The organism is Streptomyces sp. NPDC102514, assembly GCF_055584525.1.
Genome location: NZ_JBVJLW010000017.1, coordinates 1 through 219,541 on the forward strand (window position 1 = coordinate 1; position 219,541 = coordinate 219,541).

Annotated in this window: 182 protein-coding genes, 4 pseudogenes and 2 riboswitches; of the genes and pseudogenes, 93 read left to right on the forward strand and 93 right to left on the reverse strand. The window is 71.8% G+C overall.

Features of this window, described 5'->3' with window-relative positions; translation table 11 throughout:
- Positions 1-168: 168 nt before the first annotated feature.
- A complete protein-coding gene (locus ACZ60E_RS34990) occupies positions 169-1,020 on the reverse strand; it encodes an EamA family transporter (RefSeq protein ID WP_469445797.1) in 852 nt (283 codons plus the stop codon).
- A gap of 93 nt (positions 1,021-1,113) precedes the next feature.
- Between ACZ60E_RS34990 and ACZ60E_RS34995 the strand changes: the two genes are divergently transcribed.
- Together ACZ60E_RS34995 and ACZ60E_RS35000 are read left to right on the forward strand one after the other, a co-directional pair.
- Positions 1,114-1,686, forward strand: a complete 573-nt coding sequence (locus ACZ60E_RS34995; protein WP_469445799.1) for a helix-turn-helix domain-containing protein — start codon at positions 1,114-1,116, stop codon at positions 1,684-1,686.
- A 137-nt stretch (positions 1,687-1,823) separates the two neighbouring features.
- On the forward strand, positions 1,824-2,381 hold the full coding sequence (locus ACZ60E_RS35000) for a YbaK/EbsC family protein (RefSeq protein ID WP_469445801.1): 558 nt from the start codon (positions 1,824-1,826) through the stop codon (positions 2,379-2,381).
- A 4-nt stretch (positions 2,382-2,385) separates the two neighbouring features.
- Here ACZ60E_RS35000 and ACZ60E_RS35005 read toward each other — a convergent pair whose 3' ends face one another.
- Complete coding sequence (locus ACZ60E_RS35005; protein ID WP_469445803.1) at positions 2,386-3,510, reverse strand: cation diffusion facilitator family transporter; 1,125 nt, start codon at positions 3,508-3,510, stop codon at positions 2,386-2,388.
- A gap of 82 nt (positions 3,511-3,592) precedes the next feature.
- Here ACZ60E_RS35005 and ACZ60E_RS35010 point away from each other — a divergent pair, with 82 nt between their 5' ends.
- The 3 genes from ACZ60E_RS35010 to ACZ60E_RS35020 all read left to right on the forward strand — a co-directional run bounded on the left by ACZ60E_RS35010 (position 3,593) and on the right by ACZ60E_RS35020 (position 6,057).
- Entirely contained in the window at positions 3,593-3,952 is a 360-nt protein-coding gene (locus ACZ60E_RS35010; protein ID WP_248780280.1) for an ArsR/SmtB family transcription factor, read from the forward strand.
- A 189-nt stretch (positions 3,953-4,141) separates the two neighbouring features.
- Positions 4,142-4,939: a VOC family protein gene (locus tag ACZ60E_RS35015; protein WP_384808506.1), complete on the forward strand. Its 798-nt coding sequence runs from the start codon at positions 4,142-4,144 to the stop codon at positions 4,937-4,939.
- Positions 4,940-5,175: 236 nt separating this feature from the next.
- Complete coding sequence (locus tag ACZ60E_RS35020) at positions 5,176-6,057, forward strand: MHYT domain-containing protein (protein WP_469445809.1); 882 nt, start codon at positions 5,176-5,178, stop codon at positions 6,055-6,057.
- A gap of 87 nt (positions 6,058-6,144) precedes the next feature.
- Here ACZ60E_RS35020 and ACZ60E_RS35025 read toward each other — a convergent pair whose 3' ends face one another.
- Positions 6,145-6,552, reverse strand: coding sequence for a CoA-binding protein (locus tag ACZ60E_RS35025; RefSeq protein ID WP_453793196.1), 408 nt, complete (start codon positions 6,550-6,552; stop codon positions 6,145-6,147).
- 273 nt (positions 6,553-6,825) lie between these two features.
- Positions 6,826-8,673: a TIGR03767 family metallophosphoesterase gene (locus ACZ60E_RS35030; RefSeq protein WP_469446037.1), complete on the reverse strand. Its 1,848-nt coding sequence runs from the start codon at positions 8,671-8,673 to the stop codon at positions 6,826-6,828.
- A gap of 274 nt (positions 8,674-8,947) precedes the next feature.
- A riboswitch (cobalamin riboswitch) is annotated at positions 8,948-9,134 on the forward strand.
- A gap of 67 nt (positions 9,135-9,201) precedes the next feature.
- On the opposite strand from ACZ60E_RS35030, the gene ACZ60E_RS35035 reads away from it, so the two are divergent.
- The 8 genes from ACZ60E_RS35035 (at position 9,202) to ACZ60E_RS35070 (ending at position 18,721) form a co-directional block, all read left to right on the forward strand.
- A complete protein-coding gene (locus ACZ60E_RS35035) occupies positions 9,202-10,233 on the forward strand; it encodes an ABC transporter substrate-binding protein (protein ID WP_469445815.1) in 1,032 nt (343 codons plus the stop codon).
- An 8-nt stretch (positions 10,234-10,241) separates the two neighbouring features.
- Positions 10,242-11,258, forward strand: coding sequence for a FecCD family ABC transporter permease (locus tag ACZ60E_RS35040; RefSeq protein WP_469445817.1), 1,017 nt, complete (start codon positions 10,242-10,244; stop codon positions 11,256-11,258).
- A gap of 95 nt (positions 11,259-11,353) precedes the next feature.
- Positions 11,354-12,181: an ABC transporter ATP-binding protein gene (locus ACZ60E_RS35045; protein WP_469446038.1), complete on the forward strand. Its 828-nt coding sequence runs from the start codon at positions 11,354-11,356 to the stop codon at positions 12,179-12,181.
- Between the two features lie 46 nt (positions 12,182-12,227).
- Positions 12,228-12,989 (forward strand): hypothetical protein, encoded by a 762-nt coding sequence (locus tag ACZ60E_RS35050; protein WP_469445820.1) that lies wholly within the window; start codon positions 12,228-12,230, stop codon positions 12,987-12,989.
- The gene (locus ACZ60E_RS35055; RefSeq protein WP_469445823.1) at positions 12,986-13,561 is read left to right on the forward strand and encodes a SixA phosphatase family protein; all 576 of its coding nucleotides are present in this window, start codon (positions 12,986-12,988) and stop codon (positions 13,559-13,561) included. The genes ACZ60E_RS35050 and ACZ60E_RS35055 overlap by 4 nt, the downstream gene beginning before the upstream one ends.
- Before the next feature lie 249 nt (positions 13,562-13,810).
- The gene (locus ACZ60E_RS35060) at positions 13,811-14,437 is read left to right on the forward strand and encodes a YigZ family protein (protein ID WP_384808521.1); all 627 of its coding nucleotides are present in this window, start codon (positions 13,811-13,813) and stop codon (positions 14,435-14,437) included.
- Between the two features lie 68 nt (positions 14,438-14,505).
- Positions 14,506-15,669: an exonuclease SbcCD subunit D gene (locus ACZ60E_RS35065; protein ID WP_469445828.1), complete on the forward strand. Its 1,164-nt coding sequence runs from the start codon at positions 14,506-14,508 to the stop codon at positions 15,667-15,669.
- A 55-nt stretch (positions 15,670-15,724) separates the two neighbouring features.
- A complete protein-coding gene (locus ACZ60E_RS35070) occupies positions 15,725-18,721 on the forward strand; it encodes an AAA family ATPase (RefSeq protein ID WP_469445831.1) in 2,997 nt (998 codons plus the stop codon).
- A gap of 65 nt (positions 18,722-18,786) precedes the next feature.
- Here the strand turns inward: ACZ60E_RS35070 and ACZ60E_RS35075 are convergent, their stop codons facing one another.
- Positions 18,787-19,233: an Lrp/AsnC family transcriptional regulator gene (locus ACZ60E_RS35075; protein ID WP_469445835.1), complete on the reverse strand. Its 447-nt coding sequence runs from the start codon at positions 19,231-19,233 to the stop codon at positions 18,787-18,789.
- Between the two features lie 94 nt (positions 19,234-19,327).
- Between ACZ60E_RS35075 and ACZ60E_RS35080 the strand changes: the two genes are divergently transcribed.
- The 8 genes from ACZ60E_RS35080 (at position 19,328) to ACZ60E_RS35115 (ending at position 28,223) form a co-directional block, all read left to right on the forward strand.
- A complete protein-coding gene (locus tag ACZ60E_RS35080; RefSeq protein ID WP_469445837.1) occupies positions 19,328-19,822 on the forward strand; it encodes a rhodanese-like domain-containing protein in 495 nt (164 codons plus the stop codon).
- Between the two features lie 88 nt (positions 19,823-19,910).
- Positions 19,911-20,444: an immunity 21 family protein gene (locus tag ACZ60E_RS35085; protein ID WP_469445838.1), complete on the forward strand. Its 534-nt coding sequence runs from the start codon at positions 19,911-19,913 to the stop codon at positions 20,442-20,444.
- A gap of 71 nt (positions 20,445-20,515) precedes the next feature.
- Positions 20,516-21,460 carry an SDR family oxidoreductase gene (locus tag ACZ60E_RS35090; RefSeq protein WP_469445840.1) on the forward strand — a complete coding sequence of 315 codons (945 nt, stop codon included), beginning with the start codon at positions 20,516-20,518 and terminating at the stop codon, positions 21,458-21,460.
- Between the two features lie 358 nt (positions 21,461-21,818).
- Positions 21,819-22,703, forward strand: a complete 885-nt coding sequence (locus tag ACZ60E_RS35095; protein ID WP_469445843.1) for a helix-turn-helix domain-containing protein — start codon at positions 21,819-21,821, stop codon at positions 22,701-22,703.
- Between the two features lie 116 nt (positions 22,704-22,819).
- Positions 22,820-23,683, forward strand: coding sequence for an ABC transporter ATP-binding protein (locus ACZ60E_RS35100; protein WP_453793186.1), 864 nt, complete (start codon positions 22,820-22,822; stop codon positions 23,681-23,683).
- Between the two features lie 189 nt (positions 23,684-23,872).
- Complete coding sequence (locus ACZ60E_RS35105; protein WP_469445849.1) at positions 23,873-24,940, forward strand: iron-siderophore ABC transporter substrate-binding protein; 1,068 nt, start codon at positions 23,873-23,875, stop codon at positions 24,938-24,940.
- Entirely contained in the window at positions 24,937-27,042 is a 2,106-nt protein-coding gene (locus ACZ60E_RS35110) for an iron ABC transporter permease (protein WP_469445851.1), read from the forward strand. The genes ACZ60E_RS35105 and ACZ60E_RS35110 overlap by 4 nt, the downstream gene beginning before the upstream one ends.
- A 44-nt stretch (positions 27,043-27,086) precedes the next feature.
- The gene (locus ACZ60E_RS35115; protein WP_469446039.1) at positions 27,087-28,223 is read left to right on the forward strand and encodes a peptidase C39 family protein; all 1,137 of its coding nucleotides are present in this window, start codon (positions 27,087-27,089) and stop codon (positions 28,221-28,223) included.
- 94 nt (positions 28,224-28,317) lie between these two features.
- Here the strand turns inward: ACZ60E_RS35115 and ACZ60E_RS35120 are convergent, their stop codons facing one another.
- Together ACZ60E_RS35120 and ACZ60E_RS35125 are read right to left on the reverse strand one after the other, a co-directional pair.
- Positions 28,318-30,009: a DUF885 domain-containing protein gene (locus ACZ60E_RS35120; RefSeq protein WP_469445855.1), complete on the reverse strand. Its 1,692-nt coding sequence runs from the start codon at positions 30,007-30,009 to the stop codon at positions 28,318-28,320.
- Positions 30,010-30,071: 62 nt separating this feature from the next.
- Complete coding sequence (locus ACZ60E_RS35125) at positions 30,072-30,593, reverse strand: Lrp/AsnC family transcriptional regulator (protein WP_453793181.1); 522 nt, start codon at positions 30,591-30,593, stop codon at positions 30,072-30,074.
- Between the two features lie 150 nt (positions 30,594-30,743).
- Here ACZ60E_RS35125 and ACZ60E_RS35130 point away from each other — a divergent pair, with 150 nt between their 5' ends.
- A complete protein-coding gene (locus ACZ60E_RS35130; protein ID WP_469446041.1) occupies positions 30,744-31,907 on the forward strand; it encodes a trans-sulfuration enzyme family protein in 1,164 nt (387 codons plus the stop codon).
- A gap of 114 nt (positions 31,908-32,021) precedes the next feature.
- On the opposite strand, the gene ACZ60E_RS35135 is transcribed toward ACZ60E_RS35130, so the two are convergent.
- The 5 genes from ACZ60E_RS35135 to pdxR all read right to left on the reverse strand — a co-directional run bounded on the left by ACZ60E_RS35135 (position 32,022) and on the right by pdxR (position 41,322).
- Entirely contained in the window at positions 32,022-33,479 is a 1,458-nt protein-coding gene (locus tag ACZ60E_RS35135; RefSeq protein WP_469445857.1) for a GNAT family N-acetyltransferase, read from the reverse strand.
- A gap of 165 nt (positions 33,480-33,644) precedes the next feature.
- Complete coding sequence (locus ACZ60E_RS35140) at positions 33,645-36,323, reverse strand: DUF7824 domain-containing protein (protein WP_469445858.1); 2,679 nt, start codon at positions 36,321-36,323, stop codon at positions 33,645-33,647.
- A 77-nt stretch (positions 36,324-36,400) separates the two neighbouring features.
- On the reverse strand, positions 36,401-37,804 hold the full coding sequence (locus ACZ60E_RS35145; protein WP_469445859.1) for an SWIM zinc finger family protein: 1,404 nt from the start codon (positions 37,802-37,804) through the stop codon (positions 36,401-36,403).
- 185 nt (positions 37,805-37,989) lie between these two features.
- Positions 37,990-39,579: an alkaline phosphatase D family protein gene (locus tag ACZ60E_RS35150; RefSeq protein ID WP_469445861.1), complete on the reverse strand. Its 1,590-nt coding sequence runs from the start codon at positions 39,577-39,579 to the stop codon at positions 37,990-37,992.
- Positions 39,580-39,870: 291 nt separating this feature from the next.
- Positions 39,871-41,322 carry a MocR-like pyridoxine biosynthesis transcription factor PdxR gene (pdxR, locus tag ACZ60E_RS35155; protein ID WP_469445863.1) on the reverse strand — a complete coding sequence of 484 codons (1,452 nt, stop codon included), beginning with the start codon at positions 41,320-41,322 and terminating at the stop codon, positions 39,871-39,873.
- Positions 41,323-41,369: 47 nt separating this feature from the next.
- Here pdxR and ACZ60E_RS35160 point away from each other — a divergent pair.
- A pseudogene (locus tag ACZ60E_RS35160) lies at positions 41,370-42,206 on the forward strand (DMT family transporter); the annotation flags it as partial.
- Between the two features lie 15 nt (positions 42,207-42,221).
- Here ACZ60E_RS35160 and ACZ60E_RS35165 read toward each other — a convergent pair.
- Complete coding sequence (locus ACZ60E_RS35165; protein ID WP_469445865.1) at positions 42,222-43,082, reverse strand: alpha/beta fold hydrolase; 861 nt, start codon at positions 43,080-43,082, stop codon at positions 42,222-42,224.
- 200 nt (positions 43,083-43,282) lie between these two features.
- On the opposite strand from ACZ60E_RS35165, the gene ACZ60E_RS35170 reads away from it, so the two are divergent.
- Together ACZ60E_RS35170 and ACZ60E_RS35175 are read left to right on the forward strand one after the other, a co-directional pair.
- Complete coding sequence (locus tag ACZ60E_RS35170) at positions 43,283-44,167, forward strand: RNA polymerase sigma-70 factor (protein WP_469445867.1); 885 nt, start codon at positions 43,283-43,285, stop codon at positions 44,165-44,167.
- Between the two features lie 265 nt (positions 44,168-44,432).
- Entirely contained in the window at positions 44,433-45,194 is a 762-nt protein-coding gene (locus ACZ60E_RS35175) for a GntR family transcriptional regulator (protein WP_469446043.1), read from the forward strand.
- A gap of 128 nt (positions 45,195-45,322) precedes the next feature.
- On the opposite strand, the gene ACZ60E_RS35180 is transcribed toward ACZ60E_RS35175, so the two are convergent.
- The 3 genes from ACZ60E_RS35180 to ACZ60E_RS35190 form a co-directional block, all read right to left on the reverse strand.
- On the reverse strand, positions 45,323-46,480 hold the full coding sequence (locus tag ACZ60E_RS35180; RefSeq protein WP_453793174.1) for an ROK family transcriptional regulator: 1,158 nt from the start codon (positions 46,478-46,480) through the stop codon (positions 45,323-45,325).
- A 115-nt stretch (positions 46,481-46,595) separates the two neighbouring features.
- Complete coding sequence (locus tag ACZ60E_RS35185) at positions 46,596-47,258, reverse strand: response regulator transcription factor (protein WP_384808560.1); 663 nt, start codon at positions 47,256-47,258, stop codon at positions 46,596-46,598.
- Positions 47,259-47,272: 14 nt separating this feature from the next.
- Positions 47,273-48,448 carry a sensor histidine kinase gene (locus ACZ60E_RS35190; protein WP_469445870.1) on the reverse strand — a complete coding sequence of 392 codons (1,176 nt, stop codon included), beginning with the start codon at positions 48,446-48,448 and terminating at the stop codon, positions 47,273-47,275.
- A 108-nt stretch (positions 48,449-48,556) separates the two neighbouring features.
- Here ACZ60E_RS35190 and ACZ60E_RS35195 point away from each other — a divergent pair, with 108 nt between their 5' ends.
- From ACZ60E_RS35195 to ACZ60E_RS35205, 3 genes are all read left to right on the forward strand, one after another.
- Complete coding sequence (locus tag ACZ60E_RS35195) at positions 48,557-49,567, forward strand: ABC transporter ATP-binding protein (RefSeq protein WP_469445872.1); 1,011 nt, start codon at positions 48,557-48,559, stop codon at positions 49,565-49,567.
- A 2-nt stretch (positions 49,568-49,569) separates the two neighbouring features.
- Positions 49,570-50,301: an ABC transporter permease subunit gene (locus tag ACZ60E_RS35200; RefSeq protein WP_469445873.1), complete on the forward strand. Its 732-nt coding sequence runs from the start codon at positions 49,570-49,572 to the stop codon at positions 50,299-50,301.
- Between the two features lie 65 nt (positions 50,302-50,366).
- Positions 50,367-50,813 carry a hypothetical protein gene (locus tag ACZ60E_RS35205; RefSeq protein WP_469445875.1) on the forward strand — a complete coding sequence of 149 codons (447 nt, stop codon included), beginning with the start codon at positions 50,367-50,369 and terminating at the stop codon, positions 50,811-50,813.
- A gap of 105 nt (positions 50,814-50,918) precedes the next feature.
- Here the strand turns inward: ACZ60E_RS35205 and mug are convergent, their stop codons facing one another.
- The 8 genes from mug to ACZ60E_RS35245 form a co-directional block, all read right to left on the reverse strand.
- Positions 50,919-51,470 carry a G/U mismatch-specific DNA glycosylase gene (gene mug, locus ACZ60E_RS35210; protein WP_469446045.1) on the reverse strand — a complete coding sequence of 184 codons (552 nt, stop codon included), beginning with the start codon at positions 51,468-51,470 and terminating at the stop codon, positions 50,919-50,921.
- On the reverse strand, positions 51,467-52,906 hold the full coding sequence (purB, locus tag ACZ60E_RS35215; RefSeq protein WP_469445877.1) for an adenylosuccinate lyase: 1,440 nt from the start codon (positions 52,904-52,906) through the stop codon (positions 51,467-51,469). The genes mug and purB overlap by 4 nt, the downstream gene beginning before the upstream one ends.
- A gap of 95 nt (positions 52,907-53,001) precedes the next feature.
- Positions 53,002-53,793 (reverse strand): SGNH/GDSL hydrolase family protein, encoded by a 792-nt coding sequence (locus ACZ60E_RS35220; protein WP_469445878.1) that lies wholly within the window; start codon positions 53,791-53,793, stop codon positions 53,002-53,004.
- Positions 53,794-53,931: 138 nt separating this feature from the next.
- On the reverse strand, positions 53,932-54,945 hold the full coding sequence (locus ACZ60E_RS35225) for a hemolysin family protein (RefSeq protein WP_384808572.1): 1,014 nt from the start codon (positions 54,943-54,945) through the stop codon (positions 53,932-53,934).
- A complete protein-coding gene (locus ACZ60E_RS35230) occupies positions 54,942-56,297 on the reverse strand; it encodes a hemolysin family protein (protein ID WP_469445879.1) in 1,356 nt (451 codons plus the stop codon). Before ACZ60E_RS35230 ends, ACZ60E_RS35225 begins: the two co-directional genes overlap by 4 nt.
- 145 nt (positions 56,298-56,442) lie before the next feature.
- Positions 56,443-56,868 carry a GNAT family N-acetyltransferase gene (locus ACZ60E_RS35235; protein WP_453793167.1) on the reverse strand — a complete coding sequence of 142 codons (426 nt, stop codon included), beginning with the start codon at positions 56,866-56,868 and terminating at the stop codon, positions 56,443-56,445.
- An 88-nt stretch (positions 56,869-56,956) separates the two neighbouring features.
- On the reverse strand, positions 56,957-59,524 hold the full coding sequence (locus tag ACZ60E_RS35240; protein WP_469445881.1) for an ABC transporter permease: 2,568 nt from the start codon (positions 59,522-59,524) through the stop codon (positions 56,957-56,959).
- Between the two features lie 11 nt (positions 59,525-59,535).
- Positions 59,536-60,543, reverse strand: coding sequence for an ABC transporter ATP-binding protein (locus ACZ60E_RS35245; RefSeq protein WP_469445883.1), 1,008 nt, complete (start codon positions 60,541-60,543; stop codon positions 59,536-59,538).
- Between the two features lie 201 nt (positions 60,544-60,744).
- On the opposite strand from ACZ60E_RS35245, the gene ACZ60E_RS35250 reads away from it, so the two are divergent.
- The gene (locus ACZ60E_RS35250) at positions 60,745-61,002 is read left to right on the forward strand and encodes an antitoxin (RefSeq protein ID WP_384808582.1); all 258 of its coding nucleotides are present in this window, start codon (positions 60,745-60,747) and stop codon (positions 61,000-61,002) included.
- 115 nt (positions 61,003-61,117) lie between these two features.
- Positions 61,118-61,456, forward strand: a complete 339-nt coding sequence (locus tag ACZ60E_RS35255) for a fic family toxin-antitoxin system, toxin component (RefSeq protein WP_469446046.1) — start codon at positions 61,118-61,120, stop codon at positions 61,454-61,456.
- 60 nt (positions 61,457-61,516) lie between these two features.
- Here the strand turns inward: ACZ60E_RS35255 and ACZ60E_RS35260 are convergent, their stop codons facing one another.
- Together ACZ60E_RS35260 and ACZ60E_RS35265 are read right to left on the reverse strand one after the other, a co-directional pair.
- A complete protein-coding gene (locus ACZ60E_RS35260) occupies positions 61,517-62,203 on the reverse strand; it encodes a class I SAM-dependent methyltransferase (protein WP_469445885.1) in 687 nt (228 codons plus the stop codon).
- A gap of 171 nt (positions 62,204-62,374) precedes the next feature.
- Positions 62,375-63,061, reverse strand: coding sequence for an esterase/lipase family protein (locus ACZ60E_RS35265; protein ID WP_384808586.1), 687 nt, complete (start codon positions 63,059-63,061; stop codon positions 62,375-62,377).
- A gap of 169 nt (positions 63,062-63,230) precedes the next feature.
- Here ACZ60E_RS35265 and ACZ60E_RS35270 point away from each other — a divergent pair, with 169 nt between their 5' ends.
- Entirely contained in the window at positions 63,231-65,438 is a 2,208-nt protein-coding gene (locus ACZ60E_RS35270; RefSeq protein ID WP_469445887.1) for a helix-turn-helix transcriptional regulator, read from the forward strand.
- Positions 65,439-65,837: 399 nt separating this feature from the next.
- Here the strand turns inward: ACZ60E_RS35270 and bioD are convergent, their stop codons facing one another.
- Genes bioD through bioB form a run of 3 tightly spaced genes read right to left on the reverse strand, consistent with a single transcriptional unit; the run spans position 65,838 to position 69,091 of the window.
- Complete coding sequence (gene bioD / locus ACZ60E_RS35275) at positions 65,838-66,560, reverse strand: dethiobiotin synthase (protein WP_384809039.1); 723 nt, start codon at positions 66,558-66,560, stop codon at positions 65,838-65,840.
- Between the two features lies 1 nt (position 66,561).
- Positions 66,562-67,890 carry an adenosylmethionine--8-amino-7-oxononanoate transaminase gene (locus ACZ60E_RS35280; RefSeq protein ID WP_469445890.1) on the reverse strand — a complete coding sequence of 443 codons (1,329 nt, stop codon included), beginning with the start codon at positions 67,888-67,890 and terminating at the stop codon, positions 66,562-66,564.
- On the reverse strand, positions 67,883-69,091 hold the full coding sequence (bioB, locus tag ACZ60E_RS35285; RefSeq protein ID WP_469445891.1) for a biotin synthase BioB: 1,209 nt from the start codon (positions 69,089-69,091) through the stop codon (positions 67,883-67,885). The genes ACZ60E_RS35280 and bioB overlap by 8 nt, the downstream gene beginning before the upstream one ends.
- A 243-nt stretch (positions 69,092-69,334) precedes the next feature.
- Between bioB and ACZ60E_RS35290 the strand changes: the two genes are divergently transcribed.
- Positions 69,335-70,507: an 8-amino-7-oxononanoate synthase gene (locus ACZ60E_RS35290; RefSeq protein ID WP_469445894.1), complete on the forward strand. Its 1,173-nt coding sequence runs from the start codon at positions 69,335-69,337 to the stop codon at positions 70,505-70,507.
- Here ACZ60E_RS35290 and ACZ60E_RS35295 read toward each other — a convergent pair.
- Together ACZ60E_RS35295 and ACZ60E_RS35300 are read right to left on the reverse strand one after the other, a co-directional pair.
- Positions 70,488-70,724, reverse strand: coding sequence for a DUF397 domain-containing protein (locus ACZ60E_RS35295; RefSeq protein WP_384809031.1), 237 nt, complete (start codon positions 70,722-70,724; stop codon positions 70,488-70,490). The genes ACZ60E_RS35290 and ACZ60E_RS35295 overlap by 20 nt on opposite strands.
- 9 nt (positions 70,725-70,733) lie before the next feature.
- Entirely contained in the window at positions 70,734-71,603 is an 870-nt protein-coding gene (locus tag ACZ60E_RS35300; protein WP_384809029.1) for a helix-turn-helix domain-containing protein, read from the reverse strand.
- Between the two features lie 260 nt (positions 71,604-71,863).
- Here ACZ60E_RS35300 and ACZ60E_RS35305 point away from each other — a divergent pair, with 260 nt between their 5' ends.
- The gene (locus tag ACZ60E_RS35305) at positions 71,864-72,307 is read left to right on the forward strand and encodes an ATP-binding protein (RefSeq protein ID WP_384809028.1); all 444 of its coding nucleotides are present in this window, start codon (positions 71,864-71,866) and stop codon (positions 72,305-72,307) included.
- Between the two features lie 291 nt (positions 72,308-72,598).
- Here the strand turns inward: ACZ60E_RS35305 and ACZ60E_RS35310 are convergent, their stop codons facing one another.
- The 4 genes from ACZ60E_RS35310 to ACZ60E_RS35325 all read right to left on the reverse strand — a co-directional run bounded on the left by ACZ60E_RS35310 (position 72,599) and on the right by ACZ60E_RS35325 (position 75,295).
- Positions 72,599-73,093, reverse strand: a complete 495-nt coding sequence (locus ACZ60E_RS35310; protein WP_453793156.1) for a DUF6328 family protein — start codon at positions 73,091-73,093, stop codon at positions 72,599-72,601.
- A 197-nt stretch (positions 73,094-73,290) separates the two neighbouring features.
- Positions 73,291-73,764 carry a C40 family peptidase gene (locus ACZ60E_RS35315; RefSeq protein WP_107018777.1) on the reverse strand — a complete coding sequence of 158 codons (474 nt, stop codon included), beginning with the start codon at positions 73,762-73,764 and terminating at the stop codon, positions 73,291-73,293.
- Positions 73,765-73,767: 3 nt separating this feature from the next.
- Positions 73,768-73,923: riboswitch (cyclic di-AMP (ydaO/yuaA leader) on the reverse strand.
- 378 nt (positions 73,924-74,301) lie between these two features.
- Positions 74,302-74,610 carry a hypothetical protein gene (locus ACZ60E_RS35320; RefSeq protein WP_384809024.1) on the reverse strand — a complete coding sequence of 103 codons (309 nt, stop codon included), beginning with the start codon at positions 74,608-74,610 and terminating at the stop codon, positions 74,302-74,304.
- 7 nt (positions 74,611-74,617) lie between these two features.
- Positions 74,618-75,295, reverse strand: coding sequence for an ATP-dependent Clp protease proteolytic subunit (locus ACZ60E_RS35325; protein ID WP_469445895.1), 678 nt, complete (start codon positions 75,293-75,295; stop codon positions 74,618-74,620).
- Between the two features lie 69 nt (positions 75,296-75,364).
- Here ACZ60E_RS35325 and ACZ60E_RS35330 point away from each other — a divergent pair, with 69 nt between their 5' ends.
- Positions 75,365-75,649, forward strand: a complete 285-nt coding sequence (locus ACZ60E_RS35330; protein ID WP_385837106.1) for a type II toxin-antitoxin system Phd/YefM family antitoxin — start codon at positions 75,365-75,367, stop codon at positions 75,647-75,649.
- Between the two features lie 585 nt (positions 75,650-76,234).
- On the opposite strand, the gene ACZ60E_RS35335 is transcribed toward ACZ60E_RS35330, so the two are convergent.
- A complete protein-coding gene (locus ACZ60E_RS35335; RefSeq protein ID WP_469445897.1) occupies positions 76,235-77,272 on the reverse strand; it encodes an ABC transporter permease in 1,038 nt (345 codons plus the stop codon).
- A 122-nt stretch (positions 77,273-77,394) separates the two neighbouring features.
- On the opposite strand from ACZ60E_RS35335, the gene ACZ60E_RS35340 reads away from it, so the two are divergent.
- The 8 genes from ACZ60E_RS35340 (at position 77,395) to ACZ60E_RS35375 (ending at position 84,726) form a co-directional block, all read left to right on the forward strand.
- Positions 77,395-78,030: a TetR/AcrR family transcriptional regulator gene (locus ACZ60E_RS35340; protein ID WP_469445899.1), complete on the forward strand. Its 636-nt coding sequence runs from the start codon at positions 77,395-77,397 to the stop codon at positions 78,028-78,030.
- 204 nt (positions 78,031-78,234) lie between these two features.
- Positions 78,235-78,537, forward strand: coding sequence for an urease subunit gamma (locus ACZ60E_RS35345; protein ID WP_469445901.1), 303 nt, complete (start codon positions 78,235-78,237; stop codon positions 78,535-78,537).
- Positions 78,538-78,553: 16 nt separating this feature from the next.
- Positions 78,554-78,865, forward strand: a complete 312-nt coding sequence (locus tag ACZ60E_RS35350; RefSeq protein ID WP_469445902.1) for an urease subunit beta — start codon at positions 78,554-78,556, stop codon at positions 78,863-78,865.
- On the forward strand, positions 78,858-80,579 hold the full coding sequence (locus tag ACZ60E_RS35355; RefSeq protein WP_384809014.1) for an urease subunit alpha: 1,722 nt from the start codon (positions 78,858-78,860) through the stop codon (positions 80,577-80,579). Before ACZ60E_RS35350 ends, ACZ60E_RS35355 begins: the two co-directional genes overlap by 8 nt.
- Before the next feature lie 74 nt (positions 80,580-80,653).
- A complete protein-coding gene (locus ACZ60E_RS35360; RefSeq protein WP_384809012.1) occupies positions 80,654-81,328 on the forward strand; it encodes an urease accessory protein UreF in 675 nt (224 codons plus the stop codon).
- A 156-nt stretch (positions 81,329-81,484) separates the two neighbouring features.
- The gene (gene ureG, locus ACZ60E_RS35365) at positions 81,485-82,168 is read left to right on the forward strand and encodes an urease accessory protein UreG (RefSeq protein ID WP_384809010.1); all 684 of its coding nucleotides are present in this window, start codon (positions 81,485-81,487) and stop codon (positions 82,166-82,168) included.
- On the forward strand, positions 82,156-82,968 hold the full coding sequence (locus ACZ60E_RS35370) for an urease accessory protein UreD (RefSeq protein ID WP_469445907.1): 813 nt from the start codon (positions 82,156-82,158) through the stop codon (positions 82,966-82,968). Before ureG ends, ACZ60E_RS35370 begins: the two co-directional genes overlap by 13 nt.
- A 171-nt stretch (positions 82,969-83,139) precedes the next feature.
- Entirely contained in the window at positions 83,140-84,726 is a 1,587-nt protein-coding gene (locus ACZ60E_RS35375) for an alpha/beta hydrolase (RefSeq protein WP_384809006.1), read from the forward strand.
- A gap of 73 nt (positions 84,727-84,799) precedes the next feature.
- On the opposite strand, the gene ACZ60E_RS35380 is transcribed toward ACZ60E_RS35375, so the two are convergent.
- A complete protein-coding gene (locus tag ACZ60E_RS35380) occupies positions 84,800-85,522 on the reverse strand; it encodes a lysophospholipid acyltransferase family protein (protein ID WP_384809004.1) in 723 nt (240 codons plus the stop codon).
- Positions 85,523-85,725: 203 nt separating this feature from the next.
- Entirely contained in the window at positions 85,726-86,868 is a 1,143-nt protein-coding gene (locus ACZ60E_RS35385) for an FUSC family protein (RefSeq protein ID WP_469445909.1), read from the reverse strand.
- Positions 86,869-87,103: 235 nt separating this feature from the next.
- Here ACZ60E_RS35385 and ACZ60E_RS35390 point away from each other — a divergent pair, with 235 nt between their 5' ends.
- Positions 87,104-88,288: an alcohol dehydrogenase catalytic domain-containing protein gene (locus tag ACZ60E_RS35390; protein WP_384809000.1), complete on the forward strand. Its 1,185-nt coding sequence runs from the start codon at positions 87,104-87,106 to the stop codon at positions 88,286-88,288.
- 236 nt (positions 88,289-88,524) lie between these two features.
- Here ACZ60E_RS35390 and rocD read toward each other — a convergent pair whose 3' ends face one another.
- The 3 genes from rocD to ACZ60E_RS35405 all read right to left on the reverse strand — a co-directional run bounded on the left by rocD (position 88,525) and on the right by ACZ60E_RS35405 (position 91,239).
- Positions 88,525-89,757, reverse strand: coding sequence for an ornithine--oxo-acid transaminase (gene rocD, locus ACZ60E_RS35395; protein WP_469445910.1), 1,233 nt, complete (start codon positions 89,755-89,757; stop codon positions 88,525-88,527).
- Complete coding sequence (ddaH, locus tag ACZ60E_RS35400) at positions 89,754-90,575, reverse strand: dimethylargininase (RefSeq protein WP_384808996.1); 822 nt, start codon at positions 90,573-90,575, stop codon at positions 89,754-89,756. Before ddaH ends, rocD begins: the two co-directional genes overlap by 4 nt.
- 175 nt (positions 90,576-90,750) lie before the next feature.
- Entirely contained in the window at positions 90,751-91,239 is a 489-nt protein-coding gene (locus ACZ60E_RS35405; RefSeq protein WP_384808994.1) for an Lrp/AsnC family transcriptional regulator, read from the reverse strand.
- Positions 91,240-91,327: 88 nt separating this feature from the next.
- Here ACZ60E_RS35405 and ACZ60E_RS35410 point away from each other — a divergent pair, with 88 nt between their 5' ends.
- From ACZ60E_RS35410 to ACZ60E_RS35425, 4 genes are read left to right on the forward strand one after another with little or no spacing between them, the layout of a single operon-like run.
- Positions 91,328-92,083: a LytR/AlgR family response regulator transcription factor gene (locus tag ACZ60E_RS35410; RefSeq protein WP_384808992.1), complete on the forward strand. Its 756-nt coding sequence runs from the start codon at positions 91,328-91,330 to the stop codon at positions 92,081-92,083.
- A gap of 10 nt (positions 92,084-92,093) precedes the next feature.
- On the forward strand, positions 92,094-92,486 hold the full coding sequence (locus ACZ60E_RS35415) for a hypothetical protein (RefSeq protein ID WP_469445911.1): 393 nt from the start codon (positions 92,094-92,096) through the stop codon (positions 92,484-92,486).
- Between the two features lie 21 nt (positions 92,487-92,507).
- A complete protein-coding gene (locus tag ACZ60E_RS35420) occupies positions 92,508-94,262 on the forward strand; it encodes a sodium/solute symporter (RefSeq protein ID WP_469445913.1) in 1,755 nt (584 codons plus the stop codon).
- Positions 94,259-95,473 carry a sensor histidine kinase gene (locus ACZ60E_RS35425; protein WP_384808987.1) on the forward strand — a complete coding sequence of 405 codons (1,215 nt, stop codon included), beginning with the start codon at positions 94,259-94,261 and terminating at the stop codon, positions 95,471-95,473. The genes ACZ60E_RS35420 and ACZ60E_RS35425 overlap by 4 nt, the downstream gene beginning before the upstream one ends.
- Positions 95,474-95,555: 82 nt before the next feature.
- Here the strand turns inward: ACZ60E_RS35425 and ACZ60E_RS35430 are convergent, their stop codons facing one another.
- The 7 genes from ACZ60E_RS35430 to ACZ60E_RS35460 form a co-directional block, all read right to left on the reverse strand.
- On the reverse strand, positions 95,556-95,714 hold the full coding sequence (locus tag ACZ60E_RS35430; RefSeq protein WP_107018800.1) for a hypothetical protein: 159 nt from the start codon (positions 95,712-95,714) through the stop codon (positions 95,556-95,558).
- Positions 95,715-95,727: 13 nt separating this feature from the next.
- A complete protein-coding gene (locus tag ACZ60E_RS35435) occupies positions 95,728-97,683 on the reverse strand; it encodes a serine/threonine-protein kinase (RefSeq protein WP_469445914.1) in 1,956 nt (651 codons plus the stop codon).
- A gap of 33 nt (positions 97,684-97,716) precedes the next feature.
- On the reverse strand, positions 97,717-99,108 hold the full coding sequence (locus ACZ60E_RS35440; protein WP_469445916.1) for a DUF6777 domain-containing protein: 1,392 nt from the start codon (positions 99,106-99,108) through the stop codon (positions 97,717-97,719).
- A 207-nt stretch (positions 99,109-99,315) separates the two neighbouring features.
- Positions 99,316-100,266 (reverse strand): cytochrome c oxidase assembly protein, encoded by a 951-nt coding sequence (locus ACZ60E_RS35445; protein ID WP_453793144.1) that lies wholly within the window; start codon positions 100,264-100,266, stop codon positions 99,316-99,318.
- A gap of 208 nt (positions 100,267-100,474) precedes the next feature.
- Positions 100,475-101,500, reverse strand: a complete 1,026-nt coding sequence (locus ACZ60E_RS35450; RefSeq protein WP_384808981.1) for a 6-phosphofructokinase — start codon at positions 101,498-101,500, stop codon at positions 100,475-100,477.
- 165 nt (positions 101,501-101,665) lie between these two features.
- Positions 101,666-102,394 (reverse strand): type 1 glutamine amidotransferase, encoded by a 729-nt coding sequence (locus ACZ60E_RS35455; protein ID WP_189774306.1) that lies wholly within the window; start codon positions 102,392-102,394, stop codon positions 101,666-101,668.
- Between the two features lie 19 nt (positions 102,395-102,413).
- Positions 102,414-103,652: a MurT ligase domain-containing protein gene (locus ACZ60E_RS35460; protein WP_107018927.1), complete on the reverse strand. Its 1,239-nt coding sequence runs from the start codon at positions 103,650-103,652 to the stop codon at positions 102,414-102,416.
- Positions 103,653-103,795: 143 nt separating this feature from the next.
- Between ACZ60E_RS35460 and def the strand changes: the two genes are divergently transcribed.
- Positions 103,796-104,335, forward strand: coding sequence for a peptide deformylase (gene def, locus ACZ60E_RS35465; protein ID WP_453793143.1), 540 nt, complete (start codon positions 103,796-103,798; stop codon positions 104,333-104,335).
- Positions 104,336-104,531: 196 nt separating this feature from the next.
- Here the strand turns inward: def and ACZ60E_RS35470 are convergent, their stop codons facing one another.
- A complete protein-coding gene (locus ACZ60E_RS35470; RefSeq protein ID WP_107018807.1) occupies positions 104,532-105,176 on the reverse strand; it encodes a TetR/AcrR family transcriptional regulator in 645 nt (214 codons plus the stop codon).
- A gap of 169 nt (positions 105,177-105,345) precedes the next feature.
- On the opposite strand from ACZ60E_RS35470, the gene ACZ60E_RS35475 reads away from it, so the two are divergent.
- The gene (locus tag ACZ60E_RS35475; protein ID WP_107018808.1) at positions 105,346-106,575 is read left to right on the forward strand and encodes an acyl-CoA dehydrogenase family protein; all 1,230 of its coding nucleotides are present in this window, start codon (positions 105,346-105,348) and stop codon (positions 106,573-106,575) included.
- A gap of 117 nt (positions 106,576-106,692) precedes the next feature.
- Here ACZ60E_RS35475 and ACZ60E_RS35480 read toward each other — a convergent pair whose 3' ends face one another.
- The 8 genes from ACZ60E_RS35480 to ACZ60E_RS35515 all read right to left on the reverse strand — a co-directional run bounded on the left by ACZ60E_RS35480 (position 106,693) and on the right by ACZ60E_RS35515 (position 114,613).
- The gene (locus ACZ60E_RS35480) at positions 106,693-107,223 is read right to left on the reverse strand and encodes a cupin domain-containing protein (protein WP_469445920.1); all 531 of its coding nucleotides are present in this window, start codon (positions 107,221-107,223) and stop codon (positions 106,693-106,695) included.
- Positions 107,220-108,446, reverse strand: a complete 1,227-nt coding sequence (locus tag ACZ60E_RS35485) for a cytochrome P450 (RefSeq protein WP_384808974.1) — start codon at positions 108,444-108,446, stop codon at positions 107,220-107,222. Before ACZ60E_RS35485 ends, ACZ60E_RS35480 begins: the two co-directional genes overlap by 4 nt.
- Position 108,447: 1 nt before the next feature.
- A complete protein-coding gene (locus ACZ60E_RS35490; protein WP_384808972.1) occupies positions 108,448-109,512 on the reverse strand; it encodes a type III polyketide synthase in 1,065 nt (354 codons plus the stop codon).
- A 249-nt stretch (positions 109,513-109,761) separates the two neighbouring features.
- Positions 109,762-110,007 carry a DUF6213 family protein gene (locus tag ACZ60E_RS35495; protein ID WP_384808970.1) on the reverse strand — a complete coding sequence of 82 codons (246 nt, stop codon included), beginning with the start codon at positions 110,005-110,007 and terminating at the stop codon, positions 109,762-109,764.
- A gap of 25 nt (positions 110,008-110,032) precedes the next feature.
- The gene (locus tag ACZ60E_RS35500) at positions 110,033-111,418 is read right to left on the reverse strand and encodes an NADP-dependent succinic semialdehyde dehydrogenase (protein ID WP_469445922.1); all 1,386 of its coding nucleotides are present in this window, start codon (positions 111,416-111,418) and stop codon (positions 110,033-110,035) included.
- Between the two features lie 132 nt (positions 111,419-111,550).
- The gene (locus ACZ60E_RS35505) at positions 111,551-112,027 is read right to left on the reverse strand and encodes an NUDIX hydrolase (protein WP_469445924.1); all 477 of its coding nucleotides are present in this window, start codon (positions 112,025-112,027) and stop codon (positions 111,551-111,553) included.
- The gene (locus ACZ60E_RS35510; protein ID WP_469445925.1) at positions 112,024-113,580 is read right to left on the reverse strand and encodes an ATP-dependent DNA ligase; all 1,557 of its coding nucleotides are present in this window, start codon (positions 113,578-113,580) and stop codon (positions 112,024-112,026) included. The genes ACZ60E_RS35505 and ACZ60E_RS35510 overlap by 4 nt, the downstream gene beginning before the upstream one ends.
- A gap of 94 nt (positions 113,581-113,674) precedes the next feature.
- A complete protein-coding gene (locus ACZ60E_RS35515) occupies positions 113,675-114,613 on the reverse strand; it encodes an NAD(P)/FAD-dependent oxidoreductase (protein ID WP_469445926.1) in 939 nt (312 codons plus the stop codon).
- A gap of 77 nt (positions 114,614-114,690) precedes the next feature.
- Here ACZ60E_RS35515 and ACZ60E_RS35520 point away from each other — a divergent pair, with 77 nt between their 5' ends.
- The 6 genes from ACZ60E_RS35520 (at position 114,691) to ACZ60E_RS35545 (ending at position 120,345) form a co-directional block, all read left to right on the forward strand.
- A complete protein-coding gene (locus ACZ60E_RS35520; protein ID WP_469445927.1) occupies positions 114,691-115,329 on the forward strand; it encodes a helix-turn-helix domain-containing protein in 639 nt (212 codons plus the stop codon).
- Positions 115,330-115,541: 212 nt separating this feature from the next.
- Positions 115,542-116,543, forward strand: coding sequence for an NADPH:quinone oxidoreductase family protein (locus ACZ60E_RS35525; protein ID WP_469445929.1), 1,002 nt, complete (start codon positions 115,542-115,544; stop codon positions 116,541-116,543).
- Positions 116,540-117,742, forward strand: coding sequence for an acyl-CoA dehydrogenase family protein (locus ACZ60E_RS35530; RefSeq protein WP_453795088.1), 1,203 nt, complete (start codon positions 116,540-116,542; stop codon positions 117,740-117,742). Before ACZ60E_RS35525 ends, ACZ60E_RS35530 begins: the two co-directional genes overlap by 4 nt.
- Positions 117,739-118,851: an acyl-CoA dehydrogenase family protein gene (locus ACZ60E_RS35535; protein ID WP_469445931.1), complete on the forward strand. Its 1,113-nt coding sequence runs from the start codon at positions 117,739-117,741 to the stop codon at positions 118,849-118,851. Before ACZ60E_RS35530 ends, ACZ60E_RS35535 begins: the two co-directional genes overlap by 4 nt.
- 288 nt (positions 118,852-119,139) lie before the next feature.
- Positions 119,140-120,006, forward strand: coding sequence for a phosphatidylinositol-specific phospholipase C/glycerophosphodiester phosphodiesterase family protein (locus ACZ60E_RS35540; protein ID WP_469445933.1), 867 nt, complete (start codon positions 119,140-119,142; stop codon positions 120,004-120,006).
- A gap of 144 nt (positions 120,007-120,150) precedes the next feature.
- Positions 120,151-120,345, forward strand: coding sequence for a hypothetical protein (locus ACZ60E_RS35545; protein WP_107018929.1), 195 nt, complete (start codon positions 120,151-120,153; stop codon positions 120,343-120,345).
- A 77-nt stretch (positions 120,346-120,422) separates the two neighbouring features.
- Here the strand turns inward: ACZ60E_RS35545 and ACZ60E_RS35550 are convergent, their stop codons facing one another.
- The 7 genes from ACZ60E_RS35550 to ACZ60E_RS35580 form a co-directional block, all read right to left on the reverse strand.
- Complete coding sequence (locus ACZ60E_RS35550) at positions 120,423-121,667, reverse strand: phosphodiester glycosidase family protein (protein WP_469445936.1); 1,245 nt, start codon at positions 121,665-121,667, stop codon at positions 120,423-120,425.
- Positions 121,668-121,758: 91 nt separating this feature from the next.
- Positions 121,759-122,133, reverse strand: a complete 375-nt coding sequence (locus tag ACZ60E_RS35555) for a DUF779 domain-containing protein (RefSeq protein WP_469445938.1) — start codon at positions 122,131-122,133, stop codon at positions 121,759-121,761.
- Positions 122,134-122,584: 451 nt separating this feature from the next.
- A complete protein-coding gene (locus ACZ60E_RS35560) occupies positions 122,585-123,652 on the reverse strand; it encodes an ABC transporter ATP-binding protein (protein ID WP_469445940.1) in 1,068 nt (355 codons plus the stop codon).
- On the reverse strand, positions 123,645-124,670 hold the full coding sequence (locus ACZ60E_RS35565; RefSeq protein WP_469445942.1) for an ABC transporter ATP-binding protein: 1,026 nt from the start codon (positions 124,668-124,670) through the stop codon (positions 123,645-123,647). The genes ACZ60E_RS35560 and ACZ60E_RS35565 overlap by 8 nt, the downstream gene beginning before the upstream one ends.
- Entirely contained in the window at positions 124,667-125,725 is a 1,059-nt protein-coding gene (locus ACZ60E_RS35570; RefSeq protein WP_385836950.1) for an ABC transporter permease, read from the reverse strand. The genes ACZ60E_RS35565 and ACZ60E_RS35570 overlap by 4 nt, the downstream gene beginning before the upstream one ends.
- Positions 125,726-125,739: 14 nt before the next feature.
- On the reverse strand, positions 125,740-126,669 hold the full coding sequence (locus ACZ60E_RS35575; protein ID WP_384808944.1) for an ABC transporter permease: 930 nt from the start codon (positions 126,667-126,669) through the stop codon (positions 125,740-125,742).
- 1 nt (position 126,670) lies between these two features.
- Entirely contained in the window at positions 126,671-128,260 is a 1,590-nt protein-coding gene (locus tag ACZ60E_RS35580; RefSeq protein WP_469445943.1) for an ABC transporter substrate-binding protein, read from the reverse strand.
- Positions 128,261-128,519: 259 nt separating this feature from the next.
- Here ACZ60E_RS35580 and ACZ60E_RS35585 point away from each other — a divergent pair, with 259 nt between their 5' ends.
- The 4 genes from ACZ60E_RS35585 (at position 128,520) to ACZ60E_RS35600 (ending at position 132,816) form a co-directional block, all read left to right on the forward strand.
- Entirely contained in the window at positions 128,520-129,500 is a 981-nt protein-coding gene (locus ACZ60E_RS35585; protein WP_469445945.1) for a 2-hydroxyacid dehydrogenase, read from the forward strand.
- Positions 129,501-129,570: 70 nt separating this feature from the next.
- A complete protein-coding gene (locus ACZ60E_RS35590; RefSeq protein ID WP_469445946.1) occupies positions 129,571-130,845 on the forward strand; it encodes a glucarate dehydratase family protein in 1,275 nt (424 codons plus the stop codon).
- Positions 130,846-130,861: 16 nt separating this feature from the next.
- Entirely contained in the window at positions 130,862-131,839 is a 978-nt protein-coding gene (locus ACZ60E_RS35595) for a 2-hydroxyacid dehydrogenase (protein ID WP_469445948.1), read from the forward strand.
- A gap of 53 nt (positions 131,840-131,892) precedes the next feature.
- Positions 131,893-132,816 carry a 5-dehydro-4-deoxyglucarate dehydratase gene (locus tag ACZ60E_RS35600; RefSeq protein WP_469445950.1) on the forward strand — a complete coding sequence of 308 codons (924 nt, stop codon included), beginning with the start codon at positions 131,893-131,895 and terminating at the stop codon, positions 132,814-132,816.
- Between the two features lie 40 nt (positions 132,817-132,856).
- Here ACZ60E_RS35600 and ACZ60E_RS35605 read toward each other — a convergent pair whose 3' ends face one another.
- The 3 genes from ACZ60E_RS35605 to ACZ60E_RS35615 form a co-directional block, all read right to left on the reverse strand.
- Positions 132,857-134,350, reverse strand: a complete 1,494-nt coding sequence (locus ACZ60E_RS35605; protein ID WP_469445951.1) for a family 43 glycosylhydrolase — start codon at positions 134,348-134,350, stop codon at positions 132,857-132,859.
- The gene (locus tag ACZ60E_RS35610; RefSeq protein WP_469445952.1) at positions 134,347-137,598 is read right to left on the reverse strand and encodes a discoidin domain-containing protein; all 3,252 of its coding nucleotides are present in this window, start codon (positions 137,596-137,598) and stop codon (positions 134,347-134,349) included. The genes ACZ60E_RS35605 and ACZ60E_RS35610 overlap by 4 nt, the downstream gene beginning before the upstream one ends.
- A gap of 265 nt (positions 137,599-137,863) precedes the next feature.
- Positions 137,864-138,892, reverse strand: a complete 1,029-nt coding sequence (locus tag ACZ60E_RS35615) for a LacI family DNA-binding transcriptional regulator (protein ID WP_469445954.1) — start codon at positions 138,890-138,892, stop codon at positions 137,864-137,866.
- 205 nt (positions 138,893-139,097) lie between these two features.
- Here ACZ60E_RS35615 and ACZ60E_RS35620 point away from each other — a divergent pair, with 205 nt between their 5' ends.
- From ACZ60E_RS35620 to ACZ60E_RS35660, 9 genes and pseudogenes are all read left to right on the forward strand, one after another.
- Positions 139,098-140,414 (forward strand): ABC transporter substrate-binding protein, encoded by a 1,317-nt coding sequence (locus ACZ60E_RS35620; protein WP_469445956.1) that lies wholly within the window; start codon positions 139,098-139,100, stop codon positions 140,412-140,414.
- A 140-nt stretch (positions 140,415-140,554) separates the two neighbouring features.
- On the forward strand, positions 140,555-141,436 hold the full coding sequence (locus ACZ60E_RS35625) for a carbohydrate ABC transporter permease (protein WP_469445958.1): 882 nt from the start codon (positions 140,555-140,557) through the stop codon (positions 141,434-141,436).
- Complete coding sequence (locus tag ACZ60E_RS35630) at positions 141,433-142,251, forward strand: carbohydrate ABC transporter permease (RefSeq protein ID WP_453795073.1); 819 nt, start codon at positions 141,433-141,435, stop codon at positions 142,249-142,251. The genes ACZ60E_RS35625 and ACZ60E_RS35630 overlap by 4 nt, the downstream gene beginning before the upstream one ends.
- A gap of 59 nt (positions 142,252-142,310) precedes the next feature.
- Positions 142,311-144,311: a glycoside hydrolase family 127 protein gene (locus ACZ60E_RS35635; protein WP_469445960.1), complete on the forward strand. Its 2,001-nt coding sequence runs from the start codon at positions 142,311-142,313 to the stop codon at positions 144,309-144,311.
- Between the two features lie 13 nt (positions 144,312-144,324).
- Positions 144,325-146,520 (forward strand): glycoside hydrolase family 127 protein, encoded by a 2,196-nt coding sequence (locus ACZ60E_RS35640; RefSeq protein WP_469445961.1) that lies wholly within the window; start codon positions 144,325-144,327, stop codon positions 146,518-146,520.
- A gap of 68 nt (positions 146,521-146,588) precedes the next feature.
- Positions 146,589-147,173 carry an MSMEG_1061 family FMN-dependent PPOX-type flavoprotein gene (locus ACZ60E_RS35645; RefSeq protein WP_384808919.1) on the forward strand — a complete coding sequence of 195 codons (585 nt, stop codon included), beginning with the start codon at positions 146,589-146,591 and terminating at the stop codon, positions 147,171-147,173.
- A 135-nt stretch (positions 147,174-147,308) separates the two neighbouring features.
- Positions 147,309-148,187 (forward strand): ABC transporter ATP-binding protein, encoded by an 879-nt coding sequence (locus ACZ60E_RS35650; protein WP_469445964.1) that lies wholly within the window; start codon positions 147,309-147,311, stop codon positions 148,185-148,187.
- Entirely contained in the window at positions 148,184-149,167 is a 984-nt protein-coding gene (locus ACZ60E_RS35655; protein WP_469445965.1) for an iron-siderophore ABC transporter substrate-binding protein, read from the forward strand. The genes ACZ60E_RS35650 and ACZ60E_RS35655 overlap by 4 nt, the downstream gene beginning before the upstream one ends.
- Before the next feature lie 31 nt (positions 149,168-149,198).
- Positions 149,199-151,274, forward strand: a pseudogene (locus tag ACZ60E_RS35660) (iron ABC transporter permease); the annotation flags it as partial.
- Positions 151,275-151,317: 43 nt separating this feature from the next.
- Here the strand turns inward: ACZ60E_RS35660 and ACZ60E_RS35665 are convergent.
- On the reverse strand, positions 151,318-152,250 hold the full coding sequence (locus ACZ60E_RS35665; RefSeq protein ID WP_469445966.1) for an RNA polymerase sigma-70 factor: 933 nt from the start codon (positions 152,248-152,250) through the stop codon (positions 151,318-151,320).
- 244 nt (positions 152,251-152,494) lie between these two features.
- On the opposite strand from ACZ60E_RS35665, the gene ACZ60E_RS35670 reads away from it, so the two are divergent.
- From ACZ60E_RS35670 to ACZ60E_RS35710, 9 genes are all read left to right on the forward strand, one after another.
- Positions 152,495-153,745, forward strand: coding sequence for a sensor histidine kinase (locus tag ACZ60E_RS35670; protein ID WP_469445968.1), 1,251 nt, complete (start codon positions 152,495-152,497; stop codon positions 153,743-153,745).
- A gap of 64 nt (positions 153,746-153,809) precedes the next feature.
- A complete protein-coding gene (locus tag ACZ60E_RS35675) occupies positions 153,810-154,511 on the forward strand; it encodes a response regulator (protein ID WP_385836928.1) in 702 nt (233 codons plus the stop codon).
- A 221-nt stretch (positions 154,512-154,732) separates the two neighbouring features.
- Positions 154,733-155,686 (forward strand): ATP-binding cassette domain-containing protein, encoded by a 954-nt coding sequence (locus ACZ60E_RS35680; RefSeq protein ID WP_469445970.1) that lies wholly within the window; start codon positions 154,733-154,735, stop codon positions 155,684-155,686.
- A complete protein-coding gene (locus ACZ60E_RS35685; protein WP_469445972.1) occupies positions 155,683-157,245 on the forward strand; it encodes an ABC transporter permease subunit in 1,563 nt (520 codons plus the stop codon). The genes ACZ60E_RS35680 and ACZ60E_RS35685 overlap by 4 nt, the downstream gene beginning before the upstream one ends.
- Positions 157,242-158,018: an ABC transporter permease gene (locus tag ACZ60E_RS35690; protein ID WP_469445974.1), complete on the forward strand. Its 777-nt coding sequence runs from the start codon at positions 157,242-157,244 to the stop codon at positions 158,016-158,018. Before ACZ60E_RS35685 ends, ACZ60E_RS35690 begins: the two co-directional genes overlap by 4 nt.
- Before the next feature lie 189 nt (positions 158,019-158,207).
- Positions 158,208-159,623 carry an NAD-dependent succinate-semialdehyde dehydrogenase gene (locus ACZ60E_RS35695; RefSeq protein WP_469445975.1) on the forward strand — a complete coding sequence of 472 codons (1,416 nt, stop codon included), beginning with the start codon at positions 158,208-158,210 and terminating at the stop codon, positions 159,621-159,623.
- 133 nt (positions 159,624-159,756) lie between these two features.
- Entirely contained in the window at positions 159,757-160,584 is an 828-nt protein-coding gene (locus tag ACZ60E_RS35700; RefSeq protein ID WP_384808906.1) for an aldo/keto reductase, read from the forward strand.
- A 432-nt stretch (positions 160,585-161,016) separates the two neighbouring features.
- Positions 161,017-161,169, forward strand: a complete 153-nt coding sequence (locus tag ACZ60E_RS35705) for a hypothetical protein (protein ID WP_384808904.1) — start codon at positions 161,017-161,019, stop codon at positions 161,167-161,169.
- Between the two features lie 162 nt (positions 161,170-161,331).
- Positions 161,332-161,595: a chaplin gene (locus ACZ60E_RS35710; protein WP_384808902.1), complete on the forward strand. Its 264-nt coding sequence runs from the start codon at positions 161,332-161,334 to the stop codon at positions 161,593-161,595.
- Positions 161,596-161,675: 80 nt separating this feature from the next.
- Here the strand turns inward: ACZ60E_RS35710 and ACZ60E_RS35715 are convergent, their stop codons facing one another.
- Together ACZ60E_RS35715 and ACZ60E_RS35720 are read right to left on the reverse strand one after the other, a co-directional pair.
- Positions 161,676-164,303: an MMPL family transporter gene (locus ACZ60E_RS35715; RefSeq protein WP_469445978.1), complete on the reverse strand. Its 2,628-nt coding sequence runs from the start codon at positions 164,301-164,303 to the stop codon at positions 161,676-161,678.
- Between the two features lie 79 nt (positions 164,304-164,382).
- Complete coding sequence (locus ACZ60E_RS35720) at positions 164,383-165,732, reverse strand: serine hydrolase domain-containing protein (RefSeq protein ID WP_469445979.1); 1,350 nt, start codon at positions 165,730-165,732, stop codon at positions 164,383-164,385.
- A 328-nt stretch (positions 165,733-166,060) separates the two neighbouring features.
- Here ACZ60E_RS35720 and ACZ60E_RS35725 point away from each other — a divergent pair, with 328 nt between their 5' ends.
- Both ACZ60E_RS35725 and ACZ60E_RS35730 read left to right on the forward strand, forming a co-directional pair.
- Positions 166,061-167,323, forward strand: a complete 1,263-nt coding sequence (locus ACZ60E_RS35725; protein WP_469445981.1) for a sensor histidine kinase — start codon at positions 166,061-166,063, stop codon at positions 167,321-167,323.
- The gene (locus tag ACZ60E_RS35730) at positions 167,308-167,952 is read left to right on the forward strand and encodes a response regulator (protein ID WP_469445983.1); all 645 of its coding nucleotides are present in this window, start codon (positions 167,308-167,310) and stop codon (positions 167,950-167,952) included. The genes ACZ60E_RS35725 and ACZ60E_RS35730 overlap by 16 nt, the downstream gene beginning before the upstream one ends.
- 13 nt (positions 167,953-167,965) lie before the next feature.
- Here the strand turns inward: ACZ60E_RS35730 and ACZ60E_RS35735 are convergent, their stop codons facing one another.
- The 4 genes from ACZ60E_RS35735 to ACZ60E_RS35750 form a co-directional block, all read right to left on the reverse strand.
- Positions 167,966-169,204: a cytochrome P450 gene (locus ACZ60E_RS35735; RefSeq protein ID WP_469445984.1), complete on the reverse strand. Its 1,239-nt coding sequence runs from the start codon at positions 169,202-169,204 to the stop codon at positions 167,966-167,968.
- 82 nt (positions 169,205-169,286) lie between these two features.
- Positions 169,287-170,495: an NAD(P)/FAD-dependent oxidoreductase gene (locus tag ACZ60E_RS35740; RefSeq protein ID WP_469445985.1), complete on the reverse strand. Its 1,209-nt coding sequence runs from the start codon at positions 170,493-170,495 to the stop codon at positions 169,287-169,289.
- Positions 170,492-170,692: a ferredoxin gene (locus ACZ60E_RS35745; RefSeq protein WP_384810762.1), complete on the reverse strand. Its 201-nt coding sequence runs from the start codon at positions 170,690-170,692 to the stop codon at positions 170,492-170,494. The genes ACZ60E_RS35740 and ACZ60E_RS35745 overlap by 4 nt, the downstream gene beginning before the upstream one ends.
- 65 nt (positions 170,693-170,757) lie before the next feature.
- Positions 170,758-171,468: a TetR/AcrR family transcriptional regulator gene (locus ACZ60E_RS35750; RefSeq protein WP_469445987.1), complete on the reverse strand. Its 711-nt coding sequence runs from the start codon at positions 171,466-171,468 to the stop codon at positions 170,758-170,760.
- A gap of 296 nt (positions 171,469-171,764) precedes the next feature.
- Between ACZ60E_RS35750 and ACZ60E_RS35755 the strand changes: the two genes are divergently transcribed.
- A complete protein-coding gene (locus ACZ60E_RS35755; protein WP_469445989.1) occupies positions 171,765-173,339 on the forward strand; it encodes a PP2C family protein-serine/threonine phosphatase in 1,575 nt (524 codons plus the stop codon).
- Between the two features lie 5 nt (positions 173,340-173,344).
- Positions 173,345-174,556: a cobalamin B12-binding domain-containing protein gene (locus ACZ60E_RS35760; RefSeq protein WP_469445991.1), complete on the forward strand. Its 1,212-nt coding sequence runs from the start codon at positions 173,345-173,347 to the stop codon at positions 174,554-174,556.
- Between the two features lie 127 nt (positions 174,557-174,683).
- Here the strand turns inward: ACZ60E_RS35760 and ACZ60E_RS35765 are convergent, their stop codons facing one another.
- Both ACZ60E_RS35765 and ACZ60E_RS35770 read right to left on the reverse strand, forming a co-directional pair.
- Positions 174,684-177,485, reverse strand: coding sequence for an alpha/beta hydrolase (locus ACZ60E_RS35765; protein WP_469445993.1), 2,802 nt, complete (start codon positions 177,483-177,485; stop codon positions 174,684-174,686).
- Positions 177,486-177,653: 168 nt separating this feature from the next.
- Positions 177,654-178,142, reverse strand: coding sequence for a hypothetical protein (locus ACZ60E_RS35770; protein ID WP_469445995.1), 489 nt, complete (start codon positions 178,140-178,142; stop codon positions 177,654-177,656).
- Between the two features lie 368 nt (positions 178,143-178,510).
- Here ACZ60E_RS35770 and ACZ60E_RS35775 point away from each other — a divergent pair, with 368 nt between their 5' ends.
- The 4 genes from ACZ60E_RS35775 to ACZ60E_RS35790 all read left to right on the forward strand — a co-directional run bounded on the left by ACZ60E_RS35775 (position 178,511) and on the right by ACZ60E_RS35790 (position 182,770).
- Entirely contained in the window at positions 178,511-179,605 is a 1,095-nt protein-coding gene (locus tag ACZ60E_RS35775) for an MBL fold metallo-hydrolase (protein WP_469445997.1), read from the forward strand.
- Positions 179,606-179,901: 296 nt separating this feature from the next.
- Positions 179,902-180,906 carry an alpha/beta fold hydrolase gene (locus ACZ60E_RS35780; RefSeq protein ID WP_469445998.1) on the forward strand — a complete coding sequence of 335 codons (1,005 nt, stop codon included), beginning with the start codon at positions 179,902-179,904 and terminating at the stop codon, positions 180,904-180,906.
- A gap of 183 nt (positions 180,907-181,089) precedes the next feature.
- Positions 181,090-181,914, forward strand: coding sequence for an alpha/beta fold hydrolase (locus tag ACZ60E_RS35785; protein ID WP_469445999.1), 825 nt, complete (start codon positions 181,090-181,092; stop codon positions 181,912-181,914).
- Positions 181,915-181,981: 67 nt separating this feature from the next.
- A complete protein-coding gene (locus ACZ60E_RS35790) occupies positions 181,982-182,770 on the forward strand; it encodes an oxidoreductase (protein ID WP_384810797.1) in 789 nt (262 codons plus the stop codon).
- On the opposite strand, the gene ACZ60E_RS35795 is transcribed toward ACZ60E_RS35790, so the two are convergent.
- Positions 182,757-183,347, reverse strand: a complete 591-nt coding sequence (locus ACZ60E_RS35795; RefSeq protein ID WP_469446003.1) for a helix-turn-helix transcriptional regulator — start codon at positions 183,345-183,347, stop codon at positions 182,757-182,759. The two genes, ACZ60E_RS35790 and ACZ60E_RS35795, sit on opposite strands and share 14 nt — an antisense overlap.
- Before the next feature lie 203 nt (positions 183,348-183,550).
- Here ACZ60E_RS35795 and ACZ60E_RS35800 point away from each other — a divergent pair.
- Positions 183,551-184,243: pseudogene (locus ACZ60E_RS35800) on the forward strand (AfsR/SARP family transcriptional regulator); the annotation flags it as partial.
- Between the two features lie 2,287 nt (positions 184,244-186,530).
- Positions 186,531-187,352, forward strand: coding sequence for an alpha/beta fold hydrolase (locus ACZ60E_RS35805; protein ID WP_469446005.1), 822 nt, complete (start codon positions 186,531-186,533; stop codon positions 187,350-187,352).
- 54 nt (positions 187,353-187,406) lie between these two features.
- On the opposite strand, the gene ACZ60E_RS35810 is transcribed toward ACZ60E_RS35805, so the two are convergent.
- The 5 genes from ACZ60E_RS35810 to ACZ60E_RS35830 all read right to left on the reverse strand — a co-directional run bounded on the left by ACZ60E_RS35810 (position 187,407) and on the right by ACZ60E_RS35830 (position 197,596).
- Entirely contained in the window at positions 187,407-190,319 is a 2,913-nt protein-coding gene (locus tag ACZ60E_RS35810; protein ID WP_469446006.1) for an AfsR/SARP family transcriptional regulator, read from the reverse strand.
- Between the two features lie 18 nt (positions 190,320-190,337).
- A complete protein-coding gene (locus ACZ60E_RS35815) occupies positions 190,338-193,106 on the reverse strand; it encodes an ATP-binding protein (RefSeq protein ID WP_469446007.1) in 2,769 nt (922 codons plus the stop codon).
- Positions 193,107-193,145: 39 nt separating this feature from the next.
- Positions 193,146-193,991 carry an AfsR/SARP family transcriptional regulator gene (locus ACZ60E_RS35820; protein ID WP_469446009.1) on the reverse strand — a complete coding sequence of 282 codons (846 nt, stop codon included), beginning with the start codon at positions 193,989-193,991 and terminating at the stop codon, positions 193,146-193,148.
- A gap of 82 nt (positions 193,992-194,073) precedes the next feature.
- Positions 194,074-196,842: an ATP-binding protein gene (locus ACZ60E_RS35825; protein WP_469446011.1), complete on the reverse strand. Its 2,769-nt coding sequence runs from the start codon at positions 196,840-196,842 to the stop codon at positions 194,074-194,076.
- A 52-nt stretch (positions 196,843-196,894) separates the two neighbouring features.
- The gene (locus ACZ60E_RS35830) at positions 196,895-197,596 is read right to left on the reverse strand and encodes a hypothetical protein (RefSeq protein WP_384810815.1); all 702 of its coding nucleotides are present in this window, start codon (positions 197,594-197,596) and stop codon (positions 196,895-196,897) included.
- Between the two features lie 118 nt (positions 197,597-197,714).
- On the opposite strand from ACZ60E_RS35830, the gene ACZ60E_RS35835 reads away from it, so the two are divergent.
- Positions 197,715-197,996, forward strand: coding sequence for a hypothetical protein (locus tag ACZ60E_RS35835; RefSeq protein WP_469446013.1), 282 nt, complete (start codon positions 197,715-197,717; stop codon positions 197,994-197,996).
- The gene (locus ACZ60E_RS35840; protein ID WP_469446014.1) at positions 197,993-198,610 is read left to right on the forward strand and encodes a hypothetical protein; all 618 of its coding nucleotides are present in this window, start codon (positions 197,993-197,995) and stop codon (positions 198,608-198,610) included. The genes ACZ60E_RS35835 and ACZ60E_RS35840 overlap by 4 nt, the downstream gene beginning before the upstream one ends.
- A 94-nt stretch (positions 198,611-198,704) precedes the next feature.
- Here ACZ60E_RS35840 and ACZ60E_RS35845 read toward each other — a convergent pair whose 3' ends face one another.
- The 3 genes from ACZ60E_RS35845 to ACZ60E_RS35855 all read right to left on the reverse strand — a co-directional run bounded on the left by ACZ60E_RS35845 (position 198,705) and on the right by ACZ60E_RS35855 (position 205,794).
- Positions 198,705-203,099: an FtsK/SpoIIIE domain-containing protein gene (locus ACZ60E_RS35845; protein ID WP_469446016.1), complete on the reverse strand. Its 4,395-nt coding sequence runs from the start codon at positions 203,097-203,099 to the stop codon at positions 198,705-198,707.
- 126 nt (positions 203,100-203,225) lie between these two features.
- Positions 203,226-203,519 carry a WXG100 family type VII secretion target gene (locus ACZ60E_RS35850; protein WP_210891234.1) on the reverse strand — a complete coding sequence of 98 codons (294 nt, stop codon included), beginning with the start codon at positions 203,517-203,519 and terminating at the stop codon, positions 203,226-203,228.
- Positions 203,520-203,658: 139 nt separating this feature from the next.
- Positions 203,659-205,794: a hypothetical protein gene (locus ACZ60E_RS35855; RefSeq protein ID WP_469446018.1), complete on the reverse strand. Its 2,136-nt coding sequence runs from the start codon at positions 205,792-205,794 to the stop codon at positions 203,659-203,661.
- A 313-nt stretch (positions 205,795-206,107) separates the two neighbouring features.
- On the opposite strand from ACZ60E_RS35855, the gene ACZ60E_RS35860 reads away from it, so the two are divergent.
- Complete coding sequence (locus ACZ60E_RS35860; RefSeq protein WP_469446020.1) at positions 206,108-207,565, forward strand: tail protein X; 1,458 nt, start codon at positions 206,108-206,110, stop codon at positions 207,563-207,565.
- A 57-nt stretch (positions 207,566-207,622) separates the two neighbouring features.
- Here ACZ60E_RS35860 and ACZ60E_RS35865 read toward each other — a convergent pair whose 3' ends face one another.
- The 4 genes from ACZ60E_RS35865 to ACZ60E_RS35880 all read right to left on the reverse strand — a co-directional run bounded on the left by ACZ60E_RS35865 (position 207,623) and on the right by ACZ60E_RS35880 (position 212,267).
- Positions 207,623-208,213, reverse strand: a complete 591-nt coding sequence (locus ACZ60E_RS35865) for a sigma-70 family RNA polymerase sigma factor (RefSeq protein ID WP_469446022.1) — start codon at positions 208,211-208,213, stop codon at positions 207,623-207,625.
- A 409-nt stretch (positions 208,214-208,622) separates the two neighbouring features.
- Positions 208,623-209,429 carry an alpha/beta hydrolase gene (locus tag ACZ60E_RS35870; RefSeq protein WP_453794766.1) on the reverse strand — a complete coding sequence of 269 codons (807 nt, stop codon included), beginning with the start codon at positions 209,427-209,429 and terminating at the stop codon, positions 208,623-208,625.
- Between the two features lie 164 nt (positions 209,430-209,593).
- On the reverse strand, positions 209,594-210,814 hold the full coding sequence (locus tag ACZ60E_RS35875) for a metallophosphoesterase (RefSeq protein WP_469446024.1): 1,221 nt from the start codon (positions 210,812-210,814) through the stop codon (positions 209,594-209,596).
- 559 nt (positions 210,815-211,373) lie between these two features.
- The gene (locus tag ACZ60E_RS35880; RefSeq protein ID WP_469446026.1) at positions 211,374-212,267 is read right to left on the reverse strand and encodes a LysR family transcriptional regulator; all 894 of its coding nucleotides are present in this window, start codon (positions 212,265-212,267) and stop codon (positions 211,374-211,376) included.
- A gap of 101 nt (positions 212,268-212,368) precedes the next feature.
- Here ACZ60E_RS35880 and ACZ60E_RS35885 point away from each other — a divergent pair, with 101 nt between their 5' ends.
- The gene (locus ACZ60E_RS35885) at positions 212,369-213,457 is read left to right on the forward strand and encodes an alcohol dehydrogenase catalytic domain-containing protein (RefSeq protein ID WP_469446027.1); all 1,089 of its coding nucleotides are present in this window, start codon (positions 212,369-212,371) and stop codon (positions 213,455-213,457) included.
- Between the two features lie 1,127 nt (positions 213,458-214,584).
- On the opposite strand, the gene ACZ60E_RS35890 is transcribed toward ACZ60E_RS35885, so the two are convergent.
- A complete protein-coding gene (locus ACZ60E_RS35890) occupies positions 214,585-215,196 on the reverse strand; it encodes an SMI1/KNR4 family protein (RefSeq protein ID WP_469446029.1) in 612 nt (203 codons plus the stop codon).
- A gap of 401 nt (positions 215,197-215,597) precedes the next feature.
- Here ACZ60E_RS35890 and ACZ60E_RS35895 point away from each other — a divergent pair, with 401 nt between their 5' ends.
- Entirely contained in the window at positions 215,598-215,996 is a 399-nt protein-coding gene (locus ACZ60E_RS35895) for a hypothetical protein (RefSeq protein ID WP_469446031.1), read from the forward strand.
- A 111-nt stretch (positions 215,997-216,107) separates the two neighbouring features.
- On the opposite strand, the gene ACZ60E_RS35900 is transcribed toward ACZ60E_RS35895, so the two are convergent.
- Positions 216,108-216,419 carry a hypothetical protein gene (locus ACZ60E_RS35900; protein WP_469446033.1) on the reverse strand — a complete coding sequence of 104 codons (312 nt, stop codon included), beginning with the start codon at positions 216,417-216,419 and terminating at the stop codon, positions 216,108-216,110.
- Between the two features lie 272 nt (positions 216,420-216,691).
- Positions 216,692-217,365, reverse strand: a pseudogene (locus ACZ60E_RS35905) (IS701 family transposase); the annotation flags it as partial.
- A gap of 287 nt (positions 217,366-217,652) precedes the next feature.
- Here ACZ60E_RS35905 and ACZ60E_RS35910 point away from each other — a divergent pair.
- Positions 217,653-218,213: a hypothetical protein gene (locus tag ACZ60E_RS35910; protein ID WP_469446034.1), complete on the forward strand. Its 561-nt coding sequence runs from the start codon at positions 217,653-217,655 to the stop codon at positions 218,211-218,213.
- A gap of 397 nt (positions 218,214-218,610) precedes the next feature.
- Here ACZ60E_RS35910 and ACZ60E_RS35915 read toward each other — a convergent pair whose 3' ends face one another.
- Positions 218,611-219,438, reverse strand: coding sequence for a S1 RNA-binding domain-containing protein (locus ACZ60E_RS35915; protein WP_469446035.1), 828 nt, complete (start codon positions 219,436-219,438; stop codon positions 218,611-218,613).
- Between the last annotated feature and the right edge of the window lie 103 nt (positions 219,439-219,541).

The window sequence follows — 219,541 nt, forward strand, 5'->3', positions numbered from 1 at the left end:
GCGAGTTGATTGCGGACCTCGCTCGGTATGCGCATACCACACCAACGACGCAGAGACCGTGAAGCAACGTGTTGATTCTTTACGAGCCCTAAGGGGCGCGGGGAACGGCGCGGCCAGCCGCAACGCGCCCGCAGCCGACGCGCAACCCCAGGGCGGAGCCACCCGCCATCACCCCGTGGCCAACAGCACCGTTCCCACAAGCGCAAGCCCCGCCCCAACCGCCTGCACCCCCCGCAACCGCTCCCGCAGGACCCCACGGGCCGCCACGGCCGTGACCACGGGATACAGCGAGGCAAGAACCGCGGCCACAGCAACCGGCCCCCGCTGAGCGGCCAGCGAATACGTGCCGTTGGCCGCCACATCCGCAAGCCCCACGAACGCGAAGGCCGGCACGGCCCGCCAGGCGACCCGGGGCGGAGCCACCCGCCCCCGCCGTACGGACACGCACAACGCAGCCCCGCCGGCGACGACATTCGTGACGCGTTGCACGAACAGCGCCAGGAACAGCCCGGTGAGTGTGGTCGACGCCTCGGCGATCAGCGTCATCACCGTTCCGAAGCCGAACGCGGCGAGCAGCGTGAGCAGCACGGCCTGCCGCTGCACGGCCGCGCCCCTGAGCTGCGGCCCACCCGCCAGTACGACCCCGGCGACGGCGATCGCGATCCCCACGAACTGCATCGGCCCGGGACGCTCCCCGAGAAGGAGCCCGACCCCCACCGGCACGGCGACCCCGATCGAACCGAGCGGAGAGACGACCCCCATCGGCCCGAGCGCGAGTGCCTTGTAGAAGGCCAGCATCGCGACGGGCCCGACCAGCCCCGCCGCCACCGCGAACCACAACCGCGGACCGGTCTCGCTCCAGGCGCCCGTCACGAGGACGATCGCGCCCAGCACCACCGTGGCGATCGACTGCGAGACGACCACCACCGTCAGGGCGGGGGTACGCCGTGTCAGCAAGCCGCCGCCGAAGTCGGCCAGCCCCCACAGGAGGCTGGTGGCCAGGGCGAACAGTGCTGTCATCAAGTGCCTCGCAGTACAGTTCGGTGAACGATCCGGTGCACCCCACCGTAGTTCAGTTCATTAGACTCTGTCATCCAGAATATTGGACGGAATGTGTCGGACCTCGACCTCCTGACCCAGTCGCTGGCGCGCAACGTCAAGCGCTGGCGCACCGAGCGCGGCTTCACCCTCGACGCCCTCGCGGCCCGCGCCGGGGTCAGCCGCGGCATGCTCATCCAGATCGAGCAGGCCCGCACCAACCCCAGCCTCGGCACCGTCGTGAAGATCGGCGACGCGCTCGGCATCAGCATCACCACCCTGCTCGACTACGAGCAGGGCCCGAAGGTCCGGATCGTCCCGGCGGAGCAGGCCGTACGGCTCTGGCACACGGACGCCGGCAGCTACAACCGCCTCCTCGCGGGCACCGAGGCCCCCGGCCCCCTGGAGATGTGGGACTGGCGGCTGATGCCGGGCGAGGGCAGCCCCTCGGACCCGCACCCCACGGGCACGGTCGAACTCATCCACGTCACCAAAGGCGAACTGGCGCTCACCGTCGACGGCACGGAGTACCGCGTCCCGGCCGGTTCGAGCGCCTCCTTCGAGGCCAACACCCCCCACACGTACGCCAACGCGGGCGACGTACCCGTGGAGATGGTCATGGCGGTCTCGGTCCCCGGCGTGCACTGAGTCCCGTACGGCCTCGTATGACCTCGTGCGGCGGTCGTGCGGCGGTCGTGCGGCGGTCGTACGGCCCCGTGCGGAGGCCCTCCGTGCGATGCCGAGGCCCCGGCGGAAGCCGTTCGCCCGGCTGTTAGCGTGCCGTCATGCGCGCACCCATCGGACACTTCGACGACGCCACGCCCGCCACCGAACGCCTCGACGTGCTGATCCGCCCGGTCGCCGACGCCGTACGGGGCTGGCGCGCCAGCGTCCCCGCCGAGCAGATCGTGTACGTGGACACGGAGCCGGAGTGGGCCGACACGGCCACGTTCCTCGAACACTACGGTCCGGAACTCCTGGACCGGTCCGCGAACTGCGTGGTCGTCGCGGGCAAGCGCGGCGGGGAGACCACGCTCGCCGCGTGCGTGGTGCTGTCCGCCACCCGCGTCGACGTGAACGGCGTGGTCCGGCGGCAACTGGGCGCGCGCAAGGCGTCGTTCGCGGCGATGGACACGGCGACCGGCGAGACCGGCATGGAGTACGGCGGCATCACCCCGCTCGGACTGCCCGCCCACTGGCCGGTGTTGGTGGACTCGGCCGTCGTCGACCTGCCGTACGTGCTGGTGGGCAGCGGCCGGCGGCGCGGAAAGCTGCTCGTGCCCGGCAAGGCCTTCGCGGAACTCCCGAACGCCGTCGTCCTGGAGGGACTTGGGAGCGCCTGACCGTTCAGGCGGGCCCCGTCGCGTGGTGGGCCAGCGCCAGATGAGGGTCCGACTCGCCCGGCGCGGGTGACGGATCGGCGTGCACGAGGGCCGCGGTGAGACCCGGTACGGCGTGCAGCAGGGCGTGTTCGGCCGCGACCGCCACCCGGTGGGCCGCGCGGACGCTCGACTCCCCGTCGACGACCACGGCCACCTCGGCGCGCAGCCGGTGGCCGATCCAGCGCAGCCGCAGTTCGCCGACCCCACGCACACCGGGTACGTCCCGCAACGCCCCCTCGGCCGCGTCGAGCAGGGCCGGGTCGACCGCGTCCATGACCCGGCGGAACACCTCGCGCGCGGCGTCGCGCAGCACCAGCAGCAGGGCTGCCGTGATCGCCAACCCGACCACCGGGTCCGCGAGTTGCCAGCCGATCGCCGCGCCGCCCGCGCCCAGCAGCACGGCGAGCGAGGTGAAGCCGTCCGTCCTCGCGTGGAGTCCGTCCGCGACCAGCGCGGCCGAGCCGATCTCGCGGCCGACGCGGATGCGGTAGCGGGCCACCCACTCGTTGCCCACGAAGCCGATGACGGCCGCGGCGGCGACCACCGGCAGGTGCTCGACGGGGCGCGGATCGAGCAGCCGGTCGATCGCCGTCCAGCCCGCGAAGACCGCGGAGGCCGCGATCGTCAGCACGATCACCAGTCCCGCCAGATCCTCCGCCCGGCCGTACCCGTACGTGAACCGGCGGTCGGCCGCCCGCCGCCCCAGGACGAAGGCGATGCCGAGCGGTACGGCGGTGAGCGCGTCCCCCGCGTTGTGCACGGTGTCCCCGAGCAGTGCCACCGAGCCGGAGAGGGCGACGACGACCGCCTGGGCCGCGGCGGTCGCACCGAGGACGGCCAGCGAGATCCAGAGCGTACGGATACCGCGGGCCGAGGACTCCAGGGCGGAGTCGACCTTGTCGGTGGCCGCGTGGGAGTGCGGGGTGAGGAGATGGGCCAGCCGGTGCCGCAGCCGGTGCCCGGTCCGGGACGCACTCCCCGAGAGATGCCCATCCCCATGGTCCTCCGGATGCCCATGCCCATGCCCGTGTGCATGTCCGTGCTCCCGGTCCCGCTCGTGCCCGTGCCCGTGATCGTGCTCAGTGCTCACCTGATCGCCTTTCCGGGATGTCGATGAACGAGGTGGACCCGGCCAGGTGGACCTGACCGTCCCACCGAGCCATTATGTGCGTATGAGCGCACGCATGCACCTATCACCTGCGCACGATGAGCATCCGCGCACCCCGGGCGAGGAACAGTTCGCCCTCGCCGCCGAACTCTTCGCCCTCCTGGGCGATCGCACCCGTCTCGTCCTGCTGCACGCCCTGGCCGAGGACGAGGCGGACGTCACGACCCTCACGGAGCGGTGCGGGGCCGCCCGCCCGGCGGTCAGCCAGCACCTGGCCAGGCTGCGGCTCGCGGGCCTCGTCAACACACGCAAGGAGGGCCGCCGGGTGATCTATTCGCTGCGGGACGGGCATCTGCGGCGGGTCGTCGACGAAGCGCTGAATCTGGCCGACCACCGGCTGAGCGACAGGCCGGCGCACGATTGAGCGGTCCTGGGCGGCGGTTTGTTTCGCGCCCGAGCGCCGGGTACTCGGGGCGTGGGACCCCACCCGCCTCCGGGCGAAGGAGGCGGGAGCGGGGGATGCTGAGGAAGACGGCACCACGGCCCGGCCAGTGCTCCCGACGCTGTCGGGTGCCGCCCACACCCCTCGGCACGATTCAGGAACGGTACTGCCATGAACAGCGACGCAAGAGTCCGCAACGACGTCGTCTCCAGCCACTCGGTCGCGGGAGCCCCGTGCTGGGTCAGTCTGACGGCGCGCGACCAGCAGGCCGCCGAGGACTTCTACCGGGCGGTGCTGGGGTGGCGGTTCCGGACGACCGCGCTGATGGACCGGTTCCGGATCGCCTACGCGGACGGAGTGCCGGTCGCGGGCATCGCGGCGGTGGCCACGATGTGGCAGATGGCCGTCGCCTGGACCCCGTACTTCGCCGTGGACAGCGCCGACGAGGCGGTGGCCCGCGGCCAGGAACGCGGCGGTACGGCGGCAGTCGGGCCCATCGGCTTCCCGCCGGGCCGGGCGGCCCTGCTGGCGGACCGCGACGGAGCCGTCTTCGGTGTCTGGGAGGGCCAGCTCGTCGCCGGCTGGGAGACCTGGCGCCGGGCCGCCCCCGCCTTCTTGCGACTGCACACGCGCAACGCCTTCGACGCCGCCATGTTCTACGGCGGGGTGCTGGAGTGGGCGACCTCGCGGCCCGGCTGCTGCGAGGTGCACTACGACGGGGACGAGGTCGTGCTGCGCAGCGACGGTGACGTGGTGGCCCGTATCCACTCCGGCGCGGTGGAGGCCGCCCCCGATCCCACGATCCGGCCCCACTGGCAGGTCCATTTCTCCGTCGCGGACGTCGAGACCTGCATCCGCGCGGCGCTGCGGCACGGCGGTACGGTCCGGGACGGCGCGACCAGCACGGAGGCGGTGCTGCGGGATCCCGACGGGGCGCAGTTCACGGTGACGTCCAAGCCTCAGGTCTGAGGAGGCCTGAGGGCGCCTGGAGGGGGCTGAGGAAGTCTGTGGTCGGGGTCGGGTGACCGTGGTCGTGGGCCGCGCCACCGGAATGTTTTCCTCCGGCTCAATAGGGCCTCTTCGTGACCGGAATTGGCCGCTGTGGAATTCCGTTGGCTGCAATTGCACGAAACCCCTTGCTGCCGCCCTGTTGTGGCACGTACATATGTCCCCGCAACAGTCGTATTCCGGGGGGATGTTGGCATATGCAAGGCACAGTCGACGGATTCAGCTACGGAACGGTCACACCGCTCGCGGCCTATGCCATTGCCTGTCTGGGAGCCGCCCTGGGACTGCGCTGCATCACCCGGTCCCTGCGTGACGACCGGTCCTGGAGACCGGGTTGGCTCGCGCTCGGAGCGGCTTCGATCGGCTGCGGCATCTGGACGATGCACTTCATCGCCATGATCGGATTCCAGGTAGAGGAAAGCCGTATCCGTTACGACGTCGGCCTGACGATTCTCAGCCTCGCGGTGGCGGTCGCCGTGGTCGGTCTCGGGGTCTTCGCCGTCGGCTATCGCGGTGCGAACACGACGACCCTGCTGATCGCCGGCACGTTCACCGGCCTCGGGGTCGCGGCCATGCACTACATAGGCATGGCGGCCATTCGTCTGAACGGCGACCTGCGGTACGAGGTCCGGACCGTCGCGCTCTCCGTCCTGATCGCCGTCGTCGCCGCGACCGCCGCGCTCTGGGCGGCGGTCGCGATCCGCGGCTTCCTGACCAGCCTCGCGGCGAGCCTGGTCATGGGGGTCGCCGTGACCGGGATGCACTACACGGGGATGGCGGCCGTCAGTGTGCATCTGCACGGCGCGGCCGGCGCACCCGATTCGGGCGACTCCGCCCACTCGCTGCTGCTGCCGATGCTCATCGGGCCGGTCCTGTTCCTGGCGCTCGCGGGAGTCGTCGTGATGTTCGACCCGATGCTCGTCCTCGGCGACGGCGACTGGAACCGGACCGCGTCCCGCCGCCGGACGCCCGCTCCGCGCACGGAACCCCCCGCCTGGTCGGGCTCGGCGTTCGAGGCTCAGCCGAGGAGCGACCGGCGCGCGTACGGATCCGGGGGGCGCGGGCGCCGTGACGGGTGAGCGGGGTGGGTGTCCCGGCGGTCCGGGTTCGGTTTCGCCGGTTCGTCCCCGCGCGTTCGGCTCCGCCGCCTGCTCAGTCCCGCCGGGTCAGCCCAGGCGGGGGATCTCGATCGCCGGGCAGCGGTCCATGACCATGTCGAGGCCGGCGTCGCGGGTGCGCTCGTACGCGGCCTCGTCGATCACGCCGAGCTGGAACCAGACGGCCTTGGCGCCGATGGCGACGGCCTCGTCGGCGACCGGGCCGGCCAGGTCGCTGTTGACGAACACGTCCACCACGTCGACCTCGAAGGGGATGTCCGCGAGGGAGGCGTAGCCCTTCTCTCCGTGGACCGTCTCGGCCTTCGGGTGGACGGGGATCACGCGCTTGCCGTAGCGCTTCAGCACGTCCGCGACGCCGTACGCGGCGCGTCGCTCGTTCGACGACAGGCCTACGACGGCCCAGGTGTCGCCGGTCTCGGTGAGGATCTTGCGGATCGTTGCCGGGTCGCCGTGCACGGGTCGCCTCCTGGGGGTGGGGGGTGTGGCTGTCTGGGGCGGACAACGTCCGGGGTGGGCCCGGGATTCCCCGCGGAGGGGGTGGGGCTGCGGGTTCATGGCGGGTGCGGCCCGGTGGGGGCCGTTCGCGCAGTTCCCCGCGCCCCTTAAAAGCGGGCGGTTCGCCGTGCCCCGGGAGAGACGGCAGCCCCCGCGAGCCCGAAGCTGAAAGCCGGCAGTCGTCGCGAGCTCGAAGTTGAAAGCCGGCAGGCCCCGCGAGCCCGAAGCTGAAAGCTACAGGTCGGTGGTCAGTAGTAGTTCCACGTTTTGGTCCTGGGGTGTGCCCGCCCATGTGGTCTCTGTCAGGTTCGGGGCGTTGTAGGCCAGTTCGCGGTACAGGGACGCCAGGCCCACCGCTGACAGGTCGGTGAAGTCGGGGGCCGTGCGGTGCGGGGCCGCGGATTCGACGAGTGTGGTGAACAGCGACAGCGTGCCGTCCCCGTTGTCGGTCAGTTCGATCAGCCGGGCGTGGTGCGGATAGTCCAGGTGGGAGGCCGTGTTGACCTCCCAGAAGGAGCGGGCCGGGGTCGGGTGGGGATGCGCCGTGATCCGGTTGACGTGGCTGTGGCCGTTGATCCACGCCACCACGTTCGGGAATCTGCCGAGCAGCGCCAGGACCTCCGCGCCGTCGTGCCGCGGTTCCTCCGAGCGGGCCGCGTCGGGGCGGCGGGTCATGCTCGGGCTGTGGTGATGGCTGAAAACCAGCACCTGGGCGTCGTCGGCCCGCGAGTTGCGTACGAGGCGGCCGTCGGCGGCGTACGACCGGGAACTGTGCGCGGCGAGCGTCCGCTCCAGCCAGCGCAGTTGACCGGTGCCCAGCGAGCCCTCGTAGTGGCCGCTGCGGTACGTCGTGTCGATGCTGACGCCGATGACGTTCTCGGCGATCCGGAAGGAGTAGTACATCCGGTCGCCGTCCAGGCTGTCCTGGGTGTAGCCGTGGCCGACCGGTCCCGCCCCTGCCCGCCCGGGGTCGAGGTGTGCGGCCAGATACTCGTGCGGGGTGCACAGCCGGCGCCGCTCGTCGGCCGTCACGGTCCGCGCCGAGCGGGTGTGCCGTCGCAGGATCGCTTCGAGCACCTCGCTCTTGGGGTCGTCGCCGGTCCGCAGGGCCTTCGCGTAGGCGGCCGTGTCCGTGTCCGGGACCGACATCAGCTTGCGGGAGCCCGTCGCGAAGTCGCCGAGCGCGGGTGACAGGCAGCCGCCGGGCAGATCGTCGTGGTTGCCCACCGTCGAGTACCAGGGGATGCCGAGCCCCGGGCTGGTCACCGGCCGCCGCGCGGCCGTGAGGAAACCGGGGACGGCGGGCAGCCCGCGCCGCTTGTCCAGGTCGCGCAGGCCCGGGTCGTCCGGGTGCCAGTAGAGGGGGAGCCCCGAGTCCTGGACGCCTTCGTACGCCGACGGGTCGCCGGAGTCGGGAGTGATCCGGCCGCCGCTCATCAGCGTGAGGAACCAGTCGAGTTCGAGCGCGGAGTTGTTGTCGATGTTGTCGCCGGTCGTCATCACGAAGGCGGGCGGCAGACCGGTGTGCGGGCCCTCGGCGAGCGCGTTCACCTGCTCCACGAGCGCGACGGCCCCCGCCACGGTCAGCGCCTCCTGAGGACGCCAGGCCGCGGCCCCGCCCGAGCGCAGGAACTCCGTGCGCAGCGGGTTCTGCACATCGGTCAGGTGCAGGTCGGTGAACTGGACGAAGCACGCGAGCGGGGTCCGCCGGTCCGGGCGGCCGGTGGCGGCGGGGGCGAGTTCCTCCCGTACGACCAGGGGCCGGCCCGGGCCCGTGACCAGTCGGCGGTAGCTGCCGGAGTGCGGGCTTCCGCTCAGCCGGGCGGTCATGTCCAGGGTGGTGGCCGCGTACGGCGCCGGCCGCCGGGTGGCACGGGCCGGCCGCGGGGCCACCTGTTCGGCCGCGGGTGCCGCGGAGGGGCCGGGGCGCTGCGGCGGGACGAGGGTCGCCGCTCCCGCTGCCGCCGTCGCCCCCGCCGCCATCGCGAGGGTGCCGGAGACGAGCAGGAAGCGACGGCGGTCGATGGCCGCCGCGGCTTCCCCATCGGCCGGGCCCCTCCCGGACGGATCCCTTCCGGCCATGTCCCTTCCGGCGGGTCCGGTGATTCCGGCGGTTCCGGCGGTTCCGGTCATGGGCTGGTCCTGCGGCATGGGTCGGTCCTCCGGTGCCTCCGAGCGGCGCGCTGAACGGAACCACTCATTCAGGCCGCGGGGGCACGGGCGTGGCGCCGCCGTGAACACCGCCGGAACAGGAGAAACGTACGAAACGGGCGGCGGAGACCGGCATTCCCGTCGAGCCCTCGCCGAGCCGCGACCGAGCCCCCACCGCACTGCCGCACGGCCGTGAAAGCCGCCGTGATAGCTTGCGAAAGCCAGTCGAACCCATGTACGTGGGTCAGGGAATCCGGTGGAAATCCGGAGCTGACGCGCAGCGGTGAGGGTGACGGGCGGGGCATCGGCCACTGGACCGGATCGACGGTCCGGGAAGGCGCCTCGTCCGGGTGAACCCGAGTCCGAAGACCTGCTGGCGGCCTCCGCGGTCCCGAGACGGCGGGGGAGCACCGTACGACCGGGCTCCGCGTTCGAGCCCTCGACGTCTGAGGAACTTCCGTGCCCATCGCACGCCCCACCCGCCCTGCCGCCCTGCTCGTTTCCGGGGTCGTTCTGCTGACCGCGTGCGGTGGTGCCGACTCGTCCGGCTCAGCCGGCAAGGACTCCGCGGCAGCCGTCACCCTGGAGAACTGCGGCCACACCGTCCGCGTGGAGTCCCCGCCGCGCAAGGCCGTCTCCCTCAACCAGGGCACCACCGAGATCATGTTCTCGCTGGGCCTCGCCGACCGGATGGCCGGCAGCGCCACCTGGACCGACCCGGTGATGAAGGGCCTGGAGAAGGCCGACGCGCAGGTGAAGCGGATCGCCGACAACAACCCGTCGTTCGAACGGGTCCTGGACGCCGACCCCGACTTCGTCGCCGCCTCGTTCGTGTCCACGCTCGGCAAGGGAGGCGTCGCCACCCGCGAGCAGTTCGAGAAGCTCGGCGTACCCGCGTACGTCTCGCCCTCCGACTGCGCGGGCAAGGACAACACCGGGGACGGCGACGGCGCCCGCAAGAAGCCCCTCGGCATCGACGCCATCTACGGGGAGATACGCGACCTGGCCGAGGTGTTCGGTGTGGAGGAGCGGGGCGACAAGCTGGTCGCCGAGCTCCGGCAGCGCATGCAGAAGGCCACCGCCGGCATCGACGCCTCGGACGTCTCCCTCCTGTACTGGTTCGCCAACTCCGAGTCGCCCTACATGGCCGGCTGCTGCGGCGCCCCCGGCATCATCACCCGGGCGTTCGACGCGAAGAACGTCTTCGACGACACCCACGAGGAATGGCCCCAGATCAACTGGGAGACGGTCGCCGACCGCGACCCCGACGTCCTCGTCATCGGCGATCTGACCCGCAAGTCGCAGACCGCCGAGTCCGCGAAGAAGAAGATCGAGTTCCTGGAGTCCGACCCGGTCACCAAGAACATGACCGCCGTGAAGAAGAAGCGGTACGTCCTGCTCAGCGGGCAGGCCATGAACCCGACCATCCGTACCGTCGAGGGCGTCGAACAAGTGGCCACCGCCCTGCGGGAGTTCGGGCTCACGGGGTGACTCGCCGGATGGCACGGCCGCGCGTGGGACTGCTCTGCGCGGCCGGCGTGGCACTGCTCGTCGCCTCCGTCGCCGTCGCGATCACCATCGGCCCGGCGGACATCCGCGTCGCCGACGTCTGGTCCGTGGTCGCCTCCCATCTGGGCTGGGGGAGTACGGAGCTGAGCCCCATCCGGGACGGCATCGTCTGGCAGCTGCGGCTGCCGCGCACCCTGCTGGCCGCCGTCTGCGGGGCCGGACTCGCCGTGTGCGGCGCGGTCATGCAGTCCCTGCTGCGCAACCCGCTCGCCGACCCGTTCGTCCTCGGGGTGTCCTCCGGAGCCTCGACCGGCGCGGTCGTCGTGGTCGTCCTCGGCGCGGGCGGCGGCCTGGTGTCGGTCTCGGCGGGCGCGTTCCTCGGCGCGCTGCTGTCGTTCGGACTCGTGCTGCTGCTCAGCCACACGCTCGGCGGGACGACGGACCGCGTGGTGCTGAGCGGTGTCGCCGCGATGCAGCTCTTCTCGGCGCTCACCTCCTTCGTGGTGATGACCGCCGCCGACGCCGAGACCACCCGAGGGGTGCTGTTCTGGCTGCTCGGCTCGCTGGGCGGGGTCGGCTGGACGGACGTCTGGGTCTGCCTCGCGGTCCTGGTGGTCGCGCTGGCGGTCTGTCTGGCGTACGCGCGCACGCTGGACGCGTTCGCCTTCGGCCAGGACGCCGCCGCGACCCTCGGGGTGTCCGTGGCCCGCACCCGGCTGGTGCTGCTGTGCGTGACGGCGCTCCTGACGGCCGCGCTCGTCAGCTCGGCCGGCGCCATCGGCTTCGTCGGACTCGTCCTGCCGCACGCGGCCCGCGCGGTGGTGGGTTCCGGCCACGCCCGGCTGCTGCCGGTCGCCGCCCTCGCCGGCGCGGTGTTCCTGGTGTGGGTGGACACCCTGGCCCGTACCGTCCTCGACCCCCAGGAGGTGCCCGTGGGTGTGGTCACCTCACTCATCGGCGTACCGGTGTTCGTGCTGGTGCTGTACCGGACGCGGAGGACACGATGACGACCGAGCACGCCGGGACCACTGAAGGTGCCGGGACCACCGAGGGCGCCGGGATCGCCGCCGGGCGCGCGGAAGGCGTCGAGAAGGGTACGGCCGTGCGGGATGCCGGCCTCCGGGCCGGCCGCGTCACCCGGACCGCCGACGGACGCGTCATCCTGGACGGCGTCAGTATCAGCCCCGCCCCCGGCACCACCGTCGGCCTCCTCGGGCCCAACGGTTCCGGCAAGTCCACCCTCCTGCGGCTGCTCTCCGGCGTCCTCGCCCCGGCCTCGGGCGTGGTCACCCTCGACGGCAGCCCCCTCGGCGAACTGGGCCGCCGCGACATCGCCCGCCGTATCGCGGTGGTCGAGCAACAGGCCGACACACAGGTCGAGTTGAGCGTCCTGGACGTCGTACGCCTCGGCCGCACCCCGCACCGCCGCGCCTGGACACCCCCGTCGCAGGCCGACGAGGAGGCCGTACGCGACGCCCTGGCCCGCACCGGCCTCGCCGACCGCGCCCACCAGTCCTGGCACACCCTCTCCGGCGGTGAACGCCAACGCGTGCAGATCGCCCGCGCCCTCGCCCAGGAACCCCGTGAACTCCTCCTGGACGAACCCACCAACCACCTCGACATCCAGCACCAGCTCGACCTGCTGAACCTCGTCACCTCGCTGCCGGTCACCAGCGTCGTCGCCCTGCACGACCTCAACCTCGCGGCGATGTACTGCGACCGGCTCGTCGTCCTGCGCGAGGGCCGCGTGGTGGCCACCGGGACACCGGGCGACGTACTCACCGAGGACCTCATCGCCGAGGTCTACGGCGTACGGACCGCCGTCACCCGCGACGACTCCGACGGTCCCGACGGCCGGCCGCACGTGCGTTTCCTGGGCACCGTGAGCCGTCCCGCGCCCCAGGAACTCGCGAACGCGTGTCCGGAATGATGTCGGCATCCCTGCGCGCGGCCCCTCGCACGCCTACGCTCAGCCCGTGCTGCGTATCACCGACGCCCGAACAGGCGACCCCGTCACCGCCACCCCGGCCCGCCGGGGCCTGACCCGCGTCGAGGCGCGGGTGGAGCGCCCCGACGCCACCGGCCTGCGCGTGCTCCTGACCGCCGACGTCCTCGTACGGGCCCTGGAGATCGGCGGGACCCCCGTGTGGACCGTGCTGACCGGCACGGAGGACCGCGCGGAACTGCGGGCCCGGGCCAGGGCGCTGGGCATCCGGCCGTTCGAGGACGAACGGGACAGCGGCCTCGGCCTCGGCGAGGCCCAGGTGCTGAGCGTGCGCGCCCGGACCGACGGGCCGCCCGGCAGCGCGAGCACTGCCGACGAGGCGGCGGGCGTGCTGCGCGTCGAGGTCGCCCCGGCCGACATCGGGAGCGCGGTGGCACAGGACGACGAGAGCGCGTCCGCCCTGCGCCTCGCCCTGCTCGCCCGCCCCCGGGACGAGGAGCTACGGCTCGACGCGGCCGATCTCACGGACGCCGAGGACCAGTTGAAGCACTGGCGGGGCGCCGTCGCCGGCTGGGCCACCCGGCCCTCGGGCCCCATCCCCGACCCCGTACGGGACCAGCTGCGCGCCGCCTGGGAGGACGACCTCGACGTACCCGCCGTCCTGGGCGTGCTGCGGAAGGTGGAGACGTCGGGGACCGTTCCGGACGGGGCCCGCTTCGAGACGTACGCCTACGCGGACCGGCTGCTCGGCCTCGAACTGACCCGGGACATCGGCCGCGGGGCTCCGGCGTGATCGCGCGCGCCGGAGCGGGCCCGCTGCGCCGTCTCGTCGTGCTGCGGCACGCCAAGTCCGCCTGGCCGGACGGCGTCCCCGACCACGAGCGGCCCCTCGCGTCGCGCGGGCGCCGCGACGCCCCGGCCGCCGGGCGGATCCTCGCCGACGCCGACTGCCTGCCGGATCTCGCGCTCTGCTCCACCGCCGTACGCGCCCGGGAGACCTGGGACCTGGCCGCCGCCGAGTGGGGTACGCCGCCTCCCGTGCGCCATGACGCGCGGCTGTACGGGGCGGAGGTGCCCGACCTGCTCGAAGCGGTGCGCGAGGCTCCGGCGGAGGCCGAGACCCTGCTGCTGATCGGGCACAACCCCGGGCTGGAGGAACTGGTCCTCACGCTGGCGGGCGACAGTCTCGACGACGCGCTCGACGACGTCCGTATGAAGTTCCCCACCTCGGCGATCGCGATCCTGGCGTGGCACGGCCCCGGCTGGGAGTCCCTGGGCCCTGGTACGGCGCTGCTCACGGAGATGATCGTGGCGCGGGGGAAGCGGGCGCGCGGGGAGAAGGGGCGTCGCGGGCGGGGCCGGTAGCCCGGCCATGCCCCTCGCCCCGGGGGGTTTGTTTTTTTGGGTGCGGCGTCGCTGTGGCGGGCGTGCAGGATTGCGCAGTTCCCCGCGCCCCTGAGGAGGTGCGTTCTTGGGTGTTGCGTCGCTGTGGTGGGCGTGCGGGATTGCGCAGTTCCCCGCGCCCCTAGGGGGGTGGGGCGTCGCTGTGGCGGGTGTACGCGAGAGGGCCGTCGTGCGTCCCTGGGGGGTGCTTGGCGCGCATACGCTGGGGGGATGCAGGACGAGTACCGCACCGTGGCCCGCGCAGGGGTGCACGAGACCGAGATCAACCGCTCCCGGTTCCTCTGCGCACTGGCACCGGCGGCCACCGAGCGGGAGGCCCAGGACTTCGTCGCGGCCGTCCGCAAGGAGCACGCGGACGCCTCGCACAACTGCTTCGCGTACGTCATCGGCGCCGACGCCTCCGTACAGAGGGCGAGCGACGACGGCGAACCGGGCGGCACCGCGGGCGTCCCGATGCTCCAGATGCTGCTGCGCCGCGACATGCGGTACGTCGTCGCCGTCGTCACCCGCTACTACGGAGGCGTCAAACTCGGCGCGGGCGGACTCATCCGGGCCTACGGCGGCTCGGTGGGAGAGGCCCTGGACACCCTCGGCACCCTCACCCGCAGACGCTTCCGCCTCGCGACCGTGACCGTCGACCACCAGCGGGCGGGCAAGGTGCAGAACGACCTGCGCTCCACCGGCCGCGAGGTGCGGGACGTCCGCTACGGGGAAGCCGTCACCATCGAGATCGGCCTGCCGGACGCCGACGTGGACGCCTTCCGGAGCTGGCTGGCCGACAGCACGGCGGGGACCGCGGGGTTCGAACTGGGCGGAGAGGCGTACGGGGACGCATAAGCCGCACATCGGGCTGTTACGGGAGTAGCCGCCCGTGATGTCCGACCCGGCCGTTAGTCTCGGGGATCATGAGGCTGCTGCACACTTCCGACTGGCATCTGGGCCGGGCGTTCCACCGCGTGAACATGCTCGGGGCCCAGGCCGATTTCATCGGTCACCTCGTCGAGACCGTGCGCGAGCGCGACGTCGACGCCGTGATCGTGTCGGGGGACGTGTACGACCGGGCCGTGCCCCCGCTGGCCGCGGTCGAGCTCTTCGACGACGTGCTGCACCGCCTCGCCGACCTCGGTGTGCCCACGGTGATGATCTCCGGGAACCACGACTCCGCGCGCCGGCTCGGTGTCGGCGCCGGACTCATCGACCGCGCGGGCATCCACCTGCGGACCCAGCCCTCGGCCTGCGGCACGCCCGTGCTGCTGAAGGACACCTTCGGGGACGTGGCCTTCTACGGGCTGCCGTATCTCGAACCGGCCCTGGTGAAGGACGAGTTCGGGGTGGAGAAGGCGGGCCACGAGCACGTCCTCGCCGCCGCCATGGACCGGGTGCGCGCCGACCTCGAAACGCGCGCGCCGGGCACCCGTTCCGTCGTCCTCGCGCACGCCTTCGTCACGGGCGGCGAGGCCAGCGACAGCGAGCGGGACATCACCGTGGGCGGGGTCGCCGCCGTCCCCGCCGGGGTCTTCGACGGGGCCGACTACGTGGCGCTCGGCCATCTCCACGGCAGCCAGCGGATCACCGGGCGCGTGCGCTACTCGGGCTCCCCGCTGCCGTACTCCTTCTCGGAGACCGACCACCGCAAGAGCATGTGGCTGGTCGACCTGGGAGCCGACGGCTCGGTGGAGGCCGAGCGCCTCGACTGCCCCGTACCGCGCGCGCTGGCCCGCATCCGGGGCGGGCTGGAGGAACTGCTCGCCGATCCGGAGCTGGCGCGCCACGAGGAGGCGTGGGTCGAGGCGACCCTCACCGACCCGGTGCGTCCCGCCGACCCCATGGCGAGGCTCACCGAGCGGTTCCCGCACACGCTCAGCCTCGTCTTCGAACCGGAACGGGCACCCGACGACCCGGACCTTTCTTACGCCCGGCGGCTCGCGGGCCGCAGCGACCAGCAGATCGCGGAGGACTTCGTGGCCCATGTGCGCGGCGCGGGACCCGACGAGCGCGAACAGGCCGTGCTCCAGGACGCGTTCGACACCGTCCGCGCCGACGACACGGTCCGCGAGGTCGCCCGGTGAAGGCTGTGACCGACCGGAACGGTCCGGACCGCGCGTTCCGCATCGGGAGGACCCGATGAGGCTGCACCGGCTGCACATCACCGCCTTCGGGCCCTTCGGCGGCGCCCAGGAGGTCGACTTCGACGACCTGTCGACCGCCGGACTCTTCCTGCTGCACGGGCCGACCGGCGCGGGCAAGACCTCCGTCCTGGACGCGGTCTGCTTCGCGCTGTACGGGTCCGTACCGGGCGCCCGCCAGGGCGGTTCGCTGCGCAGCGACCACGCCCTCCCCGACGTCCGTACGGAGGTGACGCTCGAACTCACCGTGTCCGGGCGCCGGTTGGAGATCACCCGGCAGCCGCCCTTCGCACGCCCCAAGAAACGCGGCACGGGCACCACGACGGAGAAGGCGCAGAGCTGGCTGCGCGAGTACCACGCGCCCGCCGGCTCCTGGAAGGACCTCAGCCGCTCCCACCAGGAGATCGGGGAGGAGGTCACCCAGCTCCTCGGGATGAGCCGCGAGCAGTTCTGCCAGGTCGTACTGCTTCCCCAGGGCGACTTCGCGCGCTTCCTGCGGGCCGACGCCGAGGCCCGCGGCAGGCTTCTCGGCCGTCTCTTCGACACCCAGCGCTTCGCGGCCGTCGAGCAGCGCCTGGCCGAGCGCAGGCGCACGGCCGAGACACAAGTGCGGGCGGGGGACGCCGAGTTGCTCGCCGGTGCCCACCGGATGCAGCAGGCGGTCGGCGACCTCGTCGAGCTGCCCCTGCCCGAACTCGCCCCCGGTGATCCGGGGTTGGCCGAAGCCGTGCTGGAGTGGGCGGCGATCAACAGGAGTACGGCCCGCGAGTGGTTCACGATCACCCACCGCGCACAGGCTGCCACCGAGTCGGCGCAGGCCGCCGCGGCCCGCGTACTGGAGGACGTACGCGAAGTCGCGCGGCTGCAGAGGCGGTTCGCCGAGGCGGGGGAGCGGGCCGCCCGGCTGGAGGAGCGTTCGGGGGCCCATCGGGAGGCGCAGGCGCGCATGGAGCGGGGCCGCAAGGCCGAGGCCGTGGCGCCCGCGCTCGGGTTGCGCGAGGCGACCGAGGCCGAACACCTGCGGGCGGCCGGCGCCGAGGCTCGCGCGCGTGCACGGCTCTCCGAGGCCTTCTCCGAGGCGGGGGCCGCGGGTCTCGCTTCGGCCGCCCGCAAGGCCGCCGAAGAGCTGGGCGGACTGGAGTCGGCCCGCCGCGGCGAGCAGAAGCTCACCGAACTCGCCTCTGAGCGGACCAAGTTGGACCGTCAGGAGCGCGCCGACGAGGACGTGCTGCGCGACGCCGAGCAGTGGCTCGCCGGGTGGGAGGCGACCAGGGCCGGGCTCCGGACCCGTATCGAGACGGCCCAGGAGGCCGCCACCCGGGCCGAACAGCTCGCCGTGCAGCGGGAACCGGCCCGGGCGCGGCTCGGGGCGGCCCGGCTGCGCGACCAGCTCGCCGGGGACACCGACGGGGCCCACGCGCGCGTGCTCGCCGCACGCGAAGAGGCGGCGGACGCGCGCACCCACTGGCTGGACCTCAAGGAACAGCGGCTCAAGGGCATCGCAGCGGAACTCGCCGCGAACCTCGTGGACGGTGCGGCCTGCGCCGTCTGCGGCGCCACCGAACATCCCGCTCCCGCCCGGAAGGTCGACGGACACGTCGACCAGCGGGCCGAGGACGCCGCCCTCGCCGCGTACCAGAGCGCCGACGAGCGGCGTACGGAGGCGGAGCGCCGTCTCGGGGTCGTCCGCGAGGCGCTGGCCGCCGTGACCGCGGAGGCGGGAGACACCCCCACCAGCCGACTCGCCGAGCAGGCCGAGGAGTTGGAGCGTCGACACGCCGAGGCGCGGGGCGCCGCCTCCGGGCTGCACGCGGCCGGTGAGGCGCTGCGGCAGGCCGAGCACGAGCACGAACGCCGGCTCGCCGCGCACCAGGAGGCCGCGGTGCGCGGCGCGTCACGCAGCGCGCGCCGGGACGCCCTCGCCCGTGAAACGGCCACCCTGGAAGAGGAGTTGGCGCAGGCCAGAGGTGCGGCGCGCAGTGTGGCCGAGCGGGCCGCCCAGCTGGAGCGGCAGGTCTCGACGCTCACGGAGGCCGCGGACACCGCGCGCGTTGCGGCGGACACCGCCCAGCGGCTCAAGGACGCCGACGCGCGACTCGCCGACGCGGCCTTCCGCGCCGGGTTCGACACGCCGCAGGCCGCCGCGGCGGCCCTCCTCGACGACGTGGCCCACCGGGAGCTGCAACGACGGCTCGACGCCTGGCAGCAGGAGGAGGCGACGGTCCGCGCGGTGCTCGCGGAGACCGAGACGGCCGCCGCCGCGGACCGGCCGCCCGCCGACGTCCACACCGCCGAACAGAGCGCCGCCGTGGCCGTGCGGCGCATGCGCGAAGCAGCCTCCGCACGCGACGCGGCGGCCCGCCGCTGCAGCGAACTGGACCGGCTCACCCACCGGGCCACCGCGTCCGTGCGCAGGCTGGGGCCGCTGCGCGAGGAGTACGACCGCGTGGCCCGCCTCGCGACGCTCGCGGCCGGCACCTCGGCGGACAATGAACGCAGGATGCGCCTGGAGTCGTACGTCCTCGCCGCCCGGCTGGAACAGGTCGCGGCGGCGGCCAGCGCACGGCTGCAGCGCATGTCCGCCGGCCGGTACACGCTCGTGCACTCCGACGACCGGGCCGGGCGGGGCCGCAGCGGCCTCGGGCTGCACGTCGTCGACGCCTGGACCGGGCGCGAGCGCGACACCGCGACGCTCTCCGGCGGCGAGACGTTCTTCGCCTCCCTCGCGCTCGCGCTGGGTCTCGCGGACGTGGTCACCGACGAGGCGGGAGGCGTCCGGCTCGACACCCTCTTCATCGACGAGGGCTTCGGCAGCCTCGACGATCAGACGCTCGACGAGGTCCTGGACGTACTGGACTCACTGCGGGAGCGTGACCGCAGCGTCGGCATCGTCAGCCATGTCGCTGACCTGCGGCGCCGGATCCACGCCCAACTGGAGGTCGTGAAGGGGCGCTCGGGGTCGGTCGTCCGGCAGCGGGGCGGCGACGGCGGCTGACGTGCGCGGGCGGGCGTCGGGTGGGCCGTCGTGCGGCTGTTGCGGTGCTGCGGCCGTTCGGGGGCTCAGCGGCCGAGAGGGCGTCGTGGCAGGGGCGACGAGTACACGACGCTCGTCGTCACCGAGCCGAGTGTGCCGATCCGGCCCGACACCTCCTCAAGGTGGCTCATCGAACGGGTCGCGACCTTGATCACAAAGCAGTCGTCGCCCGTCACGTGATGCGCCTCCAGGATCTCGGGGGTGGCCGCGATCAGATCGTGGAACGGCTTGTAGTTGCCGTTCGGGTAGCGCAGCCGCACGAACGCGAGGATCGGCAGGCCGAGGCTCTCCGGGTCCACGACCGCCGCGTACCCCTGGATGATCCCCGCCTCCTCCAGGCGCCGCACCCGCTCGGTGACCGCGCTCGCGGACATGGAGACGGCACGGGCCAGTTCGGCGAAACCGGTGCGGCCCTCGTGCTGGAGGACTTCGAGAATGCGCCAGTCGGTGGCGTCCGGGGAATACGCGGTCATGACCGAGGAATAGCAGGGGAATCCCCGGCGGATCAAGCCCGAGGCCGGGGATCGTACCTTCAGCGAGGTACGCCACCGGCCGTAGATTCGGCCCATGAAGAGCAGCGCTGTATCCAGTAACCCTGTACTGCGCGTCGCCCCCGCCTCGCCCGCGGCGGCCGTCGCCCACTTCTCGGCGAGCCTCGCCTTCCACGCCGACGTGTCCGACGTCGCCGCCGAGCTGGCGGCCGACGGCGGGGGCGGTGACGGCCCCGGGTTCGTCGTCGTCGACTCCCGGTCCACGGAGTCCTGGGACCAGGGCCATGTGCCCGGCGCGATCCACCTGCCCACCGCCCTGATCCCCGAACAGGCCGGACACCTGCTGGACAGGGCTGTACCGGTCGTCACCTACTGCTGGGGCCCCGGCTGCAACGGCGGAACCCGGGCCGCCCTCGCCCTCGCCGAACTCGGCTACCAGGTAAAGGAGATGCTCGGCGGGTTCGAGTACTGGGTGCGCGAGGGCTTCGAGTTCGAGACCTGGGAAGGGCGCGAACGGCGTGCCGCGGACCCGCTGACGGCACCGGTCGGGGCCGCGGACTGCGGTTGCTGAGGGGCGTACGGACTCAGTCGCGTATCGGCTCGGTGGCCGGGCAAAGGAATCGTCAATTACGGTCCGTCCGGGCGTGTAGTTTCTGCCCATGGCGAGTTATGCGGACCCCAGTTCGGTCGAGCGGGTCGAACAGGTGGAGTGGGTCGAGTCCGGCGGTGGGCCGCTCATAGCGATCCCGGAAGTGGTGCTGCCGTTCTGGACGGGGGCCGACGGCGACGAGCTGGCCTCCGACTACGACCGGGCGTGCGAGGTGGAGGGCCTGATCGGCCTGGTGCCCGTCGGCAACACCACGGCCCTCGTCCTGGGCGACGAACCCGCCGCCACCACCTACCTCCCCGAACACGGCACGTTCGTACGGTGGTCCGCGGGCGACTCGGAGCGTGAGCCGCTGGCCGGAGTGCCGGACGCGCTCGCCACCGCGGAGTGGGGGCGCGAGGTGCACTGGCAGGTCCCCGGGACCGTCGTGCTGTTCGACGCGGCGTGGCCGGGACGCCGGGCCGAGAGGCCGGGGCACCTGCGGATCACCCTCGAACCGGGCCGGTACGCGGTCCGCGCCGCGCACGCCGAACCGGGCCCCGAGACGTGGCTCGGACTCGTCCAACTGAGGCCGCTGGAGAGCTGATCGAAGGTGGGGGTGCGCCGCCGCGGAAAATGGCATGCGCGCGGCCCGTACGCCGCCCATCATGGTCCGCCATGCCTCAACTCCCGTCATCCGCAAGCACATCCGAAGGACTCGCGCCCCAGGCCGAGGAACTCGCACCAGCAGTCGAGGAACTCGCGCCAGCGGTCGAAGCACTCGCGCCCGCGGTCGAAGACCTGCGCCGCGAGCCGCTGCCGTTGCGCGGGCGGACCGCTCTCGTCACGGGGGCCGGCCGCCGCGCGGGGATCGGCTACGCCGTGGCCCGGCGCATGGCCGCGTACGGAGCGAGCGTCTATCTGCACCATCACGTGCCGCACGATGCCGCGATGCCCTGGGGCGCGGACCGTCCGGAGGCGGTGGCGGCCGGAGTGCGCGAAGCGCTCGGCGACCCCGGCGCCCGGGTCGTCCACGGACCGGGCGACCTCGCCGGGCCGGGCGCACCGGCCGAGCTGATCGCCCGAGCGGCGGACGCGCTCGGCGGGCGGATCGACATCCTCGTCGCCAACCACGCGCTCAGCGGTTCGGACGGGCCGCTCGACGTGATCGACGCGGCGATGCTCGACGCGCACTGGGCCGTCGACGCCCGGTCGGTGATTTTGCTCGTCCAGGCCTATGCCCGGCTGCGGGCCGCGTTGCCGGCGGGTGCCCCGGGTGCCCCGGGTGGACGGGTCGTGATGATGACGTCCGGTCAGGACATCGCGGGCGGCATGCCGGGCGAGATCGCGTACGCCCTGCAGAAGGGCGCCCTCGCCTCGGTCACCCGCTCCCTGGCGACCACGCTCGCCGAGCACGCCGTCACCGTGAACACCGTCAACCCGGGTCCGGTGGACACCGGCTACCTGACCGGGGAGGCGCACGGGGCGGTCGCCTCGATGTTCCCGGCCGGACGCTGGGGAAGGCCGGACGATCCCGCCCGCCTCATCGCCTGGCTCGCCACGGACGAGGCCGGGTGGATCACCGGCCAGGTCATCGACTCGGAGGGCGGCTTCCGACGCTGAGGCGTTCGTGTGCGACCGGGCTGCGGTGCGGTGCCCGGTGGCACCGGCTGCACCGGCCGTACCGGCGGCGCTGAGTGGCTGTGGGGCACGCGTGATGCCCGCTGTGCCGGCTATGCCCGTGGCGTCGGCGGGGTCGAGCGGCGGTGGGGCATCCGCGTCGCCCGCGGATCACGCGGTTTCCGCGGCGCCGGGCAGTCGTACGGCGTCCGAGGCGGCGCGGTGCGGCCATGTGGCACCGGCAACACCGGCGGCACTTGGAGCACCCGGAGTACCCGGAGCGTCCTGAGCGCCGAGGAGTGGTTGAGCGCAGGCTGGGGGTCTCCCGGTGCCGATACGGCCCCCCGATAGACTCGACCGCATGGTCCGATCGTCCCGTGGTGACGCGAGCCCCGGGATGTGGCGGCGGGAGGCGGGCACCGTGGTGCTTCGGGTTCCGCCGTTTCCGGAGCAGGCGGTGGCCCCTTTCGCCATCATCGCCGGGCTGCAGGTCCCCAGTGTCCCCACCGAGTGGGCGCCCCACGCACACCCCCGGCACGAACTCGTCTGGGTGCGCGGCGGAACGCTGACCTCCCGCGTGGCGGACCGCGTCTTCACCGTGTCCGAGGGGCACGGGCTGTGGATGCCCGCCGGAGTGGTGCACGGCGGCCGGGCGACCGCGGGCGCGAAGTTCTACGAGGCCTTCTTCGCCCCCGACCGGGCGCCGCTCGCGTTCGCCGAGCCGACGGCGATCGCGATGACGCCGTTGCTGGAGTCACTGCTGACGCACCTGTCCCGTACGGATCTCGACGCGACGGCCAGGGCGCGCGCCGAGTCCGTCGTGTTCGACGTGCTCCAGCCGTCGGAACACCAGTTCGCGCTGCAACTGCCCGGCGACGCGCGGATCGACGCGATCGCCGAAGCCCTGCTGGACGATCCCGCCGACAACCGTTCCCTGGAGGAGTGGGCGCGCTGCCTGGGCATCAGCGACCGCACGATCACCCGCGCGTTCCGCCACGCGACAGGCCTGTCCTTCGCGCAGTGGCGACAGGTGCTGCGCGTCCACCGGGCACTGAACCTCCTCGCCGAGGGATTCGACGTGACGACCGTCTCCGAGACGCTCGGCTACGCGCAGCCCAGCACCTTCATCGCCTCGTTCCGGCGGGTCATGGGCACCACGCCGGGCGCGTTCTTCGACCCGGTCGGCGGAACCCCCGACCCTTCCGAAGGTGTCCGGAATCCCGTACTGCCTGTCCAAAACTCCTGATTGCCGACATCGGAAGCGGAACATACTCTTCTCGGAGTTAGGCAACCCTTAGTTCGGCGAATGCTGGGCCGAGGGGCTGCCGCATTCCCTGCCTCTCCGAGCGTCCGGACCCACTGATGTTCACAAGCCCCCTCCGGCGCGCCGGTCGTCCCGTGGCCGACCCCGCCCTGCCGGTGGCCGCCCTCAACGGGCACGACCTGGTCCTGCGGTACGGCGGCACACCGGTCGTCCACGGTGTCTCGCTGTCGCTGGCACCCGGCCGCGCGACCGCCCTGGTGGGGCCGAACGGGAGCGGGAAGTCCACGCTGCTGCGCGCCCTCTCCCGACTGCACCGGGTGGACGGCGGCCGACTGACGCTCGGCGCCCCCGACGGGCCGCACGAGCAGGACGCGGCCCTGCTCAGCGCCCGCAGGTTCGCCCGCGAGGTCACGCTGTTCTCGCAGTCGCGGCCCGCGCCCCAGGGCCTGACGGTCGCGGAGGTCGTCGCGTTCGGACGGCACCCGTACCGGCGCGGCTTCGCCGGACCGACCGCCGAGGACCGCACCGCCATCGACCACGCCATGGGCGTCACCGGCGTACGCGACATGGCGGGCCGGCCGGTCGGGGAACTCTCCGGCGGGGAGATGCAGCGGGTCTGGCTCGCCGCCTGCCTGGCCCAGGACACCGGCGTGGTGCTGCTGGACGAACCGACCAACCACCTGGACCTGCGCTACCAGATCGAGACCCTCGACCTGATACGCGATCTGGTCGAGGAGCACGGCATCGCGGTCGGGGTCGTCCTGCACGACCTCGACCAGGCGTCCCGCGTCGCGGACACGTTGGTCCTGATGCGCTCCGGCCGCGTCCACGCGGCGGGCAAACCCGTCGACGTCCTCACCGCGGAGAACATCGGCGAGGTCTACGACATCCGTGTCGAGGTCGGCGTCGACCCGCGCACGGGCCGTCTCCGTATCGACCCGCTCGGCCGCCATCCCGCCTGAGCCCGTCGCCTGAACCCCAGTAGGACAGCCCACCACGGCGGCACGTCTGCCGCCGTACCGCACGCCGCAGCGCAGCGCGTCTCATCGCGCCGCAGCACACCCATGCCACGACGCGCCCCGTCGCGAATGACGAGAAACCGTCGCGAACGACGAGACACCCGTCGTGAACAACAAGAAAGAGGACCCCTCATGAACCGTGCCCGTCTCCTGGCGGCATCGGCCTCCACAGGACTCATCGTGCTCGCCGCAACGGCCTGCGGCACGACCGACGTCGACGACAAGGCCGACGCCGGCAGCAGCGCGAGCGCGTCGCCCGCGTCGCAGAGCTGCGCCGACGACACCACGGCCACCTCGACGAAGCCGGTCTCCTTCAAGGACGGCGTCGGCCGGCAGGTCGAGCTCGACAAGCCCGCCAAGCGGATCGCGGTCCTGGAATGGCAGCAGGTCGAGGACGCGCTCACCCTGTGCGTCACCCCCGCCGCGGTCTCCGACGCGAAGGGGTACAGCACCTGGGTCAGCGCCGAGAAGCTGCCCGGCGGCGTGACCGACATCGGCACCCGTGAGGAGCCCGACCTCGACACCCTCTACGCGGCGAAGCCCGACCTCATCGTCGTGGAGGCGTTCGACGCCGACGACGAGACCCTCAAGAAGCTGGAGAAGCGCGGCGTCCCCGTGATGGCCACGCGCGGCGCCTATCCGAAGGACCCGATCGGGAACATGCGCGACGTGTTCAGCATGATCGGCGAGGCGACGGGCCGCACCGAGCGGGCCGACCAGGTACTCAAGGAGTTCGACGACCACCTCGCGACGGCGAAGAAGCAGGTCACCGACGCCGATCTGCCCACGAAGGACTTCCTGTTCTTCGACGGCTGGCTCGAGGGGGGCAACCTCACGGTCCGCCCCTACAGCGACGGCGCCCTCTTCACCGAGATAGGCAAGGAGCTGGGCATGAACCCCGTGTGGACCGCCGACGTCAACAAGGCCCACGGCGACGGAGGCGTCGACAAGTCCTACGGCCTGGCGCAGACCGACGTCGAAGGCCTCACCTCGGTGGGCGACGCCAACCTCTTCTACGCCAATGACGAGGGCGCCGGCGGATACGTCGCCGCGCTGGAGAAGAACCCGCTCTGGAAGTCCATGCCGGCCGTCAAGGAAGGCCGCGCGCACGCGTTCCCGGCCCGGGTGTGGGGTGCCGGCGGCCCGCGTTCCTGCGCGCAGGCGATCGACGCCTACGTCGACGTACTCGACAAGAAGTGAGCACGACGCAGACATCGGCACCCCGGAAGGAAGCAGTGCCGCCGCGCGTGGAGCGCGGCGGCGGCCCCTCCGGGGTGGCCGTCCTGGCACTCCTGCTCGTCGTGACCGTCCTCGTCGGCATGTGGCATCTGACGCAGGGGACGTCGGGCATCGGGGTCACCGACCTCGTGCGGTACTTCGCCGGGGAACGGGCGGACACCGGCGGGACCGCGGTCAGCGAGATCCTCATCGGCTCGCGCCTGCCGCGTCTGTTCGCGGGCGTGGCGGTGGGCTTCGCCCTCGGCTGCGCCGGCGCGCTGCTGCAGTCCGTCACGCACAACACGCTCGCCTCACCCGACACCCTCGCGGTCACGGCCGGCGCCTACTTCACGCTCACGCTCGTCGCGGCCTTCGGGCTCACCGTCCCGCTCTGGGCGTCGGGCGCCGTCGCCTTCGCCGGCGGCCTGGTCGCGGCGGCGCTCGTCCTGCTCCTCGCGGGCAAGGCCGCGGGCACCACCGGTACCCGTCTCGTCCTCGCCGGATCGGCGACGGCGATGGCCCTGGACGCGGCGAGCGGGATGCTCCTCATCCTGTTCAAGCAGAACACCACCGGCCTCTTCGCCTGGGGGAGCGGTTCGCTCGCCCAGCTGAACATCGACGCGTCGGTACGCGCCCTGCCCGTCGTGGTCCTGGTGCTGTGCGTCGCCCTGGCGCTGTCCCGGCGGCTCGACGTGATGAACCTCGGCGACGACGCCGCCGCCACCCTCGGTGTGCCGATCCGGACCACCCGCGTGACCGCCGTGGTCTGCGCGGTGCTCCTGACCGGCACGGCGGTCACCCTCGCGGGCCCGATCGCCTTCGTCGGCCTCGGCGCCCCCGTCCTGGCCCGCCTGATCGCGGGACGCGTCAGGGCGCTGCGCCCGCACCTCCTCCTGGTGCCCGCCGCCGGGCTGCTCGGCGCGCTGCTCATCCTGCTCGCGGACGCGACCCTGCGCGCCGTCCAGGGCGCGGACGGGGCCGCCTCCATTCCCACCGGCGTGCCCACCGCGCTCCTCGGCGCGGTCGTGATCGTGGTCCTCGCGCTCCGCCTGCGCGACACGGGCGCGCTCCGCCGGCCGCCGCACGCCCGGGTCGCCGCACGCTCGCGCCGCGCGTACCTCCTCGTGGTGCTCGGCGCGGTGACACTGCTGGCGGCGACGGCCCTCGTGGCGGTCCTGGCGGGAAGCCTCTGGCTGCGTACGGGAGACCTCGTGCTCTGGGCCCAGGGCGCCGCCCCCGACCTGATCGGGCAGGCGCTCGACGACCGGACACCGCGTGTGCTCGCCGCGATCCTCGCCGGTGCGGCCCTCGGGCTGGCCGGCTGCGTCGTACAGAGCGCGGTGCGCAATCCGCTCGCAGAACCGGGCGTACTCGGCATCACGGCCGGCGCCGGCCTCGGTGCGGCGGCCGTCGTCACCTCGGGTCTGTCCGGCGGACGGCCGCTGCTCATCGTGGTCGCGGTCACGGCGGGGCTCGCCACGTTCGCGGTGATCGCCCTGCTGTCCTGGCGGGGCGGCTTCCTGCCCGACCGGTTCGTACTGATCGGCATCGGCTGCGGGTACGGCCTCAGCGCCGTCACCACGTTCCTTCTGCTGCGCGCCGACCCGTACAACACGCCCCGGATCTTCACCTGGCTCTCCGGCACGACGTACGGGCGCACGTTCCCCGACGTCGTACCGGTCGCGGTGGCCCTGGTGATCGCCCTTCCCGTGCTGCTCGCCATGCGTGACCGGCTCGACCTGCTCGCCGTCGACGAGGACACCCCGCGCATCGTCGGCGTCAGGCCGGTCCGTACACGTTTCGCGGCCCTGGCGATCGCCGCGGTGCTCGCGGCGCTCAGCGTGATCGCCGTCGGAGTCGTCGGCTTCGTGGGGCTCGTCGCCCCGCACCTCGCCCGGTCACTGGTGGGCGCCCGGCACGGCCGCGCGATCCCGGTCGCGATGCTCCTCGGCGGACTGCTGGTCTGCGGGGCCGACGCGCTCGGCCGCACGGTCGTCGCACCCGCCCAGGTACCGGCCGGCCTCATGATCGCCCTGGTCGGCGGCCCGTACTTCATCTGGGTGCTCCGGAAGTCCCGTGCGTGACGCCGGGCCGACCCCGGACCACCGCCGTGACACAACAGCAGGAGATGTCCGTGAAGAGTGTCGTCGTCCCGTTCGAGCGCGACATCCCGAACCCGCTGCTCGGACAGCTGGACGTGCCGGAGCGCTGGCACGCGGTCGACCGTTCCGCCCACGCACCGCACCTCGTGGCGGTGCCGGGCGCCGACGGTGGTGCCGAGGGCGCGGAATGGGCCGCCGCCGCGCTCGTGACGGCCCGTCCCGGCACGGCCTATCTGAAGATCGTCGACGCCGTGGGCGACGTACCGGCAGCCGTCCGGGCCGTCGTCGACCACGCACGCGGGCGAGGGCTCGCGCAGGTCAAGTGGGAAGGGTGGACGGTGACACCGGAGGCCGCCGCCGCCTCCGGCTTCACGCCGCTGCGGCCTCCGCTCGCGCAGTCGGAGGGCGCGGCGGGCCCACCTGCCGGTTACGTCCACTGGCTGTACGACGACGACCCGGTTACCGGCCCCGCGCGCCACGACGGGTACCCCGACCCTCCGTACTACGGGCAGTCCACGCACTTCACGTGCGGTGCCGTCACCGCCCTGGTCGCGCAGGCGCACGCGGGGACGCTGGCGTGGGAGGCCCTCGACCGCGAGGCGGAGCTGACGCTGTGGCGCGGCGCGACCAACTTCCCCGCGTGCGAACCGGTCGGTCTCGGCGTCGCCGTGCGCCGCGCGTGGCCGTCGTCCCCCGTCACGGTCCACCTCGACACGGACCGGCCCGTGCTGCTGGGCCACTACCCGGAGAACGACCAGGAGTGGCGTGCCCTGCTTCAAGGCACCTCCCGTACGGAGGCCGGGCGGACCGGCGTGCCGATCGACCCGGACCGCCTCTCCCTGACCGCGATCCGGGACGCGCTCGGCCGGCGGGAGCATGTGCTGCTCCTCGTCTCGCTCGCCGCGATGCAGGGGTTCGACGTACCGCACTGGGTGCTCTGCCACGGCGTCGTACCCGGCGCCGTCGTGATCGACGACCCGTGGGCCAACGCGGCGACGGGGGACACCTGGGTGGACGCCCACCTGCTGCCGGTCTCCGACCGGTCGCTCGACACGATGTCCAGCCTGTCGACGGACTCGACTGCCTCGGCGGAGCCGGCGGACCCGGTGTATCCGGCGGCGGCCGGCTTTCGCGGGGCCGTGGTGATCGGCCGCCGAGTCTGAAGCGCGCGGCGCACATCGGCGGCCGGGCACGCCAGGCCGGGTGGGGCAGGGACTGTCCGCCCCGGCCCCGCCCGGCCTGGCGTGCCATCCGCTGTCAGAGCCGGGACAGTTCGTCCACCAGGTCGTCCAGGCCCAGCGACCCCTGGGACAGCGCAGCCATGTGCCACGCCTTCGCGTCGAACGCGTCCCCATGGCGCTTGCGCGCGTTCTCCCGGCCCAGCAGCCAGGCGCGCTCGCCGAGCTTGTAGCCGATGGCCTGGCCGGGGATGGAGAGGTAGCGGGTCAGCTCACTCTCCACGAAGTCCGCGGGGCGGCTGCTGTGCGAGCCGAAGAACTCCTGGGCCAGCTCCGGGGTCCAGCGCTCGCCCGGATGGAAGGGCGACTCCGCCGGGATCTCCAGCTCCAGGTGCATACCGATGTCGACGATGACACGGGCCGCGCGCATCATCTGCGCGTCCAGATAACCGAGCCGCTCCTCGGCGTCCTTGAGGTAGCCGAGTTCGTCCATGAGCCGTTCCGCGTACAGGGCCCAGCCCTCGCAGTTGGCGCTGACGCCGCCGATGGTCGCCTGGTAGCGGGAGAGGTCCTCGGCGACATGGACCCACTGGGCGAGCTGGAGATGATGGCCGGGCACACCCTCGTGGTACCAGGTCGACACCAGGTCGTACACGGGGAAACGGGTCTGTCCCATCGTCGGCAGCCACGTACGGCCGGGGCGTGAGAAGTCCTCCGACGGTGCAGAGTAGTACGGGGCGGCGGCGCCGCCCGGCGGGGCGATGCGGGACTCCACCTTCCGTACCCGCTCGGCGAGGTCGAAGTGGGTGCCGTCCAGTTCCTCGATCGCCTGGTCCATCAGGCTCTGCAGCCACTCGCGGACCTCGTCGACCCCTTCGATGTGCCTGCCGTGCTCGTCGAGATGGGCGAGCGCCACCCACGGGGTCGCCGCACCGGGCAGTACCTTCTCGGCCTCCTTCTTCATCTCGGCGAACAGCCGGTGGTACTCGGCCCAGCCGTACGCGTACGCCTCGTCCAGGTCGAGATCCGTACCGTTGAAGTAGCGCGACCAGCGCGCGTACCGCTCACGGCCCACCGTGTTCGGCGCACCCTCGATCGCGGGCGCGTACACGTCATGCATCCAGTCGCGCAGCGCGACCACGGCGGCGGTCGCCGTCCGGGCGGCCTCGTCGAGTTCCGCGCGCAGGGACTCCGGGCCCGCCGACGCGAAGTCCTCGAACCAGCCGCGGCCCGAACCGTCCGTGTCCGACCACTCGGTGAGCTGCCCGACGAAGGTCGCGGTCGGGCGGGGGCCCGCGTACAGCTTGCGCTCCAGGCCGAGGGAGAGGCATGCGCGATAGCCGTCGAGGGCCGTCGGCACCGCGCGCAGCCGCTGGGCGATCGCGGCCCAGTCCTCGTCGGTGTCCGTCGGAGTCACGGTGAAGACCTCGCGTACCGCGTGCACGGCCGTGTGCATGTTGCCGACGGCCCGCAGGCTCTCCTCGGCCTCGTGCACGCCGAGTTCGGCGGTGAGCCGCTCGCGCAGCAGGCGCGCGCACCGGCGCTCGATGTCACTGTCCGCGCCGGGCTGCCGCTCCGCCTCGTCGAGCCGGGCCAGCGTCGTCCTCGCCAGCCGCGCGAGCGCCTCCTGTCCGCCGGGCGAGGTGTCGGGCAGCCTGCTGGAACTCTCCTTCACGCCGAGGTACGTACCGGTGACCGGGTCGAGGGCGACGAGCTCGTCGACGTAGGTGTCGGCGACCTCACGGGGCAGCGGGTTCTTCGTCTGTGACATACATCCATCCTCATACGCGGACGGCCGCCGCGTCAGCCCCGTTTTCGAGGCCTTTTGCCTTGTCAGCCCGATTTCGCCGAGGGCGTGGCACCCGAGGCCGAGCTTCCCTGCGGGTCGGGCGGCAGCAGGGGGCCGCAGTCCCACTGCTGGAAGATCAGCCGGGTCTCGACGCGGGCCACCTCGCGGTGCGCGGTGAAACCGTCGAGCACCAGCCGCTGCAGATCCGCCATGTCGGCGACCGCGACATGCACCAGATAGTCGTCGGGCCCGGTGAGATGGAAGACCGTACGCGACTCGGGCAGCGATCTGATCCGCTCCACGAACGGCCCGACCAACTCCCGCCGATGCGGCCTGACCTGCACGGACAGCAGCGCCTCCAGACCCCGTCCCAGCTTCGCCGGATCGAGCCGCAGCTGATGGCCGAGGATCACTCCCGAGCGCCGCAGCCGGGTGACCCGGTCCAGGCAGGTCGAGGGCGCCACCCCGATCTGCGCGGCGAGATCCCGGTACGTGGTCCGGGCGTCGTTCTGCAGAAGCCGCAGAAGATGCAGGTCCACCGGGTCCAGTACGACGGATTCGGCCATACGGCGAACGTAACACGGTGTTTCGCGCCATCACCCCGGTTGTTGTTCAGGCTGCCGTGCATGGATCTCGGCAGCACTGACATACGCGACGTGTACGACGACATGGCGGATACAGCGGGCGCAGCGAACACGGCTGACGCAACGGCGGACATGGCAGGCGGGGCGGGTGAGGCGCCGGGGTTCGGTGTGCGGGCCCTGGACACCGAGGCCGTGCACGCGGGGCGGGACGATCTCGCCCGGCAGGGCCTGCACGCCGTGCCGATCGATCTGTCCACGACCTATCCGTCGTACGACAGCCGGGGCGAGGCGGCCCGCATCGACGCCTTCGCCACCGACGGGGCCCAGCCGGACGGCCCGCCGGTCTACGGCCGGCTCGGCAACCCGACCGTCGCCCGCTTCGAGACGGCGCTCGCCCGGCTGGAGGGCACACAGAGCGCCGTCGCCTTCGCGAGCGGCATGGCCGCGCTGAGCGCGGTGCTCCTCGTACGCAACTCCATGGGACTGCGCCATGTCGTGGCCGTGCGGCCCCTCTACGGTTGCAGCGATCACCTGCTGACGGCCGGGCTCCTCGGCTCCGAGGTGACGTGGGTCGACCCCGCCGGGATCCAGGACGCCCTGCGGCCCGACACCGGTCTGGTCCTGGTCGAGTCACCGGCCAATCCGACGCTCGCCGAACTCGATCTGCGGGCGATCGCCCACGCCTGCGGGAGCGTTCCGCTGCTCGCCGACAACACCTTCGCCACCCCCGTGCTGCAACGGCCCGTCGAACAGGGGGCGCGGCTCGTGCTCCACAGCGCCACCAAGTACCTGGGCGGGCACGGCGACGTGATGGCCGGAGTGGTGGCCTGCGACGAGGAGTTCGCCGGACGGCTGCGGCAGATCCGCTTCGCCACGGGCGGCGTGCTGCATCCGCTCGCCGGCTATCTGCTGCTGCGCGGACTGTCGACGCTGCCCGTACGGGTGCGCGCCGCCTCCGCGAACGCCGCGGAACTGGCACAGCGCCTGACCGACGACCCGCGGGTCGCCCGCGTCCACTATCCGCGGATCGGCGGCGCCATGATCGCGTTCGAGGTCCATGGCGACCCGCACGAGGTGATCGCCGCGGTCCGGCTGGTCACCCCGGCGGTGAGCCTCGGCAGCGTCGACACGCTGATCCAGCACCCCGCCTCGATCAGTCATCGCGTCGTGGACGCGGAGGACCGGCGGGGGAGCGGCGTGAGCGACCGGCTGCTGCGGCTGTCGGTGGGTCTTGAGGACGTCGAGGACCTCTGGCGGGACCTGGACGGGGCATTGGGGACGAACGTTCCGGCGTGAGTCCGAGCGGTTGAGGTGAGCCCGCGACGGTGGCGGGCCCGGCAACCGTGCCGGGCCCGCCACCGTCACGGGCCGGTGCCCGTGCTGCCCGTGTTCGTCGGCCGTCCTGTCCCGTCAGTCGCGCACGGAGTGCTCGCGCTCGTGCCCGGCGGTCTCCGCGTGCGGCGACGCCGTCTCCAGGCGGGCCGTGATCACGAGGGTGCCCTCCTCGATCTGGTAGTCGAGGGGGAGGTCGAGGCCGCGCATCGCGGCGACCATGCCGGTGTTGGCGGCCTGCGTGACGGCGTACACGCTGTCGCAGCCGGCCTCGACGGCCATCGCCACCAGACGGCCGAGCAGTTCACCGCCGATCCCGCGCCGCTGCCAGTCGTCCTCCACCAGCAGGGCGATCTCCGTCTCGTCGCCGTCCCACAGCAGATGTCCGAGCCCGACGACGCGCCCCGACGCGGTCTGCACGGCGAGCGTGCGCCCGAAGTGCGGGCTGAGGAGGTGCTTGAGGTACTTGTCCGCGTCACCGACGGGCCCGTGGTACCGCATGCTCAACGTCCGCTGCGAGCACCGCTCGTGCATGGCCTTCGCCGCCTCGACGTCACCGGCGTCGGCACGGCGCACGATGATGTCCTTGCCCTGCGGCAGCGTCAGCACGTCCCGGCTGCGCGGGACCCGCGGGCCCAGCCGCGCGTCCAGCTCGACCAGCGCCCTGGCCCGGGCGAACTCCGTCGGCGTGAACGGCAGATACGGCCGCTCCACAGTGATCACTCCACCTTCCGGTGCGCGCAACCGCATCACCGTGTCCTCCAGCGCCCCTTCGACGGGCGCCCCCGCCTCCGGACGATCCCCGCGCACCGATGTGGCGGGCAGCGAACGGATCGTGCACCGCCCCAGCAACTGCCTGAGCGCCAAGGGTAGTTCAGCCGCGTCCAGTGCCGTGCGGGTGGCCAGGCCCAGCACCCGCGTGGGCGCGTCCACCAGGTCGTGCGCGTCGGCCCGCTCGATCCAGGTCCCGAAACCGCCCGACAGCGACACCGCCCGCGTGACCTCGGACGCCGCCACCGGCGCGGGGGCGCGCAGCAGGAACTCGTCCACCGTGCCCTCTGCCAGCGGATGCGTCTGAAGGCTCAGGATGTCGACCCGCAGCTCCGCCAGCGCCATGCACAGCGCGGCCAGCGAACCCGGCTCGTCCCGCACGGTGGTCCGCATCCGCCACAGCACGGTCTCGCCGGAACCCGGGCCCGAGCCCGCTCCGGAGCCGTCGCCGGAATCGGTCTCCGGTGCGCCCGGGTCGCGCCCGGCCGTCCCGGCCCGCCGCACGGATGCGGCCGGCCGGGCGCCGGTATCGTCTGTCGGGGGCGCGTGACCGTGGCGGCGTGACCACCATGTGTGGAAGCCCGCCGTGGCGATCAGCGCGACCGCCGAGATCGCGAGAAGGGCGGGCCCGTCGGGGCCGTGCCCGATCAGGTTCGCCACGGCGTCGGCGACCGCCACCGCCGTGAACAGAGCGGCCAGTTCGACGAGGTCCCTGCGCCAGTGGTGGACCGGTCGGCCGTTTTTCGCACGCGTCACATCAGACATGTCCGGAGTCATACCGTCACTGTGAAGTACGGGTGTTGCGTGATCGCGAACGCTTTGTGACTGATCGGTTAAGTATGCATCTGTCTTTTTTGTTGCATTTTTTACGATTCCCCCACGCAAGTCGCCCACCTGGCTGAACGACCTGGTCGGCCACGGCAGTCCGGGTCAGGCGGCCACCCCCTGCTCCAGCGTGGCACGCAGCCGGCGGGCCTGGGCCACGAGCCGCGACGAACCGCTCCGCTCCGCCACCTGCGCGAGATGCTCCACATCGCCGTGCGCACCGGTCCGCTCGGCGCACTCGGCGGCGACGGCCAGCAGTTCGCCCATCCCGCGGGCAGCCGGAACGGCGCCGTCCGCGGCCAGACCCGCGAGCAGGGCGGGCAGCGCTGCCCCGAGTATCGACCAGACGGTGGCGTACGCTCCGGTCGTCGCCGCGGTCCGTACGGACTCGGCGAGCCGCAGCGGCTTCACCGCCCCCTTGCGCACCAGCTGTCCCAGATCCCCGCCGAGCCCCTCGGCGTCCAACTGCCCTCGCGCGGCGAGCACCAGCAGGGCGTCCACCGCGCTGAGCCGGTCCTCCGGATGGCGCGCGCCCAGCCCGTACGCCACGCACAGGTGCACGGCCTCACCCGCCTCGCCCTCCGCCTCGGCGAGCAGCGGCAGGACCGCCGCCGCACCCCGGACGTCCTCCACCGCGACCGTGGAGACCTCGCGCACCAGCCGCGCGGCCACCACCTCCCGCTGCCCGGGCACCACGGCGAGCCAGTGCTGCCGCTCGACCTGGGTCCAGTAGTGGGGGCAGTACTTGCGTGTCTCGAAGACCCCCACCGGCAGGCCGAGCCGGCGGAACGCCAGGGGGAGTTCCGCGGGCAGTCCGCCGAGCTCGCCGAGTTCGAGCAGGACGCGGTCCGCCGAGGCGTGGCGGGTGCTCGTGGGTGCCGCCGGGCTCTCGCTCAGGAGCCGGCGGGCCAGCCGCTCACCCTCCACCGTGCCCAGCGCGGCGGCCCGCCCGGCGGCGGCCTCGCTCACCGCCCGGTCGTCGAGGCGCACCCGCAGGAGCGCCTGCGTGAAGTCGGCCTCGCCGGGCCGGGCGCCGAGCCGGTGGTACTCGGCGAGACGGGCCACCAGCTCGTCGGGCTCCAGGAACCCCGACGACCAGGTGGGCGTGGCCAGCAGGAACGGCATCGGGTCGGTCCGCACCCGGTAGGCCGCCTCCCACAGCCGTGCGTTGAAGACGGCGGCCAGCGCGCTGTGCACACAGGGGTCCGACACCGGACCGTGCTGATGGGCCTTGAGCAGCGTGGACGTGCGCACCCGGCCCAGCAGGGCCGCGAGCACCACCTCAAGGCCGTACGGATCACGCCGGAAGTATTCGTCCGACGAGTGGTACAGACGGTCGGTGGCCATCCACCAGGTACGGGCGAGCGCCGGCTTCAGGGCCTCGGCCAGCTCCTCCTGACGCAGGTACGTGTGCCGCACCAGGCCGTCCAGGGCGCGCTCGAACACCGCCATGTCGGTGTCGGCGGACACCATCAGGGCTCCGACCTCCTGGACCAGCTCGATCACCGTGTCCGGCGCGGGCGCGAGCCGTGACGGCTCGGGCGCGGGCGGCAGCAGCTCCAGGTGCGGCTGCGGCGAGAGTTCGTCCACGTCCAGCCCCAGGGCCGCGATCGCGCGTACGCGCAGACCTGCGCTCAACTGGGCCGCGCCGGCCGCCACTTCGTCGCGTGCCCGCTGGTCCGCCGTGCCGATCCCGCCGATGTGCCGCTCCACCAGCTTCAGCGCCCGCTCCTGGACGTCCGTGTCCTCGTGCCCGAAGGCGTGCGCCACCGCGGGCAGCAGCTCCGCCGCGCTCGACGGGTCGCGCCGGAGCACCTTCCCGAGGAGCACGAGCTGGGCGCGTACCAGCTTCTTCTCCGTGCGGAACAGCACGACCGCGGACATCTCGGCGAGCTGCCGATGCGTGATCTCGCCGGCCAGCGCCAGCGAACCCAGCACCGACCGGGCGTGCGACGCCACGGTGGAGGCCGGGTGGGAGGCGAGCGCCAGCCAGTCCGCCACGCGCTCCCGCTCCTCGTCCCCGGTCGGCGCGAGCGCGGTCAACAGCCTGAGGAAGACCCGGCAGTCGGACGCCACGACACCGCGCAGCAGGCGGGCGACGCAGGCGTCGACCATGGCCCTGCGGTCGAGGAGGCCTTCCTCGGTGAGCCTCGCCAGAGCGTCGATCCAGCTCTCGGGGCCGTCACCGAACAGCCAGTCCAGATTGCTGCCGATGTCCGGGATCTCGAAGAGGGCGGCCACGAGCCGCGCCGTGTACGGGTCCTGGCGCAGCCGGTCCAGGACGGAGTCACCGCGCTGCCAGAGGCTGCCGATCTGCTCGACCCAGCCGACCACATAGGTCTCCGTCGTCGGCACCGGGCAACCGGACAGCCGTACCAGCCCCGCCATCAGCTCGTAGGGCACCTGCGAGGTCGACGGGCGGTCCGCGAGGCGCTGCGCGAGGTTGCCCAGCCAGTCCCGCTCCCGGTCGCCCAGCACATGGAGAAGGACCGCGGGGGACGCCTGGGACCAGCGCATGTCGGCCGCGCCGATCCAGGCCGCCGTACCGGCCGCTCCGGTGTGGCAGGCCGCCCCGGCCGCGTGCAGCGTGGGATACGCCTTACGGGACGTGGAGTTCCAGGGCTCGGTGCGCAACTCCTTGCGCAGTTCCTTGAGCGCCGGCAGACAGAGCCGCCGCTCGGGGTCCGTCATCCCGTCGAGCAGCCCCGCGGCCTCACCCGTCCGCCCCGCCCGTACGGCCTTCAGCAACGCGTCGCTCACCGCCACCACCTCGTTCACCGCCACCACCCCGTTCCTCGATACCGCCCCACCCACCGGCCCGTTCACCGGAACCGCGTCACGCACCACCGACATCGCACCGCTCATCGCGCACCCCCGTCGACCAGAACCTCCGCCTGCCCGGACACCGCGCCGCGGTGGACCATCCGTACCGCCAGCGCGTGCTTGCACGGCCCGCGTCCGCCGCGGTACTTGGCCCACCACAGGCAGGTGCAGCTCAGCACTCCCGCGTCGTCGCGCACCCGGTGCGCGTGTCCGTCCTGCGCGGTCACCGTGCCGAGGGTGCCGTCCAGGACGACCGCGCCCGCGCTCACGAGATCCCGGGCGGCCCGCAGCCGGGGGTTGTGCCGCTCCACGCGCTCGGCGTCGTAGGGGAGTTCACGGTGGAAGTAGGCGGCCTCCGCCGTGTCGTAGCCCACGCGTCCCGAGGTGCCCAGCCGGACGAGGGCCGCCCGCACCCGCTCGACGGGCAGTCCCGAGGAGGCGGACAGATCACCGACGTCGATCCTGGGCTCCCAGGCCAGCAGCACCGAGATCAGCTCCGCGTCCTCGGCCGCCTCGTCGGTGGCCAGCGCGTCGAGCACCCCGCCCTCACCGGAGAAGCCGCGGGAGGCCTCGGGCGACAGTGTCAGCGTGAGCCGCATGCCGGGCAGCACGACCTCCCAGGCACTGGCCGCCGCGGCGGTTCCGGCGAGCGCCGGACCGTACACCCGCAGGGCCGACGCGTGGCGCAGGACCCTCTGGAGAGCGACCAGCCGCTCCGGGCCGGGGAGACAGACCGCTCCGGGCACCGGGCGGGTCGTCGGCCGCAGCACGCGCCCCGCGGGCACCACCCACTGCACACCCCGGGAGGAGCCGCGCGCACCGGAGCGGGGCAGCGAGCGCAGGAACCGCACGGCCTCGGCCGCGGGCAGTTCGGCACGCAGATCGAAACCGGCCGCCGTCACCTGCGCCTCGGCGAAGCCCCGCAGCCAGCGGTCCGGCAGGGGCACCTTCTTCTCCACGACCGGCCCGTCCAGGGTGGTCACGGCCATCTCGTCCGGACCGACACGCATGTGCAGCGGGTCGTCGGAGCCGATCCTCGACAGCGCGTCGCGCAGGGGGTTGTTGACGTCGACGTTCGTCGTGCCGTGTCCCACCTCGCCGCCGTCGAGACCCGCCGACAGCACGTCCAGCCGGGCGTACACCCCGCCGCAGCCGGAGAAGGACTCGAAACGCAGCCGGTCGCCGTTGCCCGTGACCACCGGGTCCAGGGACGACCGCAGCTGCTGCTGGTAGTAGCGCGCCCCCGCCACGTCGGCCACCGCGAGCAGCCCCGCCGACGCCACCTGAGGAGACGTCAGGAAGCCCGCGAAGAAACGGGGATGGTCCTCGACACCGCGGGGCGTCGTGCCCCGTGAGGTCTCAAGTCCCAGGCGCCGGCCGTCCGGTGCGGATTCCAGCGTGGAGGATCGGGTGTAGGCCACGGCCTGCAGAGATCGAGTCATGGAAAAACCGTAGAGGCGACCACTGACAATCGCTCTGACCTGCGAAGACGCGGGAATTTCCAGAGATCGGGGCAACCCGACGTGCCGCGTACCGGGGGATGACGCCGGTACGCGGCACGAGGCAGAAGATTACGGGAGCCGGAGCCCTTCACGTGACCCTGGTGAAACTACCGCCCCTCGGTGAACTACTGCCCCACGCGCCCCGGTTGCAGCACCTTCGTGAACAGCACGGCTCCGCCGGTCGCCCGCAGGCGGACCGTCAGCTCGCCGCTCTGCCCGTCGATGTCGACCTCGCCGAAGTACTGGGGCGACTCCATGGGCGAGACGTTCGCCCTGTCGGGTGCCTGGACGAAGACCCGGTCGGGACCGAACGTGCCGTCCAGCGCGTTCGCCTGGAAACCGCCCGCGGCGAGCGGACCGGACACGAACTCCCAGAACGGCGCGAAGTCCTTGAAGGCCGCGCGCGACGGGTCGTAGTGCTGCGCCGAGGTGTAGTGCACGTCCGCCGTCAGCCACACCGTGCCGGTGATCCGGCGGTGCTTGACGAACCGCAGCAGCTCCGCGATCTGCAGCTCACGGCCCAGCGGCGCGCCCGGGTCGCCCTGCGCGACGGCCTCGATGTCCGTCGCGCCGTCCGGTACGACCAGGCCGAGCGGCATGTCGGAGGCGATCACCTTCCACACCGCCCGCGAACGTGCCAGTTCCCGCTTCAGCCAGACCAGCTGCTCCGCGCCCAGGATGCCGACGGTGTCGTCGGGCTGCCGGTCGGGGGAGTTGGCGTTGCGGAACGTCCGCATGTCGAGCACGAAGACGTCCAGCAGCGGACCGTGGCGCACGACCCGGTGGATCCTGCCGTCCTCGCCCGTCGACGGCAGGGTGGAGATCGGGAAGTACTCGCTGAAGGCCTTGCGGGCGCGGGCGGCGAGCGTGTCGACGTCCTTCACCGTGTAGCGGGCGTCGGTGAGGATCTCGCCCGGGTACCAGTTGTTGAGGACCTCGTGGTCGTCCCACTGGGTGATCGTGGGGACCTGCGCGTTGAACCGGCGTACGTTCTCGTCGAGCAGCGAGTAGCGGAAGTTGCCGCGGTACTCGGCCAGGGTCTCCGCGACCTTGGACTTCTCCTCGGTGGTGACGTTCCGCCAGACCCGGCCGTCCGGGAGCGTCACGGACGACGACAGGGGACCGTCCGCGTAGATCGTGTCGCCGCTGCACAGGAAGAAGTCGGGGTTGCGGCGGCGCATCTCCTCGTACGCGTAGAGGCCGCCGATGTCCGGGTTGATGCCCCAGCCCTGGCCCACGATGTCGCCGGACCACAGGAAGCGGACGTCCTGGCGGCGCTTGGAGGGCGCGGTCCTGAAGGTGCCCGGTACGGGTTCGCCGGTGCGGCGGTGGTCGTCCGGGTCGGCCAGGGTCACCCGGTAGTGGATCTGCTCCCCGGACGGCAGGCCGCGCAGCGGGACCGTGCCCGTGAAGTCCGTGTCGGCGCCCAGGAGGGGGCCGCGCCATTTTCGCGACCTGTGGAAGGACTCCGTCGCGGAGGTCTCCACGATCATGCGGGCGGGGCGGTCCGAGCGGACCCACACCAGGCCGGAGTCCGTGGTCACATCTCCTGCCTGGACGCCCCAGCGCGCCTGGGGCCGCCCCGACAGCGCGAACGCCGGGGCCGCGCCGGCCGCGCCGAGGACGGAGGGCAGGGCGAGTGCCGCCGACGCGGCGAGCGAGCCGCGCAGGACGCTGCGGCGGCCGGGGAGCGGGCTCGGCGGGCTGGGTGACATGGGGCGCCTCCTGGGGCGGGTTCGGCGGGTGTGCATGGCTACACCTACTGGTGTGCCGCAGCGTTCGCGCAAACCACAAGTGAACAACGCGCATTGCTGGGCGGGGTGGTTTGGCGGGGGTGGGTTCGCCCCGTGGGGCAGGTGCGGGCAGGTGCGGCCCGGTGGGGGTCGCCCGCGCAGTTCCCCGCGCCCCCAAAGACAAAAGACTGCGCAGTTCCCCGCGCCCCTGAAGGGGCGCGGGGAACTGCGCGGGTCACCCCCACCGGACCCGCAGACGACGTCCGGACCGGTTCAAGCCCCCCGGCGGGTCGCCGTCGCCGTCGCCATCGCGCGGACGCCCTCCTGGATGCGGCTCGGGGAGAGATGCGCGTAGCCCAGGACGAGGCGGATCACGTCGTCCTGAGGCGGGACCCGCGTGTACGACGTCAGCGCGCGCACAGCGATCCCCGCCGCCTCCGTGGAGGCCAGAAAACGGCCCGCCGGCCCGTACCGCCCCGGAAGCGAGGCAATGGCGTGCAGCCCGGCAGCGATGCCGGAAACCTCCGTGCCGGGAAAGTGCTCCGCCAGCGCCGCGACGAGCGCGTCACGACGCACCCGGTACTCACGCCGGCAACGCCGCAACTGCCGGTCGTAGTCGCCGCGCTCCACGAACCGAGCGAGCAGCGCCTGGTCGATCACAGGGTTGCCGAGATCCATCGTGCGCTTGCGTTCGACGACCTCCTCGGCCGTCGACGCCGGTACCAGCAGCCACCCGAGCCGCAGCCCCGGCGCCAGCGACTTGCTGACGGAACCGGTGTACGCGACATGCTCCGGATCGAGCCCCTGGAGCGCGCCCACGGGTGCCCGGTCGTAACGGAAGTCCCCGTCGTAGTCGTCCTCGACGACGAGCCCGTCCACCGCGCGCGCCCAGTCGAGGAGTTCCGCGCGGCGCCGCGCGGAGTACGCGATCCCCGTCGGGAACTGGTGCGCGGGCGTCGTCACCACGGCCCGCACCCCCGACGTACGCAGCGCCGCGATGTCCAGCCCCTCCTCGTCCAGCGGCAGCGGTACGGCGTCGAGTCCGGCCGACGCGTACAGGGTCTCGTGCTCGGGGCTGCCGGGGTCCTCCACGCCCACGGCACGCACCCCGCGCGCGTGGAGCACGAATCCGAGCAGCGTCGTCGCCTGGGCCACCCCGGAGACGACGATCACCCGCTCCGGGTCCGCGACCACCCCCCGGCGCCGGGTCAGCAGTTCGGCGAGGGCGGTACGCAGCCGCGGCAGCCCGCGCGGATCCGGGTAGCCCAGCGTGTGGTGGGGCAGTTCGGCGAGCACGCCGCGCTGCGCGGCGGACCAGGCCGCACGCGGGAACAGCGACAGGTCGGGCGTGCCGGGCAGGAAGTCCGCGACGGCGCCGGGGGAGCGGGGCGCGAGGTCCCGTGCGCGGGGGAGGGCGGCCCGGGCGGCCCCGCCGACCCAGGTCCCGGCACCCCGGCCGCTGCGCAGGTAGCCCTCCGCGGTCAACTGCTCGTACGCCTCCGTGACCAGCCCCCGGGACACCCCGAGATCGGCGGCCAGTTCGCGGCTGGACGGCAGCCGGGTGCCCGGCGAAAGGCGGCCCGAGCGGACCGCCTCCCGCAGCGCGGCCTGCAGCGCGCGGCCACGCGCGCGTGCCGGTGCCGAGACGGCGGGCAGGAGCGTCTCCCAGGCACCGGACCGGCCCGCCGCCGGTGGCGTGTCCGGATTGGTCCCCGATGACGTCATGGAAGTGGACCTTAAAGCGGACCGCCGTCCTGCATAGCGTCCCTTCCATGAACGCCACCACCACGCGCGGGACCCTGCTCGCGGCCCTCGCCGCCGTCCTCGTCGGCGGCTCCTTCACCGCCAACAGCGTCCTCGGTCACTACCCGTACGCGGGCGGCCAGTTCGTGCGGTACGGCCTCGCCTGTCTGCTGCTCCTGCCGCTGGTCGGCCGGGGCGGCGCGGCACCCCTGCGTACGCTGACAACCCGCCAATGGGCACGGCTCGCGCTGCTCGCGGCCGTCGGCATGGTCGGCTTCAACCTCGCGGTCATCGCCGCGGAACACACCGCGGAACCCGCGATACCGGGTGTCTTCGTAGGCTGCGCCCCGATAGCAGTCGCCGTTCTCGTCCCTCTCCTGGAGGGCCGCCGGCCCCAGAGGATCGTCCTGTACGGGACGTTGCTCGTGGCCGGCGGCGCCTTCACGGTCCAGGGCTGGGGGCGTACCGACGGCACGGGAATCGCCTTCTCCCTGTGCGCGCTCGTCGGCGAGATCGGCTTCGCCGTGCTCGCCGTGCCCGTCCTGCGGCCGCTCGGACCGCGGCTGCTCTCCGCGACGGTGTGCGGACTCGCGGCGGCCGAGTCCGCGGTGGCCGGGATCGTCCTCGACGGCCGTGCCTGGCTGCGCACCCCGGACTCCACCGAGGCCGTCGCTCTGCTGTGGCAGGCGGCGGTCGTCACGGTCGTCGGCTTCGTCTGCTGGTACATGGCCATGCAGCGCATCGGCGCGGAGCGCGCGACGCTCTTCTCCGGCCTCATCCCGGTGGCCGCGGCCTGCACGGCCCCGCTCGTCGGAACGGGCTCCTACGGGCCGGCGCAGGCCGCGGGAAGCGCTCTGGTGGGAGCCGGTGTGGTCCTGGGATCAGGCGCGCTGCGCCGCGGGGGAGGACGTGCGGCGGCTGCCGTCCAGGAGGACACGCGCGACCAGCGCGGGATCGTCGTTCATCGGGACGTGCCCGCAGCCGGGCAGCCGCACGAGCCGGGCCCGGGGGATGATCCGCTTGGCGCGCACTCCCTGGCGGCGGACCAGGATGCGGTCCCGGGTGCCCCAGGCGACGGTCACGGGAAGGCCGGGGACGTCGTCCGTGAAGCGGACCGAGGTGCCCGCCCTGAGGGTCTCGGTGAATCCCCGGGCGTTGGCCAGCGCGAGGGTCTCGGCGACCACCGCCTCCGGTGAACGGCGGGCGGGGCGTGCGTAGATGCTGCTGGTCAGCACCGCCCGCCCGGCCGCCGACCGGGACAGCCGCTCGACCAGCGGGAGCGGCATGCCCCGCGCGGCCTGCCGCATCGCCTGCAGCAGACCGAACGCGTACCGCCGCTCGCCGGGCGACCAGAACCCGGCGGGCGACAGCGCGGTGACGGACCGTACGAGCTTCTCGCGGCCCAGTTCCAGGGCCAGCAGGCCGCCCAGGGAGTTGCCCGCCACATGCGGCCGGTCGAGCTCCAGGGTCTCGCACAGAGCGGCGAGCGCCGCGTTCATCGTCGCCAGGTCGTGGGTGAGCCCCTCGGGCAGCGCGGGGGACTCGCCGAAGCCGGGCAGGTCCACCGCGATCACGTCCCGTTCGGTCGCCAGGAGGTCGACGACCGGGTCCCACGCCTGCCGGTGATGGCCTATCCCGTGCAGCAGCAGTAGCGGTTCGCCGCTGCCCACACGCGTGTACGCGAGGGTCACGGACCGCGGGCCGTGCGCGGAGGGGACGCTGAAGGAGACCGTGGCGGGCATGGGCTTGCTCCTCGGACGTGACTCGCTGACTCGTCGACAGGGCATCGGCAGGCTCGGCACCGGCGGGCCGGGCATCGGACGACGCGGACCGGCCGACTCCTAGACAGCTTGTCAGCAATTACTACCCGCGGGTAGCCCCTTGTTGGCCCCGCCCTCATATCGTGTGGACACGGCCCGACACGGCGGGTTGGGATGGCCCTGTGGCTACCGACACCGTGACCGAGGTCTTCGAAGAGCACCGTCCCGTCCTGATGGGCGTCGCCTACCGCATGCTCGGCCGGGTGGCCGACGCGGAGGACGTCGTCCAGGAGGCGTGGTTGCGCTGGTCCGGGGCCGACCGCTCCGACGTCCGCGAACCGCGCGCCTATCTCGTACGGGTCACCACCCGGCTCGCCCTCGACCGGCTGCGCCAGACCCGGGCCCGTAACGAGGCCTATGTGGGGCCCTGGCTGCCCGAGCCGTACGTCACCGACTTCGGAGAAGCCGTCGCCGACACGGCCGAACGGGCCGTCCTCGCGGACACGGTCTCGCTGGCCGTCCTCGTCGTCCTGGAGTCCCTCTCGCCGCTGGAACGCGCGGTGTTCGTGCTCCGGGAGGCGTTCGGCTACCCGTACGCCGAGATCGCCGTCACGCTCGACCGCAGCGAGCCCGCGGTGCGGCAGCTCGCCGGACGGGCCCGCCGGCGCGTCGAGGAGCGCCGGCCGCGCTACGAGGTCGACCCCGTGGAGCGGCGCGACCTCACCGAGCGGTTCCTCGCGGCGGCCACGGAGGGAGATCTCGACGGACTGATGTCCCTCCTCGCCCCGGACGTGCGCCTGATCGGCGACAGCGGTGGGCTGGCCCCGGCGCCGGTGCGGGTCGTCGAGTCGGCCGACAAGGTGGGCCGCTTCCTCGGCGGAGTCATGCGGAAGGGCGTGTCCGACGCGACGTTCCGCTTCCTGGAGGTCAACGGCGGACCGGCGTTCCTGGTGCTGTCCGGCGGCAAGCCCGACAGCGTCTTCCAGCTTGACGTCGCCGACGGCCGCATCCAGTGCGTCTACATCGTCCGCAACCCGGAGAAGCTGCTGTCCCTCGCCGTCGACTGACGGCCGTCGGCACGCAGCGCCCTGCCCGGTCGTACGCCGAAGCCCCCGTCCAGGAGACGGGGGCTTTGCCGTTGTGTCACGTATGGGGCGTATCGCGAACGTCGTATGAACGCTCTGCGGCAACACGCCTGTGCGAGCTGTAACGGATCGAGGATTGGTCTTGACCAAGGGTGGGGGTCGCCATATGGTCGCTGGGATAGTGCAGGAACCTTTAATAAACAAGGGCGCTAAAAGCCGCCGGGACACGGCGATTGCGGAGGACACGGTGGGGACCACGCAGTTGGATACGGTGCCGGAGCCCAAGTACTGGCATCTGAAGACCGTGCTCAGCGAAGCACTGGACTCCGAGTTCTCGGTGGGTGAGATCCTCCCCAACGAGCGCGACCTGGCGGCCCGGTTCGGCGTCGCGAGGGCCACGCTCCGCCAGGCCCTCGAACAGCTGGAACTGGAAGGGCGCCTGCAGCGCCGCCGCGGTGTCGGCACGACCGTGGCACCGCCGCGCATGGGCGTGGCCGTCGCCTCCGAGCAGCACACCTGGCCCGGCGCCGCCGGTGACGCCTGGCAGCCCGCCGACTGCGTGACGGCGGCCCCGCCCCCGGCGGTGGCCCAGATCCTGGAGAGCGACCCCGAGGACCAGGTGCACATCGTGCGCCGCTCCCGCGTGACGCACGGCCAGCCCGTCGCCGCGGAGCTTCTCTACATCCCCGCCTCGTCGGTGCCCGACCTGTCCGGCATCGACGCCCCGTCGGGCACCGCACGCGCGCGTGCCGTCCTGCGGGAGCTCGCGCGCCTGGACCTGGAGGGCGAGGACCGCGCGGTGGAGCTGGGCTCGGCGCGTGCGGACGACGCCAAGGAACTGGACCGGCTCCCCGGAGCGCCCGTCCTCGTCGTCACGACCCGCTACTTCGCCGTGGGGCGCACGGCGGCCGTCTCCGTCGCCACCTACCGCGCCGACACCTGCCGGCTGACCTTCGGCGATTCCGGCGGCGTGGAGATCCACCACGACCCGGAGCGCCGGGCCTCCTGACCGGCGTCACCCGACGACGGCGGACGTCGACCGACAGCGACCCGGCCGATGTCCGACGGCGACACCCGCGCGCGTACGTCGCGTTCCGACTTCCGGAGCGCGACGTTCCGCTGTTCCGGCCACCGCGTTCAGCGGCGGGCCGTCACCGTGCTCTCCACCGCGAAGAGCTGCTCCTCCACATGGTCGAGAGCCAGGCGCAGCGCGCCCGTCGCCACGGCCGCCTCGCCCAGGAGTGACAGCGTCACCCGGGGTGGCCGCAGACAGTAGCGGGCCAGCTCCTTGCGCAGCGGCTCCAGCACGCCGTCGAGTCCCGCCGCCCAGCCGCCGATCACGACCAGCTCGGGATCGAGCGCCAGGACGAGCGCGGCGACGTCGTGCACCAGCCGCTGTATGAAGCGCTCGACGGCCGCCAGAGCCCGCTCGTCGCCCGCGCGCGCGTGCCCGAAGACCTCCGCCACCGCCTGCTCGTCGAGCGGGTGCAGCGGTTCGTCGGTCGTGGAGAGCAGCGTCTCCGGAGTGACCTCCCGGCCCAGCAGATGGAGCGCGCCGATCTCACCGGCCGCGCCCCCGAAGCCCCGGTGCAGCCGCCCGCCGATGAGGGAACCGGCCCCGGGGCTCAGCCCGGCCAGCACGAACACCATGTCGTCGGACTCGGTGGCGGCGCCCTTCCAGTGCTCGGCGACCGCCGCCGCGTTGGCGTCGTTCTCCACGATCACCGGGCACTTGAAGGAGCGGCGCAGCCGTTCGCCCAGCGCCAGCCCCGTCCACTCCGGCAGCGCCGTACAGAGGCGTACGGTGCCGTCGGCCTCGACGATGCCGGGCGAGGTCGCTCCGACGGCACGCAGGGAGCCGCGCGCGACCCCGGCACGGCGCAGCAGCTCCGCGACGGCCGTCCGCAGCCGTTCGAGCCGTTCGTCCGCCGACGCCGTCTCGCAGACGTCCTTGGCGAGCGAACCGAGCACCCGGCCGTCCAGGTCCGACAGGAGCACGGCGACCCGGTGCGGGCCGATCTCCAGGCCCAGCAGATGGCCCGCCTCCGCCCGGAAGCGGAACCGGCGCGCGGGCCGGCCCTGACGTCGTGCGGCGCTCTCGTCGGCCGCGGTCTCGACGACGAGCCCGCCGTCCATGAGCCCTTCGACGACGCCCTCGACGGTGGGCCGGGACAGCCCGGTCACCCGCGTGATCTCGGTGAGTGTCGCGAAGTCCGTGGCCCGCAGCGCGTGCAGCACCACCGCGGAGTTGATCCTCCGCAGCAGAGAGGGATCCCCGCCGGTCAACTGCCCCAACGTCCGTCCTCCCAGCTCGTGCGCGTGTTGGTTGGCCGGATCGTACTCGGCGCGGCGGGTCCCGGCGAGTGCCGGGGATCACCTGCTCGTTCCCGGCCCCCGCCACGGACCGGAATCAGCCGGGTGCCACGAACCCCGACTCGTATGCCGCGATCACCGCCTGGGTGCGATCCCGGGCCCCCAGTTTCGCCAGTACGGCGCTGACGTGGGACTTCACCGTCTCGGTGCCGACCGCCAGCCGCGCGGCGATCTCCGCGTTCGACAGGCCCCGGGTCATCAGCCGCAGCACGTCCGCCTCGCGCTCGGTCAGCGCCGCCCGTTTCAGCGCGGCCCGGGCCGCGGGATTCCCGTCGCCGTCCCCGTACTCGGCGGCCAACTGCCGTACGGAGGCCGGGAACAGCAGCGACTCACCCTCCGCGACCAGCCGCACGGCGTGCACGATCTCGGCCGGCCGGGCCCGCTTCAGCAGGAATCCGTCGGCACCCGCGCGCAGCGCCTCGTACACGTACTCGTCGTTCTCGAACGTCGTGATCACCAGGATCTTCGGCGGCCGGTCGACGGTCCGCAGCACCGCGCGCGTGGCCTCGATGCCGTCCATCAGCGGCATCCGGACGTCCATCGCGACGACGTCGGGCCGCAGCCGCCGCACCAGCGGAATCACCGCGGCCCCGTCCGCGGCCTCCCCGACGACCTCGATGTCGGGCTGCGCCTCCAGAACGGCACGCAGACCGGCCCGTACGAGGGGTTCGTCGTCGACGAGCAGAACGGTGACCGGCATCCGGCCAGCGTAGATCAGTGCAACGGCAGTTCTACGTGCACCTGCCAATCACCGTCGGCCGGGCCGGTCGCCGCCCGGCCGCCGAGCAGCGCGGCGCGCTCCCGGATGCCCCGCAAGCCGCTGCCCCGGACACCGCCGCCCGGGCCGCCCGGTATCTCGCCCTTCAGCGGATTGCGCACCTCCAGGGAGAGCGTCCGTTCCTCGACGGCGATCCGGACGCGGACGGGCACCGGGCCCGCGTGCCGCAGCACATTGGTGAGGCACTCCTGGAGGATGCGGTAGCCCTCGCGGGAGACCGGGCCGGGCACTGTCTCCAGGGGGCCCGTCAGCTCGGCGTCGATCTTCGCCCCGGAGGTGCGGGCGGACTCCAGGAGCCGGTCGGCCTCCCCCAGGGTCGGCCGGCCGCTCGCGGGCCTGCGTGACTCGCGCAGCACACCGAGCACCCGCTCCAGGTCCTCCAGCGCGGCCCGGCCGGTGTCCTCGATGGCGAGCAGCGCCCGGTCGGTGAACTCCGGGTCTCCCGCGGCCCGCGCGGCACCCGCCTGCACCACGGCCACCGTCAGCGCGTGACCGATCGAGTCGTGCAGCTCACGGGCGATGCGGGTGCGCTCAAGGAGTTGCTCGGTGCGCTCCTCCAGGGCGGCGACCCGCTCGGCCGCCGACGGCCCCAGGAGACGGCACGCGAGGACCGTGATCAGCTTCCCGAGGCCGATGAACGCTCCGTAGAAGGCGATCAGCGGCAGCGGCGCGAGCAGGGCGTACGCCCAGTGCGCCTGCGGCACCGGCAGGAACGGATTGTCGTCCGGTACGTAACCGGTCGAGATCCGGATCAGATCCACGGTGATCAGCGGCAGCCAGACGCTGACTCCCGCCGCCGCCCAGCCGAGCACCATGCGCGCCTGCAGCCACAGCACGGTCCGCAGCCGGTCCCGCCAAGTGGCCGACGGGACGACCGAGACGGCCGAGATCGCCGGGCCCTGGCCGTCCCGCATCAGCATGAACTGCGCCTGCACACCCTCGCCGCGCCGCACGGCCGGAATCAGCCCCAGCAGGGGCAGCACCACGGAGGGCGCCCACGGCGTCGCGGGGTGGATGAATATCCACACGCTGCTGACCAGCATGGGAACCCACAGATGGATGAAACGGGTATAGGTCGTCCAACGGGTCAGCGGGCGCAGCAGGCGGGCCATTGCGTCATCGTGCCAGCCGACACCGACAACGAGCCTCCCCCGAGCGGGGGACACGCCCTCCCCGGACGGGGGAGGCCCAACACCCCTCCCGACAGCCAGCCTTGGACCATGACCAGCATCGACGTCCAAGAACTCACCAAGGAGTACGGCACCACCCGCGCCGTGGACCGGCTGACCTTCCGTGTCGAGCCGGGCCGGGTCACCGGATTCCTCGGCCCCAACGGCGCGGGCAAGTCCACCACCATGCGGCTCGTGCTCGGCCTCGACCGGCCCACCTCCGGCACCGCCACCGTCGGCGGTCAGGCGTACGCGACGCTGGAGGAGCCGCTGCGCCACGTCGGCGCCCTGCTCGACGCGCAGGCCGCCCACGGTTCACGGACCGCACGGGACCATCTGCGGGCCCTCGCGGCGAGCAACCGCCTGCCCGAGACCCGCGTGGACGAGGTCCTGGCGGAGGCCGGCCTCGCCGCGGTCGCCCGCCGCCGCGTCAAGACGTACTCCCTGGGCATGCGGCAGCGCCTGGGCATCGCCGCGGCCCTCCTGGGCGACCCGCCGGTGGTCCTCCTCGACGAGCCGTCCAACGGGCTCGACCCCGAAGGCATCATCTGGATCAGGGAACTGCTGCGCCGGCTCGCCCGTGAGGGCCGCACCGTACTCGTCTCCAGCCACCTGATGCACGAGACCGCTTCCTTCGCCGACCACCTCGTCGTGCTCGGGCGCGGTCGGCTGCTCGCCGATCTGCCGATGCAGGAGTTCATCGACGCGCGCGTGGACCCCCGGGTACGGGTACGCACCACGGACGGCGCGGCCCTCCGCGACCTGCTCGCGCGGCACGGATACGAGGCCGCGCGCAGCCGAGGAGAAAGCGGGGGAGCAAGTGCAGGAGGCGGCGGGGGAGCCGTCAAGGGCGAGGGTGAGGGTGAGGGTGAGCGCTGGATCGTGCACCACGCGCGCGTGGACGACATCGGCCGCCTCGCCTCGGGCGCGGGCCTGCCCCTCCTCGAACTGACCGCGGAGGAAGGCACGCTGGAACAGGCCTACCTCGATCTGACCGCCACCGAGGCCGAGTTCGCCGCCCGGTCCGCCGCCCCGTCCCCGACTCAGCCGCAGGAGGCCTGACCGTGTCGTTCGCACCCGTACTCCACTCGGAGTGGCTCAAGATCCGCACCCTGCGGTCGCTCGTCGTGGGACTGGGCGCCGTCGTCCTCGTCACCGCGGCCTTCTCCGCGCTGGCCGGGGCCGACGGCTCCGGCGACGCGGACGTGGACTTCGACCCGCTGTTCACGGCGTTCTTCGGAGTCAACTTCGGACAGATCGCGGCGATCACCTTCGGCGCGCAGGCCGTGTCCTCCGAGTTCCAGGGAGGTGCCCTGCGGGTCTCGCTGACCGCCGTGCCCCGCCGGGGACGGTGGTTCGCGGCGAAGGTGGCGGCCGTCGGCCTCCCCGCCCTGGCCGTCGGCCTCCTCACCGGGTGCGTGACCCTCGCCGTGGGCAAGGCCGTCCTCGGTGACCGGGCCGACGGGCTGAGCTGGGGCGAAGGACTGCGCGCGGTCGCGGGCTGCGGGATCTATCTGGCCCTGATGGCGCTGTTCGCGGCCGGCCTGACCGCGTTGCTGCGCAGCGGCGTCACCGCGCTGAGCATCCTCATCCCCTTCCTCCTGCTGGTCTCCTTCGTGGTCGGCGACATGTCCGGGAACGCCGCCGACTTCCTGCCCGACCGGGCGGGACAGGTGGTCCTGCACGAGAGCTGGGACGGTTTGCTCGGGCCGTGGGCGGGGCTCGCGGTGACAGCGGTGTGGACGTCGGCCGCGCTCCTGGCCGGCTGGTGGAGTGTTCACCGCCGGGACGCGTGAGCCCAGGCAGCCGTTGTCACCTGACGGGCCGCCAAATGTCAGTGGTGACCGCTTTACTGGACTTCATGACCACTGAGCGACACCTCGCCACGATCGACGAGCTGTGCGTCCGCGACTTCCCCGCGGCGCACGGCTGGTCGGAGGTCGGCGCGGGGGGACCCGGCTACCACCTGGTGGTACTGGAGACGACGCACGGCTTCGGGACGGGCGACCCGTCCGGGCGGGAGGAGATCGCGGACCAGTTCACCGCCTACAGAGAGGGTGTCTCGCAGCGGCTGGGGGAGCGGTGGGGTGCGGCAGAGCCGAAGAGTCTGGTGGGGGTTTTCTTGCGCTCCGAGGATCCGGAGGAGCGAATACCTAAGCCGTGGGCGTACCTGAGTGCCTACGTGGGGTACGTGGATCTTTGGGAGGCCGACGGCACGGGGCGGTGGGTGGCCGTGGGGGTTGCCGAGCCGGTGGAAGGTTCGGAGTTCCAACTCCTGGTCCTGGTGACGGAGTTGGCTCCGCCCTGACCTGAGCGGACCTGACCGGACCGGACCAACGTGCCGGCTGCGCTGGGAGCGTGGCCTTTCGTCTGCGGCCCGGTGGGGGCTGGTCGCGCAGTTCCCCGCGCCCCTTCAGGGCGCCGGCTGCGCCGCCTCCCGCAAGCGTCCGTACTCCTCCGCCATCGTCGTCGCCGTCCAGTGGGCGTTCAGGCCGCTGGGGTTGGGGAGGGCCCATACGCGCGTGGTGCCGAACGTCCGCTCCTGCGGGCCGATCATCGCCTTGCGGTCGTCGAAGGCCGCCCGGTAGGCCGTGACGCCCACCACCGCGAGCCACCGTGGCCGCAGCCGTTCGACCTTGGCGGCGAGCAGCCGTCCGCCCTCCCGGTACTCGTCCGCGCTCAGCTCGTCGGCCCGGGCACTCGCCCGCGCCACCACATTGGTGATGCCGAGCCCGTACGACAGCAACTCGTCCTGCTCCGAGGGCTTCAGCTGCCGCGGCGTGAAGCCTGACAGGTGCAGGACGGGCCAGAAGCGGTTGCCGGGGCGTGCGAAGTGGTGGCCCGTCGCGGCCGTCATCAGCCCGGGGTTGATACCGCAGAACAGCACCTGGAGACCGTCCGCGACGACATCCGGCACGAGCCGGCCGCGGGCGGCCTCCAGTTCGGCGGGGGTGAACCGCGTCAGAGGATCGCCCCCGGCGTGTAGGCCGCGGCCTCCGGGTGCTGCTTCAGGATCTCCTCGACGCGCGCGACGACCGCGGCCACCTGGTCGGCGGCGGCGCCCGTGAAGGACAGCTTGTCGGCCATCAGCGCGTCGAGCTGCGCGCGGTCGAGCGGGATGCGCTCGTCCGCGGCGAGCTTGTCCAGCAGCTCGTTGCGCTCGGTGCCCTGCTCACGCATGGCGAGGGCGGAGGCGACGGCGTTCTCCTTGATGGCCTCGTGCGCGACCTCACGGCCGACACCCGCGCGCACCGCGCCCATCAGGACCTTCGTCGTCGCGAGGAACGGCAGGTAGCGGTCCAGCTCGCGCGCCACGACCGCCGGGAACGCCCCGAACTCGTCGAGGACGGTGAGGAACGTCTCCAGCAGGCCGTCCAGCGCGAAGAACGCGTCCGGCAGCGCGACCCGACGCACCACCGAGCAGGACACGTCGCCCTCGTTCCACTGGTCGCCCGCCAGCTCGCCCGTCATCGAGGCGTAGCCGCGCAGGATCACCATCAGGCCGTTGACGCGCTCGCAGGAGCGGGTGTTCATCTTGTGCGGCATCGCCGAGGAGCCGACCTGGCCCGGCTTGAAGCCCTCGGTCACCAGCTCGTGCCCGGCCATCAGCCGGATCGTCTTGGCGGTCGACGAGGGGGCCGCGGCGATCTGCACCAGCGCGGTCACGACCTCGTAGTCCAGCGAGCGCGGGTAGACCTGGCCCACCGACGTGAACGCCTGCGAGAAGCCGAGGTGCCCGGCGATCCGCTGCTCCAGGTCGGCGAGCTTCGCCGCGTCCCCGCCCAGCAGGTCGAGCATGTCCTGGGCCGTGCCCACCGGGCCCTTGATGCCGCGCAGGGGGTAACGGGCGAGCAGTTCCTCGACCCGGCCGTGCGCGACGAGCAGCTCGTCGGTGGCGGTCGCGAAACGCTTGCCGAGGGTGGTCGCCTGCGCTGCCACGTTGTGGGAGCGGCCCGCGACGACCAGCTCGCCGTACTCGCCCGCGAGCCTGCCCAGGCGCGCCAGGACGGCGACCGTGCGGTCGCGCACCAGCTCCAGGGAGAGCCGGATCTGCAGCTGCTCGACGTTCTCGGTGAGGTCGCGGGACGTCATGCCCTTGTGGACGTGCTCGTGCCCGGCGAGGTCGTTGAACTCCTCGATCCGCGCCTTCACGTCGTGCCGCGTGACCTTCTCGCGCTCGGCGATCGAGGCCAGGTCGACCTGGTCGAGGACCCGCTCGTAGTCGGCGAGCGCGGCGTCGGGCACCTCGATCCCGAGGTCCTTCTGGGCCCGCAGCACGGCGAGCCACAGCTGACGCTCCAGCCGCACCTTCTGCTCGGGGGACCACAGGGTGGCGAGCTCGGCCGAGGCATAGCGGCCGGCGAGGACGTTCGGGATACGGGGCTTTGCGGGCGCAGTCACGTGTACGGATTCTACTGGCGGTTCCTGCAGGCCGGCGCCACGGGCCCGTTCGTCGGAACCTACGAGACCTGCAAGACGGGGCCGGTGGCGGTCGCCTACTCCACCGACCCCTTGTACTCCTCGTACGGCAGCAGCTCCGGGCGCTTGGGCGCGCGGCCGTCGCCCGACGAGCGGCCGGTCAGCCTGCGGCCGATCCACGGCAGTAGGTACTGGCGGGCGAAACGCGCGTCGGCGGTCCTGCGGGCGACCCAGCCGGGCGGGGTGGCGGGCGGCATCGGGGTGCCCCACTCGGCGTCCTCCGCCGCGTGCCCGAGCGCCTGCCACACCGCTTCGGCGACCCGGCGGTGCCCCTCGCCCGTCAGATGCAGCCGGTCCACGTCCCACATGCGCGGGTCGCCCAGGGACTGCGCTCCGTAGAGGTCGACCACGAGCGCGCCATGGCGGGACGCGAGATCGTCGATGCAGACGAACAGCTCCTCCATACGGGGGCGGAACCGCTCCATGACCGGGCCCTGGCGGCCGGGGCTGCGCATCAGGACGAGCTGCTTGCAGGCCGGGGCCAGCCGTTCCACGGCCTCCTCCAGGAGCCCGCGGACGCGGCCCATGTCGACTTTGGGCCGCAGGGTGTCGTTGAGGCCGCCGACCAGCGTGATCACGTCGGGCTGCATCGCCACCGCGATGTCCACCTGCTCGGCGACGATCTGTCCGATGAGCTTGCCGCGCACCGCGAGGTTGGCGTAGCGGAAGCCGGGCGTCTGCGCGGCCATCCGGGCCGCGAGGAGATCCGCCCAGCCCCGGTACGTACCGTCGGGAAGGCGGTCCGACATGCCCTCGGTGAAGGAGTCGCCGACCGCGACAAGGCTGGTGAAGGTGGCATTCGTCTGCATGGCGGAAGAAATGATAGCGCGTGCACATACCCACCGGTCTGCCGTGCGCTCCGACCCCACCGCCCGACCCCACCGCCCGGCCACCCGCACCCGGATCCGCACCCGGACCCGTACCCGCCCATCCCCGGCACCGCCGCGTCACGCAGACTGGCCGAACAGCTCCCTCAGCACGTCCTCCATCGTCACCATCCCGGCCAGCCGCCCGTCCGCGCCGAGCACCGCCGCCAGATGCGTACGGCCGCGCCGCATCGCCGTCAGGACGTCGTCGAGCGGCGTGTTCTCCCGGACGCGGGCGATGGAGCGCATGTCCCGCACCTGGAACGGCAGGTCGCGCGGCATCGCGTCCAGGGCGTCCTTGACGTGGAGGTAGCCCACGATCCGCAGCCCGTCGTCCACGACGGGGAACCGGGAGAACCCCGACTCGGCGGACAGGGCCTCCAACCGCTCGGGAGTGACGCCCACGCGCGCGTAGACCACGCTTTCCCGCGGCAGCACCACGTCCCGCACCGGCCGCCGCCCCAGTTCCAGAGCGTCGTTCAGCCGCTCCTGGGCGCGGTCGTCGATGAGCCCCGCCTCACCGGAGTCCTTCACCAGGCGGGCCAGCTCGGTGTCGGAGAAGGTCGCGGACACCTCGTCCCGGATCTCGACGCGCAGCAGCTTCAGCAGCCAGTTGGCGAACGCGTTCACCGCGAAGATCACCGGCCGCAGCGCCCGGGACAGGCCGACCAGTGGCGGCCCGAGCAGCAGCGCCGTGCGCACCGGTTCGGCCAGCGCGATGTTCTTCGGCACCATCTCGCCGAGCAGCATGTGCAGATACGTGGCCACGGCGAGCGCGATCACGAACGAGATCGCGTGCCCCGTGCCGGTCGAGAGCCCCATCGCGTGGAAGACCGGCTCCAGCAGATGCGCGATGGCGGGTTCGGCGACCACACCCAGGACCAGCGTGCACAGCGTGATGCCGAGCTGCGCGGCGGCCATCAGCGCGGACACGTGCTCCAGGCCCCAGATCACCCCGCGCGCCCGCCGGTCCCCGGCCTCCGCGTACGGTTCGATCTGGCTGCGGCGTACGGAGATCAGCGCGAACTCGGCCGCCACGAAGAAGGCGTTCACGACCAGGGTCGCCAGGCCGATCAGCAGTTGTACGGCTGTCATCGTCGCCGCCCTCCTTCGGATCCGGCCTCTTCGGAGCGGGTGCCCCCGGCGGCCGGCGCGTGCATCAGCACCCGTGCGGCCCGCCGACCCGCCGCGTCCACGACGTCCAGCCGCCAGCCGGCGACCTCGACCGTGTCGCCCTCTACGGGAATGCGTCCCAGTTCCGTCGCCATGAGACCCGCGAGCGTCTCGTACGGTCCGTCGGGCGCGCGCAGTCCGACGCGGGCGAGCCGGTCGGTGCGTACGGACCCGTCGGCCGAGTACAGCGTGCGGCCCTCGTCGTCCGTGCCGGCCGGGGCGAGGTCGGGTGTCTCGTGCGGGTCGTGCTCGTCGCGCACCTCGCCGACGACCTCCTCGACGATGTCCTCCAGGGTGGCGACCCCGGCCGTGCCGCCGTACTCGTCGATGACGACGGCCATCGTGCGCCTGCCGGACAGTCGGTCGAGGAGCCGTTCGACGGTCAGTGTCTCCGGTACGAGCAGGGGCTCGCGCATCACCTGCGACACGGCCGTACGGGCCCTGCGGTCGGCGGGTACGCCGATGACGTCCTTGATGTGCGCGACCCCGACGACCGAGTCGAGGTTGCCGCGGTGGACGGGGAAGCGCGAGAGGCCGGTCGCCCGGGTCGCGTTCGCCACGTCCTCGCAGGTCGCCTGGACGTCCAGCGAGACGACCTGGACCCGCGGCGTCATGACGTTCTCCGCGGTGAGGTCGGCGAGGTTCAGCGTGCGTACGAACAGTTCGGCGGTGTCCGCCTCCAGGGCGCCCAGTTTCGCGGAGTGCCGGGCCAGGGCGACCAGCTCCTGCGGTCCGCGCGCGGAGGCCAGCTCCTCGGCGGGCTCGACACCGAAGCGGCGTACGACCCGGTTGGCGGTGTTGTTGAGGTGGGAGATGAAGGGCCGGAACAGCGCGCTGAACCAGCGCTGCGGTGTCGCCACCCGTTTGGCCACGGCGAGGGGCGAGGAGATCGCCCAGTTCTTGGGCACCAGCTCGCCGACGACCATCAGGAAGACCGTCGACAGGGCCGTACCGATCACCAGGGCGACCGACGAGGTCGCCGAACTCGGCACCCCGGCCGATTCGAGGGGCCCGGCGATCAGTTTCGCGACGGACGACTCGGCGAGCATGCCGACGACCAGGTTGGTGACGGTGATGCCGAGCTGGGCGCCGGAGAGCTGGAAGGTGAGGTTCTTGACGGCCCTGAGAGCGCCCGCCGCGCCGACCTCTCCGCGCTCGACGGCCCGTTCCAGCTGACTGCGTTCGACGGTGGTCAGGGAGAACTCGGCCGCGACGAAGGCGCCGCAGGCCAGCGAGAGCAGCACGGCGACGGCCAGGAGGAGCACTTCTGTCATCGGGTCACCTCCGTCCCATGATCGGGCAGGTGCGGAGGAAGCGCGCGATGTCGACGCGGTGGGACGCCGGTACGCCGGATGCCGCGGCGCCGGATGTCGGGGGACTCGCGCATGGGCGGACGCTCACACCTTTCCTGGGGGCGTGTCACTCGACCAGCGGCTTGACCCAGCGCCGCCAGTGCTCTTCCGGCGCATACCCCGCGGCGCGCCAGGCATGGTGCGCGGTTTCGTTGCGGGCCAGCACCATCGCGTCGCCGCGGCGCCCGCCGAGCCGTACGAACCGTTCCTCGGCCGCGGCCAGGAGCGCCGAGCCGATGCCCTGGCGGCGCCGGGCCGGGTCCACCGCGAGCCGGTACAGATGGCACCGCCAGCCGTCGAAACCGGCGATGACCGTGCCCACCAGCTCGCCGTCCCGCTCGGCGAGGATCAGCGCCTCGGGATCGCGGACGACCAGCCGCTCCACGCCGTCCCGGTCGTCGCTGATGCTGGTGCCCTCGGCGGCGGCGCGCCAGAAGGCGAGGACGGCGTCGAGGTCGTCGGGCACGGCGGCCCGTATCCGAAGATCACTCATGCCCCGATCCCATCACGGGCGCCGCACATGGACACCGAATTCCACGATCCGGACACATCCCTGGGCGGGGTGGCCCGCCCCGGGCCGGTCACTCGTGCGCGATGGCGGCCAGCACGTTCATGCGGGAGGCGCGCAGCGCCGGGAGCAGGGCCGCCACGATGCCCACGACGGCCGAGCCCACCACGACCGCGACCAGCGTGGTCCACGGGATCGCGAACGCCTTCATCCCCTGCAGGGCGAGGACCTGCTGCACGCACACGCCCCACACGAGGCCGAGCGCGAGCCCGAGGACCGCGCCGAACACGGCGATCACCACCGACTCCAGCCGGATCATCCGGCGCAGCTGCCGGCGGCCGAGGCCGATCGCGCGCAGCAGCCCGATCTCGCGGGTGCGCTCGACGACCGACAGGGCGAGGGTGTTGACCACGCCGAGCACCGCGATGACGATCGCGAGCCCCAGCAGCGCGTACACGAGGTAGAGCAGCACGGAGATCTGGTCGTGGATCAGCTTCTTGTAGTCCGCCAGGTCGCGTACCTGCACCTGCGGATACGGGTCGAGCGTCTTGTCGAGGTCGGCGCGCAGGGTGTCGTCGGAGGCGCCCGAGGCCGCGTTCACGTACAGCGCGGAGTCCTGGCCGCCCGGTACGAACCTCTCGACGGTGGCGAAGCCCATGAAGAGCCCGCCCTGTGTGCCGAAGCCCTCCGCGGCGTCCTGGTCGGTCAGCGCGGCGACCTTCAGCTCGGTCTTCCGCCCGGCGGGGAACTCGACGGGGATCGTGCTGCCGACCCGCACGTCGTGGTCCTCGGCGAAACCGGCGTCCATCGCGATGTTCCCGTCCGCGAGCGCCGCGGCCGTGTCCCCCTCGGCGTAGGTGATGCGGGCGACGTCGTCGAGGTCCGGGTCGTAGCCCGACGCGGTCGTCTCGACGCGCTTGCCGTCCGGCAGCCGGACGGCGACCGGCGCGAACCGCTGCCGTACGACGAGCCCCGCACCCTCCGTGGCCATCACCTTCTCGGTGATCTCCTGCGGGAACGGCATGAAGTTGGCGTTCTGCACCACGAAGTCGGCGCCCAGCGTCTTGTCGATCTGCTCGTCGAAGGACTTCGTCATGGACGCGCTCGCCACGGACATCCCGCCGACCAGGGCGAGGCCCACCATCAGGGCGGCGGCGGTCGCGCCCGTGCGCCGCGGGTTGCGCAGCGCGTTGCGCTGGCTCATCCGGCCGACCGAACCGAACACGGCGGGGAAGAACCCGCCGAGGACCCGGATCACCGGACGGACGAGCAGCGGCCCCGCGATCACCGTCGCGATGAGGGTGAGGACGACCCCGATGCCCAGCAGCGACGCGGCGGACGAGGTCTCCTTCGAGGTCGCGCAGCCCACGAGGGCGGCGGCGCCCAGCGCGCCGACGATCGCCCCCACGACGGCCCGTACCCGCAACGGCCGCCCCACACCGGCGATCTCGGCGTCCGCCAGCGCGGCCATCGGCGACACCGTGGCGGCCCGGCGGGCGGGCAGATACGCCGCGACGAAGGTGACGCCCACCCCGACGACGTACGCCGCCACGGGCGTCCCCCACCCGATGACCATCTCGGTGGTCTTCAGGTTCATGCCGAACACACTCATGAGCTTGATCAGCCCGTACGCGAGCCCGATGCCGGTGGCGAGGCCGAGCGTCGAGCCCACCAGGCCGAGCAGGATCGCCTCCGTGAGCACGGACCGGCGCACCTGCCGCCGGTCGGCGCCGAGCGCGCGCAACAGGCCCAGTTCGCGCGTGCGTTGAGCTATCAGCATGGAGAAGGTGTTGACGATCAGGAAGACCCCGACCAGCACCGCGATCCCCGCGAAGCCGAGCATCACGTACTTGATCACGTCGAGGAATCCGCCGAGTTGGGACGCGGCCGACTCGGCCTGCTCGTCGGCGGTCTCCAACTCGTAGGTCCCTGAGCCGAGTTCCGTGGCGATACGCCGCTTGAGCTGCGCGTCGGTCACTCCCTGGTCCGCGTCCACCTGGATGCTGGTGGCGACCCCGTCCCGGCCCAGCAGTTCGTCCGGCGCGACGGCCGGGTCGACGAAGACGAGTGCGGCGCCCGGGTTGGTGGTCTTGAAGGTCGCGATGCCGACGACCTCGACCTTGAACGAACCGGGCTGCGCGATCACGGTCAGCGGATCACCGATGTCCACGTGCTTCTTGTCGGCGGTGTCCGCGTCGAGAAGTGCCTCGCCGGGCCCGCGCGGAGCGTGCCCCGAGGTCAGCTTCACGGGGCTGCGGTCGGTGACGTACCAGTCGCCGGCGATCGTGGGCGCGCCCGTGGTCGGGCCCACCGACTCGTTGTCCTTGTCGACGACGGTGACGTTCTCCACGGAGACGTCCGGACGCGCGAGGGCGACCCCGTCGACCTTCGCGAGCCGGTCCACGAGGTTCGTGGGCACCGTCTCGACGGCCCCGGAGGGTATCTGGGACTCCAGATCCTCCTTCGGGCTCACGGTGACGTCGGCCGAGGTGGACGCGAAGAGCCGGTCGAAGGTCCGGCTGACGGTGTCCGAGAAGATCAGGCTGCCCGCGACGAACGCCACGGACAGGACGACGGCCAGCGCCGAGAGCAGCAGCCGGCCCTTGTGGGCGAGGAAACTCCGGAGTGTCGCCTTCAGCACGACGGCCTGCCTCAGTCCCTGTCGGGGGCGATGCCCTGGTCTGGAACGCTCTTGTGGTCGATGCCCTGCCCGCCCTGCCCGCCCTGCGAGCCCTGCCCGGGGACGCTCGTACGGTCGGATCCGGATGCGGGGTCGGACTCGTGCCCGGGGCCGGATTCGCGCTCGGGGCCGGACCCGCGCCCGAGGTCAGGACCGGGGCCGGAATCAGGGCCGGGGCCGGAGTCCCCCTCGGGCTCCGGCGCCCCGCGGCTCGTGTCGAACCTCTTCATGCGCTCCAGCACCGCGTCCGCCGTCGGCCGGGCCATCTCGTCCACGATCCGCCCGTCCCCGAGGAAGAGGACCAGGTCGGCGTGGCCCGCCGCGCCCGGATCATGGGTGACCATGACCACGGTCTGTCCCAGCTCGTCGACGGCGTCCCGCAGGAAGCCGAGCACCTCCAGGCCGGCGCGCGAGTCGAGGTTGCCGGTCGGCTCGTCCGCGAAGATCAGCTCGGGACGCGAGGCGAGCGCCCGGGCGCACGCCACCCGCTGCTGCTGACCGCCGGAGAGCTGTGCGGGCCGGTGCTTGAGGCGGTCGCGCAGACCGAGCTGGTCGATGACCTGGTTCAGCCACTTCTCGTCGGGCTTCTGGCCCGCGATGTCCATGGGCAGCGTGATGTTCTCCGCCGCGTTCAGGGTCGGGATCAGGTTGAACGACTGGAACATGAAGCCGATCCGGTCCCGCCGCAGCCGGGTCAGCTCGCGCTCCTTGAGCCCGGTGATCTCGGTGTCGCCCAGCCACACCTGTCCGGCCGAGACGGAGTCGAGCCCCGCCAGGCAGTGCATCAGCGTGGACTTCCCCGAGCCCGAGGGACCCATGACCGCCGTGAAACGGCCCCGCGCGATGTCCACGTCGACCGAGTCGAGGGCGAGCACGGCCGTCTCGCCCGATCCGTACGCCTTGGTCAGGCCTCGTGCGCGGGCCGCCGTCTCCTCGGGCCCCGTGCGCCCGAGGGCGTGCTCCGCAGCTGCTGTGGACAAGGCCGCCTCCCCGTGGTCGGACTCCGGTGTCCGCGGGCGAGCCTAGTGTGATGCGGGGCACACCCGGTATCCCCCCGAAGTGCCGGGTGTTCTCCGTCGCAGGTCGGTCACCTCAGGGTCCATGTAAGGGGCACCCTTAGGGGATGCCCGGGGGATCGACCCCTCTTGCCCTTGCTAGCGTTTCGGCGCTAGCTTCGAAGCATGGCTAAGACCCAGCTGAACGTGCGCGTGGACGAGGGCACCGCCCGGGCCGCGCGTGAACGCGCCCTGGCCCGCGGGATGAGCGTCAACCGCTACATCGAGGAACTGGTCAGACAGGACACCGGGGAAGCCGGCCACACCTTCGTCGAGGCCGCCGCCGACTTCATGAAGCAGTACGAGTCCGTCTTCGCCGAGGAGTTCGGTGCGGACCGGGGCGCGGACCGAGGCCGGGGCACGGACCGGGAAGGCCGTCGCTGAGCCCTTGAGCGAACCCAACGAACCGAACGAACCCAACGAACCCAACGAACCCGATGAGCCGTCCGAGCCCTTGAACGAACCACTGAACATCAGAGTCGACCTCGCCTGGCTCCTCATGGTCGCCGAGCACAAGACGCCGGGGGATCCGCAGGTCGTCGACTGGGGTGCCCTGGTCGCCGCGGTCGGCCGCCACGAGGCCGAGATCTTCGGCGTCCCCGTGTACGACAGCCCGCACGCCCGTGCCGCCGCACTGCTCCAGGTCCTGCTGCACGTCCCGGCGCTGGAGCGCTCCAACGCGATGTTCGCGATGGCCGTCGCGTACGCCTACCTCGTCGCCAGCGGCCTGAAGGTCGTCACCTCGCCCGAGCAGGTCCGCGACCTGGCCAGACTGGTCAAGACGGGCGAGGCGTCGGTGCAGGACATCGCGCGCGAGCTGCGCCAGTGGACCCTCTGAGCCCCACCGGCCGGCCGGCCCCGCCGCCGGAGCGGCTTGGCTTTGTGGGGTGGAGCGGCCTCAGGAGGCCGACGGGCGGCGAGCGGTGCCCAGCACGCAGTACGAACTGGGCGTGCGGGGCCCCTTCGCGGGCACCAACAGCCGCCGGTGAGGGCCGAGTTCGTACCCCGCGTCCCTGATCGCGCCGACCGGGTCCCGGCCCACATGGCAGCCGCCGAACAGCGGTGGCCACACCGTGCGGTCGAGGAGGCGCTGGCCGGCCGCCATCGCCCGGCCGCCGCCGCTGCCGTGCTCGAAGAAGCGCAGCTCACCGCCAGGGCGCAGTGCACGGTGGATCTCGGCCAGGGCCCGCGGCAGATCTCGTACGCTGCACAGCACCAGTGAGACCACGGCCCCGTCGAACGCCTCGCTCTTGACCGGCAGGGCCTCCGCGACCCCCGGCACCACGTCGACGGGCACCTCGGAACGGAGTGCCGCCGTCACGGCCAACTGCCGCAGCCTGCGCTCGGGTTCGATCGCGACGACCTCCGAGACCGTGCTCGGGTAGTGGGCGAAGTTCAGTCCGTTGCCCGCACCGATCTCGATGATCCGGCCGGAGAGACCGGCGAGCAGTTCCTCGCGGTGGACGCCGATCGCCGGCTCCGCCGCCACACTGAGCCGGGCGTAGAAGCGGGCGAACAGCGGATGGTGCACCGGAGTCGTGGACAGCGCGCCGGTCTGGGCGGTACTGGAGCCGCGCGATCGCATGAGGCCTCCCCCTGGGGCATGGACCTACCGCGATTGTCCCCCCGAAGGGCCCCGCTCACCCGTCCGCCGCCGCGCATGGCCGCCGCGGCCCGCCCCGCGGACGCCCGGCGCCCGCCCCGCGGCCCCGGTCGTGCGGGGCCACGGGACGGACTCGGACGTACGCGTGGGACGTCAGGCGATGAAGTCCCGCACCTGCTCGTAGACGCCGTAGTCGTTGTTCATGTCGGTGTGCGAGATGCATCCGACCTCTACATTGGTGGCGCCGCTGAGGATCGCGCTGGTGTCGGGGGTCAGGGCGTCGTCGCAGTTCGACCAGTAACTGGCGTAGGAGACACTGCCGGGTGTCTCGTCCCCCGAGTTGAGCGACGTCAGGAACGAACTGCCCGTGTACATCTCCGTGCACGACGTGTAGAGCCACGTGCACCAACCGGCGGTCGTGGTCCCGTGGTTGACGCCCGCCGTCGAGACGAAGTCGTCCACGTACGCCGTGCCGCCGAGATTCTTCAGGTAGTAGCGGGAGTTCAGCGCGCCCATGGAGTGGACGACCAGGTCGACCTTGGCCGCGCCCGTCTGGGTGCGCACGCTCTGGATCTTGGTGGCCAGCTGCTGGGCGGTCGTGACGTTCGACTGGCCCCAGTCGTACGACCAGGAGTAGAGCTCGGCACTCGTGTAGCCGTCGGCCTTGAAGTCGGCGACCCAGTCGTCCCAGCTGCTCGACGAACTGCTGAGTCCGTGGACGAAGACGACGGGGTTGTGGGTGGCGGCGTGGGCCGGGGAAGCGGGCAGGAACAAGAACATGAGCAGCGACGCGAGCGCGGCTGCGAAGACCGGGCCGGCCGTGCGAATGCGGCGGGTCATGACGCCTCCTGACGGGGGTGGGTTCGTCAGGAGTGTCCGGTGGGGTCTACGCGCGCCGCATCGGTGTAATCGCCGGTCTTTACGCACCACTTAACTCGCCAGTAACGTGAGTGCCGTGGTGACCTCGGTGAACCCCCCGCCTCTCCCGCACCCTTCGCCACCGCCCCTGATGAACGTCCCGCAACAACCGGACCACGCCTCGCGGCCCCCCACGCGAACACCGTTGTCCGAGGGCGTCCGGGTCAGGGTGCTGTGCGCCGCGCACGGTGATCCGCTCGCCGCGGCGGAACTCGCGGCCGTCCTAGGCGAGCGCCAACGCGCCGGTCTCGAACCGCTTCCGGCCGACCCCGTCGGTGCGCTGCCCGGCCTGCTGCGCTCGCGCCGCCCCGAGGTGCGCTCGCTCGCTCCGGCCACCCGGCGCCTGCTCCTGATCGCCGCCGCCGACCAGCACCCGTTCGCCACGCGCGCCTACCAACGGGCGGTCGCCGCCGCCCGGTTGGACACCGGCCCGCTCGACGACGCCGAGGCGGCCGGGCTCGCCCGCACGACCTCCGCCGGCGTCGTGTTCCGGGACCCCTGGACCCGTATCACGGCCTACGAGACCGCGTCCGCCGTCGACCGGCGCGAGACGCACCGCCTTCTCGCCCGGGTCCTGCGCGGCGAGGGCGAGGCGCCCCTGCGGTCCTGGCACCGGGCCGCCGCCGCGCTCGGCCCCAGCCGGCGCCTCGCGGCGGAACTGCGCACCTCGGCCCACGAGGCGCGCGCCGCCGGTGAACACTCCCTGGCCTGCGGGCTCCTCGAACGGGCGGCGGCCCTGACCCCGGACCCGCGCGAACGCCCACGCCTGCTGGCCCGCGCCGCCGCCGACGCCTGGCGCTCCGGCGACGGGGACCGGGCCCGCCGCCTGGCCGCCCACGGAGACGTCGACGTCGACGGCCTGAGCGGAGTGCTCGCTCTACGCGCGGAGAACGCCACGGAGGCGTTCGACGCGCTGCTCACGGCGGTGGAGCGGGGCGCGGCGCGCGGCGAGGAACGCGACGGGGTACGGGACGGGTCACGCGACGGGGCACGTGACGTCGACACCGCCGCGCACCTGGTGGCACGTGCCACCGAGGCCGCCGTCTACACCGGTGACCTGCGCCGTTGCCGGGAGGCCGCCGCCGTCGCCACCCGGCTCGGCATCGCCGTGCCCGGCACGCTCGGGGGACTGGCCGCGGCATTCGAGGGCCGGTACGAGGAGGCCCGCGACCTGCTCCGAGCGGCGGCCGGACGCCGCGGTCCCGGCGGCGACCCCACCGCGCTGATCCACTCCTCCATGGCCGCGCTGCTCCTCGGCGACCACACCCGCGCGGCGTCCGCGGCCGTCCGGGCCGCCGCCTCGGCCCGCGCCCTGGGCGAGCCCGCGACCGTTCCGCAGGCCATGGAGTTCCGGGCGTACGCCGAGTTCTGGACGGGACGCCCGCGATCCGCCGGGGCCGCCACACTGGAAGCCCTGCGGCAGGCGTACGCCACCGGGCAGGACAACGGGGCCTGTCACCTCCAGGCCGCCCTCGCCATGTTCGCGGCCGTCACCGGGGACGAGGAACTCTGCCGCGCCCGCGCCGAGGTGGCCCGCGCGCACGCCCTGGAGCACGGCCTCGGACTGCCCGCCGCGCTGGCCCTGTGGGCGCTCGCCTTCCTCGACCTCAGCACGGGCCGGTACGCGGCAGCCGCGTCCCGGCTGCGCGCGCTCGCCGGATTCGGCCCCGGGCACGGGCACCGGGCCGTCCGCCATCTCGCCACCCCGCACTACGTGGAGGCCGCCGTCCGCACCGGCGACACCCGGGTCGCGCGCAGCGCCCACGCCGACTACGACCGCTGGGCCCGGGTCGTGCGCAGCGCGGACGACCTCGCGCTGAGCGCCCGCTGCCGGGCCCTGCTGGCGACCGGGCACGAGGCCGCCGACCACTACCGGACGGCTCTCGACCTCCACGCGGGCGGCACCCGCGACTTCGAACGCGCCCGTACGGAGCTGTTGTTCGGCGGGGCGCTGCGGCGGCTGCGGCGGCGGACGGAGGCGCGGGACCGGCTGCACAGTGCGCTGGAGGCCTTCGAGTACTTCGGTGCGCCGCACTGCGCGGCCGAGGCGCGGGCGGAGTTGCGGGCGCTGGGTGCGCCGGTGCGGTCCTCGGCCGGTTCGCCCGGCATGGCCGGTCTGCTGACCGCGCAGCAGCTCACTGTGGCGCGGATGGCTGCGGAGGGGGCGACGAACCGGGAGATCGCCGCGCGGCTGCTGCTCAGTCCGCGGACGATCGACCATCACCTGCGCGGGGTGTTCAACCGCCTGGGCATACGATCCCGGATCGAACTGGTGAAACTCCTGACGCCGGAGGAGTAAGCACATCGACCGCGGGCCCGTTCCCCGGCTGCGGCTCCGGTGGGGGCCGTTAGCGCAGTTCCCCGCGCCCCTGAAAACCGTGTTCGTCTGCGGGCCGGTGGGGGTGGGCCCAAACGATTGCGCCGTTCCCCGCGCCCCTGGATGTGCGGGTTCGGTGGGGGTTGCTCGCGCAGTTCCCCGCGCCCCTCGGGGAGGGGCTGCGCCCCGTCCCGCCCAGGGGCGCGGGGAACGGCGCAGTCTTTTGTCTTTCGTCTTTAGGGGCGCGGGGAACTGCGCAGTCTTTTTGCTTTGAGCCGCACCCTGGACGCGGCGCCCAGCCCCGCTCCTTCAGGGGCGCGGGGAACTGCGCGAACGGCCCCCACCGGCCCGCACCCGCACACCGGGCCAAGCCCAACCAGCTCAGCCGGCCCCCACGCGCGCCGCCGCGAACCCGTCCGCGTCCCACGTCCCGCCCAGCCCCGGCGCCAGCCAACCCCCCACCGCCCCGCGGAACGCCGCAACAGGCCCCCGCCCGACCCCTTCAGGCAACGCGCCCAGCAACGGCGCATCCGCCACGACGGGAAGATCCAGGACGTTGCACCGCGACGCCAGATCCGGCTCGTCGGGCCAGCTGCCGATGACGACTCCGAGCAGTTCAACCCCGCGGGACCGAAGCTCCCGCGCGGTCAGCTCCGTCGTGTTGAGCGTCCCGAGCCCGGCGGACGCGACCACCACCACGGGCGCCCCCAACAGCCGCGCCGCATCCGCGAGCGTCCCGCCCTCGTCGTCGAACCGTACGAGCAGCCCGCCCGCGCCCTCCACCAGCACGAGGTCGTGCTCGGTGGCCAATTTGGCCGCGGCCTCCGCCACCTGTTCGGGCCGCACCGGCGCGAGACCGGCCCGCCGGGCGGCCGTGGCGGGCGCCAACGGCTCGGGATAGCGGGCGAGTTCGACGGCCGTGACCGCACCGGCGAGCCGCGCCACCTCCTCGGCATCGCCGGGCTCACCCGGCAGCACACCCGTCTGCGCGGGCTTGAGCACGGCCACCGACCGCCCGGCAGCGACGGCCGCCGCGGCCACCGCGGCCGTGGTGACGGTCTTCCCGACCTCCGTGCCCGTGCCCGTGATCACCAGTACGGTCATCTCAACCCTCCTGTGCCGCCGCGCACACGGCCGCCGTGATCCGCGCCAGATCGGCGTCCCCGGTGACGAACGGCGGCATCGTGTAGACGAGGTCCCGGAACGGGCGCAGCCACACACCCTCGCGGACCGCCGCCCGGGTCGCCGCCGCCATGTCGATCTCGTGGTCCAGCTGGACGACCCCGATGGCGCCGAGGACGCGTACGTCCCGGACACCGGGCAGTTCCGCCGCCGGTGCCAGCCCGTCCCGCAGGCCCGTCTCGATCCGTTTGACCTCGGTCTGCCAGTCCTGGCCGAGGAGGAGGTCGATCGAGGCGCAGGCCACGGCGGCGGCGAGGGGGTTGCCCATGAACGTCGGGCCGTGGGCGAGGACCGGTACCTCGCCCCGCGAGATGCCCTCCGCGACCCGCGGAGTGCACAGCGTCGCCGCCATCGTCAGATACCCGCCGGTCAGCGCCTTGCCGACGCACATCACGTCCGGCGTCACGCCCGCGTGTTCCGCCGCGAACAACGCCCCGGTACGCCCGAAGCCCGTCGCGATCTCGTCGAACACGAGCAGCACGTCGTGCGCGTCGCACGCCTCGCGCAGCACCCGCAGATACGCGGGGGAGTGGAACCGCATCCCGCCCGCGCCCTGCACCACCGGCTCCACGATGACCGCCGCCAGTTCGTCCGCGTGCCGCTCGATCAGCGCACGCAGATGATCGGCGTACGCCTCCTCGTACGCCACCGGGGGCGCGTCGGCGAAGACCTGGCGCTGGAGCACGCCCTGCCACAGCTCGTGCATCCCGCCCTCGGGGTCGCACACCGACATCGGCTGCCAGGTGTCGCCGTGATAGCCGCCGCGCCAGGTCAGCAGGCGCTGCTTGCCCGGACGGCCGAGCGAACGCCAGTGCTGGAGGCACATCTTGACGGCGACCTCGACGGACACCGAGCCGGAGTCGGCCAGGAAGACGTGGTCGAGCCCTTCCGGTGACATGTCGACAAGACGCTTCGCCAGTCGCACGGCGGGCTCGTGCGTGAGCCCGCCGAACATCACATGGCTCATTCGGCCGAGCTGGTCGCGCGCCGCCTCGTTGAGGGCCGGGTGGTTGTAGCCGTGGATCGCGGACCACCAGGACGACATGCCGTCGATCAGCTCGTCACCGTCACCGCTACTGTCACCGCCACCGGCCAGGCGCAGCCGCACCCCGCTCGCCGACTCCACGACGAGCGGTTCCTGCCGGCCCGGCATCGGCCCGTACGGATGCCACACGTGCCGCCGGTCGAGTTCGAGCAGCTCACGGACCCGATCGGCGGCCACGGCGGGGTCGGGCGGGGGCAGATCAGGCATTGGGCGCGAGATCCGTTCCGGCGCCCCGACGGCGTACCGAGACCAGGTCCGTACGTGCCTCGGAGCCCCGCGCGGCCTCCTGGACCAGCTCCTCGGGAGCCTCCTCCTGAGCGGTCGGGCCGCAGGGGCCGCAGCCGCCGCCCCCGTGCGAGCCGCACCCCGCGTCCGCGTGCGAGCCGCATCCGGCGTGCGCGGTGACCCGGTGCTCCGGGAGCGTCACCTCGCCCGTGCCCTCCACCTCGAAACCGGCGTCCGCGATCATGTCCAGGTCCGCCTGGCCCGCCTGGCCCTCACTGGTGAGGTAGTCGCCGAGGAAGATCGAGTTGGCGAGGTGCAGGGCGAGGGGCTGCATCGTACGGAGATGGACCTCGCGGCCGCCCGCGATCCGCACCTCGACGTCCGGGCAGACGAACCGGACCATCGCGAGGATGCGCAGACACCGCTGCGGGGTGAGGTTCCACTCCTTGGCGAGCGGGGTGCCCTCGAAGGGGATCAGGAAGTTGACCGGGACCGAGTCCGGGTCGAGGGCCCGCAGCGCGTAGACGACGTCGACGAGGTCCTCGTCGCTCTCGCCCATGCCCGCGATCAGACCGGAGCAGGCGGACAGACCGGCCGCGTGCGCCTTCTGGACCGTGTCCACCCGGTCGGCGTACGTGTGGGTGGTGGTGATGTCCCCGTACGTCCCCTCGGACGTGTTCAGGTTGTGGTTGTAGGCGTCCGCCCCCGCGTCGCGCAGCCGCTCGGCCTGGCCGTCCGAGAGGAGCCCGAGGCACGCGCACACCTCGACGCCCTCGTTCTGGTCCTTGATCGCCTTGATGGTGTCCGAGACCCGGTCGACGTCACGGTCGGTGGGACCGCGTCCGCTCGCGACCAGGCACACCCGCTTGGCGCCGCCCGCGAGCCCGGCCGCCGCGGCCTCGGAGGCCTGGTCGGGCTTGAGCCAGGTGTACTTCAGGATCTCGGCCTTCGAGCCGAGCCGCTGCGAGCAGTAGGAGCAGTCCTCGGGACACAGACCCGATTTGAGGTTGACGAGGTAGTTCAGCTTCACCCGTCGGCCGAACCACTGGCGGCGTACCTTGCCGGCCGCGGCCACCACATCGAGGAGTTCGTCGTCGGAGGTGGCCAGCACGGCCAGTGCCTCGTCGCGGGTCGGCAGCTCGCGCCGAAGCCCCTTGTCCAGCAGCGTGTTCAGCAGGTCCATGAGATCCGATCCTGGCCTATCCGACCGCGCCGGGCCAAGGAGGAACCAGACAACAGAGAGCGGTCGACGTGTGGGCATTGCCACACCATGGGTGGCTGGCCGTCCGGCTAGGGTCTGTGCGTTGCCTACAAAAGGCGGCTGTGCGTGGTCTGCACAAGGCAGTGGGGACGGCCGGGCGGAAAGTCGTGTGTCGGGGCCCCATGGGACACCCGCACCCACCCCTACCTCATGGCCGGAGGACACATGGCCCGATCGCCGTTCGAGTGGATCGACGAGCAGGCGAGGGCGCGCTCCCGGGCCGGACTCGTCCGTACGCTGCGTCCGCGCCCCGCCGACTCCCCGCTCCTCGACCTCGCCGGGAACGACTATCTGGGCCTGGCCCGGCACCCCGAGGTCACGGAGGGCGCCGCGCGGGCCGCCCGGACCTGGGGCGGCGGCGCCACCGGCTCCCGGCTCGTCAGCGGCTCCACGGAACTGCACGCGGAACTCGAACGCGAACTGGCCGAGTTCTGCGGCTTCGAGTCCGCCCTCGTCTTCTCCTCCGGCTACGCGGCCAACCTCGCCGCCGTCACCGCGCTGGCGCCGCACGGCTCGCTCATCGTCTCCGACGCGGGCAACCACGCCTCGCTGATCGACGGCTGCCGGCTCGCGCGCGGCACCACGCAGGTCGTCGCCCACGCCGATCCGGACGCCGTCCGCAAGGCGCTGGACACGCGGACCGGGCCCGCGATCGTCGTCTCCGACACGGTCTTCTCGGTGGACGGCGACGCGGCCCCGCTGACGGCACTGGCCGCGGCCTGCCGGGACGCGGGGGAAGCGGGGGAGGCGGGGGAGTCCGGCAGGCCGGGCGCGGCGCTGGTGCTGGACGACGCGCACGGTCTCGGTGTCATCGGCGACGGCGGGCGGGGTGCCGCGTGGGCGGCGGGACTCGCGGGCGCGCCCGACGTCGTCACCACCGTCACCCTGTCGAAGTCGCTCGGCAGCCAGGGCGGCGCCGTCCTCGGACCGGCCCACGTCATCGACCATCTGGTGAACGCGGCCCGCACGTTCATCTTCGACACGGGCCTGGCCCCCGCGGCGGCGGGCGCGGCCCTGGCGGCCCTGCGGCTGCTGCGCGGGGAACCGGAACGGGCCGCACGCGCGCGTGCGGTGGCCACCGCTCTCTACGAGCGCCTGACGGCCGGGGGTCTCGAGGCCGTACGGCCCGACGCCGCGGTCGTCTCCGTGCGCGCGCCCTCCCCGGAGCAGGCGTTGCGCTGGGCCGCGGAGTGCCGTGCGGCGGGTCTGGCCGTCGGCTGCTTCCGTCCCCCGTCGGTGCCGGACGGCATCTCACGGCTGCGGCTCACGGCCCGCGCGGATCTCACCGACCGGCAGGTCGAGCGGGCCGTCGGCGTGATCATCGAAGCGCGCCGATAAAGCCTTCCCAGGCCGCGGGCGCGAAGAGGAGGGCGGGCCCCGACGCGTTCTTGGAGTCGCGCACCGCGAGCAGTCCGGCCCACGGGCCGGAGTCCGGCCGGGCGGTCTCGACGCAGTTGTTCATTCCCGTGCTGCGGCTGCTGCGCCGCCACCGCACACCGTGCAGATGAGCGCTGGGGTGGGTGCTGGAAGGTACGTACCGAGGCGTGGCGGGCATGGTGCCTCCTTATGCGCCGTCAGCTACACCGGCGATGAAATCCAACGTGTCCTCGGGCGAAAGGGCCTGGCCCTGAAGGGAGGTGAAGGCCTCCTCGTACGACTGGAGGTCCTCTCTCTGTTCGAGATAAAGGCTACTCGTCAAGTGGTCGAGAACAACCACATCCAGATCAGATCTGTTCGTAAACGAAAAAATAACAAAGGGACCTGTGACTCCGATGTGAGCCCCAACTCCGAAGGGCAGCACCTGAATTCGCACGTGAGGGAGGTGCGCGGCCTCCCGCAGCCGGTCCAACTGCCGTGCCATGACCTCCGGTCCACCGACGGTCCGCCGCAACACCGACTCGTCCAGGACGGCACTCAGTCGGAGCGGTTTGTTCGAACGCAGCACCTCCTGGCGCGCGAGGCGCACCTTCACCAGCATCTCGACCAGAGCGTCGATCTTGCCGTCGGGTACCCCGTCCAGGGCGGCCCGTGTCACCGCGCGGGCGTACTCCGGTGTCTGCAGGAGGCCCGGCACCACGGAGTTCTCCAGCGTGCGCATCGCGCCCGCCTGCGCCTCAAGGCTGATGAAATCGCTGTACGTCGACGGCAGAAGGCCCCGGTAGGCGTGCCACCAGTGGTGCCGGCCGTCGCCGTCCGCGCCCGCCAGCACGACGAGCAACTCGTGCAGCTCCGGGTCCCGGACGTCGTACGCGTCGAGGAGTCGCCGCACGTCGGCGGGCTTGACCCCGCTGCGGCCGGTCTCGATCCGGCTCACCTTCGACTGGTGCCAGCCCACGAGGCGCGCAGCCTCGCCGCTCGTGAGGCCCGCGCGGGCGCGCAGGGCCCGCAGTTCGGCGCCGAGCTTACGTCGGCGCACCGCGGGGCCGTACTGCATGGCCGTCTCCTTCCGACCGTCGCGCAAGCGCTGCAGCGCCCGGCGTCACGCCGACGGTAGAGGACAAACCAGTTGCCCGCCCAAATACGGTCGACGGTCGCAGAGTTCACCGCTTCGAGCGACAGATATATGCATATCTTGGTGGATCGGCACCACGAACGCCGAGGTAGTGGCACTCTGGCGCAAGCACCAGTCCGGGACCGTCTCGAAGTCATCCGCTTCGGTCGGACCCCGGTCCCGTGGGAAAGGGACGACGTCGCATGGCAGACCACCAGGAAGCATCCGTCACTCTGCCGAGCGATCCCGCTTCGGTCTCCGTCGCCCGTACGTATGTCACCGACGTGCTGGCCGAATGGGGACTGCCGTCCGACTCGGAGACCGCCGACACCGTTCGGCTCATCGTCTCCGAACTCACCACGAACGCGGTACAGCACACCTTCGGACTGTCACCCACCTTCACGGTGGACATCGAACTCGACCGTGACGAACAACTGCGCATCGGTGTGACCGACAGCCACCCGCGCTTCCCGAAACGGCTGCCCGCCGCCGTCCAGCAGGACAACGGCCGGGGCATGGTGATCATCCGCTGGCTGACGGCGGAATCCGGTGGCAAGCTCTCGGTCCGCGCCACCAGCGAGGGCGGCAAGACCGTGTCGATCATGCTCCCCTGGACGGCCCCGGCGCAGCCGGTCCGGGCCGAGTAGGGCCCGCCCCGAAGAAGCGCGGGGAACCGCGCGCCCGGCCACGACGAGCCCGCGGACAACCCACACAGCACGAAGCACAACGCACCGGACGTCCGGCGGAACGCCTAGGACCTGTCCGGTCGATCACGGCGAAGGGAAGCTGCGGTGCCTTGTGGGCGCCGGTGAGCGGGGTGTGGTGCGTGCAGCTGCAAGGCGGAGGAGGGCGTCGACGCGGAGCGTCGGCAACCGACGACAACGCCGCAGATGTGCGTGCCACACCCCGCGTCTTCGCCGTGATCGACCGGACAGGTCCTAGACGTCCGGATTCTTGTCCGCGGCCCGCTTCAGCAGATACGGCAGGACCTCCCACAGCCCCACGCACAGGAGCAGAGTGGTCGCCCCGGCCACGATCCCCTCGGTGCGGTCCACCGCCACGTCCACGACGAGCAGCACGGAACCGGTGAGAGCGAGCGCGAGCACGGCCAGACCGATCTGCGCGAGCCGGGACGAGGCGTCGACGACCTGAGGCTTCGCGCCCTGCTGGAACAGCCGGCGGTGCAGGGCGGCGGGGGTGGTGAAGAGCGCGGCCGCCAGGACCGAGAGCAGCAGGGTGACGACGTACGTGGTGCGCTGCACGGTGTCGAGGGACGGGAACCGCGGGGTGAAGGCGAGCGTCAGCAGGAAGGCGAAGAGGATCTGGACGCCCGTCTGGGTGACCCGGAGCTCCTGGAGGAGTTCGAGGAAATTCCGGTCGGCGCGCTCAAGGCGGGTCTCGTCGCGCTCCTCGTGGTGGTGCGGATCGTCCATGAGTGAACGAGTAACCATTCAGCGCCCGAATTCACGCCTGAGGCCCCAGGTCCCTCACGGGCGTCGAGCGGGTCTCCCACGGGTGTGATGCCCGGAATCCTCACGGGCGGCGGGCCGGGCCCCTCGCGGGCCGTCGGGCCGGGTCCCTCACGGGGTGGCCGTGGCGATCCGAGCGCCAGGGCCACCCCGTGGGCGGATCACCTGACCCGGCCGTACCAGACGCTCTTGGTCCAGATCTTCTGGAGCTTCACCACGTCCCCGGTCTTCGGGGAGTGCCAGATCCGTCCCTTCCCGGCGTAGATGCCCACGTGGTAGACGTTCCGGCCCGAGTGGAAGAAGACCAGGTCCCCCTGCTTGCGGTTCGAGGAGGAGACGTGGTTCGTCTTGTTGTACTGGGCCGCAGCCGTGCGGGGCAGCTTCTTGCCCGCCTTCTTGAACGAGTACAGCGTGAGGCCGGAGCAGTCGAAGCGCTTGGGCCCCGTGGCCCCGTACTTGTACGGGGAACCCTTCTTGGAGGCCGCCACCTTGAGTGCCTTCGTCGCGGGGGTGGCCGCTTCCGCGTCGGACGCGAAGCCAGGGGCCACTATGCCGCCGCCTACGGCGGCGATGGTGAGAACCGATGCGGTACCGGCCCTGCTGAACAGCGACGGGACACGATTGAGCGCAGTCATGCGCAACCCTTCGTCAGCCGCCTGTGAAGGATGACCTGTCGGATTCGGGCTGGCGAAGTTGCCCGGCCGCGGCTGCGGCTTCACCCCAAGGGCCACTCGGATCTCTCCGGCGGCCCGTCATGCTCGGGTCCTCCACTCCTGCCGATGCACTTCTGTCGACCGGTCATCCGGGCAGCGGCAGGACTCGGCGTCCGCCCGGACCGCCCCGCCGCTTCTGGCGGGGGCTTGTCGTCGCAGGGATCTTGACGCACTGATGTCCCAAAAGCCGAGCGGAATCGGCGATTTGTGGGCTTACTCACCACTCACCCGTTCGGGTGGACAGCCCTTTCTACGGGTGGGCGTCGAGGGCCTCAAGGACCCCCGCACCAGCACCGGAATGGTTGATTCCGCCTCGGACGTACGCGCGTTGCGCAACTCCCGGGGGCCTGTGGGAGCAGCCTCGACTACGCCAACCGGGGGTACGCCTTCTGGTCCGTTTCAACTCCGGTGCGGACGCCTCGTCAAGTGCCTGCGTGAGGCCGGACCGGTGGGTGTACGTCAGGTGTCGGAGCCGGGCGGCAGGGCGACCCGGCCCGCTCTGCGCTCACCGTCGAGGACGCGCAGGGCCCGCGCCAGGGTTGCGGCGTGCAACTCGTTCTCGCCCCGCTGGTGCATCAGGGTCAGCGCGTCGCGCAGCGCGGTCGCCCTGCCGACCAGGGCCTGGGCCGCGCGCAGTCCGCGGTACGTGTCGCCGGAGTGCGCCGGGTTGATCCGGCCGAGCAGGTCGACCACCTCCAGATAGCGGTCGATCAGCTCGGCCTCGGCCCGCGTCAGGGCCGGCAGCGGGGGCAACTCGGGCGGAAGCATCGGCGGATCACCCCACGCCGGGTGTGTCGGACGTGCCTGATGCGTCGTCGGACGCGCCGAGGGCCGCCGTGCGGCTGGGGACGATCCGGTCGACCAGCCCGTACTCCAGGGCCTGGCGGGCGTCGAGGATCCTGTCCCGCTCGATGTCCGCGCCGATCCGCTCCCGGCTCTGCCCCGTGTGCCGGGCGAGCATGTCCTCCATCCGGGCGCGGGTGCGCAGCAGTTCGTCCGCCTGGATGGCCAGGTCGGACGCCTGACCCTGGACCGGCTCGGACAGGTACGGCTGACGGATCAGCACGCGGGCGCCCGGCAGCGCGTACCGCTTGCCCGGTGTGCCCGCGGCCAGCAGCACCGCGGCGGCCGACGCGGCCTGCCCGAGGCAGATGGTCTCCACCTCGCAGCTGACGTACCGCATCGTGTCGTAGACGGCCGCCATCGCACTGAAGGAGCCGCCGGGGGAGTTGATGCAGAGCGAGATGTCCCGGTCGGGTGCCTGGTACTCCAGGTGCATGAACTGCGCCATCACGTCGTTCGCGGACGTGTCGTCGATCGGCGTCCCGAGAAACACGATCCGCTCTTCGAGGAGCTTGGAGTACGGGTCCATGGTCCGCGTCCCCGAGCTGGTGCGCTCGGTGAACTCGGGCAGGACGTGGCGGGCGGACGGTCGGCTTGCTGGGCGGGTCACGGCACGCGCCTCCTCCGGGAGAGGTTCTGTAAAAAATGTACAGGACGTACATGACGTTATGATGGGAGCATGGCCTACGAGATTCCGGTGACGCAAGCCAGGGCTGAACTCGCCGACCTGATCAACCGCGTGGTTTACGGCGCGGAACGCGTCGTCGTGACGCGGCACGGAAAGCCGCTCGTCGCGCTGGTCTCCGCGGCCGACCTGGAACGACTTGAGAAGCTCGACGCGGTGGGGGACGAGCAGGTGATCAGCTCGGTGTCCGGGCTCCACGAGGTCGCGTCCGCGCCCGGCACGGGTGAACGCCAGCGGTTCGGGATCGCGGCGGAGCATCGGGGGCCGGGGGGTTCGTAGGCACGTTGCGGTTCGCGGGCCTGGTGGGGGTCGGTCGCGCAGGTTTGTTGCCGTCTGCGAGTCCGGTGGGGGCTGGTCGCGCAGTTCCCCGCGCCCCTGAGGCGGGTGAGCGCGCAGGTTTGTTGCCGTCTGCGGGTCCGGTGGGGGTTGACCGCGCAGTTCCCCGCGCCCCTGGGGTGGGTGAGGGTGCAGGTTTGTTGCCGTCTGCGGGTCCGGTGGGGGTTGACCGCGCAGTTCCCCGCGCCCCTGAGGTGGGTCGCGGTGGCGGCGGATGTCCAGTCCCCCGGGCCACCTTCGGCCGACGGGCCCGTAACTCCGCCGCCCACCTGACACGCTGCCCGGCCCCCACTCACCCAGGGGCGCGGGGAACTGCGCGACAAGCCCCCACTGCCCCGCACCTGACGGCGAACCCCATCCACCCCAGGGGCGCGGGGAACTGCGCGACAAGCCCCCACCGGGCCCGCACCTGACGACGAACCCCGCCCGCCCCAGGGGCGCGAGGAACTGCGCACCCAGGGGTGAAAAGGACCGTGCACCCCCGTCCGCTACTGCGGGAGTGCACGGTCCGTTTGTGGGGTGGGGCGCTCAGGGCGTGAGGCGCGCGGCGCCGCGCTTGAGCGTGCTGCCCAGCAACACCGCCCCCACCCCCACCACGGCCCACCAAACCAACGTCAGCGCCGGCCCAGCCGCCGCCCCGTCGAAGAAGGAGACCGAGCGCAGCAGCGACGCCCCGGCCCCCGGCGGCAGCCACTGGCCGATCACGCCGACCGGCGCCGGCAGCATCTCGGGCGCCGAGCTCGCGCCGGAGAACGGATTGCCGAGCATCATCACCACGAACGCCCCGAGCCCTATCCCCGGCGTGCCGATCAGCGCGGCGAGTCCCGCGACCGCGGCGCTCACGGCCAGCGTCGAGAGCGCCAGCGCCCCCGCCTCGGACCACCAGTTCCCGGTGAAGGCGCCGAGCCAGCTGCCCGCGATGAACGCGGCCACCGTACCGACCACCGCCGCCGCCCCGACCAGCGCGACGACCGCCCGCCACCCGCGCAGACCCAGCAGGGTCACGACCGCTCCCGCGGCGATTCCGGCCAGCGTCATGGGGAGCACGCTCGACGTCAGGACCGAGCCGCGCGGGTCGTCCGCGGAGGCCGGTACGACGTCGACGGTCTCCATCGGGGCGCCGTCCGCCGGTTGGGCCACGGCCTGCTGGAGCGACTGCGCGACGAGCGGGCTCGCCGCCGAGGCGGTGAGCAGCTTGGGGCCCTGCTCGGTGACGACGACCGCGCCGTATACGGTCCGGTCCTCGATGGCGTCCCGGGCGGCGGCCTCGTCCGCGTAGCGGTGGATCTCGAACGCGCCCTCGTGGGCCGCGAGTTGCTTCTCCATCTGGGCGGTCGCGGTCGCCGGACCCGCCACGCCCAGCGGCAGATCGTGGGGGGCCATGCGGGCCGCGGGCCAGGCGAAGGCCCACAGGGCGAGGGCCGCCAGGACCGGGACCAGCAGGACGACCGCTGCGATGTTGCGGCGGTGCGACGGCTGTTGGGAGGGCTGCTGCGCCGACGCGGCCGGCGTGGGTGCGGACGTGGTCGCAGGCGCGGGCGCGGGCGTAGCGGACGTGGCGGACATGCTTCTTTCCTCGATTCGGATGAGGGGCGCTAAAAAGAAGGATCGTTCGTTTTAGCTGTGCGCCCACTGTCTCGCCGGTGCCCGGGCTTGTCAAGAAGGAATGTTCGTTTTAGTTTGCGGATATGGCTCGCGTATCCCAGGAACACCTCGACGCCCGTCGCCGCCAGATCCTCGACGGCGCGGCCCGCTGCTTCGCCCGCAACGGGTTCCACGCCACGTCGATGCAGGACGTGCTGAAGGAGGTGAACCTCTCGGCGGGGGCCGTCTACCGCTACTTCAGCGGGAAGGACGAGCTGATCGCCGCGATCGTCACCGAGGTCCTCGGGGCCATCCGGGAGGCCTTCGAGGACGCGGCCCGGCACGCGCCGCCGCCGATGCCCGACGTGCTGGTGGGGCGGGTCATGACCCAGGTGCTCGGGCTGGGCGGTCCGGGCAAGCACGGGCTGACCTGGGAGGGGGAGGCGTCCTTCCCCCGGCTGATGGTGCAGGTCTGGACGGAGACCCTCCGTGACGGTGAGCTGTCGGCGCTGTTGCGGGAGGGGTTCGGATCGGTGCGGGACGCCTGGGTGAAGGTCGTGGAGGGGTATCAGGAGGCGGGGGTGATGCGGGCGGACGTTCCCGCGGAGCATGTTGCTCGGACGCTGATTGCCGCGGCGCAGGGGTTCGCTGCGCAGCAGGCGCTGTTCGGGACCGCGCCTGCGGAGGTGTTGCAGGACGGGTTGCGGGCGTTGATGAGTGTGCGGGTGCCGGGGCAGTGACCGTTTGCGCCGTTCCCCGCGCCCCTTCCGGAGCGTGGCGGTTAACGTGATTGAAACTCTGTCGAACTAGCCTGCAGCACCACGTCACCAGGGGTTTTCGTGGGTCGCGGTCACGGTGGGTTCGTACTGCGGTCGGATCCGGCATGGTGGCTGCGGCAGCCGGACCCCGCACGGTCCGGCGCGAGGACTGTGAGGTGGAAAGCCGTGCAACTGACGCCGCACGAGCAGGAGAGGCTGCTCATCCATGTGGCCGCCGACGTGGCCGAGAAGCGCCGGGCCCGGGGGTTGAAGCTGAACCATCCCGAGTCCGTCGCGCTGATCACCTCGCACATCCTCGAAGGAGCCAGGGACGGCCGCACGGTCGCCGAAGTCATGGCCTCCGGACGCAAGATCCTCACCCGTGAGGACGTCATGGAGGGCATCCCCGAGATGATCCACGACGTACAGGTCGAGGCGACCTTCCCCGACGGCACCAAGCTCGTCACCGTCCACGACCCGATCGTCTGACGGGGGAGCGGCAGCCATGATTCCCGGAGAGATTCTGTTCGCCGACGGGCCGGTCGCCTTCAACGAAGGCCTCGCCGTCACCCGGCTCACCGTCCTCAACGCCGCCGACCGGCCCGTCCAGGTCGGTTCCCACTACCACTTCGCCGAGGCCAACCCCGGTCTCGACTTCGACCGGGCCGACGCACACGGCAAGCGGCTCAACGTCGCCGCGGGCACCGCCGTGCGCTTCGAGCCCGGCATCCCCGTCGAGGTGGAACTCGTGCCGATCGCCGGCGCCCGTGTCGTGCCGGGGCTGCGCGGCGAGACCGGAGGACCCCTCGATGCCTGAGATCTCGCGTGCCGCCTACTCCGACCTGTTCGGGCCCACCACGGGCGACCGGATCCGGCTCGCCGACACCGACCTCCTGATCGAGATCGAGGAGGACCGCTCCGGCGGGCCCGGACGCGCGGGCGACGAGGCCGTGTTCGGCGGCGGCAAGGTCATCCGGGAGTCCATGGGGCAGGCGCGGGCGACACGCGCCGAAGGCACCCCGGACACGGTCGTCACGGGTGCGGTGATCGTCGACCACTGGGGGATCATCAAGGCCGACGTGGGCATCCGCGACGGCCGGATCACCGGCATCGGCAAGGCGGGCAACCCCGACACCATGGACGGGGTGCACCCGGACCTGGTCATCGGCCCGGAGACCGAGATCATCGCGGGCAACGGACGCATCCTGACGGCCGGTGCCATCGACGCCCATGTGCATCTGATCTGCCCGCAGATCGCCGACGAGGCGCTGGCCTCCGGGATCACGACCCTCGTCGGCGGCGGCACCGGCCCCGCCGAGGGGTCCAAGGCCACCACCGTCACCCCCGGCCCCTGGCACCTCGCCCGGATGCTGGAGGCGATGGAGCAGTACCCCCTCAACTTCGGGCTGCTGGGCAAGGGCAACACCGTCTCCGAAGAGGCGATGCTGTCCCAGCTGCGCGGTGGCGCGCTCGGCCTCAAGCTCCACGAGGACTGGGGTTCCACGCCCGCCGTCATCGACGCCGCGCTCACCGTCGCGGACCGCACCGGCGCGCAGATCGCCATCCACACGGACACCCTCAACGAGGCCGGGTTCGTGGCCGACACGCTCGCCGCCATCGCGGGGCGCACGATCCACGCGTACCACACGGAGGGTGCGGGAGGCGGGCACGCGCCGGACATCATGACCGTGGTCTCCGAGGCGCACGTGCTGCCCAGTTCGACCAACCCGACCCGGCCCTACACCGTCAACACCGCCGAGGAACACCTCGACATGCTGATGGTCTGCCACCACCTGAACGCCGCCGTGCCGGAGGACCTGGCGTTCGCGGAGTCCCGTATCCGGCCCACCACGATCGGCGCCGAGGACATCCTGCACGACCTCGGCGCGATCTCGATCATCTCCTCCGACGCCCAGGCCATGGGGCGCGTCGGCGAGGTCATCATGCGGACCTGGCAGACCGCGCACGTCATGAAGCGGCGCCGGGGCGCGCTGCCGGGGGACGGGCGTGCGGACAACCACCGTGTACGTCGCTATGTCGCCAAATACACGATCAACCCGGCCGTCGCCCAGGGCCTCGCCCGCGAGATCGGCTCCGTCGAGACCGGCAAGCTCGCCGACCTCGTGCTGTGGGAGCCCGCGTTCTTCGGGGTCAAGCCGCATCTCGTCGTCAAGGGCGGGCAGATCGCGTACGCGCAGATGGGCGACGCCAACGCGTCCATCCCCACGCCCCAGCCGATCCTGCCGCGGCCCATGTTCGGCGCGATCGGCCGGGCGCCCGCGTCCAACTCGTTCAACTTCGTGGCACCGATCGCCATCGAGGACGGGCTGCCCGAGCGGCTCGGGCTCGGGAAGCGGTTCGTGCCGATCGAGTCGACGCGCGGGGTGACCAAGGCGGACATGCGCGAGAACGACGCCCGGCCGCAGGTACGGGTCGATCCCGACAGCTTCGCCGTCACCATCGACGGGGAACTGGTGGAGGCGACCCCTGCGGCCGAACTGCCCATGGCCCAGCGGTATTTCCTGTTCTGAGCCGGCGTCGGGGGCTGCGTCGGCCCCCGGTACCGGTTCCGGCCCGTCAACGGCTCAGCGTTTCGAGGTTCGTCATGTCGCGTGCTGCTTTGCTCGTACTGGCCGACGGCCGGTTTCCCGCCGGAGGGCATGCCCACTCCGGCGGGGCCGAGGCCGCGGTCAAGGCCGGCCGGATCACCGGGGCGGCGGACCTGGCGGAGTTCTGCCGCGGGCGGTTGCACACGGCCGGGCTGGTGTCCGCCTCGCTCGCCGCCGCCGCGGCGCTCGGGCTCGATCCGGTGGAACTCGACGGGGCCGCGGACGCTCGTACGCCGTCGCCCGCGTTGAGGGTCGCCGCGCGCAAGCTCGGACGGCAGCTGATGCGGGCCGGGCGGGCGACCTGGCCGTCCGCCGAACTGGACGCGCTGGCCGGGCGGTTTCCCAAGGGCGCCCACCAGCCCGTCGTGCTCGGGGTGGTCGCGCGGGCCGCCGGGCTGGAACCGGAGGACGCCGCGTACTGCTCCTTGTACGAGTGTGTCAGTGGGCCGGCGAGCGCGGTGGTGCGGCTGCTGAGCCTTGATCCGTTCGATGCGACAGGGGTGTTGGCGGGGTTGGCGCCCGAACTCGATGTCGTGGCGGGGCGGGCGGTCGAGGCCGGGCGGTGTGCGGTCGAAGGTGGGGTGGGGGTGTTGCCGGCGGGGGGCGCTCCGCTGTTGGAGATCGGGGCGGAGGCGCATGCCGCTTGGGCTGTGCGGTTGTTCGCGTCCTAGGGGGTTCGCCCCCGCCGCCCCTACCCGTTCCCGTCCACGTATGGGGGCTTCGCCCCCTCGCCCCCCTTATCGCGCTTCGCGCTCGTCCTCAAACGCCGGACGGGCTGAGGGGGCGCGGGCGGGCCGAAAGAAACACACGGAGTTGGAGTCGTAGTCATGCATCTTGATCAGCGTCACACCCACGACGGGCCCGCCGCCGTCAGCGCCGATGCTCATCGGGCCGATGGGCGGCGGCGGGCTCTGCGGGTGGGGCTCGGAGGGCCCGTGGGGTCCGGGAAGACCGCCACCGTGGCCGCGTTGTGCCGGGCCCTGCGGGACGAGTGGTCCCTGGCCGTCGTCACGAACGACATCTATACGCGGGAGGACGCCGAGTTCCTGTTGCGGGAAGCGGTGCTGCCGCCCGAGCGGATCACCGCCGTCGAGACCGGGGCCTGCCCGCACACGGCGATCCGCGACGACATCTCCGCGAACCTCGAAGCGGTCGAGGATCTGGAGGACGAGGTCGGGCCGCTGGAACTGATCCTCGTCGAGTCGGGGGGCGACAATCTGACGGCGACCTTCTCCAAGGGGCTCGTCGACGCGCAGATCTTCGTCATCGATGTCGCGGGCGGGGACGACATCCCGCGCAAGGGCGGGCCCGGGGTCACCACCGCCGACCTGCTCGTGGTGAACAAGACCGATCTCGCCCCGTACGTCGGGTCGGATCTCGGGCGGATGGCCGCCGACGCGAAGGCCCAGCGGGGCGAACTGCCCGTCGTCTTCCAGTCGCTGCGCGCCGAGGACGGGGTCAAGGACGTCGCCGCCTGGGTGCGGGCGCAGCTCGCCGCGTGGGCGGCGTGACGTCCGCGGTGCCGGGGGCTCCAGGAGTGTCCGGGGCGTCCGGGGTGCGGGCCGCCGCGCGGATCGGGGCCCGGCCGGACGGGCGGGGCGGGACCGCGCTGCCCACCCTGGAGAGCGGGGGCCCGCTCGCCCTGCGGCGGACGCGGGCGAGCGGTTCCGAGGCCCGCGTCCTGCTGGTCGGCGCGATGAGCGGGCCGCTGGGCGGAGACCACTTCACCGTGACGGCGGAGGTGGCCGAGGGGGCACGCCTGCACGTCGGGTCGGCCGCCGCCACCATCGCCCTGCCCGGGCAGGCCAAGGGGGAAGCGCGTTACGACGTACGCCTGACAGTGGCGGACGGGGGTGAACTGTGCTGGCTGCCCGAGCAGTTGATCTCCGCCGAGGGGAGCGATCTGCGCGTCGCCACCCGTGTCGAACTTGCGGCCGGGGCGCGGCTGACCCTGCGCGAGGAGCAGGTGCTCGGGCGGGTCGGTGAGGAGCCCGGGCGGCTCAGCAGTCGGCTCACCGTCCTGCTCGCCGGACGGCCGCTGTACGACCAGGAGCTCTCCTGCGGGCCCGGGGCGCCCGGTGGATGGGACGGGCCGGCTGTCCTGGGTGGGCATCGTGCGCTCGGCCAGCTTCTCGTCGTACGGCCGGAGTACGTAACGCGGCCGGTCGCGCCGCGGTTGCTGGGGGAGTACGCCGCGCTCACCCCGCTCGCCGGGCCGGGCGCCCTGGTGACCGCCGTCGCCGCCGACGCGCTCCAACTGCGCCGCACCCTCGACGAGGCCCTGCGCCTACTGGGCCGAAGCGCGAGCTGAAGCACGGGATGAAGCACCCTCGAAACGGGCGTCACCGCTCAACGGACAGAGATGTTCCGGTTATCGGATTGGCAAAAAAGACACATCGCCCCTGTTCTCAGGTACCTCACAGCCGAAAGGATCCCCCGTACTGACCACGACGACAGTAGGGGGAGAACTCTCTTGAGAGGTATGAGAAAGGTGACGGCGTTCGGCTCGGCCGGAGCGCTCGTCACCGCGACACTCATAGCCGGCGCCGTCGCGGCTCCGACGGCCAACGCGGAATCCCGCCACGGTCAGAACAGCCACGTCAGCCAGACGCGCGGCGCCGAGATCGCCGCCGCCCGCGCCGCGAAGGCCGGCATCGACTGGCAGGACTGTCCGGCGGACTGGGGCATCGCGAAGCCCATCCAGTGCGGCTGGGTCACCGTGCCGCTCGACTACGCGAAGCCCAACGGCAAGAAGATCAAGCTCGCCCTCGACCGCATCGGCAACACGGGCACCAAGGCGGAGCGCCAGGGCGCCCTCGTCTACAACCCGGGCGGCCCCGGCGGCTCCGGACTGCGCTTCCCGACCCGCGTCACCAACAAGAACCCGCTGTGGGTGAACACCTCGAAGGCGTACGACTTCGTGGGCTTCGACCCGCGCGGAGTCGGCCACTCGGCGCCCATCTCCTGCATCGACCCGCAGGAGTTCGTGAAGGCGCCCAAGATGGACCCGGTGCCGGACTCCGAGGCCGACAAGCGCGTCCAGCGCAAGCTCGCCGCCGAGTACGCGGACGGCTGCGCCGAGCGCAGCGGCGACATGCTGCCGCAGATGACGACCCCGAACACCGTCCGCGACCTGGACGTCATCCGGGCCGCGCTCGGCGAGAAGAAGCTCAACTTCCTGGGCGTCTCGTACGGCACGTACATCGCCGCCGTCTACGGCACGCTCTACCCGAACCACGTGCGCCGCATGATCGCGGACAGCGTCGTCAACCCGTCGCGCGAGAAGATCTGGTACGAGGCCAACCTCGACCAGGACGTCGCCTTCGAGATGCGCTGGAAGGACTGGCAGGACTGGGTCGCCAAGAACGACGCCGCCTTCCACCTCGGCGACACCCGCGCCAAGGTCCAGGACCAGTGGCTGAAGCTGCGCGCCACCGCCAAGAAGAACCCCATCGGCGGGGTCGTCGGCCCGGCCGAGCTCATCGGCTTCTTCCAGAGCGCGCCCTACTACGACTCGTCGTGGGTGCCGGTCGCGACCGTCTTCAGCAAGTACGTCGCCGGTGACACCCAGGCGCTCGTCGACGCCGCCGCGCCGGACCTGACCGACACCGCGGGCAACATCTCCTCGGAGAACGGCAACGCCGTCTACACGGCCGTCGAGTGCACCGACGCCAAGTGGCCCACCAGCTGGAAGAAGTGGGACCGCGACAACAGCGAGCTGCACAAGAACTACCCGTTCATGACGTGGGCCAACGCCTGGCTGAACCTGCCGTGCGCGACCTGGCCCGCCAAGCAGCAGACCCCGCCGACCGTGAAGACCGGCAAGGGCCTGCCGCCCGTCCTGATCGTGCAGTCCACGCGTGACGCCGCCACTCCGTACGAAGGCGCCGTCGAACTGCACAAGCGGTTCAAGGGCTCCCGCCTGATCACCGAGAAGGACGCGGGCTCGCACGGTGTGACGGGGCTGGTCAACCCGTGCATCAACGAGAAGGTGGACACCTACCTGCTCACCGGCAAGGTCGGCGCGGCCGACGTGACGTGCACCCCGCACGCCACGCCCAAGCCGTAGCAGCCGGCAACGACAGAAAGAGGGGGGCGGCCGTCGAACGGCCGCCCCCCTCCCATGTCCTGAGCCCCGGGCGTCAACGCTGCGGCAGGCGAGGGAACTTGCGGGACTTCGCCTTCTCGGCGGCCTCCTCGGCCTTCACATCGGCCGCGTACCGGTCCACGTACTCCTGCTCGGAGAGGGTGAGGATCGCGTACATGATCTCGTCGGTGATGGCGCGCAGGATGGCCTTCTCGTTCTCCATGCCCGCGTAGCGGGAGAAGTCGAGGGGTTCCCCGAAGCGGATCGCCACCGGGTGGATCTTGGGGATCTTCCGGCCGGGGGGCTGGGCCTCGAAGGTGCCGATCATCGCGCACGGGATGACGGGGGCCTGGGCCCTGAGCGCCATCACCGCGACGCCGACCTTGCCCTTGTAGAGGCGGCCGTCGTGCGAGCGGGTCCCCTCCGGGTAGATGCCGAGCAGTTCGTCCTTGGTCAGGACGCCGAGCCCTTCACGGATCGCCGCCTTGCCCGCCTCCTTGCCGGAGCGGTCCACCGGGATCTGCCCGGCGCTGCGGAAGAAGAACGCCGTCAGCCGGCCCTTGAGGCCGGGGCCCGTGAAGTACTCGGCCTTGGCGAGGAACGTGATGCGCCGCTTGAGGATCGCGGGCATCAGGAAGTGGTCCGAGAACGACAGGTGATTGCCCGCGACGATGGCCGCCCCCGTCGCCGGTACGTGCTCCAGGCCCTCGATCCGGGGCCGGAAGACCAGCCGCAACAGCGGTCCCAGAATCACGTACTTGAGAACGTAATAGAACAACGGGTCGCTCCTCGCTTCGCCGGATCGACCGGACAGGTCCTGGCTGGTCAAACAGGTGTGCTGCGGGACGCCAGTGTAAGTGCAGGCCTGGGCCCCTGTAACCGTCCCCGGTCGGACTCATGCTGGACCGGTGCGCCCGTGCCGCACCACCCGCCGACGCGGCCGGTGGCTCGTTCCCGACGGGGCACCACGACCCTGTGCCCTCAGCGGCGGCCCGCCCGCCGGACGGCCCCCGAGGTCGCGTCGTCCCATGAGCCGACCACCGTGGTCAGGTCGTCCAGCAGCCGCTCGGTGTCCGCGGTCAGACCGCCGAGCGCGGGCGTGGCCCCCTGACGGCCGTCCGCGAGGACCGAGGCCAGCCGGCCGTGGGCCGCCACGGCTGCCCCGAGCGCCGCATGGGCCCGGTCCTGCTCGCCGGCCGTCGTGCCGTCCCGGCAGTCGAGGACGTCACCGGCCGCCCGCAGGAGCGGCGACAGGATGCCCGGCACGCCGAGTGCGGACTCCGGGGGCGAGACCGCCTCGGACAGCGAACGCGTGATCGCCCTGATGTGCTCGGTGATCCGGTCCCAGGTGAAGTCCCACTCGACGGGCGGCGGTGCGGCGGCCGAACGGCGCAGCCTGCGACCGGGGTTGAAGCGGTGGCTCTCGTCCGACCACCGGCGCGCGGTCCGCAGCTCCGTCACCACGTCGGCGAGCCGCACCGCGCTGTCGTACCAGCCGCGGGCCCGCTCCTTGTCGTACGACGTCTCGATGCCGTCGGCGACCTCGTGCAGCAAGTGGGCGCAGTCCCGCGGCAGTCGGGCGCGCAGATGGTGGACGCGGCCGGAGTGGACCGGCGGCAGGACACTCGCGTTCACGGCGATTCCGATGGCCGCGCCGAGCAGGGTCTCCAACAGCCGGTGCAGGATGTCGAAGCCGCTGTAGGAGCCGTAGGCGAGGACGAACAGCGCGGCCGTCGGAGCGTAGAGCCCCTGGCTGCCGAGCCGCGCGTAGGTGCCGAGCAGCACGGTGAGCGGCAGGGCCAGCGCCATCGCGGCCATCGTGTCGTGGGTCAGCGCGAGGGCGCCGGTGGCGAGCAGCGTGCCGGTGACGACCACCACGACCTGCTGCAGGGCGGTCAGCAGCGAGCGGTAGACGGTGCTCTGCACCAGGAACAGCGCGGTCCACGGTGCCAGGAGCGCCATCGGCGCGTTCCACCACCAGCCGGCGAGGGCCCAGGCCAGCAGGGCGGCGCCCGCCGCCTTGAGGGACTGGACCGCCGTGTCGCGCTCGGGCCCGGACTCGGCGAGGCATGTGCGCACCGAACGCCCCACGGCGGCGGCCTCCCTGGTGAGGGCGTTCCACACGTGACGTTCCCCTAACTTTCACCGCGTCCTCGGCGCCGCCCCGTCGAAAGGTCGCGGGCGCGCCCGCCCCAAGTACCCCGGACCGGGAAACGGTCACTCTTCCCGCGGACGGAGTGCCGGACGGAGCGCCGGTCAGCCTGCCGCCCGGAGTGCCGACCGGAGTGTCGGAATGCGGAGAAAGGGGACTCGGGCGGTGGAAGTGGACCACGATCACTATCGCTGGAGGAGTCGCACCATGCGCGCACTGACGTGGCAGGGGAAGCGGGACGTCCGCGTGGAGACCGTCCCGGATCCGCGCATCGAGAAGCCCGACGACATCGTCGTCAGGATCACCTCCACCGGCCTCTGCGGTTCCGACCTCCACCTGTACGAGCTCTTCGGGCCCTTCATCGATCCCGGCGACATCCTCGGCCACGAGCCGATGGGCATCGTGGAGGAGGTCGGCCCTGACGTCACCGCCTTCGCCCCCGGCGACCGGGTGGTGATCCCCTTCAACGTCTCCTGCCGTGACTGCTACATGTGCGACCAGGGGCTCCAGTCGCAGTGCGAGACGACCCAGGTCCGCGAGCGCGGCAGCGGTGCCTCCCTGTTCGGCTACACCAAGCTGTACGGGCAGGTGCCGGGCGGGCAGGCGGAGTTCCTGCGGGTGCCGTTCGGCAACAAGCTGCCCATCAAGGTGCCCGAGGGGCCGCCCGACGACCGGTTCGTCTACCTGTCGGACGTCCTGCCCACGGCCTGGCAGGCGGTGGAGTACGCGGCGATCCCCCCGGGCGGCAGCGTCACCGTGCTGGGGCTCGGGCCCATCGGGGACATGGCCACCCGGATCGCCCAGCAGCGCGGCGCGGGCCTGGTCATCGGCGTCGACCTGGTCAAGGAGCGGCTCACCCGGGCCAGTGCCCACGGGGTCACGTGCTTCGACGCCCGTATGGACGGCAAGGACTTGACGGCCGCCGTCCGGGACCTCACCGGCGGGCGCGGCACCGACGCGGTCATCGACGCCGTCGGCATGGAGGCGCACGGTACGCCGTTCGCCAAGGCGGCCCAGTGGGTCACCGGGCTGCTGCCCGACGCGGTGGCGCAGCCGATGATGGAGAAGGCGGGCATCGACCGGCTGGGCGCGCTGTACGCCGGCATCGAACTCGTGCGCCGTGGCGGCACGCTGTCCATCTCCGGGGTCTACGGCGGCGCTGTCAGCCCCATGCCGCTGCTGACCATGTTCGACAAGCAGATCCAGGTGCGGATGGGGCAGGCGAACGTGTGGCGCTGGGTGGACGACATCCTGCCGTTGCTGACGGACGAGGATCCGCTGGGCGTGGATACGTTCAAGACGCATTCCATGCCGTTGGAGGATGCGCCGAAGGCGTATGCGATGTTCCAGGCGAAGGAGGACGGAATGGTCAAGACCCTCCTGAAACCGTGACCGGCCCCGGCAGGGGCGCGGGGAACTGCGCGAACGGCCCCCACCGGGCCGCACCCGACATACGACACGCGGTACCCATCCGTGGGGGCGGGATCGGTCGTGCGTCGGGTGCGGCCCCGGTGGGGGCTTGTCGCGCAGTTCCCCGCGCCCCTAAAGGCGGAAAGACTGCGCCGTTCCCCGCGCCCCTAAAGGCGAAAGGATTGCGCAGTTCCCCGCGCCCCTAGGGAGCCTGCGGCTCAGGCACCTTTCTGGAGGACCCTTTCCAAGGTGCCGAGCGCCATCCGCAGGTCCTCGTCCGTGATCGTCAGGGGCGGCGCCAGCCGGATCGTGGAGCCGTGGGTGTCCTTCACCAGAATTCCCTCGCGCATCAGCGACTCGCTGATCTCGCGGCCCGTCCCGATGGCGGGGTCGATGTCCACGCCCGCCCACAGCCCCCGCGCCCGGAACCCCCGGACCCCCTTGCCCACGAGGGCGGACAGGCCGTCCCGCAGGAGCACGCCCGCCTCGTCCGCGCGGCGCTGGAACTCGCCCGTCTCCAGTAGTTCCACCACGGCGGAGCCGACCGCCGCGGCCAGCGGGTTGCCGCCGAACGTCGAGCCGTGTTCGCCCGGCCGCAGTACCTCCAGCACCTCGCGCCGCGCGACGACCGCGGAGACCGGCACGATGCCGCCGCCGAGCGCCTTGCCGAGGAGCACGACGTCCGGGACGACGTCCTCGTGCTCGACGGCCAGCGTGCGGCCCGTGCGGCCGAGGCCGGACTGGATCTCGTCGGCGATGAAGAGGCATCCCGTCCGGGCGGTGAGTTCGCGGACCCCCCGCAGATAGCCGTCGTCCGGGATGACGACTCCCGCCTCGCCCTGGATCGGCTCGATCAGCACGGCCGCGGTCGTCTCGTCGATCGCCGCTTCGAGCGCGGCGAGGTCGTTGTACGGGACCACCCGGAACCCCGGTGTGAAGGGGCCGAACCCCGCGCGGGCCGACTCGTCGGTGGAGAAGCTGACGATGGTCGTCGTACGGCCGTGGAAGTTGTCGGCGGCCACGATGATCGTCGCCCGGTCGGCGGGGACGCCCTTGACCTCGTACGCCCACTTGCGGGCCACCTTGACGGCGCTCTCCACGGCCTCGGCGCCCGTGTTCATCGGCAGCACCATGTCCAGGCCGGTGAGCGCGGCCAGCGACTCGGCGAACGCGGCCAGCCGGTCGTTGTGGAAGGCGCGCGAGGTCAGCGTCAGCCGGTCGAGCTGGCGGTGCGCGGCCTCGATCAGGGCCGGGTGGCGGTGCCCGAAGTTGAGCGCCGAGTAACCGGCCAGCATGTCGAGATAGCGGCGGCCCTCGACATCCTCGACCCAGGCCCCCTCGGCGCGGGCGACGACCACGGGCAGCGGGTGGTAGTTGTGCGCGAGGAGGGGCTCCTCGGCGCGGATCAGCTCGGCGGACGAGCGCAGGGCACGGCTGGGCGCGACAGTCATGAGCGGATCTCCTGGGTGCAGCACTTGATGCCGCCGCCGGCCTTCTGGAACTCCGACAGATCGACGGGGACGGGGACGTAGCCGTGGCGGTCGAGTTCGCCCGCCAGGGCCTCCGCGCGCGGCGCGATGAAGACGTGGCGGCCGTCCGAGACGGAGTTCAGCCCGAACACCATCGCGTCCTCACGGGTGGCGATCACCGCGTCCGGGAAGAGCAGGCGGAGTACTTCACGGCTGCCCGCGGAGAAGGCTTCCGGGTAGTACGCGATGTTCGCCTCGGGGCCGTCGTCGAGCACGAACAGCGCGGTGTCGAGGTGGTAGAAGCGGGGGTCCACCAGCGTGAGGCTGACCGTGGGGACGCCGAAGTACTCCTGCACCTCGTGATGGGCGGACCGTGCCGTACGGAACCCGGTGCCGGCCAGCAGATGGCGGCCGGCGAACACCAGGTCGCCCTCGCCCTCGCACACCGACTCGGGCTTCTGGACGTCGAAGCCCGCACTCTTGAACCACGTCTCGTACGCGCTCGACTCCGGGCGGCGCTGCGGCGCGTGGAAGAGCGAGCCGAAGACCCGGCCGGCGACGACCAGCGCCGAGTTCGCTGCGAAGACCATGTCCGGCAGACCGGCTACCGGCTCCACGCTGTCGACGGTGTGGCCGTGGGCGCGGTAGGCGGAGATCAGCTCCGCCCACTGGCCCCGGGCCAGCTCGACGTCGACCTGTGTGTCCTCATGCATCCAGGGATTGATGGCGTACTGCACGGCGAAGTGTCTGGGTTCGCAGACCAGAAACCGCCTGGGGCGCGGCACACGACTCATGGGCACAGAGGGGTTCCTCCGCTTTCCTGAGGTGTCGGGTGGGATGCCTCAACGGTAGAAAGCGGGGGAGTGGTGCGACAAGAATCGAGGATTGCGCACTGCCGAAGAAATGCTGCGTCTTGAGGCCGTTCGACGCACGATCAGTGCGTGATTCACCCGAACGGGTGGAGGAACGCCGGGTTCAGGCCTCCGGAGCCGGCTGGTTCGCCCCCGCCTCGGGGCTCTCCGGCAGCAGATGCGACAGCACCATGAAGCTGACCGTCTTGCGGATGAACGGCTCCACCCGGATCCGCTCCAGCACCTCCTCGAAGTGCTCCACGTCCCGGGCCCGTACATGCAGCAGCGCGTCCGCCCCGCCGGTCACCGTCATCGCGGCCGTGATCTCCGGATGGTTGCGCACCACCTCCGCGAGCCGCCGCGGCGGCGCCGCGCCCTCGCAGTACACCTCCACATACGCCTCGGTACGCCACCCCAGCGCCGCCGGTTTCACCGTCGCCGTGAAGCCCGTGATCACGCCCGTCTCACGTAACCGGTCGGCCCGGCGCTTGACCGCGGTGGCGGACAGCCCGATCGCCGCGCCGATCTCCGCGAAACTCGTGCGGGCGTTCGCCATCAGAGCCGTGACGATCTTCCGGTCGAGATCGTCGAAAGGCGCGGACATGGGTCTCATGCGGGCACTGTATCCAGGGACGATCCGGCCACGACGACCTTGCCCGCCGCATGTGCAGGCGCGCGGATTGCTCCTACACTCCGGGTTCATGCTGCGCGCCCTCGCCGTCGACGACGAACCGCCCTCCCTCGAAGAGCTGCTCTATCTGCTGGACGCCGATCCACGGGTGAGCAGCGTCGAGGGCGCGAGCGACGCCACGGCGGCGCTGCGGCGGATCAACCGGGCCCTGGACAGCGGCCCGGACGGCGACGAGGGCATCGACGTCGTCTTCCTCGACATCCACATGCCCGGCCTCGACGGACTCGACATGGCACGACTGCTCGCCGGGTTCGCCAAGCCGCCGCTCGTCGTGTTCGTCACCGCCCACGAGGGGTTCGCCGTCCAGGCCTTCGACCTCAAGGCCGTCGACTACGTCCTGAAGCCGGTCCGCAGGGAACGCCTCGCCGAGGCCGTGCGCCGGGCCGTCGAGCAGATGGACGCGGCCCCGCTGATCCCCGTGCACGAGCCCGACCCGGACCACATATCCGTCGAGCTGGGCGGGGTCACCCGGTTCGTCGCCGTCGAGGACATCACCCATGTCGAGGCCCACGGCGACTACGCGCGGCTGCACACCGACCAGGGCAGCCACCTCGTCCGCATCCCCCTGTCCACCCTGGAGGAGCGCTGGCGTTCGCGCGGTTTCGTCCGTATCCACCGCCGTCATCTCGTCGCTCTCGGTCACATCAGCGAACTCCGCCTGGACGCGGGTACGGTGAGCGTCCTGGTCGATACGGTCGAACTCCAGGTCAGCCGCCGCCACGCACGGGAACTGCGGGACCTGCTGATGCGCCGGACCGCGAGCTGAGGAGGCGGAGTTGCCCCACGACCCCACCGACCGGCGTGTCCCCTCCGACCGGCGCGTGCCCTCCGACCGCCGGGTCGTCGTCACCGGCCCGCCGCGCCGTACGCGCCCGCTGAGCCGCTCCCGGCCGCGGACCGAGATCGACGAGCAGACCACGCTCGGCCACACCTACGTCCGCTCCCTGATGCGCAGCCAACTGCGGGCAGCGCTCACCGTCTTCGCCGTGCTCATCCTGTTCGTGGGCCCGCTGCCGCTGGTGTTCACCGTGCTGGGGGACAGTTCGAGTCTCGAGTGGATCGTGCTCGGCTTCTGCGTCTATCCGCCGCTGGTGCTGCTCGCCGGCTGGTACGTGCGCCGCGCCGACCGCAACGAGAAGGACTTCGTCCGTCTCGTGGAGGACCGCTGAGCCCGTGAACGAGAAGAGCCCGTGAACGAGAACTACGCCGTTCCGGCGGTCGCCCTCGTGGTCGTCGCGACCGTCTTCGTCGGCGCCTTCGGACTGCGCATATCCCGCACCACCTCCGACTTCTACGTGGCCTCGCGCACGGTCGGCCCCCGCCTGAACGCGGCCGCCATCAGCGGCGAGTACCTCTCCGCCGCCTCCTTCCTCGGCATCGCGGGCCTCGTCCTCGTCCAGGGCCCGGACATGCTCTGGTACCCGGTCGGCTACACCGCCGGCTACCTCGTCCTGCTCATCTTCGTCGCGGCCCCGCTGCGCCGCTCCGGCGCGTACACCCTGCCGGACTTCGCCGAGGCGCGGCTCGCCTCGCAGGGCATGCGGCGGCTGGCCGGAGCCTTCGTCGTCGGCGTCGGCTGGCTGTACCTCCTGCCCCAGCTCCAGGGCGCGGGACTGACCCTGAACGTGCTCACCGGGGCGTCCAAGTCCCTCGGCGGGGTCATCGTCGCGGTCGTCGTGGTGGCGACCGTCGCCGCGGGCGGTATGCGCAGCATCACCTTCGTCCAGGCCTTCCAGTACTGGCTCAAGCTCACCGCCCTGCTCGTCCCCGCGCTCTTCCTCGTCCTCGCCTGGCAGGACGACGGGGCGCCGCGCCACGCCTTCGACGAACCGGCCACGTTCCGCGAACACCGGGTCGTACGCATCGACGCCGGACTCGACCTGAAGCTCGCCGGGCCGCTGACCGTCACCGCGGACGGCACGGTCGACGGCGTGCGGTACGAGGAGCGGCAGGTCAGGCTGCCCGCGGGCGTCCACCGCATCGAGCGGGGCACCCGGCTGTCCTTCAGCAAGGGCGACCCCGTCCCGGTTGCCGACCGCGGCGACAACGGCGGCATGTCCACCTCGCTCGCCGCGGGCCGCGAGGAACGGCCGCTGTACGCCACGTACGGGCTGATCCTCGCCACCTTCCTCGGCACCATGGGGCTGCCGCACGTCGTCGTGCGCTTCTACACCAGCCCGCACGGCGTGGCCGCCCGCCGCACCACCGTCGCCGTGCTCGCGCTGATCGGCTTCTTCTACCTCCTCCCACCGCTCTACGGAGCGCTGGGCCGCCTGTACGCCCCCGAGCTGACCCTGACAGGGGACGCCGACGCCGCCGTGCTGCTGCTGCCCGACCGGGTCGTCGGCGGGCTCGGCGGGGACCTGCTCGGCGCGCTGGTGGCAGGCGGGGCCTTCGCCGCGTTCCTGTCCACCGCGTCCGGTCTGACCATGGCCGTGGCGGGCGTGCTCACCCAGGACGTGCTGCCCTCCCGCGGGGTACGACACTTCCGGCTCGGCACGGTCCTGTCCATGATCGTGCCGCTCGCGGCGAGCATGCTCGTGGGCGGACTGCCGGTCGCCGACGCCGTGGGACTCGCCTTCGCGGTGTCCGCCTCGTCGTTCTGCCCGCTGCTCGTCCTCGGCATCTGGTGGCACCGGCTCACCCCGCCCGGCGCGGCGGCCGGGATGCTCGTCGGCGGCGGCTCGGCGCTCCTCGCGGTAGCCGCCACCATGGCCGGCTTCCCCGGGACGGGCTCCCTGCACGCGCTCCTCGCCTGGCCGGCGCTGTGGTCGGTGCCGCTGGGCTTCCTCACCATGGTCCTGGTGTCGCTGGCGACGCCCCGGCGCGTACCGGCCGGAACGGCGGCCATCCTCGCCCGCTTCCATCTGCCGGAGGAACTCGCCGGAGGACAGGTCCGCACGGAGGCCAAGGGGAGCACGGACATCAAGGAGATCAAGGCGTGAGCGGATTCCTGGCGGGCCTCTGCGTGGCCGTGCTGCCGCTGCTGGCGGCCGGATTCTGGTTCGGCCGGCGCACCGCGCAGTCGCCGAGCCCCGGCGGCCTCGGCACCCCCGTCGAGCACGCCACCTTCGAGACCCTGCACACCGCCTCCCTCGCCGCGCCCCCGCTGCGCGCGGGCCTCACCGGGGAGACGGCCCGCAAGTCCGCGCGACGACTGCGCACCCTGCTCGGCACGGACGCGCTCTGCCTCACCGACCAGGAGACCGTGCTGGCGTGGGAGGGCGCGGGCGAGCACCACCGGGAACAGATCATGGAGCGGATCGGCGGCCCGCTGGAGACCGGCCGCGGGGAGGCCTTCCGCCTCGTCTGCGACGAGCCCTACTGCCCGCTGCGGTGGGCCGTCGTCGCCCCCCTCACCGTCGACGACCGGGTGTACGGGGCACTCGTCGCCTGCGCGCCCCGCGAGTCCGCCGTGCTCGTACGGGCCACCGGGGAGGTCGCCCGCTGGGTGTCGGTCCAGCTGGAACTCGCCGACCTCGACCAGTCCCGTACCCGGCTGATCGAGGCCGAGATCAAGGCGCTGCGGGCCCAGATATCCCCGCACTTCATCTTCAACTCGCTCGCGGTGATCGCCTCGTTCGTCCGCACCGACCCCGAGCGGGCCCGCGAACTGCTCCTGGAATTCGCCGACTTCACCCGCTACTCGTTCCGCAGGCACGGCGACTTCACCACCCTCGCCGACGAGCTGCACGCCATCGACCACTACTTGGCGCTGGTCCGGGCGCGCTTCGGCGAGCGGCTCTCGGTCACCCTGCAGATCGCGCCGGAGGTGCTGCCGGTGACCCTGCCCTTCCTCTGTCTGCAGCCGCTCGTCGAGAACGCCGTCAAGCACGGTCTGGAGGGCGGCACGGTCAAGGTCGACAAGAGCCGTATCAGCATCACCGCGCAGGACGCCGGCGCCGAGGCGCTCGTCGTCATCGAGGACGACGGCCCGGGCATGGACCCCGGCCGGCTGCGCCGCATCCTGGCGGGGGAGACCGACCCCTCGGACGGCATCGGCCTGTCGAACGTCGACGACCGGCTGCGGCAGGTCTACGGCGACGACTACGGCCTCGTCATCGAGACCGCTCCGGGCGCGGGCATGAAGATCACCGCCCGGTTGCCGAAGTACCAGCCGGGCGTGCACTCGGCGGGCCGGCTGACCCGCGAATGAGCCGTTCCCGACCGGATCCCGCGCGGACGAATCCCCCGGGAGAGAGCCGTGGGGCCTCCCGGGGAACCGGTCGCGCGGTACCTCAGGTGGGCCGGGAGGCCACCATCGCCAGGGTGATCAGACCGAGCACCACCCAGCCGAACCACAGCCAGCCGCTGCTGCCGAGCGCCACCGTGTAGGCCGTGACCATCACCAGGCCGCCTACGGTGAGCACTCCCATGGTCTTCGTGGAACCGGGCATCGCAACACCCTCCTCATGGTTCGTCCTTCTCCATGGTGCCCCCGTCCCTGCGAATTGCAGTGCAGACGACGAAATGAGTGCCGGAGGCCCAGGCGCTGTTGCCCACCCAGGACGAGCCCGTATAGACGTTCGGGTCATAGCCGTAGTCGTTGGGCGGCACCTCCTCCTGGCAGACCGCGGTCGCCCGCCCCTTGGCCTGTGCGAGGGTCGTGTCCGGGCTCATCCGGTGGAAGTCGAGTACCTGCTCCCTGTGCGGGCCCCGGCACGAGACGAGTTCGGCGACGTTGTCGTTGACCCGGTTCAGGCAGTCCCGCTTCTGCATGGTGGCCGTGTCCCTGAACCGCATACCGGTGGGGCGACGGTTCCCGATCGGCCCGAACAGCGGTTTGCCGCGCGCGTCGAGCACCAGACAGGCCACGCGGTGGTCAGCCCTCTCGAAGCCCTCCGAGGTCGGCACGGCGGCGTACGAGCGGACGTCCGCGAGCTTCTTGCGGGTCTCCTCGGTGCGCTGCTCGCACCGGGTGGCGCCGGCCGAGCGGGCGTCCTGCGCGGACGCCGCCTCGAACACGGCCATCACCTGCCCGTACGTCTCCTCGCTGAGGCATTTCACGACCCGCAGTTCCGGGTCCCCGATGAAGGGGGTGCTCGTCCACCGCGTGGCGACGCAGTTCCCGTCGACGAGCGGCTTCGACAGCCCGATCGCGTCCCCGTACGGCTTGGCGTCACCGTCCCCCGGCAGGTTCGCCATGGCGTACCAGGCCCCGCCGCCCGCCAGGGCCAGCCCCAGCGCGGTCGCCAGTACGGCCGTCCGGGCGCGGTTGCGTGGCCGGCGGCGCCGCCCGGGGGCCGCCGGGGGAGGGCCGAAGCCCTGCCCACCGGACCACGGACCCTGCTGCCCCGAGGGCCAGGCGTGGGGGGCCTCCTGGCGGGGAGGCAGCGAGGACGACTGCTGCGCGGCGGACGGCGCGTACCACTGCGGGCCGTCTCCGTGGCTCTGCGAGGGCTGGGGCCCGGGGGGAGTGCGGGGTGCGGCCGTATGGGTGATCCCGCCCGCCCACGGAGGCTCCGAGCCGGGGTCGAGCTGGGTCCGTGGATGCGGCTGGGGCGTCAGGATCGCGGACAGCGCGGCCTCGGTCTCCTCCGCGGTGATCCGGCGGACCGGGTCCTTGGTGAGCATCGCCGCCAGCAGCGGCTCCAGGGCGCCCGCGTGCAGCACGGGCCGCGGCTCCTCCAGGACCACGGCGGTGAGCGCCGCGAGACCCGACTCACGGTCGAAGGGCCCGTACCCCTCGACGGCGTAGTAGAGCGTGCAGCCCAGCGAGAACAGGTCCGCGGCGGCGGTGGGCGGCCCGCCCTGGGCCCGCTCGGGCGCCAGATAGCCGGCGGTGCCCACCAGCGCGGAGGTCAGCGTCCACCGGGTCTCGTCGCCGTCGGGCTGCACGGAGATGCCGTAGTCGGTGAGCAGGACACGGGCGTACGGCGATCCCGTGCGGTCCGGGGCCAGCAGGATGTTGGCGGGCTTCACGTCCCGGTGCATGACCCCGCGCTCGTGCCCGGCCGTCAGCGCGTCCAGCACGGCGAGCCCGATCCGCGCGCACTCGGCGGGGGCCACGGCCCCGCGCCGGTCGACCAGGGCGCTCAGGTCCAGCGCCCCGGCCACGTACTCCATCACGATCCAGGGCAGGCCCTCGTGCTCCAGGACGTCGTGCACGGTCACGACGTGCGGGTGGCCGCGCAGACCCGCCGCGTGCCGGGCCTCGGCACGGGCCCTGGCCACCCGGGCCGAGCGGTCGTGGTCCGCCTCGCCCGGGTCGCGGAACACGATCTCCTTGAGCGCGACCTCGCAGGCCAGCCGCTGGTCGTACGCGAGCCAGACATGGCCCATGCCGCCACTGCCCAGCCGGTTCAGCAGGAGGTAGCGGCCGGCGATGACCCGGCCGACTCCCGACTGCGGTGATCCTGATGCCATCCGGTCACTCCCGGGGTTCTGCTCCTGGTGGGCCTACGCCGGGCCCTGGGCCGCCTCGCCGGAGCCCGCCCCACCGGACGGGGCGGGTCCGCTCGACTCCGGCTCGCTCGCCGGTTCGCTGAGCGTGGGCTCCGTGGAGGTGGGGCCGGTGGACGGAGGGTCCGCGGACGTGGGACCGACCGTGGGCGGCGTACTGGTCACGGTCGGGGCCGAGGTCGACGAGGGCGGCGGCGGTGGCTCCCCGACCGGCGTGGACCGGGTCACGGAGGGTGTGCCGCCCGCGGGTGAGGACGCCGTCCCGCCACCGGGCGTCGACCGGGACTCGGACGGTGTCCCGCCGCCGGGCGACGTCGAACCCGTCCCCGACGACGTCCCGCCACCGGGCTCGGACTCCTTGCCCGACGGGGTCCCCTTGCCGGGAGCCGACCCGGTGCCCTCGCCCGACGGCGAGGCCGACCGGTCCGGCGGCGACTTCGGCCCGTCCGACTCGGTCGGTGACGCCGGGACGGGCGCTCCGTCGGAGTCCGCGTCCACACTCAGCGCCACGGCCTCGCCGAACGCCAGCGGCGTCCCGGGCCCGGGCGTCGAGCCGGTCACCGCCGCGTCACCCGGTGGGAGTTCGTCCCCGTCGTACGACACCGCCAGCCCCAGCCGGGCCAGCTCCTGACCGGCTTGATCGAAGGTCATGCCCACCACGGCGGGCACCTCGTGCTCCCGCGTCGCGTCGAACGTGCTGTCCTCCTCGCCCGTGGTGCCGACGGGCCGGTTGATGGCCGTGCCGGGATCGTCCACATCGAGGAGGGCGATCCGCTTCAGCGGCTGCGGCGAGGGCTTGACGGTCACCACGTCGGACTTCTCGTAGCCCGCCCATTTCTTGTTGCCGTCCGCGAACGTGACCGAGATCTTCTCGGGATCCTTGTCGAAGGCCTTCAGCGGATTTCCGCAGGAGCACTTCACGGCGGGAAGTCCCTGGTCGTTCACCAGAACCGCGACCCCCGCCTCGAGCAGCGAGTCGTAGGGGACCGCTTTGCCTTTCTTGTAGTCATGGTTCTTCACGAGGGTGTCGTGACGCAGCAGGACCGGTGTGAGGTCATCTAGGTACTCCTCGATCCGATCAGGGGTAATGCCCACGATCCGCGCCCATTCCCGGGCTTTTTGTCGATTCTCGGGATCGGTGAGGAAATCCTTGAGCCGCTCGATGTCACACACCTGCTGGTCGCGTGTTCCCCCGTACAGACCAGGGGTGTTGCCCTGCTGCAGACCACTGTGCGCCTCCTGCGGCGCGAGTCCCTTGCGGTCCTTGCCCAGCGATCCGTCCTCTTCGAAGAAAGGTGCGAGTGACGGTATTCCGGCTGCGACCGCCCGGACCGCGAACAGCCGCTGTTCGGTGCATCCGCTGAGGATCAGCACAGCGGCCAGGAGCACGGCGATCCTTCGGACCACCGTTTTCCCGGTGCTCAGCAAGCATGCGTGAATTGTCATGACCGCTCCCCCCGGCTGCGGTTCCCCCGAACCCTGCAGAACGGAAGCAGGGCGTCACGCGCCATGCTACTGAATGGAAAAGCCTTTCAGTCAAGGGGAATTGGCAAAGTGCGCGGAGTGGCCGAAAGGCAGAAAGAGGTGGGAACGAACTCAGTGACCGCGTGCGTCCAGCGAGGCCAGATAGGCGTTGTACGCCTCAAGTTCCTTGTCGCCGTCACGGTCCGCGGCCCGGTCCGAACGCCGCGCCTGCCGCTGCTCGGAGCGGTACCACTGGAAGAGCAGGGCCAGCAGCACGAGCACGGACGGGATCTCGCTGAACGCCCAGGCGATGCCGCCCGCCGCGGTCTGGTCGGAGAGCGCGTCGATGCCCAGCGAGGCCGCCGGGTTCTTGTACGTCTCCACCATCGGCTCGGACGCCATCATCAACGCGATACCGAAGAACGCGTGGAACGGCATCCCGGCGAACAGCTCCAGCATCCGCATCAGATAGCCCGGCCGGTGCGGGCCGGGGTCGACGCCCATGATCGGCCAGAAGAACACCAGGCCGACGGCGAGGAAGTGGCACATCATCGCGACGTGCCCGGTCTTCGACCCCATCAGGAAGTCGAAGATCGGCGAGAAGTACAGCGCGTACAGGCTGGCGATGAACAGCGGGATCGTGAACGCGGGATGCGTGACGACCCGCATGAACCTGCTGTGCAGCAGCATCAGGAGCAGCTCGCGCGGCCCCGTGCGGCCGCGACCCGCGGTCGGCAGCGCGCGCAGCGCGAGGGTGATGGGCGCGCCGAGCAGGATCAGGATCGGCGACAGCATGCTGATCACCATGTGCTGCACCATGTGCACGCTGAACATGACCATGCCGTAGTCGTTCAGCCCGGTGCACAGGACGAGCATGACGGTCAGGACACCGACGACGAACGCCACGGTCCGCCCGACCGGCCACGCGTCACCGCGCCGGACCAGCCGCGTCACACCCCACCCGTACAGCGCGAGCCCCACGAGGCAGGCGACGAGGAAGAACGGGTCCGGGGACCATTCGAGCCCCCGCCCCAGCGTGAACGGCGGCAGATCCATGGACGTGCCGTGCCCGCTGTGATCCATCCGCCGGCTCCTGTTTCGTACGGGTTGCGCGCTGTCTGTCCCCCACAGACTAGAACCGCCCCCGGTCGGGCCTACGACCGGGGGCGGGTTCGTTTTCAGGGGCGCGGGGCTGTGTCGATATGCGGCTCCGCCGCGTGGGCGCGCTCAGCTACGTGCGACCCGCAGCCTACGAACCACCCGCGCCCCCCGCAGCTCTCCCGGCTGCGCGTCAGAGCACGGTCTCCGCTTCCGCGTACCGCGAATCCGGCACGGTCTTCAGCGTCTCGACGGCCTCCGCGAGCGACACCATCACGATGTCGGTGCCGCGCAGAGCGGTCATGTGCCCGAACTCACCCCGGTGCACGGCCTCCACCGCATGCCACCCGAACCGCGTGGCGAGCACCCGGTCGTACGCGGTCGGCGTCCCCCCGCGCTGGACGTGCCCGAGGATCACCGGCCGGGCCTCCTTGCCGAGGCGCTCCTCCAGCTCGATGGAGAGCTGCCGGGCGATGCCCGCGAACCGCTCGTGCCCGTAGACGTCCTTGCGGCCCTCGTCGTAGGTCATCGTGCCCTCGCGGGGCTTCGCACCCTCCGCGGCGACGACGATGGCGAACTTCTTGCCCATGGAGAAGCGTTCACCGACCTTGGCGGCCAACTCCGCGATGTCGAAGGGCCGTTCCGGCACGACGATCGCGTGGGCGCCCGCGGCCATCCCGGAGTGCAGCGCGATCCAGCCGGTGTTGCGGCCCATGACCTCGACGATCAGGACGCGCTGATGGGACTCGGCGGTGGTCTTCAGCCTGTCCAGGGCCTCGGTCGCGACCCCCACGGCCGTGTCGAAGCCGAAGGTGACGTCCGTGACGGCGATGTCGTTGTCGATGGTCTTCGGCACGCCGACGATCGGCAGTCCGCTGTCCGACAGGAGGCGGGCGGCCTTGAGCGTGCCCTCGCCGCCGATCGGGATGATCGCGTCGAGCCCCAGCTCCTCGACATGGCCCCTGGCCCGCTCCACACCGTCGCGCAGATGCGCGGGCTGGACCCGGGAGGAACCGAGGATCGTGCCGCCGCGAGCCAGGATGCCGCTCACCGCGTCGAGGTCGAGCTTGAGGTAGTCGCCTTCCAGCAGGCCCTTCCAGCCGTCCCGGAAGCCGATGACCTCGTCGCCGTGGTCGACGACGGCGCGGTGTACGACGGACCGGATGACGGCGTTCAGACCGGGGCAGTCGCCACCGGACGTGAGGACACCAATACGCATAGTCCGGAATACCTTCTCAACGTGGACCGGGAACCGGACCACGCTGTCCGGCAGGACGCCGCCACCCTACCGGCGGCAGGGGGCGGCTCCGCACTGTGCGTCCGCCTGCTGGACGTGCCCGCTCACCTGTGCGGGCACGTCACCGGATGGGCTGCCCCGGCGGGCTCAGGCAGGCTGCTGAGCAGCCGAGATGCGCTCGGAGCGCAGCGCCTCGTACCACCGGTCGTCGATCGGCGGCAGCGCGTTCACATCGAGCGCCAGCTTGAGCAGCAGATCCGCGATCAGCGGGTTACGGGCGAGCACGGGCCCGTGCATGTACGTCCCGAAGACCGTGTCGTTGTACGCGCCCTCCGTGCCGTCGCCCGTCCCGTTGCCCTTGCCCAGGCGCACGTTCGCGAAGGGGCGGGCGGTGGGACCCAGGTGCGTGATGCCCTGGTGGTTCTCGAAGCCGGTCAGCGGCGGCAGACCGAGGCGCGCGTCGATGTCGCCCAGCACGTCACCGACGCACCGCTCGCCCTCGCCGCGGGTGGAGTGCACGTCGAGCAGGCCGAGGCCCGGCTCGCGCTGGCCCAGGTCGTTGATGAACTCGTGGCCGAGGATCTGGTAGCCCGCGCACACCGAGAACACGATCGCGCCGTTGCCCACCGCGCGGTGCAGACCGCCGTCGCGGCGCAGCCGCTCGGCCGCCAGCCGCTGCGGCCGGTCCTCGCCGCCACCGATGAGGTAGATGTCGCCGGAGGTGGGGATCGGCTGGTCGCTGCGTACGTCGAGACGGGCCACGTCCAGCCCGCGCTGGCGGGCCCGGCGCTCGACGACGAGCGCGTTGCCCTGGTCGCCGTACGTGCTCAGCAGGTCCGGGTAGATCCACACCAGCCGAAGGCTGTTGTCACTCATTCTCTTCGTCCTCCGGGGTTCAGTTGCCGACACGACGCCGCAGATCCTGGAAAGCGGTGTAGTTCGCGATGACCTCGATACGGCCGGGCGGCGCCTGCTGCACGGCCTGGTCGAGGTTCTCGCAGACCTGGAACTGCTGGTTCGCGACCTCCAGACGAACGGCGAGGTCCAGCTTGCGGTCGCCCAGAACGAAGATCGGGTGACCGGTGAGCCGGGTGTAGTCGACGTCCCACAGCCAGGAGGTGTCGGTGCCGTCGGCGCCGCGCGCGTTCACCGACAGGATCACCGGGGTCGGCGGCGGGTCGATCAGGGAGAACGTCTCCAGCCAGCCCGCCGGGTTCTTGGCGAGCAGCAGGCGCAGGTCGCGCTGCATGAACTGCACGACGTCGTAGCGTCCGGCCACGGCCTGCACCTGGTACATGCGTTCCAGGGCGACCTGCGGCGGTACGCCGAAGACGGCGGCGACGGCGGCCGACGAGGCGGCGTTCGCCTTGTTGGCGCGGCCCGGCAGCTGGAGGTGGATCGGCCAGGCCGAACCGTGCGGGTCCAGGACGTGGTCCCCGGAGAGCGCCCAGCTGGGCGTGGGACGGCGGAAACCGCAGTCGCCGCAGAACCAGTCGTCGCCAGGACGCTGCATCACGCCGCCGCACGACGGGCAGGACCAGGCGTCGTCCTTCCACATCTGACCGGCGGCCACCCACACCACGTTCGGCGAGGAGGACGCGGCCCAGACGACCAGCGGGTCGTCGGCGTTGGCGACGACGACCGCCTTGGAGCCGGCCAGGCCCTCGCGCCAGTGCTCGGCCATCATGCGGGTCTCGGCCGCGCGGTCGAGCTGGTCGCGCGACAGGTTGAGCAGGGCGATGCACTTGGGATCCGTGTCCCGCGCCACCCCGGACAGATACTTCTCGTCGACCTCGATGACGGCGAACCGTGAGTCGGAACCGCCTGCCAGCGCCGAGGTGATGCCCGCGGGCATGTTCGCGCCCAGCGCGTTCGAGACGACGGGACCCGCCGCCCGCAGCGCCTCGGCGATCAGCCTCGTCGTGGTGGTCTTGCCGTTCGTCGCCGACACCAGGATCACGTCCAGGTGCTGAGCGAGCCTCGCCAGCAGGTCGGGGTCGAGTTTGAGCGCGACCCGGCCGCCGATCACCGATCCGCTGCCACGGCCCGCGGCACGTGATGCCGCCGCGACCGCTTTGCCCGCTGTCACGGCGAGCTTGGCCCGCGGCGACAGCGGGTCCGAGTTGCCTGCCATCAGTTCCCGATCCTCCTTGCGTACGGCGCCGCGCACTGCCCCCGGCAACGTCTGGCCCTCAGCCTATCGAGATCCACTCGCAGGCCCGAACCGCGGCACCACTCCGACGCCCGCGCGCCAGTGAGGACCGTACCCTTGCCGCCATGCGACACGGCTCGATCCCCGGCGCCCGAGGGCGCGTCCTTCCTCTGTCTTTGCTCGGCGACCCCGTGTTGCACACACGGTGTGAAGAAGTTGAGGAGTTCGGTCCCCAACTGGCCCGGCTCGTCGAGGACATGTTCGCGACGATGTACGCGGCCGAGGGGGTGGGGCTCGCCGCCAACCAGGTCGGGGAGTCGTTGCGGGTCTTCGTATACGACTGTCCCGATGACGACGACGTGCGGCATGTGGGGCATGTGGTGAACCCGCGGCTGGTCGAGGCGGACGGGGTGGTGCTGCGGGGGCCCGAGGGGTGTCTGTCGCTGCCGGGGCTCGAGGCGGGTACCGAGCGGTACGACCATGCCGTGGTGGAGGGGGTGTCCCTGGACGGGGCACCGGTGCGGGTGCACGGGAGTGGGTGGTTCGCTCGGTGCCTTCAGCATGAGTGCGATCACCTTGACGGTGGGTTGTATGTGGATCGGGTCACGGGGTGGCGACGGCGGAAGGTGCTTTGGCAAGCGGGGCGGGCTTCTTGGGGGAGTTGAGGGTTCGTTGTCGGGTGCGGGTCCGTCGTGGCTGGTCTCGCCCCGCGGCGGAGCCGCATATCGATACGGCCCCGCGCCCCTGAAGGGCAAAAGCCTGGGCCGAGCCCCGCTTTTCAGGGGCGCGGGGAACTGCGCGGGCAACCCCCACCGTCCCGCACCCCTGAACGGCCCGCGGCCCCCGAGAAATGAACGTCGGTCAGAAACCCGGGCCGCCCGCCTTGTCGCCTGCCGCTGCCAGGCGGCCCCAGAGGAGGTCGGCGAGGGCCTGGACCAGTTCGGCGCGGGCGCACGGGCGTTCGCCGAGCCACCAGTCACCGGCCGCGTGCATCATGCCGACGATGCCGTGGCCCCAGACGCGGGCCAACTGCTGGCTGTTCGGGCCGAGATCGACGCGCTCCTCGATGACGTCGGCCAACTCCTCGCCCATGCGGCGCAGGAGGGGGAACGAGTACGCGCCCATGTCGAAGCCCTGGTCGTTCTGCGGGCCGCCCTCGGAGGGGTGCATGAGGAAGCGGTACACCTGGGGGCGGGCCTCGATCGCCGCGAGGTAGGTGTCGAGCGTGGCCTCCACGCGCTCCCGGCGTTCGGCGGGTGCGTCGAGCGCGGCGCGCAGCGCTCCGAGGAGGGCGTCCGTGTGACGCTTGGCGAGGGCCGCGTAGAGTCCGCCCTTGTCGCCGAAGTGGCGGTAAAGAATCGGCTTGGTGATGCCCGCCTCCGCCGCGATGGCGTTCATGGAGGCGCCCGGGCCGTCGCGGAGCACCACCCGGTCGGCGGCCTCCAACAGCTCGCGCCGTCGGCGGTCGGCGGACCTCTGCTGATCGGTCCGCTGCGTGGTGTCCATGATCTCTCCCCACCCGTGCTGATTCGGTGACGCCTGCGCAACGTAACACCATGCGCAGGCCCCACCTCGAACGGGCTGCCGACCTGGAACGGGGAGTTGACTTTTACTACCGACCAGTAACAGGCTACCGTTACCGCAAGTAACACGTGAGTGCAGCGCTGGAGGGGACATGGCCGAGTTCACCATGGAGCTCAACGACGAACAGAAGGAGGTGCGGGACTGGATCCACGGCTTCGCCGCCGACGTGATCCGCCCCGCGGCCGCCGAATGGGACGAGCGGGAAGAGACTCCCTGGCCGGTCATCCAGGAGGCCGCGAAGGTCGGCATCTACTCCCTGGACTTCTACGCCCAGCAGTACTTCGACCCCACCGGCCTCGGCATCCCCATGGCCATGGAGGAACTGTTCTGGGGCGACGCCGGCATCGCCCTGTCGATCGTCGGCACCGGCCTCGCCGCGGTGGGCGTCCTCGCCAACGGCACCGAGGAGCAGATCGGCACCTGGATCCCCCAGATGTACGGCGACGCCAACGACGTCAAGGTCGCCGCCTTCTGCTCCTCCGAGCCCGACGCCGGCTCCGACGTCGCCTCGATGCGAACGCGGGCCGTGTACGACGAGGCCAAGGACGAGTGGGTCCTCAACGGTACGAAGACCTGGGCGACCAACGGCGGCATCGCCAACGTGCACGTGGTCGTCGCCGTCGTGGACTCCGAGCTGGGCTCCAAGGGCCACGCGTCCTTCATCGTCCCGCTGGGCACGCCCGGTCTGTCACAGGGACAGAAGTTCAAGAAGCACGGCATCCGCGCCTCGCACACCGCCGAGGTCGTCCTGGAGAACGTCCGGGTGCCCGGCTCCTGCCTGCTCGGTGGCAAGGAGAAGCTCGACGAGCGCCTCGCCCGGGCCCGTGAGCGGGCGAAGGCGGGGGGCGGCGAGCGCCTGAAGAACGCGGCGATGGCCACGTTCGAGGCCTCCCGCCCGGCGGTCGGCGCCATGGCGGTCGGCACCGCGCGGGCCGCATACGAGGTGGCCCTCGACTACGCGAAGACGCGCGAGCAGTTCGGGCGGCCGATCATCGACAACCAGGGCGTGGCCTTCCAGCTCGCCGACATGCGTACGTCGATCGACGCGGCGCGGCTGCTGGTGTGGCGGGCGTCCTGGATGGCGGTGAGCGGGAAGCAGTTCACGTCCGCCGAGGGGTCGATGTCGAAGCTCTTCGCCAGCGAGACGGCGAAGAAGGTGACCGGGCAGGCGATCCAGATCCTCGGCGGGAACGGGTACACGCGGGAGTATCCGGTCGAGCGGATGCACCGGGATGCGGCGATCTACACGATCTTCGAGGGCACGAGTGAGATTCAGCGGCTGGTGATCGCCCGCACGCTGTCCGGCATGCCGATCCGATAGCGCGTCCGCGGCGCCGTCGTGGCTGGCCGCGCAGTTCCCCGCGCCCCTAGATACCTAGGGGCGCGGGGAACTGCGCGGGCGACCCCCACCGGCCCGCACCGTGCCGGCGAGCGGACGCTACCCGTGGCGCAACGGCGTCAGTTGCTCGATGTCGTACTTCGACCGCAGCTCGGCGATCGCCGCCGCGTCCGGCGAACCCCCCGCGTCGAGGATCCGCAGAAGCTCATCGAAGTACCGTTCGTGATCCGGCGGCGGCGACGCCTGGAAGAACATCTTCGCCGGACCGTCCGTCGGGTTCGCGAACGCGTGCGGACAACCCGGCGGTACGGCGATCACCGTCCCCGGCGTCGCCCGCACCACCCGGTTCCCGGAACCCGACTGCCACCGCTGCCAGTTGTCCCGCGTCCGCACCAACGGCTCGAAGGCGAGCACGTCCAGCTCGCCTTCGAGGACGTAGAACAGCTCCTCGCTGCGTGCGTGGACGTGCGCGCCGACGTCGAAGCCGGGCGGCACGACCACCTCGAAGCTGGACGCCGCCCGGGAGTGCGTACCCGTCACCTTGAAGGTCACGTGCTGGGCCGGCGTCCGTACCGTACGGCCGTGCCCCGGTGGCACCAGCAGACCCTCGGGCGGCGTGAGCGCGGTCACCAGGTGACGGGCAGAGCCTCGGGCCCGCGGATCAGCGCGCCGCGCCGCCACGGCACCTCGTCCGCCGAGACGGACAGCCGCAGCGTCGGAATCCGGTCGAGGAGCGTGTTCACCATCAGCTCCGACTCCAGGCGGGCGAGCATGCCGCCCACGCAGTAGTGCGGACCGTGCCCGAACGCCACATGCGGGTTGGCGGCGCGGTCGAAGTCGATCCGGTCGGGGTCGGGGAAGACGTCCGGGTCCCGGTTGGCGGCCAGGTAGGACACGTAGATCGCGTCGTCCTTCCTGATCCGTACGCCGTGCAGGACGACGTCCTCCGTGGCGATCCGGGAGAGCCCCACGGCGTTGCGGTGCGGGATGTACCGCAGCAGTTCGTCGAGGGCCTGCGGGCGCAGCGACGGCTCGTCGCGCAGCCGGTCGAACAGCGCCGGCCTGGTCATGAGGATGTACAGCATCTGGCCGGTGTTGTTGGTGACGGCCTCGCCGCCGATCTGGATCGGCCCCGCGAGCGCCACCGCCTCCTCCTCGGTGATGTCGCCCCGGCCGACCGCCGCGCCGAGCAGCGAGGTGACGTCCTCGCCGGTCGCGCCGCGGCGTTCGGCGATGAGCTTGGCGAAGTACACCTCCATGTCCCGCTTGGCCCGCTCGCTGGCCTGGGCGCCTTGGCTGGAGGAGAGGATCGACTGCGTCCAGGTGTGCAGCGTCTGCCGGTCCTCGGCCGGGACCCCCATCAGCTCGCAGATGACGGTCATGGGGAAGGGGGCCAGGACCCGGTCGATCAGATCGGCCGGGGGACCGTCCCGGAGCATGTCGTCGACCATGGTGTCCAGGGTCTGACGGGCGTTCTCCCGCAGGCGCTCGACGCCGCGCGAGGTGAACGCCGCGTTCACCGCCCTGCGCAGCCGGGCGTGGTCGGGCTTGTCGACGAAGCTCATCGCGCCCGCCGCCGGGATGAAGTGCGGTGCCAGCCGGGTGACCTGCCGGCCGAGCACCTTCGCCCGGCTGAACCGGGGGTCGTTCGTCACCAGCCGTACGTCGTCGTAGCGCGTGACCAGCCAGGCCCAGCCCTCGCCGTTGGGCAGCTGGATCCGGTTGATGGGTCCCTCGCGCATCAGCTCGGACAGGACGGGGTCGAAGTCGACCCCGGTCAGGTCCAGGGCGGGCCAGTGCCGTACCGGGGGCGCTGCCGCGGTCTCTTGGTCCAGGGTCAGGTCAGAGGTCATGTCACGCCGTCATTTCGCTCGTGCGGTGCCAGCGGCCCAGCGCCATCTCGGCGGTGATCCCCGGCCCGAAGCCGGCGAGCAGTCCGCGCGCCTTGTGATGGGAGCCCCCCTCGTCGAACAGCCTGCGCAGTGCGTCCAGGACGACGGCGCTGGCGATGTTCCCGTACTCGGTGAGCGTCGCCCGGCTGAACCGGAAGGCCTCCGGTGCCACTTGGAGGAACTTGCTGAGGTCGTCGAGGATCCGCGGACCCCCGGCGTGGATGATGTAGAAGTCCAGGTCGGAGGCGTCCCAGCCGTGCAGCCCTGCCAGGTTGTGCAGGGCGGGGGCGAGCGGTTCCATGGTGGCCGGCACCCGCTTGTCCAGCAGGAAGTGGAAGCCGGTGGCCCGTACGTCGTACATGATCCAGTCCTCGGTCTTGGGGATCAGGTACGAGCCGTTGCGCTCCAGCAGGATGCCCTCGCCGCCCTGTCCGCGGACCACCGCGGCGGCGATCCCGTCGCCGAACAGGCCGTTGCACAGCAGCGAGCCGACGCCCAGGTCGGTGGGCTGGTAGCACAGCGAGCAGAACTCGCAGGCCACGATGAGCGCGTTGGCCTCGGGGTAGGCCGTGCAGAAGTCGTGCGCCCGGTTGATCGCGGCGCCCCCGGCGGCGCAGCCGAGCTGCGCAATGGGTATCTGGCGGGTGTCGCTGCTGAACCCCATGGCGTTGATCAGCCAGGCCGTCATCGACGGCATCATGAAGCCCGTGCACGAGACGTAGATGATCACGTCGATGTCGGTGGCCAGGACCTCCGCGTCGTCGAGCGCGCGCTGCACGACGGCCGGCACACGGGCCTTCGCCTCGGCCGTGTACACCTTGTTGCGTTCCTCGAAGCCGGGGTGCTTCAGGGTCTCCTCGATGGGCTGCACGATGTGCCGGGTGCGTACACCGGTGTTCTCGATCAGCCGCAGCGCGAGCGGCAGTTGGGGGTGATCGGGGTGGCGGGAGCGCGCCAGCTCAAGCGTCTCCTCCATCGTGATCACGTATTCCGGAACAGAGACCGCGGGTCTGCACAAAGTCGCCATGTGCCTGCGCCTTCTCTCGCCCGCCGGGAACTCCCTCTCCCGGACGGAAGGGTGGTCCCACCACGATCACCCGAGAAGTCCCGTTTATCGCGCCGGACTACTCCAGACCGGGGACAAGCCCCCTGGGTAGAGCCCCGTAAGGGGCGCGGGGAACGGCGCAATCTTTTGTCTTTGGCTTTCAGGGGCGCGGGGAACTGCGCGCCCAGCCCCCACGCACCCGCAGCATGCGGACGACCTCAGAACGCCCCCTCAGCCGGAGGCACCGGCACCCCCACTGCTGTGCGCAATGCACGCCACATCAATGCGGTCGGCAAGCTTGGCCAGCTCAATGGTCAGCGCGGCCACCGTGTCCTCGTCGAGCCCGTGCTCACCGGCCTCGACGAGATGCAGCCACCGCCCCCCCATCGTGCGCAGCAGCTTGCTCACATCGGCGGCAGCCACCTGCAGGGTCCCGCGGTCGTCGACGATCAGGGGCAGGGTCACTTCGCGGTTCACACCGGGAATCGTAGCCGCGGAAGGCTCACGCTCCGTGCCATACGGTGGTGATGTTGCAGAACTCTCGGATTCCGTGACCCGACAGCTCACGCCCGTAGCCGGACCGTTTGACCCCGCCGAACGGGAACGCCGGGTGGGACGCGGTCATCCCGTTGAAGAAGACCCCGCCGGCCTCCAGATCCCGTACGAAACGGTCGGTCTCGGCCTCGTCGCGGGTCCAGACGTTGGAACTCAGCCCGAACGGCGTGTCGTTGGCGATGGCCACCGCCTCGTCGAGGTCGGCGGCACGGTAGAGCGTGGCGACCGGGCCGAACGCCTCCTCGTGGTGGATGCGCATCTCGGGCGTGATGTCGGCGAGGACGGTCGGCGGGTAGTACCAGCCGTCCCCGTCGGGCCGCTCACCGCCGCACAGCACGGTCGCGCCGCCCTCGACGGCGTCGTCGACGAGTTCCGTCAGGTCGTCGCGGCCCTGCTCGGTGGCGATCGGGCCGACGTCCGAGCCCTCGTCCAGGGGGTCGCCCACCGTGAGGGCCTTCATGGCCTCGGTGAAGCGTTCGGCGAAGGCGTCGAAGACGTCCGTGTGGACGATGAACCGCTTGGCGGCGATGCAGGACTGGCCGTTGTTCTGCACCCGGGCCGTCACCGCCGTCTTCGCGGCCTTGTCGAGGTCCGCCGACGGCATGACCACGTACGGGTCGCTGCCGCCCAGCTCCAGGACGGTCTTCTTGACCTCGTCCCCGGCGACCGAGGCGACCGCGCGGCCCGCCGGTTCGCTGCCGGTCAGGGTGGCCGCCTTGATCCGCGGGTCGCGCAGGATGTCCTCGATGGCGCCCGAGCCGACGAGCAGCGTCTGGAAACAGCCCTCCGCGAAGCCCGCACGGCGGAACAGGTCCTCCAGGTAGAGGGCGGTCTGCGGGACGTTCGAGGCGTGCTTGAGCAGTCCGACGTTGCCCGCCATCAGCGCGGGCGCGGCGAAGCGGATCACCTGCCAGAGCGGGAAGTTCCACGGCATGACGGCGAGGACCGGGCCGAGGGGGCGGTAGCGCACGAGGACGCGGGAGGCGCCGGAGTCCTCCGCGTCGTTCTTCGCGCCCTCCTCGTCGGCGAGGAGTTCCTCGGCGTGGTCGGCGTACCAGCGCATCGCCTTCGCGCACTTCGCCGCTTCGGCGCGGGCCTGCTTGACGGGCTTGCCCATCTCGGTGGTCATCGTCCGCCCGATGTCCGGTGCGTCGGCCTCCAGAAGGTCGGCCGCGCGGTGCATGAGCCGGGCGCGCTCCTCGAACGACGTGGTGCGGTGCGTCTTGAACGCGGCCTCCGCGGCGGCGAGGCGGTGTTCGATCTCGCTCTCGCCGAGGGCGTCGTAGGTTTTCAGAGTTTCGCCGGTTGCCGGGTTCACTGTTGCGATGGGCATTGCTCTTGCCTCCTGGTGCTGTGTGTCGGGTGCGGGTCCGTCGTGGCTGGTCGCGCCCCGCGGCGGAGCCGCATGTCGATGCAGGCCCGCGTCCCTTTCGGGGTGCCCCCCAGGGGACGCGTGCCCCTCTCGTCAGCGCATATGTGCTTCCAGGCGGTTCAGGAACTCCGTCTGGGCCTTGATCAGGACCGCTCTGGCGCGGGTCAGGTCCAGCCACTCCACGCGGTCCAGTTCCGGGAACTCCTGGACGTGGCCCGAGCCGCGCGGCCACTCCATCGAGAAGGTGCCGGGGACCATGGCCGCCGGGTCGAGGTCCGCCTCGACGGCCCAGGCCGTGACGATCTTGCCGTTCGTCTGGGTGACCTCGCCGAGGGGGACGGGCTCGCCGTCGGGCGGGGGCAGGCCCAGTTCCTCCTGGAACTCGCGGCGGGCGGCGTCCCAGGCCGGTTCGCCTGGCTCGTACTCGCCCTTCGGCACGGACCAGGCCCCGGCGTCGCGCCGCGCGAAGAACGGACCGCCCATGTGGCCCAGCAGCACCTCGGTACCGTGCCCGGTGCGGCGGAACAGGAGCAGGCCCGCGCTGCGTTTCGCGGCGGCGGCCGGGGTCATGCGGCCACCCCCGGGTGCGCGGCGAGCACCGTTTCGACGGTGTCCGCGTCCGCGGGTGTCTTGTCCTCGCGGTAGCGCACGACCCGGGCGAACCGCAGGGCGACGCCCGCCGGATAGCGGGTGGAGCGCTGCAGACCGTCGTACGCGATCTCCACGACCAGTTCCGGGCGGACGGTCACCACGTAGCCGCTCTCCTCGACGGGGGCGACGGCGAGTTCCTGGAGGCGCTCGGTCTGCCAGGCCAGCATCACGTCGGTGAGGCCCTTGAACGTCTTGCCCAGCATGGCGAACGTGCCGTCCGGTCTGCGGGCGCCCAGATGCAGGTTGGAGAGCTTGCCGGTGCGCCGCCCGCTGCCCCACTCGGCGGCCAGCACGACCAGGTCGAGGGTGTGGACGGGCTTGACCTTCAGCCAGGAGGCTCCGCGCCGGCCCGCGCTGTAGGGGGCGTCCAGGGACTTGAGGACGACGCCCTCGTGGCCGCGTGCGAGCGTGTCGGCGCCGAACCGTTCGGCGGCGGCCCGGGCCGGCTCGTCCGTGGGATCCGGGACGAGGAGACGGCGTACGCGCATCGGCTCGGGGACCAGCCGGGCCAGCTCCGCGTGGCGGTCGGCGAACGGCAGGTCCAGCAGGTCCTGGCCGTCCACCGACAGGGCGTCGAAGAAGACGGGGGAGACGGGCACGGCCTCGGCGGCGGTCGCCACGTCCACCCGGGAGCCCACGCGGCCCGCGGTCTCCTGGAAGGGCCGGGGCCGTCCGTCGTCGTCGAGCGCGATGACCTCGCCGTCGAGGATGAAGCGGTCGACCTTCAACTCCCGTGCGGCGTGCGTGATCTCGGGCAGCCGGTCGGTGATGTCGTCGAGGGTGCGCGTGTAGACGCGTACCTCGTCGCCGTCGCGGTGCACCTGGACGCGGATGCCGTCGAGTTTCTCCTCCACCACGCAGGCGCCGAGCTTGTCGAGCGCTTCTGAGACGGAGGGGGCGCTGTGCGCCAGCATCGGCAGGACGGGCCGGCCGACGGTGAGGCTGAATTCCTCCAGTGCCTCGGGTCCGTCGGCCAGCAGCCGCTCGGCCACGGTCTGCAGCGAACCCGCCAGCATCACGGCCCTGCGTACGTCCGCGGAGGGCGCGTCCGTCGCCCGGGCGAGCCCTTCGACCGCGACGGCGTCGAGGGCGCCCTGCCGCACCTCGCCGCCGATCAGCGCGCGCAGGAACTTCTGCTCCGGCTCGGTGGCCGCGCCCATCAACTCCCCGACGAGCCGCGCCCGTTCCGCCTGCGAGCCGGTGCCGGAGACGGCGCCGAGAGCGGTCAGGCGGCTGTCCACGTCCCGCACGGTCAGGCTCGTCTCCCCGGCCGGCGGGACGGACGCGCCGAGGAGTTTCCAGCCGACACCGAGCCGCCCCTGGGGCAGGCGGCCCGCCAGATACGGGATGACGATCGGCACGTCGTCCGCCTCCGCGTCCCGGAACAGCTCCGCGAGCAGAGCGACCTTCCGGGACCGCGCCGAGGTGGCGGCGACCTCCTGGGACACGTTGGCGAGCCGGGACAGCAGCATGAAGTCATCGTGCTACGGAGATGCCCGGACTACACCTGGGCGGACGGACACCCGGGCCCGGCCGGGTCCGCACCGCCCGGCCCGGACGGTCACGTCACCGCACCCGCACCGCCGCGTCCAGGTCCGCGAACAGCAGTTCTCCGTTGATCGTGGCTCCGGCGCGGTAGCCGCCGCTCGCCGCGTTCACGACCTGTTCGCCGAAGCCGATCGCGTTGCCCGCCGCCCAGACGCCCGGCACGCTGGTCAGGCCCGTCGGGTCGACGGCGGCGTACGAGCCGAACGGGGTCTCCTGGAGGTCGGCGCCCAGCTGTTCCAGCAGGCCGGTGCGGGGGACCGGCCTGGGCGCGACGAACAGCACGGAGCGCTCGTGGGCCGTGCCGTCCGCCAGCCGGACCGCGGTCAGCCGGTCGTCGACGACGTCGAGTCCCGCGACCTCGCCCGGCACCACGGCGACCCCGGCCGCCGCGAGCCTGCGCAGATCCTCGTCCGCCAGCTCCTCCTCCGCGACCGTGTGCAGGAACAGGGTCACGTCCTTGGACCACTGGGAGACCATCAGCGCCTGGTGTACGCCCATCGGGGTCGTCGCCAGCACGCCGAAGGCCTGGTCCCGCACCTCCCAGCCGTGGCAGTACGGACAGTGCAGGACGTCCCGGCCGAAGCGCTCGGCGACCCCCGGCACGGACGGCAGCTCGTCCGCGAGGCCGGTGGCGACGACCAGCCGGCGCCCGTGCACCCTGCGCCCTCCGCCGAGCGTCACGTCGAACCCGCGGTCCGCGTCCCGCGCCACGTCCACCGCGAGATCCCGGACGAGCTCGACGCCGTACCGGGCGATCTCCTCGCGCCCCGCGGCCAGGAACCCGGCCGGTGACATGCCGTCCCGGGTCAGATAGCCCTGCATGTGGGCGGCGGGCGCGTTGCGCGGCTCGCCCCCGTCGATCACGAGGACACTCCGGCGTGCGCGCCCCAGGACGAGCGCCGCGGACAGTCCCGCCGCGCCCCCGCCGACGACGACCACTTCATACGTATCGGTCACGGTGACCACCTCCACCCAGAAGGTCGCCCCACGGCACCCGTATTGACAAATGGCTTTGCCGAAACTGCAATAAGGGCATGAGTGACCACAAGGACCACGAAGAGCCCGGGGAGCAGGGCGACCGTGACACGGAGGGCGTCCTCGCGGAGGTCGGGCCCCGGCTGCGCCGCGTCCGCAAGGAGCGCGGCGCCACCCTCGCGGGCCTGTCCACCGCCACCGGCATCTCCGTGAGCACCCTCTCCCGCCTGGAGTCCGGCCTGCGCAAACCCAGCCTGGAACTGCTGCTGCCCATCGCCCGGGCCCACCAGGTGCCCCTCGACGAACTCGTGGGGGCGCCCCAGGTCGGCGACCCGCGCGTCCGGGCGGCCAAGCCGATCGTCATGCACGGCCGGACGCACTGGCCGCTCACCCGCCAGCCGGGTGGCCTGCAGGCCTACAAGGTGCTGGAGCCGAAGCGCAAGGACGAGCCGGAGCCGCGTACGCACGAGGGCTACGAGTGGCTGTACGTGCTCTCCGGGCGGCTGCGCCTGGTGCTCGGCGAGCACGACGTCGTACTCGGCGCGGGGGAGGCGGCCGAGTTCGACACCCGCGTGCCGCACTGGTTCGGGTCGACGGGGGAGGGGCCGGTGGAGTTCCTGAGCCTCTTCGGCCGGCAGGGGGAGCGGATGCACGTCCGGGCCCGCCCGAAACGCGGTGGCGGCGGGCAGGCCGGCTGACGTCGGTTGCGCCGTTCCCCGCGCCCCTTGGGGGTTAGAGGTGCCGTGGGTCTGAGGGTGTGGGGCCGGCTGGTGTGGGCGTGCGCCGTGCCCGTTCCCCGGACCCCTGGAACCCGCGGCCCCTGACTGTTCCCTGCACGGCAAGCGACCGCTTAGTATGCAGTTGACCCCGAGGCGCGAACAGAACAGACCCAGTCCCGTGGAGGCCCCGCATGCAGGCATGGCAAGTGCACGAGAACGGTGAGCCCGGCGAGGTGATGCGGCTCGCGGAGGTGGAGCGGCCCGTCCCCGGCGACGGCCAGGTCCTGCTCAAGGTGCGCGCGGCGAACATCAACTTCCCGGACGTCCTGATGTGCCGCGGGCAGTACCAGGTCAGGCCGCCGATGCCGTACACGCCAGGGGTGGAGATCTGCGGCGAGACCGAGGACGGCCGACGGGTCGTCGCCAACCCCGCGCTGCCGTACGGCGGCTTCGCCGAGTACGCCGTCGCGGACGCCGCGGCCCTGCTGCCCGCGCCCGGGGCGCTGGACGACGCCGAGGCCGCCGCCCTGCACATCGGCTACCAGACCGGCTGGTTCGGCCTGCACCGGCGGGCCCGCCTGGAGGCCGGCGAGACGCTGCTCGTCCACGCTGCCGCAGGAGGGGTCGGCAGCGCGGCGGTGCAGCTCGGGAAGGCGGCGGGGGCGACCGTCATCGGTGTCGTGGGCGGCGCCGACAAGGCCGCCGTCGCCCGCGAGCTGGGCTGCGACGTCGTCGTGGACCGGCGCGCCGAGGACGTCGTCGCCGCCGTCAAGGCGGCCACCGGTGGCCGGGGCGCCGACGTCGTCTACGACCCTGTCGGCGGGGACGCCTACACGCAGTCCGCCAAGCTCGTCGCCTTCGAGGGCCGGATCGTGGTCGTCGGCTTCGCGAGCGGCACGATCCCCAGCCCGGGGCTCAACCACGCACTCGTGAAGAACTACTCGATCATGGGCCTGCACTGGGGCCTCTACAACACCAAGGACCCGAAGCTGGTCCTGCGCTGCCACGAGCAGCTCGCCGAGCTGGCCGCCCGCGGGGCGATCAGGCCGCTCGTCAGCGAGCGCGTGCCGCTGGCCGGTGCCGCCGACGCCGTCCAGCGGGTCGCCGACGGTGTCACCACGGGCCGGGTCACCGTGCTCCCCGCCCTCGGTGCCGTCGCCGAGGGCACGAGCGAGAACGGGGCCGTGGCATGACCGACACCGTGAGCGGGGCGGTGGACGCCGCCGAACTGCGCCGCCGCACGCAGGAGTTGCTGGCCGCCCACCCGGTCGACCGTACGGACCGGGTGGACTTCCTCAAGGCCCGTTTCGACGCCGGACTCGCCTGGGTGCACTATCCGGAGGGTCTCGGCGGCCTCGGCGCGCCGCGCTCCCTCCAGGCCGTCGTGGACACCGAGTTGGAGGCCGCGGGGGCTCCCGACAACGACCCGCGGCGCATCGGCATCGGCCTCGGCATGGCCGCGCCGACGGTCCTCGGCTACGGCACCGAGGAGCAGAAGAACCGCTTCCTGCGGCCCCTGTGGGTCGGCGAGGAGGTCTGGTGCCAGCTGTTCAGCGAGCCGGGCGCGGGTTCCGACCTGGCGGCCCTCGGCACGCGCGCCGTGAAGGACGGCGACGAGTGGGTGGTCAACGGCCAGAAGGTGTGGACGTCCAGCGCCCACCTCGCCCGCTGGGCCATCCTCATCGCCCGGACCGACCCGGACGCGCCCAAGCACCGCGGCATCACCTACTTCGTCTGCGACATGACCGACCCCGGTGTCGAGGTGCGGCCACTGCGCCAGATCACCGGCGAGGCCGAGTTCAACGAGGTGTTCCTCACCGACGTCCGCATCCCCGACGCACACCGCCTCGGCGAGGTCGGCGACGGCTGGCGGGTCGCGCAGACCACGCTCATGAACGAGCGGGTCTCCATCGGCGGCATGCGCATCCCGCGCGAGGGCGGCATGATCGGCCCGGTCTCCAGGACCTGGCGCGAACGCCCCGACCTGCGCACCCATGACCTGCACCAGCGCCTGCTGAAACTGTGGGTCGAGGCCGAGGTGGCCCGGCTCACCGGTGAACGCCTGCGCCAGCAGATGGTCGCGGGACAGCCCGGCCCCGAGGGCTCCGGCATGAAACTCGCGTTCGCCCGCCTCAACCAGGAGATCAGCGGCCTGGAAGTCGAACTCCTCGGCGAGGAAGGCCTGCTGTACGAGGACTGGACGATGCGCCGGCCCGACAAGGTCGACTTCACCGGCCGTGACGCCGGCTACCGCTACCTCCGCTCCAAGGGCAACAGCATCGAGGGCGGGACCAGCGAGGTCCTGCTGAACATCGTCGCCGAACGCGTGCTGGGGCTGCCCTCCGAGCCGCGTACCGACAAGGACGTCGCCTGGAAGGATCTGTCCCGATGACAGCGCAGACAACGCAGCGCGCACAGCCCGACCTGCTGTACTCGGAGGAGGAAGAGGCGCTGCGCGCCGCCGTCCGCGACCTGCTCGCCGACCACTGCGACCCGGCGGACGTCATCGCCCGTACGGAGTCCGGTGCGCCGCACGACCGCGAGGCGTGGAAGGCCCTCGCCGAGGGCATGGGCCTCGCGGGCCTGCTGGTGCCCGAGGCGCTGGGCGGCCAGGGTGCCACGCACCGCGAAGCCGCCGTCGTCCTGGAGGAGTTGGGCCGCGCGGTCGCTCCCGTGCCGTATCTGACGAGTGCGGTCGTCGCCACCGAGGCGCTGCTGGCGTGCGACGCCGACGACCTCCTCACTGAGCTGGCGTCCGGCCGCCGCATCGGTCTCCTCGCCGTCGCCCTGAACATCGCTCCCGGCGGCGCCCACCGGGCCGTACGGGTCGAAGGCGGCCTCCTGCGCGGGGAGTTGACCGGTATCGCGGACGCGGTCGCCGCCGACGTGCTGCTCGTCCCCGCCGAGGACGGCGGCCTGTACGCGGTCGACGCGGACGCCGTGACCGTCACCCCGCAGGTGTCCCTGGACCTGACCCGGCCGGTCGCGACGGTCGTCCTCGACGGAGCGGAGGCGCGCCGGATCGGCGACGCCGCCCCCGCCGTACGACGGGCCCTGCGGGCCGGTGCCGGACTGCTCGCCTCCGAGCAACTGGGCCTGGCGGAGTGGTCGTTGACGGAGACGGTCCGCTATCTGAAGGAGCGCAAGCAGTTCAACCGGCCGGTCGGCGGCTTCCAGGCGCTCAAGCACCGGCTCGCCCAGCTCTGGCTGGAGACCGTCCACACGCGCGCCGCGGCACGCAACGCGGCCGACGCGCTGGCCGACGGGAGCGGGGACAGCACGGAGGTGGACGTGGCGGTGGCCCTCGCCCAGGCGTACGCGGCGCCCGTCGCCGTCCATGCCGCCGAGGAGGCGCTCCAGTTGCACGCCGGTATCGGCATGACCTGGGAGCATCCGGTGCACCTCTGTCTGAAGAGGGCCAAGGCCGACTCGATCGCGTACGGCACGGCGGGCAGCCACCGGGAGGCACTGGCCGAGCTGGTGGACCTCCAGGCTCCCTGATCGACCCGCCGACCCGCCGACCCGCCGACCCGCCGATTCACCGATTCGCCGACTCACCTGCACGCAGTGCGCGAAGGCCCGTTTCTGCCCCCTGGGGACGCCCCTGGGGACGGGAGCGGGCCTTCGTGTGCAGGTGCCGGCCGGTGAAGTGAACGCACCACGGCAGTCCGGCCAACTCCCCGCACGGCTCTGCTCCTTGGGCATGTCCACGCCGCATACTCTCCCCAGTCCCGATTTCGTCGGCCCGGGGCGCCCGTGGCCCCGAACGGCATTCCCAGGGAGGCAGACATGGCCCTCACCACCCGTCGCAGAGCCCTCACCACCCTCGCCGCCGGACTGGCGGGCGGTATCGCCCTGCCCGCGTACGCACAGGCGAGCGAGGACAGGCACCGCCCGCGCCCGCTGTGGCGTGCCCACGCCCACAACGACTATCTCCACCCCCGGCCCCTGTTCGACGCGCTCGACCACCGCTTCGGCAGCGTCGAGGCCGACATCTACCTCGTCGACGGCCAACTCCTCGTCGCCCACGACCCGGTGGAGCTGGACCCGGCCCGCACCCTGGAATCCCTCTACCTGAAGCCCCTCGCCGCCCGCGTGAAGGCCAACGGCGGCTCGGTGTACCGGGGGTACCGCAAACCCCTCCAGCTGCTCATCGACATCAAGACCGAGGGTTCGGCCACGTACCTCGAACTGGACCGCCGACTGCGCCGCCACCGGCACCTGTTCACGACGTACGCCCATGGCCGTGTCCACCCCGGCGCGGTGACCGCCGTGATCTCCGGCGACCGGGCCGCCCGGGTGCTCATGGAGGCGCAGACCGTACGGCACGCCTTCTACGACGGCCGCCTCCTCGACCTGCTGGCCCCCGTCCCGGCCCCGGCCTCCTTCATCCCGCTGATCAGCGACAACTGGACGCTCAACTTCACCTGGCAGGGCGTCGGCACGTTCCCCGAGGCCGAGCGGCAGAAGCTGCGCGGGATCATCCTGGCCGCGCACTCCCGGGGGCAGAAGGTCCGCTTCTGGGCCACCCCGGACCTGGCGGGCCCCGCCCGTGACGCGGTCTGGAGCGAACTGCTCGCCGCGGACGCCGACTACTTCAACACCGACGACCTCGCGGGCCTGGAAGCCTTCCTGGACGCCCACCGGCGGGCGTAACCAGGCCGCGGGTCCGGCCCGGCGCCGTCACACGCAGTCAACACACGTTCGGCGGACACGTCAGCCGCACGGACGAACCCCCCGCTACGCCACACTTGCGGCCGAAAGCCGCGATGTGGCGTGGCGTGGCGGAGGAGGTTGACGGTGGCTATTTCCATCTCTGTGGTGCTGCTGCTCGTGATTCTGACGGTGGTCTTCCTGCGCAACGGCGCGCTGAAGCTCTCGCACGCGGTGGTCTGCGTCCTGCTCGGCTTCTATCTCGCGAGCACCAGCATGGCGCCGACCATCCACGACGGGATGACGGCGACCGCCGACATCGTCAGCAGCCTCAGGCCCTAGCGGGCCTCAGGCCCTAGCGAGCCTGAGGCTCCAGTGAGCCTGAGGCCCTGGTGGACCTCAGGCTCCTCTGACGGACGTCAAGCCTTGGAGAACACGCCGATCCCGTTGGGCACCGGGCGTTCGGCCCCGCCGCTGGGGTGGTTGCGCACGGTCGCGGTGGTCGAGCCGGGCTCCCGGGCGGCCAGCGTGGTGGAACCGCCCCCGTCCAGACTGAACGCGTCCACCGAACCCAACTCCTTCATCTCGGCGGCGACTTCCGCGATGGTGAGCCCGCTGCGGAACTCCGCCGCCCCGTCGAGCGCCAGCAACAGCAGCCGCTTCCCGCCGTCGGAGACGCCCGCAGCGGTCCGTACCGCCGCCGTCACGTCGTCGAGCCCCGCGAGCGGCTGCCCGCCCCGCAGAACCGGATACCCGCCGATCGCGAAGCGGTACGGGGTCTTCGACGCAGCCGCCACCAGCCGGTGCCGCACCCCGACCTGCTCGCCCACGGACAGCTTGCGCAACTGCTGGGCCCCCGCCTCCCGGCCGACCAGGATCGTGGTGTCCGAAGCGATGGTTCCGCTGCCGGGGGTGTCGGCCGATGACACGACCCGGCCGTCCTGGACGGTCACCTCGTAGGTGTCCGTGCTGCAGGGCGCGGCCCGGTCGGTGTCCGTCCCGCAGGTGGCCCGCAGCCGGGAGACCTGACCCCAGTCCGAGGTGAACGCGCCGACGGAGCCCACGGGCAGCGCGTACTGGTTCAGCCCGCCGAGCGGCAGCGTCGCCCCGGCGGTCTCGACCGAACCGTCGAGCGCCAGGCTGTCGAGGCGGGCCCTGCGGTCCGTGCCGACGCCGAGCACGTCCCTGGTGGTCGTGCCGGGCGGCAGGGCGGGACCGAAACGCTGGCCGTTCGGGACCGCCGCCTTGAAGGTGTGCCCGTTCGCGATCGCCGGGCCGACGGACGCGCCGGTCGCCTCCACCCCCGGATGCTGGGTCTCGGTGATGTTGAAGAAGTCCCCGTTGACCCCCGCGACGGCGCCCTGGGCGTCGGCCAGCCGGGAGACCGTCGCGCGGGCCGCGACCACGCCCGGGTGCAGCAGATCGACGCTCACCGCTGGGTTGGCGAGATCCACGCTGAGGACATGCGCGTGCGTCACGCCCTTGGCGGCCGGGATGTCGAACTCCGTATAGCGCACACCCGGCGCGATCCGGCTGAAGACCGGTGCGCCGCCGGTCGGCGCGCTGCTGGCCGGTGCCGCCCCGGCGAGGGCGGCGCCGGTCAGCGCGCTCCATGCGGCGAAGACCGTCAGTGCGGTTCTGAGTCGTCCGGTGCGTGGTGTCATCGGTGTCACGGTGCCCCTGCTCTCTCCGCTGTCTCCTCAAATGACGCAGGACACAGGGGAGTTCAGCACAGAGAGGGTGCCATGACGATGACTACGTGCCGACGAGGCGCGAACGCGTCAGGAAACGTACCCCTTCGGGTGCCTCCAGGGAGAAGCCGCTGCCCCGGCCCGGCACGACGTCCACGATCAGTCTGGTGTGACTCCATACCTCGTGCTGGCTCCGCGACATCCAGAACGTGACCGGTTCGTCGACGCCCTCGACGGCCAGGGAGGCGAGCAGGACGTCGGAGTCGCCGGTCCTGAACTCGCCCTCCGGGTAGCACATGGGCGCGCTGCCGTCGCAGCAGCCGCCCGACTGATGGAACATCAGTGGACCGTGCGCGTCCCGCAGTCTGCGCAGCAGATCGGCTGCGGCGGGGGTGAGTTCCACGCGTGGGGCGGAGTCGGGGTCGGTCGTCGAGGACACCGGGCATCACTCCTCATCACTTCGGAGGTACTGCCGCGGACCCTACATCCGGCTGCGGGCCAGCGGGGGTGGGAAGGGTTGCGTCTTCGGCTGCGGGCCGGTGGGGGTGGGCCGCGCAGTTCCCCGCGCCCCTGAGAGGCGGGGCTGCGCCCCGGCCTCCCTGGCGGCGCGGAGGGGGTGCGTCTTCGGCTGCGGGCCGGTGGGGGTCGATCGCGCAGTTCCCCGCGCCCCTGAGAGGCGGGGCTGCGCCCCGGCCTTGCCACTGGTGATTTTGGCTGCGGGCCGGTGGGGGCTGGTCGCGCAGTTCCCCGCGCCCCTGACGGGCGCCGGGGTGCAGGCCGTTCCCGCGGCCCGCGCGTCCCTGAGAGGGTCGGGGCGCAGCCCCGCCCTCGAGGGGCGCGGGGAACTGCGCGGCCCACCCCCACCGGGCCGCAGCCGACGAACCACCCGTTCACGCCCGCGCACCAGCACCCGCCTCAAGAGGGAAGTGGCACAGCGCGGTGTGGGAGCCCCGCTCGACCACCGGCGGTGCCTCCGAGCCGCACAGATCCTCCGCCCGCGGACACCGCGTGCGGAACCCGCACCCCGACGGGATGTCGAAGGGCGAGGGAATCTCCCCCTTGAGCTGGATCTCCCGGTCCCCGGACGCGCCGGATGCGTCCAGAACTGGCGCGGCCGACATCAGCGCACCGGTGTACGGATGCCGAGGACGCTCGAAGACGTCCTCGGTGGCGCCGTGTTCGACGACCTTGCCCAGGTACATCACGGTCACCCGGTCGGAGATGTACCGCACCACGGACAGGTCGTGGGAGATGAACACATAGGCCACGCCGAGGCGTTCCCGGAGTTCCGACAGGACGTTCAGGACCTGGGCCTGCACCGACAGGTCCAGCGCGGAGACCGGCTCGTCGCAGACGATGAGGTCGGGGTCCAGAGCCAGCGCGCGGGCGATGCCGATGCGCTGGCGCTGCCCGCCGGAGAACTCGTTCGGGTAGCGGTGGGCGTCGCTGTCGCGCAGCCCGACCAGGGAGAGGAGTTCGCGGACGCGCTTCTCCCGGGCCTTCGCGTCCGGTACGACGTCCCGGTGGGTGCGCCAGGGCTCACCGATCAGGTCGGCGGCCGACATCCGCGCGTTGAGCGAGGCGAAGGGGTCCTGGAAGACCATCTGGACGCGGCGGCGCCAGGCCAGCAGGTCCTTGCCGCGCAGGGCGAACGGGTCGGTGCCGTCGAACCGTACGGTGCCCGCGTCGGGCCGTTCCAGGCCGAGCAGCACCCGGGCGAGGGTGGACTTCCCGCAGCCCGACTCGCCGACGAGCCCGAGGGTCTCGCCCCTGCCGAGCCGGATGTCCACCCCGTCCAGGGCGGTCAGCCGGCGGCGGCCGTGACCGAAGGTCTTGGTGACACCGCTGACCTCCAGCAGGGGCGCAGGCTCCTCCGGTGCGCCGGCGGGGTGGCCCTCGACGAGGGTGGTGGCGCGGGTTGCGGACGTGCGGCTCTCAGGCACGGGACGTTCAGGCACGGTCGAGCTCCTCGGAGAAGTGGCAGGCGGCCGTGCGGCCCTCGCCCGACGTACGCAGGACCGGCCGTTCCCGGACGCAGCGCTCGCGCACCAGCGGACAGCGGTCCTGGAAGACGCAGCCGGCCGGCACCGCGCTCAGTTCGGGCGGGCTGCCGGGTACGGCGGGCAGCGGACGCCCGCGCACGGCGTGTTCCGGCACCGAGTCGAGCAGTCCCCGGGTGTAGGGGTGGCGTGGGGCGGCGAAGACCTCGCGCACCGGGCCGTTCTCGACGACCGTGCCCGCGTACATGACGACCACGTCGTCCGCGCGCTGGGCGACCACGGCCAGGTCGTGCGTGATCAGGACGAGGGCCATCTCCCGCTCGTCCTGGAGGTCCCGCAGCAGCCGCATGATCTGCGCCTGCACGGTCACGTCGAGCGCGGTGGTGGGTTCGTCGGCGATCAGGACGTCGGGGGCGAGGGCGACGGCCATCGCGATCAGCAGCCGCTGCCGCATACCGCCGGAGAACTGGTGCGGATAGGAACGGGCCCGCTGCCGGGGCTCGGGGATGCCCACCCGGGTCATCAGCTCGACGGCCTTCTCGTGCGCCTCGCGCCGGGAGAGTCCGCGGTGGATGCGGAACGGCTCACCGATCTGCCGGCCGACCGGCTGGACCGGGTTGAGGGCGGTCAGGGCGTCCTGGAACACGATCGACAGCACGGGACCGGCGAGTTTCCGGCGTTCCGCCGGGCTCATCCGGAGCGTGTCGCTGCCCCTGACCCGGACGGCACCGCCGGTCACCTCGGCGGCGGGGTCCAGCAGCCCCACGACGGACAGTGCGGTCATCGACTTGCCGCAGCCCGACTCGCCGAGGAGGGCGAGGGTACGGCCGCGGCGGACGCTGAAACTGACGCCGTCGACGGCCCGTACCCGCCCGGCGGGTGTGCTCAGGTCGACGCGGAGCCCTTCGACGTCGAGGGCGGGGGTGCTGTCGGGGAGATCGGCGGCGGACGGCGAGGGCGCGGCGGTGGTCGTCACGGGATCAGCTCCGGGGGTACGGCGGCGGAGGCACCGCGGCGCTTGGTGGGCAGCGTCAGTCGCCAGCGCTGGGCGGGGTCGGTGGCCATGCGGACCCAGGCGGCGAGCACCGTGGCGGACACGGTCGTGAACACGATGGCGAGCCCCGGGAGCACGGTGATCCACCAGGCGGTCTGGAGGTACTGCCGGCCCTGGGCGACCATCAGGCCCCAGCTGACGTCCGGCGGCTGGATGCCGATGCCCAGGAAGCTGAGCGAGGACTCGGTGAGCATGACGAAGCAGAAGTCGAGCGTGGCGACCGTCAGCAGGGTCGGCAGGGCGATCGGCAGGATGTGCCGGTGGATGATGTGCCGGCTCGGTGTGCCGAAGGTACGGGCGGCGTCCACGAACAGGCGGCTGCGCAGTTCGGCGGCCTCCGCCCGCGCGGTGCGCAGATAGACCGGGATGCGGGCCACCGCGAGGATCAGCACGATGTTCAGCGCGCTCGGCGAGAACACGTACAGCACGACCACGGCGATCAGCAGGGAGGGGAAACTGAGGATCACGTCGGCGACGCGCAGGGCGAGGCTCTCGCGGCGGCCTCCGTGGTAACCGGCCCACAGGCCGAGCGCCGAGCCGATCAGCAGCGAGCACAGCACGGCGGGGACGGCCACGGACAGGGTCGTCGCGGCGGCGTCGACCAGCCGGGCCAGCACGCTGCGCCCGAGGACGTCGGTGCCGAACAGTCCGTACACCCCGTCGCCCAGGGACGGGGGCCGCAGGGAGGCGTCCAGGTCCTGCCGCTGCGCGCGGTCGCCGATGACGAGGCGCCCGAACAGCGCCACGAGGACGACCAGCGAGAGGACGACGGCGGCGACGGCCGCCGCACGGTCGCGGCCCAGCATCCGCCACCAGTTCGCCCGGCGGGGCGCGGATCTGCCGTCGGTCGAGGTCTCGGCCGCAGCGGTGGTCGCGGTGTCGGCGGTGGTGGTGTCCGGGGTGTCGGCCGCGGTGGTGTCCGCAGCGGTGCCCACGGCTGTGTCCGTGTCCGCCGTCGTGGGTTCTTCTCGGGGCATGGTGCTTCCTTCGCTCACGCCGGCACCGCCAGTCGCACACGGGGGTCGGTCAGCGCGTGACAGACGTCGACCAGGATGTTGAGCGCGAAGATCGTCACCGCGGTGAGGAGTACAGCCGCCTGGAGGACCGCGAAGTCGCGCTGGAGGATGGAGTCGATCATGAGTTTGCCGATGCCCGGCCAGCCGAAGATCGTCTCGACGATCACCGCGCCGTTGACCAGGCCCACCGCGAGGTCGCCGGCCACGGTCAGCACCGGCGTCACCGCGTTGCGCAGGGCGTGGCCGAAGATCACCCGCTGAGGTGTGGCGCCCTTGCTGCGGGCGATCTTGACGTAGGGGGCGGAGAGCGCGGTGACCATGCTGCCGCGCACGACCTGGACGAGTACGCCGAAGGGCCGGATCAGCAGGGTGGCGACGGGCAGGACCCAGATCTCGGGTCCGCCGAGCGTGCCGGAGGTCGGCAGCCAGCCGAGGCTCACTCCGAAGACGAGCACGCCCATGATGGCGAACCAGAAGTCGGGGATGCTGGCGGCCGTCATCGACAGCAGGCTGGCGATCCGGTCGACGAGCGAGTTGGGGCGGTAGGCGGCCAGGCTGCCGACCAGCAGCGCTCCGGTGATCGCGAGCAGCATGGTCACCCCGGCGAGCTGGAGGGTGACCGGGAAGGCGTCGAGCACCATCTCGGTCGCCGGCTGCCCGGTCCGCAGCGAGGTGCCGAAGTCCAGGTGGGCCGCGTCGACGAGGTAGTTCCACAGTTGCGCGGGGATCGACAGGTCGAAGCCCTGGGCGGCGGAGAACTCGGCGCGCTGCTCGGCGGTGGCGCTCAGGGGCAGGTAGAGGTCGACCGGATTGCCGGTCATCCGGGCCAGGAAGAAGACGCCCAGCACCACGCAGAACAGCGGGACGGCACTGGAGATCATGCGTTTGCGCAGGAAGGGGATCATGTCAGTCCTTCGCCCCCTCGGCGGGACCGACCTCGGCCAGCCGCATTTCGTCGCCGGTGGCGGAGTTCGGTTCGTACCGGATCGACGGTGACAGCCCGAGCAGTCCGCTCATGTGGGCGATGTGGGTGTACTGGACGACGGTGTCGTTCTGGTCGGCGAGCAGTTCGGCGAAGGCATGCTGGCGCTTGTCGCCGGACAGCAGGCCCGCGTCGGCGATGCGCCGGTCGAGTTCCTTGCTTCCGAAGGTGGACTGCGGGCCGTCGCTGAGCAGGTACTGGCTGGCGGTGAAGGCCGCGTCACCGGCCTGGTTGCCGTGCATGATCAGCAGGGCGATGGGGCCGACGTTCTTCGGCAGCGGCCTGAGCTGGTACTGGAGCTGGGTGGCGGTGTCGGCCATGCGCACCTTGACGTTCAGCCCGATCTCGTTCATCTGGTACTGCAGCGCCTCCGCGGTCTCCGAGACCCCGGAGAACATGCCGTTGCGGGCGACCAGGGTGATGGTGCGGCCGGTGGGTACGCCGTCGGCCTTCGCCTCCTTCACCAGGGTGCGGGCCTCGTCCACGTTCTGGCGGGTCGGCTCGATCGCGTCGCTGTGGCCGACCACTCCGGGCGGTACGAGCTGGCCCGCGGGTTCGGCCAGTCCGCCGAGCAGGGCGTCGATGATGCCCTGGCGGTCGACGGCCAGGTCGATCGCCCGGCGCACCCGCAGATCGTCGAGCGGCGCCTCGCGGCCGTCCAGCCGCAGCGCGGTCGTCTCGTTGTTGGGATAGGAGGCGGTCGTGTCCTTCTCCGCCTCCATCGAGTCGAGCGCGACGGCGATCTCCGCCTCGTCCTTGTCGATCATTGCGGCCCGGACACTCGCGTCGCTGCGCCAGACGTAACGGGCCCGGGGAAACGCGGGAGCCTTGCCCCAGTAGTCGTCGTAGCGGCTGAGGGAGATCGCGGTACCGGCCTGCCACGAGCGCACGGCGTACGGGCCGGTCCCGATCGGGACGCGCACCTTGGCCCTGGTGCCGGTGGAGCGCGGCACGATCTCCACGAAACTCAGGCGCAGCGGCAGGATCGGGTCGGGCTCGGGCGTGGTGACGGTCAGCCGGTTGTCGTCGACCGCCTTCACCTTCAGGTCGTCGTCGCCGAAGACATAGCCCTCGACATTGCAGGCGAGGTCGGAGTTGACCGCCCGGTCGATGGAGAAGGCGGCGTCCTTCGCGGTGAACGGCTCACCGTTCTGGAAGGTCACCCCGCCGCGGGTGTCGAAGGACCAGGTGCGCGGGCCGGTCTGCTTCCAGCCGGTCGCGAGCAGCGGACGCAGTTCGCCGGAGTCGGGATCGCGTTCGACGAGCGGCTCGGTGATGTTGGACCGGACGACGACGCCGGTACTGGTCAGTGAGGCCTCGCAGGGCTCCAGCGTCGGTGGTTCCTGGGTGAGCACCACGCGCAGGGTGCGGCCGTCGGCCTGTCCGGCGTCGCCGCCGGCGCTGTTGGCCACGGCACAGCCACTGGACACCAGCACCGTGCCCGCCAGCAGCAGGGCGGTCGTCGGGCGGGGCCGCCGTCGGCCGGGCGGAAGGGAGGAAACGGGGGACTTCATCGTCGGCGTATCTCCGGGGGAGTGCTGATGTGTCACGTTCCGAGTTCGGGCCGACCTCCTGAGCTGTTTACACTTACGTACTCGGTCCGCATCTGTGAACGCCGAAGCTAAACCGGTGCCGTGGCAGCGTCAAGGGATGCGCGTCGACGGATCTGTGACCGTCACCGCCCGCTGCCGGGCGACCACCGTCCGGCCCGACCGCCCCGGTGTCCCGGACACCGCACGTCACCGAACCTTCTGCCCTGACGGGAGTACCACCATGTCCCACCCCGCCACCCCCGACGGCCTGGCCGCTCCGGCCGCCCCCGGCACCGTCCTCCAGGTGTCCCCGCTGCTCCCCGCCCTGGAGAAGGCGCTGGCCGAGCGGCACCGCACCGTGCGGCTGCACGAGCTGCCCGACCCCGCGGCCTACCTGCGCGAGGAGGCCGGTGACGTGGTGGCCGCGGTGACCAGCGCGCGGTTCGGCGTCGGCAACTCCCTGATGGACGCGCTGCCGCGGCTGGGCGCGATCGTCCACTTCGGCGTCGGCTACGAGACCACGGACGTGGCCCACGCCCGGGCGCGCGGCATCGACGTCAGCAACACCCCCGACGTGCTCAATGACTGCGTGGCGGACCTCGCGGTCGGCGGTCTGATCGACGTCATGCGCGAACTGTCGGCCGCCGACCGGTACGTACGGGCCGGCAGGTGGGGTGCGGCGCCCTACCCGCTGACCTCCCGGGTGAGCGGCAAGCGTGTGGGCATCCTCGGGCTCGGCCGGATCGGCCGGGCCGTCGCGCGCCGCCTCGAAGGCTTCGGCACGGACATCGCGTACTGCTCGCGGACCCCGGTGGTCGACGTCCCCTACCGCCACGTCCCGACCGCGCGGGAGCTGGCCGCCGGGTGCGACGCGGTCGTCGTCACCGTCGCGGGCGGGGCGGGCACCCGGGGGCTGGTCTCGGCGGAGGTGCTCGACGCGCTCGGCCCCCGGGGTTTCCTGGTCAACGTCGCGCGCGGCAGCGTCGTCGACGAGCCCGCCCTGGTCGCGGCGGTGCGGGAGGGGCGGATCGCCGGTGCGGCGCTCGACGTCTTCGCCGACGAGCCGAACGTGCCGCGGGCGCTGCTGGAGTCGGACCGGGTACTCCTGCTGCCCCATGTGGCCAGCGGGACGCACGAGACCCGGCAGGCGATGGCCGACCTGGTCCTCGACAACGTCCGGCGGTTCCTGGCGGAAGGGGTCCTGCTCACCCCGGTTCCGTGATCGGCCATTGACAGCCGCGAGGGTGGCTGTCTACAAATGAGAACGCGGACTACATATGAGGACGGCATTCATGGCAGGGAACGCAGCACGCATCGCCGACGTCACCGTGACCCCCGTGGCCTTCAAGGACTACCCACTCCTCAACACGGTCGGGGTGCACGAGCCCTACGCGCTGCGCACGATCGTCGAGCTGACCACGGAGTCCGGTGTCACCGGCATCGGGGAGACCTACGGCGGCACGGTCCACCTGGAACGCCTGCGCCGCGCCGCCGGGGAACTGGTCGGTCTGGACGTCTGGAACCTCAACGACCTGATCGCCCGCACCACACGCGCGCTGGGCCAGGACACCTCCGGCGGCGACGGCATGTCCGGGATGGTCACCGGCAGCAGCGCCGTGGACCGCGTCATGTCGCCCTTCGACGTCGCCTGCCTGGACATCCAGGGCAAGCTGCTCGGCAGGCCGGTCAGCGACCTGCTGGGCGGAGCCGTTCGCCCCTCGGTCCCCTACAGCGCCTACCTCTTCTACAAGTGGGCCGCACACCCCGGACAGCCGGACGACGACTGGGGCGCCGCCCTCGACCCGGCGGGCCTCGTCGACCAGGCCCGCCGCATGATCGACGCGTACGGCTTCTCCTCCATCAAGCTCAAGGGCGGTGTCTTCCCGCCCGACGAGGAGATCGCGGCGATCAAGGCCCTGCGCAAGGCCTTCCCCGACGTGCCGCTGCGCCTCGACCCCAACGCCGCCTGGAGCACGGAGACCTCGCTGCACGTCGCCCGCGAGCTGGACGGCGACCTGCAGTACCTGGAGGACCCGACCGAGGGCATCGACGGCATGGCGGCCGTGGCCGCGGGCACGCGGACACCCCTGGCTACCAACATGTGCGTCGTCTCCTTCGACGACCTCGCCCCGGCCGTGGCCCGCGGCTCCGTCGGCATCGTCCTGTCCGACCACCACTTCTGGGGCGGGCTGCGGCGCGGCCTCCAGCTCTCCGCGATCTGCGACACCTTCGGCCTCGGCCTGTCGATGCACTCCAACTCGCACCTCGGCATCAGCCTCGCCGCGATGACCCACCTCGCGGCGGCCACCCCGCGCCTCACCTACGCCTGCGACACGCACACGCCCTGGAAGCAGCCGGACGAGGACGTCGTCGACACCGGGGTCCTGAAGTTCACCGAGGGCCGCGTCACCGTCCCGACCGCTCCCGGCCTGGGTGTGGAACTGGACCGGGACGCGCTCGCCCGGCTCCACCGGCAGTACCTCGACTGCGGACTGCGCGACCGCGACGACACCGGCTACATGCGCACCGTGGACCCCTCCTTCCCGACCGAGACCCCCCGGTGGTGACCCGACCGTGCACATCATGCTCAACCACCGCATCCTGAGCCGCTTCCACGAACCCCTCAAGGCCCGCGCCGAGGGCCCGCACACCTGGCTGGAGTCCTTCGACTGGACCCCGGACCGGATCTCCGAGGCCCTCACCGACGCCGAGGTGTTCGTCGGTTCGCAGCTGCGCGCCGAGGACGCCCGGCGCGCCGGACGGCTCCGGCTCGTGCACGTCGTCGGCGCCGGCTACGACGGCATCCCGCTGGACGCGCTCGGCCCGGAGGTGTCGGTCGCCACCACGCACCACCACGGCCGTTCCATCGCCGAGCACGTCCTCATGTCCGTCATGATGCTGTCCCGCGACGTCCTGGGCGCCGACCGCGCGCTGCGGGCCGGACAGTGGCGCAACGTGGCCGTCGACCCGCAGCTGCCGTTCGGGACGACGCTGGAGGGCCGCCGGGTGGGCGTCATCGGCTTCGGCGAGACCGGCACCGAGGTCGCCCGCCTCTGCCAGGCGGTCGGTATGCGGGTGCGTGCCGTGCGGCGCGACCCCTCCGCGCCGGTCCCGGCGGACCTGCGGACCGACTGGATCGGCGGCAACGACCGGCTGCCCGACCTGCTGGCCGAGTCCGACGTCGTCGTGGTCACCGTCCCCCTCGGCCCCGCCACCCGCGGGCTGATCGGCCCCGCCGAACTGGCGGCCATGGGACCGGGAACCCTGCTGGTCAACGTGGCCCGCGGCCCGGTCGTCCAGGAGGACGCGCTCTACGAGGCCCTGGACACCGGTGTCATCGCCGGGGCCGCACTGGACGTGTGGTGGTCGGGCCCGCCCCAGGCACCCAGCCGGCTGCCCTTCCACGACCTGCCCAACGTGCTGATGACCCCGCACCACTCGGGCCACACCACCGACACCTTCGCCGCCCGCGCGGTGGAGATCGCCGACAACATCAACCGCCTGGAGCAGGGCCGCCCGCTCACCAACGTGGTGCGCGCGGGCGCCGCCACGGCCACCTGACCCGGCGCCCGCGCCCCCTCACCCCCGCCCCCCCCGCCCCACTGCCCCAGGAGTTGGAGACCCCCATGCTCGAAGGCGTCCTCTTTTTCCCCGTCACGCCGTTCACCGATCTCGGTGAGGTCGACCTGGCCGCCCTGCACCAGCACGTCTCGACGGGGACCGCCGCCGGCCCCGGCGGCGTGTTCGTCGCCTGCGGCACCGGTGAGTTCCATGCCCTGGACGTCGAGGAGTTCACCGAGGTCGTACGGACCGCCGTCGACGCGGTGGCCGGCCGGGTCCCGGTGTACGCCGGGGCCGGCGGCTCGCTCGGGCTGGCCCGCCGCTTCGCCCGCGCCGCCGCCGAGGCCGGGGCGGACGGCCTGCTGCTCATGCCTCCCTACCTCGTCGACTCGCCCGCCGAGGGCCTGGTCGCGTACGTCCGCGCGGTCGCCCGGGAGACCTCCCTGCCGGTGATCGTCTACAACCGCGGCAACGCGCGCTTCGACGAGCACACCGCGTCGGAGGTCGCCCAACTGCCCACGGTCACAGGCTTCAAGGACGGCACCGGCGACCTCGATCTCGTCGCCCGGATCATTCCCGCCGTACGTGAGTCGCTGAGCGCGTCCGGCAAGGAGTTCCAGTTCTTCAACGGCATGCCCACCGCCGAGGCGAGCCAGCAGGCCTACCGCGCCCTGGGCGTGAAGCTGTACTCCTCGGCCGCGTTCGCCTTCGCGCCCGACATCTCCCTCGCCTTCCACCGCGCGGTGGAGGAGGACGACACCCAGCGGGTCGACGCGCTGCAGCGGGCCTTCTTCCACCCCCTGGTCAGGCTGCGCAAGCGGGTCCCTGGCTACGCGGTGGCCCTGGTGAAGGCGGGGGTGACGCTGGAGGGCAGCAAGGCGGGACCGGTCCGCCCGCCCCTGACCTCCCTCGGTGCGGGGGAGATCGAGGAGCTGGCGGCCATCATCGCCGAGGGACGCGCCGTGCTCGCCTCCTGAGAGGTGCACGGGAGGTCCGTGGGAGGTCCGTCGGGCGGGGTCACTCGCCCGACGGCACGGTCTGGGCGGCGCCGAGAGCCACCGGGGTGCCGAAGTTCGGTGTGCCGTCGGCGTTCCAGGTGAACTTCTGTGCCCGGGTGCTCCGGTTCATGTCGCAGCCGCCGGAGGCGGAACTGTTGGCGTGGTAGACGATCCAGTCCTCCGTCCCGTCGGGCGACTTGAAGAAGCCGTTGTGCCCGGGCCCGTACACACCAGTGGCGTTGGACCGCTGGAAGACGGGGTTCGGCGACTTGACCCAGGACGACGAACTGAGCGGATCACCGCCGTTCCAGGTGAGCATGCCCAGCTTGTAGTCGGGTGTGGAGCAGTGGCTCGCGGAGTACACGATGAAGGTTTTCCCGCCGCGCTGGAGGACCTCGGCGCCCTCGTTGACCGCGCCGCCCACCGTCTCCCAGCTGTACGTCGGCGTGGACAGGACACGGCGGGTGCCGCTCGCGGTCCAGGGGTTCGACAGCGGCCGGACGAACATCGGCTGCGAGCCGTTGTAGAAGGTCCCCAACAGGTAGAGATTGCCGTTGAGTTGAAGGATGCCCGGGTCCAGTTCCCAGGTGTTGTCCTGGGTCGGGTCGAGCAGGTCGGCCTTGAAGCTGTAGGGCCCCATCGGGTCGAGCCCGGCGCTCTCCAGCACATGGATCCGCTGGGTGCCCAGGTCGTACGGCTCCCGCCCGGCCGTGTAGTAGAAGTACCACCGCTTGCCGTTGGGGCCGTCGAGCAGATGGAACTCGGGGGCCCACATGGTGCCGGCCCCGTTCGGCCGGGTCAGGTTGAAGACCACCTGCTCGGCGGCCGTGGCAAGACCGCCCAGGGTGGCCGACCTGCGCATGGTGACCGTCGAGTTCCAGGTGGTCGTGGCGAGGTAGTAGTAGCCGTCGTAGTAGGTGAGCCAGGGGTCGGGCCCGCGCTGGGCGAGCGGATTGGTGAACGTGCCCGGGCTCGTACCGCCGCCGCTGAAGCCGGGCAGCCGCCACACCCTGCCACCGGTCGCGGAGCACGGCAGCTGCACCAGGTTGGTGTTCGAGGCCGACGAACCACCGCTCGGCGCCACGCACTTGCCGGAGCCGACGGACACCAGGTTGAAGGTCCGGTCCGTGCCCGACACCGTCACCGGGACGAGCCGCCACTGCTGGTTCGTCGCGCTGTGGCAGGGCCACTGGATGACCGCGGCGTTGTCCGCCGTCGAAGCCCCGGAGACATCGACGCACTGACCGGACTGCGTGGTGATCGTGTACGTGTCGGTCGTCCCCGCGACCAGGGTGTATCCGAAGTCCTGGTTCGCGCCGGAACTACAGGTGAAGGCGCGCAGCTGAGCGCCGTTGGCCGACGAACTATTGGGCAGGTCCAGGCAGTTGTTGCCGTTCTGGTTCACCCCGGCCGAGGTGAACGCCACGGCGGCGGAGGCGGGCGGCGCCACGAGGAGGGCGACCGCCAGCGTGAACAGGGCGACGAGCGCGGAGAGACATCGGGAACGGGTCACGGGCCGTACACCTTCGCTTCCAGGAGGCCGACGGAGTTCGTGCCGTTGCCCGTCAGCAGCACCCGGAGCCGCGTGGTACTCGTGGGCGTGAAACTGACGGAGTTGTACTGGTTCCTGACCACCGGATAGGTCCCGGCGCCCGGCACATCGACATAGGCGCTGCCGTTCCAGTACTGGAGCTTCCACGAGGCGGGCATGTCGATGCCCTGGTCGTCGTCGAAGAAGTAGACCTCGGCCCTGGCCAGGTTCTTCGCCGAGGACCAGGTCAGGTCGACCCACTGCTGACCCGTCTCGGGCCAGCACCCCCAGCGCGCGTTCACCGTGTCGTTGGACGACGGCGGATCGATCCCGTCGTTGACCGCGGCGACGCTCTCCCAGGACGAGGTGGCCGACGCGGACGCCGTCGCCGACCCGGCGAGGTTGGCGGGCGGCTGGACACCGCCCCGGTGGAACACCTTGACCTCGGTGAGCCCCGTCTTCGCCCCGGAGGCGTTGGTGGCCAGGACCCGGATGCGCTGCGCGCCGACCGCCGGGAACCGCACCAGGTTGTAGTTGGCGCGCGGCACGGCCGGACTCTTCGTCTGGTCGGCCACGTTCACCCACGAACTGCCGTTGTAGTACTGGATGGTGTACGCGGACGGCGCCCGGTAGGTGGTGCTCGCCGGCCGGCTGTCCTTGAAGTGCAGCCGCACCTCGTCGAGTGTGCGCGTGGCGCCCAGATTCAGCTCGTACCAGTCCTGGCTGTTGGGGGAGCCGCCCGCGCCCCAGAAGGGTTCGTTGGTGGGATAGCCGTCGACCGCCCCGGCGACCGTGGCGCCGGATCCGGTGTGGGAGGCGGTCACGGTCGCGCCGGAGGCGAGGTTGGGCAGGTCGGCGGTGAGGTCGACGCCTGCCTTGGCGAGCATGTCGACCATCCGGGGGCTGCTCTGCACGACCTGGTTCGGGGCCTTCAGTCCGGCGACGGACGTGTGGTGGGTGACCGTGCCGCTCGTGGTGACGTCACCGGTGGCCGGGTCCCAGGTGAAGGGCACCAGCGAACTGACGGTCGCGGCCCGGTTGCCGTTGACGTAGATCGAGTAGCCCTCCGGGACACCGGGGTAGCGGACCACTCCGTCGGCGGGGTCGTCCCAGACGATGGTCAGGTCGGCGCCCCGGTAACGGAGGTTGTTGACGGTGAAGTGGCTCCAGCCGATGTCGATCGGGGACAGCTCGACCTTGGCGTCGCTGCGCGGGCGCAGTCCGGCGACGTCCTCGATCACGGTCCAGTTGCTGCTGCCCAGGATGTTGTGGTGGATCCAGGAGCGGTAGTCGATGCCGGTGCCGTTCCAGTCGGCCCAGAATTCGTTGGCGTCCGGCCACTGGGTGTTGCCGCCGACGTACTGCGCCCAGGTGTTCCAGTACAGGAGCTTCTTGTAGTCGGTCGCGTTCATCCAGGAGTTGGAGTAGTTGCGCAGCACAGAGGAGTAGAGGCGGAACTGCACGGTGGAGTTGATGGTGGAGAAGTTGTTGGAGCCGGGGTTGCCGGCGTCGGCCGCCGCCTTCTTGTCGACCTGGTTGGCCGTGTAGAAGGGGAACACGGGGTACTGGGCGGGGTCGTCGTACAGGCGCAGGGCCTGCTTGTACGTCGCGGTGTCGGGGACCGCGCCGACCGAGAACGGGTAGTAGTTGTTGATCTCCTTCCAGGGCACCCATTCGTTGGTCGACTTCAGCCGGTGCTCGAAGAGTTGCCGGTTCGGATTCCAGAGCACGTTGACGATCGCGTCCTTGATCTGGGTCGCGAGCGTGCGCATCTCGGTGGCCTTGGCGGTGTTGCCGGTCGCCTCGTAGGCCTGCGCGGCGGCGAGCGCGCCGCTGTACTGGTAGGCGGACTCGGCGCGGTCCATGTTCCCGGGCTTCCAGTGGAAGGACACCGCGTCGGCGTCGTTGCCGGTCAGCGCGCCCCAGTCGTACTCGATGAGCTTGTTGTTGTCGTGGTCGTAGTAGGCGAGTTGGCCCTTGACGTCTCCCTCGGCGTAGCGGGCCAGGTTGGCTGCGATGCCCGGCTGGCCGCCGTGGATCTGGTAGCTCTTCCAGGCCGCCTCGGCGATGTACTGGGTGTAGCTGTTGGACCAGTTCTCGGGGTCACCCGGATTGTCGAGGAACCGGGCCCCCTTGGAGGTCTGGCCGACACTGAGCCAGTCCCCGTACGCGTAGGACGGATCACGCAGGTACTTGAGGTCGTCGATGTGCATCGGCTGGGTCAGCGCGATCGCGTTGTTGTAGCCGAGGACGCCCTCGGTCGAGGTCGGGAACTGGAAGGTCTGCCCGGGGATGTCGGCGTCGAGGCTGTTGAAGCGCATCAGCCACCAGCGGTAGTAGATGTTCTTCTTGATGGCGCCCTCGGGCACGTCGATGTAGGGCACGTTCTGCGCCCACCACAGGTTGTAGGCCCTGACATGGGTGGCGAACGCTGTGGCGGCCGAGTAGCCCGCGTAGGCGTTGTACTCCGTGAGGGACGCGGGGATCTCGTCGGTGACGAAGCCCATCACCACCTTGGTGGTCACGGTGGCACCTGCCGCGATCGTCACGGACCGGTTGAGCCCGCCGCTCGAGACGGCGAAACCGTCACCGGTCAGGCGCGGGCGCACGGTGGTGAGGTTGTTGTAGGCGTTGACCTGCCCGGTCAGCTCACTGCCACTGCCGGAGGTGGCGTACGGGGAGGTCGCGCGCAGTTGCAGTGTGGTGGCGGCGCTGCCGTTGTTCCTGATCGACAGGTTCGTCACCGCGACGTTGTTGTCGGTGATGAACTTGGTCTGGTCGACGCTCAGCGACCCGCTGGTGTGCACACTCTTCCAGTGGCTCGGCGTCTGCCGGCGCTGGGCGACCTGTTCGGTGAAGGTGCCGGGCGAGATCGCGACCGAGTAGGCGTTGTTGTCGTTGATGCTCTCCCAGTAGGCGACGTGCCCGCCGAAGCCGAGCACCGCGGGGTCGTGGGTCTTCATGAAGAGCGCACGGCCGCGGCTCATCAGCCAGGGCCCTGCCGGGTCGTTGCCGGTACGGGCCAGCAGCCGGTCCATCCAGAAGTCGGTGCCCGAGCTCTCCGCGTCGTAGATGCTCCGCATCATGTCGCCGGTCGTGTGGGCGACGGGCGGGGCGGGGATCGCGGGGCCGCTGAAGGTGGGGAACCCGATGGTCTGCGCGGCGTGGGCGGGCGTCGCGGTGACGACACAGCCGATGACGAGAGCCAGGGCGACGAGGAGCCGCTTCATGACAGGGCCCGTCGTCCACGGGGTCCGTGCCGGGAGGAGGTGCGGTCCGTTCTGATCGGTCTTCTCATCGGAGCTCCCTGTCCAGTTGTGTTGTGCTCATGACATGCCTGCTCATGGCATGTATCCGCATGTATCCGCAGGAACCGGTGCACGGGGAAGCGCTGGAGAGTGAACGGTGAAACGACCTAAAAGGTTTTCGCAACGTAAATCTGTGCTCTGGAAGTGTCAAGAGGGTTGAGTGCGGCCCGAGTTCACGCCCCGGCCGTCAGGACAGGGCCGCCGTGGAGCCCCGGATCACCACCCGGCCGGGCTGGCTCTCCACACCCGAGCGTCGTGTCCCGGCGATCGCGCCGAACAGGGCCTGCGCCGCCGCCCGGCCGACCTGTTCGAGGTTCATGTCGACGCTGGTCAGCGGCGGACGCGAGGCCGAGGTCAGCACCTGCCAGTTGTCGAAGCCCATGACCGCCACGTCCTCCGGCACCCGGTGCCCGCGCTCCCGCAGTACGTCCATCACGCCCCGGGCGATCTGGTCGCTGCCGCACAGCACCGCGTCCACGTCCGGATGCCGGTCGAGCAGCATCGCGGTGGCCGCCCGCCCCCAGCCCTCCGACCACACCCCGAACCGCGGTTCGCCGACCAGGGAGAGCCCGGCGTCGTCGAGCGCGGCCCCGGCTCCCTCGGCCCGCTCCCGCGCCGCGAGATACCCGGGGTCGCCGGTGATGTGCGCGATCCGCGTCCGGCCGCAGGCGAGCAGATGGTCCACCGCGAGCCGGCCGGCGCCCACACTGTCGGGGACGATGGACAGATCCGCCGGGTCCTGTGAGGGCGCGTACGCGTAGACCACCGGGACGGGCAGTTCGCTGCCCAGGGACGGCCGCGGATCGGTCCTGCTGCCCACCACGATCAGCCCGTCGACCCGGCGGCCGAGCAGCGCGCGGACATGGTGCTGCTCGCGGATCGCGTCGCCCCGGGCGTCGCAGAGGAACACCGCGACCGCCCCCGCCCCGAACGCGTCCTCGGCGCCCATCAGGATCGGGATGCTGAATCTGCCCTCCAGGTCGCTGGTGAGCAGGCCGACGGTGCCCGTGCGGCCGGCGAGCAGGCCGCGGGCCAGCTGGTTGGGCCGGAACGACAGCCGCTCAGCCGCCTCGACCACCCGCTGCCGTGTCTCCTCCCGCACCTGGGCGCGGCCGTTGAGCGCTTTGGAGGCGGTGGCGAGGGACACGCCCGCCAGCCGGGCGACATCGCTCAGCGTGGCGGGCCCCGAACGAGCGGGGTCGGTGGCCTGGGCCATGGGTGTTCTCCTGTCTCGCGGCGCGTGGGTAAACCGTACGCGAGAGGGTTTCGGCCGAGGCGCCTTCAGGATGTTCTTCCGGGACGCACCTGGTCCCGGACTTCCCCTCCGTGCAAGGGGATTGACGGGTGATGAGCCGCGTCCTAGCTTTCAGAAAGGCTTTTCGGTTTCTTTCCGGCGCAGAACCCACACGAGGGGGATCGTTATGGGGAGCACGACCGGACCACCCGGACGTCGTCGCCGGCGCGTCACCGTCGCCGTCGCGCTGCTGGCCGCCGCGAGCCTGGTCACGGCGTGCGGCTCCGGGGACGACGGCCCGGACGACGGGGGCGGTGGCGGGGCCGGGGACGCCAAGGGCACCGACGACGGGGCCACCCTCACGATGTGGACGCGGGCGGCGACCCGGCCGCAGAGCGAGGCACTCGTCAAGGCGTACAACGCGAGCCACGAGAACAAGGTCGAGCTGACCGTCGTCCCCACCGACGACTACCAGGCCAAGGTCGGCGCGGCAGCCGGGTCCAAGGACCTGCCCGACCTGTTCGCCTCCGACGTCGTGTTCGTCCCCAACTACACCTCCAGCGGCCTCTTCGCCGACCTCACCGAACGCATCGACGCCCTGCCCTTCGCCGACGACCTCGCCCAGTCGCACATCAAGGCCGGTACGTACGAGGACAAGAAGTACGTCGTCCCGCACACCCTCGACCTGTCGGTCCTCTTCTACAACAAGGACCTCTACCGCAAGGCGAAGCTGGACCCCGAGAAGCCGCCCGCCAGCCTGGCCGAATGGGACCGGCAGGCACGGGCCGTGGACAAGCTGGGCGGGGGAGTCGACGGCACCTTCTTCGGCGGCAACTGCGGCGGCTGCGGCGTCTTCACCTGGTGGCCGTCGATCTGGGCGGCCGGGGACGAGGTGCTGAACGAGGACGGCACCGCGGCGACACTCGACTCCGCCACCGCCGAGCAGGTCTATGCCGCCTACCGGGGCTGGGTGCAGGACGACATCGTGGCGCCCGGTGCCCGCGACGAGACGGGCACCACCTGGACCGGCGTCTTCCCGAAGGGAAAGGTCGGTGTCATGCCGATGCCGTCGACCACCCTGGGACTGATGCCCAAGGACCTCGACCTCGGGGTCGCGCCCATCCCCGGACCAGACGGCGGCAAATCCACTTTCGTCGGCGGCGACGCCATCGGCATCTCCGCCACCAGCAAGTCGGCCGACCAGGCCTGGAACTTCCTCGCCTGGTCCCTGGACGACACGGCGCAGATCGACGTGGTCGCCGCCCACAAGGACGTGGTGGCCCGCACCGACCTCGCGTCCAACAAGTACTCCGAGGCGGACCCGCGCCTGGTGACGATCAACCAGCTCGTCGCCGACGGCCGCACCCCGTACGCCCTGAAGTTCGGCCAGACCTTCAACGACCCCAACGGCCCCTGGCTGACCCTGATGCGCGACGCGGTCTTCGGCGACGAATCGAAGGTCAAGAAGGACAACGAGGCGGTCAGCGCGTCACTCGCGGACTGAGCGCCGACCTCTTGGAGGACAGGGGCGCAGCCCCGTCCTCCAGAGGCGCGGGCAACTGCGCGCCCAGCCCCCACGCACCCGCACCCACACGTCCTCCCCCCGCACGCACGCACACCCACACCACACGCCGAAGGAGCCACATGCAGGGGTTGAGCCCGCGCGCGGTACGGGGCCTCGCCTATGCCACCCCCACGGCGGTCCTGGTCACCGTCTTCTTCCTCCTGCCCCTCCTCCTCGTGGGCCAGATGTCCCTCAGCGACTGGCCACTCCTCGCGGGCGACCGAGGCGTCAACGCCCCCGAGAACTACACCGACGCCACCGACAGCACCCTGTTCTGGCCCGCCGTCCGCTTCACCCTCCTCTACACCGTCATCGTCACGGTCGTCCTCCTCGGCCTGGCCCTCCTTCTCGCCCTCCTCGTGCAGGAGTCCCGCCCCGGCGCCGGCTTCTTCCGCACGGTGTACTTCCTGCCCGGCGCCCTGGGCCTGGCCTCCGCGTCCCTGCTGTTCTGGGGCCTGTACAGCCCCACCACCGGCCCGCTGAGCCGCATCCTCGAAAGGCTCGGCCTCGTCGACGACCCGGTGTCCTTCCTGGGCACACCCACCTCGGCCCTCCTCTCGACGGTCTTCCTCGTCGTCTGGAAGTTCGCCGGCTTCCACATGCTGATCCTGCTCGTCGGCCTCCAGCGCATCCCCCACGAGCTGTACGAGGCGGCCCGTATGGACGGCGCGAGCCGCGCCCAGATCTTCCGCCGCATCACCCTGCCGCTGCTGCGGCCCTCCATCGCCCTGACCCTGCTGCTCTGCGTCACCGGATCCCTGCTGGCCTTCGACCAGTTCTTCATCCTCACCAAGGGCGGCCCGGACAACAGCACGGTCACCGTCGTCCAGTTGATCTACCGGGAGGCCTTCCAGCGGCTGAACCTCGGCACCGCTGCGGCCCTGTCGATCATCGTGCTGGCCGTCCTGCTCCTGCTCAACGCCCTCCAGTTCCGCGGGCTGCGCCGCGCCGACGAGTCATGAGCCGCGCCCTGGGCCGTACGCCCTACTTCGTCGTCGCCGGCGGACTGGCCGTCATCTTCCTCTTCCCCCTGCTGTGGAACGCCTGGGCCTCCGTCAGCGGACAGCCCGGCACCGCACAGGAGTCCGGCCACGGGCTCGGCAACTACCGCACCCTGCTCGACTACGACGCGGGCCTGTGGCGCTACCTCCTCAACAGCACGGTCGTCTCCGCGCTGACCGTCGCCCTGACCCTCGGAGTGTCCCTGCTGGGCGGATACGCCTTCGCCCGCTTCGACTTCCCCGGCAAGAACCTGCTGTTCCTGCTCACCCTGGCCATCCTCATGGTCCCGTACGCCACCCTCCTCATCCCCCTCTACGTCCTGCTCGGCAGACTCCACCTGCAGAACTCGCTCGTCGGACTGAGCCTGGTGCTGGCCATGTTCCAACTGCCGTTCGCCACCTTCATGATGCGGATCTCCTTCGAGGCGGTGCCGCGCGAACTGGAGGAGTCGGCGTTCGTCGACGGATGCGGTACGGCGGGCGCGCTGCGCCGGGTGCTGCTCCCGGCGGTGCGGCCGGGGCTGATCACCGTCGGGCTGTTCGCGTTCCTCGCCGCCTGGAACGACTTCATCGCCCCGCTGATCCTGATCTCGGACAGCGAGAAGGCACCCCTGCCCCTGGCCGTCGCGAACCTGCGGCAGCAGAGCATGGGCGCCGTCGACTACGGAGCCACCGAGGCAGGCGTGGTGGTCCTCGCCGTGCCCTGCCTCCTGCTGTTCCTGCTGCTGCAACGGCACTACATGCGGGGCTTCATGTCGGGCGCACTCAAGGGCTGAAGCCCTGACCGACCTCGACTCGACGGACAACCGAAGGGACGAACCGAAGGCATGAAGTGGTGAAGGAGAACGAGGAGACCAAGGCAGGCAAGGAGAATTCGGCGCCGTCGGCCGTCCTCCCCGTGGCGCCGACCCGGGGCAGGCTGCGGCCACTCGGGCTCGACGAGGTCGGCATCACCGGCGGCTTCTGGGCCCGCCGCAGGCACACCAACGAGACAGTCAGCCTCCCTCACTGCCACGACTGGATGGAACGCTCCGGCTGGACCGGAAACTTCCGCGCCGCCGCCGAGGGACGGGTTCAGCAGAACCGGCGGGGAAGGGAGTTCGCCGACTCCGAGATCTACAAACTCCTCGAAGCCACGGCCTGGCAGAGCGCCGCCGGCAGCACGCCGGACGTGGACGCCACCGCACTCGTCGGGGCCGTCGCCGCCGCCCAGGAACCCGACGGCTATCTGAACACCGCCTTCGGCCGCCCCGGACAGCAGCCCCGCTACAGCGACCTCGAATGGGGCCACGAGCTGTACTGCTACGGCCATCTGATCCAGGCGGGCGTCGCCCAGGCCAGGGCGCGGGGCGGCAGCGAGGGCGAGCTGACGAAGGTCGCCCGGCGGGCCGCCGACCACATCTGCGCGACCTTCGGCCGGGGCGGCATCGAGCGCGTCTGCGGCCACCCGCTGATCGAGACGGCCCTGGTGGAACTGGCCCGGCTGACGGGGGAGGAGCGCTATCTCGCCCAGGCCGCGCTCTTCGTCGACCGCCGCGGCCACGGCACGCTCGCCGACGGCGAGTTCGGCCGCGTCTACCACCAGGACGACCTGCCCGTACGAGAGGCGCGGGCGCTGCGCGGTCACGCCGTACGCGCCCTCTACCTCGCGGCCGGCGCCGTCGACGTGGCGGTGGAGACCGGCGACGAGGAACTGCTCGCCGCCGTCGTACGGCAGTGGGAGGCCGGGGTCGCCCGGCGCACCTATCTCACCGGCGGCATGGGCTCCCACCACCGGGACGAGTCCTTCGGCGACGACTTCGTCCTCCCGCCGGACCGCGCCTACTCGGAGACCTGCGCGGGCGTCGCCTCCGTACAGCTCAGCTGGCGGCTGCTCCTCGCCACCGGAGAACCGCGCTTCGCCGACCTCGCGGAACGGACCCTGTTCAACGTGGTCGCGACCTCACCGGCGGAACACGGCCGGGCCTTCTTCTACGCCAACACGCTGCACCGCCGTCACCGGAGCGCCGTGCCCGCCGCCGACACGGTGAGTCCGGGCGCCGATCCCGGTCTGCGCGCGCCCTGGTTCGCGGTGTCCTGCTGCCCCACCAACGTGGCACGGACCCTGGCCCAGCTGCCCGCGCACCTGGCCACGGCGGACGACCACGGCATCCAGCTGCACCAGTACGCCGACGCGCGGATCGCCACCTTCCTCACCCCCGGCCACTATGTCGCCCTGCGGATCCGCACCGACTACCCGGCCGACGGGACCGTGGTCGTGCGCGTGGACCGGTCGCCGTCGGACCGCCCGTGGACCGTGTCGCTGCGCGTCCCCGCGTGGACGGCGGGCGCCACGGCATGGCTGACCGAACCGGACGGCACCCGCCGCACGGTCGCCCCGGGCACGGCCGAGGTCACCGGGATCTTCCGGCCGGGCGACGAGATACGGCTCGAACTGCCCGTACGGCCGCGCTGGATCGACGCCGATCCGCGCGTCGACGCGGTGCGCGGCGCCGTGGCCGTCCAGCGCGGGCCGCGGGTGTACTGCGCCGAGTCCGTGGACCTGCCCGGCGGCCTCGACGTCGACGCGATCCGGGTGGACCCGGCGGTCGACCCGCGCGACGGGCCGGACCCGGCGGGGGACACCGTCGTGGTCGACGGCCGGCTCACCCCGTACGACCCACGGTCCACCGCGTACGACGCGCGACGCGACGAGCCCTGGCCCTACCGGCCGCTCGACGCCCCCACCGCCACGCCCGAGGCCGACCGGGCGGAGATCACCCTGGTCCCGTACCACTCCTGGGCGAACCGGGGCCCCTCGACGATGCGGGTGTGGCTGCCCGCGGACGACCGATGATCGGAGACCGAGCATGTCCCGACCCCCCACACGCCGCGGCCTGTTGAGGCTCGCCGCCGGGACGGCCGCCGCCGTCCCCCTCGCGCAGGCCACAGCGCCCGCGCATGCCGCGACCGGCGCGGCCCCGGACGCGCCGGGCATCGCGGGAACGGCGGGTACGGCCCCCGGCCGGACCGCCACGGCCGCCGCGCCCGCGCTGCCGGTACAGCCGTTTCCCCTGGGCCAAGTCGCCCTCGGCGACGGCGTGTTCCGCCGCAAGCGCGATCTGATGCTCGACTACGCCAGGGCCTACCCCGCCGACCGTATCCTGGCCGTCTTCCGGGCCAACGCCGGACTCGACACCCGCGGGGCCCGCCCGCCCGGCGGCTGGGAGACCGCCGACGGCAATCTGCGCGGGCACTACGGCGGCCACTTCCTCACGCTCGTCGCCCAGGCGTACGCCGACACCCGCGAGGCGGCGCTCAAGGCCAAACTCGACCATCTGGTCGGCGCGTTGGGCGAGTGCCGGCAGGCCCTGGCCGATCACGGCTCCCCGAGACCGAGCCACCCCGGCTACCTGGCGGCGTACCCGGAGACGCAGTTCGTCCTGCTGGAGAGCTACACGACGTACCCCACCATCTGGGCGCCGTACTACACCTGTCACAAGATCATGCGGGGGCTCCTGGACGCGTACACCCTCGGCGGGAACGCGCAGGCCCTCACGCTCGCCTCGGGGATGGGCGACTGGGTGCACAGCCGCCTCGGCGCCCTGCCTAAGGCGCAGCTGGAGCGCATGTGGTCGATCTACATCGCGGGCGAGTACGGCGGGATGAACGAGGTCCTTGCGGACCTGCACGCCCTCACCGGACGGCCCGAACACCTCGCCGCCGCCCGCTGCTTCGACAACACCGCGCTGCTCGACGCCTGCGCAGAGGACCGCGACATCCTGGAGGGCAGACACGCCAACCAGCACATCCCGCAGTTCACCGGCTATCTGCGGCTGTACGACCACACGGGGGAGGAGCGGTACGCCGCCGCGGCCCGGAACTTCTGGGACATGGTCACCGAGTCCCGGACGTACAGCCTGGGCGGTACGGGACAGGGCGAGATGTTCCGGGCCCGGGGCGCGATCGCGGCGACCCTCGACGACAAGAACGCGGAGACCTGCGCCACGTACAACATGCTCAAGCTGAGCAGGCAGCTCTTCTTCCACACGCCCGACCCCGTGTACATGGACCACTACGAGCGCGGCCTGACCAACCACATCCTCGCCTCCCGCCGGGACGCGGGCGGCGCGCCGAGCACAAGCAGTCCGGAGGTCACCTACTTCGTCGGCATGGGGCCCGGAGTCGTGCGCGAGTACGGCAATATCGGCACCTGCTGCGGCGGTACCGGCATGGAGAACCACACCAAGTACCAGGACTCGGTGTACTTCCGCTCCGCCGACGGCAACGCGCTGTACGTCAACCTCTACCTCGCCTCGACCCTGCGGTGGCCCGAGAAGGGGCTCGTCGTCGAGCAGACCAGCGACTATCCGGCGGAGGGCGTCCGCACCCTGATCCTCCGCGAGGGCGGTGGCACGTTCGATCTGAGACTGCGGGTGCCGTCCTGGGCCACGGGAGGCTTCAGCGTCACGGTCAACGGGGTGCCGCAGCGAGCCGAGGCCGTGCCCGGCAGCTATCTCACCCTGACCAGGAACTGGCGGCGCGGCGACCGGGTCGGTGTCCTGGCGCCCTACCGGCTGCGCATCGAGAGAGCCCTGGACGATCCCGCCGTCCAGTCGCTGTTCCACGGGCCGGTCCTGCTGGCCGCGCGGAGCCAGGCGACGGGATTCCGCTCGTTCTCCTTCTACAAGGACTTCACGCTCCGGGGCGATCTCGCCGACGCGATCGATCCCGAGGGCCGCCCCTCGCACTTCACCACCCACGGTCTGACCCTGGCGCCGTTCCACCTCGCGGACGACGCCCGCTACCACGCCTACTTCAGGCGGGCCGAACCCGTCGTCGTGTTCGGGGCGACCGACTCCGGCGTACCCAACCGCGCCCGCGCTGACGGGCTGACCTTCCTCGACGTCCTCTGGGGCCGGGCGCCCTTCGCGGCCTCCGGTGATTTCGTCCGGGCGGTGGGCGTTCTGGCCGACCTCTGGCTGTCCGAGGGGCACTTCACACGGGCGGAACGGGACCGTGTCGTCGCGGCTGCCCCGGGCGTCACTCAGGTAAGGCATGCCTAACGACGTCAGATAATGTTCTGCGTGCAACTACTTGTACCCGCCGGATGCACGCATGTTTGGAGTCGGCCTTGCCGCACACGATCGACACCGCCGGAACAGGGCCGGACACCGTGACCGGGGAGGGCCGGGAAGAGGGCCGGGAAGGCTGGGTCGAACTGGGGTCGAGCGCCGAGCTGCGCGAGCTGCTCGGCGAACCCTGGCCCATCGTGATCGAGAAGGTCCACGACCGGCTCGCCGACCAGGACCGGGACATCATCGCCCGCTCGCCCTTCTGTCTGCTGGCCACCTCCGACTCGCACGGCAACTGCGACGTCTCCCCGCGCGGGGACGCCCCCGGCTTCACGCACGTCCTCGACTCCGGCACGCTCGCCCTGCCCGACCGGCCCGGGAACCGGCGGGGCGACAGCTTCCACAACATCCTCGACAACCCGCACGCCGGTCTGCTCTACCTGATACCCGGCAGCAAAGAGGTCCTGCGGGTCAACGGCCGCGCCCGCATCCTCTCCGACGCCCCGTTCTTCGACGCGATGACGGTGAAGGGGCAGCGTCCCGCGCTGGCCCTGGTCCTGGAGATCGACGAGATCTATCTGCACTGCCCGGCGTCGCTGCGGCGCTCGGGCGTGTGGAACCCGGAGTCCTGGCCGACCGACTGACCGACCCATCGACTGACCGGCAGGTCGACCGACCGGCAGGTCGGCTCGCTGGTCGAAGGGTCGTCGAAGCGCCGGTCGAACCTGTGTGCGGCACCCCCTGCCCCACACAAATAAGGGTAGGCTAACCTTTGTCCGGTGAGATCTGGTGAAGAAACAGCCGACACCCCGCGTCTTCGCGGTCACCAACTGTCGGCCACGAGCGTGACCGTCGCGTACGACGGCGTCGACGTCGTGCACGACGCGGCGGTCGCCCTGCGGCCCGGTGAGGTGACCGTCCTGGTCGGCCCCAACGGCAGCGGCAAGTCGACGCTCCTGCGGACGATCGCCCGTCTGCAGCGAGCCCGCCGCGCCACGCTCAGGATCGACACCGGGACCGACGGCCTCGCCCTGAGCGCCCGTGAGTTCTCACGGCACGTCGCCCTGTTGACCCAGGGCCGCCCCACCCCCGGCGGACTGACCGTGCGGGACGTCGTCGAGTTCGGCCGCTACCCCTACCGGGGCCGCTTCGGCCGGCCCGACCCGGACGCGTCCGCCGCGATCGACCGCGCGCTCGCGCTGACCGGCGTCACGGACCTCGCCGGGCGCGGCGCCGACCACCTCTCCGGCGGCCAGCTGCAGCGCGTGTGGCTCGCGAGCTGCCTGGCCCAGGAGACCGGCGTACTGCTGCTCGACGAGCCGACGACCTACCTCGACCTGCGCTACCAGGTCGAACTCCTCGACCTCGTCCGTGACCTGGCGGACGACCACGGCATCGCCGTCGGAGTCGTCCTGCACGACCTCGACCAGGCGGCGGCCATCGCCGACCGGATCACCCTGCTCGAAGCGGGCCGCGTCGTCGCCGACGGCCTGCCCGAGGACGTCCTCACCCCCGAACGCCTCACCGCCGTCTACGGCATCCGCATCGACGTGGACCACGACCCCCTCACCGGCCGGCTGCGCACCCGCCCGATCGGCCGACACCACACCCGGCACACCCGCCGCACTCGAACCGAAAGGCTTGGCACCACCTCATGAGACGCCTCCTGCTCACCGCGGCCGCCACCACCGCCGCGGCGCTCACCCTCGCCGCCTGCGGCACCACCGAGCCTGCCGCCGACAAGACCGAGAAGAAGACGTCCGAGGCCATCACCCTCACCGACGGCTCCGGCAAGAAGCTCACGCTCGACGGCCCGGCCACCAAGGTCGTCGCCACCGAGTGGAACGAGGTCGAGAGCCTCGTCACGCTCGGCGTCGACCCGGTCGGCGTCTCCGACGTCAAGGGCTACAACACCTGGGACTCCGCCGTCCCGCTGAAGAACGAGCCGAAGGACATCGGCACGCGCGGCGAGCCCAGCATGGACACCGTCGCCGCCCTCGCGCCCGACCTCATCCTGGCCTCCTCCGACCTGGCGCCCGCGGCCGTGAAGCAGCTGCGCGAGGTCGCCCCGGTGCTGGAGATCAAGTCGGCCGACGGCTCCGACCAGATCGGTCGGATGCTGACGAACCTCGACCTGATCGCCAAGGCCACCGGCACCACCGACCAGGCGGAGACGGCCCGCAAGGACTTCGAGGCCAAGCTCACCGAGGGCAAGAAGGCCCTCGCCGACGCCGGCCTCGCGGGCACGGACATCGCCTTCGCCGACGGCTACGTCACCTCCAACCAGGTCACCCTGCGCCCGTACACCGACGGTTCCCTCATTGGGTCCGTCAACAAGCGCCTCGGCCTGAAGAACGCGTGGAAGGTCAAGGGAGACGCGGCCTACGGTCTCGGCTCCACCGACGTCGAAGGCCTGACCGACCTGCCGAAGGACACGCAGTTCGCCTACATCGGCAACGACGACGACAAGACCGCCACCCCGTTCACCGGCGTGCTCGCGAAGAACGCCGTGTGGAAGTCCCTGCCGTTCGTGAAGTCCGGTGACGTGCACCGGCTGGACGACGGCATCTGGATGTTCGGCGGCCCCGGCTCGATGTCGGCGTACATCGACGCTCTCGTCGCCGCGCTGACGAAGTAGCAACAGAGACACCAGCAGGCGAAGCAGAAGCAACGGAGCCATGGCCGTCACCGCAACCTCCCCCGTCACCCGCCCGCCGACGGCCACGTCCTGGGCGGGCGCGGTCGCGGTGACGGCCGCCCTCGTCCTCCTGGTCGTCGCCCTCGGGATCGTCGACATCACCCAGGGCACCGCCGCCGTCGGACCGGCCGAGGTGTTCAAGGCCCTGATCGGGCAGGGCGAAGGGGCCGACGCGTCCGTGGTGATCGCCTCCCGGCTGCCGCGGATGGCCGCCGGCATCCTGGTCGGCGTCATCCTGGGCGTGGCGGGCGCCGTACTGCAGGCCGTCAGCCGCAACGTCCTCGCCTCACCCGACACCCTCGCGGTGAACGCCGGTTCGTATCTGGCGCTCGGCCTGGTCGGCGCCACCGGCGTCTCACTGCCGCTGCTCGCGTCCTCCGGCATCGCCTTCGCCGGCGGACTCCTCGCCGCGGCCGTCGTACTCGCCCTGTCCGGCCTCGGCACGGGCACCGTACGACTGGTCCTCGCCGGTACCGCGCTGGCCCTGGGCCTGAACTCCGTGACGGAGGGCCTCCTCCTGCTGTTCCCGGAGCAGACCGAGGGCCTCTACCAGTGGAACCAGGGCAGCATCAGCCAGAACGGCTTCGACGGCGTCCTCCAGATGCTGCCCATCGCCCTGCTCGGGATCGCCGGGCTCCTGCTGGTGGCACGCCGCGTCGACGCGCTCGCCCTCGGCGACGACGCCGCGCGCGGCCTCGGCGTCCCGGTCCGCGCCACCCGCGTCACGGTGGTCGTCCTGGCCTCGCTGCTGTCCGCGGCGGCGGTCACACTCGCCGGACCCATCGGCTTCGTCGGCCTGTGCGCACCGGCCCTGGTGCGTCCGCTCGCCCGCAGGCTCAGGGGCTTCGCCCGCGCCCGCACGACCCTGCCGGTGGCGGGACTCGTCGGCGCGGTGCTGGTCCTCGGCTCGGACGTGCTGCTCCGGGCCCTCGTCCCCTCGGACCGGGCGGTCGCCGTGCCCACCGGCGTCGTCACCAGCCTGGTCGGCGCCGTGTTCCTGGTGGCGATGGCCCTGCGGCTGCGGGACACCTCCGGAGCCGAGGCCCCGGACCGGATACGCATCCCCGGCCGGACCGCGTTCCTGGTGACCCTGGCCGGTCTCGTCGCCGTCGTCGTCGGTGTCACGATCGCCGGCGCCCTGCTCGGCGACAGCAAACTCCTGCTCGGCGACCTCGCGAACTGGGCGCAGGGCCGGGCCGGCCGAGGCGTGTCCTTCATCCTCGAAACCCGTGTCCCCCGCGTGCTCGCGGCTCTGTGCGCGGGCGCGGCGCTCGCCCTGGCCGGCACGCTCGTCCAGGCCGTGACCCGCAACCCGCTCGCGGAACCGGGCGTCCTGGGCGTGTCAGGTGGCGCCGCGCTGGGCGCCGTGCTCCTCGTCACGACCGCGCCCGTCGCCGGTACCTGGGGGGTCGCGGGTGCCGCATTCGCGGGCGCCGCGGTGACCTCCGTCGTCGTCTTCGGGCTCGCCGCCCGTGGCGGCTACCAGCAGAACAGGCTGGTCCTCGTCGGCATCGGCGTCGCCGCCGGTACCGCGGCGCTGATCAGTCTGCTGATCGTGCTCACGGACCCGTTCAACGCCACGAAGGCGCTGACCTGGCTGTCCGGTTCGACGTACGGCCGGACCCTGCCGGACGTGCTGCCCGTCGCACTCGTGCTGGTGCTGGGCCTCGTCGTCGCCTTCGCCCGGCGCACCGAACTCGACCTCGTCTCCCTCGACGAGGACACCCCGCGCCTCCTCGGCCTGCCGCTGTCCCGGGCCAGGCTCGGCTTCCTGGCGGTGGGTGTCCTGCTCAGCGCGACCGCCGTCGCCTCGGCCGGCACCATCGGTTTCGTGGGCCTGGTGGCACCGCACGCGGCCCGCGCCCTCGTGGGCCGACGGCATGTGCGGGTGGTGCCGGTGTCCGTCCTGCTGGGCGCCGCGCTCGTCTGCACGGCCGACCTCCTCGGCCGCACGGTCATCGCCCCCGCCCAGCTGGGCGCGGGCCTGATGACGGCCGTGATCGGTACGCCGTACTTCCTGTACCTGCTGGTACGAAGCCGGCGCTGAACCGGTGGAGCCCCGGCGGGCGGCGGCGCTGGGCGGTGTCCGCTCAGCCGTCCGTCGGGTCGTCCGCCTGGCCGTCCGCCCGGTCGTCCAGCGACGCCACGTACGGCAGGAGTTTGTCCGGGGCCATGACCCACATGATCCGGTCGATGCCCTCCGCCGACACGTCCACCGACAGCAGGGCCACGGCGTGTCCGCCGGACCGCACGACGACGGCCGGGCGGCCGTTGGCCTCGACCCAGCTGACGTCCGACTGCGGCCAGAAACGCGGCGCGAAGGCGGCGAGGTACCGGGAGACGTGCAGGCGTCCGACCACCGCGATCCGCGAGGCGCCGCGCACCCCTCCGCCGTCGGAGTAGCTGACGACGTCCGCCGCGAGGACGTCTTCGAGCGACTTCAGATCGCCTGTCTGCGCCGCGGTCAGGAACACCGTCAGCAGCCTCCGGTGCTCGCTGGGGCTGACCCGTTCCTTCCGCTCGGTGGCCAGGTGCTTGCGCGCCCGGCTCACCAGCTGGCGGGTGTTGGCCTCACTCGTCTCCAGGATGTCCGCGACCTGCCGGTAGGGGTAGTCGAACGCCTCCCGCAGGACGTAGGCGGCCCGCTCCACCGGGTTCAGCTTCTCCAGGAGATGGAGGACCGCCAGCTCGACCGCCTCGGCGCGTTCCGCGCCCAGGTGCGGGTCGAGGCTGGTGTCGACCGGCTCGGGGAGCCAGGGCCCGATGTACGTCTCGCGGCGTACGCGGGCGGACTGGGCCGTGTTGATCGCGAGACGGGTGGCCACGGTGGTCAGGAAGGCGGTCGGCTCGACGATGTTCGTGCGGTCGGCGTTCTGCCACCGGACCCACGTCTCCTGGAGGACGTCCTCGGCCTCCGCGGCGCTGCCGAGCATGCGGTAGGCGACTCCGAAGAGCTGAGGGCGCGCCGCGGTGAACTGCTTCGTCGCCGTCTCAAGAGAGTTGGCCTCGTCCCCGGCGTGCATCGATGTCCTTTCGCCCCAGATCACATTCATGTTACAGCCGGGGCGCGAGGGGTGCGCGAGGGGTTCATGAGAGGTGCGTGCGCGGGCTCGGGCGGCCCCGGGACGGTCCGGCGGGGGTGCGCGCCCGATCGGTCGGCGGGTCCCCGCCCCCCGTCGCTGACGGCGTCGTCCCTCGCGCGGGGGACGACGTCATCGCCCGCTGGAGGGATGATCCCGAAGAGTCCCGACTGCCATACTGACCGGCGTGCCCCGTGCGACGGCTTGGCGTGACACCTGGATCGCGACGCGACGGCGAGTGTCCGAACTCCCGCACGTGGGTGTGCTGTTCGGGGCCCTGCTCGGGTCGGCCGCCGTCCTGGAATCGCTCGCCGAGTTCGTCGGCGCCCACGGGTCGGTACCCCGGCTGTTCGCCGACGCCACCGCGCGGGCCGACCCGCACGGCAGCGTCACGGGCGTGCAGTTCGCCATGGTGGTCGGGCTGTTGTGCCTGTCGACCGCCCTGCCGCTCGCCTTTCTGCGCCCCCTGGCGGCCGGGGTCACCGTCACCACGGCGAGCATCGGCTCGCTGCTGATCTTCGGGACGCTGACCGTGGCGGGCCTGGCCGCCCAGCTCGTCGCCCAGTACCGGCTCGGCCGCGGCGGCTCCGTCCTGCCCGCGGCACTCCTCGGCACGCCCTTCCTCGTCCTGGCCCTCACCGGCCCCGACGACACCGGCCAGCGCGTACGGGTCGTACTCGTCGCGGCACTGGCCCCGCTGGCCGCCTTCGCCGGACTGGCCGCCCGTTCCCACGAGCAGAACCGGCGGCACAGCGCCATCCGCGAGGTCATGGACGGCACGCGGTGGGAGAACGCCGCACGGGGCGAACGCGTGCGCATCGTCAGGGAGTTGCACGACGTCGTCGGTCACCACATCTCCATGATCGCCGTACAGGCCGAGACGGCCCGAATAGCCACCCCGGGCATGCCCGCCGAGGGCGCCGAACGACTGCTCGGCATCGGGGACACCGCTCGCGCCGCCCTGAACGAGATGCGCCGGCTGCTCGGTGTGCTCCGCGAGGACACCGGGTCCGTCACCGGCGGCGACCGCAGGCCGCAACCCGACCTGGCACAGCTCCACGAACTGCTCGAAGAGGCACGCAAGGCGTCCGCCGCATCCATCCGCCTCATCCTCAGCGGCTCACCGAGCGCACTGGACCCCGGCATCGAACTCGCCGCCTACCGCATCGTCCAGGAATCCCTCACCAACGCCCGCAAGCACGCCGCCGGCGCCGCCGTCGACGTGGAACTCGTCTACGCCGACGAAGCGCTGCACCTGCGCGTCCGTGACAACGGCCCGGGACCGCCGCGCGACCGGCCCGCCGGCGGACACGGCCTGCTCGGCATGCGCGAACGCGCGTCCGCGGTCGGCGGCGACGTCCACACCGGCCCGGGGTTCGGCGGCACCGGTTTCGTCGTCGAGGCACGCTTCCCCGTCAAGGCACCGGAACCCCGATGACACCAGAGCCCCCGCGATGCCGGAGTCCTCGCGATGCCAGAGCCCCCATGACGGAAGAGATCTCATGACCAGCCCGTCCTCGCCGATCCGGGTCGTCGTCGCCGACGACCACGTCGTGGTCCGCACCGGTTTCGCCGCGCTGCTCGACAGCCAGGCCGACTTCACCGTCGTACGGACCGCGTCCTCCGGGGCGGAAGCGGTACGGGTCTGCCACGAGGTCTCCCCGGACGTGGTCCTCATGGACATCCGCATGCCCGAGATGGACGGCATCGAGGCCACCCGACAGCTCGTGGGCTCCTCGCCCGACGGCGTCGACGCACCGCGCGTCCTGATCCTGACGACCTTCGACCTCGACGAGTACGTGTACGACGCGCTGCGCGCCGGAGCCAGCGGCTTCCTCCTCAAGGAGGTGACCGCGGAACGGCTCTTCGACGCCGTACGTGTCGTCGCCGCCGGGGACGCGCTGCTCGCGCCCGGCATCACCCGCAGGCTCATCAGCGAGTTCGCGCTGATGCCCGCCAGACCCGACACCACACCGCCGCCCGGCATGAAGGCGCTCACCGCACGCGAGCGAGAGGTCCTCCTGCTCGTCGCCGAGGGCCTCTCCAACCCGGAGATCGGCGCCAGGCTGGTCGTCGGCGAGGAGACGGTGAAGACACACGTCAGCCGTATCCTCGGGAAGCTCGCGCTGCGTGACCGCACGCAGGCCGTGATCGCCGCGTACGAGACGGGACTTGTGGTGCCCGGCACCCGCAGGCCGCAATAGCGTGACCCGCGCCGCAGCGGCGTGACCGGCGTTCGCACGTCAGCCGCCATCCTCGGACAGCACCCGGTCCGTCCCACCCGGTCCGCCCCACCTGTTCCGTCCCACCCGGTCCGTCCCTCCCGTGGGGGACGGACCGACCGCGTACTGGCTCCTGTGAGTGAGGCGGAACATGGCTCCTGGCCGTGACGACCCGGCCACCCCCTCCTCCCTAGTCTGCGGACATGGAGAAAGCGATCGACGGGTCGGACGCGAGGATCGAAGTCCGGGACGTGCACAAGCACTTCGGAAGCACCCGGGCGCTGGACGGGATGACGTTCGACGTCAGGCCGGGCCAGGTCACCGGCTTCGTCGGGCCGAACGGCGCCGGCAAGTCCACGACCATGCGCGTCATCCTCGGCCTGGACCGCCCCGACGAGGGAACCGCACTGGTCGGCGGGCGCCGCTACCAGGTCCTGCGGACCCCGCTCACCCACATCGGGGCGCTGCTGGACGCCGCGGCCGTGCAGCCGAGCCGTACCGCCCGCCACCATCTGCTGTGGCTGGCCCACTCCCAGGGGCTGGGCGCCGGACGGGTCGACGAGGTGATCCGTCAGGTCGGTCTCCAGGACGCGGCCCGGCGCAGGGCGGGCGGCTTCTCCCTGGGTATGAGGCAGCGCCTCGGCATCGCGGCAGCCCTCCTCGGCGATCCCCCGGTGGTCATGCTCGACGAGCCCTTCAACGGCCTGGACCCCGAAGGAATCAGGTGGATGCGCGGCCTTCTCGCCTCACTGGCCGGACAGGGGAGGGCCGTGCTGGTCTCCAGCCATCTGATGGGCGAGCTGCAGGACATCGCCGACCATGTGGTGGTCGTCGGACGCGGCAAGGTCGTCGCCGACATGAGCGTGCGTGAACTGCTGGCGTCGATGTCCCGGGGCAGGGTGACCCTGCGGACGTCCGCGCTCGCCCGGGCCATGACGCTGCTGGCCCGCTCGGGCGCCACCGTGAGCTCCACCGGGGCCGACACGATCAGTGTGACGGGGCTGCCCCCGGAGAACGTGGTGTCGCTCCTCAGCCAGAACGTGGTGCCGTTCTCGGAGATCTCCGAGCACCGCGCCTCGCTGGAGGAGGCGTACATGGAGCTGACCCGGGACGCCGTGCAGTACCGCGGTGCCGTTCCCGAGGAGGCCGGCCGATGACCGCCACGTCGGCACCGCCCCGCACGACCGCACGGCCGGGCCGGGGCGGCTTCGGACGGGTCCTGCACGCGGAGTGGACCAAGTTCCGTACGGTACGGGGCTGGGTGTGGAGCGCGGTCGGCGCGGTGCTGGTCATCTGCCTGGTGGGCCTGCTCGCCACGGCGGCCGACAACAGGTCCGCTGCGAACGGCAGTTCCGCGCTGCCCGTCGGCCCCGGCGGTCAGGCGGTCAACGACAGCTTCTACTTCGTCCACCAGAAGCTCCGCGGCGACGGCAGCATCACCGTCTCGGTGTCCTCACTGGCCGGCGTCGTCCCGACGAACCCGGACGACGGCACGAGCGGCCTCGCACCGTGGGCGAAGGCCGGGGTCATCGTGAAGGACAGCCTCGACCAGGGGTCGTCGTACGCGGCGATGATGGTCACGGGCAGCCATGGCGTGCGGATGCAGTACGACTACACGCACGACATCGCCGGGACGACCGGGACGACCGGGGCGGTCTCCGAGGAGGCGCCGCGGTGGCTGCGCCTGCGGCGCACCGGCGACACGCTCACCGGCTACCAGTCGGCCGACGGTTCACGGTGGACCGAGGTGGGCCGAGCGGACCTGTCCGGCCTCTCGGCGACACCGGAGGTCGGACTGTTCGTGACCTCGCCGTCCGTCGAGGAGGAGACCGGCACCGGAACGGGCTTCGCCCCGGCCGTCGCCACCGGCACCTTCGACCAGGTCACGCTGGGCGGCCGGTGGACCGGCGGCGCCTGGGCGAGCGATCAGGTCGGCAGGGACGCCGGCACCTCCGCGAGCTACAGCCGGGACACCCGGGGCGGAGCCACCCCCTCCGGCGGCGGCTTCGAGGTGACCGGCGCGGGCGACATCGCGCCCGTCGTCGGCGGCCCCGCCACCAGCGGCGTACGGACCATCGAGAACTTCCTCGTCGGCGCGTTCGCCGGACTGATCATCATGGTCGTCGTGGGCGCGGGCTGCATCACCGTCGAGTACCGGCGGGGCCTGATCGCCCTGACCCTGGCGGCCGGCCCGCGCCGGGGCCGCGTCCTGGTGGCGAAGGGCCTGGTGGTCGGCTCCGTGGCCTTCCTCGTCGGCGTGGTCTCCGCGGCGGTCATGGTCCCCCTCGGGAGACAGCGGTCGGAGGCAGGCGGCTTCCCCGTCCTGACGGTACCGACGGCCACCGGACTGCGGGTCGTCGTCGGGACGGGCCTGCTGCTCGCCGCCGCGAGCGTCCTCGCCCTCGCCGTCGGCGCCATCCTGCGGCGCGGTGTCGTGGCCGTCACCGTGGTCGTCGTCGGCGTGGTGCTGCCCTACCTCCTCGCGACCGCGTCCGTACTGCCCGACGGGGCCTCGCGGTGGCTGCTGAGGGTCACTCCCGCCGCCGGCTTCGCCATCCAGCAGAGCGTCGAGCGCTACGACCAGGTCGTCACCGTCTACGCGCCCTCGGCCGGGTACTTCCCGCTGGCCCCCTGGACCGGCCTCGCCGTCCTGTGCGCCTATACGGCTGCCTCGTTCGCCGCCGCCGTGGTCCTGCTCCGCCGGAGGGACGCGTGAAAGCCGCCGGACACGCCGAATGGACGAAGCTGCGGACCGACGCGAGCAACGGCTTGCTGACGCTCGGCATGGTCGTGCTGACCCTCGCGGTCGGTGCCGCGGTGACCATGACCTCCAGGTGCGACGCCACCGGCTGCGGCGGGGACCCGGCGCGGCTCGGCCTCTCCGGCGTACTGGTCGGCCAGGTCGTCGTCGCGATCGTCGCGGTGCTGACGGTCGGCGACGAGTACAGCACCGGCATGATGCGGACGACGCTCACCGCGGTGCCGCGCCGCCTGACGGTCCTCTGCTCGAAGTCCGCCGTGCTCACCGCGGTGCTGCTGGTGGCGGGAACGGTCTCCGTCCTCGGCTCCCTGCTGGTCGCCGGCCTCGTGCAGCCAGGGCGCGGCTTCACGGAGGAACACGGCTTCACGGCCCTTTCGTCGGCCGACGGGGCGACGCTGCGGGCCGCCGTGGGTTCGGTCCTCTACCTCGTGCTGATCGGCCTGCTCAGCCTGGGCGTCGCCCTGGTCGTGCGGAACTCGGCGACCGCCGTCGGGATCGTCCTCGCCCTGCTGTTCGTCTTCCCGGTACTGGCCCAGGCGGTCGCCGATCCGGACTGGCAGCGCCACCTCCAGCAGATCGCGCCGATGACGGCCGGCCTCGCCGTCCAGACGACCGTGCGCGTCGACGACCTGCCGATAGGCCCCTGGCAGGGCCTGGGCGTCCTGGCCCTGTGGGCGGCCGGCGCGATGACCGCGGGCGGCTGGCTGTTGCGCGCGCGGGACGCGTAGCGAAGACGAGAAGGCAGGACGCGTAGGGACGACGAGTAGGCAGGACGCCTAGGGAAACGGGCCCGCCACACCCGGCGCACCCTTTTAGCTCATATGAACTGTTTCGCATTCTCGTGTCGGGTACCCGGCACCAGGGCGGAACGCGAGGTTCCGCCCGGGCCCGCCCTTCCTCGTCGTTCTGGAGATTTCATGTCAGGCCAGCACAAGAGCTCGTTCGCGACCGTGAACCCGGCCACCGGGGAGACCCTCAAGGAGTTCCCGGCCATCGAGGGCGGACAGGTCGATGCGGCGCTTGAGACGGCCGACCAGGCGTTCCACGCATGGCGGGGGCGGCCGATCGCGGAGCGCGCCGCCGTCGTCGGCCGTGCGGGCGAGCTGATGAAGGAACGCAAGGAAGAACTGGCCCAGCTCATCACCCTGGAGATGGGGAAGCTGATCTCCGAGGCGCGCGGTGAGGTCGATCTCGCCGCGTCGATCCTCGGGTACTACGCGCAGCACGGGCCGGACTTCGCCGCGGCCGAACCGCTCGACGTGGACGAGGGGGAGGCGTACCTCGTCAACGAGCCCCTCGGTGTCCTGCTGGGCGTCATGCCGTGGAACTTCCCGCTCTACCAGGTGGTCCGTTTCGCGGGCCCCAATCTGGTGCTGGGCAACACGGTGCTGGTCAAGCACGCCGGCATCTGCCCGCAGTCGGCGCTGGCGCTGGAGTCGCTGTTCCGCGACGCACAGGCCCCCGCGGGCGTCTACACGAACCTGTTCGTCAGCCACGACGAGATCTCGCGCATCATCGACAGCCCGGTCGTGCGCGGAGCCTCCCTGACCGGCAGCGAGGGAGCGGGCGCCCAGGTGGCCGAGCGCGCCGGGCGGAACCTCAAGCCCAGTCTGCTGGAGCTCGGCGGCAGCGACGTGTTCATCGTCCTCGACGGCGAGAACCTGGAGCGCACGGTCGGGGCCGCCGTGGCGGGCCGCATGGCGAACACCGGCCAGAGCTGCGTGGCCTCGAAGCGGTTCATCGTGCTGGAGGACGTGTACGACGACTTCGTGGACGGGCTGCGCCGCGGGTTCGAGGAGCTGCGGCCCGGAGACCCCTCCGACGAGGCGACCACCGTCGGGCCGCTCTCCTCGGAGCAGGCGGCCTCCGACCTGGCCGACCAGATCCGCGAGACGGTCGACCAGGGCGCGGAACTCGTCACCGGCGGCCACCGGATCGACCGGCCGGGCGCCTTCGTCGAACCCACGATCATCACCGGCGTCAAGCCGGGCATGCGCGCCTACGCCGAAGAGCTCTTCGGGCCGGTCGCGGTGGTCTACCGCGTCGCCGACGAGGACGAGGCCATCGCGCTGGCCAACGACAGCCAGTACGGGCTCGGCGGCTCCGTGTTCTGCGCCGACGTGGAGCGGGGCCGCAGGGTGGCGGAGCGCGTCGAGACCGGCATGGTCTGGGTGAACCACCCCACCTCGACCCAGCCCGACCTGCCGTTCGGCGGCATCAAGCGCTCCGGCTACGGACGCGAGCTCTCGAAGCTCGGCATGCAGGAATTCGTGAACCGCAAGCTGGTACGGATCCTGCCGCCGGACGCGGAGCTGAGCGGCATCGCGGGCTGACCGGCCCCACCTCACCGAGCCCCATCCCACCGGGCCCCGCCCCGCCGAACCCCACCCCACCGAGTCCTGCCCCACCGAGCCCTGCCCCCGCCACACCCCTATGCCTCTTGAAACCGCGACTACAGGAGTTCCCGTGACCGCAGTACCCGCCATCACCCTCAACAACGCCGTGCAGATCCCGCAGCTCGGCTTCGGCACCTTCCAGATCCCGCCGGAGGACACCCGCGAGACGACGCTGGCGGCGCTGGAGGCCGGCTACCGGCACATCGACACGGCGCAGATGTACGGCAACGAGAAGGAGGTCGGCCAGGCGGTCCGGGACTCCGGTCTCGATCGCGCCGACGTCTTCGTGACCAGCAAGCTCAACAACGACGCCCACGGGCACGACAACGCTCTCCAGGCGTTCGACCGCACTCTGGAGGCCGTGGGCCTCGACTATCTGGACCTCTTCCTCATCCACTGGCCGCTGCCCGCAAAGGGCGAGTTCGTGGAGACCTGGAAGGCCCTGGAGGAGGTCTACCGTTCCGGCCGGGCCAAGGCCATCGGCGTCTCCAACTTCCAGCCGCGCCATCTGCGCCGCCTGCTGGAGGGCAGCGACGTGGTGCCCGCGGTGAACCAGATCGAGGTGCACCCCTACCTCACCCAGGACGAGGTCAGGGCCTTCGGTGCCGAGCACGAGATCGCCACCGAGGCCTGGTCGCCCATCGCGCAGGGCAAGGTCCTCGACGATCCGACCATCAACCGCATCGCGGAGCGGGTCGGCAAGTCGCCGGCCCAGGTGACGCTGCGCTGGCACATCCAGCGCGGGGACATCGTCTTTCCCAAGTCGGTCACCCAGAAGCGGATCGAGGAGAACTTCGACCTCTTCGACTTCGAGCTCAGCGAGGGCGACATGGGTGAGATCAGCGCCCTGAACCGGAACGAGCGGACGGGCTTCGACCCGGACCGCTTCAACGGTTAGGACCTGTCCGGTCGATCACGGCGAAGACGCGGGGTGTGGCACGCACGTCTGCGGCGTTGTCGTCGGTTGCCGACGCTCCGCGTCGACGCCCTCCTCCGCCTTGCAGCTGCACGCACCACACCCCGCTCACCGGCGCCCACAAGGCACCGCAGCTTTCCTTCGCCGTGATCGACCGGACAGGACCTAGGCCCTGTCGTCAAATTCCCGCCTGCCGGGCGACGCCTGGCACGCACTCTCGCTGCACCGGGCGAAAGCCCAAGTACGTCCAGTACGCAGGCTTCCGCCCGGCACACCGAGAGCACGCACCAGACGCCGCCCGGCCCGCCCTCCGGGCGGACGTCGGGAATTTGACGACAGGACCTAGGGGCGGCGCGCGACCAATCCGGTAGTCCCGTTGCTCCGGATCACCTTCAGGAAGACAAGGTGACGGCGATGACTGACGAAGAGTTCGACGAACTGCTTGCCGAAGCCCGCCGGGAGATCCGTCAGCAGCACCTCGCCCCGCCCTCTCCTCAGGATCAGCGGGACAACGACGTGTACGCCACGAGGGCCCGCCACACGGAGTTCGGGGCCTGCGCGCACTGACTCCGTTCGGACGGTTTCGTGGCATACGGGTGACATTCGAGGAGTCGGCCAATCCACCGGGTCCGCGCCCACGGAGATCACATAGAGAGGCGCAGCAGCGCCGCTCGTGGGCGGAGGCTCCTGGTCTCGGCCCGCTGGTTCGCCATCCTCGTGAGGTAGTTCATGTCCCGTCTGTTCAAGAGCGCGTCCCTGCTGGTAGCCATGGGTGCGGCCGTCCTCGGCGGTGCCGGTGCGGCCCAGGCCGACAGCGGTGCCGAGGCGGTCGCCGCCCACTCGCCGGGCGTGCTGTCCGGCAACGTCATTCAGGTGCCCATCCACGTGCCGGTCAACGTCTGTGGCAACACCGTCAGCGTGATCGGGCTGCTGAACCCGGCCTTCGGCAACACGTGCGTCAACTCCTCGCACCACGGGGGCATGTGGAAGTAGCGGCTCTGCGGCCACGCTGCGACGGCTCGGACCGCCGGCCGCCGACCGACGAATCCGTCGGTCGGCGGCCGGCGGCCGTGTCAGCGGGCGTTCACGCTCCTGACCTGGCGGGGCAGGGTGAACGCGTCGGCCAGCCACCCCAGTCCGCAGATGCCGAGGGTGAACAGGTGCAGCAGCCCCCGCCCGCTCCTGCCGAGATAGAAGTGGTGCACGCCGAACAGACCCAGGAAGAACCACCAGAGGTACGCCACGGCAACCGACTTGGGAGCACGCGGCCTGCTCTCCTGCGGCACAGGGACGACCGGCACGGGGACGACCGGGGCGGAGAGGACCGGGGTGGAGACAGCCGGGGCGAAGACAACCGGGGCGGTGGCGATCGGTGCGGGGCGGACAGGGGCGCGAAGGGCTGACTCCGCTTCCGGCTCCGCTCCCGGCTGCGCCTTCGAGTCCGCTCCCGGCTCCGCCTTCGAGTCCGCTTCCGGTACGGGGCCGGGTGCGCCCTCGATGGACACCCGCGGCAGGATCCGCTCCAGCCAGGCCGGCAGCCACCAGTTCGCCCGTCCCAGCAGATGCATCAGCGACGGGACCAGCACGGTACGCAGGACGAAGGCGTCGATCGCGACAGCGGCGGCCAGTCCCACGCCGTACTCGGCGATGACCCGCTCACCGCCGAGCACGAAGGCCGTGAACACGCAGATCATGATCAGGGCGGCGGCGTTGATCAGCCGCCCGGTCTCGGCCTGGCCGATCCGGATCGCGCGGTGGTTGTCGCGCGTGCGCTCCCACTCCTCGTGCATGCGGCTGACCAGGAAGACCTGGTAGTCCATGGACAGGCCGAAGAGGATCGCCAGCATGATCACCGGAAGCTCGGCCTCCACCGGCCCGGCCTTCCCCAGGCCCAGGAGCTCGGAGCCCCAGCCCCACTGGAAGACGGCGACGACCACTCCGAAGGACGCCGCCGAGGCGAGCAGGTTCATCAGGGCCGCGGTCAGCGGCACCAGGATGCTGCGGAACGCCACCATCAGCAGCAGGCAGCCGAGCCCGACGATCACCCCGAGGAACAGCGGCAGCTTGCCCGCCAACAGGTCGGCCAGGTCGCCGGAGGCGGCGGTCGCCCCACCGACGTGGACCGTCAGGGTGCTCCCACGCTCGGCGGAGGGGACGACGTCCTCCCGCAGGTGCGTGATCAGGTCGACGGTGGCCTCGTCCTGCGGCGCGCCGACCGGGACCACCTCGATCACGGACAGTCCGGTCGCCGCGCCGTCCGTCTCCCCGGTGACCGGCCCCGGCGTCACCGATGCCACACCGGGCGTACCGCGCACGGCCGAGACCAGTCGGTTCAGGGCCGGCCCGTCGCCGGGCGCGCCCAGCTCCGCGACCAGTACCAACGGGCCGTTGGAGCCCGCGCCGAAGCCCTGGGCGAGCAGGTCGTACGCGGCCCTGGTGGTGGTGCCCTTGGGGTCGTTGCCGGCGTCCGAACTCCCCAGCCGCAGCGACAGCGCGGGCAGCGAGAGAACGGTGACGACGAGAAGCGCGGCCAGGGCGAACAGCGTCCTGCGGCGCTCGACCCGCGCGGCCCAGCGCCCCCGGGACCCCGCCGTCCCGTGCGGCTGCGATTGCGGCTGAGGCTGCGGCTGCGGCTGCGTACGGAGGTGTGCCCGACCGGACTCTCGGGCCCGAGCGGTCATGGCCCGCCGCTGACGCCTGTTCAGCAGTCTGCCCCCGAAGAGGCCGAGCAGGGCCGGCAGCAGGGTCACGGCCGCGATCACCGTGAACAGGACCGCCGTCGCCGCGCTGACCCCCATCCCGGTGAGCGGGCCGATCCGCAGCACGAGCAGTCCGAGGAGAGCGGCGACGACTGTGAGGCCCGCGAAGACCACCGCCCGCCCTGAGGTGTCCAGTGCCCGCACCGCCGCCTGCTCGGGGGCCAGACCGGCCTGGAGTCCGGTCCGGTGGCGGTTGACGATGAACAGGGCGTAGTCGATGCCGACTCCGAGCCCGATGAGGGCCGCGACCGTCGGGGCGTCGCTGCCCAGGGTCATCACGTGCGAGGTCAGCCCCACGGCGATGAGTCCGGCGCCGAGCGCGGCGACCGCGACCAGCAGGGGTACGAGCATCCCCAGCAGCGACCCGAAGGCGACGAAGAGGATGATGCCGGCGGCGATCAGCCCGATCGCCTCGGTGCTCTGCGTCCCGCCCTCGGCCACGGAGCTGATGGCCTCGCCGCCCAGTTCCACCTGCAGATTCGCGTCACGCGCGGCCCGAGCGGTGTCGACGACCCGGGTGACATCGGCGGCCGGTATCCGGTCCGCCCGCGCGTCGAACGTCACCGTGGCGTAGGCGGTTCTGCCGTCCTCGCTGATCCGGGGTGCTCCCGCGGGCCCGTACATGCTGGTCACCGAGGCGACGGAGGGGAGTTCCGCGACGCGGGCCAGCATCGAGGTCACCTTGTGCCGGACGGCGGCGTCCCTGATCGATCCGTCGCGGCGTACGTGCACCACGATCTGGTCGCTGTCCCCGGCCTGCCGGGGTTCGGACGCCTGGAGCCGTTCCTGCGCCTTGGACGACTCGGTCCCCGGCAGGGTGAACGCGTCGGAGTACCGGGCGCCGAGTGCCGCGTACGGCACGGCGAGCGCGACCAGTACGACGACCCAGATCCCGACGACGAGGAGGCGGTGCCGGAAGCACCATCTGGCTAGTGCGGACATGGCTGAAGAACCTTCTTTGCGATGCGGTGTAGCGCTGTGTGGTGCGGTGAGTGAACGGGGGCGGGCGTGCCCCCGGGAGTCAGGAGGCGGTCGGTGCGGGCGTCGCGGGGATCGGCTTGCCGAGCATCGTGCAGACCGCCGCGTCCACCAGGGCCCGGTTGGCGGCGCGGGCCTTCGGCGGGACCAGGCCGAAGATCGTGCCGGTGAGGACGGAGACCGTACGGCGGCCGGTGGCGTCGGTGTAGTTCTCGCTGGAGTAGCCGGGGACCTCGCCGTTGTGGCCCCAGACCGTGCCGCAGGGCGTGACCACCTTCTCCAGGCCGAGCCCGTACCGCCGGTTCGGGAACTCGGCCTCCTCGGCGACGGTCGTGCGCATCTCCTTCAGCTGGGCGGGCGGCAGGAGCTTGCCGGACAGCAGCGCGCCGGAGAAGCGGGCCCAGTCCTGCGCGGTGGAGACGATGCCGCCGGCGGCCCACTCCGTACTGGAGTTGATCCAGGTGGTGTCGACGTGTCCGGCGGGCCGCTGCGGCCCCGCGAACGCGGTTCCGGCGGGTGTGCCCGGAGGGAGCAGCGGGCCGATGTGGGCGGCATCCGGTTCGTAACCGTGGGCCAGGGACGGCCTCTTCACGGCCTTGGAGCCGTTCTTGGAACCGCTCCTGGACCCGTCCTCGGACCTGGCGTCGGCGCCGGTGACCAGGTACGTGTTCTTCAGGTGCAGCGGTCCCGCGATCCGCCGCTGGATCAGGTCGCCCACGCTGTGTCCGGTGGCCTTTTCGGCGACCAGGCCGAGCGCGATGTAGTTGGTGTTGCTGTAGGAGTAGTCCGTGCCGGGCGTGAACAGCGGCTCGTGCCGGACACCGGCGGCGATCAGCTCCCCGGGGGTCCACCGCCGGGTGTCCTGGCCGGTGAACGCCTTCAGGACGTCCGGGTCGTTGGTGTAGTCGAACAGGCCGCTCGTGTGGTTGAGCAGTATCCGCAGGGTGATCGAGTTCCCGTTCGGGACGAGACCGGGCAGCCACTTCTCGACCGGGTCCGTCAGCTGGAGCCGGTCCTCGGCGGCCAGTTGGAGAACCACGGTGGCGACCATCGTCTTGGTGTTGGAGCCCATCCGGAACCGGTCGCTCGCGGTGAGCGTGTGGTCGGCCCTGGTCCAGGGCGCCTGCCGGGCGATCTCGGACACCCGGCCCTCGCCCTTGTCGACCCGTACGATCACGCCGGGAGCTCCGGCGTCCACGTCCCGCTGCGCGAGCGCGGTCAGCCGGGCCGAGTGGGCCGTCGCCGCGCCGGGCCGGCCGGTCGGGTCGTGGGCGGTGCCCTGCGCCGCCGCGGACGCCTCGCAGGCGGTGAGCGTCCCTGTCAGTGCCACGGCCAGGGCCAGCGTCAGGTATGCCTGCCGAGCGGGTCGCGGGTGAGCAGTGTTCCTGGGCATCGGGTGTCCTCCTGGACTTGGGAGTCGGGACTCGGGTCTCGGGTCTCGGGATGTGGGACTTGGGATCCGGGAGGGCATGGGGCGTGGGGCACGGCCTGCCGCACCACGTCCTCCGGCCACTCCAGCCTCATGGTCACGAGGGCCGGGAACACGGGTGCTGGACCTCCGCGATGGTGGAGATAACCCCAGTGCGCGGCCCCGCGCCGACCGGTCATCATCGACTTCTGGCCCGCGACGACGGCCCGCGACGACGGCCCGGCACCGGCCGGCCGGCGGGGCCGGTCACCTGACGCGGCACCGCCGTACCGACGCACGATGACGGAGCACGATGAAACAAGGTCTCGCTCTGCGAGTGGGTCTGCTGGGCCGGTCGCTGGTACTGCTGCTCGGCGCGGTCCTCGGCTTCGGCCTGCTGACGCTCTGGATCACCTCGGTGGCGGTCGTCCCGCTCGGGGTCGGCATCCCGCTGACCCTCCTTGCGACCGTCCTGGTGCGCTGGTTCGCGGACCTGCACCGCCGGTGGGCCGCGGACCGACTCGGCGAACCGGTGGACCGGCCCTACCTGCCCGCGCCCGAGGGCGGTTGGCCGGTACGGCTGTGGGCGATCCTGCGCGACCCGGCGACCTGGCGGGACTGGGCCTGGCTGGGAGCCAACTCGATCACCGGCTGGTTCACCTACGGGCTGTCGCTCCTGCTCTTCCTCTGCGGCGTCGTCTACCTGAGCTATCCGCTGCTGTTCGCGCTCACCCCTCCCGAGGTGTTCCGCACACCGCTGGGCAACGGCTTCCGTCTGCACAGCGTCCAGGAGTCGTTCGCGCTGGTTCCGCTCGGCCCGGTGTTCCTGCTGCTCTGGTGGACCACCGCCGAGCGGCTGGCGGACCTCAACGCCCTGGTGATCCGTTCCCTGCTGGCGCCCACCGAGCAGGCCCGACTACGCGCTCGCGTAGCGCAGTTGGCCGCCTCGCGGGCCGAGACCGTCGACACCCAGGCGGGTGAACTGCGCCGGATCGAACGGGACCTCCACGACGGCGCACAGGCCCGGCTGGTGTCGCTCGGCATGAGCCTGGGCCTGGCCGAACAACTCCTGCCCGACGATCCGCAGGCCGTGCAGCAACTGCTGGCCGAGGCCCGCGAGTCGACCGCAGGCGCCCTGGCCGAACTGCGGGACCTGGTACGCGGCATCCATCCGCCGGTGCTCGCGGACCGTGGCCTGGACGGCGCGCTGCAGGCCCTGGCCCTGGCCAACCCCATCCCGACGAAGCTGGTCACCCGGCTGCCGGGACGGCTGCCCGCGCCCGTCGAGTCCGCGGCCTACTTCGCCGTCGCCGAAGCCCTGACGAACGCCATCAAGCACGCCCGGGCCCAAAGCATCACGATCGCCGTGGAGTTCACTCCCCACCCGGGCACGACGGCGGGTCTGCTGACGATGCGGGTGTCCGACGACGGCCGCGGGGGCGCCACCCTCGACGGCGGCACCGGCCTGCGGGGCATCGCCCGCCGCCTGTCGGCCTTCGACGGCACCCTGACCGCCGACAGTCCGCCCGGCGGGCCCACCGAGATAAGGATGTCGCTGCCGTGCGCATCGTCATAGCCGAAGACCTCGCCCTGCTCCGCGAGGGCCTGATCAGGATCTTCCAGGCCAACGGCTTCGAGGTCGTCGAGGCCGTCGACAACGGCCCCTCCCTGATCAGGGCACTGACGACCCACCGGCCCGACGTCGCGGTCGTCGACGTGCGGCTGCCGCCGACGTTCACCGACGAAGGCCTGCGCGCCGTCATCGACGTACGGAAGCGGATCCCCGGACTGCCCGTCATGGTGCTCTCGCAGTACGTCGAGCAGCTGTACGCGAGGGAGTTGATGTCCGACCGGGCCGGAGCGGTGGGCTATCTGCTGAAGGACCGGGTGCTGGACGTCGGCCGGTTCGTCGCGGGCGTCCGCCAGGTCGCCGACGGCAGCACGGTCATGGACCCCGACGTGGTCAGCGCCCTCCTCACCCACCGCTCGGCGGATCCCCGGCTGCGTCAGCTGACCCCGCGTGAGCACGAGGTCCTCTCGCTGATGGCCGAGGGCCGCTCCAACGCGGCCATCGCCGGCCGGATGTTCGTCAGCGAGAAGACCGTCAGCAAGCACAGCTTCAACATCTTCACCAAACTCGGACTCGAACCGTCCGAGGACGACAACCGCCGGATCCTGGCGGTGCTCGCCTACCTGGAAGGCTGAGCCGCCCGCCCCGTCACCAGGTGACGGGCAGGGCGTGGAGGCCGTAGATGATGGCGTCGTACTTGAAGGGGATCGCGTCGAGGTCGTCGACGGCGCGGAGCGTGGGGATGCGGCGGAACAGGGTCGGGTAGACGACCTGGAGTTCCATACGCGCCAGGGGCTGGCCGACGCAGTGATGGGCGCCGGCGCCGAACGCCTGGTGCTGGCGGGCGTTGCGGGTCAGGTCGAGGCGGTCCGGCTCGGGGAAGACGGAGGGGTCCCGGTTGGCGAGTTCGCCGAGGAGGATCACACCGTCTCCGGCACGGATGGTGCGGCCGGCGACCTCGATGTCCTCCATGGCGGTACGGCGGCGGCCGAGGTGCACGATGGAGAGGTAGCGCAGGAGCTCCTCGACGGCGTCACGGACGACGACGGGGTCGTCCGTGTCGCGGATCAGGGCGAGTTGTCCGGGGTGCTGAAGCAGCAGGAGCGTACCCAGGCTGATCATGTTCGCGGTGGTCTCGTGTCCGCCGAGGAGCAGCAGCACCCCCATCGTGGCGGCCTCGCGGCGCGTGAGTTCGCCCCTCTCGATCTGCGCGCAGAGGCTGGAGAGGAGATCGTCGCCGGGTTCGGTGAGTTTGCGGCCGACCAGCTCGTCGAGGTACGTGGCGAGGTTGGTGTGGGCCGTCCGGCGCTCCTGCGGTGAGGCGACGGCGGAGACGATGGTCTTGCTGTTGGTCTGGAAGAACGCGTGGTCCTCGTAGGGGACTCCGAGCAGTTCGGAGATGACCAGGGACGGGATCGGCAGGGCGAGGTCCTGGACGAGGTCGGTGGGCCGGGGGCCCGCCAGCATGGCGTCGATGAAGTCGTCGGTCATCTGCTGGACGCGTGGCCGCATCGCCTCGACGCGTTTGATGGTGAAGGTGCCGCCGATCATGCGGCGCAGCCGGGCGTGTTCGGGGTCGTCCATGCCGACGAAGCTCAGGTCGGTGCTGCCGGCGTGGGCGTGGGCCGGGTCCACGGGGCTGGGGAAGCCCGGCCGGGTGAACTCCACACTCAGGCGCGGGTCGGACAGCAGGGCCTTCTGCTCGGCGTGCCCGGTCACGGCCCAGGGGGTGCTGTCGCCCCAGGAGCGGACCCGGGTGAGCGGCCCGTACCCGGACAGCGCCCGCATGCCGGGGGAGGGGGCGAAGGGGCACTCGGCGGAACGCGGCGCGGGGAAGTCGGGGATGTCACGGCTGGGTGCGTCGGGGGTGGCGGGCGTGCCGGTCATGTGTCCTCCAGTGGGGGCCGCCTCCGCAGGCAGAGGCGTAAGAGGGGTAAGAGGCGTAGGGGGGTGGCAGGTGTGCAGCGGATCATCGCGGGGCGGCGGCCGGGGAGGGCCGGGACGCGGGGGCGTAACGTTCGAGAAGGTCCTGGCGGTGCAGGCGTGCCTGTTTGGGCATGTTCCAGCCGAGCACGGCGATCGGGCGGCCCTCGTCGTCGAGGTACCGCGCGACGAACCGGCCCTGTTCCACGGCACCTTCGGCGATGTCCACGGTGGCGCCGGGCGCGGGCAGCCCGTACACCTGGAGCTTGACGCCGAGCTGGTCGGTCCAGAAGTAGGGGACGGGGCTGTACGGGCGGTCCTCGCCCAGGATGTTCGCCGCGACCAGCGTGGCCTGCTCGGTGGCGTTCGTGCGGTTCTCCAGCCGCAGCGACCGGCCGAGGCCCTCGTGGTGGAAGCGGGCCACGTCTCCCGCGGCGTGGACGCCCTCGGCGGCGCGGCAGCGGGAGTCGCACACGACACCGTCCCGCAGCGCCAGTCCGCTGCCGGTCAGCCAGTCGGTGGCAGGGATGCCGCCGACCGCCGCGACGACGAGATCCGCGGGCAGGAGCTCGCCGCCGGCCGTGCGGACGCCGGTGACGCGTCCGTCGGTCGTCTCCAGTCCCTCCACGAGCGAGTCGGGGCGCAGCCGCACCCCGTGCTCGCCGTGCAGCGCCGCGAGGAGTTGGGCGATGTCGTCGCCCAACTGCTCCTGCATCGGCGCCTTTTGGGGTCCGGCCAGGGTCACGTCGACGCCCATGAGGCGGGCCGTGGCGGCGATCTCGGCGCCGAGCACCCCGTCGCCGACGACCACGACCCGCTCGGCCTTCAGCAGTTCCTCGCGCAGCCGGCCGGCGTCGTCGAGGGTCCGCAGCACGTGCACGCCCGCGGCACCCGAGAGACCGGGCAGCCTGCGGGCGTGCAGGCCCGTGGCCAGCACGACGGCCTCCGCCCGCAGCTCCGTCCCGCTCTCGGTGCGCACCGTGCGCGCGGCGGCGTCGAGGGCCACCGCGCGCTCACCGAGGACGAGTTCGGCGTCCAGGGCGTCCAGCACGTCACGGGTACGCAGCCGGGTGCGCTCTGCCTCCCAGGTGCCGGCCAGTACCTGCTTGGACAGGGGCGGGCGGTCGTACGGCGCACCGGCCTCCTCGCCGAGCAGGGTGATCCGGCCGGCGTAACCCTTGCGGCGCAGGCTCTCCGTGACGGCCAGACCCGCGGCGCTCGCCCCGACGACGAGCACGTCCGACGGCGTGCTCACGCGTCCTCGTGCAGGTGGATGGCGGCGGCGGGGCAGACGCCGGCGGACTCGCGGGCTCCCTCGTACTGGTCGGCGGCGGGCGCGGCGTCGAGGAGGACGACGATCCCGTCCTCGTCCCGCTGGTCGAACACCTCGGGGGCGATCACCACACACTGGCCGGCGCCGCAGCACTTGTCCTCGTCGACGGTGATCCTCATGCTGTCTCCTCTGCTGGACCGGTTCCTGCGGAGCCGGTTCTCGGTGGCGGTCCCAGGCGGTCGGTTCAGTGGCGGGTGGTGGGCGCGGCGAGCAGTCCCACCAGCGCGTCCTCCAGGGCGTCCGCGGTGCGTTCCCAGGACGGGCCGGGCTCGGTCGCGGCCTCGGCCAGGGTGCGTTCGCGCTCCGCGCAGACATGGGTGATCAGATGACGGGCCATCTCGGCGCGCAGGGGACGGATCTCGGGGGGCACGATGTCGTACAGGCACCGGCCCAGTCCCTGAAGGGTGCGGCGCAGGCTGTCGCGGGTGAGCGACTCGTCCTCCACCAGCGTCCGCATCAGCGGGTCGGTCATCACCTGCGCGGCGAACCGCGCGTGCCAGGAGGGGAGACCGAGGGCGGCATGGTGCTCGGTCACCGGACGCAGCAGACAGCCCACCCAGTCCCGTAGCTCGGAACTGTCCCCGGCCGCCTCCACATAACGTGTGCGGATCGTGTCGACCTGGGTGCCGTGCCTGGTCATGATGGCCCGTACGAGCGTCGCCTTGCTGCCGAAGTGGTAGCTGACGGCGGTGGTGTTGCCCTGCCCGGCCGCCTCGCCGATCTGCCGGTTGGAGACGCTCGACAGTCCGTGCTCGGCGTAGAGGCGCTCGGCCGCCGCCATGATGGCCTCGCGGGTGTCGGCGCCGCGGCCGGTGCGGGTCTGGACGCCGTCCACCGTGCCCCCTGCGCCGCCCCGCGCAGCCGCGACCGGTCGCGTCCTGTGGGTGTCACCCATGTCAGCCTCCCTGAACCGGCGTTCCCGATCACTAGACATCGGCCCGTCGGTTAAGTCAACCGACTGACTTAAATGCGAGGGTGCATTGTCCAGGAGCCGACGAGGCGATGTCGGAGGTATCGCGAAATACGGGCTGTAGTCATATGCCGTCGGTAATCTGCGGGTCTCCTGCTTTCCAGTGGATGGGGTGATGGGGGTCCGCGCCAGCGGATCCCGAATCGATGGTCTCCTTGCCGGAGCAGAAGAGCACTCGTGGTGTGGTTCCTGCTGAGCAGCCCTGTGAACCGTTTCCAGCGGTGACGGTGGACGCGTCCGGCACGGTGCTGTCGCACAACGCTCAGGCCGCCGACCTGCTGGCGCGGGTCTCCGTCGGTGTCGCGCTGGACGAGGTCGCGCCCGCCTGGCTGACGGAGGCCCATCTGCGGCGGGCCGGCGGCGCGGGGAAGGAACCGCCGGCCTGGGCCGACGGCCGGATCGGCGCGCACTGCGTGAAGGCGCTCGGCGTACCGGGCGTGGACGGTGCGGTGACCTGGTGGCTGGTCGGCGAGAGCGCTCCGGCGGGTGCCGCGCGGGAACTGGCGCGCGAGCGGGTACGAGCCGGACTGCTGCAGGAGCTCTCCTCCGAACTGCTCGCCTCCCTGGACGCCGACCGCTGTACGGCGATGACCGCGCAACGGGCCGCCCGGCATCTGGCGGACGCGGCGGTCGTCGTCGGGACGGGCGACGGCTGCGGCTTCCCCGTGACGCGGTGCATCGCCGACGGGCCCGTGGTGCAGGAGAGGCTCGCTCTGGACCCCGGTCAACTGCCGGGCCTGGTGGAGGCGTTGCAGGGCCTGCCCGCGGTGTCCTCCCGCTGGATCGACCCCCGCGAGGTGCCGTCCTGGGCCGTGCCCGAGGGGTTCGTGGGCGACGTCGCCGACATCGGTTCGGTCGTCGTGGTGCCGTTGCCGGGGCACGGCGTGCCGACCGGATGCCTCGTCCTGCTGCGCCGCCGCCAGGAAGCCGCGTTCACCCCCGCCGAGGAGTCCTTCGCCCAGCTCTTCGCCGCACGCGCGGGTGCCGCCCTGTCCGTGGCCCGCAGCCACACCCGCCAGGTGCACAGCACCGACGTGCTGATGGGCGACCTGCTGCCGCCCCCGCTCGGCCGGGTGCACGGCATCTGCTTCTCCGGCGGCTACCGCGCCTCGGTGACGGGCGAACTCGTCGGCGGCGACTTCTACGACCTGCACCCGGCCGACACACCGGAGACCGAGACCGTCGCGGTACTGGGTGACGTGTGCGGCAAGGGACTGGAAGCCGCCGTCGTGGCCGGCAGAATTCGCCATGTCCTCCAGGCGCTGGTCCCGTTCGCCGCCGACCACACCCGGGTGCTGACCCTCCTGAACGGCGCACTGCTGTCCTCGCCCCAGACACCTTTCGTGACCTTGGTCCTGGTCACCGCCGTGCGCCAGGACGCACGGGTGCGGCTGCGCATCTCCAGCGCGGGCCATCCCGCCCCGCTCATCGTGCGCGTCACCGGCCAGGTCGAGGAGGCCCGGACGGGCGGCACGCTGATCGGCGTGTTCGCCGACATCGAGTTCAAGACCGCCGAGGTCGCCCTGCAGCCCGGTGAGACCTGCCTGCTGTATTCCGACGGGATCACCGAGGCGCGCGGTGGGCCGCTGGGCAACGTGATGTTCGACGTGGACAGGCTGCGCGGCGTACTGGCCCAGTGCGCCGGGATGCCGGCCGAAGCAGTCACCGAACGCGTGCAGATGATCATCGCCCAGTGGGTGGGGGAGGGCGCGCACGACGACATGGCGGTCCTGGCGATCGGCGCGCCCCGCGACACCCGTCCGGCAACCGTGGACGAACCGACCAGGGAAAGGTGAGACACGTGACCGATGGCAAGGACACCCACTCCCTCGCCGAGCCGCGTGAGCGGCTCTGGCAGGCACTCGGGGAGTGCGACGAGACGCGCGCCGTCGCCGTCGTGCGTGGCGCGCTGAGCACCACGGGCGCGGCGGGCAGGGCGGGTACGGCGGGCACTGCGGGGCACGCTCCGGCGGCTGCAGCGGAACACGGGCAGGCGCCGGAGCACACGCGGGCGACCTCCGCGAACGCTTCGGCTGCTGAACGGATGCGAGCCGCGGGCGAGCGGGTGCTGCTCGAACTGATCGCGCCGACGCAGGAACGGGTGGGCCTGGCCTGGGCCGCCAACGACATCACGGTGGCGCAGGAACACGCGGCCACGGCGATCAGCGAACGGTGCGTCGCGGCCGTCGCCGACGCCACCGCTCCCGCCCTGGCCCTCGCCTTCCCGGGCACGTCCGTGGGACGGGTTCTGGTGTCGTGCGTCGACGGCGAGTGGCACTCCCTGCCCGCACGACTGGTCAGCGAGGTGCTGCGGTTACGGGGCCGGCGGGTCGACTATCTCGGGGCGCAGGTCCCCACCGAACACCTGGTCGCCCATGCGCGCCGCACCCGTGCGCAGGCGGTACTGCTCTCCTCGTCCATTCCGACGCTTCTGCCCGGCGCCCACAACGCGATCACCTCCTGCCAGGGCGCCGGCATCCCGGTGGTCGCCGGAGGCGCCGCGTTCGGACCGCAGGGACGCTATGCCCGGCTCATGCAGGCCGAATGGGCCAAGGACGCACCCGACGCGGCCACCCTGCTCGGCCGGCGGCTGACGCCGTCCGGCGCGCACGCGGCCCGCCTGCCCGACCTGGACCTGCCGCACCTGGCCGACCAGGAATACACCATGGTCCGCCGGACCAAGCTCCAACTGGTCAAGCAGACCCTCGCCGATGTCGAGGAGGGCTTCCCCGAGACGCGCCACTACAGCGAGTACCAGCGGGAACGCACCGTCGAGGACATCGACTTCATCGTCGGCCACCTCGCCACCGCGCTCTACGTCGACGACCCCGGCCTGTTCACGAGGTTCATCACGTGGACCGCGGACATCCTGGAAGCCCGAGACGTCCCGCCCCGCTGCCTGCTCCCCGCACTGGCCTCGCTGCGGAACCAACTCAAGGACTTCCCCCGGGCGGTGGCCGTCCTGACCACCGCCCACAACCTCCTGAACCCTCCACCCGCACATCCCGAGTGACCGCGCGGTGGAACACCCGGCCCCGGTGCGGTGCAGGTGGTCGGCACCCGCGTCTCCCGTGAAGCGCGGGGCCCGGACAGCCCGGACCCCGCGCAAGAGGGTGCTCATGAACCCTCGTACATCCTGCTCACGGCCTGTCCAGCACCGTCCCCGTCAGCACCGGCCGGCCGGGCAGCGGCTCGGCGTCGTCGTCGGTCGGCGCGAGGCGCATCGACTCGGTCGGCTCGGCCACCTGGTCCCGCACGATCGGCACGACGAAGTCGACGCCGGTGCTCCCGGGCGGGATGTTCAGCCATACCCACAGGCTCGCGTCGGACAGCGGCCGCTCGGGGTCGGGCGCCTCACCGGACCACTCCTTGAGCCACTGCGGGTCCACGTCCTTGGTGGACAGCTCGGCCCCCTCGGTGACCGGAAGCACCCACACCGGCTGCCAGATGTCCACCGCCGCGGGCGCGTCCACGGACAGCCGCCAGATCAGCGACTCTCCCTCGCTCACCCGGTCCGCGACCGGCGACAGGGTGATCACCGGCTCGGGGTCGTCGTTCCCGACGGTGACCCCGCCCCGGTGCTTGCCGACGACGGCGTGGTCGACGGCCTTGACGGCGATGTCGTGCACCACGTCGTAGCTGTACAGCGTGTCGCCCTTCACCTGGACCGGCACGTCGATCGCGTGGCTGCCGGGCCGTACGGTCACGAGGCGGTTCTCGGCCCGGCCGCTGTCCGGGTCGAGGACGTACACGCGGACCTGCCCGCTGCCGTGCCCGGAGACCTCGACCGGGATCCGGTAGGTGCGGGTGCCCGAGTCACCTTCCTCGACGATCGTGCGGCCCACGTCGACACGCGGCAGCGCGGCTGCCTTCACCGCCGAAGTGCCGGGCGCCCAGCCCCAGGCGTCCATCAGCCAGACCCGCCCGGACCCCGAACGGGGCGTCAGCTCAAGGGACGTGACGTGCCTGAGATCGAGCCCGGCCCGGGTCGCGGCCGACAGGGGGACGCGCAGCTCCTGAGCCCAGTAGGAGGCGGTGTCCGCGGAGCCGGGGAGACCGTGCGCCTGGACCGAGCCCAGCGTCACCCGACGGCCGGCGGAGTCGCTGACGGACACGTCGAACCTCGTGCCGGTCGTGTTCGGCGGTACGAAGACCCGCAGCGCGAGCTTCTGCGAGCGGCGGAGGGAGACCGGCTCGGCCGGGGTGATGCGCGCGGCCCTGCCCGGCGCGGACCACTTCAGGTCCACCGCGCCGCGGCCGGTCTCCTGTTCCGTCTCCCAGGACGCGAAGTGCGGTGACGATCCGGGCGTCTCCGGGTCCAGACAGGCCACGGCCGGGTCGGGGTCGACCGCCGAACACAGCCGGGCGCCGGTCACCTTCGCCCCCGCGTCCGGCAGAAAGCCACCGCTGCGGCGACCGCCGACCGCGTGGGTCAGCACCCGGGCCGGGTCCGCGGACGGTGCCCGGCTGCCGGAACCGTCGAGCAGCGGACGCACCCGGTCGTCCCCGGCGAGGAAGAGCCGGGCCGCGGCGGCGATGTACGTGGAACCCGCCTTGTGCTGCTGGGCGGCGGTCAGCCGGGTCGCGGCACCCGGTGAGCACACCGGGTCCGGCTGCTCCGGGTCGGTCGTGAAGTCGTCCCCGGCCGGTGCGACGGCCTCGCCGGGCGTCCACTCGCTGTTGAAGTAGTTGTGGTTGGCGCCGACCATGTAGACCGCGCTGTGCAGGGCCGTGCCCCGGCTGATCCCGCGCGTCCCGTCGACGAAGTCCTCGCCCTGGAGGTCCGACACATCGCCGTCGCAGCCCGGCAGCACCGTCACGGACGGCACATCGGCGACCGGATTCTGGCCGAAGACCGTCGGCCCGATGAGCACGGTCCCGCGCACCTTCCAGCGCACCGGCCCCCGGTAGCCGTCCTCGGCGGCCGGCGGCGGGTAGAGGCTGTCCATGGCGGCCCGGTTGACGCCCTCGCCACCGCGCGAGTGGCCGACGAGCAGGACCCGGGAGAGGTCCGCCTTCGCCGCCTCGCGTACGACGGCCGGGGCGGAGGAGCGACGGGTGGTCCAGTCGGCCCAGCGGGCGAGGTGCTGCCGCACCAGCGAGGAACGCGCCTGCGCGCCCGCGTCCTCGGCCTGCCAGTCCTGGGCGTTGATGCCGTTCGCCGAGATCGACACCGTCACATAGCCCTGTGAGGCCAGCAGTTGCTGGTCGCGCAGATAACCCAGGTGGCTCGGGATCGGTCTGTAGCCGTCCGTGCAGGGCCAGGCGCCGGTCACGTCCTCCTCGGAACCCGGCTTGTAGCAGGTCTCGTGGCGGCCGTGCAGGAACAGCGCGAGCGGCCGGCTGCCGGTGGCACCCTTCGGCGCCACCACCTCGGCGGTCATCTCGACAGGGGTGTCGTACCCCGGCAGGCGCACCGGGTCGAGGTCGTACGCCCCGGTGACCGTGCGGTACGAGCCGGGTCTGCCTGGATCGACGCCGTTCGCGGGCGATTGCGCGGGCAGCCGTGGCACGCGCGAGCCGGACCCGTGCGTGTCGTCGGCCGCCGCGTCCAACCGGCGTCCCGCGGCCGTCACTTGAAGGTCCGACAGCCGCTCGGGCCGCGTCTCGCCGAGGGCGAGCCGGAAAGTCCGCCCGTCCTTCGCCGGCTCCGGCACCCCGAGCAGCCGATCCCCGGCACGGAACTCGACCCGGGCATCCCCCATGGGCACGGCCCCCGGCGCACGCCAGACCAGCTCGGGCGCCCCGCCCGCCCCGCCGATCCGCCACCCCGGCGGAAGCGGCTGGTCGTCCGTCACGCCGAACGGGCTTGTCTCGTACGGCTGTTCAGCCTGTGCCGGTCCGGGCGACCCCGCCAGGGCCGCCAACACCACCACGGCGGCAACACATATTCGCCGGGCACGGATCAATGATCCACTCCTCAACACCCCACGCGCAGACATCCCGTCGGTCCCGGGCGCCTCCCGCGTCACCTAGGACGGGGGAGGAGGTCCTGTGGGTTGTCTGTGAGAAGCCGCCGGGGACGGACGAGCGACGCGATCAGGCCAGCCCGGCTGATCGCTCCGAGATCGCTCCGGCATCCGTGGATGCCGGAGCGCGCCGGTCGTCGGCTACCACCAGTCCGTGCACTGCACCGCCTGGCCGCCCCCACCGCCGCAGGCGCGGAAACGGTAGTCCGAGCTGTTGTCCGTCAACTTCGCGGCGCTGGTCAGCTGAAAGCCGTCACGGCTTGCCCTGAACGGTCCGCACTGGACGTGGACGCTGGTGCCGCCGTCCAGCGTCCAGTCCATCCACACGTCGTCCCCCGTACGCGGGACCGTGAGCGCGGCGAATCCGTAGATCTTGTTGTCGATGCTGACGGCTCGCAGGCTGATGCGCCCGACGAGCCCCTGCGGGTCCGAAGGGCGCAGAATCTTGTCCTCTGGGTCGGCCGGGACACCGGCCGTACTGTCGGAGATGTCGCGGAAGCCGTTGCTGCCACGCTCGCATTGGGCCGCGGTCGCCAGTGCCGTATCCGGCATGGCGACGGTGACTCCGGCTGCCAGCAGTACGCCGGCGGCGGCGGTGCAGGCTGCTTTGGCAATTGCACGTCCGGTCATGACGATGCCTTCGCCTCGGGCGACGAGCAGCGGGTACAGCGCTGCCTGTTGGCGCCGCGTGTGCCGAACCCCGGCGGCGCAGGTGCAAGGCAACCAGGGGAGACGGGGCCACTGTCCTGACACTTGTCAGGGTGTGCTGAAGCGACGGAGGTGGAGGCCGCCGCACGGCAGCCCGGTCCGGCACCGCGTCGCGCACCCGCCCCGCCCCGCCCTGCCGCGTCCCGCCCCCTCCTACGCGTCCACGTGGGGCGGCGCGAACGGTCAGCTTCTAGCGTCGTCCTGTCGCACGAGAACCACCACGTCCTCGCCGTGTGGGCGCCGCGTGCCGAACGATCCCGCATCGACGAACCGCGGAAGGAATCCCCGTCATGAACAACTCCGGCACGCCCAGGGCCTCCACGCAGGCCACCAGAAGAACGTTCGTGAAGGCGGCCGGTGTCGCCACCGCCCTGCCCATCCTCCCCGCCCTCGCCGACCTGGCCCTGGCCGGGCCCGCCGAGGCGGCTGCGGCGACCGGCCTGCCCGACTACGCGCCGGTGCCGGACGCGGCGGTCGGTCCCGCGCTCACCGACGGCTACCACGTCGGCCGTATCGGGGGCCAGCTGTACTGGGTCACCGACGGCTACTACCAGGCCATGTTCCTCACCACCACCACCGGAGTCGTGGTGGTGGACGCGCCGCCGACCATCGGTCACAACCTCTTGCGGGCCATCCGCAAGGTCACCGACGCCAACGGCAGGCCGTCCGAGGTCACCCACGTCGTCTACTCGCACAGCCACGCCGACCACATCGGCGCCGCCGTCCTCCTCGGCCCCGACGCACGCCGTATCGCGCACGTGGAGACCGAGCGCTTCCTGCGCCGGGACAGGGACCCGAACAGACCGCTGCCCCACATCACCTTCAAGGACCGCTACACCCTCAGGGTCGGCGGGGAGACGCTCGAACTGGCCCATCACGGCCCGAACCATTCACCGGACAACATCTTCGTCCACGTACCGCGTTACAAGACGCTGATGGTGGTCGACGTCATCTATCCGGGGTGGGTCCCCTTCAAGAACCTGGCCGTCTCCCAGGACATACCGGCATGGGTCGAGGCCCACCAGGTGGCCATGAGATACCCGTGGCAGACCCTGGTCGGGGGACACCTGGGCCGGCTCGGTGTGCGCGCGGACGCCGTCGTCCAGCAGCACTACATCGACGACCTGGAGCTCAGCGCACGGCAGACCCTGGAATCGCTGGACCCCACACCGTTCTTCGAGAAGTACGGGCCGACGGGCAACTCCTGGGCCATCTTCAAGACCTACCTCGACGCGGCGGCGCACCAGGCCGCACAGCCGGTCGTGGCGAAGTACGCGGGTCGGCTCGCCGCCGTCGACGTCTTCACCGTGGACAACGCCTTCGCCATGATCGAGTCCCTGCGCATCGACGCGGGACTCCTCGGACCGTTCGGCATCCGCCCGTAGCACCACGGCTCCCGGCACACCACGGCCCCTGCCACGGCCATCGGCCCGCTTCCGACTACGTGAGTACGTGGGCCGGTCGCCCCGCACCGCGCCTAACGTCGTGTCCGACACCACGTGACACACGCACACCACGTGACCCGCTTGACCCGACGTGCAGCACGCCGGTGGCCGCCCCACACCGCCCCACACCGCGCCGCCCCGGCCCGCACCACCCACTCCGCACTTCGCACATCGCACATCGCACTCCGAATTCTGCCTCCGCACCCCGCACTCCGCGGTCCGTCTAAGGAACCTTCATGCGATCACCCATGTCCCGTTCGTTCGCCCGCTCGCGCCCGACACTTCTCGCCCTGGCCGTGGCCACCGCGTTCACCGCGATGTTCGCCGGTGTGCAGGACTCCGCGGCCAGCGGCAGCCCGCGGGAGTACGTCGGCTCCGAACTGCGCGTCCCCGCCGGCTTCACCGAGCAGAGAGCCGAAGTGGGCGGCGTGCACATCAACTACGTGCGAGGCGGGCACGGCCCCACCCTCGTACTGCTGCACGGCTACCCGCAGACCTGGTACGAGTGGCGCGACCTGCTGCCCGAGCTGAGCAAGCACTACACCGTCATCGCTCCCGACCTGCGGGGCGCCGGCAAGAGCGACGCCCCGGCCGGCGGCTACGACAAGAAGACGATGGCCGGTGACATCAACGGGCTGCTGCGCCAGCTCGGTCTCGACAAGGACATCCGCCTCGTCGGCCACGACATCGGCACCATGGTGGCCTACGCCTACGCCGCCGCCCACCCCCGCCAGGTGCACCAGCTGGTGCTGAGCGAGGCGCCGATCCCGGACGACGGGCTGTACGACTTCCCGTCGCTGACCGCGCAGGGCCCCGGCCTCTGGAACTTCGGCTTCTTCGACCTGAAGAACGGCCTGCCGGAGAAGCTGATCGACGGCAAGGAGGAGATCTGGGTCGACGGGTTCACCGACTCCCTCGAGGTGCAGAAGGACGGCGTCGGACCCGACCAGGTCAAGGAGTTCGCCAAGTACCTCCGGGACGACGCGCATCTGCGCGCCAATCACGAGTGGTTCCGCGCCTTCCCCACGGACGTCGCGGACAACCTGGTCAACAAGAAGACCAAGCTCCCCATGCCGGTGCTGGCCATCGGCGCGAGCAACAGCATGCAGGACAAGGTCGAGGTGCAGGCACGCTCGTACGCCCGGAACGTCACCGGCGGGGTCGTCGCCGACTCGGGTCACTGGATCTACGAAGAGCACACCGCCGAGATGACGCGCCGTCTTCTCGACTTCCTCAACTAAGGGCTGTCCCGTAACTCCCGGCGGGCGCGCGACGACAGCTACGGCACCTCGCGGCGTTGCCGGACCGCCCGAATACACCCGGTATGAGGGCGACCCGGCGCCTTGCGATGCACCGCATCTGACGCCGCGCGCTGATCCACCGGGAGTTACGGGACAGCCCTTAGACACGGAGAGCGAGCGACCATGCCGTACCAAGGTGGGCCGCCGTCCCGGCGGCAGGTCGTGGGGGCCGCGGGAGCGGCCACCGTCGCGCTGGCGACCTCATCGATTCCCGCCGCCGCGCAGGCGGGACACCCCCGGACCGTGAAGCCCACCGTCGTCCTCGTGCACGGCGCCTGGGCGGACGCCGCGAGCTGGCAGGAGGTCACCCGGCGGCTCCAGCGCCGCGGCTACACCGTGCACGCGGCACCCAACCCGCTGCGCGGCCTCGCCGAGGACGCCGAGGCACTGAACAGCTTCCTCGCCCAGCGTGTGACCGGGCCGGTGGTGCTGGTCGGCCACTCCTACGGAGGGGCCGTGGTGACGAACGCCGTCACCCCCGCCGCCGACGTCAGAGCGCTCGTCTACGTGGACGCCTTCGTCCCCGAGCAGGGCGAGACCGTCCTCGGTCTGCAGGGCGAGGGAGCCGACCCCGCCGTGCTGTTCGACCAGGTGGTCCACGAGCAGCACGGCGAACAGACCGTCGACCTCTACATCAAACCGGCCCTGTTCGGCGAGGTCTTCGCAGGCGACCTGGCCCCCGCCACGGCGGACCTGCTGGCCGCCTCGCAGCGCCCCATCGCGCTGTCGGCGCTGCTGGAACCCTCGGGACCGCCCGCCTGGAAGAACCTGCCGAGCTGGTACGTGCTCGGCACCAGGGACCACATTCTGCCGCCGGACCGGCAGAGGTCCATGGCTCGGCGGGCCCGCAGCCGCATCATTGAGGTCGCCGGGTCCCATCTCGTCATGCTGTCCCGGCCCGACGCCGTGGTCGACGTGATCGTGAGCGCGGCCCGCGGTACCGCTTGACCCGTACCGGCACAAGAACCCGGCTGCCTTCCGGCAGCCGGGTCCGTCCTCCTCCAGAAGGTCCGCGATGGAACTGAATCTGCAAGGCAAGAGCGCCGTCGTCACCGGCGCGGGCAAGGGCATCGGACTCGCCGTGACCCGGGCCCTGGTGGCCGAGGGCGTACGCGTCACCGCGGGCGCCCGCCACACGTCCGGACCGCTGGCCGAGCTGCGCGAGACCGGGAACGTCCACGTCGTCGAAGCGGACCTGGCGACCCCGGAGGGGCCGGGTGTCCTGGTGGAGGGGGCGGTGTCCGCGTACGGGCCGCCGGACATCCTGGTGAACAACGTGGGCGCGGTCCGCCCGCGGACGGGCGGCTTCTCGTCCGTCACCGACCAGGACTGGACGACCACACTGGAGATCAATCTCCTGTCGGCCGTGCGCGCCACGCGGGCGGTGCTGCCGCTGATGCTGGAACGCGGCTCGGGGACGATCGTCACGGTCGCGTCGGTGAACTCCAAGCTGCCCGACCCGCTCGTCATTGACTACAGCGCGGCCAAGGCGGCGCTGCTCAGCTTCAGCAAGTCCCTGTCGAAGGAACTGGGCCCCCGCGGAATCCGTGTCAACACGGTGAGTCCGGGGCCGGTGGCCACGGACCTGTGGCTGGGCGCGTCGGGGGTGGCCGCCGTCCTGGGGCAGGCCGGTGGGCTGGACGCGGAGACCGTGGCGGCCCAGGCCGCCAAGGACTCCGTCACGGGCCGCTTCACGCGCCCGGAGGAGGTGGCCGACCTGGTCCTGCTGCTCGTCTCGGACCGGGGCGGCAATGTCACCGGCTCCGACTTCGTCATCGACGGCGGAATGATCAGCACGTTGTGACCGGCAGGGGCGGTGGCGTGTGGAACGCCGCCGCCACCATGCGCGCCAGTTCCACCCGTGAATGGATCTGGAACTTCTGGAAGATGTGCCGCAGGTGGTAGTCCACGGTGTGGTGCGACACGGACAGCAGCGCGGCGGTCTGCCGGTTGGTCAGACCGCCGGCGACGTACTCGGCGACCAGCCTCTGCGACTCCGTCAGTTCGGCCCACCGCAGGCTCCGTACCCCGCCCGGCCCCGCGACGCGCGGCGGACGGGCGGGAGCGGGCGCGGTCAGCCGGACGACTGCTCCCACCAGGGCCCGTCCGGTCCAGATGCCCTCGCAGAACCGAGGCCGCGCCCCGGACTCCAGCGCCGGCGCCGGCCGCGCCGGTGCCGTGTCCGCCGTCGGGGCCGCCGCCTGATGACGGGCCCACTCCCACAGCAGCGGGCGGTCGGCGACACGGGTCAGGGCCGCCGCCGGACCGTTCACCAGGAGCGTGCTCCCGCTGACGGCCACCACGGGGCCGTCGGTCGTGCGGCTCGCCCTGCGGAACCGCTCGTGCAGCAGCCGGGGGTCGTCGGTGGTCGTCAGGTGCATCGGGTCTCCAAAACGCTCCGCCGGGGGCACCGGCACCGGCGAAGTCCGGTTCCACGGCTGGTCGTTCGCCGTTCGAGCTCAGCCGATCCGCACGCTACGCAGGGCGTGGTGAGCGATCCGTGACCAGAAGGTGACCGGCCCCACCGGCCCCACCGGCCCGGCTCGGCACGCTCCGGGACCTCGTACACTTCGAACTTGTGCGTGTGACGGTTCTCGGCCCGCTCAGGGCATGGCGGGACGGGGAGGAGCTGGAACTCGGCCCGCCCAAGCGGAAGGCTCTGCTGGCGCTCCTGCTGACCCAGGCCGGCCAGCCCGTTCCGACCTCCGAGATCGTCGAATTCCTGTGGGGGGAGAGCGCCCCGGACAGCGCGGTCAATGTCGTGCACAGGCATGTCGGGACCCTGCGGAAGGCACTGGGCCCCATCCTCGTGCGGGCTTCCGGCGGCTACCGGCTCCACCTCGGCCCCGATCAGCTGGACCTGCTGCGGTTCCGCGCGCTGCGCGCCGACGCCGGAGAGAGCCGGCGGACGGGCGACGACATCGCGGCCCTGAAGCACCTGTTGGCGGCCCTCGGGCTCTGGCACGGGCCGGTCGCCGACGGGCTGCCGGCGCCGATGCGCGCCCATCCGCTGTTCGCGCGGGTCGAACGCGAGTACCCGGACGCCGTGAAGGAAGCCGTCGACACCGCCGTGGCCGCCGGTGACGTCCACCTGGAACGCGTACTGATGCCGCTGCGGCAGGCGGCCCAGGCGCATCCGCTGGACGAGGCGTTGCGGGCGCGGCTCGTCACCGTGCTGGCCCGTACCGGGCACGTGCTGGAAGCGCGGCGGAGTTTCGAGGAGGTCAGCGGACGGCTGGACGAGGAACTCGGACTGGAGCCCGGCCCGGAGCTGGCGGAAGCCGGGGAGCGGCTGGGCACGCGCTCGACCGGCCCCGCCGCCACGGGCACACCGGCCGTCCCGTCCGGCCCCACACCGACCACCCCGGCCACCCCGAACGCGGCATCCGCGGCGCCCGCGGCGAGCGACGGCGTCATCCGTACGAGACCCGCTCAACTCCCCCCGGACCTGGGCGTCTTCAGCGGCCGGCACACCGAGATGGCCCTGGCGCGGAGCCTGCTGCCCGCGGACGGCCTGCCGGGGCGGCCCGTCGTCATCAGCGTCATCGGGGGCATGGCCGGAGTCGGCAAGACCACGCTGGCCGTCCACTGGGCCCACGAGGTCGCCCCGCGCTACCCCGACGGGCAGCTCTACGCCGACCTGCGCGGCTTCGACCCCGGCGGGGCGACGCCCGGCCCCGCGCAGATCCTGCGCACCTTCCTCGACGCGCTGGGAGTGGCGTCGGACCACATACCGCCGGGCATCGACGCCCAGGCGTCGCTGTACCGCAGTCTTCTGGTCGGCAGACGGGTCCTGATCGTCCTCGACAACGCCAAGGACACCGAGCAGGTCAGGCCGCTGCTGCCGGGCGCGGGCGACTGCCTCGCCATCGTCACCAGCCGCACCTTCCTCTCCGGCCTGGTGGCCGAAGGCGCGCACCCCATCGCCCTCGACGTCCTGGACGACGTCGCCTCGCAGGCCCTGCTGACCCGTCGCCTCGGTGCGGAACGGCTCGCCGCACAGCCGGACGCGGTCCAGGACATCATCCACTCGTGCGCCGGCCTGCCGCTCGCCCTCGCGATCGTCAGCGCCCGTATGTCCATGAACCCCCACGGCGATCTCGGCGTCCTCGCGTCCGAACTGACGGAGGAGGACGACCGCCTCGCCACCCTGTCGGCCGGTGATCCGTCCACCGATCTCGAAACGGTCTTCTCCTGGTCGTACCAGGCGCTCTCCCCGCTGGCCGCCCTGCTCTTCCGTCGGCTCGCCCTGCACCCCGGGCCCGAGGTGTCCCTCGAAGCGGCGTCCAGCCTGCTCGGTCTGCCCCGGGACGAAGTACGCCCCGCGCTGTCCGAACTGACCAGGGCACACCTGCTCACCGAACGCTTCGCCGGCCGGTTCCTGTGCCACGACCTCCTGCGCGCCTACGCGGGCGACCTGCTCCAGACCCACGAGTCCGAGCAGGATCAGGTGTCGGCGCTGCGGCGGCTCCTCGACCACCTGCTGCACAGCGCGCACCACGCGGGCACCGTCCTCGCACCGCAGGGAGAACGGCTGCCCCTCCCCGCTCCCGTCGACGGCGCTGTCGTGGCCGGGTTCCACAGCCGCGAACAGGCGGCGGACTGGCTGGAGACGGAGCGTGCCGTCATCCTCGCCGCGGTCGCCCACGAGCCCACGCGCACCCATACGGCCTCGCGGCGCTGGCAGTTGGCCGCGACCGTGGAACTGCACCTCGACCGGCTGGGCCGCTGGCAGGAGCAACTCGCCCTCCAGTCGGCGGCGCTCGACGCCGCGGAACGTTCCGGAGACCCGGCCGGCCGCGCCCACGCCCACCGCGCCCTCGGGTTCGTCCACGGCCGCCTCAGTGACGCCGGGGCGGCCACCGAGCACCTGACCGCCGCCCTGGACCTGTTCCGGGCGGTGGCCGACCCGGCCGGCGAGGCCAGGACACGGCGATATCTGGCCTTCCAGGCGAACAAGGCCGGCCGGCACGACGACGCGCTCGTCCACTACGGGCTCGCCCGCACCCTGTACGCGGAGGCGGACCTGAGCGGCCGCATCGGACAGGCCCAGGTGCACAACGAGGTCGGCTGGACCCACATCCTGCGGGGCGACCACGCGCGGGCGCTGGTCGAATGCCAGCAGGCGATCGACCTCCACCGGGAACTCGGCAACCCGAACGGTGAGGCCGCCGCATGGGACAGCCTCGGCTACGCCCACCACCATCTGGCGGCCCACGAGCGGGCCGTCGACTGCTACCGCCACGCCCTGACGCTCTACCGCGGCCTGCACGACGCCTACCTCGAAGCCGACACCCTGGTCCACATCGGCGACAGCCAGGAGGCCGCGGGAGAGCACGCCGAAGCCGGTGTGTCCTGGCGGCAGGCCCTGCGGATCCTCGAACACCTGGGACACCCGGACGCGGCGGCGGTACAACAGCGCCTGGTCCACTGACCAGGACGCGTCCGCACCTTTTGGTCACCTCGCCCCGGCTACCTTGTCCGCGCTGCCGAGCCGACCTCGCCCCCGCACCGCGCCGGCACACCTGGCAGCACCTCGATGGCATCCGGAGGGACATCAGGTCATGCCCACGTTCACCACGTCGGACTGTGTCGACATCCACTACAAGGACTGGGGCAGCGGGCAGCCCGTCGTCTTCAGCCACGGCTGGCCGCTGAACGCGGACGCCTGGGACGGGCAGTTGCTGCTGGTCGCCGGCAGCGGCTTCCGCGGCATCGCCCACGACCGGCGCGGGCACGGCCGGTCCGGCCAGTCCTGGGGCGGCAACCACATGGACCGCTACGCCGACGACCTCGCCGAACTCCTGGAGACCCTCGACCTCCGCGACGTCGTCCTGGTGGGACACTCCACCGGCGGCGGTGAGGTCGCGCGCTACATCGGCCGCCACGGCACGGACCGGGTGGCCAGGGCGGTCCTGCTCGGAGCGGTCCCGCCGTTGATGCTCCGGACGGACGCCAACCCCGACGGACTTCCGCTGGAGACCTTCGACCGCATCCGCGCGGGTGTGCGGGCCGACCGGTCACAGTTCTACTGGGAGTTGAGCGAGAGCTTCTACGGATTCAACCGTTCCGGCGCGACCGTGTCCGAGGGGGTCCGCCGCGCCTTCTGGCTGTGGAGCATGCAGACCGGGCTGAAGGCGGCCCACGACTGCGTCGGGCAGTTCTCGGAGACCGACTTCCACGCCGACCTGGCCGCGTTCACCGTTCCGACGCTCGTGGCGCACGGCGGCGACGACCAGATCGTGCCCGTGCACCTGTCGGCGGAGCGCACCGCGGGACTCCTGCCCGACGCCGTTCTCAAGGTGTACCCCGGCGCCCCGCACGGGCTGGTGGGCGCGTACCGGGAAGCCTTCGAGGCGGACCTGCTGGCCTTCATCAGGGACTGACGCACACCCGCCGGTGCTGTGCCCGGTCCCGTGAGTCCGGTCGGTCCGCTCGGTCTAGGAGGCGTTCACGGTGGAGGACAGCTTCTCCTGGATCTCGGCCGCCCAGTCGGGATCGATCGGCGTGAGGATCTCGACCGCCTGACGCCATCGCGCGCGGGCGTCCTCGGCGGCGCCCGCCAGAGCCAGCGTGTCGCCGAGGCGGCTGAGACTGCCGGCCTCGTTGTAGCGGTCTCCGCCCGCCCACAGGAGACGGACCGCGCGTTCGTAACAGCGCACGGCCCGGCGGAGGTTGCCGAGATGATGATGGGCGAACGCCAGGGTGTCCCAGGTGTTCCCGTGCCCCGAGCCGCCGCCCGCGGCCATCCGTCGGTAGAGCATCAGCGACCGCACGGCGCTCGCGACCGCGTCGTCGTACGCTCCCAGCGACGCCTGGTACCAGGCGAGGGCGTTGAGCGAGTCGGCCTGCGCACTGGGGTGACCGGCGGCGCGGTAGAGGTCGAGCGCGCGCTGGGTGTGCTCGATCGCCAGGACGTCACGTTCGGTACGTGTCATCAGCCAGCCGAGCTGCCGCAGGCAGTGCGCCTGTCCCACCCGGTCGCCGAGCGCCTCGAACAGCACGAGGGCCTGCGACAGATGCTCCTCGGCCGACCCGTACCGGCGCAGCAGGGAGTGCGCGCGTCCGAGGCCCGCGTGCGCGTGGGCCACGCCCAGCGGTTCGCCCGACTGCTGTGCGGCGGCCAGCGCGGTCACTTGGAGGTCCGCCCAGTCGTGCCAGTGGCCCACCCGCTCGTACATGGAGTCGAGCAGACGGGCGAGCCGCCAGGCGTCCTGCGGCCGGCCGTCCTGGACGGCCTGGCGCACGACCGCCGTCAGCGTGAGGCGTTCCTGCTGGAACCACCGCACGGCGGCTTCCACACTGGTCGGCCCGGCTGCCGCGGGCGGCCCGATCCCGGCGGGGACGGTGACGAGATGGGCCGGGTCCAGCAGCCGCAGAGCCGCGTGGGCCGTCTGCACGTAGTGCCGGAACAGCCGGTCGTGCGCCGCGTCCCTGTCGTCGGCGGTGTCGTACGAGTCGGCCGCCTCCCGCCCGTAGGCGCGCAGGAGGTCGTGCAGACGGTGACGGCCCCCCGCCTCCTCGGCGACGAGATGCGCCCGTACGAGTTCGGCCAGCGACGGGCGGGTCCTGCGGACGGTGAGCCCGCCCAGAGCGGCGGCGGAATGGACGTCGAACGTCGCTCCCGGATGCAGCGACAGCAGGCGGAACAGGCGGGCCGTGTCGGCGGAGAGCGTGTGGTACGACCAGCCGAACACGGCCCGGATGTCGGTGGAGCGGTCCGCGCCTTCGAAGGCGTCGAGGCTGCCCTTGGCCTCCAGCAGTTGTTCGGCCATGGCACCGAGCGGCAGGCGGGGGTTCATCAGGGCCCGCGCCGTGATGACGGAGAGGGCCAGCGGGAGCCGGCCGCACAAGGAGATGATCGTCTCCGTCGCCTCGGGCTCGGCGTCGACCCGGTCGGCGCCGAGCCGCCGTACGAGACTGTCCCTGGCGCTCTCGGTGGACATCACGTCGAGTGCCAGGGGGTGCGCGCCGTGCGCCGCCACCAGACTGCTCAGCTGGTTGCGGCTCGTGATGAGGACCAGGCAGCCCGCGGAGCCGGGGAGAAGCGGCCGGACCTGTTCCGCGTCGCGGGCGTTGTCGAGCAGGACCAGCATGCGCCGGTCCGCGAGGAAGCTCCGGTAGAGCGCGGCCTGGGCGTCGAGCCCGTCGGGGATCTGCTGCGGGGAGACACCCAGGTTCTCCAGGAAGCCGCGGATCGCCTCGGCGGGGGTCATGGCCGATCCGTTGAGATCGAAGCCACGGAGATTGACGTAGAGCTGCCCGTCGCGATAGCGGTCGGCCACGCGGTGCGCGAGATGGATGGCGAGGGTGGTCTTGCCGACGCCGGCCATACCGCCGATGGCACTGATGATCATCGTGGGGGAGGCGGGAGGGGTGCGTTCGCCGGCCGTCAGCTGCCGCAGCAGACTGTCGACTTCGGCCTCCCGCCCGACGAAGTCCGCCGGAGCGGCGGGCAGTTGGGCGGGGCGGGGAAGAAGGGAACTGTGTCTTCGCTGGAGCGGCTGATCGAGCGGCTGCTCGGGCTGCCGGTCCGACCGCTGCGCGGCCTCGGCCAGCACCTGTTGCTGCGCTTCCCCCAGCACGGCGGAGGGCTCGACCCCCAGTTCCGTCCGGAGGCGGTCGCGCAGACGCTGGAAGACGTCGAGGGCTTCGGCCTGCCGTCCGGACGCGGACAGGGCGAGCATCAGCTTGCTGTGCAGGTGCTCGTCGAGCCGGTGCTGGTCCGCCAGCGTCTGCAAGGGGCCGAGGACCGGACCGGCCCCGCCGTGCCGCAGGGCGAGGTCGGCCGCCTCCACGGCGACCGTCAGCCGCTCGTTGTCGAGCTGGGTGAACAGCGGATGGCCCCGCACCTCGGCGCTGATACCGGCCGCCACGGGGCCCCGCCACAGGGCGAGAGCCTCGACGTACAGGCGTACCGCCCGGTCGGTGCGCCCCTCGTCACGGGCCTCACGTGCGCGCGCGTAGAGCGCGCGGAAGCGCAGGAGGTCGAGGGAGTTCTCGTCCACGTCCATCCGGTAACCGCCGCCGCCTCCCACCAGCCACCGTCCCGGGGCCATGCGGGGGAGGTCCGGCTGGATCATGCGGCGCAGCGATCCGGCGTAACGGCGGATGACGTTCGTCGCGCTGGCCGGTTCGGTGCCGCTCCACAGCAGGCCGATCAGCCGGGACAGCGGCATCGCCCGGCCCGCGCCCGCCAACAGGACGGCGAGCAGGGCCTGTTGCTGCGGAGGCCCCGCGTGCAGTTCGGTTCCGTCCCGCCACACCCGCACCGTGCCGAGTACGGCGAAGCGCACCTCGGGCGGGGACGGCGGAGCGGCCGGAGTGTCGTTCTCGTCCATGTTCTCGTCCATGGTCCTGAAATCGTTCACTCAGTCGGCCGACCGCAGCAGGTGTCCCAGAGCGGTGCGAGAGGTGACGCCCAGCTTCGGAAAGATGCGGTGCAGATGGTTGCTGACCGTCCGGTGGGACAGATGGAGCCTTTCGCCGATCTCCCGGTTGGTGAGCCCCTCGGCCGCCAGCGTGGCGATCTGCAGCTCCTGCGGGTTCAGCAACTCGTGCGCGCGGGGGATCCGTTCCGAGCCGGCCTCTCCGGAGGCGCGCAGCTCGCGGCGGGAACGCTCGCTGAAAGCGACGGCGCCCAGCGCGTCGAACGCGTCGCGGGCGGCCCGCAGGGGGCCGCGGGCCTGGGCGTCGCGGCGCCTGCGGCGCAGCCATTCGCCGTAGGCGAGCTGCGTGCGGGCGCGGGCGAAGGGCCAGCGCGTCAGATCGGCGGCCAGTGCCTCCAGGAAATAGCGCTCGGCGTCCTCGTCCTCGTGAGCCAGCACGGCCCGGGCGAAGCGCACCCCCACGTGCAGGGCCGTCGAAGGGGTCTTGCGGGCGATGACCTCCATCCGGCGGACGAGGTCCCGGACCTCCTCCGTGCGGTGGGCCCGCTGCGCGACGTCGACGAGATCGATCAACGCGTAGTACCGCAGGGTCGGGTGGTACGCGGCGGCGGCCGGATCCTGGAGTTGCCGCAGGTGCTGCAGCGCCTCGTCGAACGCCCCGCGGGCCGCCGCCACTTGGGCGAGAGCCGTACGGGCGGTGGCGAGAACGGGCCGGGCGCGCAGGCTGCTGCCGAGGTCGATCGACTCCTGCGCCAGTCGCTCGGCGTCTTCCAACTCGCCTTGCAACGCAGCGATCAGGGCTTTCGTGCAGCGTGCCGTCCCCTGCAGCAGGGTCTGGCCGGTCTCCTGGCTCAGCCGGTCGGCCTCCGCGGCCGACGGGACGGCCACGGCCAGGTCGCACAGCAGAGCGGCGCTCCACCCCCGGGCCGCGAGTGCGCCGACCAGCTGGAACACCCGGCCCTGGGCCCGCAGTCCGGACAGGGAGGCTGCGGAGAAGCCCGCGGCCAGGTCGAACGCGCCGACCAGGACCGCCGCCGTACCGAGGAACCGGTCGGCGGTGGCGTCGCCGCTCGGATGGGCCGCCCAGTGCTTCAGCCGGGCGATGACATGGGCTCCCTGTGTCATCGGCGCGGTGTAGGCCAGGATGGCGAGGACCTGCGGCTCGTTGTCGAAGGGCAGGCGCAGGGCGAGGTCGGCCACGTACCGGGCGGCGTCCTCGCCGCTCTCCAGCCAGAAGTTGCGCCGGGCCGCCGTCCACAGGATCCGCAGCGCGAGTCCGGTGTCGCCGCCGGAGGCCACCTCCTCGGCCAGCGCCGCCAGGGCGTAGGCATCGGCGTCGGCGTGCACGTTCTCCTGGAAACGGGCGGACGTCCAGGTGACCCGGGCCTGCTGTTGTGCGGTCAGCGGGTCCGAGGCCGCCCGGTTCAGCAGGCGGACCACCTCGTCGTGCCGGCCCGACTCCACGGCGATGTCGGCGGCGTGCAGCAGCAGTTCGGTCCGGTGTTCCGGCCGGCCCGCCAGCCGTGCGGCGTGTTCCAGCGCGCTGACGGCCGACATGACACCGCCGGGCCGTTCGATCCGGCGGTTCGCCTCCTCCAGTGCGGCGGCGACGACGTCGGCCGGCGACGGCTGGGCGGGCGTCGGCTGCCGGCTCTGACGTTCGGTCCGATGGTCCAGTACCTTCGCCAGCGCCGCCCGCACCGCGTGGTGCCGGCGCGTGCTCGTCCCGGAGAGGACGGCGGCGCGCATGAGCGGGTGGCGGAAGCGCAGTGCGTCGCCGGACAGGGTGATGAGGTGGGCGTCGACGGCGGGTGCCAGGTCCTCGACGCCCGCCGGCTCCCCGTCGACCAGCCGTGCGACGTCGAGGATCTCCGTGAGCGGGCTGCCGTCGTCGACGGCGGCGATCACCAGGAGGGTCCTCGTTCGCGAGGGCAGCGCCGCGACTCTGCTGCGGAAAGCTTTCTCCAGCCGGGTGGACAGCGGCAGCCATGCCGTGGTCACCGCGGTCGCCGCGTGGCCCTGCCGGGCGGCGCGCGTCAGCTCCGTCAGGGCGAGCGGATTGCCTCCCGCCTCCGCCAGCACCCGTTCCCGCAAGCCGGGAGAAAGGCCCGGGGCCTGGCCGTCGACGACATCGGCGGCGTGGGCCGCGTCCAGCGGCTTCAGCGTCAGGGTGGGCAGGCCGGCGTTGTTCAGCGGCGAGTCGAGGCCCTCCCGGAGAGCGGCGAGCAGCGCGACCGGTTCCGAGGCGAGCCTGCGGGCCACGAAGGCCAGCGCGGTGGCGCTCGCCGCGTCCAGCAGGTGCAGGTCCTCCACGACGAGCAGGAGGGGGAGTCGAGTGGCCGCCTCCGCCAGCAGGCCGAGGGTCGCCAGGGCCACCGGGAACGGATCGGCGGTGTCCGCGTCGTCGTGCTTGTCCTTGTGCTTGTTCTCGGCGTCGACGGCCCCGGCTTCGTCGAAGGCCCCGGCGAGGGCCGCCCGTTGAGCGGGCGGCAGCGCGGCGCCGTGGGAGCGTACGGAGGCCAGCAGGCGGCTCAGTCCTGCGAACGGCAGATGGGCGTCCCGCTCGGTGGCGGCGGTCGTCAGCACGCGGACGTCCGCGGGGTCGAGCCCGGTGAGCAGGTGCTCCAGCAGAGCGGTCTTGCCGATCCCGGGTTCCCCCGCGATCAGGAGCGCCCCACCACTGCCCGCGCGTGCACGGTCGACGACAGCCGTGACGGTGGCGAGCTCGGGACCCCGTCCGATGAGTGCCACTCTGCTCGATTCTCGAACTGATGATCTTTTTCGCTCAGTCTACGTCGTGACCGACGGGCGCTGCAGCGCCCGCCGTCCGTCGTGGACGCGCTCCCGCGTCAGGGGAACCGGGGCGCCGGGTCCGGTGGACGGCGCGACGGCGTCCAGGAGCGCGGAGCGCAACTGAGGGCCAGGACCGATGCCCAGGTCGTCGCGCAGCCGCGTCGAGACGTCGTTGTACACGGCGACCGCCTCCGCCCGGTTCCCGGTGGCCGTCAAGGCCGTCATCAGCTTGGCCTGCAACGATTCGTCCAGCGGGTGGTGGTCGGCGACCCGGTACAGCTCGTCCACCAGCAGGGCGCCGCAGCCGCCCCGCAGTGCCGCGTCGGCCGCGTCCTTGGCGGTCGCCAGCCGTTCCCGGTCGAGCGAGCCGAAGACGGGATGGCCCCGGACCTCGGCCGGTATGTCCGCCGCCGCGGGCCCGCGCCACAACCGCAGCCCGTGGACGTAACTCTCGACGCCCTGCCGGTGATCCCCCTCACGGCAGTGCTCGCGCGCCCGGGTCCTCAGCCGCCGGAACGTCACCAGGTCCAGGCGGCCGTCCGGCAGGGCCAGCCGGTAGGTTCCGGCCTGGCCCAGCAGCCACTGCCCGGCTGCCAGGGACGGCAGTTCCGGTTCGAGGACCCTGCGCAGTTCACCGACATACCGCCGGATCAGATTGACGGCGCTCGGCGGCGGCGATTCGCTCCACAGCACGTCCACCACCTCGTGCAGGGCGGTCGCCTCACCCGCGCGCGCGAGCAGCAGCGCCAGCAGGGACCGCTGCCGCGGTGGCCCCGCGGCCAGGGCCACGCCGTCCCGCCGTACCTGCAACGCTCCCAGTACTCCGAAGCTCATCTGTCCCATGGGAAATACGCTAAGGCCGAGCGGGTGTCCGTCGCGTACGTCAGATGACGCTCACTTTTGACCCTCACCTCGAATGCGACCCTCACCTCGAAGCGTCGTGGTATTCCGCTCTCCGCTCGGGAAATACCGAAGCCAGTGCGGCCCGTGACGAGATACCCAGTTTCGGAAAAACGCGGTGCAGATGAGTGCTCACGGTGCGGGGGGAGAGATAGAGCCGCTCTCCGATCTCCCGATTCGTGAGTCCCTCGGCCGCCATCCGCGCGACCTGTGACTCCTGCCGCGTCAGCCGGTCACGCGCGGCCGGTTCGCGGCGTCTGCTGAATTCCCCGGAGGCCAGGAGTTCCTGGCGGGCCCGGTTCGCCCACGGAACGGTTCCCAGCGCGTCGAACGCGTCCTCGGCGGCGCGCAGTTGCTCGCGGGAGTCCATGGCCCGCCGCTGACGCCGCAGCCACTGTCCGTAGGCCAGTCGCAGGCGCGCGCGGTCGAAGGGCGAGGTGCAGGAGGCGTCGTCCAGCGCCGCGCGGAAGAGCCCCTCGGCGTCCGTGTCCTCCGCCAGTGCCGCGCGGGCGTAGGCCAGGCCGCTGTGCAACCCCGGGGACGACGTACGGGACGCGGCCCGCGCCAGTCCCGCGATCACGGAACGCGCCGAGTCCCGCTCCCCGCAATGCACGGCGGCATCCGTCAGCTCGATCAGCGCGTAGCAGCGCAGGGCGGTCTGGTGGGCGGGATCCTTCGGGTCGTGCATCCGCCGGAGATGCCCGTAGGCCTCGTGGAAACGCCCCGCCCCCATCGCGGCCAGCCCGCGCGCCAGTTGCACGGTCGCGAGGACGGGCCGCGCCGCGACCGGCAGGGCGATGCGCTCCGCCTCTCCCGCGAGTTCGAGGGCGCGCTCGGACCGGCCCCGCAACGCCGCGGTACGGGCCTCGGTCGCGAGACCCAGTGCGTGGAGATAGGTCTGCCCGGTGTCCCGGGCCAGCCGGGTCGCTTCCTCGGCGACCGCGGCGGTCGACGTGAGCTGCGCCAACTGGGCTCCGCTCCACGCCTGCACCCCCCACGCCCGGGCGGCGAGCCCCAGACGCCCTTCCGCCCGCAGACCCGGAGCCGACGTCCTGGACAGGCGCTGCGCCAGCTCGAACTCACCGACCAGGAGGGCCGCGCCGCCGAGGAGACGTTCCGCCCGGGGATCGCCCGTGGTCGGTGCCGCGGCCCGTCTCAGACCGCTCACCACCCGTCGGCCGCAGTCGATGGGCTGCGCGTGGGCGATGATCGCGAGCAGCGACGGATCGCTGTCGGACAAGGGCAGTTCGTCGGCGAGGGCGACGATGCCGTGCCGTGCGGCCGGCCCCGGTTCGGACCAGAAGCAGCGCTGGGCGGCACTCCCCAGGATGCTCACGGCGAGATCGACCTGGCCTTCCGCGAGAACGGTCCGGGCCAGCCGTGTCAGAGCGGCGGCCCCTTCGGAGGCGTCCCGCATCCCGTCCTCCGGGCTGCCCTTGATCCACTGCAGACGGGCACGCTGTCCGGGCGCCGTGGCCCAGGGCTCCGCGGCCTCCAGCAGCCGGGTGACGAGATGGTGCCGACCGGCGTCGACGGCCTGGGCGGCGGCCCTGAGGAGCCGTTCGCCCCGCCGTGCGGTGTCGCCGCTCAGTCCGGCCGCCTGCTCCAGGGCCTTGACCGACTCGTCGGCGTCACCGCGGCGCCGGGCCCGGTGGGCGGCCTCGTCGAGCCGTACGGCCAAGCTCTCGTCGGGCCGGGTGGCCGCCGCGGCCTCGTGCCAGGTCTGCCGGTCGGAGCCCGCCGGGACGCAGCGGGCCAGTGCGGCATGCGCCGCCCGGCGCCGGTCCGCGGGCGTGCTCTGGCGGATCGCCGACGGCGTCAGCGGATGACGAAAACGGACGGTGTCGCCGCCGGCCTCCAGGAGGCCCGCCGCCCTCGCCGGTGCCAGGTCGGCCGCCTCGACCCGCACCGGACCCTGGAGCGAGGCCGCTTGCAGGATCTCCGGGAGGGAGGCACGGTCGTCGCACGCGGCCACCAGCAACAGCCGGCGGGTCGACGGGGGCAGGGTGTGCAGACGGCCGGTGAAGGCGTCCAGGAGACGCCGGGACATCGGGGTCCAGGGGCCGGTGGCCGGGCCGGAGGCCCCCGGGCCCGCCGCGGTGCCCGCCAGCTCCGACAGCGCGAGGGGGTGGCCCGCCGCTTCCCGCAGCAGAACCGCGCGGGTCGAGGAGGGCAGCTCCGGGGCCCGTACGTCGACCAGGGCGGCGGAGGCCTCGGCGGAGAGGGGACCCACCGCCAGCTCGCGTACGCCGGTCGAGGCCAGCGGTGAGGGACAGCCGTCGCGCAGCGCCGCCAGGAGCAGGACGGGCTCGGACTCCAGCCGCCGGGCGAGGAGGGCGAAGACCTCCGCGCTGGCGGGGTCGAGCCGGTGGACGTCGTCGATCACCAGCAGCACGGGGGAGTGCGCGGCGGCACGGGCCAGCAGATCGAGGGCGGAGAGGGCCACCGGGAAAGGGTCGGGGGCGGCGGAGCCCCGCACCCCTGGCGCACCCTCCAGGACGTCGCGCCGCGCTGCCGGCAACTGTGCGGCGAAAGAGCGCACCGGATAGACCAGTTGATGCAGGCCGGCAAAAGGAAGAAGTGCCTCCGATTCCACGCCGACCGCCCGGAGAACACGTACACCGTTTTCCGAGGCGTGCGAAGCGGCCGTTTCCAGCAGGGCGGTCTTGCCGATTCCTGGTTCGCCGCGCAGGAGAACCGCTCCGCCGCCGTTCCGGAGTGCCCCGATCTTTTCGTGGAGACAGCCGGTCTCTTTTTCGCGACCGAACAGATCATGGGGACGTGAATCCACCATCTGGGCACCTCCAGAGAATGAGCGCAGAAAACGAATTCCGCAGAATCTCCGTTTACGGCGACACGGATTTCTGCCCCGTCGGACCGACCGCGAACCAGGTCCCTCCGACACCTTGACCGTTCGCGTCCCCCGCCTTGCTGTCACCCGAGAAGCGGTAGACGGGCCAGCCGCCGACCGTCAGCTGCACCGATCCGTCGTCCCGGCGGATCGCGCCCACCTGCTTCTCCTCCACCCCGGCCAGGTAGACGCTGCCGCCCTCCTCGATCGTCACGGGCGGCCAGGTGGTGGCGCACTCGCCCGCGCACGTCGACTTGGACGGTTCGGCGGTGTCCTTGTCGAACCGGTACAGGGTCGCCTGGTTGATGTTGATCAGATGCGTGCCGAGCGCGGGCGACCGCACCGCGGCCAGCTGCACCCACTTCGGGGGCGCCTCCTGGACCACCTTGCCGGTGACCGTGCCGCCGGTCCCCTTGAGACCGTTGTCCGCGGCGGTGCTGTCCACGACCTGCAGACCGGTGTTGCCGGCGGCCGGGGGAACGGCGGACTGCTGACCGGCCGGGGGATTCGAGGACTGCTGACCGGCCGGCGGTGCCGACGACTCCTGACGGGACGGGGCGGCTGCGGGAGTGTCCGAGGAACTGCCCACCGAGACGGTCTTGCCGCAGCCGGTGGCCAGCGACAGTCCGCACAGGACGAGAGCGGTGAGTGCGGCCCGGGTGAACGGACCGTGTGTCGAGGTGCTGTTGAGAATCACATCGCCATCACGAGACGGACGGCCGAAAGGTTCACCACATCCGCGCCGAACGTTCCGGGTCTCCGCATCGTGTTCCCGGCGAGGCAGAGCATGCGACCCGATCAGCGGCAGGACTGTGATGGCTGACATTTTCATCCCCGGCACGGAACTCGACGAGGTCCGTCGGTCCCTCGGGATCGTCATGGACAACATCGACATCGGCAACGCCGGCATCGGCTTCGAGCGCGCGCTGGGCTACCCGCTCGTCGACGCGGCGCGCAACTTCGAGGACCGGTGGGGCGACGGCCGTACCCAGGTCCGCCGGGAGGCGAAGGGCATCAGGGACGCCGCCGAGAACATCAACGACCAGTTCACCCGGACGGACAACGACGCCGCCGCCAACCTTGGAGCGCCCCGATGAACGCCCCCGACCGCTTCGTCCTCCAGGTGCCCGGGTCCTGGCCGGACGCGGACCTCAGCGGGGAGTCGCTGGCAGAGCTGCGCGCCGCCGCGATGGCCCGCACGGACGACCCCCGGCAGAAGGCGGCCGTCAACGACATGTTCCGCCAGGGCCGCGAACTGGTGCGCGCCGCACGCAGACACGGCGCGCTCTACGGAGCCGGCACGGTCACCCTCTTCGACGAGGGCGTGTTCATGGCCAACGTCATGGTCTTCGCCGTGAGCGCCCCCGAGGGCCGGGAGCTGAACCTGGCCACGCTGTCCGCCCAGCTGGGCGGACAGGCCGCCAAGGGAAAGGCGCTGTCGAACCGAGTGGTCACCTCGGTCGAGATCCCCGAGGTGGGGACGGCGGCACGGGTGACAGCCGTGGAGGAGGTGTCACTGACCGCCGACGTCAGAATGAAGGTCCTCACCATGCACACGGTGATCCCCGTTCCCACCGCGCCGAGGAACTACCTCCTGGTGTCCTGCAGCAGCCCCAACCTGCCCCTCAGGACGGACGTGTACGACCTCTTCGACGCCATCACCCACACGTTCCGCTATGTGCGCGCCGCGGAGGAGCCGGCGGCCGTGTGAGGCGAGGCCGGGACGCGCGAGCAGGACCTGTGAGGAGGGGGGTGGAGGCCGACCGGCCTCCACCGCCTCCTCGTCACGCCGCTGTCCGCCCGCGTCAGTCCTCGGGGCTCGTGGCCGGAACCTGTACGGCGGCCAGAGTGCCGTCCCCGAGGTGGAGCAGCCCGCGTCCCGCCTGCGGAGCACCGCCGATGAGCCCGCGGGTGAGCCGGACGCCCACGACATCGCCGTCGCTCAGACTCTGCGGAGAGAGCAGCATGCCGGACCTGTTCCGCTTCACCTGACCCACCCAGCCCGCGAGACTCAGGGACAGCGACTCGGCGTTGCCCGCCACGACCAGCCCCCAGCCGGCCCCCGCTCCGCCGCGCGCCAGCAACGCCAGATCGGGGTCGATCTCCGCGCCCATGAAGAGTTCGGCGTCGTCCACCAGGATCACCGCGGTCTCCTGGGGGACGCTTCCGAGCGTCTCGCGGAACACGGCGGTCGACACGTCCGCCTCGGTCAGAACGGCGACGACACCCGGCCGCCCCGCCAGTTCCCGCAACGGCGACCGGCGCGGAGCGAGCACGATGACACCGCCGCCGGCCGCCAGGACGGAACACGCCACGCTCAGCAGAGCGGTGCTGCGGCCGGTGCGAGGCGGACCGGCGACGGCGAACGTGGGCACGTCCGCCAGATCGGGACCCAGGGAGACCAGCGTGTCCCCGCCGACCGCGACCAGCGGACGCAGCGGACCTCCCGCGGTGTGCAGCGCCGTGGCGTCGGCGTACGAGATGCGGTCGGGCAGGACGTCCAGCCGTGCCGGACGGCGGGCGTCGGGAACCTCCGCCTCCCGCAGCGTCAGGGAGGTTCCCAGTTCCGTGAGCACCTGGGCCTGCGCGGTGCCGGCCAGGTCCGTCGACAGCACGGCGATCTGCACCTCGCTCAGATCCTGGGCCCGCAGCGCCCTGCCCGGCGCCGGATCCGTGGGGGCCGACCGGGACGGAATGCCCACCGTGCCGTAGTCCGAGCGGTCGTTGAGCCGCAGGACGAGCTTGTCCTCGGTCGTCCCGGCGAAACGGCCGCTGCCCAGCACCCGGTCGCCGGCCGGCACCACGTGGATGCCCGCGCCCGCCCCGTCCCTGAGGAGCTTGAGCATGCGCTCCAGGAAACTGCCGTTGTCGAACGTGGCGAACTCGCGCTCGAAGACCTCGAACCGGTCCACCAGCACCACGATGTGCGGCAGCCGCTCCTCCGCGGGCGCCATGCTCCGCAACTCGGCGAGGTCGGCGGTCCCGCGCGCACCCAACAGCGTCTGCCGCGAGCTGAGTTCGGCGACGAGCCGGTCGAGCAGGCGGTTGAGACGTTCGGTCTGCTTGCGGTCCACGACGGCGCCGCAGTGCGGCAGCGCGGTCAACGCGTTCAGCGCGCCGTTGCCGCAGTCGATGCCGTACAGATGGACGTCCTCCACCCCGTGCGCCTGGGCCAGCGCCGCCGACAGCGTACGCAGCGCCTGTGAGCGGCCACTGCGGGCGGAGCCGACGATGTGCAGATGGCCCGCCCGGTCGAGGTCGAACACCAGCGGACTGCGGTTCTGTTCGGCCGGCAGGTCCACCAGACCGTAGGCGACGGCGGGCAGCGACGCCTCGCGGTCGGCGACCGGCTTGGGGGACTGCGCGGGTGTCCAGGCGAGGACGTCCGGCAGCGCGGGCAGCCAGGGGCTCGGCTGTCGTGCCACCTCCGCGAGCCGGGCCGCCGCGGCGATGGCCGAGGTCAGCGTGGAGAGATCCGTGACGGCGGAGACGTTCCCGGCGGAGGATCCTGACCTGCGGGCCACCGGCCCGCCCAGCTCCTGCCAGCTCAGCGTGCGGGCCCGCACCGGTACCTCGGTGTCCACCACGGCCGCCGCCGCGGGACTTCGGCCGCCCACCCGGGCCGCCTGGAACGGCAGCAGCGCCGAAGGGCCCAGCCGGGCATAGGCACGGCCGGGTGTCGCGGAGGAGATCTCGCCCGCCTCGGGGGCGTCGATGATGTCCCGGCTCTCGCCGGTGTCCGTGGTGCGCAGTGCGATCCGCAGGTTGGTGTTGGCCCGGATGTCGGCGGTGACGGCACCGCTGGGCCGCTGCGTGGCCAGGATCAGATGGATGCCCAGGGACCGTCCCCGCTGCGCGATGTTGACCAGCCCCGAGATGAAGTCGGGGAGTTCGCGCGCCATGGAGGCGAACTCGTCGATGACGAGCAGCAGTCGCGGCAGGGGCGGCAGCACGTCGCCGCCCCTGGTCCGCTTGTCGAGGTAGTCCTCGATGTCCTTCGCCGCCGCTTCCGACAGGATCGCCTCCCGGCGGCGCAGCTCCGCCCCCAGCGAGACCAGCGCACGTTCGACCAGGTGCGTGTCCAGGTCGGTCACCATGCCGACGGTGTGCGGCAGTTCCGCGCACTCGGCGAACGCGCTGCCGCCCTTGTAGTCCACGAGGACGAACGTCATCTCGTCGGGCCGGTTGACGACGGCGAGCGTGGCTATGAGGGTCTGCAGCAGCTCCGACTTGCCCGAACCGGTGGTGCCCGCCACCAGACCGTGCGGGCCGTCCCGCACCAGGTCCACGGCGAAGTCGCCGTCGTAGCCGGTGCCCATGACCGCGCGGGTGCTGCGTCCCGACAGCGCCCAGCCGGCCACCACGGCCTCCGCCGTCGGCGGTTCGAGGCCCAGCAGATCGAGCAGCCGGACGGCGCCCGGGAGCACGCTCTCGTCCGAGTCGCCCACACCCCGCAACGGCGCCAGGACCCGCCCCAGCCGGTCGTACCAGCCGGGATCGGGAACGTCGGTCCGTACGTCCTCCAGTGCCGCGCCCCCGCCGGTGCGCACCCGGGAACCACCGTCGGTCCCGGTGGGCAGCACCACGACGGCTCCGCACTCCTCGGGCAGCAGACGCTCCTCGCGGTCCATGCAGATCGTGTGCACCCCCACCGACGGGCCGTCGCGCAGCAGAGCGACGACACCCGGCAGGGAGCGGGCCCGGCGGGCCTGATCCAGGATCACCAGGACGTCGGGCTGTCCGGCCACCCCGCCCCGCCGCAGCTCGGGCCCGGCGGCGAGACGGGACGCGACGAGCTGGCCGAGTTCGCCGATGCGCCGGGCCAGCGAGTCGGCGGTGGATCCCACCAGCGCGTACGTGTCCTCGGACTGCGGCCGGCAGTGCGGCAGCCAGCGTGTCCAGGCCCAGTCGCGCTCGGCGTCGGGGCCGGCCAGCACGACGATCCGCAGATCCGCCGGACTGTGCAGACTCGCGGCCTGTGCCGCCAGCCAGCCGGCGAGCCCGCTGGAGCCCGGACCGGCGATGCCCGCCACTCCGGCCCGTCTCAGGGGCACGGTGACCGGGACCTGGTTGAGGCCGGGCACCGTCGTGCGGCGGTGTTCGTCCTTCGTCGGGTCCTCCACGCTCACGGAGGACGGAATGTCGGCGGTGCCCACCCGCAGGGTGAGGAAGTCCGCGTCCTGCCAACGCCGTTCCCAGAGCCGTTCCGAGGGCTGGGAGGCCATCTGGAGCAGTGCGGCCGGATCCGGGTGCGCCGCCCTGAGGCCGCGCTGTTCCTCCCGTACGGCGTCCTCGATGTCCGACCGCAGTCGCTCCATCGTGCGCTGGTGCTCCGCGAACTGCTCCTGGTACTTGAGCATCGCCTGCTTGCGACCGCCGAACTGGGTGACCAGGGCGGCGATCGGTGACAGCAGCGCCAGGAAGACGAAGGTCCAGCGCCCCGTGACGAAGATGGCGATGACGGCGCTTCCCGCCGGCAGCAGCAGGATCGGCAGCAGGGGAATCGGGCGTTTGTCGGGTTTGACGGGTGGTGAGGGCAGGCGGAAACGGGGAGTGCCGAGCGTGGGCAGGAAGCGGGGCGGGCGGTTGAACTCCAGCCCCAGCCCGTCGTCGGACGGCGTCAGTGGCGCCTTGGCCGATGTCCTCGAACTCAGTTCCAGCAGGACGTCCCCGACGGCCAGTTGGCTGCCCGCCCGCCAGGCCGCCCGGTCGCTCAGCGGCCGGCCGTCCAGCTGCGCGGCCTCACCCGGGGAGACGAACGCGGTGCCGTCCACCCTGACCTGGACCCGCGCGGCGAACGCGGGCACCGAGGAAGCCAGCCGGACACGGCAGTTCGGCGCACTGCCCAGGTCGTACTCGCCCGGCGTCAGACGGAAGACGGTGCCGGCCCCCGGCCCCGAGACCAGCCGCAGTTCCGTCATGCCCTCGGGCTCGGGCGCCCAGGGAGGGGGCGCGCCGAGCCCGAGGTCCATGCCGTCGCGTATCCCCGCGGCCTGCAGGGTCAGGTCCGGATCGACGGATTCGGCCCCCATGTACAGGGCGGGGTCGATACCGAACCCTCCGCCGGCACCGTCCTGCCCGACCGCACGAGCGAGTTCCGCCGCGAGCCGGCCCGTCCGGGCGGAGGGTTCGGTGTCGACGACGACAGGGATGGACACCCCCTCGTCCTGGGGGTCACGGACGCTGACGTTCAATCGCACGGTGATCGATGTCCTTCCACATGGGGGTGACGACGGGATGACGGGCCGACGGGCTGACGGAGGCGCGAACCGGGTTGCAGAGCAAGGGAGTTACGGGATGACGGGATTACGGGGTCACGCGGGACGTCAGCCCAGGTTGGAGCCGAGTTGCTCGTCGGTCTGCGAGAAGGCGTCGCCGACGGCCTTGACGTACTGGCTGATCCCCTGAAGTCCCTGGTTCACCTGCTCGAAGCCCTTGGCGAACTCGTCGAAGAAGGGCTGGAACTTCTGCTGCGCGGCGGGCGTGCTGTAGCCCTGGGACAGCAGCTGGGTGATCTTGCCGCGCACCTCGGTCAGCTTGTCCTGCAGCGACGAGAAGTCGTTGAGGAGGGAGGCCGAGGCGGCAGCGGTCTCGTCCGAGTTGACGGCGAAGTTGGGCATGGTTGTGCTCCTTGCGTAGGGGTGGGAAACCCGCCCAGGGAGTGGGCGGAAACTTTTGGCGCTGCGCGCTGCGTGCAGAGTGCTGCGCCCTGTGTCCTGCGTGCCGCGTCCGGTGTTCCACGGCCGGTGTCCGGTGGCTCTAGGCGCCGGGGGAGGGAGGACGGGGGACGTCGGCCGGATCCGCCGGCGCGGTGGGCCCGGTCGGTGACGTCGGTGACGTCGGCGAGGCCGGAGAGTCGGACGAGTCCGGTCGGTCCGTGACGGGCGAGGAGGGCGCGGTGGTGAACGCGTCGCTGGTCGGTGAGGAGGGAGGGCTGGTGAACCTGTCCGTCGTCGGTGAGGAGGGGGCCGTGGTGAATCCGTCCGCCGTCGGCGACGAGGGCGCTGTGACGAACCCGTCCGTCGTCGGCGACGAAGGAGCGCCGCCGAACCCGTCGGCGGAATCGGTGGAACCCGTGGGATCGGCCGAGGTCGGGGAGGGAGGCGGCGGCCCGTTCTCGGGCGAAGGACGTGGGCTCCCAGGGGGCGTCGGCGTCTGCGGGCCGTCCGCCGGCACGGGGGAGTCCTGATGTGTCGGGATCGGGACCGGCGTGGCGGGCCGGTCGGCCGGGAGACCACCGTCGCCCACCGAAGGCCGTGGACTCGACGGCGGGGACGGCTGGGGCGTCGGGGTCGGTGAGGACGGCGGGAGCGGTGAGGTCGGAGAGGGCGGCGAGGGTGGTGACGACGGTGCGGACGGCCCGGGCTCGGACGGAGTCCTCCCGCCCAGGAACTGGTCCGCTCGTGCTTCCAGCCCCCTGTGGGCCGCCGGGCCGGGCGACTTGGGAATGAAGTTGGCCGCTTCGCCCGCCACGGCCTCGTTCAGCGGCGTCCCCTCACCGACCGCCACGATCACCTTGGCGCCCGATTCCGCACCGGCCGGGGCGAGTTCCGCAGCCTGGTCCTTGAGCCCGGCCTTGAAACGCTCTCCGAGCGAGAGCGCGGGAGCCGTCCCCGCCGGGGCGGCAGGTACCTCGTCCAGGGGACGGGGAGTCGTTCGCGGTGTCGTTGGCGGAGCCACGGGCGTCACGGGCGGGACCGCCGCGGGGGGAGCGTTCGCGGCGGGAGGAGCAGCCCGGGGAGCGGCCGGGGGAGCGTCCGGCGCCGTCGCGCGAGGAGTCGGCTTGTCCCCCCGGTTCCGTATCGCGCCGCCTCCCCGGATGAGGCCGCCGGCGACCGCACCCGCCGCGGCACCGGCCAGGATGTTGCCCGCGGTGATCTTGTCGCGGTTGGCAGCCTTGACCAGGAGCTCGGTGACGGCACCCGCCGCGAACTTGCCGACGATCTCCCCTCCGATCCGCGCCGTGGTGCTGCCCAGCAGGGCCCCGCCGACACGCGTCGCGGCGAAGGCATCCTTGAGCCGCGTGAACGAGCCGCTGGTCCTGGTGACGAGACCGCCGAGCTGCTTGCTCAGCGCCGGTGCCACCCGGGTCAGCGCGGCGCCCCCCACCTTGAACGCGGCGGCGCCCGGTATCAGGGCGACGAGCCCGATGAGGAGGTCGCCGAGTTTGAGAGCGCCGGTCTGCCCCGCGACGATCTGATTGAAGATGAACGTCGCGAGCCCCAGAAGGAATCCGACCACGGGAAAGAAGATCGACGTCACCGCGATGATGATGGACAGCAGGATCTGGACGAACGGGAAGTCCTGGAAGAAGTCGGCGACCTTCTTGAAGAAGTCCCGCTCCGGGATGGCCTCGCCGGCGGCTTCGTCCAGGGTGTCCTGAGCCCTGGACGAAGCCGCCTGGCGCAGACTACGGGCGTCCTCGGCGAGTCGTTTCGCCGAGTTGAGCTCGTCCTGGGCGGCGGACACCCGGTCCCGCTGCTGTGTCGCGGCCGTCCGTTGCTCCGGGGTGGGGTCCGTGGGCAGTTCCGGGAGCACGCGGTTCGCGGTGCCGGCGACCGACTGCGCCTCGTTCATCGCCCGGTCGACCATCGCCTGGCTCTCCGTCAACGCGGCGGCGTAGGCCTTGTACGCCTCGGCCGCCGTGAGGAAGGACTTCTGGGTCCTGCGCATCTTGCCGGGCAGGTCCTGGAGTTTGTTCTGCAGCGCGGTCATGGCGTCGCCGGTGCCCTTCTCCACCGCGCCGCCCTCGCTCAGATGCCGGGCCGCGACCTCGGCCTTCTCGCCGATGTCGCGATAACGGCCTTCCAGGCGGCCTATCTCGTCGGGATCCCCGGGCGTCGGGTCCTCGGACATGCCGAGGACCTCGAAGCCGGAAACGTGCTGTCGTGCCACGGTATCTCCCGGGGATTCGGCTGCTGGTCGGCAGGTACACGAGACAGCCGCCCGAGTGGTTCACCCGTACACCGGTCCTTCGCGGCCGGCCGGCCGGCCGCCCGCGGTCGGTCCCTCCCTCGCCGCGGCGGGAGCGGCGTGGGAGGGAGGGAGCCGAAAGCGAACCTTTCCCGCGGCGGTCCCGTGTACCCCGTGACATGCGCCCGCGCCCAGCCGCCGTCATCCCGCACGACGGCCGCGCACAGCACAGACACGCAGAGCGCAGACACGCACAGCACAGCCGCGCACAGCGCGGACACGTACACCGGGAGACATGGATGGATCGATCATGATGGGCTCAGCGGACAGGAACGGATCCGGCCGGCCACGGGGTGTGCGGCGGGGACTGTTCACCCGTGGCGCGGCGGCACTGCTGATCGTTCTCGCCCTCGCCCTCGTCACGGCCTTGGCCTCAGGTGTGACGACGGGCCGGGCGACCGCCGCGGACGGCGACACCGTCAAGGTGTTCGTCGTGCGGACCGCCGGTGGCGACACCTTGGAGTCGATCGCCGCCCGCACTCTCGGCAGTTCCGCCAGGGCCGCGGAGATCTTCGACCTCAACCGCGGTCTTTCCCAGCCCGACGGAGGAGTGCTCGCCGCACAGGGCGACGCGCTCCGCTCCGGCTGGATCCTCAGGCTTCCCGAGGACGCCACCGGACCGGACGTGCAGGTGGCACAGGAGACCGGGGCCGGTGCGGAGACAGTCGCACCCGCCACCCCACCGCAGGAGGCGGCCCCCGGCGACACGGGAGCACAGCCCGACTCCGCCGCCACCGTCGTCGTGCCGCTGCCGGCTCTGCTGGCCGTCGCCGGAGCGGTGTTGCTGGCCCTGGTCACCGCGGCCATCCTCGCCAGGAAGCGGGTACGGAGCACCTGGCGGGCGTTCCTCCGCCAGCTGCGCAGGCTGGGCGAACCCGCTCGCCGTCGCCGTCGCCTGCGTCACCGCGTGGCCCTCTCCGCCAGGTTCTCCGGCGACGCCGAACCGGTCCGGCGGGCCTACGCCGTACTGCGGGAGTTCGCCGGTTCGGAAGGCCGCCCGGAGACAGCCGTGCACGCGCTGCGGGTGGATACCGCCGGGGCGACGGTGTGGGTCGAGGCATCAGCCGCGGTCCCCGCGTCCTGGCAACAGCTCGACCCGGCCCGCTGGCGCCGCCAGGCGGCCGACTGGCTCGGCCGCGGCGCCGACGCGACGACCACGGCCCGTACGGATTCCACCGACGGTTCGGCCTGCCTGGTGAGAGTCGGCATCGACGAGGAGGGTGCTCCTCTGCTGGTGGACCTCAGCCGGCTGGACGGTGTCCTGAGCGTCACCGGAGACGCCGGGGTCGGCCGGGCTGTCGTGAGCGGTCTCCTGGCCGAACTCGCCCGCAGCCGTCCGGAGATCCCGGTGACCTTGCGGCAAGGAGCGGAAGGGGGCGCGGGATTCACCCTGCCCGCCGGGCTGCGCGAGCCGACCGAGTCGGACGGACACCGCTCCTCCCGCGACGTGCGGGGCACGGGGACGGTCCGCGCGGGTGCGGTACGGCGCCCCGTACGCGGAGTCGTGGTCGTCGCGAGCACCCCCACCCGGCACGAGATCGCGGAACTCCTCGAACTGTGCGGTCCGGGAGGCGCCGGGTGGACGGGCCTGGTGTGCGGAGACCTGCCCGACGCCCGATGGCGCTGGCACGCCGAGGCCGGGGGATCGGTGGAACTCCCGCTCCTCGGGGTGAAGGTCACCGCACCCGCGTGACTCGCGCCTCGCGCCTCGGGAGGGCCTACGCGGGCCTACGCGCGGGTGTACGCGGGCCTACGCGGGTGTACGCGGGTCCACGGCGGGGCTGTCGGCGTGGAAACGCTGCCTGAGCCGGGTGAGGGCGTAGTGCTGACGGGACTTCACGGTGCCCGCCGGAACCCCCATCAGCTGGGCGGTCTCCCGGACCGTACGCCCGCAGAGGTAGGTGTGGAACAACACCTCCCGGTGTTCCAGGGGCAGTCGGCGCATCAGGGCGGTGGTCTCGATCGAGGCCACCACGGCATCGGCGTGATCGCGCTGCGCGATGTCCGTGTCCTCGGCGCCGACCAGTTCGTGGCGCGAGGCCGCGCTGCGCAGCCGGTCGATGATGAGGTTGCGCGTCACGGTGATGAGCCAGCCGCGCACGGAACCGGAGCGGTACATGAGCCGGTCGATGTGGTGCCATGCCCTGATGAGGACTTCCTGGACGACGTCCTCGGCGGCGTGCCGGTCGCCGAGGAGCTTCTCCGCGTAGGCGAGTACCGCCGGCCGGTGCTCGGCCAACAACGCCTGCACGTTGTGCTGTTGCACCTCGTCGAGCCGGGGAGAGGACGGGGCGGGGGACGAGGCCGGGGACAAGGCAGGGGACGGGGCAGAGGGCGTCATGGGGCGCATCCTGAGGGGGAGGTTTGCCCGTGCGGTCCGTGTGCGGTCGACGGATCAGGGCAAAGAGGCCGGTGCGTACCGCCTCACCTGTGGGATCACCCCGTCGGTGTGCGGCAGCAGGAGCCTAGGAAGACACCGGTGACCAACCAGTGCCGAGAAGGTGGATGCCCCGCTGTCCGGTGTTCACCGGCTGCGCCGGGCCGCAGTCCTGCCGGTACCGGAGCCGTGTGCCGGACCTGGCGACCCGGCACTGTCTGCCCGGTACACGACACAGTGCGCGACAACGTTCATGCACGTCCCCCTTTCTTACGGCCTTTCTGCCTGCCTGTGGGGGACACACGACAAACCGACTGCCCCTGACGTGCTGGGCAGTCGGTTTGTCATGGCTCGTTACATCCGGTTATGGCATTCAGGCCTGGACGGCGTGCCGCTTCGACCAGTCGAGGACGTAGTCGGCGACGTCGCGCCAGCCCTGGTCGATGGCCAGGGAGTGACCACGGTCCGGGAACTGCTTGAGCTCGGTGACGGCGGACGAGCCGCGGTACAGCCGGTGGGCGGAGCGGGTCACCACGTCCGGGACGGTGTGGTCGGCCTGCCCCGAGATGAACAGCAGCGGCCCGCGATCGGAGCGGTCCGTCGCCACCTTCGCGGCGGAGTTCCGAGAGAAGTTGGCGAAGGCCGCTTCGAAGAGCGGTCGCCCGGGCGACGGGATCGTGTAGCGGTCGAACAGCTCGTCCGATTCGGCCTGCGGCACCGCGTTTCCGAAGCCGTACCTGAACTGCTCGGCCGTCAGCGATACCGCTCTGCTCCGGTTCGCGGGGTTCCCCAGCACCGGGAACCCGGCCTTCAACTGCGCGAAGGGAAGGGCTTTGACCCCCTTGATCTGGGCCGGATCAATGGCGACCGCGGCCCGGCCGAGCCCCTGGCCGAGCAACTTCTGCGCGATCAGTCCGCCGAAGGAGTGGCCGATCAGCAGCGGTTGCTGGTCCAGGCCGCGTACGACCTCGGCGTAGTGGGCGGTGACGTCGTCGATCCCGAAGCCGGCCACGGCCTCGGGCCGGGTTCTCGCCTCGGCCACGGTGGCGGCCTCGCCGGGCCAGCCCGGCGCGACAGGATCGAAGTCGTGCTCGGAGAACAGGTCCTGCCATGGCTGCCACGACGATGCGTGCAGCCAGAGCCCATGGATGAAGACGACAGGTACGAACGAGGCCGACACGGTCTGCTCCTGAGGAGTGGGGACGAAGACTTGCGGTGCTACCAGCTCAGTCTTGACCGCCGCCCGCACCGCTGAATCCGTCAGATGACTCCATGGCACGCGACACGCACGACTCCCGAGCTCCGCCGGTCGGGCTGGTCCATTGCCGTTACGTCGCTACTTCGTTACGTCGAGGTGGGCTGCTGCGGGGAGCGGAGTACGAGCAGGGTGATCTCGCTGGGGGCGAAGACGCGGAACGGCGGGCCCCAGAAGCCGGTGCCGCGGCTGGTGTAGAGGAGGGTGCGGGGGCCGTGGTGGCTGAGCCCGGCGAGGGCGGGCTGATCGAGGCGGACGAGGTGGTGGAAGGGCCAGATCTGGCCGCCGTGGGTGTGGCCGGAGAGCTGGAGGTCGACGCCTCCTGCCGCGGCCCGGTCGATGAACTTGGGCTGATGGGCCAGGAGCAGGACGGGCAGCTCGGGGTCGGCGCCGTTGAGCGCCCCGTCGAGGTGGGCGCCGTGTCCGGCCAGGCCGGAGGACTCGGCGGTGACGTCGTCCACGCCGGCGACCACGAGGGTGTCGCCTCCCCGCTCGAGCAGCACGTGGCGGTTGCGCAACGGCTCCCAGCCCAGTTCGTCCATCAGATCGACCCAGCCCTGGGCCTCGCTGTAGTACTCGTGGTTGCCGGTGACGTACACCCGGGCCCGGGTCGCCTGCACGGTGGCGAGCGGGGCGGCCTGGGCACGACGGCGTTCGGCCGTGCCGTCCGCGATGTCGTCGGTGTGGCAGACGAGGTCGGCCTCCAGGGTGTTGACCGTCTCGCACACCCGCTCCGACCAGCGGGCGCGGTCGAGGGGGCCGTAGTGCGTGTCGGTGATGAGGGCGACGCGAAGGCCGTCCAGCCCGGCTCCCAGGCGGGGGAGCTGCACGTCGAGACTGCGTACCCGCGGGACCCGGCGGGCCTCGGCGTATCCCCAGCTGAGCAGTACGACCGTCACGCCGAGGACGGCCCAGGTGACGATCCGGGCCCGGTCCTGGCTCTCGCCGACACCGGCCACGGTCAGGGCGAGCCGCAGGAGGACGCCGAGCAGCACGGACCAGGTGAACAGGATCCAGCTGGCGCCCAGCAGGGTGTCACCGACGATCGCAGCCCGGTCCTGCTGGCGTCGGCCGTGACCGCGCGCCATCGCGAGCGGCATGACGACGAGGCCGAGGACGAACAGGGCGGTGCCGGCGAGCGTGACGGGCAACGGCCACCCCTGTCCGGCGTACAGGAGCACCCAGCACGGCACGGCCCACAGCAGGACGGGGGCGATCAGGGGGAGATAACGCATCAGGCGGTGCAGCAGGCTCGGCCGCTCGGCCTGCGCCTCACTGTCGGTGGGCCGGGTGTTACTGGTGTCGGTCACGCTTCCCCTCCTTGGCCGGGCGGCCGTCCCGCGCACTGTATCCGGTCACCCCCGACCGACCCGGACACGGTTCGAAGGGACCTGAAAGGACCAAGCGGACCAGGAGGACAAGATCGACCTCGTACCCGGGGCCACCAGGAACGAGAGGGAACTCGGCCACGCGACGGTGCGCTCCGAAGGGCGCCTTACCGCCGTAGGACCGGTCACCCTGTCAGACCTCAACCGAACAGCGGTGCCAGCGCAACCTCACCCGCGACGATCCGCCAGGCAGGCACGCGCACCGTCCGGCTCACGGGGCAGGATTTGGCCCCATGACCTCCGGAGAGCAGTCCGGCGAGCAGGTCGCCTCGCGCGTGGGTCAAACGAAGATGCCGTGCGGGGTCCACACCTGGCCCCGGGCCGGTATCGATCAGCACCGCTGTGTTCTCCCCGGCTTCGGTGAAGACCGGTGGTGTCACCGGCGCCGTCGCCATTACCGCGAAGAGCGGGCCGGTGACGACTGTGGTGCCTGCTCGCGAGGAGCTGAGGGATGCACGCGCTCGTGCGCGGCTGTGGAGGTTCAGGCGGTCGACGTGATGGCTCGGGTGACGGCCGTGATCGCCGGGGTGGGGCGGCCGGGCAGGCGTGCCACGAGGACCCGGCGGATCTCGGGCGGTGCGCCGTCCACGCGCAGCAGACTCACCCCGGGCGGCAGCAGGGGGGAGAGCCGGGACGGCACCGTCGTTACGCCGAAGCCGCCGGCGACCAGCTGGAGTTTGGTCAGCCAGTCGCCTACGGAGTGGACGATCCGTGGCCGTCCGGGCAGGCCGGGCCAGACACCGAGCAGTGATTCGACCCTCGACGCGGGGGCGGCGATCCACCCGGCGTCCACCAACTCGTCGACGTGCACCGTGGTGCGTCCCGCGAACTCTCCGGTCGACGGCACCGCCACCACCAGCTCGGTGTCCGTGACGGTCTCGACGTGCAGAGGCGGCGCATCACCGTCGAAGGGACGGTGCGGCGGGCGGGACGTCAGCACGGCAAGGTCGAGCGACCCTGCACGCAGCGCCCGGACCAGACGGGGTGTGGTGCCCTCGCTGGTGGTGACCGTGACGGGCGGGCCGGCCTCCGCCAACCGTGCGAGCGCGGCGGGCAGGATGGCCGCCCCCGCGCTCAGGAACACCCCCAGCCGCACCCGTTCGGTCCGGGAGTCGGCGCCTGCGAGCTCGCGCTCGGCCTCCGCGAGCGAGGCCAGGACCGTGTGGGCGTGCCGCAACAGGGTCAGGCCGGACGCGGTCAGCCGCACCCCGTCCGGGCGGCGCTCGAACAGGACGGCACCGGCGCTGCGTTCGAGGGCGGCGGCCTGGCGTGAGACGGCCGACTGGGTGTAGCCGAGGTGGGTGGCCGCCGCGGTGAAGCTGCCCGACTCGGCGATCTGCCGCAGCACCCGCAGTCCCGCACTGGAGATGTTCATGCGGCCTACGCATACCACACATGCCTGATCATCGCTTCCCGCATGCCTGTCCAGCTCCTAACGTCGATCCCACGAGCACGGACGAACCAGGAGGCCATCACGTGCGAGCAGCAGTTCTGACGCAGTTCGGCGCCCCGCTCACAGTGCGGGAGCAGCCCGACCCCAAGGCCGGAGACGGCGAGGTGGTGGTCGAGGTCCTCGCCGCCGGCGTGGCGCCCTACGCGGCCGACGTCTTCAGCGGCCGACGCAACTACCCCCTCGTTCCCCCTGTCGTGCCAGGCGTCGGCGGAGTGGGCCGGATCCTCCACATCGGTCCGGACGCCACCCGGCTGCGCGTCGGCGACCTGGTGTGGTGCGACTCGACGGTGCGCTCACGCGACGACGCCCTGACACCTGACATCACGCTCCAGGGCTGGAGTTCGCGCGGCGAGGGCGGCGCACAGCTCGCTCGCCACCTGCACGACGGCGCGTACGCCGAACTCATGCGAGTCCCGACCGAGAACGTCTTCCCGCTGCCCCTCGCGGCCAGAGACGATCCGGCCCGCTGGGCCGCGCTCACGGTCCACGCCATCTCCTACGGCGGACTGCTGGCAGGCCAACTCGCAGCAGGCGAGACACTGCTGGTCAGCGGCGCCACCGGCAACCTCGGCAGCAGCGCGGTAGCGGTCGCCCTCGCGATGGGCGCGGGCCGGGTGATCGCCCCGGGCCGCAACCGGGCCGCACTCGACCTCCTGGCCGACCGGTTCGGCCCGCGGCTGCGCCCCGTCCCGCTGACCGCGGACGAGGCCACCGACCGCACGGCAATCTTGGAGGCGGCCGACGGGCCGATCGACATGGTGATCGACCTGCTCCCACCCAGCGCACCCAGCTCGGTGTCGCGCGCGGCGGCCATGACCGTGCGCGAATACGGCCGCGTCGTCCTCATGGGCGGCGTCGGCATGCTCGGTGGCGACGACCTCGCCCTGCCGTACCCATGGATCATGCGCAATTCGATCACCGTACGCGGGCAGTGGATGTACCCGCGCACAGCCAATGTCGGCATCATCCGGCTCCTCGCCTCGGGCGCTGTGGACCTCGCCCCCGAACGGGTCCGCTCGTTCGGCCTCGACGCCGTCAACGACGCCATCGCGTACGCCGCCGCGCACGGCGGCCCGTTCGACCGCACCGCACTCACTCCATCGCCCGGCTGACACGCCCCACCGAGTCCCAGCGGCTGCACCCGCATCACTTGCAGAGGTCTCAGCGTCGACTGCCGGCTACTGGGTGCGGAACCATGCCAACAGCTTGATCGAGGAGTCGATGCGAAGGCGGGAGGAGCAGGACCGTAGTGCAGGTGACACATGAGCCGGACTTTGGCCCGGAGATGCCCCGGAACAGCTGGTCAGGGGGTGGGTGGAAGTGGGAGATATCGGGAGTCACCTCGCACTGAGCCCCTTGTTTGGGATGCGCTCCAGTGAGGGCGCCCGGCAGGTGAAACACCTGTTCAGGCGCCCTTTTTCGGCGTCTAGAAGAAGCCCAGCTTCTTCGGCGAGTACGACACCAGGAGGTTTTTCGTCTACTGGTGGTACAGGCTCGCCGTAGCCTCTGACCTGTGGCTACGGGAGAAAGTGCCTGTTGCTGAACCGAGTTGGCCCGTACCTGGCCCGGATCTTGGTCCGACCTGTTGCGTTGGCGTGCGAGGCCTGGGATCCGAAATGGCGCAAATAGCCGGAACGGCCTTGGGGTGCCTGTGGTGGCGGGGACCCCGTATGGGAGCGGTCAGGTGCGACGGTCATCGTTGGTCTGATTCGGCGACATCGATTGCGTAGTCGGCCCTGAGCGTGTAATGGCGAAGCCGACTCAGCGCTAGGAGCTGGCTGTCTGAACAGATCGAGGTCAGGACCCCGTTCCTGCAAAGCCTCGTACCAAAGGGCCGCGCGTTCGGGATCGTCAGTCGACGGCACGGCCTGGATCGGCGGACGCATGCCGTACTCCGCCAACAGGTGCAGCAATAAAGCCCTGCGCCGCAGGTAGGACCACCCGCGGGTGTCCCCGTGCTCGGGATGCTGAAGGACGTCCTAGACCGCGCAGGGATTTGTGATTCTGCCGCGTCGGTGGGTGGCGGAGAGGTCGCTGGCGTGGTGGCTTCACGCCCGCCGGAATGCCCGGGACTATGAGACCCGGCCCGAGCACTCCGAAGCGATGCTCACCCTCACCGCAGTCATGCTCATGACGCGTCGGCTCACCGGGCAGCCAGTGTTTCCCAACGCCGCGAAGCCACGGCCGACATCGAGCGTCGCTGCGTGAGCGGCTTCGTCTGAACGGCAACGAATGCCGGTCAGTCCCAGATCACCCAACCGTCCTTCACGCGTGCGTGCCGGCCTCGCGTGAGTACGCAGCCTTCCCGGCGGTCCTCCAGCGCGTTGGCCACAGCGTTCAGGACGTGTCCCAGTGATGAGGCGTAGTGCTTGGCGTAGTCGGTCTCGCGGTAGGCCAGGACCGGAACCGGGGCGCTCTCGTCGGCCCGGCCGACGTCCAGAAGCAGTCCATGGTGCGCATCCGTCTCGGCCAGGACAGGAATCCACGATGGCTTCCACCAGTCGTCGTCTCCAATGTCATCGGCAATACGGAGAAACTGCTGGTGGCGGTCGATGATGCTCTGACAGTCGAGGAACACCTCTCCGCCGGGAAAGATCTTGGAGTCCAGGTGAGGAACAAGCTGGAACCCTCCGGGAATGGGGATTCTGGAGTCCTTCGTGGAACTTCCGTTGTTCAGGCGCAGCCAGGTTTCGAGGACCTGGGGTATGCGGAAGCCGATTGAGTCGTTCAGATGCTGGATGTCCGCGTCGGCGGCCGGGGGGTTGAGCGCTTGCGCGCTGGCAGCGGCATTGCTCTCCAACCATCGGCGGATCCTGACCCATGGGGAGGTGACGTCGTCTGGATGGAGCATGGATGTCTCCGGCTTCAAGGGCCAGGCCGCCGCATGGGTGGCGTTGGAGAGGTCGTCCTACCTGCCAGAGGGTACGAGGAGCTACTGACAATCAAGCCACCTCAAGGTCGCTCGGGGTTCAAGGACGGGTTCTCACTGCGACCAGAAGCGGTCGCCCTGTGCTCACTCGTCGGTCAGAGATGGATGATTGCCGTCGCTTTTCGGCTGTTTGCGGTCGGCGCCGGTGCGGGGCGCGCAGGGCGGGGATGCTCAGATCGGTACGCGTGTGTTCCGTCCGACGGGAACGAGCGAGCCGTGAACCTTGTCGACCACCGCCATGAGCGTGATATCGCCCGCGAGCTGGGAGGCCCGGCCCCCCCTACGACCCGGCCTGGCTGAACGGCCAGGGCCGTGCCCTGACCGTGGACGGCACTGCGGTGGCCCGGCTGTACGGGGCGGCCCGCGAGGGCTGCGACGACTGCCGCCAGGACTCGCTGGAAGGGTTGGGCCGGAATCCGGCCCAGGTGGCCGCGCTGGCCCTGTGGGCCTGCACGCGCGTGACGGATCTCTTCAACGGCTTGCCCGTGGAGATGCTGGAGAACGGCGACCCGGCCTTTCGACGGCTGGCACAGGCCTACTCCGACAGCACCTTCCAACACGGCTCCGCGGTACGCGAGCTGACTGACCTGCACGAGGTCTGCCTGCGCCTGCTCCCGAACGCCCTCCAGCTCGCCGCGGAACGGGCGCTGCAGGTGCTGCTCTCAGCCTTTGACCCGGCCCTGTTCGGCTCCCTGATCTGCGCCTGCACACCCGGAGACTGATGCGGGCTACCGCCCGTCGGCGCGGGGACGGCTGCCCCGCGAGACACCTCAGGCGTCTCAGCCGTCAAGTGGCAGCGGAACGTGGTGCGCTGCGGTCGAACATGCCGGTGGTCAGATGCTGGCGAAGGCGGACAGGAGTGTGTCGGCGCGGAGCCGTAGCTCAGGTGTCGTGGTTCCTGTGATGCTGATGGACATCTCCTGGCCGCCGACGGCTTGAGCGAGTGCGACCTCGAAGGTCGCGTTCGTGCCGACCAGGGGATACGAGTACCAGCTGTCGGGCGCTTCGTCGTCAGTGTCCTGGACGGCGGCGTCGATGGTTTCCCAGTCGGCCTCGTCGAAGGCGTATCCGGCGTAGTTGGACAGCAACTCAAGGAAGGCACGCAGGTTGCGGCCCCAGATCCATCCGGCAATCGACTCGGTCACGCGTTCCCCGTTCCTGTGAGAGGGCCAGCATCGTAGACGTTGTCGGCCGGCCCGCCTGGCTGCCGCCTCGCCCGACAACTGGGGCCTCAGGCGGCGTAGGGCAGCCTGAGGAGATCACATGGTGCGCATGCCCCAGCGGGTCACAGGGCATCGTCGTGGTAGGCGAAGAGCTTCAACACCCCAACGCCCACCTGGTGCTTGGCCCGGCTGGCCCAGTCCTGGTGGAAGAGCTTTTCGATGAAGTGCGGGGTGGCCAGGACGATCACTTCGTCGACGGCGGTGTCGAACTTCCCAGCACCGGGGGTGACTTCGTGAGAGCAGGCGACGGCGAGCACGTAGCCGATGCCGCGCTCCTGCAGCGCGGACCGCAGCGTTGGGTTGCCGCCGTAGACCTCGTCCCTCGTGGCCCAGCCCACGTGGTGCCCGGCGTCGAAGAACCGGCTGATCATGCGGGCGGCGAGTTCCGGCTTGGTCGTGAAGACGGTGTTCTCGCCCAGCCCAGCGGCCCGGCAGCGATCCGGGTCGCACGTCCACGAGCGCGGGATATACAGCTGGCGGTCCACCGCCGCGTGCCCGCGGCGCCCGGTGTACACGAGGTAGACCGCTACCTGCGCGTTTTCGATCCTCCCGGCGGTTCCGGTGTATTGACGCTGGACGCCCACAGTGTGTGTGCCCTTCTTTACGTCCCCGGTCTCGTCGACCACCAGCACCGCACCCTCGTCGTGCAGATGTTCCAGCACGTACTCACACACGTCATCACGCACGCGGTCGGCATCCCACCTGGCCCGGCGGAGCAGGTGCTGCATACCGTCCGGGCTCGTCTGCCCAGCCCACTCGGCGATCGACAGCAGTTCTTGCGCGGGAGGTCTGACAGCAGCCCGAACAGCATGGCCTTCGCCTGGCGCCGTGGTTCAACCCGCGCGAACCGGCCCGATATCCGGCTCATCAAGGCCTCGAACGCGTCCTGCCAGCGGGCAGGGTCTACACCGTGGCGCGCGGCCACCGCACTATCTTGGAGAGTCCACACACCTCACCAAGATCACGCGGTGGCCGTCCTGTTCCCGCGGCGAACGACGAGATCACGGAGTCGTCGTGATACTTGCGCCCGGCCCCCGGCGGATCCCGAGCAGAAGATTGCCGGACGCTGGCAATGTGCGAAGGTCCGCCGTACCTGCATGCTGATGTCCGCCGACAGAAACGGGGGCGTCAGTGGAAGCAACCTCAACCTGCAGCGTGGCACGTGCCCGCATCGGATCGGGCCTGGCGGTGACGGTTCTTCTGCTGCCTCTCGGCGGCTACGGGCTGGCCAGGGCGGGGGTAGCCCCGAACGGCGCACCCATCGTGCTTGGCCTGCTGTCCGTGATCGTCGGCTTCGTCCTCCTACCCGCGTTGTGCGAGGAGCGAGCCCCGTTCCGGCACTCATCGTCGCACTTGACTGCGCGCACCTTGACCGGCGAGCGGTCCGTCGATCTCAACCAGATCACCTCCGTCCGACTGCTGACGACCTTTTCGTACGGCAGCGCGTACCGGACGCTGTGGGTGCGCGACGCCAACGGTGTGCGCCTTGGTATCACGACCGAGAGAAGCCGCAGGAAACTACGCCGAGCGATCGAGAAGGCGGGCGCGAACGCCGCGCGAGGCGTCACCGGGCCCCATGTGAGCCGTGCGGCCCGGGCGCATCTGGGCCTTGCTCCAGGGCAAGGGATCGTCGCCCATACGGTTCTCTCTTTTCTGCTTCTGACCGTGGCCGGGAGCCTGTACGTGGTTGCTGTGCTCCAACTCGGCGGACAGTAAGCCCCCTCCCCGTAGTGACTGACGAACCCGCCACAGCGGCTCGTGATCACGATCTACCACTGGAGTACTAGACCTGACCAACACCACCTTCCGCCGCCGTTACCCTGACATCGCCCGAGAAATCGCTGATCACCGAGCCACCCCCACCGCCCCTCGCAGCGGACCGACCGCACACGACAGACTCGTCGCCCGCAACGCGAAACTCCGCCGACACAACCGCGAGCTGACCGCTCAGCTCACCGTCGCTGCTGCACAGATCCAGCACCTTGCTCTGCGCAACGAACGACTCCAAGAGGCACTGGAGGAGACGTCGAACATCATGAGCATCACCAGCAGGGCCTCACGCCGTTGAACAAGTGACCTCGCGCTCTGGACACGCGAGACGCTGACAGCGTGATCACTGCGAGTCGCCGTTTACCTGCCTCTCTGCCGCACACAGCCTCACCCGATGACGCTGAACGTCGACCTCGGCAACCCGGACCGTGATCTGATCGCCCTCGCGCACGAGCTGGTCAGGGGTCACTGCTGGCTGGCTCGTCATCTCGGACAGGTGAAGGAGCCCTTCCACGTCCGGGGCGACGCGCACGAATACGCCGAATGGGACGATCTTCGTGACAGTGCCGTGGAGGACCTGACCCGATTGATCAGAGAACTCGATCAGAGGGTCTTTCTGCAGGGCCTTCATCGAGATCGCGACCTGTCCCTGACGTGTTTCGGCGATGAGCACCTCGGCGGTGATCCTCTGGCCGGCCTCGACCGCTTCCGAGGGGTGGCTGATCCGCGACCAGGTCAGTTCGGGCACACGGATGAAGCCAGTGCATAGCCCGTCGGGCTCGCCGTCGAGATGGACGAAGACGCCGAAGTTGTGAACCTCCGACACGGTCCCGGAGACGATCTTCCCTGGCTGGAGCGCGAGCAGGAAGGTCCGGAGCTCGGGGTTCTCGCAGGCGCGGGCGGACAAGCGAAGTTCTCCGCGCCACCGTCCGATCTCCTCAGCATCGAGTTCCTGGCCGATCTCGAAGACCTCAGACGGATGGTCGATACGGCGCATCGACGCCTCGTCCCGGGAAATTCGGCCAGCCTCGTTGTTCCCCTCGCTCGATGCCCCGAGCACGACCAAGACGTCTGACCTGTCGAAGCCGGTGACGGTTACCCTGCGGACCGGACCGGGACGGAGCTTGTTGAGGAAAGACTGCAGGCGAGGATCGGAACCGGGCTCGGACATGGGCGGAGCCTAGCCTCGCGCTTTCACGAGGTGGGACGTCCGAGGCTTGATCAAATAAGCGGAGAGTGCTCCTGACCTGCAACGATGGGACTTGTCTAGGGTC

Coding starts and splice junctions, on each gene's coding strand:
- ACZ60E_RS34990 (WP_469445797.1), bottom strand. CDS start 1,020: ATGACAGCACTGTTCGCCCTGGCCACCAGCCTCCTGTGGGGGCTGGCC.
- ACZ60E_RS35000 (WP_469445801.1), top strand. CDS start 1,824: ATGCGCGCACCCATCGGACACTTCGACGACGCCACGCCCGCCACCGAA.
- ACZ60E_RS35010 (WP_248780280.1), top strand. CDS start 3,593: ATGAGCGCACGCATGCACCTATCACCTGCGCACGATGAGCATCCGCGC.
- ACZ60E_RS35015 (WP_384808506.1), top strand. CDS start 4,142: ATGAACAGCGACGCAAGAGTCCGCAACGACGTCGTCTCCAGCCACTCG.
- ACZ60E_RS35020 (WP_469445809.1), top strand. CDS start 5,176: ATGCAAGGCACAGTCGACGGATTCAGCTACGGAACGGTCACACCGCTC.
- ACZ60E_RS35030 (WP_469446037.1), bottom strand. CDS start 8,673: ATGGCCGGAAGGGATCCGTCCGGGAGGGGCCCGGCCGATGGGGAAGCC.
- ACZ60E_RS35040 (WP_469445817.1), top strand. CDS start 10,242: ATGGCACGGCCGCGCGTGGGACTGCTCTGCGCGGCCGGCGTGGCACTG.
- ACZ60E_RS35060 (WP_384808521.1), top strand. CDS start 13,811: ATGCAGGACGAGTACCGCACCGTGGCCCGCGCAGGGGTGCACGAGACC.
- ACZ60E_RS35065 (WP_469445828.1), top strand. CDS start 14,506: ATGAGGCTGCTGCACACTTCCGACTGGCATCTGGGCCGGGCGTTCCAC.
- ACZ60E_RS35070 (WP_469445831.1), top strand. CDS start 15,725: ATGAGGCTGCACCGGCTGCACATCACCGCCTTCGGGCCCTTCGGCGGC.
- ACZ60E_RS35075 (WP_469445835.1), bottom strand. CDS start 19,233: ATGACCGCGTATTCCCCGGACGCCACCGACTGGCGCATTCTCGAAGTC.
- ACZ60E_RS35080 (WP_469445837.1), top strand. CDS start 19,328: ATGAAGAGCAGCGCTGTATCCAGTAACCCTGTACTGCGCGTCGCCCCC.
- ACZ60E_RS35085 (WP_469445838.1), top strand. CDS start 19,911: ATGGCGAGTTATGCGGACCCCAGTTCGGTCGAGCGGGTCGAACAGGTG.
- ACZ60E_RS35090 (WP_469445840.1), top strand. CDS start 20,516: ATGCCTCAACTCCCGTCATCCGCAAGCACATCCGAAGGACTCGCGCCC.
- ACZ60E_RS35095 (WP_469445843.1), top strand. CDS start 21,819: ATGGTCCGATCGTCCCGTGGTGACGCGAGCCCCGGGATGTGGCGGCGG.
- ACZ60E_RS35100 (WP_453793186.1), top strand. CDS start 22,820: ATGTTCACAAGCCCCCTCCGGCGCGCCGGTCGTCCCGTGGCCGACCCC.
- ACZ60E_RS35105 (WP_469445849.1), top strand. CDS start 23,873: ATGAACCGTGCCCGTCTCCTGGCGGCATCGGCCTCCACAGGACTCATC.
- ACZ60E_RS35115 (WP_469446039.1), top strand. CDS start 27,087: ATGTCCGTGAAGAGTGTCGTCGTCCCGTTCGAGCGCGACATCCCGAAC.
- ACZ60E_RS35120 (WP_469445855.1), bottom strand. CDS start 30,009: ATGTCACAGACGAAGAACCCGCTGCCCCGTGAGGTCGCCGACACCTAC.
- ACZ60E_RS35125 (WP_453793181.1), bottom strand. CDS start 30,593: ATGGCCGAATCCGTCGTACTGGACCCGGTGGACCTGCATCTTCTGCGG.
- ACZ60E_RS35130 (WP_469446041.1), top strand. CDS start 30,744: ATGGCAGGCGGGGCGGGTGAGGCGCCGGGGTTCGGTGTGCGGGCCCTG.
- ACZ60E_RS35135 (WP_469445857.1), bottom strand. CDS start 33,479: ATGTCTGATGTGACGCGTGCGAAAAACGGCCGACCGGTCCACCACTGG.
- ACZ60E_RS35145 (WP_469445859.1), bottom strand. CDS start 37,804: ATGACTCGATCTCTGCAGGCCGTGGCCTACACCCGATCCTCCACGCTG.
- ACZ60E_RS35150 (WP_469445861.1), bottom strand. CDS start 39,579: ATGTCACCCAGCCCGCCGAGCCCGCTCCCCGGCCGCCGCAGCGTCCTG.
- pdxR (WP_469445863.1), bottom strand. CDS start 41,322: ATGACGTCATCGGGGACCAATCCGGACACGCCACCGGCGGCGGGCCGG.
- ACZ60E_RS35165 (WP_469445865.1), bottom strand. CDS start 43,082: ATGCCCGCCACGGTCTCCTTCAGCGTCCCCTCCGCGCACGGCCCGCGG.
- ACZ60E_RS35185 (WP_384808560.1), bottom strand. CDS start 47,258: ATGCCGGTCACCGTTCTGCTCGTCGACGACGAACCCCTCGTACGGGCC.
- ACZ60E_RS35190 (WP_469445870.1), bottom strand. CDS start 48,448: ATGGCCCGCCTGCTGCGCCCGCTGACCCGTTGGACGACCTATACCCGT.
- ACZ60E_RS35195 (WP_469445872.1), top strand. CDS start 48,557: ATGACCAGCATCGACGTCCAAGAACTCACCAAGGAGTACGGCACCACC.
- ACZ60E_RS35205 (WP_469445875.1), top strand. CDS start 50,367: ATGACCACTGAGCGACACCTCGCCACGATCGACGAGCTGTGCGTCCGC.
- ACZ60E_RS35220 (WP_469445878.1), bottom strand. CDS start 53,793: ATGCAGACGAATGCCACCTTCACCAGCCTTGTCGCGGTCGGCGACTCC.
- ACZ60E_RS35225 (WP_384808572.1), bottom strand. CDS start 54,945: ATGACAGCCGTACAACTGCTGATCGGCCTGGCGACCCTGGTCGTGAAC.
- ACZ60E_RS35230 (WP_469445879.1), bottom strand. CDS start 56,297: ATGACAGAAGTGCTCCTCCTGGCCGTCGCCGTGCTGCTCTCGCTGGCC.
- ACZ60E_RS35235 (WP_453793167.1), bottom strand. CDS start 56,868: ATGAGTGATCTTCGGATACGGGCCGCCGTGCCCGACGACCTCGACGCC.
- ACZ60E_RS35250 (WP_384808582.1), top strand. CDS start 60,745: ATGGCTAAGACCCAGCTGAACGTGCGCGTGGACGAGGGCACCGCCCGG.
- ACZ60E_RS35255 (WP_469446046.1), top strand. CDS start 61,118: ATGGTCGCCGAGCACAAGACGCCGGGGGATCCGCAGGTCGTCGACTGG.
- ACZ60E_RS35260 (WP_469445885.1), bottom strand. CDS start 62,203: ATGCGATCGCGCGGCTCCAGTACCGCCCAGACCGGCGCGCTGTCCACG.
- ACZ60E_RS35265 (WP_384808586.1), bottom strand. CDS start 63,061: ATGACCCGCCGCATTCGCACGGCCGGCCCGGTCTTCGCAGCCGCGCTC.
- ACZ60E_RS35270 (WP_469445887.1), top strand. CDS start 63,231: ATGAACGTCCCGCAACAACCGGACCACGCCTCGCGGCCCCCCACGCGA.
- bioD (WP_384809039.1), bottom strand. CDS start 66,560: ATGACCGTACTGGTGATCACGGGCACGGGCACGGAGGTCGGGAAGACC.
- ACZ60E_RS35280 (WP_469445890.1), bottom strand. CDS start 67,890: ATGCCTGATCTGCCCCCGCCCGACCCCGCCGTGGCCGCCGATCGGGTC.
- bioB (WP_469445891.1), bottom strand. CDS start 69,091: ATGGACCTGCTGAACACGCTGCTGGACAAGGGGCTTCGGCGCGAGCTG.
- ACZ60E_RS35290 (WP_469445894.1), top strand. CDS start 69,335: ATGGCCCGATCGCCGTTCGAGTGGATCGACGAGCAGGCGAGGGCGCGC.
- ACZ60E_RS35295 (WP_384809031.1), bottom strand. CDS start 70,724: ATGCCCGCCACGCCTCGGTACGTACCTTCCAGCACCCACCCCAGCGCT.
- ACZ60E_RS35300 (WP_384809029.1), bottom strand. CDS start 71,603: ATGCAGTACGGCCCCGCGGTGCGCCGACGTAAGCTCGGCGCCGAACTG.
- ACZ60E_RS35305 (WP_384809028.1), top strand. CDS start 71,864: ATGGCAGACCACCAGGAAGCATCCGTCACTCTGCCGAGCGATCCCGCT.
- ACZ60E_RS35310 (WP_453793156.1), bottom strand. CDS start 73,093: ATGGACGATCCGCACCACCACGAGGAGCGCGACGAGACCCGCCTTGAG.
- ACZ60E_RS35315 (WP_107018777.1), bottom strand. CDS start 73,764: ATGACTGCGCTCAATCGTGTCCCGTCGCTGTTCAGCAGGGCCGGTACC.
- ACZ60E_RS35320 (WP_384809024.1), bottom strand. CDS start 74,610: ATGCTTCCGCCCGAGTTGCCCCCGCTGCCGGCCCTGACGCGGGCCGAG.
- ACZ60E_RS35330 (WP_385837106.1), top strand. CDS start 75,365: ATGGCCTACGAGATTCCGGTGACGCAAGCCAGGGCTGAACTCGCCGAC.
- ACZ60E_RS35335 (WP_469445897.1), bottom strand. CDS start 77,272: ATGTCCGCCACGTCCGCTACGCCCGCGCCCGCGCCTGCGACCACGTCC.
- ACZ60E_RS35340 (WP_469445899.1), top strand. CDS start 77,395: ATGGCTCGCGTATCCCAGGAACACCTCGACGCCCGTCGCCGCCAGATC.
- ACZ60E_RS35350 (WP_469445902.1), top strand. CDS start 78,554: ATGATTCCCGGAGAGATTCTGTTCGCCGACGGGCCGGTCGCCTTCAAC.
- ACZ60E_RS35355 (WP_384809014.1), top strand. CDS start 78,858: ATGCCTGAGATCTCGCGTGCCGCCTACTCCGACCTGTTCGGGCCCACC.
- ACZ60E_RS35360 (WP_384809012.1), top strand. CDS start 80,654: ATGTCGCGTGCTGCTTTGCTCGTACTGGCCGACGGCCGGTTTCCCGCC.
- ureG (WP_384809010.1), top strand. CDS start 81,485: ATGCATCTTGATCAGCGTCACACCCACGACGGGCCCGCCGCCGTCAGC.
- ACZ60E_RS35375 (WP_384809006.1), top strand. CDS start 83,140: ATGAGAAAGGTGACGGCGTTCGGCTCGGCCGGAGCGCTCGTCACCGCG.
- ACZ60E_RS35390 (WP_384809000.1), top strand. CDS start 87,104: ATGCGCGCACTGACGTGGCAGGGGAAGCGGGACGTCCGCGTGGAGACC.
- rocD (WP_469445910.1), bottom strand. CDS start 89,757: ATGACTGTCGCGCCCAGCCGTGCCCTGCGCTCGTCCGCCGAGCTGATC.
- ACZ60E_RS35405 (WP_384808994.1), bottom strand. CDS start 91,239: ATGAGACCCATGTCCGCGCCTTTCGACGATCTCGACCGGAAGATCGTC.
- ACZ60E_RS35410 (WP_384808992.1), top strand. CDS start 91,328: ATGCTGCGCGCCCTCGCCGTCGACGACGAACCGCCCTCCCTCGAAGAG.
- ACZ60E_RS35430 (WP_107018800.1), bottom strand. CDS start 95,714: ATGCCCGGTTCCACGAAGACCATGGGAGTGCTCACCGTAGGCGGCCTG.
- ACZ60E_RS35435 (WP_469445914.1), bottom strand. CDS start 97,683: ATGGCATCAGGATCACCGCAGTCGGGAGTCGGCCGGGTCATCGCCGGC.
- ACZ60E_RS35445 (WP_453793144.1), bottom strand. CDS start 100,266: ATGGATCACAGCGGGCACGGCACGTCCATGGATCTGCCGCCGTTCACG.
- ACZ60E_RS35450 (WP_384808981.1), bottom strand. CDS start 101,500: ATGCGTATTGGTGTCCTCACGTCCGGTGGCGACTGCCCCGGTCTGAAC.
- ACZ60E_RS35455 (WP_189774306.1), bottom strand. CDS start 102,394: ATGAGTGACAACAGCCTTCGGCTGGTGTGGATCTACCCGGACCTGCTG.
- ACZ60E_RS35460 (WP_107018927.1), bottom strand. CDS start 103,652: ATGGCAGGCAACTCGGACCCGCTGTCGCCGCGGGCCAAGCTCGCCGTG.
- def (WP_453793143.1), top strand. CDS start 103,796: ATGCGACACGGCTCGATCCCCGGCGCCCGAGGGCGCGTCCTTCCTCTG.
- ACZ60E_RS35470 (WP_107018807.1), bottom strand. CDS start 105,176: ATGGACACCACGCAGCGGACCGATCAGCAGAGGTCCGCCGACCGCCGA.
- ACZ60E_RS35475 (WP_107018808.1), top strand. CDS start 105,346: ATGGCCGAGTTCACCATGGAGCTCAACGACGAACAGAAGGAGGTGCGG.
- ACZ60E_RS35485 (WP_384808974.1), bottom strand. CDS start 108,446: ATGACCTCTGACCTGACCCTGGACCAAGAGACCGCGGCAGCGCCCCCG.
- ACZ60E_RS35490 (WP_384808972.1), bottom strand. CDS start 109,512: ATGGCGACTTTGTGCAGACCCGCGGTCTCTGTTCCGGAATACGTGATC.
- ACZ60E_RS35500 (WP_469445922.1), bottom strand. CDS start 111,418: ATGCCCATCGCAACAGTGAACCCGGCAACCGGCGAAACTCTGAAAACC.
- ACZ60E_RS35505 (WP_469445924.1), bottom strand. CDS start 112,027: ATGACCCCGGCCGCCGCCGCGAAACGCAGCGCGGGCCTGCTCCTGTTC.
- ACZ60E_RS35510 (WP_469445925.1), bottom strand. CDS start 113,580: ATGCTGCTGTCCCGGCTCGCCAACGTGTCCCAGGAGGTCGCCGCCACC.
- ACZ60E_RS35520 (WP_469445927.1), top strand. CDS start 114,691: ATGAGTGACCACAAGGACCACGAAGAGCCCGGGGAGCAGGGCGACCGT.
- ACZ60E_RS35525 (WP_469445929.1), top strand. CDS start 115,542: ATGCAGGCATGGCAAGTGCACGAGAACGGTGAGCCCGGCGAGGTGATG.
- ACZ60E_RS35530 (WP_453795088.1), top strand. CDS start 116,540: ATGACCGACACCGTGAGCGGGGCGGTGGACGCCGCCGAACTGCGCCGC.
- ACZ60E_RS35535 (WP_469445931.1), top strand. CDS start 117,739: ATGACAGCGCAGACAACGCAGCGCGCACAGCCCGACCTGCTGTACTCG.
- ACZ60E_RS35540 (WP_469445933.1), top strand. CDS start 119,140: ATGGCCCTCACCACCCGTCGCAGAGCCCTCACCACCCTCGCCGCCGGA.
- ACZ60E_RS35550 (WP_469445936.1), bottom strand. CDS start 121,667: ATGACACCACGCACCGGACGACTCAGAACCGCACTGACGGTCTTCGCC.
- ACZ60E_RS35570 (WP_385836950.1), bottom strand. CDS start 125,725: ATGCCCCGAGAAGAACCCACGACGGCGGACACGGACACAGCCGTGGGC.
- ACZ60E_RS35575 (WP_384808944.1), bottom strand. CDS start 126,669: ATGATCCCCTTCCTGCGCAAACGCATGATCTCCAGTGCCGTCCCGCTG.
- ACZ60E_RS35580 (WP_469445943.1), bottom strand. CDS start 128,260: ATGAAGTCCCCCGTTTCCTCCCTTCCGCCCGGCCGACGGCGGCCCCGC.
- ACZ60E_RS35585 (WP_469445945.1), top strand. CDS start 128,520: ATGTCCCACCCCGCCACCCCCGACGGCCTGGCCGCTCCGGCCGCCCCC.
- ACZ60E_RS35590 (WP_469445946.1), top strand. CDS start 129,571: ATGGCAGGGAACGCAGCACGCATCGCCGACGTCACCGTGACCCCCGTG.
- ACZ60E_RS35595 (WP_469445948.1), top strand. CDS start 130,862: ATGCTCAACCACCGCATCCTGAGCCGCTTCCACGAACCCCTCAAGGCC.
- ACZ60E_RS35610 (WP_469445952.1), bottom strand. CDS start 137,598: ATGAAGCGGCTCCTCGTCGCCCTGGCTCTCGTCATCGGCTGTGTCGTC.
- ACZ60E_RS35615 (WP_469445954.1), bottom strand. CDS start 138,892: ATGGCCCAGGCCACCGACCCCGCTCGTTCGGGGCCCGCCACGCTGAGC.
- ACZ60E_RS35620 (WP_469445956.1), top strand. CDS start 139,098: ATGGGGAGCACGACCGGACCACCCGGACGTCGTCGCCGGCGCGTCACC.
- ACZ60E_RS35625 (WP_469445958.1), top strand. CDS start 140,555: ATGCAGGGGTTGAGCCCGCGCGCGGTACGGGGCCTCGCCTATGCCACC.
- ACZ60E_RS35630 (WP_453795073.1), top strand. CDS start 141,433: ATGAGCCGCGCCCTGGGCCGTACGCCCTACTTCGTCGTCGCCGGCGGA.
- ACZ60E_RS35640 (WP_469445961.1), top strand. CDS start 144,325: ATGTCCCGACCCCCCACACGCCGCGGCCTGTTGAGGCTCGCCGCCGGG.
- ACZ60E_RS35655 (WP_469445965.1), top strand. CDS start 148,184: ATGAGACGCCTCCTGCTCACCGCGGCCGCCACCACCGCCGCGGCGCTC.
- ACZ60E_RS35665 (WP_469445966.1), bottom strand. CDS start 152,250: ATGCACGCCGGGGACGAGGCCAACTCTCTTGAGACGGCGACGAAGCAG.
- ACZ60E_RS35675 (WP_385836928.1), top strand. CDS start 153,810: ATGACCAGCCCGTCCTCGCCGATCCGGGTCGTCGTCGCCGACGACCAC.
- ACZ60E_RS35680 (WP_469445970.1), top strand. CDS start 154,733: ATGGAGAAAGCGATCGACGGGTCGGACGCGAGGATCGAAGTCCGGGAC.
- ACZ60E_RS35685 (WP_469445972.1), top strand. CDS start 155,683: ATGACCGCCACGTCGGCACCGCCCCGCACGACCGCACGGCCGGGCCGG.
- ACZ60E_RS35695 (WP_469445975.1), top strand. CDS start 158,208: ATGTCAGGCCAGCACAAGAGCTCGTTCGCGACCGTGAACCCGGCCACC.
- ACZ60E_RS35705 (WP_384808904.1), top strand. CDS start 161,017: ATGACTGACGAAGAGTTCGACGAACTGCTTGCCGAAGCCCGCCGGGAG.
- ACZ60E_RS35710 (WP_384808902.1), top strand. CDS start 161,332: ATGTCCCGTCTGTTCAAGAGCGCGTCCCTGCTGGTAGCCATGGGTGCG.
- ACZ60E_RS35715 (WP_469445978.1), bottom strand. CDS start 164,303: ATGTCCGCACTAGCCAGATGGTGCTTCCGGCACCGCCTCCTCGTCGTC.
- ACZ60E_RS35720 (WP_469445979.1), bottom strand. CDS start 165,732: ATGCCCAGGAACACTGCTCACCCGCGACCCGCTCGGCAGGCATACCTG.
- ACZ60E_RS35725 (WP_469445981.1), top strand. CDS start 166,061: ATGAAACAAGGTCTCGCTCTGCGAGTGGGTCTGCTGGGCCGGTCGCTG.
- ACZ60E_RS35735 (WP_469445984.1), bottom strand. CDS start 169,204: ATGACCGGCACGCCCGCCACCCCCGACGCACCCAGCCGTGACATCCCC.
- ACZ60E_RS35745 (WP_384810762.1), bottom strand. CDS start 170,692: ATGAGGATCACCGTCGACGAGGACAAGTGCTGCGGCGCCGGCCAGTGT.
- ACZ60E_RS35750 (WP_469445987.1), bottom strand. CDS start 171,468: ATGGGTGACACCCACAGGACGCGACCGGTCGCGGCTGCGCGGGGCGGC.
- ACZ60E_RS35765 (WP_469445993.1), bottom strand. CDS start 177,485: ATGTCTGCGCGTGGGGTGTTGAGGAGTGGATCATTGATCCGTGCCCGG.
- ACZ60E_RS35770 (WP_469445995.1), bottom strand. CDS start 178,142: ATGACCGGACGTGCAATTGCCAAAGCAGCCTGCACCGCCGCCGCCGGC.
- ACZ60E_RS35775 (WP_469445997.1), top strand. CDS start 178,511: ATGAACAACTCCGGCACGCCCAGGGCCTCCACGCAGGCCACCAGAAGA.
- ACZ60E_RS35780 (WP_469445998.1), top strand. CDS start 179,902: ATGCGATCACCCATGTCCCGTTCGTTCGCCCGCTCGCGCCCGACACTT.
- ACZ60E_RS35785 (WP_469445999.1), top strand. CDS start 181,090: ATGCCGTACCAAGGTGGGCCGCCGTCCCGGCGGCAGGTCGTGGGGGCC.
- ACZ60E_RS35790 (WP_384810797.1), top strand. CDS start 181,982: ATGGAACTGAATCTGCAAGGCAAGAGCGCCGTCGTCACCGGCGCGGGC.
- ACZ60E_RS35795 (WP_469446003.1), bottom strand. CDS start 183,347: ATGCACCTGACGACCACCGACGACCCCCGGCTGCTGCACGAGCGGTTC.
- ACZ60E_RS35805 (WP_469446005.1), top strand. CDS start 186,531: ATGCCCACGTTCACCACGTCGGACTGTGTCGACATCCACTACAAGGAC.
- ACZ60E_RS35810 (WP_469446006.1), bottom strand. CDS start 190,319: ATGGACGAGAACATGGACGAGAACGACACTCCGGCCGCTCCGCCGTCC.
- ACZ60E_RS35820 (WP_469446009.1), bottom strand. CDS start 193,991: ATGGGACAGATGAGCTTCGGAGTACTGGGAGCGTTGCAGGTACGGCGG.
- ACZ60E_RS35825 (WP_469446011.1), bottom strand. CDS start 196,842: ATGGTGGATTCACGTCCCCATGATCTGTTCGGTCGCGAAAAAGAGACC.
- ACZ60E_RS35835 (WP_469446013.1), top strand. CDS start 197,715: ATGGCTGACATTTTCATCCCCGGCACGGAACTCGACGAGGTCCGTCGG.
- ACZ60E_RS35840 (WP_469446014.1), top strand. CDS start 197,993: ATGAACGCCCCCGACCGCTTCGTCCTCCAGGTGCCCGGGTCCTGGCCG.
- ACZ60E_RS35850 (WP_210891234.1), bottom strand. CDS start 203,519: ATGCCCAACTTCGCCGTCAACTCGGACGAGACCGCTGCCGCCTCGGCC.
- ACZ60E_RS35860 (WP_469446020.1), top strand. CDS start 206,108: ATGGATGGATCGATCATGATGGGCTCAGCGGACAGGAACGGATCCGGC.
- ACZ60E_RS35865 (WP_469446022.1), bottom strand. CDS start 208,213: ATGACGCCCTCTGCCCCGTCCCCTGCCTTGTCCCCGGCCTCGTCCCCC.
- ACZ60E_RS35880 (WP_469446026.1), bottom strand. CDS start 212,267: ATGAACATCTCCAGTGCGGGACTGCGGGTGCTGCGGCAGATCGCCGAG.
- ACZ60E_RS35890 (WP_469446029.1), bottom strand. CDS start 215,196: ATGCTCCATCCAGACGACGTCACCTCCCCATGGGTCAGGATCCGCCGA.
- ACZ60E_RS35915 (WP_469446035.1), bottom strand. CDS start 219,438: ATGTCCGAGCCCGGTTCCGATCCTCGCCTGCAGTCTTTCCTCAACAAG.